The organism is Isoptericola sp. b515 (assembly GCF_030588125.1).
Classification (GTDB): domain Bacteria; phylum Actinomycetota; class Actinomycetes; order Actinomycetales; family Cellulomonadaceae; genus Isoptericola; species Isoptericola sediminis.
On the sequence record NZ_JAUQYR010000001.1, the window covers coordinates 640,936 to 871,621 of the forward strand.

The 230,686-nt window shown below is 72.8% G+C and carries 185 protein-coding genes and 6 pseudogenes (1 of these 191 cut by a window edge); 85 read left to right on the forward strand and 106 right to left on the reverse strand.

Going from position 1 to position 230,686, the window contains the following annotated elements; translation table 11 throughout:
* Positions 1 to 8: 8 nt before the first annotated feature.
* Positions 9 to 1,019: an alpha-ketoacid dehydrogenase subunit beta gene (locus Q6350_RS02985; RefSeq protein WP_305065089.1), complete on the reverse strand. Its 1,011-nt coding sequence runs from the start codon at positions 1,017 to 1,019 to the stop codon at positions 9 to 11.
* Positions 1,016 to 2,191: a pyruvate dehydrogenase (acetyl-transferring) E1 component subunit alpha gene (pdhA, locus tag Q6350_RS02990; RefSeq protein WP_304602785.1), complete on the reverse strand. Its 1,176-nt coding sequence runs from the start codon at positions 2,189 to 2,191 to the stop codon at positions 1,016 to 1,018. Before pdhA ends, Q6350_RS02985 begins: the two co-directional genes overlap by 4 nt.
* Positions 2,192 to 2,607: 416 nt before the next feature.
* Here pdhA and Q6350_RS02995 point away from each other — a divergent pair, with 416 nt between their 5' ends.
* Positions 2,608 to 4,656 carry a BCCT family transporter gene (locus Q6350_RS02995; RefSeq protein ID WP_305065091.1) on the forward strand — a complete coding sequence of 683 codons (2,049 nt, stop codon included), beginning with the start codon at positions 2,608 to 2,610 and terminating at the stop codon, positions 4,654 to 4,656.
* 13 nt (positions 4,657 to 4,669) lie between these two features.
* Here the strand turns inward: Q6350_RS02995 and Q6350_RS03000 are convergent, their stop codons facing one another.
* Positions 4,670 to 5,374, reverse strand: coding sequence for a pyridoxamine 5'-phosphate oxidase family protein (locus Q6350_RS03000; RefSeq protein ID WP_305065093.1), 705 nt, complete (start codon positions 5,372 to 5,374; stop codon positions 4,670 to 4,672).
* Positions 5,375 to 5,457: 83 nt separating this feature from the next.
* On the opposite strand from Q6350_RS03000, the gene Q6350_RS03005 reads away from it, so the two are divergent.
* Entirely contained in the window at positions 5,458 to 6,864 is a 1,407-nt protein-coding gene (locus Q6350_RS03005; RefSeq protein ID WP_305065095.1) for a PLP-dependent aminotransferase family protein, read from the forward strand.
* On the opposite strand, the gene Q6350_RS03010 is transcribed toward Q6350_RS03005, so the two are convergent.
* Together Q6350_RS03010 and Q6350_RS03015 are read right to left on the reverse strand one after the other, a co-directional pair.
* Positions 6,848 to 7,831 carry a transketolase family protein gene (locus Q6350_RS03010; RefSeq protein WP_305065097.1) on the reverse strand — a complete coding sequence of 328 codons (984 nt, stop codon included), beginning with the start codon at positions 7,829 to 7,831 and terminating at the stop codon, positions 6,848 to 6,850. The genes Q6350_RS03005 and Q6350_RS03010 overlap by 17 nt on opposite strands.
* On the reverse strand, positions 7,828 to 8,523 hold the full coding sequence (locus Q6350_RS03015) for a thiamine pyrophosphate-dependent enzyme (protein ID WP_305065098.1): 696 nt from the start codon (positions 8,521 to 8,523) through the stop codon (positions 7,828 to 7,830). Before Q6350_RS03015 ends, Q6350_RS03010 begins: the two co-directional genes overlap by 4 nt.
* A gap of 47 nt (positions 8,524 to 8,570) precedes the next feature.
* Between Q6350_RS03015 and soxR the strand changes: the two genes are divergently transcribed.
* Positions 8,571 to 9,038: a redox-sensitive transcriptional activator SoxR gene (gene soxR, locus Q6350_RS03020; RefSeq protein WP_171247157.1), complete on the forward strand. Its 468-nt coding sequence runs from the start codon at positions 8,571 to 8,573 to the stop codon at positions 9,036 to 9,038.
* Position 9,039: 1 nt separating this feature from the next.
* Here soxR and Q6350_RS03025 read toward each other — a convergent pair whose 3' ends face one another.
* The gene (locus tag Q6350_RS03025) at positions 9,040 to 9,375 is read right to left on the reverse strand and encodes a nuclear transport factor 2 family protein (protein ID WP_304602791.1); all 336 of its coding nucleotides are present in this window, start codon (positions 9,373 to 9,375) and stop codon (positions 9,040 to 9,042) included.
* 131 nt (positions 9,376 to 9,506) lie between these two features.
* Between Q6350_RS03025 and Q6350_RS03030 the strand changes: the two genes are divergently transcribed.
* Positions 9,507 to 10,187, forward strand: a complete 681-nt coding sequence (locus tag Q6350_RS03030) for an SDR family oxidoreductase (RefSeq protein WP_305065103.1) — start codon at positions 9,507 to 9,509, stop codon at positions 10,185 to 10,187.
* Here Q6350_RS03030 and Q6350_RS03035 read toward each other — a convergent pair.
* Positions 10,175 to 10,618 (reverse strand): VOC family protein, encoded by a 444-nt coding sequence (locus Q6350_RS03035; RefSeq protein WP_305065105.1) that lies wholly within the window; start codon positions 10,616 to 10,618, stop codon positions 10,175 to 10,177. The two genes, Q6350_RS03030 and Q6350_RS03035, sit on opposite strands and share 13 nt — an antisense overlap.
* Positions 10,619 to 10,999: 381 nt before the next feature.
* Here Q6350_RS03035 and Q6350_RS03040 point away from each other — a divergent pair, with 381 nt between their 5' ends.
* Positions 11,000 to 12,739: a pyruvate dehydrogenase gene (locus Q6350_RS03040; protein WP_304602794.1), complete on the forward strand. Its 1,740-nt coding sequence runs from the start codon at positions 11,000 to 11,002 to the stop codon at positions 12,737 to 12,739.
* A gap of 45 nt (positions 12,740 to 12,784) precedes the next feature.
* Here Q6350_RS03040 and hisC read toward each other — a convergent pair whose 3' ends face one another.
* Positions 12,785 to 13,864 (reverse strand): histidinol-phosphate transaminase, encoded by a 1,080-nt coding sequence (hisC, locus tag Q6350_RS03045; protein ID WP_305065108.1) that lies wholly within the window; start codon positions 13,862 to 13,864, stop codon positions 12,785 to 12,787.
* Positions 13,865 to 13,934: 70 nt separating this feature from the next.
* Between hisC and Q6350_RS03050 the strand changes: the two genes are divergently transcribed.
* A complete protein-coding gene (locus Q6350_RS03050; RefSeq protein WP_171247165.1) occupies positions 13,935 to 14,327 on the forward strand; it encodes a phage holin family protein in 393 nt (130 codons plus the stop codon).
* Positions 14,328 to 14,343: 16 nt separating this feature from the next.
* Here Q6350_RS03050 and Q6350_RS03055 read toward each other — a convergent pair whose 3' ends face one another.
* Both Q6350_RS03055 and Q6350_RS03060 read right to left on the reverse strand, forming a co-directional pair.
* Positions 14,344 to 15,879 (reverse strand): hypothetical protein, encoded by a 1,536-nt coding sequence (locus Q6350_RS03055; protein WP_305065112.1) that lies wholly within the window; start codon positions 15,877 to 15,879, stop codon positions 14,344 to 14,346.
* A complete protein-coding gene (locus tag Q6350_RS03060) occupies positions 15,876 to 16,106 on the reverse strand; it encodes a hypothetical protein (RefSeq protein ID WP_305065113.1) in 231 nt (76 codons plus the stop codon). Before Q6350_RS03060 ends, Q6350_RS03055 begins: the two co-directional genes overlap by 4 nt.
* Positions 16,107 to 16,201: 95 nt before the next feature.
* Here Q6350_RS03060 and purB point away from each other — a divergent pair, with 95 nt between their 5' ends.
* The 3 genes from purB (at position 16,202) to Q6350_RS03075 (ending at position 19,799) form a co-directional block, all read left to right on the forward strand.
* Positions 16,202 to 17,674, forward strand: coding sequence for an adenylosuccinate lyase (gene purB / locus Q6350_RS03065; protein ID WP_304602798.1), 1,473 nt, complete (start codon positions 16,202 to 16,204; stop codon positions 17,672 to 17,674).
* Positions 17,675 to 17,739: 65 nt separating this feature from the next.
* On the forward strand, positions 17,740 to 17,925 hold the full coding sequence (locus Q6350_RS03070) for a hypothetical protein (RefSeq protein WP_304602799.1): 186 nt from the start codon (positions 17,740 to 17,742) through the stop codon (positions 17,923 to 17,925).
* Between the two features lie 263 nt (positions 17,926 to 18,188).
* The gene (locus Q6350_RS03075) at positions 18,189 to 19,799 is read left to right on the forward strand and encodes a Na+/H+ antiporter NhaC family protein (RefSeq protein ID WP_304602800.1); all 1,611 of its coding nucleotides are present in this window, start codon (positions 18,189 to 18,191) and stop codon (positions 19,797 to 19,799) included.
* 7 nt (positions 19,800 to 19,806) lie between these two features.
* On the opposite strand, the gene Q6350_RS03080 is transcribed toward Q6350_RS03075, so the two are convergent.
* The gene (locus tag Q6350_RS03080) at positions 19,807 to 20,640 is read right to left on the reverse strand and encodes a peptidoglycan-binding protein (RefSeq protein WP_304602801.1); all 834 of its coding nucleotides are present in this window, start codon (positions 20,638 to 20,640) and stop codon (positions 19,807 to 19,809) included.
* A 173-nt stretch (positions 20,641 to 20,813) separates the two neighbouring features.
* Here Q6350_RS03080 and pgm point away from each other — a divergent pair, with 173 nt between their 5' ends.
* Positions 20,814 to 22,493 (forward strand): phosphoglucomutase (alpha-D-glucose-1,6-bisphosphate-dependent), encoded by a 1,680-nt coding sequence (pgm, locus tag Q6350_RS03085; protein WP_304602802.1) that lies wholly within the window; start codon positions 20,814 to 20,816, stop codon positions 22,491 to 22,493.
* Positions 22,494 to 22,512: 19 nt separating this feature from the next.
* On the opposite strand, the gene Q6350_RS03090 is transcribed toward pgm, so the two are convergent.
* The 3 genes from Q6350_RS03090 to Q6350_RS03100 form a co-directional block, all read right to left on the reverse strand.
* Positions 22,513 to 22,815, reverse strand: a complete 303-nt coding sequence (locus Q6350_RS03090; protein ID WP_304602803.1) for a GNAT family N-acetyltransferase — start codon at positions 22,813 to 22,815, stop codon at positions 22,513 to 22,515.
* Between the two features lie 23 nt (positions 22,816 to 22,838).
* Positions 22,839 to 23,162, reverse strand: coding sequence for a GNAT family N-acetyltransferase (locus tag Q6350_RS03095; protein WP_171247175.1), 324 nt, complete (start codon positions 23,160 to 23,162; stop codon positions 22,839 to 22,841).
* A 62-nt stretch (positions 23,163 to 23,224) separates the two neighbouring features.
* The gene (locus Q6350_RS03100) at positions 23,225 to 24,319 is read right to left on the reverse strand and encodes a VIT1/CCC1 family protein (RefSeq protein ID WP_171247176.1); all 1,095 of its coding nucleotides are present in this window, start codon (positions 24,317 to 24,319) and stop codon (positions 23,225 to 23,227) included.
* Positions 24,320 to 24,508: 189 nt separating this feature from the next.
* Between Q6350_RS03100 and Q6350_RS03105 the strand changes: the two genes are divergently transcribed.
* Positions 24,509 to 25,099, forward strand: coding sequence for an RNase H family protein (locus Q6350_RS03105; protein ID WP_304606590.1), 591 nt, complete (start codon positions 24,509 to 24,511; stop codon positions 25,097 to 25,099).
* A 28-nt stretch (positions 25,100 to 25,127) separates the two neighbouring features.
* On the opposite strand, the gene Q6350_RS03110 is transcribed toward Q6350_RS03105, so the two are convergent.
* The 3 genes from Q6350_RS03110 to Q6350_RS03120 all read right to left on the reverse strand — a co-directional run bounded on the left by Q6350_RS03110 (position 25,128) and on the right by Q6350_RS03120 (position 26,818).
* Positions 25,128 to 25,289 carry a hypothetical protein gene (locus tag Q6350_RS03110; RefSeq protein ID WP_305065117.1) on the reverse strand — a complete coding sequence of 54 codons (162 nt, stop codon included), beginning with the start codon at positions 25,287 to 25,289 and terminating at the stop codon, positions 25,128 to 25,130.
* Positions 25,286 to 26,266 carry an SPFH domain-containing protein gene (locus Q6350_RS03115; RefSeq protein WP_305065119.1) on the reverse strand — a complete coding sequence of 327 codons (981 nt, stop codon included), beginning with the start codon at positions 26,264 to 26,266 and terminating at the stop codon, positions 25,286 to 25,288. Before Q6350_RS03115 ends, Q6350_RS03110 begins: the two co-directional genes overlap by 4 nt.
* Positions 26,267 to 26,347: 81 nt before the next feature.
* Positions 26,348 to 26,818, reverse strand: coding sequence for a hypothetical protein (locus tag Q6350_RS03120; protein WP_305065121.1), 471 nt, complete (start codon positions 26,816 to 26,818; stop codon positions 26,348 to 26,350).
* Between the two features lie 96 nt (positions 26,819 to 26,914).
* On the opposite strand from Q6350_RS03120, the gene Q6350_RS03125 reads away from it, so the two are divergent.
* Entirely contained in the window at positions 26,915 to 27,547 is a 633-nt protein-coding gene (locus Q6350_RS03125) for a histidine phosphatase family protein (protein ID WP_304602806.1), read from the forward strand.
* On the opposite strand, the pseudogene Q6350_RS03130 reads toward Q6350_RS03125, so the two are convergent.
* The 3 genes and pseudogenes from Q6350_RS03130 to Q6350_RS03140 all read right to left on the reverse strand — a co-directional run.
* Positions 27,544 to 28,415, reverse strand: a pseudogene (locus tag Q6350_RS03130) (integrase core domain-containing protein); the annotation flags it as partial. The gene Q6350_RS03125 and the pseudogene Q6350_RS03130 sit on opposite strands and share 4 nt — an antisense overlap.
* A 33-nt stretch (positions 28,416 to 28,448) precedes the next feature.
* Positions 28,449 to 28,805: a hypothetical protein gene (locus Q6350_RS03135; RefSeq protein WP_304602807.1), complete on the reverse strand. Its 357-nt coding sequence runs from the start codon at positions 28,803 to 28,805 to the stop codon at positions 28,449 to 28,451.
* Positions 28,806 to 28,951: 146 nt separating this feature from the next.
* Complete coding sequence (locus Q6350_RS03140) at positions 28,952 to 29,500, reverse strand: hypothetical protein (protein WP_304602808.1); 549 nt, start codon at positions 29,498 to 29,500, stop codon at positions 28,952 to 28,954.
* A gap of 514 nt (positions 29,501 to 30,014) precedes the next feature.
* Between Q6350_RS03140 and Q6350_RS03145 the strand changes: the two genes are divergently transcribed.
* From Q6350_RS03145 to Q6350_RS03150, 3 genes and pseudogenes are all read left to right on the forward strand, one after another.
* Positions 30,015 to 30,455 carry a recombinase family protein gene (locus tag Q6350_RS03145; protein WP_305065124.1) on the forward strand — a complete coding sequence of 147 codons (441 nt, stop codon included), beginning with the start codon at positions 30,015 to 30,017 and terminating at the stop codon, positions 30,453 to 30,455.
* Positions 30,452 to 30,571: a helix-turn-helix domain-containing protein gene (locus Q6350_RS15330; RefSeq protein ID WP_370375357.1), complete on the forward strand. Its 120-nt coding sequence runs from the start codon at positions 30,452 to 30,454 to the stop codon at positions 30,569 to 30,571. The genes Q6350_RS03145 and Q6350_RS15330 overlap by 4 nt, the downstream gene beginning before the upstream one ends.
* A gap of 42 nt (positions 30,572 to 30,613) precedes the next feature.
* Positions 30,614 to 30,727 (forward strand): annotated as a pseudogene (locus Q6350_RS03150) (IS481 family transposase); the annotation flags it as partial.
* Positions 30,728 to 30,771: 44 nt separating this feature from the next.
* On the opposite strand, the gene idi reads toward Q6350_RS03150, so the two are convergent.
* Genes idi through Q6350_RS03165 form a run of 3 tightly spaced genes read right to left on the reverse strand, consistent with a single transcriptional unit; the run spans position 30,772 to position 33,372 of the window.
* Positions 30,772 to 31,368: an isopentenyl-diphosphate Delta-isomerase gene (gene idi, locus Q6350_RS03155; protein WP_305065126.1), complete on the reverse strand. Its 597-nt coding sequence runs from the start codon at positions 31,366 to 31,368 to the stop codon at positions 30,772 to 30,774.
* Positions 31,365 to 32,030, reverse strand: coding sequence for an MOSC domain-containing protein (locus Q6350_RS03160; RefSeq protein ID WP_304602811.1), 666 nt, complete (start codon positions 32,028 to 32,030; stop codon positions 31,365 to 31,367). The genes idi and Q6350_RS03160 overlap by 4 nt, the downstream gene beginning before the upstream one ends.
* Entirely contained in the window at positions 32,023 to 33,372 is a 1,350-nt protein-coding gene (locus Q6350_RS03165) for an amino acid permease (RefSeq protein ID WP_370375363.1), read from the reverse strand. Before Q6350_RS03165 ends, Q6350_RS03160 begins: the two co-directional genes overlap by 8 nt.
* Positions 33,373 to 33,547: 175 nt before the next feature.
* Here Q6350_RS03165 and Q6350_RS03170 point away from each other — a divergent pair, with 175 nt between their 5' ends.
* Entirely contained in the window at positions 33,548 to 34,336 is a 789-nt protein-coding gene (locus Q6350_RS03170) for an SDR family oxidoreductase (RefSeq protein ID WP_304602813.1), read from the forward strand.
* Between the two features lie 48 nt (positions 34,337 to 34,384).
* On the opposite strand, the gene Q6350_RS03175 is transcribed toward Q6350_RS03170, so the two are convergent.
* Genes Q6350_RS03175 through Q6350_RS03185 form a run of 3 tightly spaced genes read right to left on the reverse strand, consistent with a single transcriptional unit; the run spans position 34,385 to position 37,778 of the window.
* Positions 34,385 to 36,049 (reverse strand): ABC transporter permease, encoded by a 1,665-nt coding sequence (locus Q6350_RS03175; RefSeq protein WP_304602814.1) that lies wholly within the window; start codon positions 36,047 to 36,049, stop codon positions 34,385 to 34,387.
* Entirely contained in the window at positions 36,046 to 37,053 is a 1,008-nt protein-coding gene (locus Q6350_RS03180) for an ABC transporter ATP-binding protein (RefSeq protein ID WP_304602815.1), read from the reverse strand. The genes Q6350_RS03175 and Q6350_RS03180 overlap by 4 nt, the downstream gene beginning before the upstream one ends.
* Positions 37,050 to 37,778: a TetR/AcrR family transcriptional regulator gene (locus Q6350_RS03185; RefSeq protein WP_304602816.1), complete on the reverse strand. Its 729-nt coding sequence runs from the start codon at positions 37,776 to 37,778 to the stop codon at positions 37,050 to 37,052. The genes Q6350_RS03180 and Q6350_RS03185 overlap by 4 nt, the downstream gene beginning before the upstream one ends.
* Positions 37,779 to 37,886: 108 nt before the next feature.
* Here Q6350_RS03185 and arsB point away from each other — a divergent pair, with 108 nt between their 5' ends.
* Genes arsB through Q6350_RS03215 form a run of 6 tightly spaced genes read left to right on the forward strand, consistent with a single transcriptional unit; the run spans position 37,887 to position 44,270 of the window.
* Positions 37,887 to 39,017, forward strand: coding sequence for an ACR3 family arsenite efflux transporter (gene arsB, locus Q6350_RS03190; protein ID WP_305065130.1), 1,131 nt, complete (start codon positions 37,887 to 37,889; stop codon positions 39,015 to 39,017).
* On the forward strand, positions 39,014 to 40,084 hold the full coding sequence (locus Q6350_RS03195; protein WP_305065132.1) for a metalloregulator ArsR/SmtB family transcription factor: 1,071 nt from the start codon (positions 39,014 to 39,016) through the stop codon (positions 40,082 to 40,084). The genes arsB and Q6350_RS03195 overlap by 4 nt, the downstream gene beginning before the upstream one ends.
* 14 nt (positions 40,085 to 40,098) lie before the next feature.
* Positions 40,099 to 40,512 carry an arsenate reductase ArsC gene (locus tag Q6350_RS03200; RefSeq protein WP_304602819.1) on the forward strand — a complete coding sequence of 138 codons (414 nt, stop codon included), beginning with the start codon at positions 40,099 to 40,101 and terminating at the stop codon, positions 40,510 to 40,512.
* Positions 40,509 to 42,209 carry an FAD-dependent oxidoreductase gene (locus tag Q6350_RS03205; protein ID WP_305065134.1) on the forward strand — a complete coding sequence of 567 codons (1,701 nt, stop codon included), beginning with the start codon at positions 40,509 to 40,511 and terminating at the stop codon, positions 42,207 to 42,209. The genes Q6350_RS03200 and Q6350_RS03205 overlap by 4 nt, the downstream gene beginning before the upstream one ends.
* A 37-nt stretch (positions 42,210 to 42,246) precedes the next feature.
* Entirely contained in the window at positions 42,247 to 43,524 is a 1,278-nt protein-coding gene (locus Q6350_RS03210) for an APC family permease (protein ID WP_305065136.1), read from the forward strand.
* Positions 43,525 to 43,553: 29 nt separating this feature from the next.
* Positions 43,554 to 44,270: a cation diffusion facilitator family transporter gene (locus Q6350_RS03215; RefSeq protein ID WP_304602822.1), complete on the forward strand. Its 717-nt coding sequence runs from the start codon at positions 43,554 to 43,556 to the stop codon at positions 44,268 to 44,270.
* A 122-nt stretch (positions 44,271 to 44,392) separates the two neighbouring features.
* Here Q6350_RS03215 and Q6350_RS03220 read toward each other — a convergent pair whose 3' ends face one another.
* Positions 44,393 to 44,704, reverse strand: coding sequence for a hypothetical protein (locus tag Q6350_RS03220; RefSeq protein WP_171246162.1), 312 nt, complete (start codon positions 44,702 to 44,704; stop codon positions 44,393 to 44,395).
* Between the two features lie 68 nt (positions 44,705 to 44,772).
* Positions 44,773 to 46,131: an FAD-dependent oxidoreductase gene (locus Q6350_RS03225; RefSeq protein ID WP_305065139.1), complete on the reverse strand. Its 1,359-nt coding sequence runs from the start codon at positions 46,129 to 46,131 to the stop codon at positions 44,773 to 44,775.
* 80 nt (positions 46,132 to 46,211) lie between these two features.
* Between Q6350_RS03225 and Q6350_RS03230 the strand changes: the two genes are divergently transcribed.
* Positions 46,212 to 46,565, forward strand: a complete 354-nt coding sequence (locus tag Q6350_RS03230) for a helix-turn-helix transcriptional regulator (protein ID WP_171246160.1) — start codon at positions 46,212 to 46,214, stop codon at positions 46,563 to 46,565.
* Positions 46,566 to 46,611: 46 nt separating this feature from the next.
* Here Q6350_RS03230 and Q6350_RS03235 read toward each other — a convergent pair whose 3' ends face one another.
* The 5 genes from Q6350_RS03235 to Q6350_RS03255 form a co-directional block, all read right to left on the reverse strand.
* Positions 46,612 to 48,009 (reverse strand): adenylosuccinate lyase family protein, encoded by a 1,398-nt coding sequence (locus Q6350_RS03235; RefSeq protein WP_304602824.1) that lies wholly within the window; start codon positions 48,007 to 48,009, stop codon positions 46,612 to 46,614.
* Between the two features lie 88 nt (positions 48,010 to 48,097).
* Positions 48,098 to 48,718 carry a uridine kinase gene (locus Q6350_RS03240; RefSeq protein WP_304602825.1) on the reverse strand — a complete coding sequence of 207 codons (621 nt, stop codon included), beginning with the start codon at positions 48,716 to 48,718 and terminating at the stop codon, positions 48,098 to 48,100.
* Positions 48,719 to 48,757: 39 nt separating this feature from the next.
* Entirely contained in the window at positions 48,758 to 49,108 is a 351-nt protein-coding gene (locus tag Q6350_RS03245) for a TraR/DksA C4-type zinc finger protein (RefSeq protein ID WP_305065142.1), read from the reverse strand.
* Position 49,109: 1 nt separating this feature from the next.
* Entirely contained in the window at positions 49,110 to 50,663 is a 1,554-nt protein-coding gene (locus Q6350_RS03250; RefSeq protein ID WP_369810792.1) for an amidohydrolase, read from the reverse strand.
* A 68-nt stretch (positions 50,664 to 50,731) separates the two neighbouring features.
* On the reverse strand, positions 50,732 to 51,214 hold the full coding sequence (locus Q6350_RS03255; protein ID WP_304602827.1) for a heme-degrading domain-containing protein: 483 nt from the start codon (positions 51,212 to 51,214) through the stop codon (positions 50,732 to 50,734).
* 221 nt (positions 51,215 to 51,435) lie between these two features.
* Here Q6350_RS03255 and Q6350_RS03260 point away from each other — a divergent pair, with 221 nt between their 5' ends.
* The 5 genes from Q6350_RS03260 (at position 51,436) to Q6350_RS03280 (ending at position 55,651) form a co-directional block, all read left to right on the forward strand.
* Complete coding sequence (locus Q6350_RS03260) at positions 51,436 to 52,251, forward strand: amino acid ABC transporter substrate-binding protein (RefSeq protein ID WP_305065145.1); 816 nt, start codon at positions 51,436 to 51,438, stop codon at positions 52,249 to 52,251.
* Complete coding sequence (locus Q6350_RS03265) at positions 52,251 to 52,904, forward strand: amino acid ABC transporter permease (protein WP_305065147.1); 654 nt, start codon at positions 52,251 to 52,253, stop codon at positions 52,902 to 52,904. Before Q6350_RS03260 ends, Q6350_RS03265 begins: the two co-directional genes overlap by 1 nt.
* The gene (locus Q6350_RS03270) at positions 52,897 to 53,691 is read left to right on the forward strand and encodes an amino acid ABC transporter ATP-binding protein (protein ID WP_304602830.1); all 795 of its coding nucleotides are present in this window, start codon (positions 52,897 to 52,899) and stop codon (positions 53,689 to 53,691) included. Before Q6350_RS03265 ends, Q6350_RS03270 begins: the two co-directional genes overlap by 8 nt.
* 98 nt (positions 53,692 to 53,789) lie before the next feature.
* Positions 53,790 to 54,710 (forward strand): FAD-dependent oxidoreductase, encoded by a 921-nt coding sequence (locus tag Q6350_RS03275; RefSeq protein WP_305065150.1) that lies wholly within the window; start codon positions 53,790 to 53,792, stop codon positions 54,708 to 54,710.
* Positions 54,707 to 55,651, forward strand: a complete 945-nt coding sequence (locus Q6350_RS03280) for a hypothetical protein (RefSeq protein ID WP_305065152.1) — start codon at positions 54,707 to 54,709, stop codon at positions 55,649 to 55,651. Before Q6350_RS03275 ends, Q6350_RS03280 begins: the two co-directional genes overlap by 4 nt.
* 20 nt (positions 55,652 to 55,671) lie before the next feature.
* On the opposite strand, the gene Q6350_RS03285 is transcribed toward Q6350_RS03280, so the two are convergent.
* The 3 genes from Q6350_RS03285 to Q6350_RS03295 are packed head-to-tail and all read right to left on the reverse strand — an operon-like array spanning position 55,672 to position 58,105.
* Positions 55,672 to 56,097: a hypothetical protein gene (locus Q6350_RS03285; protein WP_304602833.1), complete on the reverse strand. Its 426-nt coding sequence runs from the start codon at positions 56,095 to 56,097 to the stop codon at positions 55,672 to 55,674.
* Between the two features lie 44 nt (positions 56,098 to 56,141).
* Complete coding sequence (locus Q6350_RS03290; RefSeq protein WP_305065154.1) at positions 56,142 to 56,900, reverse strand: MerR family transcriptional regulator; 759 nt, start codon at positions 56,898 to 56,900, stop codon at positions 56,142 to 56,144.
* A 44-nt stretch (positions 56,901 to 56,944) separates the two neighbouring features.
* A complete protein-coding gene (locus Q6350_RS03295; protein ID WP_305065156.1) occupies positions 56,945 to 58,105 on the reverse strand; it encodes an AI-2E family transporter in 1,161 nt (386 codons plus the stop codon).
* A 118-nt stretch (positions 58,106 to 58,223) separates the two neighbouring features.
* On the opposite strand from Q6350_RS03295, the gene Q6350_RS03300 reads away from it, so the two are divergent.
* Complete coding sequence (locus Q6350_RS03300) at positions 58,224 to 60,320, forward strand: heavy metal translocating P-type ATPase (protein ID WP_305065158.1); 2,097 nt, start codon at positions 58,224 to 58,226, stop codon at positions 60,318 to 60,320.
* A 9-nt stretch (positions 60,321 to 60,329) separates the two neighbouring features.
* Here the strand turns inward: Q6350_RS03300 and Q6350_RS03305 are convergent, their stop codons facing one another.
* The 3 genes from Q6350_RS03305 to Q6350_RS03315 all read right to left on the reverse strand — a co-directional run bounded on the left by Q6350_RS03305 (position 60,330) and on the right by Q6350_RS03315 (position 62,351).
* Entirely contained in the window at positions 60,330 to 60,938 is a 609-nt protein-coding gene (locus Q6350_RS03305; RefSeq protein WP_305065160.1) for a hypothetical protein, read from the reverse strand.
* 32 nt (positions 60,939 to 60,970) lie between these two features.
* The gene (locus Q6350_RS03310; RefSeq protein WP_305065164.1) at positions 60,971 to 61,429 is read right to left on the reverse strand and encodes a hypothetical protein; all 459 of its coding nucleotides are present in this window, start codon (positions 61,427 to 61,429) and stop codon (positions 60,971 to 60,973) included.
* A gap of 166 nt (positions 61,430 to 61,595) precedes the next feature.
* A complete protein-coding gene (locus tag Q6350_RS03315; protein ID WP_304602839.1) occupies positions 61,596 to 62,351 on the reverse strand; it encodes an SDR family NAD(P)-dependent oxidoreductase in 756 nt (251 codons plus the stop codon).
* A gap of 102 nt (positions 62,352 to 62,453) precedes the next feature.
* On the opposite strand from Q6350_RS03315, the gene Q6350_RS03320 reads away from it, so the two are divergent.
* The gene (locus Q6350_RS03320) at positions 62,454 to 63,830 is read left to right on the forward strand and encodes an NAD(P)-binding protein (protein WP_305065166.1); all 1,377 of its coding nucleotides are present in this window, start codon (positions 62,454 to 62,456) and stop codon (positions 63,828 to 63,830) included.
* A 16-nt stretch (positions 63,831 to 63,846) separates the two neighbouring features.
* Here Q6350_RS03320 and Q6350_RS03325 read toward each other — a convergent pair whose 3' ends face one another.
* From Q6350_RS03325 to Q6350_RS03335, 3 genes are all read right to left on the reverse strand, one after another.
* Positions 63,847 to 64,764 carry a ribokinase gene (locus Q6350_RS03325; protein WP_305065168.1) on the reverse strand — a complete coding sequence of 306 codons (918 nt, stop codon included), beginning with the start codon at positions 64,762 to 64,764 and terminating at the stop codon, positions 63,847 to 63,849.
* A gap of 101 nt (positions 64,765 to 64,865) precedes the next feature.
* A complete protein-coding gene (locus Q6350_RS03330) occupies positions 64,866 to 65,747 on the reverse strand; it encodes an alpha/beta fold hydrolase (protein WP_305065170.1) in 882 nt (293 codons plus the stop codon).
* A 50-nt stretch (positions 65,748 to 65,797) separates the two neighbouring features.
* The gene (locus tag Q6350_RS03335; RefSeq protein WP_171246136.1) at positions 65,798 to 66,280 is read right to left on the reverse strand and encodes a hypothetical protein; all 483 of its coding nucleotides are present in this window, start codon (positions 66,278 to 66,280) and stop codon (positions 65,798 to 65,800) included.
* Positions 66,281 to 66,464: 184 nt separating this feature from the next.
* On the opposite strand from Q6350_RS03335, the gene Q6350_RS03340 reads away from it, so the two are divergent.
* The 3 genes from Q6350_RS03340 (at position 66,465) to Q6350_RS03350 (ending at position 69,643) form a co-directional block, all read left to right on the forward strand.
* Positions 66,465 to 67,118, forward strand: a complete 654-nt coding sequence (locus tag Q6350_RS03340; protein ID WP_304606566.1) for a hypothetical protein — start codon at positions 66,465 to 66,467, stop codon at positions 67,116 to 67,118.
* A 63-nt stretch (positions 67,119 to 67,181) separates the two neighbouring features.
* Positions 67,182 to 67,517, forward strand: a complete 336-nt coding sequence (locus Q6350_RS03345; protein WP_304606565.1) for a hypothetical protein — start codon at positions 67,182 to 67,184, stop codon at positions 67,515 to 67,517.
* Positions 67,514 to 69,643: a hypothetical protein gene (locus Q6350_RS03350; RefSeq protein ID WP_304602845.1), complete on the forward strand. Its 2,130-nt coding sequence runs from the start codon at positions 67,514 to 67,516 to the stop codon at positions 69,641 to 69,643. Before Q6350_RS03345 ends, Q6350_RS03350 begins: the two co-directional genes overlap by 4 nt.
* A 798-nt stretch (positions 69,644 to 70,441) precedes the next feature.
* Here the strand turns inward: Q6350_RS03350 and Q6350_RS03355 are convergent.
* The gene (locus Q6350_RS03355; RefSeq protein ID WP_304606563.1) at positions 70,442 to 70,918 is read right to left on the reverse strand and encodes a nitroreductase family deazaflavin-dependent oxidoreductase; all 477 of its coding nucleotides are present in this window, start codon (positions 70,916 to 70,918) and stop codon (positions 70,442 to 70,444) included.
* A gap of 22 nt (positions 70,919 to 70,940) precedes the next feature.
* Entirely contained in the window at positions 70,941 to 72,875 is a 1,935-nt protein-coding gene (locus tag Q6350_RS03360; RefSeq protein WP_305065176.1) for a heavy metal translocating P-type ATPase, read from the reverse strand.
* 75 nt (positions 72,876 to 72,950) lie between these two features.
* Here Q6350_RS03360 and Q6350_RS03365 point away from each other — a divergent pair, with 75 nt between their 5' ends.
* From Q6350_RS03365 to Q6350_RS03375, 3 genes are all read left to right on the forward strand, one after another.
* Positions 72,951 to 74,270, forward strand: a complete 1,320-nt coding sequence (locus tag Q6350_RS03365; protein ID WP_305065178.1) for a sensor histidine kinase — start codon at positions 72,951 to 72,953, stop codon at positions 74,268 to 74,270.
* 148 nt (positions 74,271 to 74,418) lie between these two features.
* Positions 74,419 to 75,321, forward strand: coding sequence for a cation diffusion facilitator family transporter (locus Q6350_RS03370; RefSeq protein ID WP_305065180.1), 903 nt, complete (start codon positions 74,419 to 74,421; stop codon positions 75,319 to 75,321).
* Positions 75,322 to 75,440: 119 nt separating this feature from the next.
* Entirely contained in the window at positions 75,441 to 76,169 is a 729-nt protein-coding gene (locus tag Q6350_RS03375) for a VIT family protein (RefSeq protein ID WP_304602850.1), read from the forward strand.
* A gap of 42 nt (positions 76,170 to 76,211) precedes the next feature.
* On the opposite strand, the pseudogene Q6350_RS03380 reads toward Q6350_RS03375, so the two are convergent.
* Together Q6350_RS03380 and Q6350_RS03385 are read right to left on the reverse strand one after the other, a co-directional pair.
* A pseudogene (locus Q6350_RS03380) lies at positions 76,212 to 77,003 on the reverse strand (FUSC family protein); the annotation flags it as partial.
* A 151-nt stretch (positions 77,004 to 77,154) separates the two neighbouring features.
* Entirely contained in the window at positions 77,155 to 77,574 is a 420-nt protein-coding gene (locus Q6350_RS03385; RefSeq protein ID WP_304602851.1) for a phage holin family protein, read from the reverse strand.
* Positions 77,575 to 77,702: 128 nt separating this feature from the next.
* Here Q6350_RS03385 and galE point away from each other — a divergent pair, with 128 nt between their 5' ends.
* Positions 77,703 to 78,842: a UDP-glucose 4-epimerase GalE gene (gene galE, locus Q6350_RS03390; protein WP_305065183.1), complete on the forward strand. Its 1,140-nt coding sequence runs from the start codon at positions 77,703 to 77,705 to the stop codon at positions 78,840 to 78,842.
* Here the strand turns inward: galE and Q6350_RS03395 are convergent.
* The 6 genes from Q6350_RS03395 to Q6350_RS03420 form a co-directional block, all read right to left on the reverse strand.
* A complete protein-coding gene (locus Q6350_RS03395; protein WP_305065184.1) occupies positions 78,821 to 79,786 on the reverse strand; it encodes a TAXI family TRAP transporter solute-binding subunit in 966 nt (321 codons plus the stop codon). The genes galE and Q6350_RS03395 overlap by 22 nt on opposite strands.
* On the reverse strand, positions 79,783 to 81,144 hold the full coding sequence (locus Q6350_RS03400) for a HAMP domain-containing sensor histidine kinase (protein WP_305065186.1): 1,362 nt from the start codon (positions 81,142 to 81,144) through the stop codon (positions 79,783 to 79,785). Before Q6350_RS03400 ends, Q6350_RS03395 begins: the two co-directional genes overlap by 4 nt.
* Complete coding sequence (locus tag Q6350_RS03405) at positions 81,141 to 81,821, reverse strand: response regulator transcription factor (RefSeq protein WP_171246123.1); 681 nt, start codon at positions 81,819 to 81,821, stop codon at positions 81,141 to 81,143. Before Q6350_RS03405 ends, Q6350_RS03400 begins: the two co-directional genes overlap by 4 nt.
* Before the next feature lie 62 nt (positions 81,822 to 81,883).
* Positions 81,884 to 82,876: an alpha/beta hydrolase gene (locus tag Q6350_RS03410; protein WP_305065189.1), complete on the reverse strand. Its 993-nt coding sequence runs from the start codon at positions 82,874 to 82,876 to the stop codon at positions 81,884 to 81,886.
* Entirely contained in the window at positions 82,873 to 83,541 is a 669-nt protein-coding gene (locus Q6350_RS03415; protein WP_305065191.1) for a pentapeptide repeat-containing protein, read from the reverse strand. The genes Q6350_RS03410 and Q6350_RS03415 overlap by 4 nt, the downstream gene beginning before the upstream one ends.
* 33 nt (positions 83,542 to 83,574) lie before the next feature.
* Complete coding sequence (locus Q6350_RS03420; RefSeq protein ID WP_305065193.1) at positions 83,575 to 85,896, reverse strand: glycoside hydrolase family 3 N-terminal domain-containing protein; 2,322 nt, start codon at positions 85,894 to 85,896, stop codon at positions 83,575 to 83,577.
* 120 nt (positions 85,897 to 86,016) lie between these two features.
* Here Q6350_RS03420 and Q6350_RS03425 point away from each other — a divergent pair, with 120 nt between their 5' ends.
* Positions 86,017 to 86,856 carry an HAD family hydrolase gene (locus tag Q6350_RS03425; RefSeq protein ID WP_305065195.1) on the forward strand — a complete coding sequence of 280 codons (840 nt, stop codon included), beginning with the start codon at positions 86,017 to 86,019 and terminating at the stop codon, positions 86,854 to 86,856.
* A gap of 17 nt (positions 86,857 to 86,873) precedes the next feature.
* Entirely contained in the window at positions 86,874 to 87,539 is a 666-nt protein-coding gene (locus tag Q6350_RS03430) for an MBL fold metallo-hydrolase (protein ID WP_304602859.1), read from the forward strand.
* A gap of 106 nt (positions 87,540 to 87,645) precedes the next feature.
* On the opposite strand, the gene Q6350_RS03435 is transcribed toward Q6350_RS03430, so the two are convergent.
* Positions 87,646 to 89,712 carry a bifunctional UDP-sugar hydrolase/5'-nucleotidase gene (locus Q6350_RS03435; protein ID WP_305065198.1) on the reverse strand — a complete coding sequence of 689 codons (2,067 nt, stop codon included), beginning with the start codon at positions 89,710 to 89,712 and terminating at the stop codon, positions 87,646 to 87,648.
* 105 nt (positions 89,713 to 89,817) lie between these two features.
* A complete protein-coding gene (locus Q6350_RS03440) occupies positions 89,818 to 90,210 on the reverse strand; it encodes a DUF3817 domain-containing protein (protein ID WP_304602861.1) in 393 nt (130 codons plus the stop codon).
* 103 nt (positions 90,211 to 90,313) lie between these two features.
* On the opposite strand from Q6350_RS03440, the gene Q6350_RS03445 reads away from it, so the two are divergent.
* Positions 90,314 to 91,072: a GH25 family lysozyme gene (locus Q6350_RS03445; RefSeq protein WP_305065200.1), complete on the forward strand. Its 759-nt coding sequence runs from the start codon at positions 90,314 to 90,316 to the stop codon at positions 91,070 to 91,072.
* 109 nt (positions 91,073 to 91,181) lie between these two features.
* Here the strand turns inward: Q6350_RS03445 and Q6350_RS03450 are convergent, their stop codons facing one another.
* On the reverse strand, positions 91,182 to 93,263 hold the full coding sequence (locus Q6350_RS03450) for a thioredoxin domain-containing protein (protein WP_305065202.1): 2,082 nt from the start codon (positions 93,261 to 93,263) through the stop codon (positions 91,182 to 91,184).
* A gap of 147 nt (positions 93,264 to 93,410) precedes the next feature.
* On the opposite strand from Q6350_RS03450, the gene Q6350_RS03455 reads away from it, so the two are divergent.
* Together Q6350_RS03455 and Q6350_RS03460 are read left to right on the forward strand one after the other, a co-directional pair.
* Positions 93,411 to 94,556 (forward strand): YihY/virulence factor BrkB family protein, encoded by a 1,146-nt coding sequence (locus Q6350_RS03455; protein WP_305065204.1) that lies wholly within the window; start codon positions 93,411 to 93,413, stop codon positions 94,554 to 94,556.
* A gap of 165 nt (positions 94,557 to 94,721) precedes the next feature.
* Positions 94,722 to 95,855 carry an endonuclease/exonuclease/phosphatase family protein gene (locus tag Q6350_RS03460; RefSeq protein WP_305065206.1) on the forward strand — a complete coding sequence of 378 codons (1,134 nt, stop codon included), beginning with the start codon at positions 94,722 to 94,724 and terminating at the stop codon, positions 95,853 to 95,855.
* Between the two features lie 134 nt (positions 95,856 to 95,989).
* Here Q6350_RS03460 and Q6350_RS03465 read toward each other — a convergent pair whose 3' ends face one another.
* The gene (locus tag Q6350_RS03465) at positions 95,990 to 97,162 is read right to left on the reverse strand and encodes a GNAT family N-acetyltransferase (protein WP_305065208.1); all 1,173 of its coding nucleotides are present in this window, start codon (positions 97,160 to 97,162) and stop codon (positions 95,990 to 95,992) included.
* A 162-nt stretch (positions 97,163 to 97,324) separates the two neighbouring features.
* Between Q6350_RS03465 and Q6350_RS03470 the strand changes: the two genes are divergently transcribed.
* Positions 97,325 to 97,837, forward strand: coding sequence for a GNAT family N-acetyltransferase (locus Q6350_RS03470; RefSeq protein ID WP_305065210.1), 513 nt, complete (start codon positions 97,325 to 97,327; stop codon positions 97,835 to 97,837).
* A 78-nt stretch (positions 97,838 to 97,915) separates the two neighbouring features.
* On the opposite strand, the gene Q6350_RS03475 is transcribed toward Q6350_RS03470, so the two are convergent.
* Positions 97,916 to 98,635, reverse strand: a complete 720-nt coding sequence (locus Q6350_RS03475) for a hypothetical protein (RefSeq protein WP_305065212.1) — start codon at positions 98,633 to 98,635, stop codon at positions 97,916 to 97,918.
* Between the two features lie 179 nt (positions 98,636 to 98,814).
* Here Q6350_RS03475 and Q6350_RS03480 point away from each other — a divergent pair, with 179 nt between their 5' ends.
* A complete protein-coding gene (locus tag Q6350_RS03480; RefSeq protein ID WP_305065214.1) occupies positions 98,815 to 100,041 on the forward strand; it encodes an MFS transporter in 1,227 nt (408 codons plus the stop codon).
* 22 nt (positions 100,042 to 100,063) lie between these two features.
* On the opposite strand, the gene Q6350_RS03485 is transcribed toward Q6350_RS03480, so the two are convergent.
* Positions 100,064 to 102,718, reverse strand: coding sequence for a multicopper oxidase domain-containing protein (locus tag Q6350_RS03485; protein ID WP_305065216.1), 2,655 nt, complete (start codon positions 102,716 to 102,718; stop codon positions 100,064 to 100,066).
* A gap of 46 nt (positions 102,719 to 102,764) precedes the next feature.
* Entirely contained in the window at positions 102,765 to 103,472 is a 708-nt protein-coding gene (locus Q6350_RS03490) for a metalloregulator ArsR/SmtB family transcription factor (RefSeq protein ID WP_305065218.1), read from the reverse strand.
* Positions 103,473 to 103,530: 58 nt separating this feature from the next.
* Between Q6350_RS03490 and Q6350_RS03495 the strand changes: the two genes are divergently transcribed.
* Positions 103,531 to 104,352, forward strand: a complete 822-nt coding sequence (locus Q6350_RS03495; protein WP_305065221.1) for a DUF2249 domain-containing protein — start codon at positions 103,531 to 103,533, stop codon at positions 104,350 to 104,352.
* 563 nt (positions 104,353 to 104,915) lie between these two features.
* Positions 104,916 to 106,172: a hypothetical protein gene (locus Q6350_RS03500; protein WP_305065223.1), complete on the forward strand. Its 1,257-nt coding sequence runs from the start codon at positions 104,916 to 104,918 to the stop codon at positions 106,170 to 106,172.
* A 227-nt stretch (positions 106,173 to 106,399) separates the two neighbouring features.
* Here Q6350_RS03500 and Q6350_RS03505 read toward each other — a convergent pair whose 3' ends face one another.
* A complete protein-coding gene (locus Q6350_RS03505) occupies positions 106,400 to 107,812 on the reverse strand; it encodes a DNA cytosine methyltransferase (RefSeq protein WP_305065225.1) in 1,413 nt (470 codons plus the stop codon).
* 470 nt (positions 107,813 to 108,282) lie between these two features.
* Positions 108,283 to 109,899, reverse strand: a complete 1,617-nt coding sequence (locus tag Q6350_RS03510; protein WP_370375358.1) for a DNA cytosine methyltransferase — start codon at positions 109,897 to 109,899, stop codon at positions 108,283 to 108,285.
* Between the two features lie 71 nt (positions 109,900 to 109,970).
* Here Q6350_RS03510 and Q6350_RS03515 point away from each other — a divergent pair, with 71 nt between their 5' ends.
* Positions 109,971 to 110,375, forward strand: a complete 405-nt coding sequence (locus tag Q6350_RS03515; protein ID WP_305065227.1) for a very short patch repair endonuclease — start codon at positions 109,971 to 109,973, stop codon at positions 110,373 to 110,375.
* Here Q6350_RS03515 and drmB read toward each other — a convergent pair.
* From drmB to Q6350_RS03545, 6 genes are all read right to left on the reverse strand, one after another.
* Positions 110,329 to 112,329 carry a DrmB family protein gene (gene drmB, locus Q6350_RS03520; protein WP_305065229.1) on the reverse strand — a complete coding sequence of 667 codons (2,001 nt, stop codon included), beginning with the start codon at positions 112,327 to 112,329 and terminating at the stop codon, positions 110,329 to 110,331. The two genes, Q6350_RS03515 and drmB, sit on opposite strands and share 47 nt — an antisense overlap.
* Positions 112,316 to 115,555 carry a helicase-related protein gene (locus Q6350_RS03525; protein ID WP_305065231.1) on the reverse strand — a complete coding sequence of 1,080 codons (3,240 nt, stop codon included), beginning with the start codon at positions 115,553 to 115,555 and terminating at the stop codon, positions 112,316 to 112,318. Before Q6350_RS03525 ends, drmB begins: the two co-directional genes overlap by 14 nt.
* The gene (locus Q6350_RS03530; RefSeq protein ID WP_305065233.1) at positions 115,548 to 117,341 is read right to left on the reverse strand and encodes a UvrD-helicase domain-containing protein; all 1,794 of its coding nucleotides are present in this window, start codon (positions 117,339 to 117,341) and stop codon (positions 115,548 to 115,550) included. Before Q6350_RS03530 ends, Q6350_RS03525 begins: the two co-directional genes overlap by 8 nt.
* Positions 117,338 to 122,014, reverse strand: coding sequence for a sacsin N-terminal ATP-binding-like domain-containing protein (locus Q6350_RS03535; protein ID WP_305065235.1), 4,677 nt, complete (start codon positions 122,012 to 122,014; stop codon positions 117,338 to 117,340). Before Q6350_RS03535 ends, Q6350_RS03530 begins: the two co-directional genes overlap by 4 nt.
* 226 nt (positions 122,015 to 122,240) lie before the next feature.
* The gene (locus Q6350_RS03540; RefSeq protein ID WP_305065237.1) at positions 122,241 to 123,383 is read right to left on the reverse strand and encodes a DNA cytosine methyltransferase; all 1,143 of its coding nucleotides are present in this window, start codon (positions 123,381 to 123,383) and stop codon (positions 122,241 to 122,243) included.
* A 158-nt stretch (positions 123,384 to 123,541) separates the two neighbouring features.
* Positions 123,542 to 129,802: a DUF4011 domain-containing protein gene (locus Q6350_RS03545; RefSeq protein WP_305065239.1), complete on the reverse strand. Its 6,261-nt coding sequence runs from the start codon at positions 129,800 to 129,802 to the stop codon at positions 123,542 to 123,544.
* A 190-nt stretch (positions 129,803 to 129,992) separates the two neighbouring features.
* Here Q6350_RS03545 and Q6350_RS03550 point away from each other — a divergent pair, with 190 nt between their 5' ends.
* The 8 genes and pseudogenes from Q6350_RS03550 to Q6350_RS03580 all read left to right on the forward strand — a co-directional run bounded on the left by Q6350_RS03550 (position 129,993) and on the right by Q6350_RS03580 (position 142,624).
* Positions 129,993 to 130,499: a hypothetical protein gene (locus Q6350_RS03550; protein ID WP_305065241.1), complete on the forward strand. Its 507-nt coding sequence runs from the start codon at positions 129,993 to 129,995 to the stop codon at positions 130,497 to 130,499.
* Between the two features lie 137 nt (positions 130,500 to 130,636).
* Positions 130,637 to 133,657 carry a helicase-related protein gene (locus Q6350_RS03555; RefSeq protein WP_305065243.1) on the forward strand — a complete coding sequence of 1,007 codons (3,021 nt, stop codon included), beginning with the start codon at positions 130,637 to 130,639 and terminating at the stop codon, positions 133,655 to 133,657.
* Entirely contained in the window at positions 133,657 to 138,534 is a 4,878-nt protein-coding gene (locus Q6350_RS03560; RefSeq protein ID WP_305065244.1) for a class I SAM-dependent DNA methyltransferase, read from the forward strand. The genes Q6350_RS03555 and Q6350_RS03560 overlap by 1 nt, the downstream gene beginning before the upstream one ends.
* Positions 138,535 to 138,640: 106 nt before the next feature.
* On the forward strand, positions 138,641 to 138,949 hold the full coding sequence (locus Q6350_RS03565; protein WP_305065246.1) for a TM2 domain-containing protein: 309 nt from the start codon (positions 138,641 to 138,643) through the stop codon (positions 138,947 to 138,949).
* Positions 138,946 to 139,038, forward strand: a pseudogene (locus tag Q6350_RS15335) (DUF2510 domain-containing protein); the annotation flags it as partial. The gene Q6350_RS03565 and the pseudogene Q6350_RS15335, both read left to right, overlap by 4 nt.
* Positions 139,039 to 139,086: 48 nt before the next feature.
* Positions 139,087 to 139,800, forward strand: coding sequence for an LURP-one-related/scramblase family protein (locus tag Q6350_RS03570; protein ID WP_305065248.1), 714 nt, complete (start codon positions 139,087 to 139,089; stop codon positions 139,798 to 139,800).
* 107 nt (positions 139,801 to 139,907) lie between these two features.
* Positions 139,908 to 141,758, forward strand: coding sequence for a DUF262 domain-containing protein (locus tag Q6350_RS03575; RefSeq protein ID WP_305065250.1), 1,851 nt, complete (start codon positions 139,908 to 139,910; stop codon positions 141,756 to 141,758).
* 188 nt (positions 141,759 to 141,946) lie between these two features.
* Positions 141,947 to 142,624 (forward strand): phage holin family protein, encoded by a 678-nt coding sequence (locus tag Q6350_RS03580; RefSeq protein ID WP_305065252.1) that lies wholly within the window; start codon positions 141,947 to 141,949, stop codon positions 142,622 to 142,624.
* Between the two features lie 26 nt (positions 142,625 to 142,650).
* Here Q6350_RS03580 and Q6350_RS03585 read toward each other — a convergent pair whose 3' ends face one another.
* Positions 142,651 to 143,847, reverse strand: coding sequence for a helix-turn-helix domain-containing protein (locus Q6350_RS03585; RefSeq protein WP_305065254.1), 1,197 nt, complete (start codon positions 143,845 to 143,847; stop codon positions 142,651 to 142,653).
* A gap of 105 nt (positions 143,848 to 143,952) precedes the next feature.
* Here Q6350_RS03585 and Q6350_RS03590 point away from each other — a divergent pair, with 105 nt between their 5' ends.
* Positions 143,953 to 144,183 carry a hypothetical protein gene (locus Q6350_RS03590; protein WP_305065255.1) on the forward strand — a complete coding sequence of 77 codons (231 nt, stop codon included), beginning with the start codon at positions 143,953 to 143,955 and terminating at the stop codon, positions 144,181 to 144,183.
* A 207-nt stretch (positions 144,184 to 144,390) separates the two neighbouring features.
* Here the strand turns inward: Q6350_RS03590 and Q6350_RS03595 are convergent, their stop codons facing one another.
* From Q6350_RS03595 to Q6350_RS03615, 5 genes are read right to left on the reverse strand one after another with little or no spacing between them, the layout of a single operon-like run.
* A complete protein-coding gene (locus tag Q6350_RS03595) occupies positions 144,391 to 146,079 on the reverse strand; it encodes an Hsp70 family protein (protein WP_305065257.1) in 1,689 nt (562 codons plus the stop codon).
* A complete protein-coding gene (locus Q6350_RS03600; protein WP_305065259.1) occupies positions 146,079 to 146,597 on the reverse strand; it encodes a hypothetical protein in 519 nt (172 codons plus the stop codon). Before Q6350_RS03600 ends, Q6350_RS03595 begins: the two co-directional genes overlap by 1 nt.
* A gap of 9 nt (positions 146,598 to 146,606) precedes the next feature.
* The gene (locus tag Q6350_RS03605) at positions 146,607 to 146,990 is read right to left on the reverse strand and encodes a hypothetical protein (protein ID WP_305065261.1); all 384 of its coding nucleotides are present in this window, start codon (positions 146,988 to 146,990) and stop codon (positions 146,607 to 146,609) included.
* 35 nt (positions 146,991 to 147,025) lie between these two features.
* Positions 147,026 to 149,551 carry a hypothetical protein gene (locus Q6350_RS03610; RefSeq protein WP_305065263.1) on the reverse strand — a complete coding sequence of 842 codons (2,526 nt, stop codon included), beginning with the start codon at positions 149,549 to 149,551 and terminating at the stop codon, positions 147,026 to 147,028.
* Entirely contained in the window at positions 149,544 to 150,311 is a 768-nt protein-coding gene (locus Q6350_RS03615; protein ID WP_305065264.1) for a hypothetical protein, read from the reverse strand. Before Q6350_RS03615 ends, Q6350_RS03610 begins: the two co-directional genes overlap by 8 nt.
* 143 nt (positions 150,312 to 150,454) lie before the next feature.
* On the opposite strand from Q6350_RS03615, the gene Q6350_RS03620 reads away from it, so the two are divergent.
* The 3 genes from Q6350_RS03620 to Q6350_RS03630 all read left to right on the forward strand — a co-directional run bounded on the left by Q6350_RS03620 (position 150,455) and on the right by Q6350_RS03630 (position 160,591).
* A complete protein-coding gene (locus Q6350_RS03620; protein ID WP_305065266.1) occupies positions 150,455 to 156,982 on the forward strand; it encodes a DEAD/DEAH box helicase in 6,528 nt (2,175 codons plus the stop codon).
* Between the two features lie 19 nt (positions 156,983 to 157,001).
* Positions 157,002 to 159,278, forward strand: coding sequence for a 3'-5' exonuclease (locus Q6350_RS03625; RefSeq protein WP_305065268.1), 2,277 nt, complete (start codon positions 157,002 to 157,004; stop codon positions 159,276 to 159,278).
* Positions 159,279 to 159,370: 92 nt separating this feature from the next.
* Complete coding sequence (locus Q6350_RS03630) at positions 159,371 to 160,591, forward strand: S1C family serine protease (protein ID WP_305065270.1); 1,221 nt, start codon at positions 159,371 to 159,373, stop codon at positions 160,589 to 160,591.
* Between the two features lie 22 nt (positions 160,592 to 160,613).
* Here Q6350_RS03630 and Q6350_RS03635 read toward each other — a convergent pair whose 3' ends face one another.
* Positions 160,614 to 161,135: a hypothetical protein gene (locus Q6350_RS03635; RefSeq protein ID WP_305065272.1), complete on the reverse strand. Its 522-nt coding sequence runs from the start codon at positions 161,133 to 161,135 to the stop codon at positions 160,614 to 160,616.
* Between the two features lie 133 nt (positions 161,136 to 161,268).
* Between Q6350_RS03635 and Q6350_RS03640 the strand changes: the two genes are divergently transcribed.
* Genes Q6350_RS03640 through Q6350_RS03650 form a run of 3 tightly spaced genes read left to right on the forward strand, consistent with a single transcriptional unit; the run spans position 161,269 to position 165,620 of the window.
* A complete protein-coding gene (locus tag Q6350_RS03640) occupies positions 161,269 to 163,644 on the forward strand; it encodes an McrB family protein (protein ID WP_305065274.1) in 2,376 nt (791 codons plus the stop codon).
* Complete coding sequence (locus tag Q6350_RS03645) at positions 163,625 to 164,869, forward strand: McrC family protein (RefSeq protein WP_305065276.1); 1,245 nt, start codon at positions 163,625 to 163,627, stop codon at positions 164,867 to 164,869. The genes Q6350_RS03640 and Q6350_RS03645 overlap by 20 nt, the downstream gene beginning before the upstream one ends.
* Positions 164,870 to 164,924: 55 nt before the next feature.
* Positions 164,925 to 165,620, forward strand: coding sequence for a hypothetical protein (locus Q6350_RS03650; RefSeq protein WP_305065277.1), 696 nt, complete (start codon positions 164,925 to 164,927; stop codon positions 165,618 to 165,620).
* A gap of 47 nt (positions 165,621 to 165,667) precedes the next feature.
* On the opposite strand, the gene Q6350_RS03655 is transcribed toward Q6350_RS03650, so the two are convergent.
* From Q6350_RS03655 to Q6350_RS03680, 6 genes are all read right to left on the reverse strand, one after another.
* Entirely contained in the window at positions 165,668 to 166,951 is a 1,284-nt protein-coding gene (locus Q6350_RS03655; protein WP_305065278.1) for an HNH endonuclease family protein, read from the reverse strand.
* A 12-nt stretch (positions 166,952 to 166,963) separates the two neighbouring features.
* Complete coding sequence (locus tag Q6350_RS03660) at positions 166,964 to 169,942, reverse strand: hypothetical protein (RefSeq protein ID WP_305065280.1); 2,979 nt, start codon at positions 169,940 to 169,942, stop codon at positions 166,964 to 166,966.
* Complete coding sequence (locus Q6350_RS03665; RefSeq protein ID WP_305065282.1) at positions 169,939 to 173,277, reverse strand: tubulin-like doman-containing protein; 3,339 nt, start codon at positions 173,275 to 173,277, stop codon at positions 169,939 to 169,941. Before Q6350_RS03665 ends, Q6350_RS03660 begins: the two co-directional genes overlap by 4 nt.
* A gap of 50 nt (positions 173,278 to 173,327) precedes the next feature.
* The gene (locus Q6350_RS03670; RefSeq protein WP_305065284.1) at positions 173,328 to 176,075 is read right to left on the reverse strand and encodes a hypothetical protein; all 2,748 of its coding nucleotides are present in this window, start codon (positions 176,073 to 176,075) and stop codon (positions 173,328 to 173,330) included.
* The gene (locus tag Q6350_RS03675) at positions 176,072 to 176,443 is read right to left on the reverse strand and encodes a hypothetical protein (protein ID WP_305065286.1); all 372 of its coding nucleotides are present in this window, start codon (positions 176,441 to 176,443) and stop codon (positions 176,072 to 176,074) included. The genes Q6350_RS03670 and Q6350_RS03675 overlap by 4 nt, the downstream gene beginning before the upstream one ends.
* 284 nt (positions 176,444 to 176,727) lie before the next feature.
* Positions 176,728 to 178,398 (reverse strand): nuclease-related domain-containing DEAD/DEAH box helicase, encoded by a 1,671-nt coding sequence (locus tag Q6350_RS03680; protein ID WP_305065288.1) that lies wholly within the window; start codon positions 178,396 to 178,398, stop codon positions 176,728 to 176,730.
* A 132-nt stretch (positions 178,399 to 178,530) separates the two neighbouring features.
* Here Q6350_RS03680 and Q6350_RS03685 point away from each other — a divergent pair, with 132 nt between their 5' ends.
* Positions 178,531 to 179,205, forward strand: a complete 675-nt coding sequence (locus tag Q6350_RS03685) for a PepSY domain-containing protein (RefSeq protein ID WP_305065289.1) — start codon at positions 178,531 to 178,533, stop codon at positions 179,203 to 179,205.
* Positions 179,206 to 179,239: 34 nt separating this feature from the next.
* Here Q6350_RS03685 and Q6350_RS03690 read toward each other — a convergent pair whose 3' ends face one another.
* A complete protein-coding gene (locus tag Q6350_RS03690) occupies positions 179,240 to 179,989 on the reverse strand; it encodes a DUF4352 domain-containing protein (RefSeq protein ID WP_305065291.1) in 750 nt (249 codons plus the stop codon).
* A gap of 173 nt (positions 179,990 to 180,162) precedes the next feature.
* Between Q6350_RS03690 and Q6350_RS03695 the strand changes: the two genes are divergently transcribed.
* From Q6350_RS03695 to Q6350_RS03730, 8 genes are all read left to right on the forward strand, one after another.
* The gene (locus Q6350_RS03695; RefSeq protein WP_305065293.1) at positions 180,163 to 181,632 is read left to right on the forward strand and encodes a sensor histidine kinase; all 1,470 of its coding nucleotides are present in this window, start codon (positions 180,163 to 180,165) and stop codon (positions 181,630 to 181,632) included.
* Between the two features lie 35 nt (positions 181,633 to 181,667).
* The gene (locus tag Q6350_RS03700) at positions 181,668 to 182,327 is read left to right on the forward strand and encodes a response regulator transcription factor (protein ID WP_304602880.1); all 660 of its coding nucleotides are present in this window, start codon (positions 181,668 to 181,670) and stop codon (positions 182,325 to 182,327) included.
* A gap of 20 nt (positions 182,328 to 182,347) precedes the next feature.
* Positions 182,348 to 182,740: a YchJ family protein gene (locus Q6350_RS03705; RefSeq protein WP_304602881.1), complete on the forward strand. Its 393-nt coding sequence runs from the start codon at positions 182,348 to 182,350 to the stop codon at positions 182,738 to 182,740.
* A gap of 97 nt (positions 182,741 to 182,837) precedes the next feature.
* The gene (locus tag Q6350_RS03710) at positions 182,838 to 183,257 is read left to right on the forward strand and encodes an Hsp20/alpha crystallin family protein (RefSeq protein WP_305065296.1); all 420 of its coding nucleotides are present in this window, start codon (positions 182,838 to 182,840) and stop codon (positions 183,255 to 183,257) included.
* Between the two features lie 181 nt (positions 183,258 to 183,438).
* On the forward strand, positions 183,439 to 184,074 hold the full coding sequence (locus tag Q6350_RS03715) for a maleylpyruvate isomerase family mycothiol-dependent enzyme (protein WP_305065299.1): 636 nt from the start codon (positions 183,439 to 183,441) through the stop codon (positions 184,072 to 184,074).
* Between the two features lie 83 nt (positions 184,075 to 184,157).
* Positions 184,158 to 184,952 (forward strand): class I SAM-dependent methyltransferase, encoded by a 795-nt coding sequence (locus Q6350_RS03720; protein ID WP_305065301.1) that lies wholly within the window; start codon positions 184,158 to 184,160, stop codon positions 184,950 to 184,952.
* Positions 184,953 to 185,039: 87 nt separating this feature from the next.
* The gene (locus Q6350_RS03725) at positions 185,040 to 185,531 is read left to right on the forward strand and encodes a hypothetical protein (protein WP_305065303.1); all 492 of its coding nucleotides are present in this window, start codon (positions 185,040 to 185,042) and stop codon (positions 185,529 to 185,531) included.
* A 224-nt stretch (positions 185,532 to 185,755) separates the two neighbouring features.
* Positions 185,756 to 186,844 carry a ScyD/ScyE family protein gene (locus Q6350_RS03730; protein ID WP_304606504.1) on the forward strand — a complete coding sequence of 363 codons (1,089 nt, stop codon included), beginning with the start codon at positions 185,756 to 185,758 and terminating at the stop codon, positions 186,842 to 186,844.
* Between the two features lie 53 nt (positions 186,845 to 186,897).
* Here Q6350_RS03730 and Q6350_RS03735 read toward each other — a convergent pair whose 3' ends face one another.
* From Q6350_RS03735 to Q6350_RS03750, 4 genes are all read right to left on the reverse strand, one after another.
* Entirely contained in the window at positions 186,898 to 187,395 is a 498-nt protein-coding gene (locus Q6350_RS03735; RefSeq protein WP_369810791.1) for a GNAT family N-acetyltransferase, read from the reverse strand.
* 359 nt (positions 187,396 to 187,754) lie between these two features.
* Positions 187,755 to 188,756, reverse strand: coding sequence for an NAD(P)-dependent oxidoreductase (locus tag Q6350_RS03740; RefSeq protein WP_305065306.1), 1,002 nt, complete (start codon positions 188,754 to 188,756; stop codon positions 187,755 to 187,757).
* Complete coding sequence (locus tag Q6350_RS03745) at positions 188,753 to 191,482, reverse strand: alpha/beta fold hydrolase (RefSeq protein ID WP_305065308.1); 2,730 nt, start codon at positions 191,480 to 191,482, stop codon at positions 188,753 to 188,755. Before Q6350_RS03745 ends, Q6350_RS03740 begins: the two co-directional genes overlap by 4 nt.
* Positions 191,479 to 192,501 (reverse strand): 3-oxoacyl-ACP synthase III, encoded by a 1,023-nt coding sequence (locus Q6350_RS03750; RefSeq protein WP_305065310.1) that lies wholly within the window; start codon positions 192,499 to 192,501, stop codon positions 191,479 to 191,481. Before Q6350_RS03750 ends, Q6350_RS03745 begins: the two co-directional genes overlap by 4 nt.
* 237 nt (positions 192,502 to 192,738) lie before the next feature.
* Between Q6350_RS03750 and Q6350_RS03755 the strand changes: the two genes are divergently transcribed.
* From Q6350_RS03755 to Q6350_RS03765, 3 genes are all read left to right on the forward strand, one after another.
* A complete protein-coding gene (locus Q6350_RS03755) occupies positions 192,739 to 193,947 on the forward strand; it encodes a low specificity L-threonine aldolase (protein ID WP_304602890.1) in 1,209 nt (402 codons plus the stop codon).
* 113 nt (positions 193,948 to 194,060) lie between these two features.
* Positions 194,061 to 194,510 carry an SRPBCC family protein gene (locus Q6350_RS03760; RefSeq protein ID WP_305065312.1) on the forward strand — a complete coding sequence of 150 codons (450 nt, stop codon included), beginning with the start codon at positions 194,061 to 194,063 and terminating at the stop codon, positions 194,508 to 194,510.
* A complete protein-coding gene (locus Q6350_RS03765; protein WP_305065313.1) occupies positions 194,507 to 195,760 on the forward strand; it encodes a glycoside hydrolase family 3 N-terminal domain-containing protein in 1,254 nt (417 codons plus the stop codon). The genes Q6350_RS03760 and Q6350_RS03765 overlap by 4 nt, the downstream gene beginning before the upstream one ends.
* A gap of 7 nt (positions 195,761 to 195,767) precedes the next feature.
* On the opposite strand, the gene Q6350_RS15340 is transcribed toward Q6350_RS03765, so the two are convergent.
* Both Q6350_RS15340 and Q6350_RS15345 read right to left on the reverse strand, forming a co-directional pair.
* Positions 195,768 to 196,643: a prolyl oligopeptidase family serine peptidase gene (locus tag Q6350_RS15340; RefSeq protein ID WP_370375364.1), complete on the reverse strand. Its 876-nt coding sequence runs from the start codon at positions 196,641 to 196,643 to the stop codon at positions 195,768 to 195,770.
* Positions 196,644 to 198,278 (reverse strand): annotated as a pseudogene (locus Q6350_RS15345) (hypothetical protein); the annotation flags it as partial.
* 118 nt (positions 198,279 to 198,396) lie between these two features.
* Here Q6350_RS15345 and Q6350_RS03775 point away from each other — a divergent pair.
* The 4 genes and pseudogenes from Q6350_RS03775 to Q6350_RS03790 form a co-directional block, all read left to right on the forward strand.
* Entirely contained in the window at positions 198,397 to 199,818 is a 1,422-nt protein-coding gene (locus tag Q6350_RS03775) for a branched-chain amino acid ABC transporter permease (RefSeq protein ID WP_305065316.1), read from the forward strand.
* A gap of 13 nt (positions 199,819 to 199,831) precedes the next feature.
* On the forward strand, positions 199,832 to 200,836 hold the full coding sequence (locus Q6350_RS03780) for a branched-chain amino acid ABC transporter permease (RefSeq protein ID WP_304602895.1): 1,005 nt from the start codon (positions 199,832 to 199,834) through the stop codon (positions 200,834 to 200,836).
* Positions 200,826 to 201,737 (forward strand): ABC transporter ATP-binding protein, encoded by a 912-nt coding sequence (locus Q6350_RS03785; RefSeq protein ID WP_305065319.1) that lies wholly within the window; start codon positions 200,826 to 200,828, stop codon positions 201,735 to 201,737. Before Q6350_RS03780 ends, Q6350_RS03785 begins: the two co-directional genes overlap by 11 nt.
* Positions 201,734 to 202,510, forward strand: a pseudogene (locus tag Q6350_RS03790) (ABC transporter ATP-binding protein); the annotation flags it as partial. The gene Q6350_RS03785 and the pseudogene Q6350_RS03790, both read left to right, overlap by 4 nt.
* A 476-nt stretch (positions 202,511 to 202,986) precedes the next feature.
* Here Q6350_RS03790 and Q6350_RS03795 read toward each other — a convergent pair.
* Together Q6350_RS03795 and Q6350_RS03800 are read right to left on the reverse strand one after the other, a co-directional pair.
* On the reverse strand, positions 202,987 to 204,021 hold the full coding sequence (locus Q6350_RS03795) for a hypothetical protein (protein ID WP_304606495.1): 1,035 nt from the start codon (positions 204,019 to 204,021) through the stop codon (positions 202,987 to 202,989).
* A 315-nt stretch (positions 204,022 to 204,336) separates the two neighbouring features.
* Complete coding sequence (locus Q6350_RS03800) at positions 204,337 to 205,638, reverse strand: ABC transporter substrate-binding protein (protein ID WP_304602897.1); 1,302 nt, start codon at positions 205,636 to 205,638, stop codon at positions 204,337 to 204,339.
* 609 nt (positions 205,639 to 206,247) lie between these two features.
* Between Q6350_RS03800 and Q6350_RS03805 the strand changes: the two genes are divergently transcribed.
* Entirely contained in the window at positions 206,248 to 206,451 is a 204-nt protein-coding gene (locus Q6350_RS03805; RefSeq protein WP_171246087.1) for a cold-shock protein, read from the forward strand.
* Positions 206,452 to 206,770: 319 nt separating this feature from the next.
* The gene (locus Q6350_RS03810; protein ID WP_305065323.1) at positions 206,771 to 207,382 is read left to right on the forward strand and encodes a hypothetical protein; all 612 of its coding nucleotides are present in this window, start codon (positions 206,771 to 206,773) and stop codon (positions 207,380 to 207,382) included.
* A 102-nt stretch (positions 207,383 to 207,484) separates the two neighbouring features.
* Here the strand turns inward: Q6350_RS03810 and Q6350_RS03815 are convergent, their stop codons facing one another.
* Entirely contained in the window at positions 207,485 to 211,156 is a 3,672-nt protein-coding gene (locus Q6350_RS03815) for a TM0106 family RecB-like putative nuclease (protein ID WP_305065325.1), read from the reverse strand.
* Positions 211,157 to 211,430: 274 nt separating this feature from the next.
* Between Q6350_RS03815 and Q6350_RS03820 the strand changes: the two genes are divergently transcribed.
* Entirely contained in the window at positions 211,431 to 212,186 is a 756-nt protein-coding gene (locus Q6350_RS03820) for an excalibur calcium-binding domain-containing protein (RefSeq protein ID WP_305065327.1), read from the forward strand.
* A 92-nt stretch (positions 212,187 to 212,278) separates the two neighbouring features.
* Here Q6350_RS03820 and Q6350_RS03825 read toward each other — a convergent pair whose 3' ends face one another.
* The 3 genes from Q6350_RS03825 to Q6350_RS03835 form a co-directional block, all read right to left on the reverse strand.
* Positions 212,279 to 213,487 carry a hypothetical protein gene (locus Q6350_RS03825; RefSeq protein WP_305065329.1) on the reverse strand — a complete coding sequence of 403 codons (1,209 nt, stop codon included), beginning with the start codon at positions 213,485 to 213,487 and terminating at the stop codon, positions 212,279 to 212,281.
* On the reverse strand, positions 213,484 to 214,086 hold the full coding sequence (locus Q6350_RS03830) for a SigE family RNA polymerase sigma factor (protein WP_304602904.1): 603 nt from the start codon (positions 214,084 to 214,086) through the stop codon (positions 213,484 to 213,486). Before Q6350_RS03830 ends, Q6350_RS03825 begins: the two co-directional genes overlap by 4 nt.
* A gap of 163 nt (positions 214,087 to 214,249) precedes the next feature.
* Entirely contained in the window at positions 214,250 to 214,705 is a 456-nt protein-coding gene (locus tag Q6350_RS03835) for a hypothetical protein (RefSeq protein WP_304602905.1), read from the reverse strand.
* 260 nt (positions 214,706 to 214,965) lie between these two features.
* Here Q6350_RS03835 and Q6350_RS03840 point away from each other — a divergent pair, with 260 nt between their 5' ends.
* From Q6350_RS03840 to Q6350_RS03850, 3 genes are all read left to right on the forward strand, one after another.
* Positions 214,966 to 215,613: a hypothetical protein gene (locus tag Q6350_RS03840; RefSeq protein ID WP_305065332.1), complete on the forward strand. Its 648-nt coding sequence runs from the start codon at positions 214,966 to 214,968 to the stop codon at positions 215,611 to 215,613.
* Positions 215,614 to 215,723: 110 nt separating this feature from the next.
* Positions 215,724 to 216,494, forward strand: coding sequence for a response regulator transcription factor (locus Q6350_RS03845; RefSeq protein ID WP_305065334.1), 771 nt, complete (start codon positions 215,724 to 215,726; stop codon positions 216,492 to 216,494).
* The gene (locus Q6350_RS03850; protein WP_304606487.1) at positions 216,491 to 217,495 is read left to right on the forward strand and encodes a cell wall metabolism sensor histidine kinase WalK; all 1,005 of its coding nucleotides are present in this window, start codon (positions 216,491 to 216,493) and stop codon (positions 217,493 to 217,495) included. Before Q6350_RS03845 ends, Q6350_RS03850 begins: the two co-directional genes overlap by 4 nt.
* Here the strand turns inward: Q6350_RS03850 and Q6350_RS03855 are convergent.
* Entirely contained in the window at positions 217,479 to 218,285 is an 807-nt protein-coding gene (locus Q6350_RS03855; RefSeq protein WP_305065336.1) for a hypothetical protein, read from the reverse strand. The genes Q6350_RS03850 and Q6350_RS03855 overlap by 17 nt on opposite strands.
* Complete coding sequence (locus Q6350_RS03860) at positions 218,282 to 218,818, reverse strand: RNA polymerase sigma factor (protein ID WP_304606485.1); 537 nt, start codon at positions 218,816 to 218,818, stop codon at positions 218,282 to 218,284. Before Q6350_RS03860 ends, Q6350_RS03855 begins: the two co-directional genes overlap by 4 nt.
* A 157-nt stretch (positions 218,819 to 218,975) precedes the next feature.
* Here Q6350_RS03860 and Q6350_RS03865 point away from each other — a divergent pair, with 157 nt between their 5' ends.
* A complete protein-coding gene (locus tag Q6350_RS03865) occupies positions 218,976 to 219,752 on the forward strand; it encodes a hypothetical protein (protein ID WP_304606484.1) in 777 nt (258 codons plus the stop codon).
* 8 nt (positions 219,753 to 219,760) lie between these two features.
* Here the strand turns inward: Q6350_RS03865 and Q6350_RS03870 are convergent, their stop codons facing one another.
* From Q6350_RS03870 to Q6350_RS03920, 11 genes are all read right to left on the reverse strand, one after another.
* Complete coding sequence (locus Q6350_RS03870; RefSeq protein WP_304602911.1) at positions 219,761 to 220,549, reverse strand: amino acid ABC transporter ATP-binding protein; 789 nt, start codon at positions 220,547 to 220,549, stop codon at positions 219,761 to 219,763.
* The gene (locus tag Q6350_RS03875; protein WP_305065339.1) at positions 220,546 to 221,559 is read right to left on the reverse strand and encodes an amino acid ABC transporter permease; all 1,014 of its coding nucleotides are present in this window, start codon (positions 221,557 to 221,559) and stop codon (positions 220,546 to 220,548) included. The genes Q6350_RS03870 and Q6350_RS03875 overlap by 4 nt, the downstream gene beginning before the upstream one ends.
* A gap of 1 nt (position 221,560) precedes the next feature.
* The gene (locus Q6350_RS03880; protein WP_305065341.1) at positions 221,561 to 222,499 is read right to left on the reverse strand and encodes an ABC transporter substrate-binding protein; all 939 of its coding nucleotides are present in this window, start codon (positions 222,497 to 222,499) and stop codon (positions 221,561 to 221,563) included.
* Positions 222,500 to 222,811: 312 nt separating this feature from the next.
* On the reverse strand, positions 222,812 to 222,979 hold the full coding sequence (locus Q6350_RS03885) for a methionine/alanine import family NSS transporter small subunit (RefSeq protein WP_171246766.1): 168 nt from the start codon (positions 222,977 to 222,979) through the stop codon (positions 222,812 to 222,814).
* Positions 222,976 to 224,550, reverse strand: coding sequence for a sodium-dependent transporter (locus Q6350_RS03890; RefSeq protein WP_304602914.1), 1,575 nt, complete (start codon positions 224,548 to 224,550; stop codon positions 222,976 to 222,978). Before Q6350_RS03890 ends, Q6350_RS03885 begins: the two co-directional genes overlap by 4 nt.
* A 110-nt stretch (positions 224,551 to 224,660) precedes the next feature.
* Positions 224,661 to 225,914, reverse strand: coding sequence for a D-arabinono-1,4-lactone oxidase (locus Q6350_RS03895; protein WP_305065345.1), 1,254 nt, complete (start codon positions 225,912 to 225,914; stop codon positions 224,661 to 224,663).
* Between the two features lie 23 nt (positions 225,915 to 225,937).
* Positions 225,938 to 227,071: a DNA glycosylase AlkZ-like family protein gene (locus Q6350_RS03900; RefSeq protein WP_305065347.1), complete on the reverse strand. Its 1,134-nt coding sequence runs from the start codon at positions 227,069 to 227,071 to the stop codon at positions 225,938 to 225,940.
* A 54-nt stretch (positions 227,072 to 227,125) separates the two neighbouring features.
* Complete coding sequence (locus tag Q6350_RS03905) at positions 227,126 to 227,497, reverse strand: STAS domain-containing protein (protein ID WP_171246762.1); 372 nt, start codon at positions 227,495 to 227,497, stop codon at positions 227,126 to 227,128.
* A 133-nt stretch (positions 227,498 to 227,630) separates the two neighbouring features.
* Positions 227,631 to 228,125: an aminoacyl-tRNA deacylase gene (locus Q6350_RS03910; protein WP_305065350.1), complete on the reverse strand. Its 495-nt coding sequence runs from the start codon at positions 228,123 to 228,125 to the stop codon at positions 227,631 to 227,633.
* Complete coding sequence (locus Q6350_RS03915; RefSeq protein WP_304602918.1) at positions 228,122 to 228,460, reverse strand: DUF2087 domain-containing protein; 339 nt, start codon at positions 228,458 to 228,460, stop codon at positions 228,122 to 228,124. The genes Q6350_RS03910 and Q6350_RS03915 overlap by 4 nt, the downstream gene beginning before the upstream one ends.
* Positions 228,457 to 230,686, reverse strand: the 3' portion of a protein-coding gene (locus Q6350_RS03920) for a M15 family metallopeptidase (protein WP_305065353.1). The gene runs 71 nt beyond the window's last position; 2,230 of the gene's 2,301 nt are visible here — the last part of the coding sequence; its start codon lies off the right edge, out of view; it ends in the stop codon at positions 228,457 to 228,459. The genes Q6350_RS03915 and Q6350_RS03920 overlap by 4 nt, the downstream gene beginning before the upstream one ends.

Below are 230,686 nucleotides of genomic sequence, written 5' to 3' on the forward strand. Positions count from 1 at the left end.
CCTGGGCATCAGTGGGACATCGCGCGGTCGACGGCGTCCAGGACGCGGTCGACGCTCGGCAGGTACTCGTGCTCGAGCTTCGCCACCGGGTACGGGGCGTGGAACCCGCCGACGCGCAGCACGGGCGCCTCCAGGTGGTAGAAGCACTCCTCGGCGAGACGGGCGGCCAGCTCGGCCCCGGCCCCGAGGAACGACGGCGCCTCGTGCACGACGACGCAGCGTCCGGTGCGGCGCACGGAGTCGGCGACGGTCGGCACGTCCAGCGGGGACACGGACCGCAGGTCCACGACCTCGGCACTGGTGCCCTCCGCGGCGAGCGCCTCGGCGGCGGACAGCGCGGTGGCGACCGTCGGGCCGTAGGCGACCAGCGTGACGTCCGTGCCCGCGCGCGCGACCCGGGCCGTCCCCAGCGGGTCCGGGGTGCCGGCGTCGGCCGCGATCGTGGGGACCGGGGCCTCCAGGTCGACCTCGCCCTTGGACCAGTAGCGCCCCTTGGGCTCGAGGAAGATGACCGGGTCCGGGGAGGCGATGGCCGCCCGCATCATGTCGTAGGCGTCCTGCGGGGTGGCCGGCGAGACGACGCGCAGCCCCGCGGTGTGCGCGAACAGCGCCTCCGGCGACTCCGAGTGGTGCTCGACGGCGCCGATCCCGCCGCCGTACGGGATACGGATGACCACGGGCACCTGGATGCGGCCGCCGGAGCGGTTGTGCAGCTTGGCGAGCTGGGTGGTGATCTGGTCGTAGGCGGGGAAGACGAAGCCGTCGAACTGGATCTCGCAGACGGGCCGGTAGCCGCGCATCGCCAGCCCGATGGCGGTGCCGACGATCCCGGACTCCGCCAGGGGGGTGTCGACGACCCGGTGCTCGCCGAAGTCCTTCTGCAGCCCGTCGGTGACGCGGAAGACGCCGCCGAGCCGGCCGATGTCCTCGCCCATGAGCAGCACGGTGTCGTCGGCGTCGAGGGCGGCGCGCAGGCCGGCGGTGATCGCCTTGGCCAGGGGCATGGTCTCGGTGCTCATCGGGCCACCTCCGCCGCGTCGCCGGTCTCCGACTCGTAGGTCTCGAACCACTCGCGCTCGGCCGTGACCTGCGCGTGCGGCGTGGCGTAGACGTGGTCGAACATCGACGTGGTCTCCGGCGCCCCGAGCGCCCGCACCCCGGCCCGCAGGCTCTCGCCGAGCGCGTCGGCCTCGGCGGCGAGGTCGGCCGCCCACTGCTCGTCCCAGTGCCCCTCGGCCCGCAGCAGGGCGGCGAGGCGCTCGATCGGGTCGCGCCGGCGCCAGTACTCCTCCTCGGCCCGCTCGCGGTACCGGGTCGGGTCGTCGGAGGTGGTGTGGGCACCCATCCGGTAGGTGTACGCCTCGACGAACGTGGGCCCGTGGCCGGCGTGCGCGCGTTCCAGCGCCTCGGCCATCACCGCGTAGCAGGCGAGCACGTCGTTGCCGTCGACGCGCACGCCGGGGACGCCGAAGCCCTCGCCGCGACGGTAGAGCGGGGCGCTGGACTGGCGGGTGGTGGGCTCGGAGATCGCCCACTGGTTGTTCTGGCACCAGAACACCACCGGGGCGTCGTTGACGGCGGCGAACACGAGCGCCTCGCTGACGTCGCCCTGGCTGGTGGCGCCGTCGCCGAAGCAGGCGACGACGGCGGTGTCGCGTGCGGGGTCGCCGGTCCCGACGGCGCCGTCGCGCTGGACACCCATCGCGTACCCGGTGGCGTGCAGCACGTGGGAGCCGATGACGAGCGTGTACAACGAGACGTTGTGCTCGGCCGGGTCCCACCCGCCGTGGTCCTGGCCGCGGTACAGCCGCAGCCGGTCGACGGGGTCGACGCCGCGCACGTGCAGGATCCCGTGCTCGCGGTAGGACGGGAAGACCATGTCCTGGGGCGCCAGGGCGTGCGCCGGACCGACCTGGGCGGCCTCCTGCCCGGTCGACTGGGCGTACAGGGCGAGCTCGCCGTGACGCTGCAGGGCCGTGGCCTCGTCGTCGAAACGGCGGGTCAGGACCATGTCGCGGTACATCGCGCGCAGGTCGTCCGCACCGAGGTGCGCGACACGCGCCGCGTAGCCGGGACGGTCGCCCGCGTTGTCGGGTTCGTGGACGCGCTCCCCGGTGGGAGTGACGAGCTGGACGAGCGGGGTGACGTCGGCGGACTCGCCGACGGACCCTGCGTTGGCCTGGTGCGGCACGCGGTCTCCTTCGCTGGCGGCCCCGGGGCGGGGCTGGGCTGCTCCGGCTGTGCGCAGGCCCGGGAGGCGATCCGCACGCGCGTCGACCCGGAACCTACGCCTTCGTAGCCTACGACAGCGTAGGTTGACGACCCCGTCGGCCACCCCCCAGCATGCCGTCCAAGGTCTTCCGCACGGCCTTGGAGGTTTCCTCCAAACCCTCGCCGTCGCGGTCCCACCGGCGACGCCGCCGGCACCCGCTGGTCCCCCGCCGGTGCCCCGCCCGCGGATCCTCTACGGTGGAGGACAGGTGAACGAGGGCCGGTCCGGCCTCGGACGCGCGGACCGGTCGACGACCGCAGGGGGTGTCGACAGTCGCCGGGCCGCACGCGCCCGAGGAACATCCGTCCACCGCACGACCGATCCAGGGACGCATCGTGACCTCCACCCCCTCGACCTCCGACCGCACCCCCGACACGCCGGACCGGAGCGCCGGGAAGCTGCGCTCCGCCGTCCTCAAACCGGTCTTCATCCCCGCGTCGATCGTCATCCTCGGTCTGATCATCGCGACGATCGTGTTCGCGCGCGTCGCCGGCGACACCCTCGACGACGCGACCTCCCAGCTCAACACGTGGATCACGGACGGTGTCGGCTGGTGGTACGTCATCGCCGTCAACATCTTCCTGGTCTTCGCGCTGTACTGCGCCTTCACGCGCATCGGCCACATCCGGCTCGGACGCGACGGCGAGGGGCCGGAGTTCGGGACCGTCTCGTGGTTCCTCATGCTCTTCAGCGCCGGCATGGGCATCGGGCTGGTGTTCTTCGGCGTCGCCGAGCCGCTGAGCCACTACGTCACCCCGCCGGAGGCCTTCGGCAACGCCCCGCAGTCGGACGACGCCGCCCGGGAGTCGGTCGGCCTGATGATGCTGCAGTGGGGCTTCCACCCGTGGGCGATCTACGCCGTCGTCGGCCTGGGGCTGGCCTACATGTCGTTCCGCCGCGGCCGCCCGCTCGCGGTGCGCTGGCTGCTCGAACCCCTGCTCGGCCGTCGGCGGGTCGAGGGCTGGATGGGCCACACCGTCGACACCGTGGCCATCGTGGGCACGCTGTTCGGCGTCGCGACCTCTTTCGGCTTCGGCATCAGCCAGATCCTCGGCGGCCTGGAGTTCCTCGGCTGGGCGCAGACGACCGACCCGCTGATCATCGGCCTCATCACCGGCATCACCGCCGTGGCGGTCTGGTCCGTGGTGACCGGCGTCCACAAGGGCCTGAAGTGGCTGTCGAACTTCAACATGTCGACCGCCGCCGTGCTGGCGCTGGTCGTCTTCCTGCTCGGCCCGACGGTCTTCCTGCTCAAGGCGATCCCCGAGAACGCCGGGGCGTACCTGTCGCTGCTGCCGGAGACGATGTTCCACGCCGGACCCTTCGCCAGCGACGGCTGGGAGGCCGCCTGGACCATCGCCTACTGGGGCTGGTGGACGAGCTGGGCGCCCTTCGTGGGCATGTTCATCGCCCGCATCTCCCGGGGACGCACGATCCGCGAGTTCGTCGTCGGCGTCCTGCTGGCCCCCACGGCCGCCAGCCTGCTGTGGTTCACGATCTTCGGGGACTCCGGCATCCTGCAGCAGCGCGAGCAGGGGAACATGCTGGTCGAGGACCCGGAGACGGGCGAGATGGTGGTCGACAGCACCACCGCGCTGTTCCAGTTCTTCGAGACGTTCCCCGGCGTCCTGCCGGTGCTGCTCAGCGTGGTCGCGATGGTCGTCGTCGTGCTGTTCTTCGTGACCTCCTCGGACTCCGGGTCGCTGGTGATCGACATGCTCGCCAGCGGCGGCAGCACCCACACGTCCACCACCACCCGTGTGTACTGGGCGGTCCTCGAGGGGCTGGCGGCCGCGGTCCTGCTCGTGGTCGGCGGCAACGTCGCGCTCACGGCGCTGCAGACGTTGTCGATCTCGACCGCCGCACCGTTCTCGATCATCCTCGTGCTGGCGTGCGTCTCGCTGGTCAAGGCGTTCCGGCACGAGGTGGCCACCATGCCCCGCTACATCCAGGTGCTGCCCCCGACCGACGAGGCCGAACCCGACCTGGCGCCGGCGGAGCACCGGCACCGACGGGGACCGGCCCTGTCGACGACGTTGTACGGGTTCGCCCCGACGGCGTCGGACGGGCACCGTCCGGGGGCCGACGGCGACGGCGCGAGGGGCGACGGCGAGCCGGAGTCGCCGATCATCTCCTACCGGGCGCTGCACCCGAGCGACGTCGTCATCGACCCGGAGACGGGCGATCCCGTGGAGGTCGAGCCGGTCGAGGACCCGTTGGCCGGCGAGGTCTTCGACACCCCGGAGTTCGAGCACTCCCAGGAGTTCCTCGACCAGGGCGGTCAGCTCGACGACGACGGCAACCCCCGTCCGGAGACCCTCGACGGGCTGGAACCCGACGGCCGGCCGCAGGACGCGCAGGAGGAACCGCGGCCGGCCGGCTAGACGGACCCGGCCGCTAGACCGGCGCTCCGCCGCCGCTCCGGGCGACCAGCGCCCGGACCGACGGCGGCACCGCCGTGCCGGCGGAGAGCGGGCTCGGTTCCGGCACGCCCGCCGTGGTCGCCATCGGCACCACGCCGGCCCACACGCCGTGGTCCTCCCCGTCGTCCACCGCCTCGCCGACGCCACCGGCGCGCACCTTCACGCTCACGCTGTCCAGCGGCACCTGCAGCACCTGGGTGGCGGCGACCTCCTTGGCGGTCATCTCCCGCACCTCCGCCCGGCGGCCGGGCATCAGGTGGTCACCGACGCACCACAGGGCCGCCGCCCGCCGGTCGTCCGGCACGACGGTCGCGCGCCCCACGATCATCGCCGAGCGGTAGTTCGCCGAGCTGTCGTGCAGGGACCGGGCGTAGACGAGGCCGTCGAGGTGCGTGACCGCCACGGAGACGGGCACCCCCTCGGGCCCCGCGTCGAGGAAGAGCCCGCCGCCGGTGGACCCGTGCAGCAGCAGCCGGCGCCCGAGCCCGTCCTCGAGGTCCCCGACGCCGTACAGGTACGGCAGCACGACGGGGTACCCGTCCCGGACCATCGCCACGTGGGCGAGGCTGCCCTCGGCGAGGAGGCGGTCGAGCACCTCCGGGTCGGCGCTCTGGCGCGCCGGCTTGCGGCGGACCCGCAGGGACGGGAGGGGGACGGCGGGAGAGGTCTCGGTGCTCACGGTCCCGACCGTAGGCAGCACGCTGGACCAGGGCATGGTCCAGATCCGTCCGTTCTCATCGGTCTAGTGCGAGACTGACGGGCGTGACCACCAAGACCGCCCGTGTCGCCGACCTCGTGCGCGACATGGTCCACGACGGCCGGCTCGGTGCGGGCGACCCCCTGCCCTCCACGCGCACGCTGGCCGCCGAGCTCGGCGTGGCCCGCGGCACCGTGACGGCCGCGTACGAGCAGCTCGACGGCGAGGGGTACCTCGTGCTGCGGCACGGTGCGGTGCCGCGCGTCGCCGCCACCCTCGCCGGGGCGCCCCGGGCCACGGACCGGCCCGTCCGGGCGGAGCGGCCGTCCCCCGCCCGCGCGGCCCACGTCGTCGACCTGCAGCCCGGCGTCCCGAACGTGGCCACGATCTCGGACCGGGACCGCCGGGCCGCCTGGCGGCACGCCCTGTCCGTCCCGGTCGCACCGCGCTACCCCGACCCGACGGGCGAACCCGCGCTGCGCGGCCAGGTCGCGACCCAGCTCGCCCTGAGCCGCGGATTCGCGCCCGACCCGCGGCGCGTGGTGGTCACCGCGGGCACGGCCGAGGCGATCTCGCTGGTCGTCGAGGCGCTGGCACGCCACGGCCGCCCGCCCCGGGTCGCCGTCGAGAACCCCGGCTACCGGGCCGGCCGGCGCGCCGTCGTCTCGGCGGGTGGGGTCCTCGCCCCGGTGCCGGTCACCGACCACGGCCTGGACCTGGACGCGCTGCGCACCGCACAGGCGCACGCCCCGCTCGACGCCGTCATGGTCACGCCGAGCCACCAGTACCCCCTCGGCGGCGCCCTGCCCGTCGCCCGGCGGCTGGAGCTGCTGCGCTGGGCCGCCGCCGAGAGGGTGCTGGTGATCGAGGACGACTACGACTCCGAGTTCCGGCACCGTGGCTCGCCGCTGCCGGCTCTGGCCACCCTGGACGAGCACGGGGTGGTGGTGCACGTGGGGTCGTTCTCCAAGATCCTCGACCCGTCGCTGCGGTGCGGGTACCTCGTGCTGCCGTCCGGCACCGGCGGGGCGCCCGACGGCGGCACCGCGGCGGCCGAGGCGATCCTCGCGGCCCGCACGGGACGGGGCGCGACGGTGGCCTCCGTGGTCCAGCACGCGCTGGCGCACCTGATGTCGACCGGTGCGCTGCGCCGGCACGTGGCACGGTGCCGCCGCGACTACCGGGACCGGCGACGCCTCGTGGCCGAGTCGTTCGCCGGCCTGCCCGGCGTCCGGGTCCGCGCCCTGGACGGCGGCCTGCACGCCGTGCTCGAGCTCTCCACGACACCGGCGCGCGCCGTCGTGGAGCGCCTGGGCGGGCGCGGCGTGCGGGTCGCCGACCTGCAGGACTACGTCGTCGAGGGGTCCGGGCTGCGGCTGGACGGGCTCGTGCTCGGCTACGCCCCGCCACCGGTGGCCGCGCTGCGGGACGCGTTGCGCACGATCCGCGCCGAGATCACCGCGACGGGCTGACCGCCCGTGGGTCCGGACCACCGGGCACCGCGAGCAGGCCCGGGCGCGCACCGAGCAGCTCCTCGACGCGCCGCCGGACGCCGGCCGCATCCAGACCGTGCGCGGCGGCGTGGTCGGCGGCCGACCCGTAGCGGCGCAGCTCGGCGTCCCGCGGGACCCCGACGTGCGCCACGCGGCTGGGGCGGTCCACGAGCGCCGCGGCCACGGCGGCGGCGCTCGTGCCCTCCAGGGACGGCTCGACGACGGCGAGCACCGGCGTCGGCCCGGCCAGGGAGCGCAGCCCGTCGGTGTCCAGCGGGTGCGGGGTGGCGGTGTACGCCACCCGGACCGGCAGGTCGGCGGTGGCCTCGAGCACCGTGTCGAGCATCGGTCCGACGGCGAGCACGAGCGGGTCTTCCGGCGGGCCGGGACGGATCGTGACGAGACGACCGTCGGGAGCGGCCCACGGCCGGCGGTTCTGACCGGTGGACAGCCGCAGGTACACGCGGCGCTCGGTGGCGGCCTCGGCGTGAAGCATCGCCGCGACCTCGTCGGGGTGGCCGGGGACGTGCACCGTCCACCCGGGCAGCGCGGAGACGAGCGCGACGTCGGCCGGCGCCTGGTGGGTGCGGCCCTCGCTGCTGGCGTCGAAGGACGCCCCGATGCTGACCAGGATCGCCCCGACGTCCTGGTGACCGAGGTCGAGCTTGAGCTGCTCGTACGCCCGCTCGACGAGGAACGGCGCGTAGGTGTGGACGATCGGCCGGCGACCGGTCAGTGCCAGCCCACCGGCGACCCCGATCATGGCCTGCTCGCGGATGCCGACGTCGATCACCCGACCGGGGTGCCGGGCCGCGACCGGCGCGAGGTTCCCGGCACCGATCACGGCGAGCACCACGTCGACGTCCGGGTGGGCCGCCAGGACGGGGTCCAGCTCGGCGTAGAAGCGGGCGCGCATGCCGGGCCCGCGCGGGGCGCCGGCGCTCATGCCGCCGCCTCCGGTGCGCGGGTCGTGTCGACGACGACGGCGGTGGGCCGGTCGGCGCCCCGCCGGTTCAGCGCGGCCGCGAGCCGGTCGTCCGAGCGGTTGTCCACGTCCGTCGTCGTCCACCCCTCCAGGGCGAAGCGGGCCGCGATCCCGCCCGGCCAGCCGAGGTCGTCGCTGCGGTTGTCCACGACGACGCAGGTGAGGTTCGCCAGCCCGAACCGGCCGGCGACCTGGATGGCCTCGGCGTTGCTGCCCTCGTCGAGCTCGGCGTCCCCGACGAGGACGACGACCCGGGCGGGTGAGCGGCCCCGCAGCCCGATGGCCATACCCACGGCGAGGGGCAGGCCGTGCCCGAGCGAGCCGCTGCCGATCTCGATGCCGGGCACGAGGGTCCGGTCCGGGTGGTGGCCGAGCCGTGAGCTCCACGAGGCGACGTCGTCGAGCCACGCCGCGGGGAAGAACCCCCGCGCGGCGAGCACGGCGTAGGTGGAGGCCGGACCGTGTCCCTTGGACAGCACGAACCGGTCCCGGTCGGGGTCGTCGGGGCGGTCCGGGTCCACGTGCAGCACGCGGTCGTACAGGACCCGCACGACGTCGAGGGTGGAGTGGGCACTGGGGTCGTGCTTCTCGTCGCCGGTCACGCGGGCCACGAGGTCACGGACCCGGTCCGGGGCGAGGGCTGGTGTCGTCATGGCACGATGGTGAAAGATGAAGTTCACTTGAGGTCAAGGGAGTCGGCGTGGTCGAGCGGTACCTGACGATCGGTGACGTCGCGCGACGCAGCGGGGTCGCGCCGTCGGCACTGCGGTTCTACGAGCAGCGCGGACTCATCGCCGCGGAGCGCAGCGGCGGCAACCAGCGGCGCTACGAGCGCACGGTCCTGCGTCGTGTGGCGTTCGTCCGCACCGCGTCCCGCCTGGGCCTGACCCTCGAGCAGATCGGCGACGCCCTGGCGACGCTGCCGGACGGCCGCACGCCCACGGCCGCGGACTGGCGCCGGCTGTCCCGGTCCTGGAGGGGCCTGCTCGACGAGCGCATCGCCACGCTGGAGCGGCTGCGCGACGACCTCGACTCGTGCATCGGGTGCGGCTGCCTGTCGCTGGACCGGTGCGCGCTGCAGAACCCCGACGACCGCGCCGCGGCGCTCGGCCCCGGGCCGCGCTACCTGGAGGGCGACGACCCGTCGGACGTGGGCGCGGGGCGGTGACTCAGTCGGGCGTCTGCTGGTGGAGCAGCATCCGCCATCCGGCGTCCGCGGCCACGTAGGTGCTGACCAGCGTCGCCGCGTAGCTGTCCCCACCCCGGCGTCCGGTGAACCGGTAGACCACCGTCGCCGTGTCGTCGCTGCGCACGAGCCGCGCCTCGCCGAGGTCCACGTCGTCCCAGCCCGGCGAGTGGTCCATCGCCGCGACGCAGGCCGCCTTGTCGAGCACGGCGCCCGGGACGACGACGACCGCGTCCGGGTGCAGCACCTCGGCGTAGTCGGCACCGGTCCCCCGCGCGAGTCGTCGCTCGATCGCCATCAGCTCCGTGGTCACGTCCATCCCTCGACCGTAGGCGGGACGGGACGATGTCACAGCCCGGGCGACCCGCGTCGACCGGACGGTATCGGTGGCGCTCCGCCGCAGCGTGCGCGACGGTAGGGGGACCTTCCCCGACATCACGGAGGTCCGTCATGAAGGTCGTCGTCATCGGAGCGCTCGGCAAGGTCGCGCAGCTGCTGGTCCCGCTGCTGGCCGACGGCGGGAGCGGGCCGGCCACCGACGTCGTGGGCGTGGTCCGCAAGGAGGAGCAGATCGACCGCGTGGCCGACCTCGGCGGTGACCCGGTGCTGCTCGACGTGGAGAACGCGGGCACTGAGGAGATGGCACGGGCCTTCGCCGGCGCCGACGCCGTGGTGTGGGCCGCGGGTGCCGGCGGCGGCAACCCCGACCGCACCTACGCCGTCGACCGGGACGCCGCCATCCGCTCGATGGACGCCGCCGCACAGGCCGGGGTGCGCCGCTACCTCATCGTGTCCTGGATCGGATCGGTCCCCGACCACGGCGTGCCGGAGGACAACAGCTTCTTCCCCTACGCCGACGCCAAGCTGGCCGCCGACGACCACCTGCGCTCGACGGACCTGGACTGGACCATCCTCGGGCCGGGGTCGCTGACCGACGGTCCCCCGACGGGGAAGATCCGGGTGCTCGCCGACGGCGAGACGGTCGAGCGCGGGGCACCGTCCGAGGTGCCGCGCGCCGACGTCGCCCAGGTGGCGGCCGCTGCGCTGCGCATCGACGAGACGATCGGGAAGTTCGTGCGGTTCACGACCGGTGACGAGACGATCCCGGCCGCGCTGCGTCACCTGCGGTAGGCATCGGCGCGCCGCCGGTCTGCCCGCGGTCGGCTACCCGGAGGTGCGATCCGCGACGACCTCGACCTTGAACCGGCGGCGTTCTCCAACCAGCCGGCGTAGTGGTCCGGCCCGCCGGCATGCGGGTAGCGCTCGCCGTAGAGCGGCGTCCACCCGTGAGCCGGGCCGGCGGCCATGAGGGCGTCGACCTGGTCCGACGTGCCGCCGTCGAACGCGAGGTGGTTCATCCCGGCACGACGACGGTCGTGGTCCGCGGCGGAGAGGTTCGGCGAGGTCGTCAGCGTCAGGTATACCCCGGCGGACGACCAGGTGCGCCCCTGCGGCCACTGCTGGGTCGGCTCGAAACCGAGCCGTTCCAGCAGCCAGCCCCACGGGGCCGCGGCGGCCTCGATATCCGGCACCCAGAGCTCGACGTGATGAAGTCCTGGCACCCGCCCATCCCACCACGCGGCACCGCCCGGGCGAGGCGCCACGTCGGCGAGAGCCACAGCGCTCGGACGGCAGGCGGCGGGCGACGGGCGACGGGCCGCGACATCAGACGTGTGCTCGCAACAGCAACCCCGGGGGGCCGGCGAAAGCCGCTCACGGACGGCGTGAGATTCACGCCGTTCGGGACTCGCGAACGCCAGGGTGTCGCGGATCCTGCAGGACGGACACCCCCGCGATCCTTCTCCGGGCGGACGCCGCGATCGACGCCCCGACGGTGTCCCGCGAGCAACGCCGTGAGCGGCGACGTCGTCCTTCACCGCGCGCTCGGGGACCTGCTGGGGCAGCATCGCAGGAGCCCGCACGTCTCTCGCTGGAGGTCCCGCATGGCCCGCACCGTCGCCGAACACCTCGTCGACCAGCTCGTCGCCGCCGGCGTCGAACGCGTCTACGGCATCGTGGGGGACTCCCTGAACCCCGTCGTGGACGCCGTCCGCCGCACCGACGGCATCGACTGGGTGCACGTGCGCCACGAGGAGGCGGCCGCCTTCGCGGCGGCGGCCGAGGCCGAGGTCACCGGCAAGCTCACGGCCTGCGCGGGCTCCTGCGGGCCGGGCAACCTGCACCTCATCAACGGGCTCTACGACGCCAACCGCTCCGGGGTGCCGGTGCTGGCCATCGCCTCGCACATCCCCAGCGCGCAGATCGGCACGAAGTTCTTCCAGGAGACCCACCCGGACCGCCTCTTCAACGAGTCGTCCGTGTTCTCCGAGATGATCTCCACCGCGGCCCAGCTCCCGCGCGTCACCCGCTCGGCGATCCAGCACGCGCTGGCCGCGCCGGGCGTCGCGGTGCTGACGCTGCCCGGTGACGTCGCCGACGAAGAGGTGCCCGACGACGACGCCCCGATCCTCATCCCGGGCGCCTGCCCCGCGCGCGTCGTCCCGCACGACGACGACGTCGCCGCCCTGGCCGACGCGATCGACGCCGCCCGCAAGGTCACCCTGTTCGTCGGGGCGGGCGCCCGCGACGCCCGTGACGAGGTCCTCGAGCTGGCCGATCTCGCGGCCGCCCCGGTCGGGCACTCGCTGCGCGGCAAGGAGATCATCCAGTACGACAACCCCCACGACGTCGGGATGTCGGGGCTGCTCGGGTACGGCTCCTGCCACGAGGCGGTGCACGAGGCCGACCTGCTGATCCTCGTCGGCACCGACTTCCCGTACGACTCGTTCCTGCCCGCCGACGTCCCCACGGCCCAGATCGACATCGACGCCTCCCACCTCGGCCGGCGCACCCGCCTGGACCTGCCCGTGCACGGAGACGTCGGCGAGACGCTGCGGCTGCTGAACCCCCGCATCCAGCGCAAGTCGGACCGCAAGTTCCTGGAGTCGATGGTCGACCGGCACGCCAAGGTGATGACCAAGGTGGTCGGCGCGTACACACGCAACGTGGAGAAGCACACCCCGATCCACCCCGAGTACGCCGCCGTCCAGCTCGACGAGGCCGCCGCCGACGACGCCGTCTTCACCGTGGACACCGGCATGAACAACGTCTGGGCCGCCCGGTACATCACGCCGAACGGCCGGCGCCGCGTCATCGGCTCGTTCATCCACGGCTCGATGGCGAACGCCCTGCCGCACGCCATCGGCGTCTCGATGGCCCAGCCCGACCGGCAGGTCGTGGCGCTGGCCGGTGACGGCGGCCTGTCGATGCTGCTCGGCGAGCTGATCACCGTGCGGGCGTACGACCTGCCGGTGACGATCGTGGTCTTCAACAACTCCACCCTCGGCATGGTGAAGCTGGAGATGCTCGTCGAGGGGCTGCCCTCGCACGGCACGGACTCGCCGGAGGTCGACTACAGCGCCATCGGCACCGCCGTCGGCATCCCCTCCCAGCGGGTGACCAAGCCGAAGGACCTGGCCAAGGCGTTCTCGACGGCGCTGGCCACGGACGGCCCCGCCCTCGTGGAGGTCATGACGGACCCGCGGGCGCTGTCCATCCCGCCGTCGATCACCTCCGGTCAGATCCGCGGGTTCACCACGGCCATGACGAAGGAGATCTTCGGCGGCGGCATGGGCGAGGTCATGTCGATGGCGCGCTCGAACCTGCGCAACCTGCCGCGGTGAGGCGGGTGCCGGCCGGCGACGAGCGCCGGCCGGCACCTCGGGCGGTCAGCGCCAGCCGGCGGCCAGCGCGAGGAACGCGTCGTTCGCCTCGACCTCGCCGATGCTGACGCGCATGCCCTCGCCGGCGAACGGACGCACGAGCACACCGGAGGCCGACGCCTCGGCCGCGAGCTCGACCGTCCGCTCCCCCGTGGCCAGCCAGACGAAGTTCGCGTGCGTGTCGGGGACGTCCCAGCCCTGCTCGCGCAGCGCGTCCCACACCCGGGTGCGCTCGGCCACGAGGTGCTCGACCCGCTCGGCGAGCTCGGCCTGCACGGCGGGCTGCAGGGTGGCCAGGGCGGCCCGCTGCGCCAGGTGGTTCACGCCGAACGGGGTCGACGTCGACCGCACCGCCGCGGCCAGGCGCGGCTCGGCGACGGCGTACCCGACGCGGAGCCCCGCCAGGCCCGACGCCTTGGACATCGTGCGCACGAGCACGACGTTGGGGTGCCGGCGCAGCAGGTCGATGCCCACGGGCGCCTCGGCGTCACGGATGAACTCCAGGTAGGCCTCGTCGACGACGACGAGCACGTCGCGGGGCACCTCGGCCAGGAACGTCTCCAGCTCGTCGGCCTGCACGACGGGGCCAGTCGGGTTGTTGGGGGTGCACACGAGGGCCACGCGGGTCCGCGGGCCGACGGCTGCGGCCATCGCCGGCAGGTCGAGCCGGCCCGCGGCCGTCAGCGGCACGGTGACCGCTTCTCCGCCCGCGACGGCGGTGAGGATCGGGTACGCCTCGAAGGACCGCCACGGGTAGACGACCTCGTCGCCTGGCTCGAGGACCGCCTCGAGCACGTGCTGCAGCACGGCCACGGACCCGTTGCCGACCACGACCTGCGCCGGGTCGACGCCGACGTGCGCGGCGAGCGCCTCGACGAGCTCGGTGGCGAACATGTCGGGGTACCGGTTGACCTCGACGGCGGCCTCGGTGATCGCCGCAACCACAGCCGCGGGCGGCGGGTACGGGTTCTCGTTGGAGGACAGCTTCCACGCCTGGCCCGAGGGGCGCGCCCCCGGGACGTAGGCGGGCAGCGCCGCGACGGCGGGGCGCAGGGGGACGGTCTTCTCTGATGCCGGTGAGCTCACAACGGTCCAGGATGCCACCTCATGCCGGCAAGGGGTGCCGGACGCCGCCAGACCTGCCACGATGTCGGCCATGAACTTCCTCGCGCGACTCGTGGTGACCTCGCTCGCCCTGTGGATCTGCGACCTCATCTTCGACAGCTTCGAGATCTTCGGCGGTGACGACGTCCTCGGACGCATCCTCGCCATCCTCGGCGTCGGACTGATCTTCACGCTCGTCAGCTCGATCGTGAAGCCGATCGTCAGCATCCTGTCGATCCCGCTGCTGATCCTCACGCTCGGCCTCTTCTACCTGATCATCAACGCCGGCATGCTGTGGCTGACGGAGTGGGTGACCAGCCAGGGGTGGCTCGGCGACTGGGGGCTCGCGATCGAGGGCGGCTTCTGGTGGTACCTGTGGATCGCCCTGATCCTGGCGATCCTGCAGGCCGTCATCGGCTGGGTCGTCCCCGGCGACAAGGACTGACCCGCACACCGGCGGCTCACCCGCGCCGGACCCGGTAGTACCGGGTCTCGGCGCGGTCGCCGTCCAGCAACCGGTCGATCCGCCCGACGACCCCGGCGACCTGCACGCTGTCCAGCGCGCGGGCGTGCTCCAGGGTGCGTAGGTGCGTGGCCACCGAGTGCGCCGTGGCCACGCCGCCGGACGCCGACCGGTCCGCCGGGTCGCGGGAGTCCGCGAGGTCACGGCCCACCGTCACGCGGTCCGCCGTCGCCGGGTTCTCGGTGCTGGAGCGCCCGTCCAGGGGCGAGACGAGCTCCTCGGTGGTCTCCAGGTGCAGCACGGGGACGCCCGGCGGCGTCCGGAAGGTCGCGGTCGGGGCACCCGCCGTGACCACGCCGCCCACCCGGTGCCGACGCCGGAACGCCGGTGAGGACGCCAGGGCGACGGCCGCGATCCCTCCCAGGGAGTGGCCCACCAGGACGACGGGTTCGTCGGGGCGGGCCCCGGCGTCGGCCAGGGCCTGGACCACCCCCTCGGCGACGTCGGCCGACCGGTGGGCCATCAGGTCGAGGTCGGTGTCGACGTCGAAGGGGTTCGCCGGGGAGAGCAGGGCCTGGGTCCCCGGGATGAGCACGGTCCACGACGAGCTGCCGTCGGCGCTGACGACCTCCTGCACCGCGACGGTGCCGGGCGGCGCTCCCGGGGTCGGGCGTCCGGGGAGACCGCTGCCGTGGGGGTAGAGGTCCGCGGTGCGGGCCAGCGCCTCCTCGACGCCCGCGAGGGGCCGGTCGTCCCCGGCGGGCGGCCCGGTGTCGAACGCACCGGGCTCCACGAGGTCGACGTGCACCGGCCGGGACCCGAGCACCGCGGAGACCGCCGCCGACAGCACCCGCGCTCCCCCGGTCACCGAGAGGTCCCCGGCGGCCAGGTCCGGGGCCGCGAGCGCCACCCCGACCCCGGCACCGGCCAACGCCTCGTCGACGAACGGGGCGGCGGTGCGGAGCAACCAGCCGCCCCTGTCCCCGTCCTCGTCCGGCGACGGCGACGGCGGCGGCGGCGGAGCAGGCGGCGGCATGTCGGGGTCGGGCGCCGCGGCGGAGAGCCCGACGAGGCCGGCGGCACCGGTGAGCAGGGCCGGCAGGCCGGCGGGACTTCGCAGGAACCCGGTCACCCCGAGCCCGACGGCCCCGGCGACGACGGTCACGCCCGCCCCGACGGCCTGCTCGGCGAGGGACTCGGCGTGCGTGTAGAGCCCGGCGGCGCGGCGCAGCCGGTCGGCCAGCGTCGTGCACACCGCGGCGCGCGCCCCCAGGGCCCCGGCGGTGTCGCCGACGAGCGTCCCGGCACGCCGGAGCCGGGTGGGCCGGGCGGGGTCGGCCTCGCCCCACGGAGCCGGGGTCCACACCGCGCGCTCCAGCGCACGGCCCGCCTCCGAGCAGTCCCAGGCGGCGGACCGCAGGGACGCCGCGGCGGCGTCCAGGTGCCCGGCGGCGTCGCGGACGGCATCGGCGTCCACCCGGTCGAGGGTCGCGCCGCCGACGATGCGCAGGGTGTCCCGCGGGTCCCGGCTCACCCGTCGAGACACCCGGCGGTGACCCGGTCCGCCTGCTGCAGCGTGGCGCCGTCGGCGTCCAGCAGGGTGAGCACCTCGGCGACGGCGTCCCGGCAGGAGTCACCGGCCGCGGACTCCCAGCCCGGCCCGCGCGCGCGGTGCAGGGCGGCGGTGGCGTCCTCGAGCCGGTGGCGTGCGCGCCGGAGCAGGGCCGCGGCGGTGGCGACGTCGGAGGTGGTCACGAACATGCCGGGGACGCTAGGAGCGCCGGCGCCTCGCGGTCGGGCTCCCCTGCCCGCACTGTGGACACCCGCCCCTGGGGGTGGAGGGCGCCCGTGGGACAATGCCGGTCGTGACCTCCACTGTGCAGCCCACCCGTGTGTCCCTGGCCGACGTCACCCCGCCGATCGCCCTCGGTCCGCTCGACGGCCGCTACCGCTCCGCGGTCGCCCCGCTGGTGGACCACCTCAGCGAGGCGGCCCTCAACCGCGAGCGTCTCCACGTCGAGGTCGAGTGGCTGATCGTGCTGTGCAACGGCACGGACACGGTCCCCGGCCCGGTGGTGCCCGGCGCGCCGAGCCTGACCGACACCGAGATCACGTACCTGCGCGCGATCCCGGCGACGTTCGGCGCGACCGAGATCGCCGAGCTCGGCGCCATCGAGCGCGAGACGGTGCACGACGTCAAGGCGGTGGAGTACTTCATCAAGCGCCGCATCGCCGACGCCCCCGAGATCCTCGGCGAGACGAACCTGCCCGCCGTGAGCGAGCTGGTGCACTTCGCCTGCACGTCCGAGGACGTCAACAACCTGTCCTACGCCCTGATGGTGCGCGGGGCCGTCACCGACGTGTGGCTGCCCGCCGCCACGGCGCTGGCCGACCAGCTCGCCGACATGGCCCGCGAGCACGCCGAGGTGCCGATGCTGAGCCGCACGCACGGCCAGCCCGCCACCCCGACGACGATGGGCAAGGAGCTCGCGGTGCTGACGCACCGGCTGCGGCGCCAGCTCCGCCGCGTCGAGGGCGCCGAGTTCCTCGGCAAGCTCAACGGCGCCACCGGCACCTTCGGCGCGCACACCGTCGCCGTCCCGGGTGCCGACTGGCCGGCCGTCTCCCGCGGGTTCGTCGAGCACCTCGGCCTGACCTGGAACCCGCTGACCACGCAGATCGAGTCGCACGACTGGCAGGCCGAGGTCTACGCCGACGTGGCCCGGTTCAACCGGATCCTGCACAACCTCGCCACCGACGTGTGGACCTACATCTCGATGGGGTTCTTCACCCAGATCCCCGTCGCGGGTGCCACCGGCTCCTCGACGATGCCGCACAAGGTCAACCCGATCCGGTTCGAGAACGCCGAGGCGAACCTCGAGATCTCCTGCTCGCTGCTCGACACGCTCGGCGCGACGCTGGTGACGAGCCGTCTGCAGCGCGACCTCACCGACTCCACGACGCAGCGCAACATCGGCCCGGCCTTCGGGCACTCGCTGCTCGCGATCGACAACGTGCGCCGCGGACTGCAGGCCCTGGCCGTCAACGCCGACCTCATGGCCGAGGACCTCGACGAGAACTGGGAGGTCCTCGGCGAGCCCGTGCAGTCGGCCATGCGTGCGGCCTCCGTCGCCGGGGTCGAGGGCATGGAGAACCCGTACGAGCGCCTCAAGGAGCTCACCCGCGGGAACCGGGTCGACCAGGCCCGGATGCGCGAGTTCGTCGGCGGCCTCGGGCTGCCCGACGACGTCGCGGCCCGGCTGGCCGAGCTCACCCCGGCGTCCTACACCGGGATCGCCGCCCGGCTCGTGGACGAGTACCTGGACTGAACGCCGGGCCCCGTGCGGTCCGCGGGTCGCGCCTATGCTGGAGTAAACCGGCCGAGGAGGCGATCATGACGACGCAGGCGCCGGAGCAGGAGCCCGGCCACGACGGGGCGCGCGTCCGGCACAGCGAGTTCGCGCGGCTGCTGCTCTCCCACGACCCGGCCGTCACGGACCCGCGCTTCAAGGGAGCCGCGGTCGAGGTCGACACGGGTTACGAGGAGACCGACGACCACGAGCGGTTCGACGCCGGCTGATCTCGGCCCGGTGACGTCGGCAGGTCCCGGCCCTGGACGGGCCGGGACCTGCCGACGCCCTCACGGCACCGCTGCGCTCGCCGGGACGAGCCACGACGACCGGGGTCCATGGCTCAGGCACGGAAGGATCTTCTCGCACGACTGTCACACGGGGAACACGCGGTGGATCGGGAAGAGGTTGCTCCGCCGTCGTTCCTGGTGTCGGGATGCCGGACGGGCCGCGCGGACCTACCGTCGGGGGATCCGGCCGCGAGGGAGACGTCGTGCTCGAGAGCTACCCGATCCTGACGATCGTGCCCCCGGTGCTGGCGATCGTGCTGGTGGTCCTCACCAAACGCGTGCTGCTCAGCCTCGGGGCCGGGGTGCTGGCCGCTGCCCTGCTCGTGGCCGACCTGGACCCCCTGGAGGCGCTACGCCTCGTGTGGGAGTCCTTCGTGGCGATCTTCTGGGTCGACGGCGCGGTGAACACCTGGTACGTCTACATCCTCGTGTTCACGCTGATCCTCGGCGTGATCGCGGCGCTCATCATGATGTCCGGCGGCACCAAGGCCTTCGCCGACTGGGCGGTGGAGCGTATCCGGACGCGCCGAGGCGCCCAGGTCCTCCCGGCGATCATGGGCATCGTCATCTTCATCGACGACTACTTCAACGCCCTCGCCGTGGGCCAGGCCTCCCGCCCGGTGACCGACCGGCACCGGGTCTCGCGGGCCAAGCTCGCCTACATCATCGACTCGACGTCCGCGCCGGTCGCCGTGCTCGCCCCGTTCTCGAGCTGGGGCGCCTACATCATGGGGATCCTCGCCCCGATCGTCGCGGCGTCCGCGATCACGGCCTCCAGCGTGCAGGCGTTCCTCGGGGCGGCCGCCGCCAACTACTACGCGATCGCCGCCGCGGTGACGGTCTGGCTCGTCATCCTGCTGCGCCTGGACGTCGGGCCCATGCGGCGCGAGGAGGCCCGCGCCGTCCACGAGGACGAGCCGTTCGACCCCGACGACGACATCCCCGGACGCCTCGCGGAGGACCTGCCGGTCCACCACCCCGGCGAGAAGCGGGCGCTGGTCGTCCCGTTCGTGCTGCTGGTGGTCGGCGTCTTCGCGGGGATCGTGTGGACCGGGTACTCGGCGGCCGGCACGTGGGACGCCGTCGAGATCCTCGCCGAGACCGACACCAGCACCGCGCTCGTCGTGGGCGGCGTGCTCGGGCTGGCCGCGGCCGTCTTCTACTACCTGCGCTACACGGGCCCGAACCCCGCCTTCGCGGCCCGGCACTTCGGCCGCGGCTGGATCGAGGGGCTGCGGTCCATGTGGCCGGCGGTCAGCATCCTCGTCCTCGCCTGGATGCTCACCGGGCTCATCGACCAGCTCGGTACGGGTGCCTACCTGGGCGGGCTCGTCGAGGACACCAACCTGTCGGCCTCGTGGCTGGTCCCGGTCGTCTTCGTCCTCGCGGCCGCCATGGCGTTCGCCACCGGGACGTCCTGGGGGTCCTTCGCCCTGCTGCTGCCCCTGGTGGGCGGCATCATGAACAGCCTCGGCGAACCCGACCTGCTGCTGCCGGCCCTCGGGGCCGTGCTCGCCGGAGCCGTGCTCGGCGACCACAGCTCCCCCATCTCGGACACCACGATCCTGTCCTCCACCGGTGCCGGGGCGAACGTCATCACGCACGTGCTCACCCAGCTCCCGTACGCGGGCGGGGCCGCGGTCGCGGCCCTGGCCGGGTACGTCGCGATCGCCCTCGGGGCGGGGACGGCTCTGGGGCTGCTGGTGACGCTGGTGGTGCTGGTCGCCCTCGTGCTGGCCGTGCGGGCCGTGCGCCGGCCCGTCGAGGCGGACCGGCCGGTCCGGCAGGACCAGGGCCCCGCGTCCACCGCCTGAGCCGTCCTCAGTCGAAGAGCCGCAGCAACAGCGTGTGCCAGGTGATCGGCCCCACGACCCCGTCCTTCGGCGGCGCGAACATCCCCTGGAAGTCGCGGACCGCGGCATCGGTGAGCGGGCCGAACACCCCGTCGACCGCGAGGCCACCCGGGAGCAGGGTCTGCACCGCACGCACCGCCTCGCCCGCGTCACCCTGCTGCAGGGTCACGATCAGCTCCGGCCAGTCGAGCTGACCCACCGTCGTCGAGACGAACCGGCTCCGCCGCGCCTGCTGGAACCTCCGGATCGCCTCCCCGCTCAGGGGGCCGAACAAACCGTCCGCGACGATCGGCGCACCGTGCTGGCGCAACAGGTGCTGGGAGCCGAGCACCCGCCAGTTCGTCTCCTGGCACGTACCCACCTTCACCAGCGGCCACGGGAGCCGGGCCACACCGAGGAACGACCAGGTCTCCGGTCCGACCGTGCCGTCGATCGTCAGGCCCCACGACTCCTGGAAGAACCGGACCCGTTCGGCCGTGAGCGGCCCGAACACGCCGTCGATCACGAGCTCCGGGTCTCCCGGGAACCGCACCAGTCCGAACTGCTGCACCGCCCGGACGGCCTCCCCGGTGTCACCCACCCGCGTCGGGACCACCAGGACCGGCCAGGTGTGCATGCCCACGACGCCGTCGACCGCCAGGCCGCGGTCCGCCTGGAACGACGCGACCTCGGCCGCGGTCACCGGTCCGTAGGTCCCGTCGACGGTCAGCGAGTGCCCGTGCTCGCGCAGGAGACGCTGGATCCCCACGACGGCGCGGCCGCTCTCCCCCGCCCCGAAACTTCCCCACGGCTGGACGTTCATCGTGCACTCCTCGATGTCGACTCGTCGGTCCTACCCGGAGGGAGCGACCGGCCCGGGGCGGTGATACGCGGGGCCCGAGCAGCACCGGTCCGACCACGAGGGCGCGGACCGGAGCGACAGATCTCGCCCGCCCCAGGGGAGACACACCGCGCGGCTGCTGGCAGGATCGGACCATGCACCCTCGCGCCGGCCAGGTGGCCCAGCCCGACGACCTCATCGACGTCGACCACGTGGTCGGCGCGTACTACGACATCCGGCCCGACGTGGAGGACCCGGCCCAGCAGGTCGCGTTCGGCACGTCCGGCCACCGCGGCTCCTCGCTCGACGGCGCGTTCAACGAGGCGCACATCGCCACGATCACGCAGGCGATCGTGGAGTACCGGGCGCTGGAGGGCATCGACGGCCCGCTGTTCCTCGGCCGGGACACGCACGCGCTCTCGCTGCCGGCGTGGCAGACCGCGATGGAGGTGCTCGCCGGCGCGGGCGTCACCGTGATGATCGACGCGCGCGACTCGTACACCCCCACGCCGGCGGTGTCCCAGTCGATCCTCATCCACAACGGCGCGGCGGCCGAGGGCGGGGTGCGCACCGGCGGTCCCGGCGCCGCGGACGGCATCGTCGTGACGCCGTCGCACAACCCGCCGCGCGACGGCGGCTTCAAGTACAACCCGCCGCACGGCGGACCGGCGGGTTCCGAGGCCACCCGCTGGATCGCCGACCGGGCCAACGACCTGCTGCGCGCCGGGGGCCTGGCCCGCGTGCACCGCGTCTCGCTCGACGTCGCCGTGGCCGCCCCGACGACGCACCGGCACGACTACCTGTCCACGTACGTCGACGACCTGGCGAACGTGCTGGACCTGGACGCGATCCGCGAGGCGGGCGTCCGCATCGGCGCCGACCCCCTGGGCGGGGCGTCGGTGGAGTACTGGGGTGCGATCGGCGAGCGCTACGGCCTGGACCTGACCGTCGTCAACCCGCAGGTGGACCCGCGCTGGGCCTTCATGACGCTGGACTGGGACGGCAAGATCCGCATGGACTGCTCCTCCCCGCACGCGATGGCCTCGCTCGTGGAGCAGATGGCCGGCGACGCCCCGTACGACGTCGCGACCGGCAACGACGCCGACGCCGACCGGCACGGCATCGTCACCCCCGACGCCGGGCTCATGAACCCGAACCACTACCTGGCCGTGGCGATCCAGTACCTCTACGGGGGTGCGCGCCCGGACTGGCCGACGTCCGCGGCGATCGGCAAGACGCTGGTGTCCAGCGCGCTGATCGACCGCGTGGCCGCCGGGCTGGACCGCCGGCTGATCGAGGTGCCGGTCGGGTTCAAGTGGTTCGTGCCCGGCCTGCTGAGCGGCGAGATCGGGTTCGGCGGCGAGGAGTCGGCGGGGGCCTCGTTCCTGCGCCGTGACGGCCGGGTCTGGTCCACGGACAAGGACGGCATCCTGCTGGCGCTGCTCGCCTCGGAGATCCTCGCCACCACGGGGCGGTCCCCGTCGCAGCACCACGCCGACCTCGTCGAGCGGTACGGCGAGTCCTGGTACGCCCGCGTGGACGCGGCGGCCTCCCGGGAGGAGAAGTCGCGCCTCGCCGCACTCTCCCCGGAGCAGGTCACCTCCACGACGCTGGCCGGTCAGGACATCACCGCCAAGCTCACCGAGGCTCCCGGCAACGGGGAGAAGATCGGCGGGCTCAAGGTCACGACGCAGGACGCCTGGTTCGCGGCGCGTCCCTCGGGGACCGAGGACGTCTACAAGATCTACGCCGAGTCGTTCGTGTCCGCCGACCACCTCGGCGAGGTGCAGGCCGAGGCCAAGCAGGTCGTCGGGGACGCGCTGGGCGGCGAGTAGCGGGCCGCGCGCCGACCGGTCAGCCCCGGTCGGCGCGCAGGTCCTCGTACTCGGGATGCCGTTCGAGGTAGGCCCGGATGAAGGGGCACTTCACGACGATGCGCTCGCCGCGGGCCCGCACCGTGTCGAGCGCCCCGCGGGCCAGGGCCGACCCGACGCCCTGCCCCTCGAGCTCCGACGGCACCTCGGTGTGGTCGAAGGTCACCACGTCCCCGGAGCGCTCGTAGTACGCCCCGCCGGCTTCGGTGCCGTCGTCGAGCAGGGCGAGGAAGACGCCCCGCTCGGGGTCGTCACGGACAGTCACAGCAGGCTTGTCGTTCATGCCCCCATGCTGCCGTCGGGACGCTACTCCGACCACCGCAGGTACTGGTAGTCGGGGTGGCGGCGGAGCCACGTCTCGACGAACCAGCAGTCCGGCCGCACGGTCGCGCCGGCCGCGGCGATGTCGTCCAGGGCCCGGTGGACGAGCGCGTCCGCCACCCCGTGACCCCGGTGCTCCGGGATGACGACGGTGCTGGGGATGACCACGACGTCGCCCTCGCGGTGGTAGCGCAGGACGCCGATCGCGTGGGCACCGCCGTCGGGCGAGCCGGCCGGGGCGGGGAGCCGGGCCTCGTACCGACCGTGCTCGGGGTCGTGGTGGATGTCGACGTCGGCAGGGGAAGACACCCGAGGAAATCTACTCCTCCACACACCACGTGCACGTGCGGCCGCCGGGGGTCGCGCCTCGGTCATGCCACGGTCGTGCCGAAGGCCAGCCCGAGCAGGTACGTCGCACCGGCCGCCCCGAAACCGATGAGGAGCTGGCGCCCGGCCCGGGTGAACGGCGAGGTGCCCGACAGCAGCCCGGTCACGGCGCCGGTGACCAGGAGGCACAGCCCGACGAGCGCACTGGCCACCACGACCGCAGTCGTCCCCTCCAGGCCGAACAGGTAGGGCAGCACCGGCACGATCGCCCCCGAGGAGAAGAGGAAGAAGCTGGCCACCGCCGCCCCCCAGGCGGTGCCGTGCGTCTCGTGGTTCGTCTGCTCCTCGTCCTCGGCGATACCCTCCGGCACCCCGGTGGCCTGCAGCCGGTGCAGCACCCCGTCGGCCTTCGCCTCGGCCTCGTCGGCGTCCATGCCACGCGCCCGGTAGACCAGCGCGAGCTCGTTGGCGTCGACGTCGAGGTCCGGCAGCGCGTCCGTGGCGGAGGGCGCCGGGGTGGACGCCTCGAGGAGCTCGCGCTGGGACCGCACGGACACGTACTCGCCCGCGCCCATGGACAGCGCACCCGCCAGCAGCCCGGCGAGACCTGTCAGCAGCACGGTGCCGGTCGTCACCCCGGAGGCGCCGATGCCGAGCACGAGGGCGAGGTTGGACACCAGACCGTCGTTCGCCCCGAACACGGCGGCCCGGAACGACCCGGACAGCCGGTTGCGGCCCCGGGTGGCCAGGCTGCGCACGACCTCCTCGTGGATCTGCTCGTCGGCGGCCATCTGCGCCGTGGCGTGCCCGTCGTCGGCGTAGCTGGACCGGGACTCGGCCCGCTGCACCAGCGCCAGCACGAACACCCCGCCGAGCCGCCGGGCCAGGAAGGCCAGCATCCGGGTGCGCGGGTCACCGCGACGCGGCATGCCGACGTCGTCGCCGAGCAGGTCGAGCCAGTGCTGCTCGTGCCTCTTCTCGGCGGCGGCCAGGGCGAGCAGGATCTCCCGCTCCTCCCCGGTGCGGGTCGCGGCGAGGTCCCGGTACACGGCGGCCTCGCAGCGTTCGGCGGCGAGGTAGCGGCGCCACCGGCGGATCTCGGCCGGTGTCCGGGTCGGCGTGGGCGTGGGCGCGTCCATGGGACACCATGATCGCGCCCGACGGCGCTCCGTGTGTTCCGGAGGGCGCCGGGAGCGGTTTCGGTGGTCCGCGAGGACGTGCTCCGACGATCCGCACCCGGCGGGGGACCCGGATGTCACCGGGAGAAGGCACAATGGTGGCCGTCGCACCGCACGCGACAGCATCCGCGGACTCCGAGGGACACCGGCGTGATCATTGTCAGCACCGACGGCTCCTGCCCGACCGACGGCGACGCGATCGGCTGGGCATGGGTCGCCCATGGCTCCGGCCGTTTCGACTCCGGCGGGGACGCGCACGGCACGACGCGGGTCGCCGAGCTGACCGCGCTGCGCCGGGCCGTCGAGGCCCACCCCGGCGACGAACCCCTGTTCGTCGAGTCGGGTTCCCAGTGGGCGTTCCGGTGCGCCTCCGAGTGGCTGGAGACGTGGAAGGCGCACGACTGGCGCACCGCCGCCGGCGAGGAGGTGCCGCACCGCGAGTCCGTGCAGGCCCTGGACGAGGCGATCTCGGAGCGGACCGGTCCGGTCCGGTTCCGGTGGGCCCGCGGCCACGTCGAGAGCCCGTTCACGGCACGCGCCCGCGAGCTGGCCGAGCTGGCCGCGAACGACTGGGCCGCCGGACGCGGCGACCTCGACGGGCTCCTGCTCGACGACGCCGCGGGGCGCGAGACCCCGGAGGCGCCGGCGGGCGGCCCCGAGCCCGAGCCGGTCGGTGCCCGCCGTTCCCCGACGACGCCGACGAGCGGCCCGGGCTGGGAGCTCGACACCCTCTTCGACTGAGGGCGCCGAGCCCTTCGGCAACGGCCGGTCAGTGGCCGTTGGCCACCGACCGGTCGTCGGCGACCGACCGGTCCGAGCCGGCTCCCTGCTTCTGCGCCAACCCGGTCAGCAGCTGGTTGATGTCGATCCCGGTCAGCTCCTTGACGACGGCCTGACCCTCGCCGAGCACGCTGCTCACGTTCTTGGTCACGGGCGGAACGCCTCGGCCTCGGTGGCCGCGTTGTGCGAGTCACGGCGCGCGTTGGCCTCCTGCACCTCGGCGTACGCCTTCGCCTCGGCGGGCTTGCGCACCTCGATGTCGAGACGCTCCTGCTCGACGCGGGCCTTCTCCGAGAGCGCCTCGCGCTCCTGGAGCGCGACGAGCCGGTCCTGCTCGGCCCGGGCGAGCTGCCCGGCCGCCTCGGCCTCGGCCTGGGCCTTGTCCGTGTCGGCCTTGATGGCGGCCTTCTTCAGGTCGAGCGCCTTCTGCCGCTCGGCGATCTGCTCGGCCGCCTCGATGACGGCGAACTCGGAGGCGCGGCGCGCCTCGGCCTCGGACACCTCGGCCACCTGCAGGGCGCGGGCGGACTCGGCACGTCCGAGGTTCGACAGGTAGTCGGACCCGGGCGTGGAGATGTCGGAGATGTTGAGGATGTCGACCTGCAGACCCTGCTCGGCCAGGTCCCGCTTGGTCGACTCCACGACCCGGTCCGACAGCCCCTTGCGGTCGGAGATGATCTCCTCGATCGACATGTCGCCGACGATGGAGCGCAGCGACCCCTCGAGGGACTCGGCGATGATCTCGGTGAGCAGCCCCTGCTGGGACAGGAACCGCTGCGCCGCACGGCGCACGCCCTCCTCGTCACCGCGCACCTTGAAGTTGATGGACGCCTTGATGGCGATCTTGATGCGGTTCGAGTCGACGCCCTCGACGGTGATCCCGATCTGACGCTGCTCGAGGGAGATCGGGAAGCCCTGCTGCAGGACGGGCCAGACGAAGGTCCGGCCGCCGATGACGACCTTCTGCCCGGCCATGTCCTTGCGGCCGGCTCCGCGGCCGACGATGACGAGCGCCTGGTTCGGGGGGACGCGGCGGATCCGTTGGGCGACGAAGACGCCGATGGCGAGGAACGCGAGGACGACGGCCGCGACGGCGATCGTGGTCACGAGGTTGGCAGAGCTGTCCATGGTTGCGCGCCGGAGCGCGACTCCTCTCGGGGGATGACGGTCGGCGTGCCGGTCGACACGGCCGGGGCATGGGCCCCGGCGTCAGTCCTCGGGCCGGTAGGGGCCGACGCGCACGCTGTGGGGCTGGTGCTCGAGGACGACCACGCCCGTCCCGGAGGCGATGGGCTCCATCGACCACGCCAGGCGTCGCTCGAGCTCGCTCACCGCATCGAGGGCGACCTCGCCGGAGGACTGGGTGATGTCCGTCGTCGCGGTGCCCTGCACGCCCACGAGGTCGACGTGCGCGTTGTCCTCGGTGGCGCTGAGCCGCCGGATCAGGAGCTGGGCGACGAGCACCGCCAGCAGGCCCACGGCCGCCGAGGCGGCGTAGGCGATCCACGGGGCCCAGCCGTTGACGGTCACGACGGCGCCGACGGCACCGAAGACGACGGCACCCACCCCCAGGGAGGTTCCGGAGACGGCGCCGTCACCGAGGTCCACGACCTCCCCGACGACGAGCGAGACGAGGAGCAGGACGAGACCGGCGACACCGATCAGCGCGAAGACGAGCACGGACGCCCTCCAGGACGCAGATGTGGCAAACGTGTGAAGAGTGCCACAAATCACCCTCCGGGCGCGACCCCCGGCCCGATCCGGGACGATCGAGGCATGAACGCTCCTGCGGCGAGCCCGTCCCGCCTCGTGCTCCTGCGCCACGGCGACACCGAGTGGGCGCTGGCCGGGCGGCACACCGGGCGCACCGACGTCCCGCTGACCCGCGACGGCGAACGGCAGGCACGGGCGGCCGGGCAACGGCTCGCCGGCCTCGAGCCGGTCGCCGTGCACTGCTCGCCGCTCCAGCGGGCCCACCGCACGGCCGAGCTGGCGGGGTTCGGCGACGCCGTCACGGACCCCGACCTCGCCGAGTGGGACTACGGCCCCGTGGAGGGGCTCACCTCGGCCGAGGTCGGCGGGGCACTGGGCCGCCCGTACGAGATCTTCCGCGACGGCGTCGACCTCCCGGCGCTCCGGGAGCCCGGTGGCGGCGGCCCGAGCGGGGAGTCCCTGGCCGACGTCCGGGTGCGCACCGACCGGTTCCTGCGTCGCGTCCGCCCGGCGCTCGCGAACGGCGGGACCGTGCTGGTCGTGGCGCACGGCCATCTGCTGCGCGTGCTGGCCACCTCGTGGCTGGGGGTGGAGGCGGGGTTCGGCGTCCACCTGGAGCTCGGCTGCGCCGCGGTCAGCGAGCTCGGGAGCTCGCACGGGCGGCCCACCATCGCGTCGTGGAACCTCGTGGGCTAGCTGTACTGACCTGACAGGTTGGTCAATCGGGTGCTGCGTGGCCGGTTCCCGCAGGCGGTGTGGGGTCGGTGGTTGTACTGGGTGGATCCATGCTGCCAGGGCGTCTAGTCGTTCGGTCTCTGAGGTGTTGCAGCGGGCGTAGCCCAACCCGTCGGCCAGGTGCGATGGAAGGTTTCGATCTTGCGGTTGATCTGGGGGCGGCGGGGCCCGGTCCGGGAGTGCTTGATCTTGAGGTCGGCGCGGGTGTCGCGCCACAGGTGGGAGACGTAGGCCGAGTCGTTGTCCGACAGGATGCCGTGGCCCGGCGCGGCACCCCGGTCGCGGTCACGGCGGTCTCGTCGTCGTGCACCTCGGCGTAGGCGACCCAGGAGTGGTCGCCAATGACGGTGTCCACGAACGCGTAGCCCATCTTGGGGTAGTGGTGCTTGTTCCTGGGCTTGCCCGCGGTGGCGGCCCGGTTCCGGTCGCCCCGCGGGCGGCCCAAGAATCGCCACCCGCCGCCGTCGGGGATGTTGCCGGGCTTCTTGACGTCCACGTACAGCATCGCGCCGGGATGGTCGTGCTCGCAGCGACGCACCGGCTCACCGGTCGTGCGGTCAACGTGCTAGAGCCGGTTGAGGCGGCACCGAGTCAGGACCCGATGCGCGTTCGAGGGTGCCACGCCCGTCAACGCCGCATGCTGGACCGGTCCCAGGCGCTTGCGAAGCCGCAGCGACACGATTCGCCGTGTGGTGGCCGGGTCGGTCCTGGCCGGCATCCGGCGCTGGCGCGAGGACCGGTCGCTCATGGGCCCGTCCGCCGCATACTGGTTGGCCCACCGCTTGACGGTGGGCCACGAGCACTGGAACCGGGCCGCGACCTCGGCGAGTAGAGGTGTTCTACCGAGAGGGTAAGTCTGCTGTCAATTCGCTGGCGAGTCGTCGTGGTGGCCTGGATCGTCAAGGAAGTCAACGATCCGGGGATCGTACTCTGTCGCCACCGTTCCTTCCGGCGATCCGTAGGTCACCGAAACTCCTGGCCGGTTGAGCACCACGTCTTGGACTTCATTCATTCCCTGTGCTGCTGGACGGACAGAAGCGGACGTGCTCTTTCCAGAGACCCTGCGCCGGACAAGGCCATAGACGACGATGCCTGGAAGAGTCAAGGAAACGATCCAGCCGCCGAGGGGGTTCTTGGTCGATATCAAGTAGAGCAAGAGTGCCATCAACGCTGTGAGCGATCCGACGACTGCAAGTCGTTTGAGTGTCATGATTATCACCGGCGTTACCTACCTGCTCAGGCTAGCGGAAATTTAGAATGCGCGCAATGCGGCAGCTCGAAAGTGCCTTACACGGCCCCTGGGGCACCCAAACCGTGCCAGGCGCCCCAGGAGCCGTGGTCGAACCACTAGAATTCTGCCCGGCCTCAGACCCACCACCCAACTTGCTGCGTGAGACCCAGTGAGGCTGCGCGCACCGATGGGTTCCCGATAACATTGCCCCACGGCACGGAAACCCCAGTGTAATGGAACTTGCGGCAACCCAGGTCCCACATTTTCTTAACTGGGTAGCCGCTGCGATCGAAGTAGTAGCCCCTTCCCTTCATGCAAGTAGTTTCATACTTGCTCCCGGTGCCCCAGTAGTACCTTTGCTCGTAGCCTCGGTGCCCCCAGATCACTACACTGCAGATATCTTCGACGCCGAAGTAACCATAGCTACCGGCGTACACCGTTCCTGAGCAGCCAGCCGCAACCGCCGCCGCCTCCATGGTCTCGGCCGCCGTAAGGTTCTGGCCCTCCACCGGCCTGCCATCGGGATAGTAGATAATGTCACCCGGGGAGTACGAGGGGTCAATGTAGGAGTCGGCTCGCTGCATCTTTCCAGGCAGAGAAAGGATGACCTCCTTGGAGGCGTTGGGGTTGGCTTTGGCGATAGGCAGGTTCATCCAGTCGTCGTTACCGCGGTCGGTCGACATATCCCTATCCGCGGATGCTGGGGCGGAGATCGTGAGTGCCAACAATCCGGCCAGTACGGCGGTCAGAAGTGGACGCAGGGAGCGCTTTGCTTGGTATCCAATCAGATTGGGGTTTGATGCGCTCGAGAGACTACTTGACATGCCTCTCTGTGCCGTCATGCCTCGGATGGCGCGTTGCAGGCAGAATAGTTTGACCCTTCGCTTCGCGCGAGGGCCGCCCTCTTTCTAGCACTCCTTTCTGCTGGCGTTCTGGCTGGTCACAGGCGTACGCGCCATATTGTCCGTCTACGCAGCCTTTCGCTCGCAGCATTGCCCTCCAGGGTGCACCAGGCCACCCCCTGAAAGAGATCGTTATCATTCCGTTATGTGTTGCGCCAATAACGACCGTTTGTGACGAACCATCATTGCCGTCACCTGATCGGCCTGGTTGCAGGGGAGCGCCTCGGTCAAAGACCCATGTCAGCAAGTGCGGCGATCGGAACCCCTCAGACGGGTTTTCGATAGCGTTCTCGGTATGGCGATGACGTTCGGCTACGCGCGGGTCTCCACCGCGGGACAGACACTCGACTCCCAGCTCGACCAACTCGTGGCTGCCAACGTCGACCGTCAGAAGATCAAGGTAGAGGCCGCCTCCGGCGCCCGCGACGACCGCCCTGTCCTTACCGAGCTCATCGAGCATCTCCAAGAGGGCGACACGATCGTGGTGACGAAGTTGGACCGTCTGGGTCGTTCGGTGGGCCATCTGATTGACCTCACGACCCGACTCGATGCAAGAGGTGTCGCTCTTCGGTCGCTGTCTGAACAGATCAATACCTCAACTGTTGCAGGTCGGGTCATGGTGCACATGCTGGCTGTGCTGGCGCAGATGGAGCGCAATCTGATCCGCGAAAGCACCGTCGCGGGCCTCGCGGCCGCCCGTGCTCGCGGGCGCACGGGGGGCGTCCCACAGTCATGACGCCTGACCGCTGCGAGGCGGCTGCCTCGCTTCTCGCTGACGGACATTCAGCGGCTGCCGTAGCCAGGGCGCTGGGAGTCTCCGAGTCCACTATCCGCCGCTACGTCAAACGATGAAGCCCGGGCCCCAGGCTGTCACCTAGCCGTGCAGCAGTCCCACGAGCCTCGCTGGCAGCATGGATCCACCAGTACAAGAACCACCGACCCCACACCGCTCGCGGGAACCGGCCACCCATCACCCGATTGACCAACCTGTCAGGTCAGTACAGCTAGGTGGACACCGAGCGACCAGCAACAGGTGGGTCCGGCGTCAGGCGTCAGGCGAGGCCGAGCGCTCCGGCCAGCACCCGCGCACCGGGGGTCCGCTCCGCCGCGGGCACGGCCGCGACCGCCTGGAGCTGCCACCCCATCCACGGGCTGAACGCCCACGGCGTCGCCTCGACGGCCGCGCGGACCTCGTGCGCCGGCGCCCACACGTGCTCGGAGACCTCGTCCGGGTTCGGCGTCAGGTCCCCGTCGACGCGGGCGACGTACACCGGGCAGATCTCGTTCTCGACCACGCCCGAGGCGTCCACGGCGCGGTAGCGGAACTCGGGCAGCACCACGTCGACGCCGGTGACGGTGGCACCCAGCTCGTGCTCGGCGTGCCGGGCGATCGAGTCCTCCACCGCCTCCGTCCAGCGCAGGTGGCCGCAGAACGAGTTCGTCCACACGCCCGGCCAGGTGCGCTTGACCAGCGCGCGCCGCGTGATCAGCAGGTTGTCCGCGTCGTCGAGCAGGTAGCAGGAGAACGCCAGGTGCAGGGGCGTGTCGGTGGTGTGCACCTCGGCCCGCGGGAACGTGCCGGTCCGCTCGCCGGCGTCGTCGCACAGGACGACGTGGTCGGCGGTGGTGGGGACGTGCGTGGTGCTCATCGGTTCATCGCCTTCGTCATCCGGGTGTCCATGTCCTCGCTCGGTCGGAGCTCGCCGTCGTCGGCCGCCCGGCGCAGGGCCCTGGCCAGCCGGGCCGCCGCCGCGAGACCCTCAGGGCCAGCGTTCCAGGCGCCGAACCAGTCGGCGACCGACACACCGTGCGTCGGCCGTGACACGACCTCCACGGCGTCGCCGGCGCCGAGCTCGCCGCCCTCGACGACCCGCAGGTACGTGCCCGTGCGGTTCGCCTCGGTGAACCGCCGTACCCAGCGCTCCGGCGACCCGAGCCGCCGGGCGAAGGTGGCGCACGGGGTGCGGGGCTGGGTCACCTCGAGCACGGCCGACCCGACCCGCCACCGCTCGCCGATCAGCGCACCGCCCACGTCCAGGCCGCGGGTGCGCAGGTTCTCGCCGAACAGTCCCGGGGTGACCTCCCGGCCCAGCTCGGCGGCCCAGAAGCGGGCGTCCTCCTCGGCGTAGGCGTAGACCGCCTGCTCCGGTCCGCCGTGGTGCACCCGGTCCGCCTGGACGTCGGCGTACAGGCCGTGGGTGCCGGCCTTCACCCGCCCGGCGACCGCGCGCTTGTCGATCGCCGTGACGCCCACGGTCCCCGCGTCCGGCAGGAGCTGGTGCACGCGGCACACGGCGAGGAGTTCAGCCATGGGCCTCATGCTGCCACTGTTCGGCGCCGCCGCGGCGACGACGCCGCCACACGAGCAGCCCGTACGCCGCGAGGATGACGGCGACGAGCCCCGCGGTGGCGACGAGCTGGGCGCGCGCCGCGTCGTCGGACAGCATGAGGACGGCCAGGGCGACGAGTGCGGCCAGGGTGAGCCAGGTCAGCCACGGGAAGGCCCACATCCGCAGGCGCATCGGCACCCCCGTGCGCCGCGCCTCGGCCTCCAGGCGCGGCCGCAGCCGCAGCTGGGAGACGGCGATGAGCAGCCAGACCACGAACAGGGCCGAGCCGACCGCGTTGAGCAGGACGGAGAGCAGCACCTCCGGGAGCAGCCGGTTGAGCACGACCGCGACGACCCCGAAGAACACCGACACCGCCACCGCCACCCACGGCACGTCGCGCCGAGAGATGCGGGTCGCCACCGCCGGCGCGTCACGTCGCTCCCCGAGGGAGAACAGCATGCGCGAGGTGCCGTACACCTGGGCGTTGAACGCGCTCAGCAGCGCCAGGACGACCACGACCTCCATGAGCCGCGCGGCTCCGTCGAACCCGGCGAGCTGCAGGACCGCCACGAACGGCGAGGTGAGGGCGTCGGCGTCGTCCCACGGCACCAGCGCGACGATGATCGCCACGGACCCGAGGTAGAAGACCAGGATGCGCCACAGGATCGTGCGGGTGGCGCGGGCGACGGCGTCGCGCGGGTCGCGGGCCTCGGCCGCGGCGATCGCCACGATCTCGATCCCGCCGAACGCGAAGGCGACGGCGAGCAGACCGGCGGCGATCCCCGGCACCCCGGCCGGCGCGAAGCCGCCGTGCGCCGCCCAGTCGCCCAGCACGCCGCCCGCCACGGGGATCACGCCGACGACGACGAGCAGGCCGACGGCGAGGAAGGCCACGATGGCGGCGACCTTGACCAGGGCGAACCAGAACTCGGCCTCGCCGAACTGCCGCACCCCGATCAGGTTGATCCCGCCGAAGACGGCGACCACGACGCCGGCGACCACCCACTGCGGGACGGCCGGCCACCAGGCGGTGGCGATCTCGGCGACGCCGGTGACCTCCACGCCGAGGACCATGATGAGCATGAACCAGTAGAGCCACCCGAGCAGGAAGCCGGCCCACCGTCCGAGCGCCACCTCGGCGTACACGGAGAACGACCCGGAGGCCGGCAGGGCGGACGCCATCTCGGCGAGCATCCGCATGACGGCCACGACGATCGCCCCGGCGATGGCGTAGCTGATCAGCACCGCCGGGCCCGCCGTCGCGATCGCCTCGCCGGACCCCAGGAACAGCCCGGCCCCGATCGCGGAGCCGAGCCCCATCATCGTCAGGTGCCGGGGCCGCAGGCCGTGGGCGAGGGGTTCCGCGGGGGCCGTGACGGCCTCGTCGGGGCCGTCGCCGGATGTCGTCGTCACCGGGTCACGCTAGCCCGCCCTCCGGGCCGGCGCCGACACCCGGCCTACAGTGGCGACGTCCGTCCCTCGACCCCTGGAGCGCTCCATGACCCTCGACCTGCACGGATCGTCCGCCGTCGTGACCGGCGCGAGCTCCGGCATCGGCGCCGTCGTCGCGGCGCGGCTCGCGGCCCGAGGAGCCGACCTCGTGCTGGTCGCCCGCCGCACGGACCGCCTCGAGGAGCTCGCGGCCCGGCTGCGCGCGGAGCACGGCGTCGCGGTCGACGTCGTGCCCGCCGACCTCACCACCCCGGACGGTGTCACCGAGGTCGTCAAGGCCGCCCGCGCCGCCGACCGTCCCGTCGGCACCCTGGTCAACAACGCCGGGTTCGGCACGCACGGCCCCTTCGTCGAGGAGGACCCGCAGCGCGTCGACGACGAGGTCGCCCTCAACGTGACGGCGCTGACGAACCTCACCCGCGCGCTGCTGCCCGACCTGCTCGCCCACGGCTCCGGCGCGGTCGTCAACGTGGCCAGCACCGCGGCGTTCCAGCCGCTGCCGCGGATGGCCGTCTACGGCGCGACCAAGGCCTACGTCCTCAGCTTCACCGAGGCGCTGTCGGTCGAGCTGCGGGGGACGGGCGTCCACGCGATCGCGCTCTGCCCGGGTGCGACGCGCACGGAGTTCTTCGACGTCGTCGGGTCCGAGGAGCCGGCGGTGGGCCGCTTCCAGACGGCCGACCAGGTCGCCGACACGCTGTTCCGGGCGCTGGACCGCCGTCGGCCTCCCGCGACCGTGGTGTCCGGCCGGGCGAACGCCCTGGCGGGCGCCCTCGTCGGCGTGCTGCCCCGCCGGCTGGCGCTCGCGGCGGTCTCCCGCGTGACGGGCGGCTGACGGCCGACCGCCGGAGCCCGCACGGTCCGTACCGCGCGGGCCCGGCGGTCAGCCCGTGGCGAGGTCGCGGCGCCGGAAGCCCACGAACCCGAGCACCGTGAGCACCACGGCGACACCCCACAGCAGCGCGAGGTCGCCGGCGTACGACTCCTCGGAGAACACCTCCGGCACCCCGTCGAACGGCGAGACCCGGTAGACCCAGTCCGGCAGGTCGAGGACCTGGCCGAACATCCCGACGACGAACGTGTAGGCCACCAGCGCCCAGCCGAGCCCCGTCAGCCGCGGCACCCAGCCGTACAGCGCGACGACGAGCCCGAGGAACACCGCGAGCGCCGGCAGGTGGGTCCACACGACCACGCTGTAGTCGCCGAACCCCTGGTCTTCCCACCCGGCGATCGCGGCACCGGCCCACAGCCCGTAGACGCTGACGGCCAGCAGCACCGCCGTGCCGAACCCGGCGACGGCGAGCTGCGCCCCGAGCCAGCGGTGCCGGGACACGGGGTGGGAGAAGACGACCTCGGCACGGCCCGAGGACTCCTCGACCTTGGGACGCTGGGCCATGACGACGGCGTAGGCGGCGCAGCAGACGGCGGCGTACAGCACGAGCACGCTGATGAACCCGACGGCGAGCTGGGACGGGTCGTCGCCGAACAGCTGGGCCAGCACCGGGTTGTCCACGACCATGTCGCCGATCATGTCGCCGATGCCCGGCAGCATGGTGCCGGAGGCGAACCACATCAGCCCGAGCCCGAGGCAGCTCCACAGCAGGGCCCAGCGCTGCTGCAGCCAGGCCATCGCCAGGGGTCCGCGCAGCGTGACGGCGGCGTCGGGCCGGCCGGCACGGGTCTCGACGAGGCTCCCGCCGAAGTCCCGGCGGGAGGCGAGCACCGCCGCCAGCACGAGGAGGGCGACGATCGCGACGACGCTCAGCGCGACGGGCCACCAGCGCAGGTCGACGAAGGCACGCATCTGCTGGGCCCAGGCGATCGGCGAGAACCAGGACAGGGTGGACCCGCCGAGCTCGCGGATGTCCCCGACGGCCCGGACGACGAACGCGACGGCGAAGACGGCCAGGCTCACCCCGGTCGCGGTGCGGGCGTGACCGACCACCTGGCACACGACGAGTGCGACGGCCCCGAACACGAGCGCGCTGAGCCCGGAACCGATCGTCATGGCGAACGAGTCCGCCACGGCGAGGTCGCCCACGGCCACCATGGCCAGTGCCGACAGCACGGCGATGACCGCCTGCACGAGCACGAGCGTGATCATCGCGGCCACGGCCGGGGCGTGCCGGCCGACGACGGCGGCCCGCACCAGTTCCGAGCGGTTCGACTCCTCCTCGGCGCGGGTGTGGCGCACCACGTGCAGGATCGACAGGATCGCGAGCGCGAGCACCATCCACGTGATGCCCTCGTTCGACATGGCGACCCCGGTCGAGTAGTCGTCCAGGCCGTACCCGGGGCCGCCCATGACGATGCCGGCGGGCGTCTCCATCAGGGCGGCCCGCCCCTGCATCGCGGCGGGGTCGTCGAAGAACAGGTTCAGGGCGAACGTGAAGTACGTGTAGAAGAACACGACCGAGGCCGTCCACACGGTCAGGCGCACCCGGTCCTGGCGCAGCATGAAGCGCACGAGCGCGCCGGTGCCGGTCAGGGTGGCCCCGCGGGCGGGCTCGGCGGTCCGGACGGCGGGCGGGGCGACGGCGGTGCTCATCGTGCTCCCGCCTCGCTCGTCGTCGGGGCGGCCGCGTGCCGCCCCGGGGCGTTCCCGGTCCCGTCGGTCGACTCGCCGTCGGCGGACACGTCGTCGCCGTAGTGCCGCAGGAACAGCTCCTCCAGCGACGGCGGCGCGGCGGTGAAGGAGCGCACGTCGAGGCCGGAGAGCGCGGTGAGCACGCTGCCCATGGCCGTGTTGTCGACGTCGAAGGAGATCCGCGTCCCCTCGAGGTCGTCGTGGGTCTGCAGGTCGTGCACCCCGTCCAGGGCGGTCACCCGCGCCGGGTCGCCCGCCACCACGGCCGTCACGCTGGACCGGGTCAGGTGGCGCAGCTCGTCGAGGGTGCCGGACTCGACCGCGCGTCCGGCGCGGATGATCGTCACGGTGTCGCAGACCTTCTCGACCTCGGACAGGATGTGGCTGCTCAGCAGCACCGAGGTGCCCTGCGCCGCGGCCTCGCGCACGCGCTCGGTGAACACCGCCTCCATGAGCGGGTCGAGGCCGGCGGTGGGCTCGTCGAGGATGAGCAGCGGCACCTCGGTCGCGAAGGCGGCCACGAGGGCGACCTTCTGCCGGTTGCCCTTGGAGTACGTGCGGGCCTTCTTGGAGGGGTCGAGCTCGAAGGCCTCCAGCAGCTCGGCCTTGCGCCGCGGGTCGGGGCGTCCGCGCAGCCGGGAGAGGAAGTCGATGGCTTCCCCGCCGGTCAGGTGGGGCCACAGCGTCACGTCGCCGGGGACGTAGGCGAGGCGGCGGTGCAGCTCCACGGCGTCGCGCCAGGGGTCGGCACCGAACAGCCGCGCGGAGCCGGCCGTCGCGCGCAGGAGCCCGAGCAGCACGCGGATGGTGGTGGACTTCCCGGAGCCGTTGGGCCCGAGGAACCCGGCCACCTCCCCCTCGGCGACGGACAGGTCGAGACCGTCCAGGGCGCGGGTGGGGCCGAAGTGCTTGTGCAGGTCGTGGATCTCGATGGGGAGCGCGCCGGCGCTCGGGGTGCTGGTCATGGTTCCTCGTTCGTGGTCTCGGGGGCGGGTGCGTCGTCGGACTCGCCGCCCGTCGGAGGGTCGGAGACGTAGAGCAGGTAGTCGTCGAGCATGCGACGGCTGGTGAGGAAGCCCTGGGCGTAGAGCTCGATCATCGGCAGGTAGTGCTCGGCCAGGAAGGTGCGCACGGTGGCCCCGACGTCCTCCGGGTCCTCCGGCGGGTTCAGGGTGAGGGCGAGCGAGAGGGTGCCCAGCGAGGACAGCGTGAGGTACCGGACCCGGGCGTCCTCGTCGACGCTGGGCTTGGCGATCCCGGCGGCCACGGCCTCGCGGGTGTAGACGCGGGCGTCCTCGATCATGTGCTCCACGAACGCCCGGGCGACGTCGCCGCCCGCCTGCAGGGAGCGCACCACGTAGCCGAGCAGGGGCGCGTACTCGTCGACCTCGGCGAGCACCTGCAGGAGCTGTCCGCCGGTGGCCCGGCCCATGTTCTGCCGCTTGGACTCGACGATCCCGGCCAGCACGTGCTCGTCGCAGGCGGCGTGCAGCGCGTCCTTGGAGCCGAAGTGGTGGATCACCAGCGCCGGGCTCACCCCCGCGTCCGCGGCGATGGTGCGCACCGACGTGCCGAACCCGGACCGCGCGAACCGCAGCACGGCCGCGTCCCGGATGCGGTCCCGGGTCGACCCGGGCGCACCGGCCGAGGACGGGCCCGGATCGGCGTCGGCGGCGAGGGCTGAACTCATGTTCACCAGATTAAACACGTGTTCAGCCTGCCCACAAGGGGTGACGGCGGATGCGCTTGATTCGAAGTTCGTCTATATTGACAGGAGTCGAATCAGCTAGGAGACGTCGTGCCCCTCACCGCCGCGGACACCCCGGTCCGCGCCCGCCTGTCCACCCTCGACCGCTGGCTGCCGCTGTGGATCGGCCTGGCGATGGTGACCGGCCTGGCGCTGGGACGGTTCGTCCCCGTGCTCGGCGACGCCCTCGAGGCGATGGAGGTCGGCGGTATCTCCCTGCCCATCGCGCTCGGGCTGCTGGTGATGATGTATCCGGTGCTCGCCAAGGTCCGGTACGACCGGGTCGCCGCCGTCACCGGGGACAAGGCCCTGCTCGTCAGCTCGCTGGTGCTCAACTGGCTCGTCGGGCCGGCGCTGATGTTCGCCCTCGCGTGGATCTTCCTGCCCGACCTGCCCGCGTACCGCACCGGGCTGATCATCGTGGGGCTCGCCCGCTGCATCGCCATGGTCGTCATCTGGAACGACCTGGCCTGCGGCGACCGCGAGGCCGCGGCCGTGCTCGTCGCGGTCAACTCGGTCTTCCAGGTCGTGATGTTCTCGGTGCTCGGGTACTTCTACCTCACGGTGCTGCCCGGGTGGTTGGGCCTGGACACCGCGGGCCTGGACGTCTCGATCGGGCAGATCGCCCTGAACGTGCTGGTCTTCCTCGGCATCCCGCTCGCGGCCGGCTTCGCCTCCCGGGCGATCGGCGAGCGCACCCGGGGGCTCGACTGGTACGAGGAGCGGTTCGTCCCGCGCGTCGGCCCGTGGGCCCTGTACGGCCTGCTGTTCACGATCGTGCTGCTGTTCGCCCTGCAGGGTGAGCAGATCAGCAACCACCCCGGCGACGTCGCCCGGATCGCGCTGCCGCTGCTGGCGTACTTCGCGATCATGTGGGGCCTCGGCATGATCGCCGGCAGGGCCCTCGACCTGGGCTACGCCCGCACCACGACGCTCGCGTTCACCGCGGCCGGCAACAACTTCGAGCTCGCCATCGCCGTCGCCGTCGCGACCTTCGGCGCCACGTCCGGCGAGGCGCTCGCCGGCGTCGTCGGGCCGCTCATCGAGGTCCCCGTCCTCGTGGGCCTCGTCTACGTCACCCTGTGGGCCGGACGCCGCTGGTTCGGCGTCGACCCGCTCGCGGCTCCCGGCGGCACCGAGGCCGCCATGACCGCGCCCCCGGACACGGAGGTCCGCGCATGACCGTCGCACCGTCACCCGACCAGTCCCCCGGCGGATCCGCCGACCAGACCGCCGGACCGGCACCCGTGCCCGCCGACGGCCGCGCCCTCGGCCCCGACGTGGCCGTCTCGGTCGCGGGGGTGCTCAAGGCGCTCGCCGACCCGCTGCGCCTACGCATGCTGTCCGCCATCGCCACCGCCCCGGGCGGCGAGGCCCACGTGGGCGACCTCGCCGCGCTGGCCGAGGTCTCCCAGCCCACCGTCTCCCACCACCTCAAGGTGCTGCGCGACGTCGGCGTGCTGAGCGCCGACCGGCGCGGCACCTCGGTGTTCTACCGGGTGGCCCCGGTGTACCGCACCGCCGTGACCACGCTGCTGGACCGGTTCGCCCCCGCCGTCGCGGACTCCGGACGGGTCGCCACACCGGAGGACCCCGGCGCCGGGCGGTGGACCGAGCTCCACGGCCTGGCCGACGTCGACCGCGAGCTCGGCCGGCTCGCCGAGTCGTTGGCGGCCCGTATCCCGGGCACCAGCGAGGACGAGGCGCTGCGGGTCGTGCGCGAGTCGTACACCGCCCTGGCCCGCCGCGGGGGCATCCCCGTCCACCTCGTCGCGCTCACCGAGCACTTCGCCCGCCAGCGCCTCGCGGACGCCGCCAAGAACCGCACGGTCGAGGCCCCCGGGCCCGACCCCGACCACCCGCCGCAGGTGCTGTTCGTCTGCGTCGGCAACGCCGGCCGCTCCCAGCTGGCCGCGGCGCTGCTGGCCCGCAGCGCCGGGGACCGGGTGGTGGTCCGTTCGGCCGGGTCGGTGCCTGCCGGCGACGTGCACGACGTCGTCCGCCCGGTGCTGGAGGACCTCGGCGCGCCCGACGACGTCTTCTTCCCCAAGCCGCTGACCGACGACGCCGTGCGCGCCGCCGACGTGGTCGTCACCATGGGCTGCGGGGACTCCGTCCCCGTGCTGCCCGGCAAGCGGTACGAGGACTGGGTCGTCGGGGATCCCGCGCTCGCCTCGCCGGCGGGCGTCCGGGCCATCCGCGACGAGCTCGACGCCCGCGTCCACCGCCTCATCGACACCCTTCTCTGAGAGGAACGTCCGACATGCCCACCCCCTCCGTGCTGTTCGTCTGCGTCCACAACGCCGGCCGCTCCCAGATGGCCGCCGGGTTCCTGCGCGCGCTCGGCGGCGACGCCGTCGAGGTCCGCTCCGCCGGGTCCGCCCCGAAGGACTCGATCAACCCCGTCGCCGTCGAGGCGATGCTGGAGCAGGGCGTCGACCTCCGCGCCGAGCAGCCCAAGGTGCTCACCGACGACGCGGTGCAGGCCTCCGACGTCGTCATCACCATGGGCTGCGGCGACGCCTGCCCCATCTACCCCGGCAAGCGCTACGAGGACTGGCAGCTCGACGACCCGGCCGGCCAGGGCATCGACGCCGTGCGCCCGATCCGCGACGAGATCGAGCGCCGGGTGCGGGAGCTGCTCGCCTCGCTCGACGTCGAGGTGGTCGCCCGATGAGCGACGGGCCGAAGATCGTCGTCGTCGGGTCCGTCGCCGCCGGCACCACGGCCGCCGCCAAGGCCCGGCGCGGGTCGGAGGACGCCGAGATCGTCGTCTACGAGCGCGACCGGGACATCTCCTACTCGGGCTGCGGGCTGCCGTTCTACCTCGGCGGCGTCGTGGAGAGCATGGACGATCTCACCCCGCGCGACCCCTCGTGGTTCGCGCAGCGCTACGCGATCGACGTGCGCACCGGCCACGAGGTCACCGACGTCGACGCCAGGTCCCGCACGATCACCGTCCAGGACCTGGCCACCGGCGAGACGTTCACCGACGGCTACGACGAGCTCGTCCTCGCCACCGGTGTCTCCCCCGTCGTGCCGCCGCTGCCCGGCGTGGACGCCGACGGCGTGTTCACGCTGCGCAACCCGTCCGACGCCCGGGCGATCCGGCAGTGGATCGAGTCCCGCGGCGTCGAGCGGGCGGTGGTCGTCGGCGCCGGGTACATCGGGCTGGAGGCCGCCGAGCAGCTCACCGAGCGCGGTCTCGAGGTCACCGTGGTCGAGCAGGAGCCGCACGCGATGCCCTCCCTGGACGCCGACGTCGCCGACCGCGTCGACGACGAGCTGCGCGACCACGGCGTCGAGCTGCTCACCAGGGCGCGGGTGACCGCGATCGAGACGGCCGACGACGGCGCGGCCCGGGCCGTCGTCGTCGCGGCGGACGAGGACGGGAAGGACCGGACCGTGCCGGCCGGGCTGGTGATCGTCGCGGTCGGGGTCCGGCCGAACCTCGAGCTGGCGGAGGCCGCCGGGGTGCGCGTCGGGGAGACCGGCGCGATCGCCGTCGACCGCCGCGGCCGGACCTCGGTGGAGCACGTGTGGGCCGTCGGGGACGTCGCCGAGAGCTTCGACCTCATCACCGGCGAGCCGGTCTGGGTGCCGCTCGGGTCGACGGCCAACAAGATGGGCCGCATCACGGGAGACGTGCTCACCGGCGGGGACCTGGAGCACCGCGGGATCCTCGGGACGTCGATCGTGCGCGTCTTCGACCTCGCCGTGGCGCAGACCGGGCTCTCGGAGGACCGCGCCCGCGCCGCCGGGTTCGACCCGGTCGTCGTGCACAACATCAAACCCGACCGGCCCGAGTACCTCGGCGGCCAGGAGATGCTGATCAAGGCCGTCGCGGACCGCGTCACCGGGCGGCTGCTCGGTGCCCAGATCGTCGGACCGTCGGGTGTGGACAAGCGCGTCGACGTGCTCGCCACCGCCATCAGCTTCGGGGCGCGGGCCGAGGACCTGTTCCACCTCGACCTCGCCTACGCCCCGCCGTTCTCCACCACCAAGGACCCGGTGCACTACACGGGCATGGCGCTGGACGGCGCCGTCAGCGGGCGGGCCGGGCTCGTCTCGTCCGCCGAGCTGGACCGCCGGCGTGACGCGGGCGGCAGCCTCCAGGTGGTCGACCTGCGCTCCGCGAAGGATCGCGAGCGCTCGTCCGTCGACGGCTCCGTGCACATCCCGTTGGCCGAGCTGCGGGCCCGGGCCGCCGAGCTCGACGCGGCAGTGCCCACGATCGTCTACTGCAACAAGGGCGTCACCGCCAACGCCGGGCAGAACGTGCTGCGCAACCGCGGGTTCGCCGACGTCGCGAACCTGTCGGGCGGCAACACGACCTACCAGCGCCACCTGCGCGGCCGCGGCCTGTCAGGATGAGCGCGCACCACAGGAACCCACCCGAAGGAACCGCTCCGTGACCCGGCTCGCCCGCCGCCTCGGCACGAAGGACGCCGTCGCGATCGGACTCGGATCCATGATCGGCGCCGGCGTCTTCGCCGCGTTCGCCCCGGCTGCCCGCGCCGTGCTGCCCGCCGGCACCGGCTGGGCGCTGCTCGGGGCCCTGACGCTGGCCGCCCTCGCGGCGTACGCCAACGCGACCAGCTCGGCCCAGCTCGCCGCCCAGTACCCGGTGGCCGGCGGTACGTACGTCTACGGCCGCGAACGCCTCGGCGAGTGGTGGGGCTACCTGGCCGGGTGGGGGTTCGTCGTCGGCAAGACGGCGAGCTGTGCCGCCATGGCCCTGACCTTCGCCGCCTATGCCGCCCCGCCCGGCTGGGAGCGTCCGGTCGCGGCGGTGGCGGTGGTCGCGCTGGCCGCGGTGAACTACCGGGGCGTGACCCGCACGGCCCGGCTGACGCGCTGGATCGTCGCCCTCGTGCTGCTCGTGCTGGCGACCTGGACCGCCGTGGTGTGGTCGGGCGCGGCCGCCCCGTCGCTCGGGATCGGCGCCGTCACCCCGACGGACGGCGGCTGGGCGGTGGCCTACGGGGTGCTGCAGGCCGCGGGTCTGCTGTTCTTCGCGTTCGCCGGGTACGCGCGCATCGCCACGATGGGCGAGGAGGTGCGCGACCCGCGCCGCACGATCCCGCGGGCGGTGCTGCTGGCGCTCGGTGGTGCCGTCGTGGTGTACACGGTGGTGGCCCTCACGCTGCTCGGGTCCCTGGGCCTGGACGGCATCGCCGGCACGACGGCGCCGCTGGCCGCCGCGGTCGACGGCTCACCGTGGGCCGGGGTGGTCGTGCGGGTCGGGGCGGCGGCCGCCTCGCTGGGCGCGCTGCTGGCGCTCGTGGCCGGCATCGGGCGGACGTCGTTGGCGATGGCGCGCGAGGGCGACCTGCCTCGCTGGCTGTCGGCGGTGCACCCCCGCTTCGGGGTGCCGCACCGGGCCGAGGTGGCGCTGGCCGTGGTCGTCGTGGCGCTCGTGCTGGCCGTCGACCTGCGCGGCGCGATCGGGTTCTCCAGCGTGGGTGTGCTGCTGTACTACGCGGTCGCCAACGCCAGCGCCTGGACGCAGACCCCCGAGCACCGGCTGTACCCGCGCGTGCTGCAGGGGTTCGGCCTGGTCGCGTGCCTCGTGCTCGTGGTGACGCTGCCCGTCGGCGCGGTGCTGACCGGGGTCGGCGTGTTCGCCGTGGGGGTGCTCGTCCGGTGGGTCCGGCAGCGGCGGTCCCGCACGGGCTCGACGTCCTAGGACCGGCAGGGGTCGATACCGTGGGAGGGATGACGTCCCTCGGCACCCACCCCCGCCCGCTCGCTGCCGCCCGTCGCGCCGTGCTCGAACGCCGGGTGCGCTGGATCGTCACCGCGACGATCGCCTACAACGTCGTCGAAGCCGTGGTGGCCCTCACCGCCGGCCACCTGGCCTCCTCGGCGGCCCTGGTCGGGTTCGGGCTCGACTCGGTCGTCGAGGTGCTCTCCGCCGCCGCGGTGGCCTGGCAGTTCGCCGCCCCCGACCCGCACCGGCGTGAACGGGTGGCGCTGCGCCTGATCGCGTTCTCGTTCTTCGGGCTGGCCGCGTTCGTCACCGTCGAGGCCGTGCGCACCCTGCTCGGGGCGGTCGAACCCGACCACTCGACCGTCGGTATCGCGCTCGCCGCCGTCAGCCTCGCCGTCATGCCGCTGCTGTCCTGGTTCGAACGCCGCACGGGCCGGGAGCTCGGATCGGCCTCCGCCGTCTCCGACTCGAAGCAGACCCTGATCTGCAGCTACCTCTCGGCCGTGCTGCTCGTCGGCCTGGTGCTCAACGCGACCCTCGGCTGGACGTGGGCCGACCCGGTGGCGGCGCTCGTCATCGCCGGGTTCGCCGTCCGGGAGGGCCTCGAGGCGTGGCGTGGGGACGCCTGCTGCACCCCGGTCGCGGCGATGGTCGGCCACGAGGACGGGGACCACGCCGGCGACTGCTGCGGCGGCGACGACTGCTGCGACGCCAGCTCCTGACCCGACCGCCCACCGCGCGAGTCAGCACGACACCGCGCGAGTCAGGACAGTTCTTCGCGAGTCAGGACAGTTCTTCGCGAGTCAGGACAGTTCTTCGCGAGTCAGGACCGGTCGGCGACGAGTCAGCGCCGGGCCCGGCTGGCGCCGAACGGCCCGCCGAACACGAACGAGATCCCCAGCACGTAGCCGAAGTCGTACCAGTTGCCGCTGTTGTGGACCTCGTAGATCGAGACGGTGTCGGTGAACAGCGACACCACGAAGGTGACCGGCAGGATCATGCCCTGCCAGAGCCCGTACCAGAACCCGGCCGGGTCCTCGGCGCCGGCGGGGGCGGTGTCGAGCGCGGGGTTCGCGCCGGCCGCGCAGGCCGAGAGCAGGGTGAGCACGAGGACGACGGCGGCGGCCGTCACCAGACGGCGGGAGCGGCTGGTCATGCGTCCAGCGTGGCACCGGGTGCGGGCCGTCGCGCGACGGCGGCGGCGCGCACCCGGTGCCGACGAACCTACCGCGGCGCCGACGACAGCGCGACCGGCCGGGGTCCCGGCTCCGCCGTCGTCCCGCAGCAGCCGTCGCCGCCGTCCGGCTCCGCCAGGTCCGTCGAGCAGACCCCCGTGGTCGGCAGCTCCAGGTGGACGGCGTCGGCGGCCGCCCGGTCCCCCGCCAGTGCCGCGGCGATGGACCGGACCTGCTCGTACCCGGTGGCGAGCAGGAACGTCGGCGCCCGGCCGTACGACTTCATCCCGGCCAGGTAGAAGCCGGCGTCGGGGTGGCTGAGCACGGACTCGCCGTGCGGTTCGACGGACCCGCACGAGTGCAGGTTCGGGTCGATGAGCGGGGCGAGCCGGGACGGCGCCTCGACGACGGGGTCGAGGTCGAGGCGGATCTCGCGCAGGAGGTCGAGGTCGGGCCGGAACCCGGTGGCCCCGACGACCTGGTGGACGGCGAGGTCGAGCGAACCGTCGACCCCGGCACGGCGTCCGGTCCCGCGCACGCGGACGACGTCACCGTCGGGCACGAGCTCGTCGACCGCGGCGCGGGTGATCAGCTCGAGGCGGCCGGCCTCGACGGCGTCGCGCAGCCGGCTGCCGAGCAACCCGCGGGCCGGGAGCTGGTCGTCGGCACCACCGCCGAACAGCCGGCGCGCCGAGCCCCCGCGGATGGCCCAGGTGACGCGGGTGCCGGCCACCTCGTCCGCCAGCGTCGTCAGGGCGAGCAAGGTGTTGGCGGCCGAGTGCCCCGTCCCCACGACCAGGGTGTGCCGGCCGGCGAACCGGTCCCGGTCGGCGCCGAGGACGTCCGGCAGGGGCCCCGTGACGAAGGTCCGCGCCGCCTCCTCGCCCACCGCGGGGATGCCGTGCGCACCGACGGGGTTGGGGCGGGTCCAGGTGCCGGAGGCGTCGACGACGGCCCGGGCGAGCACGTCCCGGGTGCTGCCGTCGGCCCCGACGGTCCGCACGCGGTAGGCACGGCGCTCACGTCCCAGGGAACGGGTGCGGTCGGCCCCGTCGCGGACGACGGCGGTGACCCGGGTGCCGTACGCGATGCGGTCGCGCAGGGCGTCGGTGGTGGCCAGCGGCTCGAGGTAGTCGTGGACGAGGTCCGCGCCCGTGGGGAGCGCCTCGAGGTCCGGCTCCTGCCACGTGCCGGTGGCCTCGAGCAGACGGCGGGAGGCCGGGTCGACGCAGTACCGCCAGGGCGAGAACAGCCGCACGTGCCTCCACTCGGCCACCGCCGCGCCGGGGCCTTCACCGGCCTCCAGCACGAGCGGGTCGAGCCCGCGTTCGAGCAGGTGCGCCGCGGCCGCGAGCCCGGTCGGGCCTGCGCCGATCACCACGACCGGGTACTCCGTCGTCGTCCCCATGACTGCCTCCATATCGATACTTGTCGATGCGTCCGCGGACAACATATCCACACTTGTCGATACGTGGCAAGATGGAGGCCATGACGACGACCGAGACGCCTGCCACCGACGCACCGGCGGGCTCCTGCTGCGTCGAACCGGCCGCTGCGGGCGTCGACGCCGCGCGTGCCCAGGAGCTGGCCCGCGTGTTCAAGGCCCTCGGCGAGCCCGCCCGGGTGCGCCTGCTCTCGATCGTCGCGGCCCAGCAGGGCCACGAGGCGTGCGTCTGCGACCTCACGGAACCCGTCGGCCTGAGCCAGCCGACCGTCAGCCACCACCTCAAGGTGCTCGTCGACGCCGGGCTGCTGACCCGCAGCCAGCGGGGGCGGTGGGCCTACTACGCGGTGGCTCCCGGCGCGCTCGACCGGACGGCCGCGGCGCTGGGCAGCCTCTGACAGGCTGCCGGCCGCGCGGCCCACGGGCCGTGCGCCGCGCGGCCGCTCACCGCGTGATGACGGGCGCCCGCTCCGGGAGGCGGTCGAGGCGGTCGGCCGTGGAGATCGCGCACTCGGCGAGCTCCGTGGCGATCTGGGCCGACAACCCGAGGTAGCCGGCCGGGTCGACGAGCTCGTGCAGCTCGTCCGGCGCGAACGACCCGCCCACCAGCGGGTCCGCCTGCAGCAGCTCCAGGAACGGTGTGTCCTGCGTGGCGGCCGCCTGCGCCACCTCGAAGACGACGTCGTGCGCCTTCTGCCGACCGATCTTCTCCCCCAGGGCGAGCATCAGCGCCTCGGAGCCGATCATGCCCTCGGACAGCTTGATGTTCTCGCGCATCCGGGCCGGGTCGAGCTCGAGGCCGGCCAGGATGACCTGCAGCCGGGCCAGCATGTCGCCGGCCAGCACCGCCGCCGACGCCGAGACGTCCTCGAGCAGCGCGGTCATCGCCCCGTTGGCCTCCTGGTCGTGCAGCATCGACTCCAGCGCCGGGGTCGCCAGGGCCCGCAGCTCGGACGACATCGTCAACAGGTCCAGGGCGAGCTGGGGGTTGCGCTTGTGCGGCATCGTCGACGACCCGACCGTCCCCTCGGGGACCGGCTCGAAGGCCTCGGCGAACTCCGGCTGCATGAGCGCGTAGACGTCGCGACCGATCTTGCCGATCGTCCCCGCGAGCTGGGCGAGGACCAGCACGAGCTCGACGATGCCGTCGTTGACCGAGCGGGACGGCACCCGCATCGGGTGCAGCGAGAGCCGCTGGGCGACGCCCGCCTCGATGACGCGCCCGGCGTCCCCGAAGGACGCGAACGTGCCGGCAGCGCCGCCCATGAGGACGCAGAACAGGCGGTCGTCGAGCCGTTCGAGGCGTTCGGTGTGCGCGACGAGCTGGTCGATCCACACCGCGACCTTGAACCCGAAGGTGACCGGCACGGCGTGCTGGGAGTGGGTGCGGCCCGCCATCGGCAGGTCGGCCGCCCCCTCGGCCAGGGCCGCGGCGGCCCGGAGCGTGCCGCCGAGCTGGCGCAGCAGCACGCGGTGGGCGTCGCGCAGCACCAGCACGTCGGCGGTCTGGGTGATGTTCTGCGTCGTCGCACCCCAGTGCACCCAGCCGCCGTGCTTGGACCCGACGACGCGGGCGAACTCCTCGATGAGCGGCACCAGCGGGTGGCTGGCCTCCGCCGTGCCCGCCAGCACACGCTTGATGTCGAGCTTCTCGATGCGGGCGGTCAGCGCGATCGCCCGGGCGGACTCCTTCGGGATGACGCCGGCGTCGGCCTCCGCCAGGGCCAGCGCGGCCTCGACGTCGAGCCGGGCCTGCCAGCGGTTCTCGCGCGTGAACAGCGCGGCGATGCCCGGGTCGGGGACCCGGCCCTCGGTGAAGCGTCCGAACGGTGCGACGATCATGTCCAGCTCCTGTCGACGTGGGAGTCGATGCTGTGCATTCTGCCCCGCCCATGTTTCAGCGGTGACAACGGGGCACCCCGCGGAAGGCTCAGCGCACCAGCAGCGCCGGCCGGTCGGGATGGTCGACCCGCACCACGACGTCGGCCCGCCGCTCGGGCGCGACCTCGCGTCGGTACCGCGTGTACGCGGCGAGCCGCCACGCCTCGTCGAGCGGGGTGTTCCGGGTCTCGGTGGCCGGCCGCAGCGCGAGGTGCACCGACAGGTCGACGTCGAGACCGCGGCCGAGGGTGAGGGAACCGTCCAGCACGACGACGGTCCCCGGTGCCGCGTCGACCCGGTCCGCCCGGGTCGGGCGGTCCGTCACGGGGTCCCGGAGCGAGGGCAGCCAGCGGCCTCGGTGCACCACCGCGGTCAGGACCTCGCGGTTGAGACCGCCGACGTCGATCCAGTCGTCCAGCAGGGCGTCCGGGTCCCGGCGCCCCTGCTCCAGCCGCAGCGAGGCGGGACGCCAGAAGTCCCGGACCCGCACCCGGGCCACCGGGCGTCCGGCGACCTCCAGCGGGCCGACCAGGGCGTCGGCGAGCACCTCGGGGCGCGTGGACGGGTGCCCGTCGACGACGAGCCGCACCGGGCGGTCGGCCGGCCGGGACAGGACGAGGTCGACGACGTGGGTCACCACGGCGTCGGGGGTCGTGGGCTCGGCGTGCACGCGGTCCAGTCTCGCAGCGGCGCCCGGCGGCGGGCGGCGCTACCGGGCCGCGCCGGCGTGCTCGACGCAGCGGGTCGTCGCCGGCCGGGCCTCCAGCCGGCCGGCGGGGATCGCCCGCCCGCACACCTCGCACACGCCGTAGGTCCCGGCTTCCACCCGGTCGAGGGCCGCGTGCAGGGCGTCGCGCTCCTGCTCGGCCTCGGCGAGCAGCGCCGCCGCCTGCTGCCGCTCCCAGGCGAGCGTCGCACCCTCCGGGTCGTGCTCGTCGTCGACGTTCTCGCCCCGCACCGAGGCGACGATCCCGTCGACGACGGCGCGCTGCCGGGCGATGCGGTCCTCGGTCAGCGCCAGCCGATCACGCAGCCGGGCCACAGGATCCGGCGTCACCATGTCAGAACCCCCGGTAGGTCCACCGGCCGGCCACGAGGGTGCCCGCCACGGGCAGCTCGCGCAGCACCTCGGCGAGGACGGCCGCTCCCGTCGGGGTGCCGTCGTCGGACAGCGTGAGGGGGTCGAGCTCCAGCACCGCCAGGTCGGCCGGGTCGCCGGGCCGCACCCGCACCCCGCGACCGTCGGTCGAGGCCGCGAGCGCCGTCGCGACGTCGATGCGCTGCTCGGGGTGCCACGGGTCGCGGCCGTCGCGGGACCGGGTGACGGCCGAGGCGATCGCGAACCACGGGTCGAGGGGGGCCACCGGCGCGTCGGACCCGAGGGCCAGCGGCACCCCGGCGGCGTGCAGGTCGGCGAGGCGGAACGCCCGCTCGGTGCGGCCGACCCACAGCTCGTCGGAGGCGTCCCGGTCGTCCATGGCGTGCTCGGGCTGCACGCTGGCGGTGATGCCGAGCGCCGCGAACCGCGCGACGTCCTCGGCCTGCAGCATCTGCGCGTGCTCCACGGACCCTCGCGCCCGGGAGGCCTCGAAGGCGTCCAGCGCGAGGGCGTTGGCGTGGTCGCCGATCGCGTGGATGGCGCAGCGCAGCCCCGAGGCGTGGGCGTGCGTCATGAGCGGCACGAGCTGGTCGGTGGCGACGTTGAGGATGCCGTGCGCGTCCGGCCCGGCGAACCCGGCGTAGTCGTCGAAGCAGAACGCCGTGAGGGTGTTGAGCGAGCCGTCCGAGATGACCTTCAGGGGGCCCTGGGTGATGAGGTCGGCGGCCGGCCCGGACCCGGGGGCGAGCACGTCGCCGGTGTGCAGGCCCGCGTCGACGACGGCGTCCAGGTGCTGCTCCCACACGGCGGCCCGGACGCGCAGCAGGTCCCAGCCGGCCATGGCCCGACGACGCCACGCGGTGAGGTTGTCGTCCACCTCGAAGTCGACGACGCCCACGACGCCGCGTTCGGCGGCGGCCCGGGCGGCGTCGGCGAGCAGCTCGTCGGCGTCGGCCGCCGAGACCGTGACGATCTCGGGGGAGGCCGGCATCCACTCCTCCTCGCGCAGCAGACCCGTGGGGTGGTGCTCGATGCCCAGGTACCGCAGCCCGGCGGTCGACGCCCAGGCCGAGTGCAGGTCCCCGGAGATCAGGATGACCGGGACCTCGCCGGCGACGTAGTCCAGCACCTCCGAGGTCGGCTCGTCGTCCCACGTGGCCCAACGGAAACCGAACCCGACGAACGGCCGGCCCGGGGCCGGGTGGCGCCGTTCGTCGGTGAGCGCGGCACCGACCAGGGCGGCGGCGTGCGCGGGCCCGGTCGCCGTCGAGACGTCCAGGCGGCGACGCACCATGGCCCACTGGGTCAGGTGCGTGTGCGCGTCCCACAGCCCGGGGATCACGGTGCGACCGTCCAGGTCGACGCGTTCGGGCCCGGTGTACCCGACGTCGAGGTCACCGGGCAGGGGTGCGCCCGTGGGGACGACGGCGGCGACGTGGCCGTCGGCGAGCAGCACGTCCACCGGCCGGTCGGGGCGCCCGGCGAGGCGGGCGTTCACGAGGTGCAGGACGGTCACGCGCACACCGTATGACGTCCACCCCGCGCCGGGCAGGCCGGGAGGCGGATCAGCCGCGAAGAGGCTGGTCAGGCGCTCGCGGCGACGACCGTGCGCAGGGCCTCCACCACGAGCGCGTGGTCGTCCGCCTGGGCGAGCCCCGAGACGGTCACGACCCCCACGATCCCGACACCCTCGACACGGACCGGGAACGCACCGCCGTGGGCCGCGTACTCCTGCAGGGGGAGCTGGTGCGTCTCGTTGAAGTCCCGTCCGCGCGCGCGGGCGCGCAACCCGACGAGGTACGACGACGCGCCGAACCGGTGCACGACCCGCACCTTGCGCTCCACCCACGAGTCGTTGTCCGGCGTCGTCCCCTCGCGCGCCGCGTGGAAGACCTGCTGGTCCCCCTTGCGCACGTCGATGGTCACGGCCAGGTCCCGTTCGGCCGCGAGCTCGACGAGCAGGCAGCCGAGCCGCCACGCGTCGTCATGGGTGAACCGGGCCAGCACGAGCTCGTGCTCGGCGGCCTCGGCCTCGGCGACCAGGGCGGCGACGTCGTCGGTGCTCATGCGCCCCAGCGTGGCACGTCCGCCCCGACCTGTCCGGCCGGACCGCGCCGCGCACCGCGCCCGGGTGGCGTCGCTCACAGCGGGAATACGGCCGGAGCGCCGCCCTGTTGGCGCTCGTGGCATCACGCCGGTCGATGCGACCCATCGACACCATTGATCGATCGTCCCGTCCGCCCGGGGCACCCCGCCGCCGGGCCCACGCACCACCCAGGAGAACCCTCATGCGACGCACGCCCGCCCTCCTCGCCACCGCCACGGCCGCCCTGACCGCGCTGGCGCTGACGGCCTGCGGCACCGACGGCGGGACCTCCGGGGGCGCGGACGCCGCCGAGGGCACCGGCGAGCTGAACCTGGTCTCCGACGGCACCCTGACCGTGGCCACCGAGGGCACCTACCGGCCGTTCACCTACCACGACGCCTCCGGCGAGCTCGTCGGCTACGACGTCGAGGTCGCCGAGGCGGTCGCCGACGAGCTCGGCCTGGAGATCGAGTTCGCCGAGACCCAGTGGGACGCCATCTTCGCGGGGCTGGACGCCGGCCGGTTCGACACCATCGCCAACCAGGTGTCCATGACCCCGGAGCGGCTCGAGTCCTACGAGTTCTCCCAGCCGTACACCGTCTCGCGCGGCGCCGTCGTCGTGGCCGAGGGCGACACCTCGATCACGAGCTTCGAGGACCTGGACGGCAAGGTCGCCGCGCAGTCGCTGACCAGCAACTGGCGGGCGCTGGCCGAGGAGTCGGGAGCCGAGATCGAGGCCGTCGAGGGCTGGGCCCAGTCCGTCGAGCTGCTCGGCACCGGCCGGGTCGACGCCACGATCAACGACTCGCTGACGGTGCTCGACCACCAGGCCGAGCACCCCGACGCGCCGATCGAGATCGCCGCCGAGACCGAGGAGACCTCCGAGATGGGGTTCGTCGTCACGCCGGAGCGCACCGCCCTGGTCGCGGAGATCGACGGCGCGCTGGACACGCTGCGTGAGGACGGGACGCTCACGGAACTCTCGGAGAAGTACTTCGGGGCCGACGTCACGAGCTGATGGACGTCCAGCTCTTCACCGACTCCTGGTGGCCCCTCGTCCTCGGGGGGCTGACGGGGACGATCCCGCTCGCGCTCGTCTCGTTCGCGATCGGGCTCGTCCTCGCCCTCGGCGTCGCGATGCTGCGCCTGGCGGCCCACCCCGTGCTCTCCGGGGTGGGCCGGGCGTACGTCTCGGCGATCCGCGGCACGCCGCTGCTGGTCCAGCTCTTCGTCATCTTCTACGGGCTGCCGTCCCTGGGGCTGACGATCGACCCGTGGCCGAGCGCCGTCATCGCCTTCTCCCTCAACGTGGGCGGCTACGCCGCCGAGGTGATCCGCGCCGCCATCCTGTCCGTGCCGACCGGCCAGTGGGAGGCCGGCTACGTCGTGGGCATGGCCCGCACCCGCACCCTGCGGCGGATCGTCCTGCCGCAGGCCGCCCGTGTGTCCGTGCCGCCGCTCTCGAACACCTTCATCTCCCTGGTCAAGGACACCTCGCTGGCCTCGCTGATCCTGGTGACCGAGCTGTTCCGCGAGGCGCAGGAGATCGCCGCGTTCACCAGCGAGTTCATGCTGCTGTACGTCGAGGCCGGGATCATCTACTGGATCTTCTGCACCGTGCTGTCCTTCGGGCAGACGCGGCTCGAGAGGAAGCTGGAGCAGTATGTCTGAGGCACCCCTGCTCACCGCCACCGGACTGCACCTGTCCTTCGGCGACAACCACGTGCTGCGCGGCATCGACCTGGAGGTGCGACGGGGCGAGGTCGTGGCCCTCATCGGCCCGTCCGGGTCCGGCAAGACCACGCTGCTGCGCTCGCTCAACGGCCTGGCCGCACCCGATGCCGGCACCGTCGCCTTCGACGGCGGCCCGTCCGTCACGTTCGACGGCGGTCCCCGCCGCGCGTGGGGCCGGGCCGGGCGCCGGGCACAGGCCGCCCGGGACGCGCTGCGCGACCGGTCGGCGATGGTGTTCCAGCACCACCACCTGTTCCCGCACCTGACGGTGCTGCAGAACGTCACCGAGGGGCCCGTCCAGACCCGCGGCGTGCCGCGGGCCGAGGCCGAGTCACGGGCGCTGGGTCTGCTGGAGCGGGTGGGGCTCGCCGCCAAGCGCGACGCCTACCCCCGCGAGCTGTCCGGCGGGCAGCAGCAGCGCGTCGGGATCGTGCGGGCCCTGGCCCTGCAGCCGGACCTGCTGCTGTTCGACGAGCCGACCTCCGCCCTCGACCCCGAGCTCGTCGGCGAGGTGCTGACGGTGATGAAGGAGCTCGCCGAGGAGGGCTGGACGATGGTGGTGGTCACCCATGAGCTGCAGTTCGCCCGCGCGGTGGCCGACGAGGTGCTGTTCCTCGACGACGGCGCGGTGGTCGAGCGGGGGGCGCCGTCGACGATGTTCTCGGCCCCCCGCGAGGAGCGGACCCGTCGGTTCCTGCACCAGGTCCTGCACCCGCTCGACTGAACAGGCGGCTCGCTCGACGAAGGAACGGCCGCACCGCGGGCCCGGGGCAGCGCGACCGGGCGTGGTCGGTTGCCCCGGGCTCTGGCAGACTCCGCGCCATGGCAGACGTCACGGTGGTCGGAGCTGGGGTGATGGGGCTGACCTGCGCCGTCCGCCTCCTGGAAGTGGGGCACCGGGTCACGGTCGTCGCCCGGGACCTGCCCCGGGACACCACCTCGGCCGTCGCCGCGGCGCTCTGGTACCCGTACCTCGCCTCCCCGCAGGACCGCGTCAGGCGGTGGTCGGCCCGGTCCTTCGAGGTCCTCGCCGACCTGGCCGCGACGGACCCGGGGGCCGGCGTCACGATGCGCTCCGGGACGGAGGTCTTCGGCGAGCAGCCGGCCGAGCCGTGGTGGCGCGACGCCGTCCCCGCGCTCACCCGGACGACGGAGGTGCCGTCGTCGTACGCGGCGGGCTGGACCTTCGCGTCGCCGGTGGCGGACATGCCGCGGTACCTCGGCTGGCTGGCCGGCCGGGTCACCGCCCTCGGCGGCGCGATCACCCGTCGGACGGTGGCCTCGTGGCCCGGCGACGCCGACGTCGTCGTCAACACCACCGGGCTGGGAGCCCGCGAGCTCGCCGACGACCCGTCGGTGCACCCGGTGCGCGGCCAGGTCGTCGTCCTGGCGCAGTGGGGCCTGGACCGGTGGTGGCTGGACGCGAGCGGACCGACGTACGTCGTGCCCCGGACCGACGAGGTGGTGGTCGGCGGCACGCACGAGGCCGACGACGACACCCTCGACCCCGCGCCGCGGACGGGGCTGGACATCCTCGAGCGGGCCGCCCGCCTCGTGCCCGCGGTCGCGGAGGCGCGCCTGCTGCGGCACGCCGTCGGGCTGCGGCCGGCGCGCCCGGAGGTCCGCGTCGAGCGGGCGGGCCGCGTGGTGCACTGCTACGGCCACGGCGGGGCGGGCGTCACGGCGAGCTGGGGCTGCGCCGACGACGTGCGCTCCCTCGTCCAGGACGCGGTGGCCGCATGACCCGGCTGATCCTGCTGCACGGCCGCGACACCGGAGGGCTCGACCCCGAGCGCATCGAGGCCGGCTGGCTGGCCGCGCTGAACACGGGGCTCGCCGACGCCGGTGCGGAGCTGCGGCTGCGCGACGACGACGCCACGTTCGTCTTCTACGGTGACGCCCTGGCGGCCGTCACCGGCGGGGACGAGCCCCCGCCGATCACCACGCACGGCCTGCCCGGGCTGTCCGAGGACGCCGCCCGGTTCGCGTTGTCGGTGGCGCGGGAGGTGCTCAGCGGCTCCGGGGTGCTGACGGCGACGCCGTCCGTCGCACCCGCGTCGTTGACCGGCGGGTCGTTGTGGGCCGCGCTGTCGGCGGCGCTGGCCGCGGTCGACCGGTGGGTGCCGGGGCTGAGCAGCGCGATCCTGCTGCTCTTCGTCCGCGACGTCTACGTCTACCTCACCGACGACGAGGCGCGGTCGACGATCGACACCGGCGTGGCCGCGGCGTTCGCCGGGGACGAGCCGGCCGTCGTCGTCGCCCACTCGCTGGGATCGGTGATCGCCTACCAGGTGCTGCGCTCGGCGGTTTCCGGGGCCGACGACGTCCCGCTGCTGGTCACGCTCGGCTCCCCCCTGGCCATCACCGCGGTGCTCGACGCCGTGCGCCCGCTCGCGCCGCTCACCTGGCCGGAGCCGGTGCAACGGTGGGTCGCGCTGCGCGACCCGCGCGACCTGCTGACGCTGAACGACCTGGACCCGGCGGCGTTCCCGGTCCCGGGGCCCCGGTCGATCGAGAACGCGCACGTCGAGAACCCGGTCCCGGGGCACCACGCGGCCGCGAGCACGCTGGACGGCCGCCCGGCGGGCTACCTGGCGGCTCCCGAGGTCGGGGCGCTGGTCGCCGAGGCGCTGACCGCCGTGCGGCCCGCGCGTCCCGGGGCCGAGGGCGCCTGCCCTCCCTGAGACGTTCGGCGCACCGGCTGCTACGCCGTGCGGTCCCGCCAGCCGGGCACCAGCCGCTCGAGCGCGTCGACGAGGTCGATGGAGTCCCCGTCCTTGCCGCCGGCACCGAGCACGAGCGGCGGACGGGTCGCGGCCGGGCGCACCCCCCGCACCCGGTCGAGCAGGGTCAGCGGCGCGGTGAGCACGTAGAACTCAGCGTCCGTGGAGACGGCGGCGGTGCGGTCGGCGCGCAGGTACCAGCCCTGCAGCGGTGTCCGGGCGGTGCCGCGACCGCCGTACCCCTTGACCTGCAGCGGCTCGGGGTCCGGCCCGACCTCGCGGGCCGCCGCGACGAACCGGGCGAGGAACTCCTCGGCGCGGCGGTGCTCGGCGTCCTGCCGGGCGGCCAACCGGGCGGCGTGCTCGTGGGCGGCCTCGGTGCGCTGCCGGGCCCAGTCGTCACTCACCCGGCCAGTCTCCCACCCCCGCCCGGTCGTAGCCCTGCGGGTCGTCAGAGCTCCCGCTCGGCGTGGGCCCGCAGGGCGTCGCGCACGAAGGTCGCCCCCTCGACGCCGCCGTAGTGCGCGGCGAACCGCTCGTCGGCGACGTACATCTCGGCGAGCCCCAGGACGTACTCCTTCGGCGGGTGCCCGACGTCGGCCCCGGGCGTCCCGGGGATCGAGCCGAGCCACTCGACGTGGCGAGCAGCGAGGGTCTGCGCCGCGGGCGACTCCGGGTCGACGCCCCGCTGCGCGGCGTCGACCCACGCGCGGCCCAGCGCCTCGGCCTTCTCACGGAAGTCGGCCTGCCCGTCGACGCCGAGACCGCGCCACCAGGCGTCGGACTCGCGGTAGGCGTCGGCGCCCCAGCGCTCGGTCACCTCGTCGGCGTACTGCGTGTGGTCGAACCCGTCCAGCATCTCCTCGGCCATGATCGGCCTCCTCTCGGTCAGTGCGGCGAGCGTGCGTTCCACCGAGGCGATCTGCCGGTCGATCCGGCCGCGCTCGTCGTGCAGCACCGCGAGATGGCCGCGCAGGGCGGTGGCCTCGTCGGTGCCGGCGTCCAGGACCTCGGCGATCCGGGCGAGCGGCAGCCCGAGGTCGCGCAGCATCAGGATGCGCTGCAGGCGCCGGATCGCGGCGTCGTCGTAGCGGCGCAGCCCACCGTGCCCGGTGCCCGACGGCGGCAGCAGGCCGATGCGGTCGTAGTGCCGCAGGGTGCGGCTCGAGACCCCCGCGAGGCGGGCGACGTCCTGGATGGAACGGCTCATGGCACCGACGCTAGAGGTTGACGCTGCGTCAACAGCAAGGGTCGTCAGCCGTCCGTGGTCGAGGACTCGGCGCCGGCCGGCTCCGGCTCCGAGGAGGGACTGTCCGTCTCCGACGCGCGGTCCGGTACCAACTGCTTCCCCGGCGGCGCCGTGGCGTTCCACTCCTTGACCGCCGCCCAGGCGACGGCCGTGATCGGCACCGCCAGCAGCGCACCGACGATGCCGGCGAGGATCGTGCCGGCCGTCAGCGCCGAGAGCACGACGAGCGGGTGCAGCGACAGGACCTTGCCCATGACGACCGGGGCCAGTAGGTCGCCCTCGAGCTGGTTCACGGCGACCACGAGCGCGACCACGACGAGGGCCGCCACCAGACCGTTCGTCACCAGCGCCACGAGGGCCGCCAGGGCACCCGCGAGGACCGCGCCGATGAGCGGGATGAACGCGCCGAGGAAGACGACCGCCGCCAGCGGCAGCGCCAGCGGGACACCGATGATCAGCAGGCCGACACCGATGAAGACTGCGTCGACCGTCGCGACGATCGCCGTGCCGCGCAGGTACCCGCCGAGCACCTCGACCGAACGCTCCCCGACCCGCTGGGCCCGCTGCCGCGTGGCCTCGCGCAGCGGGGTGATGAGGAACGCGAACATGCTGCGGCCGTCCTTGAGGAGGAAGAACAGCACGACGACGCCGAGCAGCAGGCTCGCGACGGCCTCCGCCGCCGCGGTCGCCCCGCGGATGGCCCCGGACTGCACCTGCTCGCTCGACAGCGCGTCCACCGCCGACTGCCGGACGGACTCGATCTGATCCGGGCTGATCCCCAGCGGCCCGTCGGTGAGGAAGGCCTCGAGCTCGTCGATCCCGCGGCCGGCCTCCTCGACGAGGTTCGGCCACTCGTCCTGGAACGCCAGGGTCACGAGCCACACCACCAGCCCGAGCAGGACGAGGCCCGCCAGGAGCGTGGTCCACGTCGCCAGCAGCGCCGGCCACCCCCGGCGACGCAGGAAACCGACCAGCGGGGCCAGGGCCGCGGCGACGACCATGGCGATGAGCACCGGGATCACCAGCAGCGACAGCCGGGTCAGGGCGAAGACCACGCAGGCGGCCAGCGCGAGCAGCAGGAGCACCTGGGCCGCGCGGATCGCGGGCCGCCCGAGCCGGTCGTTCCACAGGCGGGCGACCTGCCCGGAGGGTGACGAGTTGTCCATCGGTTCAGCGTGGCACCGCGCCGACGATCTTTCTCGTCCTGCCCCACGTCACGCGCCCGAACCGCCGATGGATGGATACCCCTGGTGGGTATACGGTGGAGGAGACGGAAGGAGATCCATGGCCACGTCGCACACGGACCACACCGGGCACGCCGAGCGCACGGAGCACGCCGAGCACACGGACCAGACCGAGCACACCGGGAGCCACGAGGACCACGCGGGCCACGGCGGCCACGCGGGCCACGGGGACCACGTCGCCCAGTTCCGGCAGCTGTTCTGGATCATGCTGGTACTGGCCGTCCCGACGGTCGCGATGTCGAGCACCTTCGCGATGCTGCTCGGCTACGACCTGCCCGACGCCGGCTGGGTCCCGTGGGTCTCCCCCGTCCTGGGCACCGTGATCTACCTCTGGGGCGGCCGCCCGTTCCTCACCGGGTCCTGGAGCGAGCTGCGCTCCCGCACCCCCGGGATGATGCTGCTCATCGGCCTGGCGATCACCGTCGCCTTCCTCGCGTCGTCGGGTGCGAGCACCGGTGTGCTCGACGGCGGCCTCGACTTCTGGTGGGAGCTCGCCCTGCTGGTGGTGATCATGCTGCTGGGCCACTGGGTGGAGATGCGGTCCCTGGCCCGGACCACCTCCGCGCTCGACTCGTTGGCCGCCCTGCTGCCCGACGAGGCCGAGCGCGTCACCGACACCGGGACCGAGACCGTCTCCCCGACGGACCTGCACACCGGCGACGTCGTCCTGGTCCGCCCCGGGGGCAGCGTCCCGGCCGACGGCCGCGTCGTGGACGGCCGTGCCGAGATGGACGAGTCCATGGTCACCGGCGAGTCCCGCACCGTGACGCGCACCGACGGGGACCAGGTCACCGCCGGCACCGTGGCCACCGACTCGGCGCTGCGCGTCGAGGTCACCGCGACCGGCGACGACACGACCCTCGCCGGCATCCAGCGCCTGGTGAGCGAGGCGCAGTCGTCGTCCTCCCGGGCGCAGCGGCTGGCCGACCGCGCCGCGGCCTGGCTGTTCTGGTACGCACTCGGTGCGGCCGTGGTCACCGCGGCCGTCTGGACCGCGACCGGCAGCCCCGACGAGGCCGTCGTGCGCACGATCACCGTGCTCGTCATCGCCTGCCCGCACGCCCTCGGCCTGGCGATCCCGCTCGTCGTCTCCATCGCCACCGAGCGGGCGGCCCGCGGCGGCGTGCTGGTCAAGGACCGCCTCGCTCTGGAGAGCATGCGGACGGTCGACACGGTCCTGTTCGACAAGACCGGCACCCTGACGCGCGGCGAGCCCGCGCTGGGCGACGTCGCCGCGACCGCTGACCTCGACGAGGACGCCGTGCTGGCGCTGGCCGCCGCGGCCGAGGCCGACAGCGAGCACCCGCTGGCCCGCGCGATCGTGGCCGCGGCGAGCGACCGCGGCCTCGACGTCCCCCGGGCGGGCGACTTCTCCTCCGAGCCCGGGCTCGGCGTCACGGCGACCGTGGACGGCAGCGAGGTCCGGGTCGGCGGACCGCGGCTCCTGGAGGAGACCGGCGCCGACGAGGCCCCGGAGGCCGCGGGGTGGCGCGACCACGGGGCCACCGTCCTGCACGTGCTGCGCGACCGCCGCGTCGTCGGTGCGCTCGAGCTCGCCGACGAGGTGCGCCCGGAGTCCGCGCAGGCGGTCCGTGCCCTGCACGCGCAGGGTCTCCAGGTCGTCATGATCACGGGTGACGCCGAGGCCGTGGCGCGGTCGGTGGCCGAGGAGCTCGGCATCGACCGCTGGTTCGCCGGGGTGCGGCCCGAGGACAAGTCCGACCGCGTGGCCGAGCTGCAGCGTGAGGGACGCAAGGTCGCGATGGTCGGCGACGGCGTCAACGACGCACCCGCCCTCGCGCAGGCGGACGTCGGGATCGCGATCGGCGCCGGCACCGACGTCGCGATCGCCTCCGCCGGGGTCATCCTGGCCAGCGACGACCCGCGGTCGGTGCTCTCCGTCATCGAGCTGTCCCGGGCGACCTACCGGAAGATGAAGCAGAACCTGTGGTGGGCGGCCGGCTACAACCTGCTGGCCGTGCCGCTCGCCGCCGGCGTGCTCGCCCCGGTCGGGTTCGTCCTGCCGATGTCGGTGGGCGCCCTGCTGATGTCCGCCTCGACCGTGGTCGTGGCTCTCAACGCCCAGCTCCTGCGGCGCCTCGACCTGCGGCCGGGCGGCCCGGCCGCGAGGGACTGAGCCGGTCGCTCAGCGGGCGCGGGGACCGGCGCCCGCACCGGCGACGGCCGGTGCGTGCAGCGGAACCAGGGAGTGGGTGTCGCTGCCGCGCAGCCCGGACGTCGCGACCCGCACCTGGTCCCCGCGCGCGACCTGCCGGTACGCCTCCCGCCGGAGCCGGTACTCCCGGATCGCCCCGGCGTCGTCGACCACCGTGACGTAGAAGGCCGCCTGCCCCAGCGGCCCGTCCTGGCCCACGGCCCGCTCCACACGACGGCGGCGGTCGGTGACCGTGCCGACCACGACGCGCGGGTGGACGGCGTGGGCGACGTCGCGCAGCAGCGGCACGACGGTGACCCGCAGCAGCCCGACCGCGGGCACCCCGACCAGCAGCGGGATCCACAGACCCGGACCGCTGCCGGTGAATCTCTCCAGCGCGAACCCGAACAGTCCCAGCGCCACGAAGGCCCCGAGGGCGCGCGCGAGCGCCACGACCGGCACGGTCCGCGCCGTCGCCGCGACCTCGCGCTCGGAAGGGCGGTCGCCCCGGGTCCGATAGGCGTGCACGACCATCGCACCGAGCACCAGGCCCAGGACCGCGAGTCGCAGCCCGAGGTCGAGGACGGCCGGCAGGTCCACGGCGGTCTCCTCTCGTCGACGTACTGGTCAGGTCAGGCGGACAGGCCGCGGGTCGTCGGGCGCGGCGCCCGGTCGAGCCAGGCGTCCGGTGCCCTCCCGAACGGCTCGGCCGCGCGGGCGACGTCCCGCCGCACGTCCTCGCGGGCCTCCCACGCCAGGTCGACCCAGGCCCGGGGGTACGACGGTGAACGGCGGACGAACCCCGCACGCTCCGGTGCCCGCACGGTGCCGTCGGCGTCCCGCACGACGTCGAGACCCAGCCCGACGAACGAGCTCAGCGTCGACGCGACGGACACCTCGGTGGCGACGTCCACACGCACCGAGCCGTCGTGCCGGAACCACGCGACCCAGGGGTCCGCCACCGGCAGCAGCAGCAGTCCGTGGTCCGGCACCGCGAACCAGTCCCCCCACTCGTCCGTGCCGAGAGCCTCGGCCTGCCAGGCACGGTCGACCGTGCCGAACGGCGTGCGCTGCTCGATGCGGACCGGCATGTGGCCTCCCCCAAGGCTGATGTCCGTCGCCCGGGGGGCCGGTGACGACGACCCGACGACCCCGCGGCACGCCTCATCGTGCTGCCTCGCCGTGGCGGCGGCACGGCAGCGAGATGACCATCACTCGTCGATCAGGTGAACTCCAGGTGCACTCGGGACCGGGACGTCAGACCGCCGTGTACCCGCCGTCGATGAGCCAGTAGGCGCCGGTGACGAAGGACGCCTCCTCGGACAGGAGGAACCGCACGACGCTCGCGACCTCGTCCGCCTCGCCGAGCCGACCGAGCATGTGCTTGGAGACCAGCACCTCCTCCAGCTCGGGGGTCAGGACCCCCTCGAGCAGCGGCGTGCGGATGTATCCGGGCCCGACGCAGTTGATCCGCAGGCCGGCCGGGCCGTACTCGGCCGCCGCGTTCTTCGTGATCCCCACGACGCCGTGCTTGGAGGCCGTGTACGCCCCGTTGCCGATCGCGGCCACGGTGCCGTGGATGGACGCCATGTTCACGATGGCGCACCCGGACGGGTCCTTCTCGAGCATCGCCGGGATCTGAGCGCGCATGCCGAACAGGACACCGTGGAGGTTGATGTCGATGACACGCTTCCAGTCCTCCACGTCGAGCTCGCCCGCCGGCGCCGCGTTGCCTCCGATCCCCGCGTTGTTGACCGCGTAGTGGAGCGCGCCGTAGGCCTGCTTCGCGGTGTCGACCACCCGCACCGCGTCGTCGAAGCTCGCCGTGTCCTGCTGCACGGCCGTCGCCTCACCACCTGCGGCCTTGATCTCGTCGGCGACACGCTGCGCCGCGTCGAGCCGGATGTCCGTCCCGACGACCTTGGCTCCCCGTGCAGCCAGCTGCTTGCTGATCGCCTCGCCGAGCCCTGACCCGGCGCCGGTCACCAGCGCCACCTTGCCCTCGAACGTCATCGCGGACCACTCCCTCGTCGGCGCCTGTCCCTTCACGCTAAGTCCGTGACCGGGCCCACGCCCGCCACATGACGGACGTGACGACCGTGCCATGATGAACAGATGGGCCAGGTCCTGGAGACGGACTACCTCGTCGTCGGCGCGGGTGCGACCGGGATGGCGTTCGCGGACACGCTGCTGGACCATTCCGACGCCCACGTGACGATCGTCGACCGCCGCGACGCCGCCGGCGGGCACTGGCGCGACGCCTACCCGTTCGTGCGGCTGCACCAGGCCTCCTCCTTCTACGGCGTGGCGTCCACCTCCCTCGACGGCGGCATCCAGACCTCCGGCCCCGAGGCCGGTCTGCACGTGCGCGCCACGGGCGCCGAGGTCTGCGGCTACTACGACCGGGTGCTGGCCGACCGGTTCCTGGCGTCCGGACGGGCGATGTTCCTCGGCGGGCACGAGATGGCCGACGACGGCTCGGTCGTCGCGCTCGACACCGGCGAGACGCGGGAGATCCGCGTGCGCCGTCGGGTCGTGGACGCGCACTACCTCGCCCCCTCGATCCCGGCGCTGACCCCGCCGCCGTTCGCCGTGGACGAGGGTGCACGGTGGGTTCCGGTGGGGGAGCTCCCCACCGTCGCGGACGAGGCCGGGTCGTTCGTCGTCGTCGGGTCCGGCAAGACCGCCACCGACGCCGTCGTGTGGCTGCTCCGTCGTGGCACTTCCCCGGACGCGATCACCTGGGTCCGCCCGCGGGACCCGTGGATGCTGGACCGCGCCGCCGTCCAGCCCGACGCCGCGGTGATCCGGACCATGGTGGCCGAGCTCATGGAGGCCGCGGCGGCGGCCCCGACCGTGGACGACTTCTTCCTGCGCCTCGAGGACGCCGGGGTGATGCTCCGGCTGGACCCCGACGTCGTGCCCACGATGGCCCGCGTGCCCACGCTCGCCCGCTGGGAGCTGGAGCTGCTGCGCTCGGTCGAGCGCGTCGTGCGCCGCGGGCACCTGCGCCGGGTGTCCCCGGGGACGCTCCGGCTGGACGAGGGGGACGTGCCGGTGCCCCGGGACGCCGTCGTCGTGCACTGCGCCGCCGAGGGGCTCCGGCTGCGGCCCGCCGTGCCGATCTGGTCGCCCGGACGGATCGTCGTCCAGCCGGTGCGGGCCGGGTTCCCCTGCTTCGGGGCCGCGCTCATCGGCTACGTGGAGGCCACCCAGGGCGAGCGCCCGGACGACGAGCTCAACGCGCTGTGCCCGTCCACCCCGTACTTCTCCACCCCGCGGGAGTGGGTCGCCGGGCAGGCCGCCGGGGCGCTGGCGACCGCGGCCTTCATGGCCGACCCGGACCTCGCCCGCTGGTCGCACGGGACGACCCTCAACCCGAGCCGCGTGACACCGCAGGACCGCGACCGCCCCGAGGTGCAGACCGCCCAGGCCCGTCTGCGCGCGGCGACCGAGTCGGGGATGCGGGGCCTGCTGCGGCTGGCCGGATGACGTCGCGGGAGACCCGTCAGGTCCGCACGGACGGCAGCACGTCGTCGGCCGTCGGGAAGGACGGCTGGGCACCGTGGGTCGCGACGGAGAACGCGCCGACCCGCACGGCCGTCCGGGCCGCGTCGACGAGCCTGTCGCCCTGGCTGACGCGGTAGGCCAGGGCCCCGACGAACGCGTCACCGGCGCCCGTGGTGTCCACCGCCTCGACGTGCGGCGTCGGCACGACGACCGGTTCGCCCACCCCGGCGGCGGGCTCGAGCACCACGGCACCGGCGGGGCCGAGGGTGAGCACCACCGACCGCGGACCGAGAGCGTGCAGCTCGGCGATGATCGCGAACGGCGACTCGGGCACCGGCCGCTCGGACTCCTCCAGCAACCGTTCGGCCTCCGCGTGGTTCACCACCAGCGGGTCGGCCAGCGCCAGCACGTCGGTGGCGACCGGCACGACGGGCGCGAGGTTGAGCAGCACCCGGCCCCGGCCGGCGCGGGCCGCGGCCTCGGACCCCCGCAGCGGGATCTCCCCCTGCAGCACGACGACGTCGGCACCGGCCACGAGGTCGTGGTGGCGGGCGACGACGTCCGCGTCGACGGCACGGTTGGCGCCCGGGACGACGACGATCGAGTTCTCGCCGTCGTCGTCCACCCAGATCTGCGCCACACCGGTGGGTCCTTCGACCGTCTCGACCCCGTCCAGGTCCACGCCGGCGTCGCGCAGCCCGACGAGCGCGATGTCGGCGAAGGCGTCGGAGCCGATGGCCCCGAGCAGCGCGACGTCGCCGCCGAGCCGGGCGGCCACGACCGCCTGGTTGGCCCCCTTGCCCCCGGGGATCACCGTCATGGAGTCGGCGAGCACCGTCTCCCCCGTGACGGGCAGCGCGGGGACGCGCGCGACGAGGTCGGCGTTAACGGAGCCGACGACCACGATCGAGGTCATGCCTCGGGCCTCCAGGATGCGTGAGCAGGACGGACGGGCCGACGGACCGTCCGTCCCCATGATCGCGCACGATTGTGACGGCGGCGTTGCCTCGCCGCTCGTCAGCAGGCCAGGACCTCGCGCAGCCGGGTCGCGAACGCGGCCGGGTCGTTGTCCGGGGCCCACTCGTGCCGGGCGAAACCGCCGTGGTCCCCGGGGAAGACGACGACCGGGACGTCGAGGGCCTCGGCCAGCGCGACCGCACCCCGGTACGCCATCTCGCCGGGCAGGGACCCGGCGCCGACGGCGGGCAGGACCTGCGGGCCGCCGGCGCGGGTGGCCGCCCGGAGGGACTCCAGGGGCGGCTCCCACACGGGCATGACGGCCAGCGACGTCCCCAGGAGCAGGTCGTCGCGCCGGCCGTCGTCCTCCGTGGGCAGGCCGAACTCCGCCGGGTCCGGGTCGGGCTGGTCGAGGAAGTCCTCGGTGAGCGGTTCCGTCGCGAACACCAGCCGCAGGAACTTGGCCATCGCGGGGCCGAACCCGGCGCGACGGTAGGTGTCCACGATGTCGGCCTGGGCCCGGACCGCGACGTCGCGGTCGGCGAGGAGCGCGGTCAGCGGGGGCTCGTGGGCGACCAGCCGCCGCACCTCGCCCGGGTGCCCGGCCGCCCAGGCCAGGGCGGCCGCGGCGCCGCCCGAGCTCCCGAAGACGTCGAACGGCCCGGGCCCGACGGCCCGGGCGACGGCGTGCAGGTCCTCACCGTGCCGGTCGACGGTGAGGAGGGCGTCGGCGGCGACGGGGCGCGACCGTCCGGTGCCACGGGGGTCGTAGGTGACCACGAGTCGGTCGTCCAGCGCGGGGACGAGCTGGTCGAAACCGTCGGCCGCCATCGGGTTGCCGACCACGAGCAGCGGGGCGTGCCCGCCGTCGTGCGCCGGTTCCCGGACGTCGTAGGTCACCGTGGCGCCGGGCAGGTCGAGCGTGCGGGTCGTCGTGGCCATGCCGGTAGCGACGTGACGGGGGGCCGGAACTCATCGGCCGGCCCGCGCGGCTACTGGTCGTCGTCGGGCGAGGAGTCCCAGTCGTCGTCCTCGTCGATCGTGAAGGAGCCGCCGAAGTGCACCTGGTCCGGGTCGACGCCGAGGCCCTCGGCGATCTGCCGTCGCATCTTCTCGGCCATCGCCACGCCCTCGGAGGTGTCCCGCATCGACCGGTAGGTCTCGGCGTCGACACCGAACTCGGCGCGCGTCCAGGCGTCGAACGCCGTCTCGTAGGCGGCGCTGGGAGCCTCGACGACGTACTCGAGCACCTCCCCGAGCGGGAAGTGGCGGGTGCGGCGCGGGGTGTCGCCGGTGCCGGCCAGCGTGACCGTGAGCACGCCGTCGCCGACCTCGTGGCTGATCAGCTCGGGACGCCGGAAGTACTCCGTGTCTCGACCCTTGAGGTGGACCACGAGAAGCTCGTCGCTGACCGGTTCGCTCGTCGGAGTCGGCGGGTAGGTGCGCGGCACGGGTCGCGTGGTGGAGTCAGACATCAGTTCCGAGCATGCGCCGTCGGCGGCGACTTGTCACGCCGGTTCTCCCCTGGCGCAACGCGTGACGCCCACCCACCGACCCCGGCCTCCACAGCGGGGCACCGACCCGCCGCGACGACCCGACGACGACTCCGACGGCACGGCACCGTGGCCTGCACACCGTCCCCGGACCCGAGGAGCCCCGTTGCCGACCCCGACCCTGCCGCCCGCCGGACCGACCGGACGTCCCACCCGGCCCGGCCGCCGCTTCGTCCACCCCGAGCCGGTCGACCTGGCGACCGCCTGGCGGGCCGAGGAACGGCTCGCGGGCGACCCCGACCGACCGCACCACTGGTGCCCCGACCGGCACGGCTGGTTGCTGCGCGCGGGTCTGCACGAGGTGCTCGAACCCGTCCTGGTGCCGGATGCCGCGGGTGCGTCGTCCTTCTACCGGTTCGCCGACCTGGACGAGCCGGTGGCGGCCGCCCTGCTCGACCGGCTCGACGCCGACTACCTCGCCGTCGAACGGCAGAACGACGGCCCGACCATCGGCACCGTGCTGCGTGCCGTCGTCCGCCATCCCGACCGGTTGCGCGCGCACGGCTACGTGGTGGGCCCGGGCCGCTGCGACGAACGCGTGACGGTCGAGGGGGTGCTGGTGCGCACCGACCACGCCTTCGTGCTCGGTGACCACCACGGCCCCGGGTGCCAGTGCGACGAGCTGGAACGGTTCGTCGCCTCCCTCGGGGTGGACGACGCCCGCGTCCCGCCGCACGAGGTCACCCGCTGGTGGGGCCGGCCCGGTGACCTGTCGCCGGACGGGCCGGCCGAGCACTGGTACCGGCTCTGGTGGGACTGAGCCGTCCACAGCCTGTGGACGGCGCCGGTGTGCCGGCACGTCGGCGCACTAGCGTCCGGCCGCATGGCGCACCTCGACCTGGACACCGACGACCTCGCCGCGGCCGGACGGCGGGCGCACGCCGCAGCGGACCGGCTGGACCCGGCCGCGATGGCCGACGATCTCACCGGGACCGGTGCCGGTGCGGCGGCCGGCGACCCCGCGCTCGGCGCCGCGATCGACGACCTGACGGCGGCATGGGGACCGCTCCGGGCCACGCTCGCCGCGACCCTGGAGGGTCTCGGGGACCGGCTCGCGCGGACCGCCGCCACCTTCGACACCGCCGAGGGCACGACGGCGCAACGCGTCGCCGCCGCCGTGACGCCCGCCCCGGTGGTTCGCACGGACGGTGCCGGATGACGGCGGACCGGCCGTTCGAGCCCCTGAGCGGGTCGCCCGACGTCCTCGACTCCCTGGCGAGCGGCGCCTCGCGCGCGGCCGCCGCCCTGTCCACGGTGCACTCCGACCTGGTCGGCCTGGACACGACCATGACGCGCCACCGGTCGGCCGCCGTCGACACGGCCCGGGCGGTGCTGGACGACCTGATGGCTCGGGTCCGGCTGAGCGACCGGGTGCTGCGCGAGACGGCGCACGTGCTGGCCGACCGCGCGGCGGGGCTGGCCCGCGAGCAGCACGAGGCTCTCCAGGCGATCGCGCAGCGCCAGGAGGCGTGGACGCGGGTGCGCCGGGCCGAGGCCGACGAGGCCGCGGCCTGGCGGCTGGGTCTCGACATGGCGGACCTGCGCCACCTGGACGCGGCACGGCTCGCCGCGGAGGCACGGGCACGCCGGGACGCCGCCCACGACGACGTCCTCGACGCCGAGCGCCGGTGGTACCGCGTGCGGGAGACCAAGGAGACCAGCTCCCGGGTCGCCGCCCGCCGGCTCGGCGGGCTCGGGCACCCCGACCTCGTGCGGTGGGCGGTCGCCGACGGCACGACCCTGGCGGACCTCGGCAGCCGCTGGGCCGACGGCGTGCGGCTCGCGGAGCGGCTGTCGGCGGGGGCCGCCACCGGCGCCGACCCCGCGGAGCGCCAGGAGCTCCGCGAGGGGGCGGTCGCCGCCCTGGCCGCGGCCGGCGACGACCCGGTGCTGTGGACGGCCCTGTGGGAACGGGTCGGGCCCGCCGAGCTGTACGCCGCGCTGGGCGTCCGGGCCGTCGCCGGGCCGACCCGGGAGGCGCTGGCCACCGGCCTGGCCGCCTGGGCGCAGCACGCCACGCCGACCGAGCGGTACGCGCTGGGGAACGCCCTGGTCTCCGCGCTGCCTCCTGGCTTCCACGAGCTCGGCGACCGGGCCGACCTCGCCGCCGCGCTGCTGCGCCCCGCCCTGCCGGCCGACGTCCACCGCGGTGCGGCGGACGCCCTCGTCGAGCGCCACGGTGCGACCGGCAGCACCGAGGCCGACACCGCCGCGACCGGCACCCTCACCGTGGCGGTCGCCACCGGGCTGGCCGCCGACCCGGACGCCGCCCTGCGTCACCTGGCACCGCCCGGCACCACCGCCGCCGACGTGACCGACCGCGCGCACGCCTGGTTCGGCGTGGCACCGCCGGACGGCTGGCCCGACGGCGGCACCGCCGTCACCGCCCTGCTCGCCGCCGCCGTCGGCGCCGGGACGCACCCCGGTGCCGACGCCCCGCAGCAGGTCCGGGCGGCCCTGGCGACGTCCGCGGCCACGACGGCGCTCGTCGCGCCCGGGGGCCTGCTCGCGGGGGCGTACCCGGTGTCCGACGCCGCGAGCCGGCACGTCGCGGCGGCGTACGCGCCGTACCTCGTCTCGGCCGACGACGCCGCGTGGCACCCGTCGGCCGACGGCTCGCCGCCCGCGCCGGGCGTCCGGGGGCTGCCCCCGCTGGCGGAGGGCGCCGAACCGGTGCCGGACGTCGTGCAGCCCCGGCTGGACGCGTTCGCGCTCCGGGACGTCGTCGCCGCGACCTCGACCACGGAGACCGCCTCCGGTCACTGGCTGCGGCAGGTCGACGTCGCGGTGGCCGCGGCCGCCGCCACGGCGACGGCGGAGGGTGTCGGGGCCGCCGACGCGGAAGCGCTCGCGCAGGCCGGCGTCGCGGACGGGGCCGCCGTCGTCGGCTCCATCGCCTCGGGCACGATCTCCGTCGCCCAGGACGCCGCCGCCGAGGACGCGCTGCTGTACTCGACCGGGCTGAACCTGGCCACGACGCCGGTCGGGGCGAGGACATCGCTCGGCCTGCTCGGGCTCGGCACGCTCCTGCCGCCGCTGGGTCCCGACCACGTCGGTGCCGCCCGCGAGGAGGTGCTCGCGACCGAGGACGCGCTGCGGGAACGGGTCGTGACGCCCTTCGAGACCGCGTGGCGCCGGGAGCTGGCCGACCGGGGTCTGCCGCCCGACGCGATCGACGACGCCGCACGACGCTGGGCGGCGGACTCGCAGACCATGACCATCACGTTCCGCGAGTCCTTCGACGTGCACTCGGGCCTGGGGCGGCGGCTGGGAGAGCGGTCGTGACGGCCGGTCACGAGGCGCCGACCCGCGGCTGGCGGGGAGAGGTCGTCGTGCCCGTCGCGACCGCGGTGCTCTTCGCGCTGCTCGTCGCGGTGCTGGTCGGCGGCCCGCCGCTGCGCGCCGCCCTGCAGCAGCGGTGGCACCCGGGTACCTGGGCGCTGACGCCGGACGACTTCCCCGCCGGGAGCACGGAGGCGGTCCCGGTCGAGGCGCGGTGGGTGTCCGCGGTCCCGCCGCACGACCCGGCGCCGTACCTGCTACCGGGCCAGCGCTACCTCGCCGACGGCAGGCCGCTGCGGCTCGCGGTCGAGGAGGACACGGTGACCGCGACGTCCGGGGTCCGCCAGGGGGACGTGGAGGTCTACACGAGCGTGGTGGCCTCGGTGGAGGCCGGCCCCGGGGCGGCGGCGTTCCGCCGCGACGAGATGCACGACCGGGTCCACCGGCCCGGCCGGCGCGAACGCCTGCAGGAGACGGCCCGGCGCGGCGGTGCGTCGCTGACGGCGGTGCGCCCGCTGACGGGGCCCGGCCCGGCGGACGGACCGGCGCCGGCCGTGACCGGCCTCACCGGCGTCGAGACCGACCGCACGGGAGCACGGTGGCGCGTGACCGCCGTCGCGACCGTGGCGTGCGAGGCGCTCGTCCTCGTGGCGACGCGGGCACCGGTCGGTGCCGACGTGCCGCCGGACCTCACGGTCGACGCCCTGGTCGACCGGGTCGCGACGGCGGTGTGCGCCGACCCGCCGGCGACCGGGCCCGGGCCGGACGCGCCCGTGAGCGCCGACGCGGCGACCGCGCCGGTCAGCCGTCCAGGAGCCGCAGCTCGACCACCGGGACGACGCGCCGCCAGTCGGGTTCGCCCCGGGCGGCGCCCAGGGGTTCGGCCCACTCGGACACGACGGGCCGCAGCGCCGCCCAGGCGGCGGGATGCTGTGCGGCGTACTCCTCGAGCCGCGCCACACCGGCGTCGGGGTCGAGCGGTTCGGCGACGGCACGCACGTCGCGCCGCCGGCCCACGGAGACCAGCACCCGGGGCTCGACCACGACGTTGCGGTACCACTGGGGACGGGGTCCGAGCCCCGAGGCCACCACCAGCCGGTCCGCGGAGGGCCGCCCGACGACCTCGAGCACCACGAAGCGCGTCTCGCCCGTCGTGCGCCCCCGGTGCTGCAGCATCAGCAGCCGGTCGCCGAGCAGCGCTCCGAGGCCGGCGCGGTACAGCCAGATCGGTGCGCGGACCAGCCAGCGGGTGCGCAGCATGCGGGTGACCAGACCCATGCCGCCACGGTAGCGCCGCCCCTCAGCGGGCGCCCGCCCCCTCGGCCGGGACGGTCGGCGCCGGACGGCGCACCCGGTCGTGACGGTCGTCCTGCAGGGCGCGCAACGCGTTGAGGATCGCGAGCAGGTCGACGACCTCCTGGCTCAGGGCCCCGACGACGGCCGGGATCACGCCGGTGGCGGCGATCCCCATGAGGACCACGGACAGCGCGATCCCCAGCCAGATGCTCTGCAGGGCGACGGTCATGGTCCGTCGTCCGACCCGCACGGCGGTGGCCGTCCGGACGAGGTCCTCGGTGAGGATGACCACGTCGGCGGACTCGCTGGCCGCCGTCGAACCGCGCGCCCCCATCGCCACGCCGACCTCGGCGGCGGCCAGGACCGGGGCGTCGTTGACCCCGTCCCCGACCATCATCACGGGCCGGTCCGGCAGGTCACGGACGATGCGCACCTTGTCCTCGGGCAGGCACTCGGCGTCCACGCGGGCGATGCCCACCGCCGCGGCGATGTGCTCGGCGGTGGAGCGGGAGTCGCCGCTGAGCATCATCGTGCGCGTGATCCCGAGCCCGGCGAGCTCGTCCATCGTGCGCCGGGCGTCGGGGCGGGCGGGGTCGCTCATCACCAGCGTGCCGGCGAAGCGGTCGTCGACGGCCACGTAGACGGCGAGCTCGCCCGGCCCCAGGGTCTGCTCCTCGACGTCGGGCGCGGCGGCGGCGACCCGCTGCCGCTTGCCGACGACCACGTCGTGGCCGCCGACGTCGGCCGCGACGCCGTGCGTCGCCTCCTCCCGGGCGCTCCGGGCGCCGAGCAGGTCCAGCCCGCGCCGCGTGGCGGCGTCCTGGATGGTGGTGGCCAGCACGTGCGAGGAGTACTGCTCGGCCGACGCCGCGAGCCGCAGCAGCTCGTCCGCGCTCCACGGCGGGCGGGGGTGGACGGCCAGCAGCGTGGGACGGCCGAGGGTGATGGTGCCGGTCTTGTCGAAGGCGACGGACCGCACCGCGGCCAGCTGCTCCAGGGTGCCGGCGTCCTTGACGATGAGGCCGTGCCGGGCCGCCCGGCTCATGCCGCCGAGGAACGCCACCGGGGCGGCGATGAGCAGCGGGCACGGGGTGGCGACCACGAGCACCTCGGCCACCACGGTGGGGTCGCGGTGGTAGACCCACGCGGCCCCCGCCACGAGGAAGGCGAAGAGGGTGAAGGGCACGGCGTACCGGTCCGCGAGGCGTACCACCGGCGCCCGGGACTCGGCGGCCTCACGGACCATGGCCACGATGCGGGCGTACTGGCTGTCCGCCGCGGCCGCCGTGGCCCGCAGGGTGACGGCCTGCTCGGTGTTCAGCGCGCCGGAGAGCACCGGGTCCCCGACGTGCCGGGTGACCGGCAGGCTCTCGCCGGTGAGCGAGGACTCGTCGAAATCGGTCTCCGGCCCCACCAGCTCGGCGTCCACCGGCACCACCTCGGCGGGGCGGACGAGGACGAGGTCGCCGGGACCGAGGTCGGCGACGTCGACGTCGGTGATCGTGCCGTCGGGTCCCAGCCGGTGGGCACGGGTGGGTGCGCGTTCCAGCAGCGCGCGCAGCTCCTGGCGCGCCCGGTGCGCGGCGAAGTCCTCCAGCGCCTGCCCACCGGTCAGCATGAGCACGACGACCAGCGACGCCACGTACTCGCCGACGACGACCGTCGCGACGATCGCGGTCAGCGCGAGCAGGTCGACGCCCCAGTGCCCGGCGAGGACGTCACGGACCATGTGCCCGGCGACGCGCAGGCCCACGACCAGCGCCCAGGCGGACCCGGCCCAGCGCGCCGTCGTCTCCTGGCCGCCGGCCAGCAGCCCGAGCACGACGACCAGCACCAGCAGGGATGCCGCCACCCAGGGGTAGCGCTGCACGAACCACCGCAGCCGTGTGCGCCGCACCCCGTCTGATCCGGCACCGGTCGGTGCCGACGGTCCGCTCATGGGTCCATCGTCCCGCCGGACCGGACCTCCGGCCTCCCGACTGCACGGGCGGGGAGTCGGCCCTACGCTGTCGACGTGCCCGCCCTGCCGGTCCCCGGAGGTGTCGTCGACGTCGACGACGCCACCGTCGCGCCTGCCCCGCGCCCGGCGCCCTGGCTGGTCGACGTCGCGGCGGCGCTGGGGACGATGCTGGTGCTCACCGGCGCCGTCCTGGTCGGTCAGCACGCGGGGCTCCTCGGTGTCCTCGCGGCGGTCGGCTTCGGCCTCCTGGTGCTGCTGCGGCGGCCCGCCCCGGTCCTGATGGTGGTGCTGACCTCCGTCGGCGTCCTCGTGTGCGCCGCGGAGGGGCTCGGGGCGCTGGGGACGCCGCTGGCCGCGGTGACGGCGCTCTGCGCGGCCACCGCGCAGGGACACGAGCGCTGGGCAGCCGGGGCCGGCGCGGCGCTGGTCGTCACGACACCGGCCCTCGGACCGCCCGGGACGGGTCTCGCCTCCGACTCGCTCGTGGAGCTGGTCCTCGGCGCGGCGCTGGTGACGGCGGCCGTGTGCCTCGGCCTGCTGCTCCGGTGGCGACGTACCGCGCAGTCGGCTGCGCCGCCGGCGGTGGCGGGGGCCGGAACGCTCGGACCGGACGAACCCCCCACGCCGCCGGCACCCTCCACGGCGACCGCACCGAGCGCCCCGCACACACCGGACGCACCGGACGCGCCGGACGTGCCGGTCGACGACGCCCGGCACCGCCGCCAGCAGGAGCTGCTGCGGATCGCGCTGGACCTGCAGGAGGTCGTCGGCCACAACCTGTCGCTCGTGGCCCTGCACACCGACGTGGCGGCCGGCGCGATGGGCCGGGACGACGACGCGGCCGGCACGGCGCTGCGCCACGTGCGCGAGGCGACGTCGGCCACCGTGCACGAGCTGCGGGCGACGACCCTGCTGCTGCGGGGCGCGCTCGCCCCGGCGCGGGCAGGTCACGACGCGGACACCGCGGCGCGGGAGCACCTGCCCGCGGCCACCGGTCCGGCCGGCCTGGCCGCACTCGTGCAGCCGGTCCTCGCCGCCGGCGTCGACGTGTCCACGCGGGTCGACGTGCCCCGCGGCTCGATCGACGCGATGGTCGACGCCGCGGCCTTCCGGATCGTGCAGGAGGTGCTGCGGGACGTGCGGGACGCCACCGGGGGACGTCGTGTGCAGGTCCGCCTGGTGGTCGCCGCGGGCCGGCTGCGGATCGTCGTCGCCGACGACGGCCGGAGCCTCGCCTCCGGCTTCGGCGAGGACCCCGGACTCGCCGCCGTGCGCCACCGGGCGGCGCTGCTCGGGGGCACGCTCGACGTCGGGTCCGGGACCGACGGCGGCCTGGTCGTCACCGCGGAGCTGCCGGCACGCCTGGGCGAGTGACGGCACGGCCCGGAGCGGCACGGCCGTGCCTGTATCGTCGCCCCCATGGCCACCACCGCGTCGCACACCGAGGCGTCCGCCCGGGTGGCCCCCGCCCCGGGCGCCCCGCCCCTGACCCACCCGCCGCGCGTGCGCTGAGGTCCCGACCATGGCGCACGACCACTCCGGGCCCGGCACCCACCGCGGCCGTCTCGGCCTGGCCTTCGGCATCACGGCGGGCATCGTCGTGGCCCAGGTCGTCGGCGCGGTGGTCACGGGCAGCCTCGCCCTGCTGGTGGACACAGCCCACCTGCTCACCGACGCCGCGGGACTGGGGATGGCGCTCCTGGCCGCCCACGCCGCGACGCGCCCGGCCACCCCGCGGCGTACCTGGGGACTGCGGCGGGCCGAGGTGCTCGCCGCCCTCGCCCAGGCCACGTTGCTGCTCGGCGTCGGCGTGTTCGTGGTCGTCGAGGCGGTGCAGCGGCTGCAGGACCCGCCCGAGATCCCGGGGACGGAGCTCGTCGTCTTCGGCGTGATCGGCCTGGTCGGCAACCTCGCGGCCCTGGCCGTCCTCGTCGGCCGCCGCAGCGCGAACCTCAACCTGCGGGCCGCGTTCCTCGAGGTGCTCAACGACGCGCTGGGGTCGCTGGCCGTCGTCGTGGCGGCGGTCGTCATCGCGACGACCGGCTGGCAGCAGGCCGACTCGGTCGCGGCGCTGCTCATCGGCGCCCTGATCCTGCCGCGCGCCGTGCTGCTGCTGCGCGACACCACCGCCGTGCTGCTCGAGTCGACGCCGCCGGGTGTCGACCTGGACGAGGTCCGCAGCCACCTGCTCGGGGTCGAGCACGTGCACGAGATCCACGACGTGCACGCCTCGCTCATCGCCACCGGGCTGCCGCAGCTCTCGGCGCACGTCGTCGTCGAGGCGGAGTGCTTCCGGGACGGCCACGCCGGGGCGATCCTCGACGAGCTGCAGGACTGCGTCCGCGACCACTTCGGCATCGAGCACACGACGTTCCAGGTCGAACCCGAGACCCATCCCGAGCACGAGCACCCGACGCACGACTGAACGCGACAGCGCCCCGCGCCACCGAGGGCGGGCGGCGGGGGCCGAGCGGCCGGGGCCCCCGGGATACGGCCAGCCTTGCCTTGCTGGCGGGGCCCGGTCGGGAGTGCTTACCTGGTGGCATGAGCAGCGGACCCGAGGTGCGCACCCACGCCGACGAACCCCACCGGACGGGGCTCGCGCAGCGGCTCAACTGGCTGCGCGCGGGCGTCCTGGGGGCGAACGACGGCATCGTCTCGGTCGCGGCCGTCGTCGTCGGCGTCGCCGCGGCGACCAGCGAGCAGGCGGCGCTGCTGACCGCCGGCCTCGCCGCCCTCGTCGGCGGGGCCATCTCGATGGCGCTGGGCGAGTACGTCTCCGTGTCCTCCCAGTCGGACACCGAGAAGGCGCTCATCGCCAAGGAGAAGCACGAGCTCGCCACGATGCCCGAGGCGGAGCTGGAGGAGCTCGCCGGGATCTACCGTGACCGCGGCCTGTCCGAGGAGACCGCTCGGCAGGTCGCCGTCGAGCTCACCGAGCACGACGCCCTGCGCGCCCACCTGACCGTGGAGCTGCACATCGACGCCGACGACGTCGTCTCACCGTGGCACGCCGCCTTCGCCTCGTTCGTCGCGTTCGCCCTCGGCGGCCTGCTGCCCTTCGCGACGGTGCTCCTGGTGCCCGAACCCGCCAAGGTCGCCGCGACCTTCGTCGCCGTCCTCGTCGCGCTGGCCCTGACCGGTGGGGTCGCCGCCTGGATCGGCGGCGCCCGGATCGGGCGGGCCGTCCTGCGGGTGGTCGTCGGGGGCGCGCTCGCGCTCGGCGCCACGTTCGCCGTCGGGTCGCTGCTGGGCAGCGCCGGCGTGGTCTGACCGCAGCCACCGCGCGAGCAGCAGCACCCCGAGCGCCGAGCCGGCCCCGACCAGCGTCAGCACGACACGCACCCAGGCGGCCGTCTCCGGCCCCTCCGGGCTGGTGAGCACGACGCTGACGGTCAGCAGCGCGGCGAGCACCCACAGCGGGGCCGCGGCCGTCGCGACGACCGTCGCCACGAGGGCGAGCACGGTGACGACGGTCAGCACGGGCCCGGGCAGGTCGAGCGCCACCAGGCCGGCGGCGAGGACACCGCCGAGGACGGTCCCGCCGGCCCGGGCGACCGCGCGGGCCGCGATCTCGCCGGCGCGCGGCACGAGCACCACGTAGAAGGTGAGCAGCAGCCACCAGGAGTGGGTGTCCGGGTAGTAGGTGACGGCCCACCACGTGCCGGCCGCGGTCAGGACCACGAGCGCGCCCGCGTAGAACACGCTCTCGGCCCGGGTCACGCGCGGGCTCTCGCGTCGGGGCAGCCCACCGGTCAGCACCGCGACCAGCAGTGCCGTCCACAGGCCGGCCAGGAGCACGGTCAGCGCCGCGGGCCAGGCACCCGCCAGCGTGCGGGGGTCGACGTCGGTCGGGGCCGGCGGCGCGATCGTGAAGACCGCGACCGTCGTCGCCAGCACGGTGCCCCCCGCGGTCCGGCCGTACGCCGCGGCGAGCCCCACCGCCGCCGCGACGGCCGTCATGAACACCGTGGCGGTCCCCGCGTCCGCGCCCGCGAGGGGGGCGAGGAGGACGAGCGCACCGGTGGCGACCGCGACCAGGACGGGACGACGCGGGGAGGCGGCCGCCGCGGTCAGCGGGGGCAGCAGCCCGAGCAGCCAGGGCATCACCAGCACCGGGTCGCCGAGCCCGAGGACGACGCCGGGGGCCAGGGTCAGCAGGGCCGCGGCCACCAGGCGACGGCGCGCACCGCCCGGGGGCAGGGGCTCGGTGCCGTCGTCGACGCCGGCCGACCCGTCGGGCCGGTCGGCACGGGCGTCAGGCGCGGTCGTCGCGGCGCTCCTCGACGGCCTGCTTGAGGATGAAGGCCGGCAGCAGGAACGTGGCGAGCATCGTCACGAGCCAGACGATCACCGGGCCGATCACCCACCCCTGCCAGCCGGAGATCTCCAGCCCGTCGGAGACGAGCGAGGCCACCAGCAGCGCCGCGTAGGTGCTGATCAGCCCCACGGCGCCGACCAGCGTCGGGGCGTTGCGCCGCGCGAGCTGGGCGAAGAAGGGGGACATCACCGCCTGCACCACCGCGAAGATCACGACGGCGAGCACGAAGCCCAGCGGGTCGTCCCACACGACGTCGAACGTCTGCCAGTCGAAGGCCGCGAAGAGGACGTCCGTCAGGACCACACCGATCGCCGCCGCGAGGAGGAAGACGGCGGTGCGCGCGAGAAGTCGGACCATGACGGCAGAGTGGCACGGATCACCACAGGTCGCGCGAGATGCTCAGGATTCCCTCAACCCCCCTGGGCCGGGGCGGTGGCCGACCGCCAGCATGTGCACCACGTCGAGAGGTTCGGGGGTCACGTCAGATGCGGGTCCTGGTCACCGGTGGGGCCGGCTACCTGGGGTCCCACGTCGTGCTGTCGCTGCTCGAGGCGGGCCACGACGTGGACGTCGTGGAGAGCTTCGTCGGCGGCAGCCCGGCCGCGCTGGCCCGCGCCGAGGGCGTCGCCGGCCGGCAGGTCACGACGCACGCCGCCGACGTGGCCGACATCGACGCGATGGAGCGGATCTTCGCGACGGCGCGGTTCGACGCCGTCGTGCACCTCGCCGGGCAGCGGTCCGGCCGGCTCGGCGACCGCCGCGTGCTGGACACCTACGAGACGAACCTGTCGAGCCTGTTCACCCTGCTGCGCTGCATGACCTGGTACGAGGTGCACCGCCTCGTGCTGTCGTCCTCGGCCGCCGTCTACGGCCCGTCCGACGACGGCGACGCGCTGGACGAGGAGTCGCCGCTCGCGCCGGTCTCCCCCCTGGGCCGCAGCCTCGCCACGAACGAGCACCTGCTGCGGGACCTCGTCGGCCAGGACCCCACCCTGCGGGTCGCCGTGGTGCGCTGCTTCACCACCGCCGGAGCCCACCCCTCGGGCCGTCTCGGGGAGCACACCGCGCACGCGGCGCCCGGCCTGCTGACCCGCATCGGTCAGGTCGCGGCCGGGCGGCGGCCCGTCGTCGAGGTGCTCGGCGGCGACCACGCCACCGCGGACGGCACGCCCGTGCGCGACGTCGTGCACGTGGTCGACGCCGCGGCGGGCCACGTCGCCGCGCTGGAGGCGCTGGAAGCCGCGCCCGGAGGGTTCACGACCTGGAACCTCGGTTCCGGCCGCGCCACCAGCGTGCTGGAGGTGATCCGGACGTTCGAGCGGGTCACCGGGCGCGCGGTGCCGCACCGGGTCGTCCGGGCGGCCCCCTCGACGGCGGCCCGCCTCGTGGCCGACCCCCGGCGCGCCGCGCACGCCCTGGGCTGGCACGCCCGGCGCGGTCTGGAGGAGATCTGCGGCGACCACTGGCGCTGGCAGCTCGCGAACCCGGACGGCTACCCGCCCACCGTGACGCCGGAGACCCCCTGGCGGGGCGGGGTGGGGCACCGGCTGCGGACCGTCCCCCCGCTGCCGGACGCCGGCGGTGGGGCGGCCGTCGGGGTCGGTCAGTCCTTGACGTCGCGGTAGTACCGCAACGCCCCGGCGTGCAGGGCGGCCGGCTCGGTGTAGATGACCCGGGTCCGGTCCAGCATCGCCGCGGAGGCGACCTGCTCGGCCAGCTCCGAGCGGGCCGCGAACAGCGTCGCGACCAGCGCGTAGGCGGCCTCCTCGGGCAGCGACGCCGGGACCACCAGGACGTTGGGCACGGCCAGCGTCTCGACGTCGGCGTCCAGGCCGTAGATGCCTTCCGGCACCGTGCCGTGGCGGTAGCCCTGACCGAACTGCTCGCGCAGCTCGTCCACGACACCGTCCAGGGGGACCAGACGGACGGGCGTCTCCTCGGCGAGCTCGACCAGACCGGGCGTGCGCAACCCGCCGGACCAGAAGAAGGCGTCGATCCGCCCGGTGCCCAGCGCGTCCAACGACTCGGTGATCCCCAGCTCGAGGACGCGCAGGGCGGACTCCGGGAGCTCCCCGGCGGCCAGCACCCGCCGGGCGATGAGCGACGTCCCCGACCGGGGAGCCCCGACGGAGACCCGCAGGCCGCGCAGGTCGGCCAGCTCGCGCACCGGCGAGTCCGCGGGGACCACGAGGTGCGCGAAGTCGTCGTAGACCCGGCCCAGGGCCCGCAGGTCGACGGGTTCGTCGAACGACCCCGTCCCGTGCACGGCGTCGGCGACGGCGTCGGCCGCGCTGAACGCCACCTGCGCCTCGCCGGCGGCGAGCAGCTCCAGGTTCTCCACCGAGCCGCCGGTGGTCAGCACCTCGGTCTCGACGCCGTGCCGGTCCTCCAGCACCTCGGCCAGCGCGCGGCCGTACCCGTGGTAGATGCCCGTCGTGCCGCCCGTGGCGATGGTGATGCGGTCCGGCAGGCGGCCCTGCCCGGGGGTGTCCTCCGTGGCGAAGCACCCGGCCAGGACCACGAGGACCAGCACCGCGGCCGTCAGCGACCTCCCCACCCGTCGGGTCACGGCTGCTCCTCGTCCCAGGGGCGGACCTGCAGGTGGGCCCGCAGCCCGCCGTCGTCCGGGAGCTCGAGACGGAGCCCCCCGCCGGCCGAGGCCAGCAGCTCGGAGGCGATCGCCAGCCCGAGCCCGGAGCCCCGGACGTTGCTGTGGCCGGGGCTGCGCCAGAACCGCTCGGTCAGCCGTTCGAGCTGGTCGGGGGCGACGCCGGGGCCGTGGTCGCGGACGACGATCTCGCACCGGCCCTCGACGTCCGCGACCGTGATCTCGAGCGGTTCGGAGGCCGGGGAGAACTTCAGCGCGTTGTCCACGATGGTGTCGAGCGCGGTGCCCAGGGCCGTCGGGTCGATGGCGGCCCACACCGGACGGTCCGGCGTGGCCAGCCGGACCTCCCGTCCGTCCTCGAGCAGCCGCCACCCCTCGATCCGTCGGGTCGCGAGCTCGACCAGGTCCACGGGCTGGGCCGTCCCGCTGCTCCCGTCCTCGGCGAGCAGCAGCAGGGCGTCGAGGATCCGGGCCATCCGCACCGCCTCGGCACGCACGTGCTCGACGTCCTCGACCTGCTCGGACGGCACGGTCAGCGCGAGCCCCTCGATGCGCAGCATCAGGGCGTTGAGCGGGTTGCGCAGCTCGTGGGACGCGTTGGCCACGAACTCCTGCTGACGCCGCATGAGGTGCTCGACCCGTTCGGCCATCTCGTTGAACCGCGTGACGACCTCACGCAGCTCGGGCGGACCCGTCGACGGCGGGATGCGTTCGTCGAGCCGCCCCGACCCCATGCGTTCCATGGCGGCGTCCACGACCCGCACGGGCCGCAGCACCCAGCCGGCGGTGCGGTCGGCGACGAGCACGGCCAGCAGCGCCACGGCGACGCCGCCCGCGGTGAGCAGGCCCCAGCTCAGCCAGATGCTGCGCTCCAGCGCGCGCGTGTCCGACACCGACACCAGCGCCCCGACGACGTCCTCGCCGTCGAAGACGGGTTCGGCGACGACGATCTCGTCCACGTCCCACGGCCAGAAGCTCGCCGCCATCTCCGACCGCCGCCCGGCCACGGCCGTGTGCCGCTCCGGGTAGTGCTCGACGTCGAGCCCGGCGGAGGCGAGCGTCACCCCGGCCTGGTCGACGACGGCGGACCGCACGCCGTACACCTCGCGGTACCGCTCCAGGTCGACGGCGACGATGGCCGGGTCGTCGGCCAGGATCGCCTGCCGGGCGGTGAGGGAGAGGTAGGAGGCGTCCCGCAGCCGGTCGAGGAAGATGTCCTGCTGCTGCGCGCGGGTGACGCTCGCGGCGTACAGCAGGCCGACCAGGAGCAGCACCAGGGCGATCGGCACGTAGACCAGCGCCGTCAGCCGCGCCCTCACGCCGGTCCGGCGACGCGGTAGCCGACCCCGCGCACCGTCTCCACGACGGCGGGGGCCCCGAGCTTGCGGCGCAGCGAGGCGACGTGCACCTCCAGGGTGCGACCCAGCCCCTTCCAGCTCGACCCCCAGACCTCGCGCAGGATGCGCTCGCGGGCCAGGGCCGTGCCCCGGTGCCGGACGAGCAGGGCCAGCAGGTCGTACTCCTTGCGGGTCAGCGAGACCAGGGAGTCGTCGGTGCGGCGCACCTCCCGGGCGGCGAGGTCGATCTGCATCCCGGCGACGGCGACCCGCGCGGCCTCCTGCCGGCCGTCCCACTCGCGGGCGCGGCCCCGGCGGAGCACCGCGTCGATGCGCGCCAGCACCTCGCGGACGTCGTACGGCTTGGTGACGTAGTCGTCGGCGCCCAGCTCGAGACCGCGGACCCGGGCGTCGAGCTGCGTCCGGGCGGTGACCATGATGATGGGCGTGTCCGCCACCTTGCGGATGCGGCGGCAGACCTCGAAGCCGTCCATGTCCGGCAGGGCGAGGTCGAGGAGCACCAGGTCGGTACGCGGGTTCAGCTCGGCGAGCGCCGTCGCGCCGTCGGCGGCGCGGATCACCTCGTACCCGTGCTTGCCGAGGACGGAGACCAGCGCTCCGGCGACGTGCTCGTTGTCCTCCACCACCAGCAGCTGCACGGACCTGACCGTAGCCGAGCGTGGGCCGACGCCGCCAGCGCGTCAGCGGGTGACGTCGCTGGTCAGCCCACGCGGTCGACGAACGCCACCGAGGCCGCGGCGATCTGCTCCCGGGCGTCGTCGTGGCTGATCGTCGGCGTCCCGTCGCCGGGCTGGGGACCGTAGTCGCCGAAGAACGCGTGCACGGCGCCGTCGACGACGGTGAACCCGGCGCCGGGCGGGAGGTCCGCGCGCGACGCCTCGATCGCCTCCGGGGTGGACAGCCCGTCCTGCGAGGCGGAGACGGACTCGACCGCCGCGGTCAGCGACGTGCTCACGTCGCCCGCCGGGTAGGAGGCGTACAGCAGCAGCCCCGCGGCGGGCGCGACCTCGTCCTCGTCGGCGGCGTCGGCCTGCGTGGAGGCGACGACACCGCCCAGGGAGTGCCCGCCGAGCACCCACCGCTCGGCCTCGGGGTGCGCGTCCCGGGCGTCGTCGAAGGCCCCGGTGGCGAGGAACCCGATCCCCAGCGGCTGCTGGGCGATCACGACGGTGTGCCCGGCCTCGGCCAGGGGGCGCAGCACGGCGGCGTAGGCACGGGCCTCGACCTTGGCGCCCGGCTGGAAGAACACGGCGGTGCCGCTGGGCTCGCCGGTCGGCGCGAGCTCGATCCGGGTCGGGGTCTGCGTCACCGTGACGACGTCGTCGGACTCCGTCGCGTCCAGGGCTGGCTCGACGGCGACGAACGGGCGCAGCCAGGCGACGGCCGCGAGCCAGGCGACCGCGGCGACCGTCGCCAGGACGCGCAGCACACTCCGCGCACGGGTGCGCGGGGGCGTCGGACGGCGGGAACGCCACAGCACGACGGCGCTGCCCACCGCCGTCAGGCCGAGCAGCACGGCGTACGCGGGGTGCCCGTGCACGACGGCGCCCCACGCGGTGGCGCACGCCCAGGCCACGACGCCGAGGCCCGCGACGGCGAGGACGCGGACGAGCCAGACCTGCCAGGGCGTCGCCCGTCCGGCGCCGGGGGCGGCGTCGGCGGAGCGGCCGGTCGCCGCGGGCTCCTCGCTCACTCGACGACCGTGATGCCGAGGTTGGCCGCGAGCAGCGGCGCGAGGTGGGCGAGCTGCACGCTCGTGATCGTGGTGCCGCGCAGCGCGTCGGTGCCGACCAGCTCGCTCAGGTCCGCCCCCCGCAGGTCGACGTGCTGCAGCGTCGAGGCCTGCACGTCGAGCCGGCGGACGGCGGTGCCCTCGAACGCGACCCGGGTGGCGCGGACCTGGACGAGGTCCAGCTCGTCGATCTGGCAGTCGGTGAACACGACGTCCTGCAGGGTGGCGCCGCGCAGGTTCACGTACCCGAGCTTGCAGCCGACGAACCGCACGGACTGCCACGTCGACTCGTACAGCTCGGCCGACCCGATCCGGGCGTCGCGCAGCTCGACGTCGCGCCACCGGCCCCGGATGCCCTGCACGACGGGGACGTCCACCTGCTCCATGACGACCTCGGTGAGGGTGAGGTTGCGCAGGTCGGCCTCGCGGGCCTGCAGCCCGCGCAGCCGCGAGGAGTGCACCTGCGCCCCGCGGAGATCGAGACGGTCGGCCTCGACGGCCGTGTGCTCACGCCCCTCGAGATCGGCGCCGGCGACGAGCTCGCCCGCCTCGCCGGGGTCGAGGTCGGTCAGCGCGACCGGGTCGACGACGGGCGGGGCGGGCGGCGTCTGCTGCGGGGAGGGCACGGGCTCAGTGTAGGGAAGGCCCGGCCCCGGCGGTCAGGCCTGTCCGTACCGGGTGAGCAGCTCCTCGAACCGCTCGGGGGTGAGCCCGTCGGAGAAGCCCATCGTGGTGACCTTGATGCCCGGGATCGCGGACAGCATGGCCGCCATGGCGGGGTCGGCCTCGGTGTCGAACATCTGCGCGGCGTCCCCCATGGCGTCGACCAGGGCGGCCCACGCCTCGGGGTGGCGGCGCCACTCGTCGATGGTGGAGTACCGGTGCAGCGGGGCCACCGGCTCCGGGGCGACGACGTCGACCGTGGCGGTCAGCGGCAGGTCCCGGGAGGAGGCGCCGACGGCGACCTCGAGGGCACCCGGCTCGACGACCCAGGCGTGCGTGGCCGTGTCCCAGTGGGACAGGTCCCGCCGGGTCAGGGTCAGCTCGACGCGGCGGGAGTCGCCGGGCTGCAGCGTCACCGCCTCGAAACCGCGCAGCTCGCGCGGGGCGCGGGTCACGGCGGAGCCGGGCCGGCCCACGTAGAGCTGCGGCACCGCGACCCCCTCGCGGGACCCCGTGTTGGTCACGGTGAACCCCACGCGGACGACGACGTCGCCCGGCGCCGTGTCCGCCGTGACGTCGTCGGACTCGACCGTCAGGTCGGTGTGCTCGAACGTGGTGTAGGTCAGGCCGTGCCCGAAGGGGTAGGAGACGTCGGCCCCGGTGGCGTCCAGGCCGCGGTAGCCGATGAACAGACCCTCGCCGTACCGGACGCTGCCGTTCTCGCCGGGGAAGTTGAGCTGGGCGGGCACGTCGGCGAGCGCCACCGGGATCGACTCGGCGAGACGGCCGGAGGGCGCGGCCTCGCCGAGCAGCAGCGCGACGGCGGCGGAGCCGGCGGCCTGGCCGCCGAGCCACGTCTCCAGGATCGCGTCGACGGAGTCCTCCCAGCCGGAGACGGTCACGGCCGACCCGTTGGAGAGCACGACGACGGTGCGCCGGGCGACGGCGGACACCTCGCGAAGGAGGGCGAGGTGGCTCGCGGGGAGCTCCATGTGCTCGCGGTCGTACCCCTCGGACTCGTCGACCGCCGGCAGGCCGGCGAACACGACCGCGGTGCGTCCGGCGGCGGCGGTGACGGCCTCGGCGCGCAGCTCGGCGTCGCCGCGGTCCTGGCCCGGCCGTCCGGCCGCCTCGGCCAGGACGTAGCCAGGGTGGAACGGGACGTCGAGACCACGCTCGGCCAGCGCGTCCAGGGCGCTGACCAGGCGGGTGGGGTTCACCTGCGAGGAGCCGGCGCCCTGGTAGCGGGGGGTGCGGGCCATCTCGCCGACGACGACGAGGTCGTCGGCGGCCGCCGGGTCGAGGGGCAGGACGTCGCCGTCGTTCTTCAGCAGCACGGCGGTGCGGGTGGCGACCTCGTGGGCCAGGGCGTGGTGGGTGGCGGCGTCGAACGTGCCCGGGTCGGCCGCGGCCTCCAGGGCACGGGCGACCACCGTCAGGACGCGGGTGGCGGCCTGGTCCACGAGCGCCTCGTCGAGCTCGCCGGCGCGGACGGCGGCGACGATGCGGGCGTCGTTGATCCCGGCGGAGGACGGCATCTCGAGGTCGAGGCCGGCGGCGACGGCCTCGACGCGGTCGTCCACGGCGCCCCAGTCGGAGACGACGAGACCCTCGAACCCCCACTCGTCCCGCAGCACCTCGGTGAGCAGCCAGGGGTCCTGGGAGGCGTACACGCCGTTGACCTTGTTGTAGGCGCACATCACCGTCCACGGCTGGGCGCGGGTGACGACCGTCTCGAACGCCGGCAGGTAGATCTCGCGCAGGGTGCGCTCGTCGACCTCGGCGCTGACGCGCATGCGGTCGGTCTCCTGGTTGTTGGCGGCGAAGTGCTTGAGGGAGGTGCCCACGCCCTGGGACTGGATGCCGTCCACGAGGTCGGCGGCGAGCTCGCCGGCGAGGTGCGGGTCCTCGCTGAAGTACTCGAAGTTGCGGCCGCACAGGGGGCTGCGCTTCATGTTGACGCCCGGGCCGAGCAGCACGCCGACGTCGTGCGCGCGGGTCTCGACACCGAGCGCCTCGCCCACCCGGCGGACCACGTCGCGGTCCCAGGTGGAGGCGAGCCCGGCGGCGGTGGGGAAGCACGTCGCCGGGACGGAGTCGTGCAGCCCGACGTGGTCGGCGGCGCCGGCCTGCTTGCGCAGCCCGTGCGGCCCGTCGGTGACCATGACGGCCGGGATCCCGAGCCGGTCGACGGCCTGGGTGTTCCAGAAGTCCTGCCCGGAGCACAGGGAGGCCTTCTCCTCGAGCGTCAGCTCGGCCACGAGCCGGGGGACGTGGGCGACGGCGAGCGGTGTCGTCGCGATGGTGTCGACAGCCATGGTGATCCCTTCGATCTGGTCCTGCCGGGACCGTAGCACGAATTGCTACCATGCGGTCGGTAACGTCTCGCAGGGCGACCTGCCGCCGCCCCCGTCCCGCCGATCGGAGATCCTGGAGCCATGACCCTCCCCCCGGTTCCGCACCTGGACGACGTGCGCCTGGTCGTCACGGACATGGACGGCACCCTGCTCGACGCCGACGGTCACGTGCCCGACGGCCTGTGGCCGCTGCTGGCCCGGCTGCACGAGGCCGGCGTCCTCCTCGTCCCGGCGTCCGGGCGGCAGCACGCGACCATCACCGCCGCCTTCCCGGCCGACCGCACCCCCGGGCACGCCGACCTCGTGGTCATCGCCGAGAACGGCACCTACGTGACCCGGGGCGGCACCACGGTCGCCACCGACGCCGTCGAACCGGCGTCGGTGGCCGCGATCGTGCACGCCGTCCGCGGCCTGCGCGCCACGCGCGACGGCGGTGCCGTCGTCGCCGGCCTCCGGTCCGCCTACGTCGAGCGCTCCGACGCGGAGTTCCTCGACCGGGTCGGGCCCTACTACACCGATCTCAGCGTCGTGGACGACCTGCTGGCCGTCGACGACCAGGTGCTCAAGGTGGCGGTGTACGACCACCTCGACTCCGCCACGGGGCCCTACCCCGCGCTCGAGCACCTGCGCGACGACCTGCAGGTCGTGGTGTCCAGCCCGCACTGGGTCGACGTCATGAACCACGGGGTGAACAAGGGCGTCGCGCTGCGCCGCCTGCAGTCCGCCCTCGGCATCGGCGCGGCGCAGACGATGGTGTTCGGGGACTACCTCAACGACCTCGAGATGATGAGTGCCGCCACCTGGTCCTACGCCATGGCCGGCGCTCATCCCGAGGTGCTCGCGCACGCCGCGCACACCGCCCCGAGCAACGCCGACCACGGGGTGGTCCAGGTGCTCCGGGCGATGCTCGACGCCGCCTGAGCGCCTAGGGTCGGGGAATGACCGACCGAGCGCTGCGGATCGTCAAGCACCACCACGCCTGCGTCGAGCTCGTCGCCGACGGCAGCCGGATCCTCGTCGACCCGGGCAGCCTCGGCCCGGCGCCGGGCCTCGACGGTGTCGACGCGGTGCTCGTCACCCACGAGCACCCCGACCACGCCGACACCGGGGTGCTGTCCGCCGCCCTGGACCGGGGCATCCCCGTGCACGGACCCGCCTCCGTCCGTGACACGCTCGGCGACGCGCTCGACGACCCGGGCGCGCCGGGATGGCGCACCCTCTCCCCCGGTGACCGGCTCGACGTGGCCGGCCTCGACGTCGTCGTCGGCGGGGGCCCGCACGCGGAGATGCACCCCGACGTGCCCGGCCCCGAGAACCTCAGCTACCTGGTGGCCGGGACGGTGCTCGTCAGCGGTGACCGGCACACGCCGTGGGACGGACAGGTGCCGGTGCTGGTCACCCCCGTCGACGCCCCCTGGCTGCGCGCCGTCGACCTGGTCCGGTACGTCCGCCAGGTCGCGCCGCGCACCGTGGTCGGCGTGCACGACGGGCTGCTCAACGACACCGGCCTGTCGATCGCCGACCGGGTGCTGGCCTCGCTCGAGCGCGAGGGGGTCACCCGCGCCGTGCGGCCCGCCGTCGGCGAGGAGCTCACCGTCCCCTGACCGCAGCACGACGGGCGCGGCCCCCGGTCCGTCCCGCCCGCTCGGGGAGGGACGGACCGGGGGCCGCGCCCGTCAGGTGTGCGTCGGACGGTCAGGCCGTCCGGACTCAGCCGTTGAACGGGGCCGGGACCCACGACGGCGGGCCCGGGAGACCCGCCGGCTTGCCCGGCGCGGTGACCTCGCCGACGACGACCTCCGTGCCGGTCGACATGCCGACCAGCGTGAGGGTGCCCTCGGTCTTCTTCGGCAGCTTCAGGCTGACCGACGCGGTGCCGGTGACGTCGTAGACGCTGTCGGTGACGGTGTTGTCGACCGGGAACGACCCGACCTTCTCGCCGTCCACCATGACGACCAGCTCGTCGTCCTTGGTGTCCGCCGCGGTGGACATCGACCACGAGGAGACGTCGAACGCGGTCTGCTTGCCGGCCTTGAGGTCGGCGTTCTCGGTGAACGACACGCCCACGGCCCGCTGGCTCGGGTCGGCCTCGAGCGGGGTGTCCCCGGCGAACTCGGCCATGTAGTCGACGAACGCCGACAGGTCGATCTTGCCGGTGTCGCTGGCGTCGGCGCCCTCGGCGAAGACGCGGAAGTTGTCACCGCCGGCGGCGAGGAAGGAGTTCACCGTCACCGAGTAGGCGGCGGCCGGGTCGATCGCCTCGCCGTGCAGCCACATGCCGGTGATCCGGTCACCCTCGGGACGCGAGTCGTCGTAGGTGTACTCGAAACCGTCGGAGGCGCCGAGACGCAGGAACGGGCGCGAGGGCACGTCGCCCTCGTCGTCGCGCTGCCACTGCTGCTCCAGGGCGGTCTTGATCTGCTCGCCCGTGAGGTCCATGTTCACCAGGGTGTTGGCGAACGGCTGGACGACGGCGGCCTCCTTGTAGGTGATCGTCCGCGGGAAGTCCGCGGCCGGGTCACCGGTGAGGTCGGCCCGCAGGCCGCCCGGGTTCATGAAGGCGATCTCGGCGCTGCCGGACTCCTCCGAGGAGGTGGCCCAGCGCTGCACCTCGGCCACGAGGTTGCCGAGGGTGGACTCGCCACCACGGTTCTCGACGAGGACGTCCTCACCGGTGTCGGCGTCGACCGTCCAGCGCTTGGCGCGGTTGAGCACGTCGGCGACCTCGCCCAGCGGCTCGGCACCCAGCTCGTCGGCGACCTCGACGGCCTCGTCGACGATCGCCTGGACCTCGGGGTCGGCCGGGTAGTTGCCGAACAGGGGCAGCACGTCGGTCTGCAGCCCGGTGACGTCGCCGGAGTCCGGGTCGACGGAGAACTCGAGCTGGTTGAGGTTCACGCCGTACTGACCGGCGGAGACCACGGGGCGCTCGGTGACAGCGCGGTCGGACCACTCGGCGACCGGGACGCGGCAGTCGTAGGCCAGGTGGGTGTGCCCGGAGACGATCGCGTCGGTGTCGCCGTCGAGACCGGTGACGATCTCGCCGAAGGCACCGTCGGTGATGTCCGCGCAGTCGGTGGAGGTCGCCCCCTCGTGCACGAGCAGGACCACCAGGTCGGCACCCTCGGCCCGCAGCGCGTCCGCCTCGGCGTTCGCGGCGTCGACGATGTCGGTGACCTCGATCTCCTCGATCCCCGCGGGGCTCACGAGGAACGGCAGGTCCTCGGTGACGGCGCCGACGAAGCCGATCTCGACCCCGCCGCGCTCGGTCAGCCAGGAGGCCGGGACCGCGTCGTCACCCGTGGCGCGCATCTTGAGGTTCGCGGCGACGTACTCCCACTCGGCCCCGCCGAACGGGTTCGTCACCGGGTCGTGGTCCGCCATCACGCGGTCGACCAGGTCGGAGTACCCGCCGTCCAGCTCGTGGTTACCCACGGCGGAGACGTCGAGGCCGGCCTCGTTCATGGCCTGGATGGTCGGCCGGTCGTGCTGGATGAACGACTCGAAGGTCGACGCCCCGATGAGGTCACCCGCGGCCGCGAAGACCGTGTTCGGGTTCTCCGTGCGCAGCTGGTCGACCGCGCCGGCCAGCACGGCCGCCCCGGCGTCACCGCTGTAGGAGTTCGGAAGGATGCGACCGTGGAAGTCGTTGGTGGCGAGGATCTGGACGTCGACCGGGTCGGCGGCCTGCGCGGGCAGTGCGCCGACGGTGGCGACACCCGTGGCTGCCAACCCGAAGGCGGCGAACCCGGCCACTCGCTTGCGAGCAGTGAGCATGGGTGTGATCTCCCTGGAAGGTGTGGGTGACGTCACCCTAGCCACGGAGTCCGACATGTGAACACCCGGGGAGTAACGATCAGGCAAACACCTGATCGACGGGCGTCAGCCGCGCGACGCGTCCCCGGCCACCGGTTCGGGCTCGGGCTCGGAGCTGGTGGTCGCCGCCGGCGCGTGCAGGTGCCCGGTGCGGCGCAGCCACCGCTCGGCGAGCACCGTCGTCAGCGGCGGCACGGCGGCCGCGAGCGCCACGAGGGTGCGCCGGACGCCCCACCGGTACCGCACGGCGACGACCAGGGCGACGAGACCGTACGCGACGAATGCCCCGCCGTGCAGGCGGCCGAACAGCCAGACGCCGAGGTCCGTGACACCCGCGACGTGCTCGAGGTACATGCCCACGAGCAGCCCGGCCCAGGTGAACGCCTCGACCCATGCGACGACGGCGAAGAGGCGGCCGAGGCCGGTCAGCGGCTGCGCGGTGGTGCGGTCGGCGGGCATGCGGGGTCCTTCCGGGAAGCGGTGGGGTCGCCGGGAGAACGCCCCGCCCGCAGGCCTGGTTCCGTGGCGTCGGGCACACCGGAGGACCTGCAAGGATCAGCACATGGGTGCGCGTGCGGGGCGACGCAGGCGATGGCTGCGGTGGACGACCGGGGTCCTCGCCGGCCTGGTGCTGGCCGCCGGCGTGCTGGCCGTGCTGGTCTGGAACGGGATCGTCTGGCCGAACCGGTTCCTCGTCGGCGACTACGAGGTCCGCGGGGTGGACGTCTCCGCCTACCAGGGGGAGATCGACTGGCCGGTCCTCGCCGCCCAGGACCTCGACTTCGCGTTCATGAAGGCGACGGAGGGTTCCCGGCACGTCGATGAGCGGTTCGCCGCCAACTGGGCCGGCGCCCGCAACACGGACCTGGTGGTCGGCGCCTACCACTTCATGAGCTTCGAGAGCGCGGGCGAGAGCCAGGCGGCGCACGTCGTCGCCCAGGTGCCGGCCGAGCCGGGCACCCTGCCGCCCGTCGTGGACGTCGAGTACTACGGCGCCTTCGCCGCCGACCCGCCGAGCGGGGACGAGCTGCGCGGGATCCTCGACCCGCTGCTGGCCGACCTGGAGGCCCACTACGGCGCCCCGCCGATCATCTACACCACCCAGGAGATCCGCAGCTCCTACCTGGGCGAGGACTACGACCGCTACCCGTTGTGGATCCGGTCGGTCGCGCTCACCCCGGACCTGCCGCGCCACGACTGGGAGTTCTGGCAGTACTCCGACCGGGACCACCTGGACGGGTACGACGGCGAGGAGGAGCACATCGACATGAACGTGTTCGACGGCTCGCTGGCCGAGCTGCGGGCGCTCACCCTCGACTGACGCCGTGACCCGCGAGGTCGTACCTTCCGTCTCCCGGTCGTACCCGCCGGGTACGACGACGTGACGGGAGGTACGACCTCGCGACCTGGGGGCGGTGGGGCCGTCCGGGTCAGGCCGGGCGGTCGGGCTGCAGCAGCGCGGTGACCTCCTCCGGGGTCGTCACCGGCCGGTCGCAGACGAACCCGCGGCACACGTAGGCCGCCGGCCCACCGTCCACGAGTGGGCGGTCCGCCAGCAGCGGCACCCCGGACATGTCCGGCATCCCGGGGACGACGACGGCGCCCGCGGTGTGCGCACGCCGTGCGGCGTGCAGCAGCCCGGCCGCCCGGCCCGAGTCACCGTCGTCGTCCACGTGACGTGCGCCGACACCGACGCGCGAGGCGTCGAGCAGCACCCCGCCGTCCCCGCCGGCCCGCGCCCCGACGACGGCGACCTGCCGCGGCCCGTCCGCGAGCGCCTCGGCGGCGGCGAGCACCCCGCCGGCGAACCGCGGCGCCCGCCGGGCGAGGGTGCCGGAGGCCCGCACGGTGGACTCGGCGAGCTCGCGGTAGCGGGTCGAGCCGGTCAGCGCGGCAGCGGTGCACAGCGCCTCGGCCATGGCCGACTGCCCCGACGGCTCGGCACCGTCGCTGGGGTCGCGGGGCCGCACGACCAGGCGCTCGGCGTCCGAGCCGACGTCGTAGAACCCGCCGTCCTCGCCCGCGCCGAACAGCTCGATCGCGCTGTCCAGCAGGTGCACCGCCGACTCCAGCCACTGCGCCTCGCCGGTGGCCTGGTGCAGGCACAGCAGCCCGCGCACCAGGTCGCCGTGGTCGGCGGCCACGGCGAGCGCGTCCCCGACGACCCCGCCGCGGGAGGCCCGGTAGAGCCGTCCCTCGACGACGTGCTCGCTGAGCAGGTACGTCGCGCACTTGCGGGCGGCGGCGACCCAGAGCGGCTGGTCCATCATGGCGCCGGCGTCGGCGAGGGTGGCGATCGCGATGCCGTTCCAGGCGGTGACGACCTTGTCGTCCCGGTGCGGCTGCGGGCGCTCCAGGCGGGCGACGCGCAGCCGGGCCCGGACGTCGGCCCACCAGTCGGGGTCGGGGTCGCCCGGCATCTGCAGCGTGGAGGCGCCGTGCTCGAAGGTCCCGTGCTCGGTGACGCCGAGGACCTGCGCGGCGCGGTCGCCGTCGTCGTCCCCGAGCACCTCGCGCAGCTGGGCGGGCGTCCAGACGTAGGTGAGGCCCTCGACGCCGTGCCCGTCGACGACGGTGTCGGCGTCCAGGGAGGAGGCGAAGCCCCGGGACGCCGTGGACAGGTCCCGCAGGATGAACGAGGCGGTCTCGTGGGCGACGCGCTCGGCGAGCTCGGACCCGGTGGCGCGCCACCACCGGGCGTACACGCCGAGGAGCTGGGCGTTGTCGGCCAGCATCTTCTCGAAGTGCGGCACGACCCAGGCCGCGTCGACGGCGTAGCGGGCGAACCCGCCGCCGAGCTGGTCGTAGATGCCGCCGCGGGCCATCGCCTCGGCCGTGCGCTCGACCATGGCCAGCGCCGCGGGGTTCCCGGTGCGGGCGTGGTGGCGCAGCAGGTGGTCGAGCGTCATCGACGGCGGGAACTTCGGGGCGCCGCCGAACCCGCCGTGCGTGGTGTCCGCCTCGGCGCTCAAGGTCTCGACGGCGGCGGCGAGCTCGGCGTCGTCCAGCGGTGCGGCGGGCATCCCCGACGTGGTCCGCGCGATGGCCTCGGTGACGGCGCCGGCACGTTCGGCGACGGCGTCGCGGGCGTCGGCCCAGGCGTCCCGCACGGCACCGAGCACCTCGAGGAACGGGTCGCGCGGGAAGTAGGTGCCGCAGTGGAACGCCTCGCCGTCGGGGGTGAGGAACGCCGTCATCGGCCAGCCGCCCTGGCCGGTCATGGCGGTGGTGGCCGCCATGTAGACGGCGTCGACGTCGGGGCGCTCCTCGCGGTCGACCTTGATCGGCACGAAACCCGCGTTGATCACCGCGGCGACCTCGTCGTCCTCGAACGACTCGTGCGCCATGACGTGGCACCAGTGGCAGGCGGCGTAGCCGACGGAGAGCAGGACGGGCACGTCACGACGGCGGGCCTCGGCGAAGGCGGCCTCGCCCCACGGCCACCAGTCGACCGGGTTGTCGGCGTGCTGCCTCAGGTAGGGGGACGTGGCGGAGCGGAGACGTTCGGCCATGCCCCCACGCTACGCGTCGCGCTGCCCGGCGCGTCGAGATCCAGGGATCCACTGCGACCTCTCCGATTGCCGGAACGCCGCGCCGGGCACACGCTTGCCTGGCGATACAGATCATCGACCGCCCGGCCCGGCACCGAGGAGAGACCCATGGCGAGCGACCAGACGAGCCGACCGCACGAGGACCACCCCGCCAAGCCGGACTCCCCCACCGACCTCACGAAGCGGTCGTGGACGTACGTCGCCACGAAGAGCGGCCGGGAGTTCGTCCAGGACCAGTCCCCTGACCTCGCCGCCGCGCTGACGTACTACGCGGTGCTCTCGATCTTCCCCGCGCTCATCGCGCTCGTGTCGATCCTGGGCCTCGTCGGTCAGGCGGAGTCCACCACGGACCGGCTCCTCGGCATCATGGAGTCCTTCGTCCCGGCGGACGCCATCGAGCAGCTCCGGCCGTTCGTGGAGAGCCTCACCTCGAACCAGGGCGCCGGTCTCGGACTCGTCCTCGGTCTCGCCGTCGCGCTGTGGACGGCGTCGAACTACGTGAACGCCTTCTCCCGGGCGACCAACCGGATCTACGGGGTGGAGGAGGGCCGGCCGTTCTGGAAGCTGCGCCCGCTGATGTACCTGCTGACCCTGGTCCTTCTCGTGCTCGTCGCCGTCGTCGCTCTCCTCCTGGTCGTCAGCGGCCCGGTCGCCGAGGGCATCGGCGAGGTCGTCGGCCTCGGCTCGACCGCCCTGACGGTGTGGAGCATCGCGAAGTGGCCCGTGCTGCTCCTCGCGTTCGTCGTCATCGTCGCGCTGCTGTACCACTTCACGCCCAACGTCCGGCAGCCGAAGTTCCGCTGGATCAGCGTGGGTGCCTTCATCGCGATCGTCATCGCGATCCTCGCGTCGGTCGGCTTCGGGCTCTACCTGTCCTGGGCAGGGGGTGGCGAGAGCTACCAGGCCACGTACGGCGCGCTGGCCGGCGTCATCATCTTCCTGCTGCTGCTGTGGATCATGAACCTGGCGCTGCTCTTCGGCGCCGAGGTCGACGCCGAGCTCGAGCGGAGCCGTCAGCTCCAGGCGGGCATCCCGGCCGAGAAGGAGATCCGGCTGCCGCTGCGCGACGACGCCGCCATCACGAAGAAGGCGGCGAAGGAGGAGAAGAGCCTCGCCCGCGCCCGCGCCATCCGGGAGTCGTCGGGTCGGACGTCCGACCCGGACGACGCGCCCGGCCCGGACCCCGCGTCCGGCCGCGGGCACGACGACCACCACGACGACGACCGCACCGCGTCACGCAGCGACCGCCGCTGAGGGCGTCGCGGCGCCTGCCGTGCCCCACGCCACGCGTCGCGCCACCCGGTGCATCGAACGAGATCCGCGGAGCGGCTGCGACCGCGGCGGGGGCGGCGCAGAATGGATCGCGCCGAGCCTCTGCCACGCCAGGCAGCGAGCCGGCCTCCCCGAAAGGCGGACGTGATGCGACGGAGCATCCCGACTCATCGGCACCCCCGGGTTCGTGCGCTGCTGGCCGCCGTGGGCGTGGCCCTGCTCGCGGCCGTCCCCCTGGCACCCGCGCAGGCCGCACCAGGCGGGCAGGGCGGCGGGGACGACCTGGTGGTCATGACCCAGAACCTCTACGTGGGGACCAGCCTGGACCCCGCCCTCGACGCGACGACGCCTGAGCAGCTCCTCCAGGCCGTGGCACAGATGTACGCCACGGTGGAGTACACGAACTTCCCGGCGCGCGCCCAGGCCATCGCCGACGAGATCGCGGCGAAGGACCCGGACCTGATCGGCCTCCAGGAGGTCGCCCGCTGGACCACCACCGGGGTCGGTGCCGGGCCTGGGTACGACTTCCTGGCGATCCTCCAGACGGCGCTCGAGGAGCGCGGTCTGGACTACTCCGTCGCCGCGGTGTCGGACAACGCCTCGATCGGGCCGGTCCCCCTCGCGCTCCCCGGCTGCCTGTCGCCCGCGCCCCCGTTCCTCACCTGCACGGTGCAGCTGGACGACCGTGACGTGATCCTCGTCAACGAGGAGACGCCCGGTCTGCGCTGGGACAACCCCCGCAGCGGCCAGTACGTCGCGCAGGCCGAGCTCGAGTCCCAGGCCGGTCCGCTCACCTTCGACCGGGGCTGGGCCAGCATCGACGGGACCCTGCACAAGAAGCCGTTCCGGTTCGTCACGACCCACCTCGAGATCGCGGCCTTCCCCGACGTCCAGGAGGCGCAGGCGGCCGAGCTCCTGGCCGGCCCGGCGCGCGGGGGGACGGTCATCGCGGCGGGTGACTTCAACTCCGCCGCGGACGGGTCGACCACGACGACCTACGAGCAGCTCACGGCACCGGGACAGCTCCGCGACGCCTGGGACGAGGACGCGCTGGGCGCGGGCTTCACCTGCTGCCAGCGCTCGAACACGCCGCCACTGGCCCCCGGGGCGCTCAACAACCCGGTCTCGACGCTCGACCAGCGGATCGACCTCGTCCTGGGGCGCGGGGCCGCGCGGTCGGACGGGAGCCAGGCCGAGCTCGTCGGGGACTTCCCGTTCCAGGGGGCGCCGCCCTTCTGGCCCTCGGACCACGCAGGAGTCGTGGCGGAGTTCCGGCTCTAGCGACGGGGCTGCGTGGCCGCGGACGCCCGGCCACGTGAGCCCTGCCCGGTCGGCAGTTCGTGCCTGGATCGGCAGCTCAGACTGCCGATCCAGGCACGAACTGCCGAATGACGCGGTGGCCGCCGCCCGGGTCGTCAGCCGGAGACCGACCGGACGTCGGCGAGGTCGGCCTCGAGGAGCGCCGACCCGCCGGCCGGGCGGAAACCCATCGCGATGTTGATCGCCAGCATGTACGGGTTGTCCTCGTTGTTCCAGGTCCAGATCCGCTCGACGGCGGGCCAGCGGCGGACGTGCTCGCGCAGGTTGACGCACTTGACCAGCAGGCCGAGCCGGTGCCCGCGGTGCTCGGGCATGACGACGGTCGTCTCCTGCTCGGAGTACGCCGGGTGCTGAGGGTCGTGGTCCAGCAGCGTGGCCGCGACGAGCTCGCCGGAGGGCTCGTGCTCGACGCAGGTGGTGACGAACTGGTGGCCCACCGACCGGCCCTGCTCGATCTCGAACCGTAGCCGCTCGGCGTCCCAGTGCTCGGGCTCGAGGTCGAGGCCCGGATTCGGCTCGTCGATGGTGAGGCGTTCGATGAGGGCGGCGTAGCCGGCGAGCCACTCGTCGGGGATGTCGTCGTGCCAGACGTGCAGCCGGTACTGCGGCCCCGCGGCGGCGCGCGCCTCCTGCTCGAGGCGGGTGACGACGTCGTCGGGCGGGGGCAGGTCGAGCACGGAGCGCCGGGCGATCATCTTCAGGTCCAGGCCGGCGGTGCGGGCGAGGTGCAGGCCGGGCAGGTCGCCCGCGATGCGGCCGTTGCCGGTGGGGGCGACGACGGCGTCCGGGTCGTCGGCGGGCGGCTCGGCGCCGAACTCGACCTCGGCCATGAGGCGGGTGCGACCCTCGGTGCGGGCCCGGTCGACGACGACGTCCGCCAGCGCGGGGCCGATCCCCCGGCCGCGGTGGTCCGGGTGCACGGCGACGTGCACGAACGCGAGGTCGAGGTTGTCGTGGGTGTCGCAGATGACCAGCCCGTGGCCGAGGACCTGCAGCGCCTCCGGGGTGCCGCCGTCGGACGGGGCGCTGCCGGCGGTGGAGACGTCGTCGGCGGCGAGACCGTCGTCGACCGCGACGACGCGGTGCCGGCGCTGGTACCTCTGGTCGGCCATGGCGGCCCGCAGCGCGTCCGGGGTGGGTGCGCCGTCGGGGAGGCCGCGGTCGGCGAGCGCGACCCGGCGCTCGACCTCCGCGATCCCGCGGTAGGCCCAGGAGTCCGGGTGGTCGAGGGAGTCCACGTGCGGGGCCTCGACGATGCGCCAGTGCATGACTCCACCATGACCGGACGGTGGCGATCGCGCCAAGGAATTTCGCGCTCCACCAGTCACGACACATCGGGTGAGTGCCGCCCGCGCGGGTTAGGGTTCCTCACCGTGACCGAGCCGACCTCTCCCCCGCGAGCCGTCCTGCCTGTGCGGACGAGCCGCCTCGTGCTGCGCACGTACCGGGAGGACGACGTCGAGCCGATGCTGGCGTACTACAGCGACCCGGAGGTCGCGCGGTTCCTGCTCGAGGAGCCGTGGACGCGCGAGGAGGCCGAGGTCAACGTGGCGCGGCGGATGCTGCGCACCGGCGTCGACGGGCCCGGGTCGGCGCTGGCGCTCGTGGTCGAGCACGAGGGCACCGTCGTCGGCGACATCGCCCTGTGGACGACGGGGGACACGGCCTCGCGCGGCGAGGTCGGGTGGGCGTTCAACCCCCGGTACACCGGCCACGGGTACGCCACCGAGGCGCTGCGGTCGCTGCTGGGGATCGCGTTCGACCGGTACCGGATGCACCGGGTGGTCGCGCAGCTCGACGCCCGCAACACCGCTTCGGCGAAGCTCTGCGAGCGGGTCGGGATGCAGCGCGAGGGGTTCCTGCGCGCGGACTGGTGGTCCAAGGGCGAGTGGACCGACACCCTGGTCTACGGGATGCTCGACACCGACTGGCAGCGTCCCTGACCCCGTCGATGCGCATCGTCGCCGCCGCGCAGATGTCGATCGCGACCCGCGCGGAGCGACAGGCGGTCGTTGCTGCGGTTACTCGCGGATCCCGTCGCCCGGTCGAGTGACCCAGTCCCACCGGCCGGGCTCAGGAGCGAGTCTGCGCGGTTCGGGTCCACGTCCTCGCTTCTCCGTCACGGCTGGTCTTTCTGCGACCTGCGCGTACAGCACTCGCACTCCACGATGAGGTTGGACCTCAGCAAGGCGGTGATCGAGCCAGGACTTCCTGTACGACCTCGTGGGGTGGTTGTCCAGGATGCAGGCGAAGGCGAGCGGCGGTTCGGCTCCTGGGTGACCCGCGTGGAACTCGTCGAGCATCATCGAGAGCTTCCACACGTCCTTGGCCACCTCCGTGTGGTCCAGGCCCTCGGCAGTGGTCGACGCGACCTTGAGCTCGGCGATCACCGCGAGCTGGTCGAGCACCGCGAGGCCGGTGCCGTCGGGAGAGCGGACCAGGCCGGCGTAGTGCGGCAGCTGGATCCCGGGAGCCCGCGTGACCACGGCATCGAGCCGTGCATGGCCGGAGCCGCCGAGCCTCGCCTTCCACGGGCTGTCCATGAACGTGTCGATCCGGAACGTCGGCTCGCGGCCGACGCGGTCTATCCCGAACTGCGAGATGAGGTAGTGCGCGAACCACGCCTGAAACGTCGCCTCCGGTGCGACGTACTGGCCGCACGTCGCGGCAAAGACGTTCCAGGCCGCTTCGAACTTGCGCGCCACGGGCTCCACGACGGGCAACGTCGGGTCAGCCTCCATGAAGGGATGATGGCGGGGGTGGTCCGGCCGTTGGTGGAGCGACTCGCCGTCATCGTCGAAGCTGATGCGCCGACGTTCGGCATCATCGCTCGGCGACTCGCTACGCGGCGTCAACAGCCGTGCGGACCTGGTGCTCGTGGGTCCGGCGGCATCGGCTGCTCGATCGTAGAATCGATTCGATGACTACTGCCGGGCCCGCCGTCGACCCCCGCCGCGCCACGATCATCCTGCTGGCGATGGCGTCCTCGACGTTCCTGTTCGTCACCGTCGAACAGCTCCCCGCGGGTCTGCTCACCCTCATGGCGCCGGACCTGGACCGCACCACGTCCGCGATCGGCCTGCTCGTCACCGTCTACGCGCTGGTCGTGCTCGTCTCCTCGGTGCCGTTGGCCCACCTCACCCGGCACGTGCAGCGCCGGTGGGTGCTCGCCGCCTGTGCCGGCGTCGCGGCGCTGGCGACCCTGTGGGCCGCGCTGACGCCGTCGTACGAGCAGCTCCTGGCGGCGCGCCTCGTCACCGCGCTCGCCCAGGCGCTGTTCTGGGTCGCCGTCGTGCCCGCCACGGCCGGACTGTTCCCGCCGGGCGTGCGCGGCAAGGCGATGGCTCGGCTCGCCGTCGGCAACTCGCTGGGGCCCGTGCTCGGCGTGCCGGCCGGGACCTGGCTCGGCGAGGCGACGTCGTGGCGGTGGTCCTTCGCCGCCGTCGCGCTGTTCTCCGCGCTCATCATGGTCGTCGTCATCGTGCTGTTCCCGTCGGTGTCCCCGCGGGCCGGCGGGGCGAGCGAGGCGCCGTTCCCCTCGATGCGCCGGTACGTGTCCGTCATGGTCGTCACCGTGCTCGCCGTGACGGGCTCGTTCGGGGTGATCACGTTCGTCACCCAGTTCCTCATCGACGTCGCCGGGTTCACCCAGAGCGACCTGCCGGGACTGCTCCTGCTGCAGGGCGGCGCCGGGGTGGTGGGCGCGCTGATCATCGGACGAGTCCTCGACCGGTGGCCCGTCGGGGCGCTCCTCGTCGGCCTGGGCGTGCTCGTCGTGGCGCTGCTCGGGCTCTGGGCGTTCGGGACCACGCCCGCGGCGGCGGTGGCGTTCCTGGCGCTGTTCGGCTGCTCGTTCTCCACCGTGCCACCCGTGCTCGCGCACCGCGTGCTGCTCGTGTCACCGCGCGGGACGAACATGGGCCAGGCGATCTCCTCCTCGCTGTTCAACCTGGGGATCGCCGGCGGGTCCGGGCTCGGTGCCCTGCTCGTGGCGCTCGTCGACGTGCGGTCCGTGCCGCTGGTGGGGGCGGGGGTCGTGGTGCTGGCGCTCGCCGTGGCGCTGCTCGAGGAGCGGACGAACCCGCCGCTCGGTTCGGTCGTCGAGCACGGGGTCGACGAAGCCTTGGCCGACGACGAGCGGGCCTGACGCCCGGCTGCAGCCCGGACGGCTACTCGGTGACCCGGAAGACGCCGTGCGCGCCGCGTTCGGCGTCGACCATCACGTGGGACAGGAACGGGTAGGAGCCCGCCTCGGGGAACACGAGCTCGACGAACCCGCCCTGGGACGCGGCCAGGGCGAGGGCCTGCGCACCGCCGTCGCCGCCGTCGCGCCGGTCGAGGCGATAATCACCCTCGGCCCAGACGGTGTCGAACTGGCCGCCGATGACGTGGAACGACGTGGACCGGTTCGGTCCGGCATCGAGCACCCAGACCCGTACCCTTTCACCGACCCGGGCCGGCAGGGGGCGGTGGTCGTACTGGTTGGCGTAACCGTTGAACACCACGGCGTCCGGCTGCTCGGCGGCGAGCTTGTCACCGTCGACCGACCCGTCCTGGTCGCCGAGGTAGAGCTCGGACTGGACCACGACGTAGCTGCGGTCGACCTCCGGCAGCCCGCGGGGTTCGACGACCACCGCACCGAACATGCCGTTGGCGATGTGCGCCGAGGCCGGCGAGGTCCCGCAGTGGTACATCCAGATCCCGGCCCGGTCGGCGTCGAACGCGTAGACCAGGGACTCCCCGGGGGCGAGGGTGCGCATCGGTTCGTCGGGGGCGAGCGTCCCGGCGTGGAAGTCGATCGAGTGCCCGATCGACCCGTCGTTGACCAGCGTGATCTCGAACCGGTCGCCCACCTGCCCGTGCAGCACGGGGCCGGGCATCCCGCCGTCGTAGGTCCACAGCTGTTGGGTGACGCCCGGGGCGACCTGGTGCAGCTCGTCCCGCACGGTGATCGTCTCGCGGTGCACCCGCGGTCCGTCCCGCGGGGGCAGCGGCGGCAGCGCCGCATCGCGCGCGCGGAAGTCGGCCGGCGGTGGGGCCAGGAGGTCGAGCGCTCCGGCAGCGGTCCCGGCGGTGCCGCCCCCGTCGTCGGTCGCGTCCGCACCGGCCGCGGGCTGCCCGCCGGTGACCTCGACGTGCAGCACCATGCCCCTCTGCCGGTGGCCGACGACGGTGCACCAGCCCTCGAGGTCACCCCCGACGACGCCGACGTCGAGCCGTTCGGTGGCGCCGGGGGCGAGCCGACCGGTGGCGGCGCCGTTGTCCAGGGCGAGGTCGTGCACGTCGTCGTCGGTGTTGGTGACCACGACGACCAGCCGGTTCCCGGCCGGTACCGAGACCGTCGACGGCGTGAACCGCATGTCCTGGGCCTCGATCTCCACGGTGGTGACCTCACCCGTCGGTTCGACGCCCGCCGCCTGCGCCGATCCGGGGGAGAGCGCCGCGGGGTCGACCGCCACCCCGACGGTGACCGCGAGCAGCACGGCCGCCAGGCCCGCGGCGGCCAGCCCGCGCGCTCGGCCGGGGGCGGTGGGGTCGGACGCCGGACCGGACGTCGCGCCGGAGGCGGGACCGACGCCGGACGCCCGGTCGGCGGCGGCCTGCGCCTTCGCCCTCCGCGAGGCCCGCACGGCGAGCACCAGCAGCGGGAGCGTGGCGGCCAGGGAGGCCAGCACCAGCACGGAGGCCAGCACCCGGACCGTGCTCGGCACCGGCAGCACGCACACCAGCAGTCCCGCGTTGGTCACGGCCACGCGCAGCGGGGCGGCACGGTCGAGGACGGCGTTGGCGGTGCGGACCGGAGCCGGCCCGCCGCCGAGCGCCACCGGCACCAGGTAGCCGAGCGCACCGAGCAGCAGCTGGGCGCCGAACCCGGCGGCCAGGAACGGCACCGACCACTCGAACCGCGTACCGGCCTCGGCCCAGGACGATGCCGTGCCGATGCCGAGGGTGAGCGCCATCAGGCAACCGACCAGCCAGGTCGTCGCGGCCACCGTCGACATCGCCGGGAAGGAGACCGGAGGTCGGCGCCGGGCCGGCGCGACCAGGGCGCGTCCCGCGATCACGAGACCGGCCAGGTAGCCGGCGATCCCGATCGCGGTGCCCAGGAGCGTCCCGGCACAGGCCGCCCCGGCGGCGACCAGGACCGAGCCGATCAGCACCGGCAGCGCGCGACGGGCGTCGCGTGCGGCGTCGGGCGCCATCCGGGTGCGCAGCATGGTCGGCCAGAGGGTGACGAGCGTGCCGACCACGGTGAGCCCGACCCAGCCGAGCAGGTTCACGATCACGTGCGCGATCAGGAGGCGGGTGTGCCACGCACCGGCAAGGTCGCGGGCCAGCAGCACCCCGAGCGTGGCGCCGACCGGCAGGAAGCAGGCGGCGGCGACGTAGTAGTGCACGACCCCCGTGAACCGCGCCGGCAGGGCGGCCCGCAGCCGGCGGACCAGGTCGGACCCGTGCCACAGCACCGCGGCCGCCACGCCGGTGGCGCCGAGCACGGTCACCGGCCAGAGGGCGGTCAGCACGCCGGTGATCACGGTGATCGCCCCGAGGTTGTGCAGCAGCAGACGTCGCGACTGCGGGCCGCGGTCCCCGGGCCGCGCATGCAGCAGGGCGTCGGTGAAGTGCCGGCTCCACACGAGGATCGCGTGGGTGAGCGCGCCGAGCAGCACCAGGTGCACCAGCAGCCAGCGCGGTGCCGGCATCCAGGGGTGCACCAGGGCCACGACGACGGCAGCGAACAGCCAGAGCAGGACCGGCAGGTCGCGCAGCGGCCAGAATCCGCGGCCGGGTGCCGCCGTCGACGCGGCGCGGGTGGCCGTCATCGGGCGCTCCGGGCAGGCGACGCGGTGCCTTCCCGGACGGGGGCGGTCATCGGCGGTTCTCCGCCAGGGCGAGCCGGCAGGCACCCGGTTCGGCGAACGGGACCAGGTCGGCGGCGTCGGGGTCGGCGCCGTACTCCTCCAACGCTCCCCGGGCGAGCCCGAGGTGCACCCCGCAGACCACGTCCGGGTACCGGTGGGCGGCCTCCAGCAGCGGGCACCGGGTGAGCCGCACGGTGGCGGCGCGGGCGTCCGCCTCGGGAGCGAACCCCATGCCGTCGAACATCTCGACCACCTCGCGCCGTGCCGCGGCGGCCGTCCGGTCGGGGGTGGCACCGCGCTGCCGGGCCAGGTCACGGCCCCACCCCTGACCGGCGGCGACGGCCTCGTCGACGGGGTGCGGACCGCGATGGATCGCCTCGGCCAGCGCGGTGGCGAGCCCGGCGTACTCCGAGGCGGCGTCCGGGTCGGCGTCGGTGGCCCGGTAGAGCCAGGCGGGCCGGCCGCGACCGGCCGGTGCGGCCGCCTGCCGTGTCGCCAGGCCGCGCTCGACCAGCGCGTCCAGGTGCTCCCGCACCGTGTTCTGGTGCAGACCGGCCGCGCGCGCCAGCGCCGCCGAGGTGGTCGGCGCCGCCTGGGCCCGCAGCGTCTCCAGCAGGGCGGCCCGGGGGCCGGACAGCGGACCGCCGCGGCCGACGGCGGGCGACGGGCCGAACCCGCCGCGGCGGGGGTCGTCGTGCCCTCCGAGATTTATCACGGTTCTGATTGTAGTAAATTGCCGAGGAGGAAGCGAACACGAACCGAAGGAGAAGACCATGTCCGACGTCGTCATCGCCTCGAGCGAGGCGGACGCCCGGGCGGCGGCCGCCGTCGAGGCCCACCACGCAGAGATGAGCGGGGCACTGGCCACCCTGACCGAGGCGCTCCTGGACGCCGCCGCGCGCTCCGAGCTCGCGGCGGCCGATCGCGCCCGCGAACAGCTGAGCGCCTGGTGCAGCGAGGAGCTCCTGCCCCATGCCGCGGCCGAGGAAGAGGCGCTGTACCCGGCCGCCGGGGCCACCACCGCAGGGCGGCTGCTCGTCGAGGCGATGCTCGCCGAGCACCGGCTCATCGCGAGCCTGGTCGGCGCGGTGCGCGACGGGGGTGCCGACGGTGACGGTGGTGCCGGTCGTGGCGCCGGCCTGGTCCGGGCCGCGGCCACGGCGACAGCGCTGCGCACGGTCTTCGAGTCCCACCTGTCCAAGGAGAACGAGCAGATCCTGCCGCTGCTCGTCCAGAGCCCGGGGGTGTCGGTCGCCGAGCTGCTCGCCGGCATGCACGAGATCCTCGGCGGGCCGGCGGCCGCCGCTGCCGACGACGCCGGCGGCTGCGGGAGCGGGCACACCTGCGGCTGCGATGCGGCCGAGGAGTCCGGACATCCCGAGCTGGACGCCCGGGCGATCCCGCACGCCATCCGGCACGCGACCATCTTCGGCGCGCTGGAGACGGTGCGGCCCGGCGCCGGACTCGTGCTGGTCGCCCCGCACGACCCCCTGCCGCTGATCGCCCAGGTCACCGAGCGGTGGCCCGACCGATTCACCATCGAGTACCTCGAGAGGGGGCCGGAGACCTGGCGGCTGGCGTTCGTGCGGGACTGAGCGCGGCGCCGCTCGTCCCCGCGCTCGCAGGTCCCGCCAATTGCTGGCGCTCCGCGAGGACCCGGTCGGAGGTTTCGTCGAAGTCCAGCGGCTCCACCATGGGCCAGGCGATCTCCTCCTCGCTGTTCAACCCGGGGATCGCCCGCGGGTCCGGGCTCGGGGCGCTGCTCGTGGCGGTCGTCGACGTGCGGTCCGTGCCGTCGACGAAGCGCTGGCCGACGCCGGGTGGGGTGACCTCTGACCTTCGAGGGACGAATGACGCGAACCAGGTCTGCCGACAGCGTCCGGCCGATCCGGCACGAATCCGACGCTCCCGATAGGGGACCTAATCGAAGAAGCAGGCCACCTCCCTCCCAACGACGGTGATCGTCGAGGCGCGCGGTGACCGGGTGAAGTTCGAATCAACAGGACTGACGCCGCTGACGGATGTGCGATACTGCCCATACAAGCGCAAACCGGACACCCGTCCAGAGCCAGATCGTGCTATACGGGCTAGGGCCGAGACTGACCCATTACGGGCTGCGCAGTTGGAGCCTTTGGCCGTGAATGGAAGGACAATCGTAGTGGGATCCGTTTACGTCGATCAGATCGCACCCGACGGCTCCCTCCTCAAGGAAAGAGACCCAAGACTCAGTGAGGCCGCCAAGGTCGAATTGCTCCTTGGGGCGCTCCCAGGCGCCACCCGTGATACCTACCATGGTGAACGAGTCATCCGCTTCAAGGATCAGATCATCCTCAAGAAGCAGGTGACCCATCTAGGTAAGCCATGGCCCGAGTTCAAGAAGCGAATTCAGATACCTCACCGATGGCTTGATGTCGCACGCCACGCATCACACGACAGCCTCCGGACCCGCTTCGTGGGCATCTACCACTTCGGCGATGTCACGATCTTTGTCGACTTCGACCCCACCGGTTACCTGGGTCGAAAGGCTAACAACTCCGCCGCCCACGTCTGCACGAACGACCTTCACCAGGCACAGACTCTGGGCACGTTCTCCCGGGTCGACCGCAACGGCAATCGACTGACGAGCGTCAGGTACGACCAGTTCGCACAGCACCTGCAAGGTTCTGGCACTGAAGTCCCTCGACTAGAAGCCTTCCGGCGGTTCAACGACGAGTTTCTGCTCGGACAGCAGATCGAGTCGCTTGACGCCGTCAAGGAAATGCATGCCGCGAATTGGCCCGATGCATTCCAGAGCGAGTGGCCAGGATTCTATCTGGAGCAGCAGTTCGACCGCTTCATCAGGGTTAACGGCCTGAGCGACCTCGTCAGGTACCAGAAAGCCAAGAGGAGTACGCAGCTCGACTACGATCTTGTCTTCCCCACACGGGATGTCGCCGACTATTACGGCGATCTCAAGGCGTCGAATCTCGCCGCCAAGGAATCTCCGGGCAACGATCTGGAGGACCTGCGGCGCTGCATAGAAACTTTCGGACGATTCTGGTACGTCGTCTACGAACACGAAACCAAACATGCTCGGCACAACGACAACTCGGCCACGATCGCCTGGAACGAGTGGCGACGTTCCGTGGGATACCATGCGTCATCACGAAAGGCCTACGACGAACTGTCCTACGCCAAGAGGTTCAAGGAATCTGTTCGATTCGTCAAGATGCTGATCCTGGAAGTGAACGCTGCGAACTTCGACGTCGTTCTGAGGACATTCGCTCAAGGCAAGCAGCCAGATGGCTCCGCCCGCGCCCTTAAAGTCATGATCAACAAGAAGGTCATCGACAACTTCCTAATCTTCTGGGCCACGGCTCCAGGGTATTCCGATAACGGTGCACTGGGCGACGTCGAAGAGCTAATCGAACCGTGAGACTCGCCTCGCGCCAAATGTAAGGAACCCATACGGGGGCCTATTCAGAGCACCTCAGCCTTTCAGTATCGAGGTGAGCACCAGGCCCACGATCGATGCATTTACGCGCCCCGCCAGACAGGGCGCGATGGGCCCCAAGTCTTCAGGCCGGTGAAGAATCTTGCCGAAGGCTCTTGCCGCCGATAGCAATTGACGCAAGCGAACCCTTTCCGACGCGCCATGCTTCTTCAGTCCGATCCGACTGCAGCGAGCGCGGGCTCCTCCAGATCCAAGGTCGGCGTGAAGGGGTCCATTCGTTCGAGGATTGCATCAGGGCTCCGAGGCGCTGACAGAACAGCCGCGATGAGTTGCCGTCCCTCAGGCGTCGTCCTCAGAATGTCCCGGTCACGCTCGACGTGCTTGCGCAGGATGTACCAGACTGCACCAACATTCACACCGTTTCCCAACTGCTTGTAGGTCTCGGCATCTCGGCGGTTGGTCGAGAAGTCGAACCATTCAGGAAGGCCCTGCAGGCGCGCCGTTTCTCGCGGCGAAATCCGACGCCGGCGCGGACCGATGATGGAGGTCTGGGTAATGGCTACTAGGGCTGGCAAGTAGGTCGGCCGCTTCGCACGAATCCCCGAAGGCCGAAAGTGCATCACGGTGTCCCAAAGGCGCGGGGTGTCCTGCGCCTGCCACTCGAATTTGCGCCTCGACGCAGGAAATGCAGCGGTGAACACGCCGTGCCTCTCCGCCCATTTGTCCAGGATTCCACGGTGCGCCTTGTAGAAAGCGTAGTTCTTCTCGAGGTGCGACCGCTTCCAGGCAGGTGTCCCTGGTGGGATCGGTTCACCGTAGTCCTTCCACGAATCCGCCCAGAACGGAAATCCTGGAAGACGCGCGCCCTCTCGACGCTCGTACATGATTTGCACAAAATCGTCCCAAGCATCGATCCATCGGACCTCAGCTTCGGTCAGCTCGCACCCTGGGATGATCTCTGAGTCGTCGAGCAGTGGCTCCAGATCCCAGTCCTGCTTCTTTGGGTTCCAGCCGTCGATGAGTTCACCCTTCGCCACGACCGGTTCGATCGGATTGGGCTTTTTGATTTTCGACGGGTTGTATGTAGCGGTAATGAATATCCGCTCTCGGACCTGGGGTCTTCCGCCCCGGTCCGGCGGCAGCATGTGCGGCGAGAGAATTGCCGGCTCGTCCGCGACTCGGTAGTCGAGGCCGCGAAGGGTGTCTAGGATTACTTGCCACTCATGCTCGTGGTTGGGCCCGACGAGGTTACGGACGTTCTCCAAAACCACGACGGACGGCCGCTGCTTCTCGATGATCTTCGCGATGTTGAAGAACAACGTTCCCCGGGCCTCTTCCATGCCGCGCTGAGCACCGCTCTTCGAGAACGCCTGGCAAGGGAATCCGCCCACAAGGACGTCATGCGGGTCAACGAGCACCTGATCGTCGTTGGCGTCCTTCGTAATATCACCCAGAGCAGGGTGGCCCCAGTTGCGCTCATAGACCGCGGCAGCGGCCTCGTCGATCTCGACGGCATAGATGTGCTCGCCCCCATACGCGCGCAGGGCGGCCGCGAAGCCGCCGATTCCGGCGAATAGGTCGACGTACCGGAACGGCGCGGTACTCGTCGGCGTGTCTGTCATGCGGGCCAGCTTAGCCTGTTCCTCTGACACCGTGGGCCACCTCCACGCTGCCTGTGGAAAAGTCCACATCGATGCACCGAGGTGACCTGCGCCGCTCTCGCTGGCCAGCCCCGCGTCGGCCTGTGGGCACGCTCCGCGATCCGTCAGCGCTTGCTGTCGAGGTGGCGAGTCTGCCGGACTCCGGCCCTCCACACCCTTGCGGGTCGGACCCCTTCGACGCCCCAAGCCGTGCTGCACTCCGCCCCGAGCATCGTCGCGGCGCTCCTCGTGATCGCCCCTCGGGCAAGCACCGCAGGGCCAGAGCGTCCGCTGAACTCGCGGATCCCGGAGCCGACGGCGCACACATGGGCCCATTGGGCACTCTCACGAGCACCGCCGGTCCAGCGGGTGGCAGTTGGTCGCGGTTGACGGAGACCGGCGCCGGGGCCCGGGCCGGGACCGGGGCCGGGGGCACCCTCTTGGACGCCTACCTAGGCCTGCAGGAAAGCATGGATCGCCTCCGCGACCTTGGTGCCCAGCGCGATCGGCACCGCGTTGCCGATCTGCTTCGCGACGTCCGTCTTCGACCCGCACCAGAGGAAGTCCTCGGGGAACCCCTGGAGCAGGGCCGCCTCGTAGTGCGTGATGGGCCGATCCTCCGTGGGGTGCAGATAGCGCCCCTTCTCCGGCTTGAAGAATTCCGTCCGGATCGTCACGGACGGTGCGCCCAGTCGTAGCCTCCCCATCACGTCGCCGGAGCCTGCGTCGTGACCGTCCCACACGACGGTGGAGAGGTACTCGAGCTCGGCGCGCCTGAGGTGCCGTCCGTCCTTCACGTCGACGCGGAACGACTCGGTGCGATGCCGGCCCGACTGCGGGACCGGCGGCACACTCTCGGCGTCCACGGTGATGTTCAGTTCGCGTGAGCCCGGTGCGCCGTTCTCGACCACCCGGTATCTCCCGTCCACAAGAAGCTCCCCGTTGGTGTCACGGAAGTCGTCGGACTTCTCGACGATGACCTCGTCGGACCCGTCCTCGAAAGTGCACCTGTAGCGACCGCGGAGATCCTTCCTGTTACCTCCCGGAGGGATCGCGCGGTACCGGGCCCGCGAGACCGGTTCCGGGCGTCTCGTGATGTGCAGTTCCCCGGTTCGGAAAGCCGGCGCGTCCCTGCCGAGGATCTCCCGGGCCAGGTCGCTGAGCTCCTGCCCGCCGTCGAAATCCGTGGCCGTCGGGGTCTTGCGCATAGTGGCGTCGAAGACCTCGTCGGCCGTCCGCCACGGCCTGCGCGGGCCGACGTCCAGATCGAACCCTCCGCGGCTCCGGATGTGAGTCGGTTCCGGGTAGCGGAAGTCGGCAGCTCCTGCGGAACCGTCGTCCCGAACGCCGATCACGATCGCTCGGCGCCGCGCCTGCCGAGCCCCGTAGTCCGCAGCGTTGAGCAGATAGCGACGTGCCAGGTCCGGGTCGATGTGTTCGCTGTACGTCCCTGTCGGCGAGGCGAGCCGGTAGTCGGAGAGCTTGTCCTTCCCCATGCGGGCCTGCAGGTCGGCGAACTCGGGGGACCTGACGAACCGATCCACGTTCTCGATGACGAAGATCCTGGGCTGGACGTGCTCCACCACCCGGATGAACTCCTGCCACAGCGTGTTGCGCTCGGCACGAACCCTGTTCCGGTTGAGCCCGGAGAAGCCCTGGCACGGTGGGCCTCCGACGACGACGTCGATGTCACCCAACTCCTCGGTCGGGTCCCACCCGACGATGTCCCGGCAGTAGACCTTCGGCGTCGCGCCACCCGTCACCCGCGGTGAACCTGCGGCGAAGTTCATCGCGTACGTGGCGGCGGCGGCGGTGTCCCACTCCACGGCCCCCACGGTGCGGAAGACCGGAGGCCCTCCGGGTACCGCACGGAACTGGTGGAAGCCCTCCGTCAGCCCGCCGCAGCCGGCGAACAGGTCCAGGACCCGGATCGGTTCTGGGGACTCCCCACCATGCGTCATGCTGCTCATCCTAGCCGGCTGCCGGCCTTTAGCTGACCTGTGCATTCGCGTCCCGCCGAGACGTCCGCCACGAACCGGTGCCGACCGGCGGCCCGGCGTCCGCGACATGACGCTAGCGTGGCGTCATGGCACAGGTCGGACCGCACCCCGGGGCATCGAGTCCCGACGTGAGCCTCCGCATGAGCGCCGCACGCCGTCGGGACACCAAGCCGGAGGTGGACGTCCGCAGGCTGCTGCACGCGCAGGGCCTGCGGTACCGAGTGGCGTACCGGGTGCCAGGGAAGCCCCGACGCACGATCGACATCGCCTTCACGCGTGCCAAGGTCGCCGTGTTCCTGGACGGCTGCTTCTGGCACGGCTGCCCGGAGCACGGCACCCTGCCGCAGGCCAACGGTGCATGGTGGGCCGAGAAGCTCCGGGCCAACCACGACCGCGACCTCGACACGACGGCCCACCTCGAAGGCGAGGGTTGGCTCGTCCTCCGATTCTGGGAGCACGAGTCACCGACCGCGGTGGCCGACACCATCGCGGCGGCGGTCAGGTCGCGCCGAGAGCCGCCCCGATCCTCTCCACGTCCGGGGTGACCATCGTCCAACCGGCGGACTCCAGCTCCCGGACCGTGTGCTCCGACATCTCCGGCGTCGTGACCGCCACCTTCCGGTCCGGCCACGCCAGCGAGAGAGGAATCCCGTCGAGCACCTCGTCCCCGAGAGTCGGTACCGGCACGTCGGGCAGTCGGCGGGCGATCTCACCGGCCAGTGCGGCCTCGGCAACCGTGGCGTTGGCGAGCGAACCGTTCCACGCACCGTCTCCGGCGTCCCCGGTCATGCCGCCGAGCGCACCGACGATCCCGCTGCCGAGGTGCTCGAGGGGCCCGACGATCGAGAGCCTGTCGAGGTAGATGTTCCGGTGCTCGCAGCTCGTCTCCGGCAGGAGGAGGCACGCGTGGCACGCCGCCATGTTCAGCCCGTCGGAGCCCGACGACCCGGATTCCGCGCACACCGGGTCGTGGGAGCACCACTGCGCCCGACCGGTCGCCGCCATCACGATGTCCGCGAAGAGTTCCGCGTCCGCGAGCGCCGCCAAGCCGCCGAGGCTCCCGGCGGCGTCCGACGACGCCGTGTAGACGAGGAGGCCCGCCTGCCCGGGCTCGGCATAGATCCGCTCGCGCAGGGATCCCACCGGGTATCCGGCGTCGAGGCTGAGCTCCTGGAGCAGCGCGTGCGCCAGGGAGTGGATGGCGAGGAAGCGGGCGCTCGGCCCCTCGGCCACGGGTGCGCCCGACTCCGTGGCACGCCGGCGCAGAGCCTCGTCGAGCAGGGCCTCGCGCTCCTTGGCGAAAGCACCGGTCTCCCAGCGGGTGACGGCGTCCTCGTCGAGCCTGACGAAGATCCCCTCGCCCAGGACCTCGGTGGCGGGCAACCACGCCGGGCGGTTCTCGCTGAGCCGGGCGAGACGGGGGTCGGTGGTGTCCGTGGGCATCGGCGTGACCCGCGAGAAGCCCTCCAGGGCGCGCACCTCGCGAAGACGGGTGGCCTTCGAGACCTGTGCGACCAGGCCGCTCAGGCGCGGGTCGTGCTCGACGCGGACGCACTGGAAGGAGTCGTGCGCCCCGCCGTCGTTCCCGTCGATCAGCGCGCGGTACTCCTCCTCGCGCAGGTCCTTGTCCGACGGGGGCGTGCCGGTGTCGAGCCCCTTGCGCTGACGCAGCACGTCGGTGACCCCGTCGACCGTCAGGCCGGGCTTCCCGGTGATCATCTGAGGAAGCGCGGCGGAAAGAGCCTCCATCGGCAGGTGCTCCAGCACGCCCCAGTGGGTGGTCACGAACCGGGAGTTGGGACTCGACCACGGAGGGATGGAGATGCTGGAGCGCACGGCACCGAACCAGACGTTCGAGGAGCCGCGCTGCAGGGCCCGCAGCTGCTTGTCGCACTGCTCGTCGGGCGCCGCGGGAAGCCAGGGTCGCTTGCCGCCGCACCGCTTGATCTCGGCCAGGGCACCGCGGGAGAAGGAACCGTCGAGATTGTAGGGCTTCACGCCGCAGGAGCAGCTGACGACGACGTCCGCGAGGGACGAGGACGCGCCCTTGGCCTCGAGCTTCATCCGATGTTCCCCGCCCGCGGCCGCGGTCCCGCGATGGACCCACTGGAAGTACGGGAAGTCCTCGATGTGCCCGTTCTCGCAGCACGCGACGAAACGCGAGGGGGCGATGTCCCGGACGCAGTCCGGGCACTGCATCTTCTTGGCGTCGAACTTCCAGAAGCGGTCGAGCCGCCGGCAACCCGGGCAGTAGTGGTACACCGGGAACCGGACGACCGGGACGTCCCCGGACCTCTTGCCCGTCGCGGGTGCCCGGAAGCTGTGGACGCCCAGGGAACGCGCCAGTCGCGGTTCCTCGACGGTCGGCGACCACTTCTCGTCCCACTCGTCGATGCCGCAGATCATGAAGCTCTGGTCCCCCGCGGGGAACAACGAGCCGATGCCGTAGGTCGTGACGAGCTGGCTCTGTCGGGCCTTGGGGCGCTCACTCGTCGCCATCGTGGACCACCGCCTTGGTCTTCCTGGTCGAGATGATCTTGAGGGTGCTCTCACGGTCGACGTTCCGCAGACTGGTGAGCGTCGGCCACGGGGTCTCCTGCGGAGGAAACGTCTCGAGGAGCGCCACGCCGTCGGAGGCGTCGGACGTCGCACCGGCCATGGTCATGAGCCCCTTGACGTCGTCGCGCTGCATCGGCCAGCGGGGGTACTGCAGGACCGCCTCGTCGTCCACGCCCTCCTCCCACTGCTCGACGAGGGCGTCGAGGGCCTCGCGCACGTCCCGGGCCGTCGCCTCCCCCGCCACGGCGCGTGCGCGGTCGACGACGACCTCGGCCACGGAACGCAACCCGTCGGACTCCACGGGAACCCTCACCGACTTGTCGCCCGCCGCACCGTCGAGGACATGACGGGCGAGGATCACGAGCAGACCGTGGAGCCCCCGGTCCAACGCCCGCGGCGCGAACGGCGTCGCGCCGGTCGCCTCCACCTGCCGGTAGAGGGCTCGGTGGTAGGTGGTGAACGACTCGTAGTGCGAGAGGTCGCGCGACCTGGACGCGTTGAAGAGGGTGAACACCAACCCGGGATGGCGCCGGCCGACGCGGCTCGTCGACTGGATGTACTCCGACGTCGTCTGCGGCTGCCCCATGACGGCCATCAGCCCCAGCCGGTCGACGTCCACACCGACGGAGATCATGTTCGTGGCCAGCACGACGTCGGGGCTGGCGGGATCCGGCATCGGCGTCTGCAGCGCCTTGAGCTCCTCGGGGATCTCGCTGGACTTCTTGCGCGAGGTCAGCTCACGGGGGTCCCGCGTCTCCCGCTTCACCGAACCGTTCCGGCCGGCGACGACGCCGATCCTGTCGCGGACGTCGTCGATCGACTGGATGTAGGCGGCGCCCAGGACCCGCAGGCTGTTGAAGTAGCCCAGGATCGTCCAGTAGGCGTCCTTCACCTCGTCCGGGGCGTCCAGGTCCTTCGCCCCCTGCAGGAGGGCCGCGTAGGTTCTCACCAGCAGCGTCGCGTGGCTCGTACCGGGGGCCATCAGACCCACGTACCGCCGGGTGCCCTTCTCCTCGGCGGAGGCGTCGACGGCGAAGAACGAGTCGTCCGCGTCGATGCCCGGTGGCGGGAACTGCGCCGAGGGCCGGTTGAAGACCGCCTTCACCTGCCCGGCGGCACGACGGATCGTGGCCGTCGAGGCGACGAGCTTGGGACGCGCTCCGCTACGCCGGTCGGTGGCGAGATGATCGATCGCCGTCTCGTAGAGACCGACCAGCGTGCCCAGCGGACCCGAGATCAGGTGCAGCTCGTCCTGCACGATGAGGTCCGGCGGCGCGTCGTGGCCGGATCCGAACAGACGTCCGGCCTGCTCCCGCCAGGCGAGCATGGCGAACTTGTCGACCGTCCCGATGACCAGCGACGGACGCTCCCTGTACACGTCCGAGTCGACGAGATGCACCGGAAGACCGTCGCCGCCGTGGAACCGGCAGTCGACGCCCGGGCACCGCACGGTGACGCGATCCGCGTACCTGTCCACCTCGTAGTCGTCGGCCCTCAACGTGCTGCCGCACCACGGGCAGTGGAGCAGCTGGACCGGGTCACCCCCGTCACCCGCGTCCTCGCCCATCCTGCGCTTGCGGATCGCCTTCGCCGCCGCCTTGGTGTCGTTCGGGGTCGCGCCCTGACCGACCCACAGCCCGAGGGAGAACGGGGCTCGCTCGCGGAGTTCCGGGTCCTGTCCGCGGAAGTCCTCGAGCGCGCAGATCAGTCCGGCGGCTCGTTCGAACTGCTGCAGCGTCAGCAGCCGCAGCGTGTAGCGCATGATCACGCCGACCCCGGCACCGTCACAGTCCTCACCGGCCCCGCGGAGGCGCCGGAGCACCAAGGAGAAGGCGATCAGACCGAGGTACGCCTCCGTCTTGCCGCCTCCGGTCGGGAACCACAGCAGATCCGCGAGGTCCCGGTCGGCGCTCTCCGGGTCGGAGAGACCTTCGAGGTTCAGCAGGATGAACGCCATCTGGAACGGCCTCCAGGCGCCGACGACGGGCGTCTGGGCTGAATCCGCGCCGTTGCGGACGAGCTCCTGGCGGACCCTCTGCTCCTGCATGACGAGGTTCATCACCCGGAAGGCGCGCTCGACCTCGGGATCACTGCCGATCAGCTGGACGCCCCGGGTCATCCGCGCCGCGGCCGTCCGCGCGTCGTCGAGATGACGCCGTGCGGTGGCTCGGTGCGCGTCGGAGAGGTCGGCCAGCTTCTGCTCCTGGCCGGTGATCCACTCCTCGTAGCGCCCGACGAGCCCCTCGAGCGGGCCCCGCAGGGCGTCGCCGTCCGGCGCCTCGCCGAGCAGCGACATCCCGAGGCCCGGGACGTCGTCCCGGTCCGCCTTGGCCAGGCGGAGGTCGTGCCGCGGGAAGAAGGTCGTCCACAGGTCCGTGACGGTCCGGCTCTCGTCCCAGGTGACGGCGACCCCGTGCCCGACCGCCAGGTGACGCTCCGACCTGTACAGGAGATCGCCGCTCAGCTCGTCGGGGTCGCGATGGCCCGATCGCGTCCGAGGGCTCCGATCGGCGAACTCGCCGTCCTCCGTCCGGACCCGCAGGACCGGGCGGAACCAGCTCAACGCGTCGGACCTGCCCTTCTCGGGACGGACCTTGGTGTTGACGAGGACCAGGGTCACGCTGACGACACCGTCCCGGGGCGGCCGGACCACGACGCGCAGCTCGAGCCCCTCGGCCACGGTCGTCCGGTTCGTCGACGGGCCGAGCAGGTCGATCGTGACGGGGTCGGGCCGCTCGCTCACGAGCTGCCACCGGTCGTGCCGACGTGCGTGGGCACGACTCGCGACGTCCCCTTCATCCGTCGCGGCGTCCGGCTGCGTCCCGACCGGCTCGTAGCGATCCGCCTCGATCTCGACCACGAGCCGCTCCGTCGACGCGGTCACCCCGCACGTGAGCCCCATCGTCGAGGGGTACCGCAGATGGGCGAACGACACCCCGGGGTCGTAGTCGGCGTCCGGCGCCGTCCCCGCCTCACCGTCCGGCGCCTCGTCCGCGACCTCCACGACCGCCGCGCCGTCGGACGCCTGCGGGTAGAGGATCCCGACGACGAATCTCTCGAGCGGCTCCTCGAGGAGGACGGCGTCGTCGGACGATCCGTGGAGGTCCGCGACGACGGCGTCGACCATTCGCTCTCGGGCCTGGTACCAGGGGTCGAGGTCACGCACGCTGGTCTCCCTTCCAGTCGAGGTCGAGCAACCCGGCGGTCACCGGGGCGAGCCACAACCCGTGCACGCCGACAGGGCCGGGCTGAGGGTTGCCGACGACCGTCGCCACGGACTCCACGCGAGCACCGGAGAGTCGTGGCCAACCGTGGCGGCCCTTTTCGATCGTGCGGATCCGGGCGACGAGGTCGTGGCCGAAGGCGGCCGACGTCCGTGCGACGGCCACGCCGTCGTGGAGGAGGGTGTAGACCGGCAGGGTGAGGGACGAGCGGTCCAGGTCGAGCGCGAGCTCGAGCCGGTCACCCGGGCGAACGACGGTCGCGAGGCGGTTCTGCGCCTCCGCCGGGTCGAGACCTCCGGGTTCGACGGTGTCGACGTCGTCGACGCGGATCTCGAAACCGAACGTCTGCCACTGCTGACGTCCTCTCCGGTACCACCGGCGCGTTCTGGGGTGTCTGCTCAACCAGCGGTCGTCGGGACCGGTGGCCCGGGCGATCAGGTCACGGGCGCGGGTGACCGCGACGAACCGGGTCCTGCCCGCTTCATCAGGTTCGACGTCGTCGCTCCGCCATGGCTTGTCGGGGAAGTCCACGAGGACGACGTTGTCGAACTCCAGGCCTTTGGCACGGTGCACAGTGGAGACCACGATGTCCGCCATCGGTTCGTCGATCAGATCGCGCACCAGTGAGCCCGGCATCATCAGACGTCTGGCCAGCGCCTTGACGTCGATCTCCGTCCCGCGACCACCCACGACACCCCGCGTCGCGCGCCAGAGCACGGCGGCGTCGACGTCCGGGAGGACGTCCGCGGCCCGGGACAGGAACTCGTCGCGGTTGACGGACGCGGTCGGCGCGGCGCCCAGCGCACGCGCGACCCACCCGGCCAGCACCCGTTGCTGCGCACCACGCCTCAGCTCGACCCGGTGCCCGTGGTCCGCGACCTCCCGGGCGACCAGCATCGCCTGACCGTTGTCGGCCGTGAGGAAGGCCGTCGTACCTGGCCACCGGTCGGCCATCACGACGGCCTCGACGATGTCACCGACCGGGACGATCTCTGCCTCGAAGTCGGCGACCTCCTCGGAGCCGCCCGCCTCGAGCACGCGTGATCGGAGCGCGGCGGCCGCCCGGGCGTCACGGCTCGTGGCCCGGTACTGACCGGTGAGCACCCGCTCCTCGACTCCCCGCATCTCCCGGACGCCGCGCAGGAGGTCCGCGGACGTCGTCCTCGAGCGAGGGCGCCGGCCGCTCGGGTCGGGGCGGATCTGGAAGTCGTAGATGCCCTGGGCGGGGTCGCCCAGGAGGCTGAAGCCGGCATCACCGGGAAGGTGTTCGAGCATCGCGAGCAGGAAATCGGCACGGACCCCGACGACGTCCTGCACCTCGTCGACGACCAGGTGCTCGACGTCCTCGAGGACCTCGTCGGCCTCGCCGTCCCGCAGGAGCCGCGTCGCCAGGGAGACACGGGCGTCGAAGTCCAGGCCCTCTCCGCCGTCATCGGCGTGGTCACGGACGATGCGTGTCGCCAGCGAGTCGAGCGTCCTGATCGTGACCGGTTCAGCACCGTGCAAGCGGCGCCTGGCGTCAGCGGCGTGGACCGCCGCGTTGGAGAAGCTCACGACGAGGATCCCGTCGTCGGGGTCGACGCCCTCCTCCTCGATCAGACGGTCGACCAGGGCCGAGACGACCTCCGTCTTTCCCGATCCCGGACCTGCGACGACGACCTGTCGCGCATCCGCCTCGACCTCCACCGCGGCCCGCTGGCTGTCATCCAGCGCGATCGCGTCCGTCATCGCGACCACAGGTACTCGAACTCGTTGAAGGCGAGCATGTCGCCGTACTTCTGGAAGTTGTCCCGCACGTTGACGATGAGGACCTCCTCCGACCCTCCGTTCTTCGGTCCGCGGAGACCGCGTCCGATCATCTGCTGGTAGACGTTCGGCGCGAACGTCGGGCGCGCGACGAACACCGCCTGGACCTTCGGCGCGTCGAACCCCTGCGTCAGCACGTTGTAGTTCGTGAGGACCCTGATCCGCCCCGCCTTGAACTCCTCGACGTAGTGCCTGCGGGCCGCGGACTCGGTGTCCGAGGAGATCGACACAGCGGGGACACCGCGGTGCGACAGCAGGGCAGCCATCACCCGTGAGTTCTCGACCGAGGGCGCGAACGCGATGACGGTCCAGTCCTCCGGCAACTGCGCGATGGACTCGACGACACGGAGTGTGCGGCTGAGGTCGCCCCCGAGCCGCTCCGTCACCGCGGAGGGGAGCCGGCGGAGCTTCTCGATCTCGTCGACGTCGGTCTCGGTCAGTTCCACGTCGGTGCCGTCGATGACGACCTGACGGACCGAGGCGAGAACTCCCTGCTCCTGCAGTTCCGGATAGGGGTCGTCCGCATGGTTGAAGGAGCCTCGGTCCAGACGGTTTCCGTCGTACCGCTTGACCAGCCGCTCGGTCTCGTCGTGAGAGGTACCGCGGAACGGTGTCGCTGTCAGCCCGATGAGCGGCCGACGAACGTCCTCCGAACGTCCCCTCGCCCCGCGGCCGAGCCACTCCAGGACCTGCGTGTACGAGGACGCGATGGACGTGTGGGCCTCGTCGACGACCACCACCGACGGCTGGCGCAGCCACTCGTAGCTCGAACCCGCCCGGTCCTTGACGGACCGGAGCTTGTCGATGCTGGCCACGACGAGCTGGAACGCCCCGGGCTCCTCCGGCACGTCGTTGCTGGCCCACAACCGGCCGAGCCGCATCGGCACCTGCGGACCGATCGCCCGCCAGACGTAGGTCCAGCTCTCGGCAGCCTGCTCGCACAGCTCGTCGGTCTGCGCGATCCAGACCAACGGCTTGGAGATGTCGATGTCGCCGTCCCGCACGCCGTTGACCAGTGCTTCGACCGCGACACGGGTCTTGCCGGCGCCCGTCGGCAGGGACACCATGCCGCGGTCGGGGCCGACCGCCCGCAGGAGACTCTTGATCCGGTCGGTGACGTTCTCCTGGTACTTGTGCAGGTCACCCAGCACCGCCGGACCGTCGATGACCTCGACGGCCGGCCGCTGCGAGGAGGGGAACCCCGCCCAGTCCGCGGGGAACCCGTGCGAGGTGACCCAGTGGCGGGTGATCCGCCGACCGGCCCACTCCTTGGGCGGTTCGAGCCCGGCGTCCTCGAGGGCGATCCTCAACGACTTGAGGATCCCGACACCGTGGACGGCGCGCGCCAACGCCGCGATCTCCTCGGACCGGACCCCTTCCGGCCGGCTCTCCAGGGCGTCCAGGGCCTGCTTGGGCACGATGCGTCGCAGCGCCTCCTCACCGACCGCCTCCAGCAGCCTCAGGTCGTCGCTCGGCGCCCTCCTGATCTTCTGGCGACGCTGGTTGACCTCCGACCTCTCCATCTCGTCGAAGATCTTGGCGACCGCACGTCGATCCAGACCGAGACCGAGCGCCTCCGACGCCTGGGCGAGTCGCTCGGCGGCGTCGGTGGCGGTGACGTGGACGACCTGGTCCTCACGCAGCGCGGTGATCGGCTTCGCCTTCTGGCCCTGCGGCGTGGCGATCATCCTGACGATCCGCGAGCAGGGCTGGAGCTGCACGTCACGGTCCTCGGGCGCGAGCCGGAGCTTCAGGGGCGGAAAGGCGTCGGTGAGGTAGAACGGCTCACCGGAGCGCTCCACGACGATCTCCTCCTGCAGCAGGTCCTTGCCCGGCTGCAGGCCCCAGAACTCGATGAGCCTGTCGACGTCCTCGGAGTCCGAGACCAGCAGCGCGGGCGCCATCGCCTCGATCATCGAGGAGTAGACCGCGGGGTCGTCGGTGATCCCGACGTGTGCACGTTCGACGCTCTGCCGTCCGCGGCCGACCCGGACCACCAGACGTTCGGGGTCGAGGTTGCCGGCGAGCCAGGTGTAGAACTCGGACCGCCGGGCGTCGTCGTCCTCCGAGGTCGTCCATGAGTCCGCGACCGCCTTCATCATCTCCCAGTCCCCCGGGGTGAAGGCCTCGAAATCCGTCCGGAGACCGATCGCCTCCGCGAGCTGGTCGCCGACCTCGAAGACGGGCAGGACCCGCGGATCGAAGGAGTCGTTCGCCGCCAGGACCTGGTGCGGCGGAAGCAGCCCGAACGTCGTGGCCAGCAGGCCGAACTTTCGGACGAAGTAGATCTCCGGAGCACCCACCCGCAGCGTGCCGTAGCTGCTGTTGGTGGTGTGCCGGACGGTCCAGGCGTCGGGCTTTCCTCGCGCCAGGATGTGCCGGGTCGCCGCGGCGCGGGCGTCCTTGCTCATCTCCAGCAGGGGCTGGAGCGGCCAGGGCGGCGGAGCGCCGTCCACGACCAGTTTCGCGCGGTCGGGCCGGGGCCCCGACTGGCCCTCGATGAACTTGTCCCTGACCTCCTCGTCGTACGCGTGCAGCCAGCTCTCCTGAGGCGCGTCGTGCCGCCAGGCGGGGGCGTCGACAGCCCCGATCTCGCGGAGCAGCTCCGTGTCGGCCCGGTGGAAGCGAGGATCGATGAGCCGGTCCCGGTCGCGACTCCCGTCGGCCGGGACGATCGCGCCGCCGAGGAACGCGCTGCTCGGGGGAACCCAGGTACCGGCCGCGGTACGGACGCGGGTGTGGAGCTCGAGCCGGAGGCCCAGGTCCTCACGAAGGATCTGCAGTGCCGTCGTCAGGGGGATGTCCCGCAGCACCTCCCAGATCCGACCCCAGACCGCGTCTGGCCGTCGGACGAAATCGCGCTGCTTGGCACGGGTCAGGAGCGCCCGCAGTTCACCGCTGCGATCCATGACGACGACGCCCAGCTTCGCGAGCGCCTCCCGGACACCGGGCATCGCGGCCAGTTCCGGGTCGACGAACTCCACGTCGTCGCGGTCGTCGCCCGCGACACGGACGAAGACCTTGCCGCGCGTGGGCGCCCGGAAGGTGCCGTCCTCCAGTCTGACGATCGGTGCGTTGGCCAGGCCCCGCTGAGCGCGGACCCGAAGCCTCTCGTCATGCCGCCCGACGTCGTCGACGATCAGAGCGGCGACCCGGATGGCCTCGGCCGACTCCTCGACGGTCCCGTGGCGGACGAGCGCTCCGAGCCACTCGTCGATCCCGGCGTTCCCCTCGTCGTCGGCACCTTCGCAGCCCAGCAGGCGTCGGACCTTCATCCTGCGCTCGGCGTTCGAGTTGACGTCGGGGTGCACCCATCTGTCCCGAGGGGCACCCGGCACCTCCGCCCAGGCCTCCGTCCACCGGGCCGGGATGTCGCCTGCCCAACGGAGTTCGGACGGGACGTGGAGGACGCCGTCCACATCGGGCAGGCAACGGACCGCACGCATGCGTTCGAACACCGGCTGGTTGACCACATCGTCCGCCCAGCCGCGGCTCTCCCTGCCTCGCGCCGGGAGCACGTCGAGCGCCTTCACCGGGTCATCGGTCCGGTCGAAGGCGATGACGACGTCACCCACGAGGCGCGGAACGACACCGCGGAGAATGCCCTCGTTGAAGTCACCCGCCAGGAGTCGGGTCCGGTCGTCGCTGAGCTTCCACGGAGCGTTCACGATGCCCGAGAGCGTCGTCCGCTCGCGCGTCGCGAAGTACGCCCAGAACGATCCGTCTCCGGCGCCGGGCGGGATCGCGACGGCGTACCGGACAGTCACCTCGTCACGAGCCGCGACGTGGCCTCCGTCGACCAGTTCCCTCGCGTTCGGGCGGTGAACGGTGCCCGCGACAGCCCAGGTCGAACTCGTACCGCCCGTACGGAGCGTCGTCAGGAGTCCGCCGTCCCGCTCGGCCACGACCTCGCGGACCGCGCCCCACCCCCGGTTCGCGACCGGGTCCTTCGGCTCTGCCAGGTTGCGAAGGATCGCTCGCTTGATGTGCGGGGAGAACAGCACGAACGCCGCAGAGAAGTCGTAGAGCCGTCGGGAGATCGGAACCCATGAGGTCGACAGCGGCAGGACGACGACCGTGCTCGCCCAGTCCATCAGCTCCGCGAGCTGCGGGTCGGACGCGGCCTCCGCCGCCGGGTCGATCAGTCTCGAGAGACGCATCGTCGGGTACGCGGTGGACTCGTAGCCCTCGCCCCGGAGCATCTTCTCCGACCATTCGCGGTCGAACCCGAACGACACCGACCGGCTGAGCACCTTCGGCGTCTCCGAGACGGCCAGGACCGACTTGAAGCCGATGCCGAACTTGCCGACCGCCTCGTCGTCCTTCGTCGAGATGTCGGAGGCCATGATGGAAAGCAGGCCGGCCTCGTCGAACGGCTTGCCGTCATTCGCGACGTACAGCGCGGTCCGGGTCAGGACGACCTCGATGCGCTCGCCGCCGTGGCGAGCGGCGTCGACCGCGTTCTGGACGAGCTCCTCGAGCTGACGGTCGTTGTATCCACCCGACGAGATCCGGAGCTCGTTGTTCGCGTCCTGCTCGACGCGGCTCGGATCCTTCTCGTAGACCTCGAGACACCGATCGGTCTGCTCGGCCACGACATCCGCGAGGCGTGAGGCGCCTCTTTCCCACCCCTGCAACTGCACGTCTGCACCCATCCATCGGCTTCGATCTCACCGGTCGCGGAACCGCTGCTCCCGGCACCCGGTCGCAACCTATGTGATGCCGGTGACACTCAGGAGCGCAGAGCAGGCCTGATAGTGACATCGCAACGGTGGACCGGCCAGAATTCACCCGCTCTCGAACTCTCGTTCGAGTTCCGCACTATGACAGGGCTCCGGCCAGGTGCTTTCCGATCGCCTCTCCGAGGTGGACAGGAACCGCGTTCCCGATCTGCCTGGCGATGTCGGCCCGACGCCCCACCCAGCGGAAGTCGTCGCCGAAGCCCTGGAGCCTGGCGGCCTCCCAGTGCGTGATCGTCCTGTGTGCCGTGGGGTGCACGAAGCGACCCTTCTCCGGCCGGTAGAACTCCGTGCGGATCGTCACCGAGGGCCGCTCCCACACGAGCCGGCCCATCACATCACTCGCGCTCCGCGGGTTGTCCTGCCAGCAGCGCAGGGAGAGTTCGCGCGGGAGATCTCTCCGGCTCCCCCCGTACGGGATCGAACGGAACCTTGCTTGATCCTTCTCCGACCACCGGCGCGTGAAATGCAGCTCAGAGCTTCGGAACGAACCGGGAAGCCAGGTGTTCCTGAACCGTGTCATGCCCGGACGGAGATCGAACTCCCCGACGAAGGGCCGGATCCCCCTGAACGCGTCACGGACGGTCAAGGCCTCGTCGCCCCCGACAGGATCCAGATGTCCGGGGTGCTTCTCGTCCCGGTGAACACCGATCAGCACAGCACGCTTGCGCCGCTGCGGCGACCCGAAATCGGCGGCGTCCACGACGGCCGTGCGGACGTCGTAGTCGGTCAGACCACCCTGCGCCAGTTCCGCGAGCAAGGCTTGATACTCGACCGACTTCACGAAGGTCGGGACGTTCTCCATCACGAACGCACGAGGACCCGCACGCCTGACCGTCTCGACGAACTGGCGCCAGAGCGCGTTTCTCTCGTCGTTCGGGTCCCTCTTCCCGATGAGTGAGAAGCCTTGGCAGGGCGGCCCCCCGACGACGACATCGACCTGGGGCACGTCGTCGTCCCGCAGCCAGTCCTCGACGGATCCCGCGTACATGACGTCACCGAAGTTCTCCGCATAGGTCGCGGCTGCCGCGAGATCGTGCTCGACAGCGCGCACGGCGCGGAACCGCTCGGAACCACGATGCAGTCCCGCCGTCAGACCACCGGCCCCCGCGAAGACGTCGATCACCTTCAGGTCGCCTGAGGACCGCGCAGCCATTCTGTCGACGAGACTCGCTGACACCGCTACGGCGTTGTTCACCAACTGGTGACGACCACCTTTCTGCACTCGCAGACCATATCCAGATCGAAATGTCCGGCCGACCATGCGCGGCCCACGCGGTCGGAAACGCCCGTCAAGAGGACGAAGCATTGGATCCGCCATTGCAGCACGACGGGTTCCGCCCGAAGGGCTCCGCTCTCCGACGCCGACTGGCGAGGCGGCCTTCACGATCCGTCGTCGACCATCTCCCAGACCGCCTCGAGCCGCGCACGCGTGGTCGCGCTGAGGCGTGTGGGGCCGAAGATCGCCGCCGTGCGCCGCAATGTCGCTTCCTTGCTGATACCCGGCTGGTCCCGGAGCACGGCGCGCATCGCCGCCGCGATCTCCTCGGGCGCGATCTCGTCGATCTTCCGGGCGGGCTCGTCACCTGCCTGCCGGTAACCGGTCCAGCTGTCCGGATCCACGCCCTCGGGCCAGACGAAGGTGCCGAGCCTGCTCTTGCGGACGAGCGCCCGCGGGACGAGCCGGGCGATGTCGGCGGCGCGGCTCGCACGGACGGCGGTCAGGCCGAACCGTCGTCCGACGATCCGGACCAGCCTCTCCATCGCGACGGGGCCTTCGGCCTCGACGACGTCGAGAAGCATCGTCCGGACCACGACGGCCGCCGCCCGTGACGGCAGCTCGTCGAGCGTCCGGCGTTCGCCCACGACCTCGGTGTGCGCCGGGACGAACACGGGGGCGGAGACCTCGGGGGCGTCCTCCGGGCGGCTGGGGACGGCCCGGTCGACGACGTCGGCCGGGAACGCGCCCTCTGTGGCCGCACGGGACACCACAGCCTCGGGCGAGGCACTTGGCCCCGGCGCGCCCCAGAGGTCGAACGCCGGGACGAACGCGGAGCCGGACGCGTGAGGAACCGTCGCGGCCGCGGCGGTCGGGACCGCGTCGTCACCGGCGAGGGCGTCCTCGAACGCGGCGCCCTCGGCGTCGGGCTCGTCAACCGGCTCGGGTGGCTGTTCGTCCGCGAGCGCGGTCTCCGCCGCCTCGACCTCGGCGAGGATCCGGGTGATCACCTCGTCGCGGTTCTGGAGCCACATCGGCCACCAGACCCGGGCCACCGACGGCCACCCCATGAGGTTGCTCAGCACCTCGACGGGCAGCACGTCCCGGTCAGAGACCGTCCGACGGCCCTTCCAGCTCTCGCCGTCGAGCAGGACCGGCAGCAGGACCCGGTCGGGCTGCTCGGGCCGCGACAGCACCAGGTCGAGCCGGAAGTCGGACAGACCGACGTCGGTCCTGACGTGCAGCCCGGCGTCACGCAGGGCCCGGGCGACGTCGTCCCGGTGCCGGTCGCGCACCGGCGTGCGACCGAGCGAGGTGCCCGACTCGTCGGCGCGTCCCGCGGCGCGCGCGAAGAGCAGGAACTGCTTGAGGTCCTTGACCCCGCGGTACGACGCGCTCTCGGCGTCGAGCTCCTCGGGCTCGAAGCTGCAGAAGACGACGTTCTTGCGGCGCGCACGCGTGACCGCGACGTTGAGCCGCCTCTCGCCGCCGAGGTTGGACAACGGTCCGAAGTTCAGGGGGATCTTGCCGTTCGCCTGCTTGGAGAACGCCACGGAGAACAGCACGACGTCCCGCTCGTCCCCCTGGACCTGTTCGAGGGCCTTGACGAACAGCACGTCCGAGGGGCCCATCGCGCTCTCGTCCATCGCCGCGGCGACCCTCGGGTCGTCGCAGACCGTGAGCAGGTCCTCGATGAGCTGGCGCTGCTGCTCGTTGAACGTCACGACGCCGACGGTCGGCGGCGTGGGCGCGTCGAGCAGTTCGCGGACGGCGGCCACGATGGCCAGCGCCTCGTCGGCATTGGTCCCCTTGCCCGCCACGACGTCCCCGCCGAGGTCGCGCTTCTCGGTGCTGCCGGCACGGATGAACCGCCCGTCGACCCGGACCAGCTCGACGCCTGTGGACGACGAGAGCAGGGACGGCGCCGGGAAGCTGCTCAGGTCGCCCTCGTAGTACGCCGCGTTCGAGAAGGCGATGAGCGCCTCGTCCTGGCTCCGGTAGTGCCACGACAGCTTGAGCGTCGGCACGCGCGCGAGCTCGCACTCGCTCAGGATCGACTCCTGGTCCTCGACGGGCTCCTCCGCGTCGGTGTCCTCGACCTCCTCGTCGGTGGAGGGCTGCGCGCCGACCTTGCGGCTGGGGGGCATCTGCTTGGAGTCCCCGACGACGACGACGGCCTTGGCACGCCCGATCGCCCCCACCGCCTCCGGGACGGTGATCTGGGAGGCCTCGTCGAAGATCACGAGGTCGAACTCCATCTTCCCGGGCTCGATCAGGTCGACCGCGGACGACGGGCTCGCGAGCACCAGCGGTGTGAGCTCCTGGACCGAGCCCGCGTACTTGCGCAGGATCGCCCGGGTTCCGAGCCGCCTGGTCGTCTTCTCGAGCTCGCGAGCCAGCCCTCCGGTGCCCTTGCCCGCTCCGCCGCCACCACGACGGGCCAGCAGTCGTGCCGGCCCGCCGGTGACCCACTGCGTCCGCACCTCGGCCTCGGCCTCGGCATAGGACCGCACCCGACGGTCGTGCGCGGCCGCGTCGAAGCGGTCGAGACCCTCGGTCCGGACGCGTTCGTCCTGCGAGGTCGACGCGAGGCCGCGCTCGAAGGCCTCGAGGGCCTCCTCCGCGGCGAGCCGGCCGGCGAGGAGGTCGGTACGTGCCTCGGCCAGCCCCGCCTCGCGCAGCGGACCGAGCGCCGCGACGAGCTCCGACCAGCGCTGCAGCGGCAGCAACCGTTCGTGCTCGATCTGCCGGCGCCACTCGTCCGCGTACCGTCGGGTCGCCGCGACCAGCCCGTCGCCGTCCAGCCAGACCGCGAGGTCGTCGTCGGCCCCGCCGAGCAGGTCCCAGGCGCTCGACCAGGCGTCGGCCCACCGGGAGAGCTCATCGGCGTGGGCCGCCAGGTGGTCGCCGGCTGCGAGCTCCCGGACCGTCGCGGCCCAGGGCATGAACGCGCGCAGCGACTCGGTCTTCGCCAGCAGCTCGTCGTAGCGGCGGCGGACCGCGCCGACGACCCCGTCGAGGAAGACGTTGATGTGACGCCCGGCGGACAGCCCGGCCGTCCCGTCGAGCGCCCTCGCCGCCCAGCGCTCCGCCTCCTGTACCTTGATCAGGTCGCCGAGCACACGCGCAGCAGACGCGGGCTCAGGAACGGCCGCGCCCACGACGAACGGCGTCAGCGGCTCGAGCGCCGCCGCCTGCCGCTTGCTCCGGCCGAAGATCCCCGAGGCGTTGGCCGCCTCCAGCGCGGCCTGCACACCGAGCAGGTCGATCTCGAGGACCTCAGGGCGGAATCCCCGGAGGTACCCGGACCACTCGGTGACCATGCGCTCGCAGCTCGTGACGACGTGTGCGGCGTCGTCGACCCAGCCACGTTCCAGGATCGTCCGCAGCGTCGCCCCGCGCGGGAGACGCTCGTCGGTCGCCCGGACCAGCAGCTGCAGCTGGTGCGGGTGGTCGACGTCGTCGAGAGCAGCGCGCAGCGGACCGCCGAGCCCGTCGGCCCACCGGGTGCCGTCCAGGACGGCACGCAGCGCGTCGCCCACCTCGCCGACCTCCCACTCCCGCTGCGGGGTGCGGCCCACGAACCGCCACGGGTGGTCCGGGCGGACGTCGGCGGCGGCGACGACCGGCTGGACGTCGCGAAGGACCTCCCGGAGCTGCTCGACCAGATCGCGACGGTGCGCCACGAGCTCGGCCCTGACGGGCATCGACGGCCCGTCGCCGAGGACGAGAAGCTGGTCGTGCGCACCGTAGGCCGACCAACCCGCCGCGTTGGTCCGGTGGAGGCGTTCCGGGTACCTGCCGAGCTCGAACCGCGAGCTCTGGAGTCGTCGCCGAGCGGCCTCGAGGGCGACCGGGTCGTCCGCCACCCGCGCGGACAGCGACCGCTTGAGCTGTGCACGCACGATCGCGGCGCTCGACCCCTCGTGGTGCAGGTTCAGCATGAAGGGGGCGAGGCCGATGGCCTCGACCCGTCGCTGGACCACTGCGAGGGCGGTGCCCTTCTCCGCGACGAAGAGCACCTTCTGACCGGCAAGCACGCACTCGGCGACCATGTTGGTGATCGTCTGCGACTTGCCGGTCCCGGGCGGCCCCTGCAGGACGAAGGTGCGCCCCTCACGCGCCCAGACGACGGCCTTCCTCTGGGTCGCGTCCGCCGGGATCGGGGTCTCCAACGCCTCGAGCGCGTCAGGGTCGTCGGGCTCCGAGCCGACGACGGGGTCGACGAACGGCTCCGCAGGGGTGTGGACGAGGTGCTTGACGAGCGGCCGCTCGAGGAACTCGTCGCCGTGCTTCGTCAGGTCCTGCCACATCCGGAAGGCCGAGAGGTCGAGCAGGGCGAGCCGCGCCTGGGACTCGACCGCGAACGGGAGACCGCGATCCGCGACCGTCGCCCGGACGGCCGCCAGGATCCCGGAGACGTCGACGCCGGCAGCGTCGTTGGCGGGCTCGGCGAGCTCGGGGATGGTCAGGCCGTGCTCGCTGCGCAGCCATTCCAGGAGCGCGACGTTGGGAGTCGTCTGGGCGCTGGTGTCCAGGGCGAGGGCGAACTGGCCACGAGTGCGCCGCTCGATGATGCGCACCGGCACGAGGATCAGCGGGGCGTCGAGCCAGGCGTTCTTGTGCTCCCAGCGCAGCAGACCGAGACACAGGAACAGCGGGTTCATGCCCCTCTCGTCGTGCGCCTCCTTGGCCCGGCGGGCCATGGAACGGACCTCGGTGACGAACTTCGACCGCCGGACCGGGCCGGGCGACGTCTTCGCCGTGCTCGTCCGCTGCACGAAGAGCTTGCGGTTCTTCAGGAACGCCGACTGCTCCTCCGTCTTGAGGTCCGCGGCGTCGCGGACGTCACGAGCACGCACGACCTCCGGCAGGTCGTCCCCGTGCAGGAGGGTGAGCTCGACGTCCCGGTTCAGATCGTTCTCGAGGGTGCCGAGAAGGTCCCCGTCGACCAGCACCGGCTGGACCGACGGCCCGTTCCGCAGGTTGAGCAGCGCGTTCCTCGCGTCGAGGCTGAAGAGCGAGGACTTCCAGGTGCGGAATCGCGGCGGGTGCTGATCGACGCGCCTGACACCGGAGGGGTTCGTCGGCTCGGCCACCGCGATCTCGGAGGCCTCAGGAGCACCGTTCGCGCCGTAGACGACGACCTCGACCGAACCGTCGGCCTTCTCGTGCACGGCAGGGAGCGGCGCGACCCCCAGGAGCCGGGCCGCAGCGATGTCGACCACCTCGACCGGGCCCTCCGAGAATCCCTGGGGGAGGCGTACGGAACGCGCTTCCTTCCTGGCCCCGGCCGGACTTGTCCCGTCACCAGAAGCGAAGGCCGTCGTCTCGATCAAGCCGAGGAAGCCGCCCTCGATCAGCATCCTGATCGTGGCGGGGTCGTGGAAGACCGGCTGATCCGGGTACCACTCCTGAGTGCTCCCACGGCGGGGGTCGCGCCGCCAGTACCCGACGAAGATGTGACCGTGGACGAGGACGAGCACCGGGAGCAGCCCGACGTGCTCAAGGACGGCAGCCATGAGCACGGTCGTGTCCATGCACGTCCCGAGACCCCGGCGTGCGACATCACCGTGATCCCGGATCCTCTGGCCCTCGATCCGGTAGTCCCACCCGGGCGGAGGCTCGGAGTAGGAGATCTGCCGCCGGTGCAGCGCCGTGTAGACCGCGTCGACGGTCTCCTCGACACGCCGTGTCGCTCGGTCGCCCTCGAGCTGGAAGGCGTAGAAGGAGGCATCGCCCGTCGTGGCCTCCAAGACGTCGGCAGCCTCCCTGGCGAGGGTGGCGACCTCCGGGTGGTTGGGCCGGACGTACGACGCCAGCAGCGAGCAGGACAGCACGCCATTGCGACCAGTGCTCGACCAGTACTGGTCGAAGAGCGCACGGCGCTCCGCTGTGATCGCGGCAGCGTCAGGGCTCTCCGGGTCCTGTCGGAGGAGATCCGTGAGTTCGTCGTGCCGTTGGCGGATAGCGGTCAGCTGCTGCTCGCGCCGCGGCTCGCCCTGGCGAAGCCATAGGTCGCGCGGCTGCAGGTCCACCGACTGCTCGAAGCGAGCAAGCACCGGACCACCGTCGTGCGTCCGCAGCGTGATCAAGCAGTCGGCCCCTCGGCGCTCCTCGACCCGCGCCATCGCACTCGCCGACAACGGCACGTGGATGCTGTCCACACGCAGCCCGGCGAACCCGATCGGCCCCTCGTGCACGACGACGCCGCCGTACCGGACCTCACCGTCGGTGACCGTCACCTCGACCCGCGCATGCTCCAGCGGGGCCGACACGGTGACCTCGAGGTCGTTGACCTGAGGGATCCGGGCGTTGGCCGCCGCCCACGACCACTGGTCGCTGACGGTGGCCCGCAACTGGGCGGAGACGCCGTGCCCCTCGGCGTCGGACTCAATGGGCTCGACGTTCAGCACTTCGGTCACGGGATGTTCCTCGCCGGTCGTACGATCACGAAATCCGGCACGTAACCGGCAATCGGGGCAACTGTAGACCGCGCCACCGGTCTCGAAGCCCGATCACCTCGGACTTCATCTCGACGCAGCGGGTGAAATCTCCGTCGCCCGCCACCCAGCCCCCGGCACCTGACCACGCCTCCGATGGCAGGCTGTCGCCATGACCTCGTCCCTCCTCGTCATCGGCGACCGGGAAGCGCTGGGCTGGATCCTCACCGAGTCGCGCACGGCCTTCCCCGCCGCGCGGCGCGCAGAGGTCGCGAATCTGGCGCCCGGCGACGAGGTCTTCCTCTACACGACCCGGGGCGCCTTCAAGAACCCGACCCGCGACCGCGGCCGGGTGATCGGTGCCGCACGGGTGGCCGGTGCCGTGTCCGACCTGGACCCGCCGATCCGCTTCGGACCACGCGAGTTCCCGTGGGGCTGCGACCTCGAGATCGGGCCCGTCGCCCCGTTCGGCCACGGCGTCGAGCTCGCCCCGTTGGTCGGCCGCCTCGAGGCGTTCTCGAGCCTCGGGACGTCCTGGTCCATCAGGCTTCGTCGCCCCCTCGTCCCGCTCTCGCCGGCGGACGCCGCGACGGTCCGTGAGGAGCTCGACGACGTCCCCCTCGCCTCGACGATCGAGCGTCTCGCGCCCTACACCCGCTGGTACGACACACGCGGCTGACTTCACCCCACAGCGGTGCCGTTTTGCCCGGTCTTGACGGTTACGCTTCCAGTGGCCACGGGCAACGGACCCCTGCCGCTCGGCAGGGACGATCCCCGCCCCGGGCCACGAACGAAGCACCACCGAGAGGTACACGCGTGACAGCAACGACGGAGCCGCGGACCACCGAGTTCGAGGCCGCGCCCGGATCGACCGTCGTCGTGCGGGACGAGGAGTGGCTCGTCACGCAGGTGGAGCCGACCACGGACGGGCACTTCGTCCACGTGGTCGGCCTCTCGGGCCTCGTCCGGGACACCGAGGCGACGTTCTCCACGGCCATCGACGACGTCGCGGTCGCCGACCCGGCCGACGCCGCGGTGGTCGCCGACGAGTCCCCGCGCTACCGCGAGTCCCGGCTGTGGCTGGAGGCGATGCTGCGCAAGACGCCGGTGCCCGTCACGGAGGACGCGCTGACGACGGCGCACCGCGCGCTCGCCGACCCGCTGCCATACCAGTTCGAGGCCGTCCGCAAGGCCCTCGACCCGGACAACCTGCGTCCCCGCATCCTGCTGGCGGACGCCGTCGGGCTCGGCAAGACGCTCGAGATCGGCATGATCCTGTCCGAGCTGTCCCGCCGCGGCCGGGGCGAGCGCATCCTGGTGGTCACGCCCAAGCACGTGCTGGAGCAGATGCAGTTCGAGCTGTGGACGCGCTTCGCGCTGCCGTTCGTCCGCCTGGACTCCACGGGCATCCAGCGCATCCGCCAGAAGCTGCCGGCGAACCGCAACCCGTTCGCGTTCTTCAAGCGGGTCATCATCTCGATCGACACCCTGAAGTCGGACAAGTACGTGGCGCACCTGCGCCGGCACCGGTGGGACGCCGTCGTCATCGACGAGTCGCACAACGTCACCAACGCCTCGACGCAGAACTTCCGCCTGGCCTCGATGCTGGCGCGCCAGACGGACGCCCTGGTCCTGGCCTCGGCCACGCCCCACAACGGCGACCCGCGGTCGTTCGCGGCGCTGGTCCGCATGCTCGAGCCGTCGGCGGTGAAGCCCGACGGCGTCGAGCTGGACGAGAAGCAGGTGGAGCGGCTCATCGTGCGCCGCCACCGGCACTCGCCGGAGGTGGCCTCGGTGGTCGGCGCCGACTGGGCGGAGCGCAAGCAGCCTCGGAACATCCCGGTGACGCCCTCGCCTGTCGAGGAGGAGATCGCGGTCGAGCTGGAGGACACCTGGCTCTGGCCCACGAGCGGCACCTCCCCGTACTCGGGCCGGGGCGGCGCAACCCTGTTCCCGTGGACGCTCGCCAAGGCTTTCCTCTCCTCGCCGGCGGCCCTCGAGGAGTCCGTCCGCAAGCGGCTCCGGGCCGTGGAGACCGGTCGCGAGACCGCCGACGACGACGAGTCGCTCGTCGCGCCGGACGACGCCGACGCCGCCGGCCCCACCGCGGACGACACCCCGACGCCCGGCACACGCGCCGGCGAGCGCGCCGCGCTGCAGCGCCTCCACGACCTGGCGACCCGATCGCTCACCGAGCGCTCGGCGAAGTACGACGCCCTGCGCGACCACCTGCGCGGCATCGGCGTCGGCAAGGGCTCCGACATGCGCGCGGTCGTCTTCGCCGAGCGCGTCGCCACGCTGGGCTGGCTCCAGGACAGGCTGGTCAAGGATCTCGGGCTCAAGGCCGAGAACGTCGCCGTCCTGCACGGCGGGCTCTCCGACGTCGACCAGCAGGCGGTCGTGGAGTCCTTCAAGCTCGCGTCCTCCCCCATCCGGGTGCTCGTCACCGGGGACGTGGCCTCCGAGGGCGTGAACCTCCACAGCCACTGCCACCACCTGGTGCACTACGACATCCCGTGGTCGCTGATCCGGATCGAGCAGCGCAACGGCCGCATCGACCGCTACGGGCAGAAGCACCCCCCGCAGATCACGACGCTCCTGCTGGACCCGCAGCGCACCCGCCGGTTCGGGGGCGACCTGCGCGTCCTGACGCGCCTCGTCGACCGTGAGCACCACGCACACCGTGCGCTCGGGGACACGGCCTCGCTGATGGGCCAGTACTCGGTCGCGGCCGAGGAGAAGAGCATCGCCGACGTCCTGCGCCAGGCGCGCACGCTCGAGAGCGTCGTCAAGGAGGTCGACGAGGTCGCCGACGACGGCGGCCCGGCAGGCCTGCTCGCCCGGCTCATGAACCTCGGCGCGAGCACGGAGACCTCGACCCCTGCGCGGGCCCAGGCACCGACGGGCGGCCGCACGGGGGTGTACGACGACGACCTCGCATTCCTCGAGGACGCGCTGACGCAGATCTACACCACCCCTGGTCAGGAGCCCTCGAACGGGGTGGCGTGGAAGAAGGCCGCGAACGGCTCGGTCGCGTCGCTGAAGCCACCGCGGGACCTGCGCCAGCGCCTGGAGGTCCTGCCGCAGTCCTACCTCGCCGACCGCCGCGTCACCGAGGTGCTGCGCCTGGCGACGACGACTGCGCAGGGCACGCGCGAGCTCACCAACGCCCGCAGCGCGGAGTCGACCTCGGTGTGGCCGGAGGCGCACTTCCTCGGCCCCCTGCACCCGGTCGTCGAGTGGGCGTCCGACCGGGCGCTGGCGTCGCTGGGCCGCAACCAGGTGTTCGCCGTCCGCGGCGACGTCGAGATGCTCACCGTGCTGGTCCAGGCGGCGCTGTACAACGTGCGCGGCCAGGTGGTCGCGACGTCGTACCAGACGGTCGGGTTCCCCAACCCCGGGAATCCGAGCTTCGCGCTCCCCCAGCCGCACGCCACGGCCGCGGAGGCGATCGGGGCGCTGCACGTCGGCGCCACGAACACCGGCGGGGTCGTGGGAGCGACCGGTCTCCAGCAGTACGTGCGCCAGGCCGTGCGCTCGGCCGAGAGCGCCGTCGGCGACCAGGTCGCCTCCATCGAGGTGAGCACGCAGCAGCGGGTCGAGTCCTGGCTCCAGCGGAGCGCGTACTGGCGGATGGAGGCGTCCGCCCTGCTGAGCCGCGAGGCCGCGGCCGCCCGGGCCGGGATCACGACCCGGCAGTCCGACGTCGACGAGGAGTCGCGCCTGGCGCGGGAGATGCTGCCGGAGCGCACGCTGCTGCGCCCGCTGCTCGTCGTCGTCCCGCCCGGTCTCGACCTGCCGGCCGACGAGCCGACCCGTACCGAGGAGAACATCTGATGGCCGCCAGTGACGCGATCGTCGTCGGCGAGGACTGGATCAGCGAGCACTACTTCGCCACGGACGGCAAGCAGTCGTTCCGCACGAAGGTGCTGGAACGACGCAAGGCCTGGGACGACGACTCCAAGGAGGGAGTGCCGACCGCCCGGTCGCGCTTCGTCGCGGCCCGCCCGGAGCTGCTCTCCACCCTGGCCGGGCTCGGCGAGGAGGGCGGCCGGTTCGCCGTCCTGCCCGAGCTGTACGAGCGGCTGCGCGCCGTCCTCGGGTACACGACGGCCGCCCTGCAGGCCAAGCGCGAGGGACCGGTCGAGTGGGTGCACGCGACCGGTCTGGAGGCCAAGGCCCCGCTCGTGATCGTCGAGGCGGTCGCGGTCAAGGACGTCGAGTCGCTGCTGGCCAAGGGTGACCCGGTCAGGCCCACGCGCACCGACCGTACGCTGCTGGAGCCGTACCAGGTCGACGAGAAGACCGAGATCTTCTCCGTGGCGCGGCTGCTCTCGCACCTGTTCGTCCAGGAGGAGGGCCCCGACTACGCGCTCGTGCTGGCCGGTGGCTGGCTGCTGGTGGCGGAGAAGGCCCGCTGGGCCGAGGGCCGGTACCTGGCGATCGACCTGCAGCTCGTCGCCGAGCGCGCCGACGACAAGCGCGGCGGCGAGACCGACCGCGCGCTGACCTGCGTCGAGGCCGCCTCGCTCGCCCCGGACCCCGAGGGCAACCTCTGGTGGCCGGGCGTGCTGGAGGAGTCGGTCAAGCACACCGTCGGCGTCTCGAAGGACCTGCGCGAGGGTGTGCGGCTGTCCATCGAGATCATCGCCAACGAGGTGGTCCGCCGGCGGGCCGCCCAGGGCCTCGAACCGCTGCCACAGGGCGAGGCGCAGAACCTCGCCCGGCAGTCGCTGCGCTACCTGTACCGCATCCTCTTCCTGCTGTACGCGGAGGCCTCCCCCGAGCTCGGCGTGCTGCCCGTCGGCGAGCCGGTCTACGAGCGCGGGTACAGCCTCGACCGCCTGCGCGAGCTCACCCTCGTCGAGCTCGCCGACCCGGCGGCCGAGCACGGCACCCACCTGTACTCCTCGCTCGGCACGCTGTTCCGCCTGGTCGACACCGGGCACGACGGCGGCACCACCGACACCGAGGCCGGCGACGCCGGGCTGACCTTCCGCCCGCTCAAGGCCGACCTCTTCGTCCCGGAGGCGACGGAGCTCATCAACGACGTCGGGCTCGGCAACGCCGCGCTGCAGCAGGTGCTGCGCCACCTGCTGCTGTCCAAGGAGTCCAAGGGCAAGGACCGCGGGTTCATCTCGTACGCGGAGCTCGGCATCAACCAGCTCGGCGCCGTGTACGAGGGCCTCATGAGCTACACGGGCTTCTTCGCCACCGAGGACCTGCACGAGGTCGCCAAGGACGGCGACAACGAGAAGGGCTCCTGGGTCGTCCCGGTGGTCCGGTCCCAGGGGATCGCGCCGAAGGACTTCGTGACGTTCGACGACCCGGTCACCGGCGAGAAGAAGCCCGTGGTGCACGAGCAGGGCACGTTCGTGTTCCGGCTCGCGGGTCGCGAACGGCAGCAGTCGGCGTCGTACTACACGCCCGAGGTGCTGACCCGGTTCACCGTCTCCCAGGCCCTGGTGGAGCTCATCGGCCCGGACGACCCCGACCCGGAGTCGGTGGAGTGGAAGGGCCGCGAGATCCCGCGCAAGCTCGAAGCGCGGGAGATCCTCGACCTCACCGTCTGCGAGCCGGCCCTCGGTTCCGGAGCGTTCGCCATCGAGGCCGTGCGCCAGCTCGCCGCCGCCTACCTGCGCCGCCGCCAGGCCGAGACCGGCGAGACGATCGAGCCGGACGAGTACGCCCGGGAGCTGCAGAAGGTCAAGGCGTACATCGCCCTGCACAACGTGTACGGCGTGGACCTCAACGGCACCGCCGTCGAGCTCGCCGAGATCTCCCTCTGGCTCGACACCATGGGCGAGGGCCTGGCCGCACCGTGGTTCGGCCTGCACCTGCGCCGCGGCAACTCCCTCATCGGCGCCCGGCGCGCCGTCTACCGCCGCGATCAGCTCCGTCAGAAGGCGTGGCTCAAGGCCGTGCCCGACGACGTCCCGCTCGCGGGCGGCATCGGCACCGGCGTCGACGGGCGTATCCACCACTTCCTGCTGCCCGCCGCCGGCTGGGGCAGCGCCGTCGAGGCCAAGGAGGCCAAGGAGCTCGCCCCCGAGGCGCTCGCCCGCCTCAAGGCCTGGCGCAAGTCGGTGCTCGTCACGCCGTCGAAGAAGCAGATCGACGAGCTGGTGAAGTTGGCTCACCGCGTCGAGGTGCTGTGGGATCTCGCGCACCGGCGCCTCGAGATCGCCGAGCAGCAGATCCGCCGGTCCCTCGACGTCTGGGGTGCCGAGAACCTGCCCGTCGGCGGCGAGGTGACCCGCGAACAGATCGAGACGGCGCTCGCCGACGCCCGCGGCGCCTACCAGCGGCTGCGGCTGGTCATGGACGCCTGGTGCGCCCTGTGGTTCTGGCCGCTCACCGACGAGCTAACGCGGATCGACCCTGCCGACGGGTCAGGCGAGTCCGTCGTCGTCGAGCCGCCGACACTCGACGAATGGATCGCCGGGCTCCGCGCCGTGCTTGGTGTGCACACCGAAACCGGGGCGACCGGTCGCGGCAAGGGGTGGCGCGGCGGCGACCAGACGCTCACGTCCACAGCCGACTGGGACGAGCTCAACGAGGCCGAGGACCTCGAGCTCTCCTTCGCCGGCGCCGCCGCGCCCGACCGCGTGTTCGCCGACCACCCGTGGCTGACCGTGTGCCAGCGGGTGGCCGAGAGGCAAGGCTTCTTCCACTGGGAGCTCGACTTCGCGCCGGTGTTCGCCGCGCGCGGCGGGTTCGACCTCCAGGTGGGTAACCCGCCGTGGGTGCGGCCGATGGTGGACGTCGAGGCGCTGCTCGCCGAGGGCGACCCCTGGTGGCAACTGAAAAACAAGGCCACGCAGGCCGAGGTCAAAGAACGGCGCGAGGCGACCCTCGCGCTCGACGGCATCGCTGACTTCGTCGTCGGTGCCGTCGGAGACGTCGAGGTCACCAAGGAGTTCGTCAGCTCCGTCCAGGACTACCCGCACCTGGTCGGGCTTCAACCGGACCTCTACCGCTGTTTCATGGAGCAGACCTGGCGGCATCATTCAGCGTCGGGAACTATCGGCCTGATCCACCCGGAGACCCACTTCACGGACGAGAAGGCCGGCGCGCTCCGTGGCGAGACGTACGGACGACTCCGGCGCCACTGGCAATTCATGAACGCACTAATGCTCTTCGAAGTGCACGACCAGGTCTCCTACGGGGTGCACATCTACGGCAGCCGACAGCTCGTCGCCTTCCAGCAGGCTACTTGGATGTTCGAGCCCGCGACTGCTGAGCGTTCGCTTGAACACGATGGCACAGGTGAACAGCCAGGCCTGAAACTCGCCAATGGTCGTTGGGATGTACGTCCTCACCGTGACCGAGTAATCAGCGTTGATGGGTCTGTGCTACGCACATGGCACGCCACCCTCGAAGCCAGCGACGTGCCAACCGCCCAGACCCGCATGGTCTACGCGGTGAACCGTTCGACGGCATCGGTACTCGACAAGATCTCCGAAGCGCCACGCCTCGGCTCGATGGGGCTCCAGTTCTCCGCTGGCTGGCACGAGAAGAACGATCGGTCGAAGGGATACTTCGACTCCGAGTGGGGCGCCCCGGCGGACTGGACCGAGGCGATCTTGCAGGGGCCTCACCTCCACGTGGCGAATCCCCAGTACAAGGTTCCCAACCCGACCATGAAGCACAACCAGGACTGGTCGGCGGTCGATCTCGAGGATCTTGCACCCGACGCAGTCCCCGCGACGTCGTACAAGCCCCGTGGCAACCACGAGGCTTACGACGCGTCGTACACGCACTGGACCCGCGAGGTCGTGATCGGTGCCGACGGCAACCCTGTCATCGACGTTCCCGTCGTCGACCCGAAGTACGTCCGCGCCGTCGAGACCGCCACCCGCGCCGACGGCACCACCGTTCGCACCGAGACCGTCTCAGCCCGCGCCTTCTACCGCCTCGCCTGGCGCAAGATGGCGGCCAATACGGGCGAGCGGACATTGATCCCGGCGGTGATGTCACCCGGCGCGACGCACATCGATGGCGTATTCACGCTTGGGCTGCCAATGGCCCCGCTGAACTACTTGGTCGACGTAGCGTCCGTCACGTCCTCGCTCGTAGCGGACTCGCTGATCCGTGTAGCGCCCAAGGCGAACATCAGATCCTCAACGGTGGCGAACCTGCCACTGCCCGAACTGACTCCACTCCGCGCGCAGCTGCACCTTCGCACGCTTCGCCTCCAATGCGTGAACGACGCCTACGCCGACCTGTGGGCCGAGTGCTACGACCCAGAGTTCCGCGACGACTCGTGGACCGGCCTACCGGAGCGCACGGGGTGGGTCGACCTCGGCGACGTCGGGCCGGAGTGGACCCCGGACACGCCACTGCGCCGCGCTGAGGACCGCCGCCAAGCCATGCTGGAGATCGACGCCCTCGTCGCCCTCTCCCTCGGGCTGACCGCCGACGAGCTGTGCACGATCTACCGCACCCAGTTCCCGGTGCTGTACGGCTACGACCGCAACCGCGACCACTACGACGCCAACGGCCGTATCGTCCCGAACGAAGTCCTCACCACCTGGCGCAAGCGCGGCGGCAACGAGGGCTGCTACTCCGACGAAGACCTCACCGCCACCCACCAGGGCAGCAAGGTCGGCTACCTCTACGAGCTCCCCTTCGAGACTCTCGACCGCGAGGCCCACATGCGCCAGGCCTACGCCGTCTTCGAGTCCCGCCTCCAGAAGGAAGAAGATGTCTGAGCACCCCCACGAGAGCACTCCGACCGCTCCTGGACACGGCCCGTCGCCGATGCCGCCGCCCCCGCCCGGCTATGTCGCCCCTCCGGCGTCGGCGCTACCCCCGCCGGTGGCTGGTACGGGTGCCGGAGGGCCGTACTACCAGCAGCAGGTCCCGGCGCAGCCCGTCCATCCCCGATATCACGCGGGCTACCCGGCATATCCGACCCGGCCCGACAAGTCGCTTGCCGTGGCCTACGCGCTGTGGTTCTTCCTCGGATTCCTCGGTGTGCACCACTTCTACCTGGGCAAGGTCGGCCGTGGCGTGGGCTACCTGCTGACCGTGGGATGGTTCCTGGTCGGCTGGCTCATCGACCTCTTCACGCTCCCGGCCCAGGTCACACAGGTCAACGCCGAGCGCCGAGCGGGCCTGCGGTGACTTCCCGAGCCGGCGCCGACTGGTACGCCGATCCGACAGGGCGCTACGAGCACCGGTACTGGGACGGACAGCGATGGACCCATCACGTCTCCTCCGGTGGGCGCCCTGCCATCGACGAACCCACTCCAGGAGCGTCGGTGGTCACCGCCACCGCGTCCGGTTCGAACGATCGGTCGAACAAGAAGATTCGCCGTCAGGTGGAGGGCGTCGGGGCGGCGACGGAGCAGCACGGGGCTGCCGGCTGGTCCCATGCCCTCGGCGAGACCTCCTTGTTCACGGAACAGGTCCTGGTCGTCAACCAGAAGGCCAAGTTCTTCGAGGTCAAGGCCGAGTACGGCGTCTTCGACCAGCACGGCCACCGGATCGGGGCCGTCCGCGAGGTCGGCCGAAGCCTCATGACCAAGGCGCTGGGCCAGCGGAGCGATCAGAACCGCGCGGTCAGACTGCAGGTCGTCGATCTCGACGGCCGGGTTCGACTGACCCTCACGCGGCCGGCCAAGATCCTGCGGTCCAAGGTGACCATCGGTCTGCCGGACGGCACACCAGTGGGCCAGATCGTCCAGAAGAACCTCGGTCTCACCGGCAGGATCCGCTTCACCCTGGAGCAGGGCGGCCAGGTCCTCGGCTCGATCAACGCCGAGAGCTGGGGAGCCTGGGACTTCAACGTCCAGGACGCGAACGAGAACGAGCTCGCCCGGATCACCCGAACGTGGGCCGGGCTGCTCGCGGAGTCCTTCACCAAGGGGGACAACTACGTCGTGCAGATCCATCGCCCGCTGGAAGAGCCGCTGCGTTCGCTCGTCGTCGCCGCGGCACTCGCCATCGACACGGCGCTCAGGCAGTCGACCTGAGCGGCACGTCACTGAGCTAGCTGCAGACCACGACATCGGCAGACCAATCACATGATGACCAGGCGTCGACCGACACGGTGCGGCGGGACGACAACAAGGAGCGATCAGTGAAGGCTGAGACGACCACCCCTCGTGAGCTCTTCGAAGGCAGGGTCCACTACATCATCCCGCCGTACCAGCGTCCGTACGTGTGGAACGCCGAGGACCAGTGGGAGCCGCTGTGGGAGGACGTCGCACGACTCGCTGAGGCGGAGCTCTCGTTCGACGGGACCGGCCGTGCTCCGAACCACTTCCTCGGCGCGGTCGTCTACGAGTCGCAGCCGACGATCGCCGGGGACGTCTCACGCCACCTCGTGATCGACGGGCAGCAACGCACGACCACGCTGCAGATCCTCCTCGACGCCGTGCACCAGGTGCTGGTCGAGCGCGGGCACGAGGACATCGCCGAGGACCTCGAGGACCTGATCCTCAACAAGGGCAGCAAGTACAAGGGCAAGGCCGAACGCTTCAAGCTCTGGCCGTCACGCAACGACCGTGACGCGTTCGCCCATGCGATGGACCCGCAGTCCGAGGACGAGCTCGAGCACCGCATCGTCTCCGCTCATGCGTTCTTCCGTCAGGAGACGGCCACGTGGCTCGCCGGTACGGAGGACGTCGACGGTGTCGCTCCCCCGGGGTCCGAGGAGGCGCGCGCCGGCGCGTTGTCCAGCACGCTGCAGCTGCGGCTGCTGCTCGTCACGATCAACCTGACGGACAGCGAGGAGTCGCAGCTCATCTTCGAGACGCTCAACGACCGCGGGACTCCGCTGCTGCGTGCTGATCTGGTCAAGAACTGGATCTTCCAGACCGGGCACCGCGTCGGTGCCGAGGTCGAGGAGTGGCCCGAGACGTTCTGGGCCGACTTCGACGACGACTGGTGGCGGCAGGAGATCTCCCAGGGCCGCGCGCTGCGGTCGCGGATCGACATCTTCCTGCAGTACTGGCTCACCATGCGTACGCGCGACGAGGTCCGGACCGAGAACGTCTTCCGGGTCTTCACCCAGCACGCGGCGCCCCTCATGCAGTCGGCCACCGAGGCCGAGCACTTCCTCGGGGCGCTGCGCAAGGACGCTGACACGTACCGCTCGTTCGCCCAGCTCGACGTGTCCACGCCTGAGGGGTCGTTCTACGGGCGGGTCATCGAGACGATGGAGCTCGCCGCGACCACACCGCTGCTCCTGTGGATGATCTCGGCCAACCATCGGGTCCCCGAGCAGCAGGTACGTATCGGCCTCGGGGCCCTGGAGAGCTGGGTGATCCGACGTACGCTCCTCAGCGTCACGATGCGCGACGTGAACCGCATGATGGTCGCGATCCTCAAGATCCTCGATCAGACGCCTGTGGACGAAGCCGGGCAGGCTGTCCGCGACTTCCTGACCCAGCAGACGGCGAACTCGCGCTACTGGCCCACGGACGTCGAGATGGTCGAGCAGCTGCCGAAGGTTCGTCTCTACGGCAACGTCCGCCAGAACCGGCTCAAGGAGGTGCTGAGCGCGGTCGAGCAGCACCTGCGCACCAAGCAGCACGAGGACGTGTCCCTGCCCACCAAGCTCCAGATCGAGCACGTCATGCCCCGCGCCTGGCGCCACCACTGGGACGAGGACCCGAAGCTCACCCCGGAGGATGCCGCGGCGAGGGACCGGCACGTCGACACGATCGGCAACCTGACGCTCATCAGCCAGCCCCTCAACGGCACGTTGTCGAACCGGCCGTGGACCGACGCGGAGTCGTCGGACCTCAGCGCCGGCGGGCACGCTGGTCTCGGCAAGCGCAGCCTGCTCGCCAAGTACTCGCTGCTCGTGCTCTCGAAGGAGCTCGTCGACGAGCACGGCACCGCGTGGACGGACGACGACATCTCCGCACGGTCGGCGTCGATCGCAGAACGGATCTGCGCGGTCTGGCCGCGGGAAACCCCCTGAGCTGACCTCGCGACAGCTGCGGTGACTCCCGGTCTGGGAAGCGGAGCCGAGACACACGACGTCAGGAACTCGGCCGGCACGAGATTTCACCCGCGAGAACCTGGGGCCCAATGCCCGTGAAAGCCGATATGACTGTTTAGTTCGATATCCTCGTCACCGGGCTCATGGGGCAAGGGAGTTGGGGTGGCATGAGGATCGGTGTGGGGGGCGGTATCGGCCCACTTCGCGGCGGGGTGAGCAATCGCGGAGTCGGCGTCGGCTTCGGTCCGATCAGCGTAGGCGAGTCAAACCGCGACATGGAGGGCTGCGCGACCTTCATCTTCGGCGCGGTGCTTCTCGGGCTGGTTGCCGTCGGTCCCTACTTCCTCGGCAAGTGGGTGGCCGGGCTCTTCGGGGCAGGGCCCCAGTCTCCTGCGCGGTTCATCACCGGATGGGTGTTCGAGGGGATTTACCTCGCGGTCATCGCCCTGGTCGTGACCGCGCTGTTCACCCAGGCCGTGGCCCGCGTGCTGGTCTCGGCGCTCGGGCTGTGGCTCTCCACGTTCGTCACCGGGCATCACGTCAGCCTTGCACCGGAGCAGCGAGGATTCTGGGAAACGGTGATCATGCTGCTGTTCGGTGGATTCTTCCTGAGCTTCCTCATGCTCCGAGCAGTCATCGATGTCGAGGACGCCATCCCGTTCGCCCTCGTATGTCTTGTGACGAACATCGTGTCTCTCTACCTGCTCAGCTTTCTTTTCCGACCGTCGGACGACGCGGACTGGGGCCTGACGATCGACGGCTTCGGTTGGGCACTGCTGGCGTCGGCACTCATCGCGGTCTTCCAGGCCTTTGCGTCGTCCCTCGTGGCAGCCATCCAGGAGTAGTCGCACGACCGCGCGGGCACCACGCCTCAGGCGAGTAGGTCCACCGTCGCCTTGGCATCTGCCAACGTCTCGTCGACTCCTTCGATCAAGGCCTCCAGGTCCGCCCCGTCGACCGTCATGAACCTCGCGACGTCGAGGCTTTCGACAGCGATCTGGCAGGCGGCGATAGCTACGAACCTTCGGTACGCCTCCTGCTGTTCAGGGGTGAGCGTCCGCCACTCGACCGGGGCTCTGTCAAGGCCGCGCTTCCACTGCTGGAGCCGCCAGCCAGCGTGAAGACCGATGATCTCGAGTATTGACGTGGCACGCGTCAGCGCATCGATCATGTGGTCGAACCCGCGCTGACTCGCATCGAACTTGGCATCTGCCTCGTCCAGCTGGGCGAGCAACTGTTCCTCCTCAGCACGACTCCGTCGCCTTGAGAGGAAGAGGAGCCTGCTGGCCGCGAGCATCGTGCCTGGGCCTGTGGCGATCCCGAGAAGCAGCAGGGAACCACCGCGGCCGAGCGGCGATCCGGTGACGCCCGCGGGTCCAGGGCCGCCCCGCTCGCCCTTGCTCGACAACACCGCTGCCATGAAGGAGCGGTACGTCTCGGCGTTCTCCACGCCAGCTCCAGCGTCACCGTCACCGTCACCGCCCGCGAGCGTCGCAACGATCCGACGTGCGAGTCCACGTGCACGCGCCTCGGAGGTCCCCTCCGCGAACTGAGGAATGTCGATCGGGAGGGTGTCGTTGTCAGCGGACCCCTCTGCGCCCTTGGCGCCGGACTCCGGCACGCCCCGAATATCGCGTGCAGTCCTGACGAACTCCAGCAAGAACTCGTCCCGGGCCGTGTCGTGCGCTGCGTTGAAGGCCTCACCGAGCTCGGCAACGAGATCAGCGCGCTTCCTGGTCTCCTCCCGCACGGCGGCCAGGCGTTCCTTGAGGGCACGCCGGTTCCTCCTGGCGCCCGGCTCCGCCATCCGCTCGTCCCACTGAGCCGCGTCCTCCCGGGCTCGTCGCTCTGCCCGATCCTCGAGCTGCCCTGGCGTGAGCTGCAGGGCCAGGGCGATGCCTTCGAAACGCCTCGGGCCGGGCCTGGTCGTGCCCGATTCGATGCGTGACACGGATACTCCCGCGCCCGTGCCGTAGCCGGCCTGCTTGCCGAGCTGCTCCTGACTCAGCCCGAGCTCTTCCCGACGCTCCCTGATCGCCTGACCGAGAGCCTTGGCGGCGTACCCCATGGAAGCACTATAGCAAATACCTCCACACTTAGTGTTGCTAAATCGCGCTAGGCGTAGTTCACTGGAAGCACCAGCTCCTTCGGAGCTCCGACGAGGAGGACGACCATGGGACACATCGACATCACCAAGACGATCCAGATCGTCCTCACGGCGACCGAAGCCGCCGACAGGGCCAACCAAGTGCGCAAGGACCCTGCGGTCGTCGTCGCAGCGAAGGAGTTCATGCGCGACGTGCACGAGTCGACACATTCAGCTGCTCGGCTGGTAAAGGCCAGCCGAGAGGCCTGGCGGCGCACCGACCGGCCCCGCGGGGGGACCTCGGCCGCATGGGCCTAGTCGTCGCCTCAGGGCATACCACCCAGATCCCGACGCAGCGAGCCACAGTACTCTCGGCCCGGCATCATGCTCATGTTTCGGTACGTGCGCCCTGGGAACGGGCGAAGCGGACGCACGGACAAGGAGCTCGGCGGGCGAGGACAGCCCGGGAGCCCTCTGTGCGGATACAGACCGAAGGACGCCTGCATCCGCATAGAGGGCTCCGTCTCAGAGGAGGTAGCTGTATTGGCGCGTGGCGGCCTGCAGCTCCGCGGCAGCAGAAGCGTCTCCCCCCTCGAGACGTGTGACGGCGCTCCGCAGCTGAGTCGCCTCGGCGTCATCGATGAACGGCAGGATCTTCGCCTGGACGTCGTTCACGAGCTGGCGATCAGCAGCGCTCAGCGAGCTCGCGGACGGACCGGGCGGGCCCGCGATCCGGTCCTCGTCCAGGGTGCGTGACACACGCTGAGCGATGCGCGTGAGCTCTCGCTTGTCGACCGAGGCGCCGTACGACACCGCCTCGTCGAGGACGACATTCCCGAGGCTGTCCTCCCCGTGGACGTGAAGGATGCCGTCGACGTCGTAGCTGTAGGTGAGGTCGATCGAGATCTCCCCGAACGCCCGCGGCTCCGGGAGCGTGATCGTCCATTCCTTGAGCACCACGTTGTCGTCGTCGTCCAGAGGCTTCTCCGGATCTCCCTCGACCACCTCGACCTGGAGCTGGTCCTGGAAGTCGCGCACCGGCGTGAAGGTCTCCGTCGCACGCGCGGGGAGCTTGTGGTTGCGCGGGATCAGTTCGGAGAAGACGAGGCCGACGTTCGGGTTGAGCACCTTGGTGCCGAGAGCGTGCTCCGTCGAGACGAAGAAGTCACGGTCGTCGAGGTCGCCTCCGAGGATCGCGGATGCCACGGCGGCACCCTCGGCGACCGCCGTCATCGGGTCGATGCCGGGCGCCGGGCTGAGCCCCACCGCATCGGCGACGAAGCGCCTGATGAGCGGCGTCTTGCAGGTGCCGCCGACGAGAACGAGGGCGTCGATGTCGCTCGCGCTGCCGCCGAGGTCCTTCAGGCACTGCTCGATGGGCTCGCGGACACGATGCACCTGGCTCTGGATGACCTGTTCGTACATGGGGCGCGTGATGCGGCGGTACTGGCCGCCTGGCAGAGGGACGCTGACCTCTTCGAGCTCGGAGAGCTGGATCTTCGCTCGTTCGACGTCCAGGCGGAAGCCGGTCCGCTCGTCCTGGGTCCACCTGTCGGAGTCCGACACGGTGTCGAGGACGAGCCGCGCGAGCGCCGAGTCGAAGTCCAGCCCGCCCAGCTTCTGGATACCCTTGGACGCCTGCTCCATGAAGACACCCTCGACGTTGCGCAGGATCGTGACGTCGAGCGTGCCACCGCCCCAGTCCACGACCATGAGCGTCTCCTCGGTGGCCGATCGCATGCTGTAGGACATCGCGGCAGCGGTCGGCTCGTTGATGAGGGCCTGAACCTGGACACCGGCCATCCCTGCCGCCAGCTTGGTCCGGTAGCGGGCGATCCCCCGGCTGTTCGCGGGGATGGTCACCACGGCCTGGTCGAACCCGACGCCCTGCGCAGCGCCGGAGCGCTTGAGGTGCCCGAAGATCAACGTGGCGATCTCCTCGACGGAGTACTCGATGCCGTCGACCTCCGCCCGCTCCTCGGCACGGAGCAGCCGCTTGACCGCGGCGAGGCTGCCCGGTCGTTGCTTGGCCTGCCACCCGAAGATCGGCCGGTCGTCGAGACCTCGTCCGAAGACGGTCGGCAGCACCCGGTCGAAGCCCAGCCCGGCCCAGTCCGCCGGCGGCTCGTCGGACGACAGCACCGCGGGAGAACCGGCCGCGAAATGTGCCACCACGGAATTCGTCGTGCCGAAGTCGATACCCACGCTCGTCATCAGGACTCCTTGATCTCGGCGCCGTCCTCAGCGCTGACGGGGACAGCCGGATCGGCCACGGCTTCCTTCGTCGGTGACGTCACGGCCGGCTCGGTTGCTGCCGCATCCTGGGTCGAGACCCGTCGAAGACGCCCCTGCTTGACAACCCGCCCGGTGTTGGTGTCGACGTACCCCGGAAGGTCGACCTCGGCACTCGAGCCGTCGAGGTGGAACGGCTCGAACGCATCCCGCAGCTCCGGGTCGTCGACACGGGCGACTCCGGCCTGGGACAACCACTGCGAGACCAGCGCCCGGAGGTCGTCGGCGTCGGCTCCGCGAGCGAGCGCGAGATCGAACTCCGCCAGCTGAGCGACGTGGCGCAGCCGGTCCGTGGCGGAGGCGATCACCTGCTTGCGGAGCCCTTCGTAGGCGTCGGCCGACAGATGCGTCCCGGGATCTCTCACGACCAGCGCCGTGTAGATCATCTCGAGCCTGCGGTCGACGGCTTCGAGACGTCGACCGGCTTCCCTGCTATTCATCCCGAACATTCAGGCCTCTTCTCCGATGAACTTGTGAAGCCGTGGCAGTGCGTCTCGTGCGGCGTCGTCCACGAGGTTCTGGACCACCTCACGCAGGATCACCGCCTCGATCTGCTGGCGGTCCTCGGCGGTCACGGGCCCCGTGCGGCGCGGATACGGTTCGACCGGCGGGTCGAACAGCCCGTGCCCCGGGGGAGCGTCGTACGCGCCGTTGTCGGCCGGCACGCGGTAGTCGTCGATGCTCGCCGACGGATCCTCGATCCGCTGCTCCACGGCATGCAGCGCCCAGTTGACGTCCTCGAGGTCATACGGTGCGTCGGCAGTCTTCCGGAGACGTCGCGTGGCCCGGGCGAAGGCCCGGGCTGCCTCGGACTTCGTCGCGCCGTAGGGCAAGCCGAGGATCAGGTACGGGTTCCGACGATCGTCGCTCATACCAACCTGCCGATCTTCCTGTTCAGACTTCTGGCGTCACCGACGATCGCCTCGATGTAGTCGCGCAGGTCGCTGTCCGACACGAGGGGCCTCACCTCGTCGAGAAGGGTCTGGGTGTCGACGACGAACTCGCGCGCGGGACGGAGCAGTCGTGCGACGACCGCGAAGTCGACGCGATGGGACGGTGTCCTCCTCACACGTTCGAGGATCTGCTCGACCATGCCGCTGACCTCGTCGAACTGGCGGTGCCGGAATGCGGCATGTGCCGCGCCGAGCCCGTCACCTGCCATCGCCACGATCATCGCGAAACTCTCCCGTCGGTCGTCGTCGACCTCGTGGAGCTGGTCGCGGGCACCGCGGAGCCATGCGATGAACTTGGTGTTGGGCTCACCCTCATCGGGGTCGATCCTTTGCGTGACCGACCGGATGGTCAGGCACACCAGAGGAATCCTCTGCTCCGCGGCCAGTGGCACTCCCGCCTCCAGGATCGACATGCCGAAGTAGGCAGCGGCCGGCTCCTCGCTGTGGTCCATCATGAAGTCGACGAGCGACCCGACGAGCTGGTCGCGATCCAGCTCGAGCCACGGTTCGGCGTGCCCCCGTCGGAACTCGTCCGCGATCTGGTTGATGTACTCGTCGAGGCCCGCAGCCCTCGCCCTGAAGACCCGCACCGCGGACCTGTCACGATGAACGCCGAAGTCGTCGACCGACCTCGCGGAGAACCACTCGTCGTCATGGACGGCCAAGGTGCGGAGCAGCCTGACGTAGCGCTCGTCGGGGAGGTCTTCGGCGATCAGGCTGCGGAGAGCTCCGACGATCTCGGACGGCAACTCTTCGGTCCCGCCCTCCCAGGCGCGTTCGTCGGCGTCCTGCCAGAGGACGAGGGCTCGCTCCGCGGCCATGGCACGTTGGCGACCGCTTGTCGCGTCGTGAGCAAGCCTCACGAAACGGTCGATAGCTTGTTGGCGCTCGACGCCACTCGCCACAACGGCCGCGTTGGTGAGAAGTCCATGGGTGTATTCGCCCTCGAGCGCCTTGTCCAGGGCAGCCAGCGCGGCATCCGGCTCACCGTTGAGCCAGTGAACGCAAGCCAGGATGTTGAGCAGCTCGTCCCGGATCGCCTCACGCTGCGCCACTCGCAGTCCCTCGAGTGCCAGCGCTCTCGCCCTGCCCCAGTCCCACTCGAAGAGCGCCTGCCGCGCCTGCCGCAACGACGAGTACTCCGTGTACTTCCGACCGACGGTCGACGTCGGACGATCCGCCAGCACACCTCGTTCGACCAGCACGGCCCAGACGGTCGGGTCCTGGAGCAGCGCGTCCGGGGCTGCCGCTCCTTCACCACGCCCAAGCACATCGACAAGTGCTGTCAGGGTCGGGTCTCCACCGAGATCCTCCGGCGTGCGGGCGGCTCTCACAGCCTCGATCGCGTCGAACAGGATCTTGTCCGTACCGGACAGGTCGCTGCCCAGTCCCTTCTCCCCGACGACCGCTCGCCTGAAGATCTCGTGGGTGAAGCTCAGATCACGGACCTGCGCCGTCGTCAGCTCGTCGGGTCGGGTGCGGGCCATGACATAGGTCCGCAGGTCATGGCCGGTTGGCCCCACCGAGCCCCGCAGAGCAGACCCGTCGACGACCGCCACTCGCCCGTCGATCAGCTCGTCGATGATCGACACCGGGACCTGCGGCGGCACGGTGACCGTCGGCACGCCCTGGTGCCGGCCGTCTAGCAGTGCGAGCATCAGTGCCGCCCCCGATGTCCGCACCGGCCAGCGCGGGTCGCGCAGGGTCTGCAAGATCTGGTCACCGGCCTCGATCCACCCGGAAGAACGGAACTCCTCGGCCACCGATGCCGCTCGATCTCGGTGGCTTCCGGCACCATCGGCACCGGACAACAGCGCGGCCACGTCCTCGGTCAGCATCGAGGCGTCGAACCCGAACCGGGCCGCCACTCGCGTCCGGATACCCAGGGGCGCGGCTGGATCCCTGACGACGATCCTGGCGACGCTCGCCCATTCGGCGATGTCGTCCTTGTCGTGGATGATCTCGTAGGCGACTCGCCACGTGTCGATCGGCAAGGAGAAGCACTCGTCCGCTGTCAGCTCGAGCGCCTTGCGATCGAGAAGAACTCCGACGGCCTGACCCTGGTCGGCCAACAGGGCGTCGATCCGCCGCCGGATCACGTTCTGGACCTCGACGGACAGCCGAGTGACGGATTCCTTGCGGATGACGCTCCACAGGCGCCCGGCATGTGACCGCAGAGCGCGATCAGGGGCGACGATGAACAGAGCCTCCGAAAGCCTCTCCTCCGCGATCCATTCGGTACGACCGTCCGGCCAGACGATCTCACAGGAATGTCCGCCGTCGTGCTGGTCGAGCACCACGACCAGGTGCCGTCGGAACCCTCTCCTCAGACGGCGGACGGAAGCGACATTCCTGCCGCGCACAACGGGAGCCTCGACAGCCAATGCTGCATCGTCCTGCGGCATCTTTGACGCATCAAGCCGGACAGCCGGGTCAGTCATGGACGAACTCGCCGTCGATGATGTCCTCGTCGATCGGCACCGTCGGGGGCGCTCCGCAGTCGGCGTCCGGTCGAAGGTGGATGGGCATCTCGGCCGGCGCCGGCCCGAAGACCTTCTTCGTCGAGCGGACGGTGAACTGCGCGAACGCGGCATTGCCGCCCGCCCCGATGGCGGCGCCGATGCCGAACGGCACCGACTTTCCGAGCACGAGAATTCCCTGCTTCGTCCCGTACTTCGTCACGAAGTTGTGGCCGAGCACCTTGTTGACGTTCTTCAGAGCCTGGAGCGGCACACCCTCGACGACCTTCTTGCCCCAGTGGCCACCCACCTTGCCCGCGACCTTGTTGATGGCGGGGTTGGCGGAGTCCCCGAGCAGGATCCCGAGGAGCAAGGTGCGGCGCCGGACGACGTCCTCGGTCGGGATCCCGTGGACCTCGGCCACGGCGAGCACGTACGTGGTCGCGACGGTGGTGAAGGTCCCGGCATCGGCGACGGCCAGTGCCAGGCCCGCCGGGAGACCCACCGCGGGTGCGGCCGCCGCTCCTCCGGCTGCGGCTCCTGAGGCGCAGACGGCAGCGGTGAACTGTCGCCCCAGCAGCTTGATGACCTTCTCCGGGTCGGCGTCCGGGGCGCGGCGAACGGTCCCTCGGACGTGGGACAGGATCGCCGGCCGGCCGATCTGGACGGCCCTGTCCAGACCGGCGAGGAGCATCCGGGCGACCGCTTTGTGCTCTCCGGCGTCGTCGCTCACCGTTGCCATGAACACTCCTCGCGAATGGGGCATCTGAGAAGACGAACCTAGCGGTGAAGGGACCGTCCGTGACGCCACGGCGCGGGTGAAGTCTTGGCCGCACACCCCCGTCGACGTGCAGAGTTGCCCCGGGAGTCTGAAACGATGCGCAGGTGAGCGAGCTCCTCCCCGTCGTCCAAGCCGAGTCCCTGCGCACCGCCCTGCTGGAGTACCTGGGCACGACGTTCGCTCTCGCCGACGCCAGCACCCGTGCCTCGCTCGAGGAGTTCCTCGCCTCGCCGACGACGGGCCTCTTCCGCGGCCCGTACGTGCGCCTGCGGCTGCCCTTCCGCCCGGCCGAAGACGGCTGGCGCGACACCCTCGACTGGTACGGCGGCTATCCCACCCCCTACGGCCACCAGGCGGCCGCGTTCCGACGGCTGTCCTCCCTCGGTCCGGACGGGTCGATGCGCCGTCCGGAGCCCACCCTCGTCACCACGGGCACGGGGTCCGGCAAGACGGAGTCGTTCCTCTACCCGATCCTCGACCACGTGCTGCGCGCCCGCCGCGCCGGGACCCCGGGCACCAAGGCGATCATCCTGTACCCGATGAACGCCCTGGCGAACGACCAGGCGAAGCGCCTCACGGAGCTCCTCACCGGCGACCCGGACCTCCGGGCGGTCACCGCGGCCCTCTACACGGGCCAGCAGGGGCCGGACCGCTCCAAGGTCTCCGCCGCCGGGCTCATCACCGACCGGGCTGTCATCCGGGACACCCCGCCCGACATCCTGCTCACCAACTACAAGATGCTCGACCAGCTCCTGCTCCGGGACACGGACGCGAAGATCTGGTCGGCCTCCGCACGGTCGCTGCAGTACCTCGTGCTCGACGAGTTCCACACCTACGACGGCGCCCAGGGCACCGACGTCGCGATGCTGATCCGCCGCCTCGGCCTGGCGCTCAAGGCCCACTGGCCGGCCGCGCCCGACGCGCGGACCGCCGCCGGGCTGACGGAGGACGACGCCGACCGGCCGCTCGGCACGGTCACCCCCGTGGCGACGTCGGCGACCCTCGGGGACAAGGGCGATCCGTCGGCGATGCTCGACTTCGCCCGCACGGTGTTCGGCGAGGACTTCACCGAGGACGCCGTGGTCACCGAGTCGCGGCTCTCGCTTGCCGAGTGGGTGGGCGACGCCGCGCGGTCTGTCGCCGACCGCGGGCTCGCTCCCATCGATCCCGAGCCGCTGGTGGTCGACGCCCTCGGCGCGGACCTCGGCGGCTGGACGGGTCACGACCTCCCCCACCTGCGCGACGTCGAGCCGGACGCCCTGACCCGCACCGTCGTGGCCCACCTGTACCGCGAGCGCCCCGAGCGCGCGAAGGACGACGACGTCGTCGAGCCCGGGTGGCCGCGTCCCGACCTGACGACCGAGACCGACGAGGGCCTGCTCACGCTGCTCAAGGCGCACCCGCTGGTGCAGCGTCTCGTGGAGGCGACCGGCGACGCCGCCGACCTCGCCGAGCTGCCGCCGATCCTGACGAAGCACTTCGGGGATCCGGCCCGGGCCCCGCGCGCCGAGGCGTTCCTCGCCGCCGTCCTCTCCGCGCTGTCCCACCTGCGCACGGCGGTCGGGCGGTCTGCTCTCTCCGTCGACGTCCACCTGTGGATCCGCGAGCTCACCCGCCTCGACCGCACCACCGCGGGGGTGGCGCAGTTCAGCTGGCAGGACGACGGCGTCGCGACCGACCCGAACGTCGAGGCCGACGACGGGAGCCGCACGTTCCCCGCCCTGTTCTGCCGCCACTGCGGCCGGTCCGGCTGGGGCGTCACCCTGGCCCCGACCGGCACGGATCTGGACACCCACGACCGCGACATCCGGGGGCGACACCTGCGCGGCGACGACCGCTTCCGCGCCCTGGTCCACGCCCCGGCCGAGGGCGAGCGCGCGGAGAGCGGCGAGTCGGTCGAGAACCTGTGGTGGTTCCTCGTCGAGCAGCGGCGCCTTGTCTCCGCACCGCCCTCCGAGGACGACGCGGACGGCGGGGTCCTGCCCGTCCTCGCGCACCGCATGGACGACACCGGCGGCAAGCCCTCGAAGGACGACGACTGCCCCTCCTGCGGGCAGCGCGACGGCATCCGGTTCCTCGGCTCCGCCATCGCGACGCTGCTGTCGGTGTCGCTGTCGAGCCTGTTCGGCACGGCCGGTCTCGACGCCGCCGAGAAGAAGGCACTCGTCTTCACCGACTCCGTGCAGGACGCCGCCCACCGGGCCGGATTCGTCCAGTCGCGGTCGCACGCCCTGACGCTGCGCGCGGTGCTGCGCCACGCCGTCGGCGATGACGCCGTCGACCTGGACACCCTCGTCGACCGGGTGATCGCCGCGGCGGGCGACGACCGCAGGAAGCGCTACCGCCTGCTCCCGCCGGACCTCGCCGAGCGGGAGAAGTTCGCCGCCTTCTGGCAGGCCGAGACCTGGGCCAAGGTGCACCACTCGGTTCGCAGGCGGGTCCGGCGCCGGCTGCTGCTCGACGTGCTCCTCGAGCACGGCCTGCGCTCCGCCGTCGGCCGCACGCTGGAGGCCACGGGCACCGTCGTCGCCGAGGTCCGGGCCGAGCCCGAGGTCCTGCTCACCGCCGCGCGCAGCACGCTCGCCGAGGTCGACCGCCAGGGTGTCCTCAAGGGCTTCGAACCCACGGAGGCCGAGCTGGTCGCCTGGGTGCGCGGCGTGCTCGAGCACATGCGCACCCGCGGCGCGATCGAGCACGAGTGGTTCCAGAAGTTCCGCGAGGAGGACGGCAACCGGTGGTGGATCACCGGCGGCCGACGGCGCCACGAGGGCATGCCCGGGTTCGGCAAGGGGTCCAGCGCCCCGTCCTTCCCCCGGGTCGGCGGCTCCGTCAGCGGCACGGCCGGCAAGGGCCGGACCGGCGGCGAGGACCTCGAACCCGTGGCCTCACCGCGCGGCTGGTACGCGACGTGGACGGTCAAGTGCCTGCTCACCGACACCTCCGAGGCCGCGACCCTCGCCCGGCTGCTGCTCAAGCACCTCGCCCGGCTCGACGTCGTCGGGTCGCTGCTGAGCTCCTCCGGGGCCACGACCTACCACCTGGCCCCGCACGACGTCGTCGTGCAGGGCGCCGCCCTCGACGCCCTCCTCGGTGGGGAGCTGTGCCTGGAGTGCACCGACTGCGGCTCGCAGACGCCCGGGGGTGCCACCGTCGTCGCCCAGCTCGACGGCGCCCCGTGCCTCGTCGCGCGCTGCACCGGGCGGATGCGCCGCCACGCCCTCGCGCACAACTTCTACCGCGGCATGTACGGCGACTCCGACCCGGCGCGCGTCGTGGCCCGCGAGCACACCTCCATGCTCGAGGACGAGGTCCGGCTCGCCTACGAGACCGCGTTCAAGTCCGCCGACCCGGAACCCGACGCCCCGAACGTGCTGGTCGCCACCCCGACGCTCGAGATGGGCATCGACATCGGCGACCTGTCGACCGTCATGCTCTCCTCCCTGCCGCGCTCCGTCGCCTCCTACCTGCAGCGCGTCGGGCGCGCGGGCCGCCTGACCGGCAACGCCCTGGCCCTCGCCTACGTCACCGCCCGAGGCGACCAGCTGCCGAGGTTCTCCGACCCCTCCTCGGTGGTCAACGGCGCCGTCCGGCCGCCGGCCACGTACCTCGACGCCGAGGAGATCCTGCGCCGCCAGTACGCCGCCTCGATCGCCGACGAGCTCGCGCGCCGGCCCGACGCGCCGCACCCGCGCACCGCGCAGGACGCCCTCGGGTCGAGCGAGCCCGGGTCGTTCCTCGGCGACCTCGTCACCGTCGCCGAGACGGAGGGTCCGGTGCTGCTCGACCGGTTCCTCGACGGCTTCGACGAGGTGTCCGACGCCGTGAAGGACCGGCTGCGCACCTGGGCGCTGCCGTCCGTGGACGCGACCTCCGGCGAGGCCGTGCCCTCGGGGCTGGCGGCCCGCGCGCACGCCGCGTCGATCGAGTGGCGGACCCGCCTGGAGGCGCTCGCCCACCGGGAGCAGGAGATCCAGAAGGCGATCAACGCCCCCGACGGCCTGCGGATCAAGGCCGACTCCCCCGCCGCGACCAGCGACGACGAGCGGGCGCTGCGCACCGCCCAGGCGGCGCTGCGCCTCACCCAGCACCAGCGCGGCCGGGCGGCGTCCGAGCACTGGGTCGGCGTGCTCGAGGAGCACGGCCTGCTGCCCAACTACACGCTGCTCGACGACTCCGTGGCCCTCGAGGTCTCGCTGTCCTGGATCGACCCGGAGACCACCGAGTTCCGCGACGAGCACCTCGAGCTCAACCGGGGGTCGGCCCAGGCCCTGCGCGACTTCGCCCCCGGATCGACCTTCTACGCCCGCGGGTACGCGATCGCCATCGACGCGCTCGACCTCGGGCGCGACGACGACGCCGTGCGCACCTGGGCCTGCTGCCCCGCCTGCGGGTTCTCCGCCGACGTCACGGACGCCGGCGGTCCCGGGGCCGAGCCCGCCCCGACGACGTGCCCCCGCTGCGGCGACCACGGCATCGCCGACGTCGCCCAGCAGGTCGAGGTGGTCGAGCTGAAGCGCGTCTCGTCGGTCATCCGCCGCGAGGAGGCCACGATCGACGACCGCAGCGACGAGCGGGACCGCGAGCGGTACACGATCCGCACCCTCGCGGACGTCGACCCGGACGACGTCGCGCGTCAGTGGTTCGTCGAGGACCACGGGTTCGGCGCCCGCTACCAGCGGCAGATGACCATCCGCTGGCTCAACCTCGGCAAGGCCTCGGCCCAGGGGGCGACGGTCCAGCTGGCCGGCCAGCCGCACGACGTCGCGAAGTTCCGCGTGTGCGAGCGGTGCGGCAAGCTCGACACCTCCACCGGGGCCAACCGGGCCTCCGAGCACCGGCCCTGGTGCCCGCTGCGCCGGGCGAACGAGGAGCAGGTCCGCACGGTCGCGCTCGCCCGGTCCCTGACGACGGAGGGTCTGGTGCTGCGCCTGCCCGAGTCGGTGACGCTCGGCGACGACTTCTCCCTGCCGTCGCTGCGGGCCGCCCTGCTGCTCGCGCTGCGGATCCGGATCGGCGGCGACCCGGACCACCTCGAGGTCACGACCGTCGTGGACCCCAGCCCCGCGGCCGGTCGGCCCGCCGAGGCGCTGCTGCTGCACGACGTCGTGCGCGGCGGCACCGGCTACCTCGCCGAGCTCGCCGACCACGAGGTCGTGTGGACGATGCTGCGCGACGCCTGGGCCCACCTGGAGGACTGCCGCTGCCAGCAGGACGGCCGGCTCGCCTGCGAGCACTGCCTCCTGCCCCACGCCGGGCTGCACGAGGTCGACCGGGTCTCGCGCGCCGCGGCCGCCCGGCACCTCAAGGCGATCCTGCTCGGACGGTCGCAGGTCGCCGCGGAGGACGAGGTCCCGACGTCGAGCCCGTGGACGGTCACCGTCGACGAGCCCGCGCGGACCGACCCCGAGTCGCACATCGAGCTCCTGTTCCGCCAGGTGCTGCGCGAGCGGCTGGAGCAGCTGGGCGCCACGCTCACCGAGAAGCCCGGGCCCAACGGCAGCACCTGGTCGGTCACCATGCCGGGCGGGGCGCACTGGCGCCTCGAGCCGCAGGTGCTCGTGACCGACGCCGGCACGCGGCCCGACTTCGTGCTGCGCAGCGACCGCCCCGGCATCCCGCCGACGGCGATCTTCACCGACGGCTGGCGGTACCACGCCTCCCCGGCGGCTAACCGGTTAGCCGACGACTCCCGCAAGCGTCAGGCGCTGCGCCAGATCGGCTACCAGGTGCTCGCCTTCACGTGGGACGACCTGGACGGGGCCGGCGACGCCGTCGAGGTCCCGTGGCTGCACCCGCAGGCGACGGCGGCGGTGCTCAGCGAGGCCAAGGACCAGCTCTCGCCCGCGATGCTCGGCCTCGTCACCCGCCCCGCGCTCGAGCTGCTGCTCGACTGGGTGCAGCGTCCCGACGTCGAGGGACGGCGTCGGCTGGCGCGGTGGATGCCGATGCTCGCCGCCCCGTCGCTCACCGGCGGCGTCATCTCGACCGACGTCGGCATCGACCAGGTCGCGCTCGACGTGCTCGACGGCTCCCCGCTCCCGCCGGGCACCAAGTTCGGCGGCGTCTGGCGCCAGGGCTCGCTGGCGATCGGCGTGCGCGACTTCGCGCTCGGGGCGTACGAGATCGGCGTCGTCCTGGACGACGCCGACGACGCCCTCGGCCCGGACCACCGGGACTCGTGGCGGGAGTGGCTGCGCCTGTCCAACCTGCTGAACTTCCGCGACGACCTGCCGCTCAGCGTCGTCACCCGCTCGGGGCTCGAGGGCACGGAGGCACCGGTCGGGGCGGCCGGCGAGGCCGCGAGCGCCGCCGAGGAGGCGAGCCGCGTCGAGGACGCCCTCCGGACCAGCCTCGAGAACCATCCCTCGTGGCGGCAGGCGGCTCGTCTCGCGACCTCGGCCGAGCACGACCTGCTGGTCGGGATCCTCGACCTCGCGGGGCTCGGCGTCGAGGCGCCGACCATCGGTGACGAGGTCGGCGACGGCGTCCCGCTCTCGCTCACGTGGCCCGACCGCAAGGTGACCGTGCGGTCCGACGATCTCGACCCGACGACCACCGCCGAGCTCGTCGCCGAGGGCTGGACCGTCCTCGACCCCGACGCCGACACCATCCGCGCGGCCCTGAGCCGCTGACCCGGAAGAAGCACCACCGATGCCGCAGATCATCCTCGGACCGTCGTTCGGCAAGCTCGACGGCGCCGTGCGCAAGGCCGCGTTCGCGTTCCTCGAGAAGCTCCAGGAGAGCGACGCCACCCCCGGCCTCCACATCGAGCCGATCAACGGGTCCGCCGACTCCCGCATCCGTACCGGGCGGGTCAACGACTTCTGGCGGGCCGTCCTCGTCAAGGTCCAGGGCCAGGCCGCCGAGGCCCACTACGTCTACCTGGGCACCTACCCGCACGACGAGGCGATCTCGTACGCGAAGAACGCCGTGGTGCGCATCAACCCGCGCAACGGCATCGCCGAGCTCGTCAAGGCCGACCAGCTCGTCGAGCCGACGCTCGAGGAGCGGGTCACCCAGGTCCCGAGCAAGCCCAAGCCGAAGCCGGACGACGTCGACCTCACGACGTACCCGCTGCTGCAGACCCAGGGCATCGCGGTCGCGGATCTCCTCGACCTGGGCATCGACACGGACACGGCGGTCGACGCCGTGACGGCGGAGACCGAGGACCAGATGCTGGCCGTGGCCCAGCGGGCCCCGGCGGCCTGGCAGGGGGACGCCCTGCTGGACCTGTCCATCGGCACGGGGCTCGCGGCGGTCAAGGAGAAGCTCGGGCTCACCGCGCCCCCGGTCACCCCCGACCCGCGCAGCGACGAGCAGCTCCTCGACGCGCTCAAGCAGCCCGCCGCCCGGATGGACTTCGCGTTCATCGAGGACGACGCCGAGCTGCGCGCGGCGATCGAGGACGACGACTTCGGGCGGTGGCGGGTGTTCCTGCACCCGGAGCAGCGCGACTACGCGTTCCGGCCCCGCAACGGCGCCTTCCGGCTCTCCGGCGGTGCCGGCACCGGCAAGACCGTGGTGCTGCTGCACCGGGCCCGGCACCTCGCCCGGGCGAACCCCCAGGCCCGGGTCGTCCTGACCACCTTCAACAAGACGCTCGCCGCCTCGCTCGCCGAGACGCTGCGGATGCTCGACCCGTCGGTGCCGATCGCCGAGGCCCCCGGCGACCCCGGCGTCCACGTCGCCGGCGTGGACGCGCTGGCGCGCCGCGTCCTGGCCCGAGCCGAGGGGAAGCACTCGGCGTCCCAGGCGTGGGGAGAGACCGTCGCGTCCGTGCTCGGCCCGCGGTCGCCCTACGTCCTCGGCGTCACCACAGCCGCGCGGTGGGACGCCGCGATCTCGAGCGCCGGGTCCGATCTCCCGGCCGAGCTGCGCAGCCAGACCTTCTTCGTCGCCGAGTACTCGACCGTCGTCGTGCCGAACCGGATCGTGAGCCGCGACGACTACCTGCGGGTGCGGCGCCCGGGGCGCGGCGTCCCGCTGACCCGCGCCCACCGCGTCGCCGTGTGGGACGTCATCGAGGCCTACCGCGCCTCGGCCGACGCGGCCGGCTCCACCGACTGGGACGAGAAGGCGATGATCGCCGCGGCGCACCTCGACACCGTCGCGGCGGGGGGCGGCGACCGGCTCGCCGACCACGTCCTCGTCGACGAGGCCCAGGATCTCGCACCGGCCAAGCTGGTGTTCCTGCGGTCGCTCGTCGCCCCGGGCCCCGACGACCTCTTCCTCGCCGAGGACTCCCAGCAGCGCATCTACGGCCAGAAGATCGTGCTGTCCCGGTACGGCATCAACGTGCGGGGACGCTCCCGGCGCCTGACCCTCAACTACCGCACCACCGCGCAGGTGCTGCACTACGCCGTCGGCGTGCTGGCCGGCGAGGGATGGGTCGACATGGAGGCCGAGGACGCCTCGGCCAACGGGTACCGCTCGGCACGCTCCGGTCCGACCCCGCACGAGGTCGGGGTGACCTCCCTGGTCGACGAGTACGAGCGGACCGGCGACCTGGTGCTCGGCTGGCTCGAGCAGGGCGACGCCCCGGAGACGATCGGTGTGCTGGTGCGGACCCGGACCCTCGGCGACAAGGTGGTCCACGCCCTCAGCGAGCGCGACGTCAAGGCCAAGTTCGTCCAGGACGACGCCACCGCCGGTACCGGGAGCGTGCTCGTCATGACGATGCACCGGTCCAAGGGCATGGAGTTCAAGCGGGTCGTGCTCTTCGGCGTCTCCCCCGACGAGACCGGCTGGGGCGTCGGGCTCTCCTCGCTGCCCGAGGCCGACCGCGCGGACGCCGAGCTGCGCGAGCGGTCCCTGCTGTACGTCGCGGCCACGCGGGCGCGGGACGAGCTGGCCGTGCTGTGGAACGGGCGGCGGAGCGAGCTGCTGCCGGGGGCGGCGGAGGGCGCCTCCGTGACCGCGGACCGGTGACCCACCGTGCGCCCGTCGGGAGCCGGGGACCGACAGGGTGATTTCTGCTGGTCACCGGCTGGATCCGGTCTCGACGGAACTATCCTGAAGAGGTGTCCTTGCAGGTGAGGAGAGTTGCGGGCCTCGGGCGCCGCCGGCGCCTCACGGGGTGCGGGGCGGCGGCGTGCCTGGTCGCTGCCGTCGTGGCCGGATGCAGCATCACGATCAACAATCCGCCTGTCGACCCCTCCGGCACGCCGTCCCCCGTGGCCGCCGAGTCGACCCCGGCGAGCGAGCCCGCACCCGAACCCGCGCCCGAGACCGACTGGCCCGACGTGATCGAGTCCGTCAGGTCGGGCGTGGTGCTGATCGAGAGCACGGCGTGCCTCGGCGCAGGGACCGGCTCCGGCTTCCTCGTGGCACCGGACCTGGTCCTGACGGCGGCGCACGTCGTGGACGGGTCGCAGGACGTGACGATCCAGGCCGCTGAGGGAGCGCGTACCGGCGAGGTGATGGGGATCGACACGGCAGGAGACCTCGCGCTGGTGCGGGTCGACCGGGCCCTGAGGGGTCACGTGTTCGAGCTGTCAGCCGGTGCACCGCGCCAAGGAGAGGAGATCCTCGGGCTCGGATATCCGTTCGGCACCCGGAACCTGGTCACGACCGACGGCAGGATCTCCGGGATCGACCAGCCCGTGATGACGGAGACGGTCCGCCGTGCGGACATGATCCAGACCGATGCCGGCCTCAACCCGGGGAACAGCGGTGGTCCGGTCGTCCTTCACGACGGGACGGTCGTCGGGATCGTGTCGGCCGGGATCGCGGAGGCGAACGTCACGAACTTCGCGGTGCCGGCGAGCGCGGCCGCGGCGCACGTGGAGACATGGCGGGAGGCCACCTCTCCGATCGACTTCGCGCCCTGCGATGTCGACGACCCCATGATCCCGACGTCGTTCGTCTCCATCGCGACGAGCGACCCGGGCGCCATGGAGGTCGCCGACCTCATCGACATCCACGGACGCGCGATCAACGCGCGTGACTTCGCCGCCGCCTACGCCGACTTCACTCCCAAGATGCAGGAGTACCTCGGGGACCCGGACGACTGGGCCAGCAGGTTCGGCGACGTGCAGTGGGTCGGTGCACGGGTGATCGCCGTCGAGACGCGGAGCGACGGTGCCTATCTGGCCGACGTCGAGCTCGCGCGCATCGGCGACCCACGCGTGGACGGCGAGTGCTTCGTCTGGACGAAGCACTACGTCATCAAGGAAGCGGGCGGGTTGAAGATCGGATGGGTCGAGGACCGGGCAGATCCGTACCCCTGCGACGGCTGGTAGAGCACCATCCGGGAAGCCCGCCTCACCACTCGTTCGTATGACTTGTGCCATCGGGCTCACGGAACTCGACGGTCGCGGAGCATCCATCGAGCGGCCGGATGCCAGCGGGGACTTGTACGGTCCTCTCCCATCGTCGAATGTCCCCACCGATGAGGACTGCGTGGGCGAGCTCGAGTTGCTCGACGGGTTCGTCCCGCGAACCATCGAAGTGGATCCGCATGACCGGAGAGGCGAGCTGAACACGTGCACGGATGCCGGTGATCGGGAATCGCCCCGGATTGGACACCGAGAGCTCCAGCTTCCACACGGTCGGGCCCCGTTCCACACCGGTCGGTGTCTCCAGGCTCCGCCAGGTGACCGCCACGCCCTTCGTCTCCAGCTCGCGCTCCCGTCGCCGGTCACGCCTGATCTGCTGGAGCTGCACCACTGCAGAGATTGCGGCGACCGCAACCGCGAAGGTAGCGATCACGTTGAAGATGCGTTCGATCTCGTCCCAACCCACGTGAACCTCCTCGGAGCGCAATCGCCCGCCGACGAAAATCATCCTCCGCCTTCTCACGCCACTTCCGCCCGTCGAAGATTCCACACTCGGGATGGAGGCCGTGAATGGTCTCGCGCATATGCCTGACGGCCTCCTGCTCAGTACGGTGACAGTGCACTCAGCGACGAGGAGATCCATGTCTGCCACCCGGATGCCCTACCCCACGGCTCAGCCGATCTACGAGGCCATGGCACGATGGCGTGACGTCGCCCTCCTCGACGACCGCTCGTTGTTCTCGGGCGAGCCCGGATCGACGCTGGCGGACGGCGAAGCCCTCGTCCGCGACTTCGTCCGACGGCCCGACACGGGCTCGGGCGACTTCCTGACCAAGCTCCGGTCCCAGCTGACCGGATCGCCGCACGGAGCGGTGCAGCTCGCCGCGGAGCTTCTCTACATCCACCTCCTGATCGCCCGACCCGAGTCAGTCGGTGGCTCGAGGAAGCGACAGATCATCAAGACCGTCGTCGACTTCCGGGACGGTCTCCACGACGTCCCGGGCGACCTCGCCGGAGCGCTCGACGCGGGCCTCGTCCAGACCGGCACGGCGTTCGGCACCTATCGCTGGAAGCTCTTCGCGACGCTCGTCGAGGCCTTCGTCTCGCTCAAGCGTCTTCCGGTCCCTGAGCGCGAACGGGTTCTCGCGGACCCGGACGCCTTCGTCAGCCTGCTCGAACCGATCGACGACAGCGAGGGCGGGCACATCCAGAAGTTCGCGCTGGAGCACCTGCTCTTCCCCGACACGTTCCCTCCGGCCATCAGCCAGGCCGCCCGTGCAGCCATGGTCAAGCGCTGGCCCGACGCCGCTGTCGGCACCAGCGAGCCGCGTCGTCTCGCCAACCTCGTCCAGGAGCTCGCGAGGCAGACAGGCGACCCGGAGCAGTTCGTCGAGCTGTGGAACGCTCCCTGGTTGTGGCAGTGGTCCAGCCCTTCGGAGGCATGGGAGCGCGCCGGCGCGTGGTTCCGGTGGTTCGCCCAGCGCGTCGACCTCGTCGCCGTCGAGCGGGACTACAAGCTCGAGGACGTCGAGAGGCTGCGTGCGCTACGAGCCTCTGTGGACAGCGGGGGCGAGTGGCAACCGCTCCTCAAGCGAGCCCTGCGGGGCACCAACCTCGTCGACTTCCGGCCGGCCAACGAGCTGCTCGCCTGGGCGGAGAAGGATCCTGAGGCGGTCTCGCGCACCCTGAGCACTCTCTGGGCGGCGGAGCCGGCGCCTGCGCTCGACGGCTTCGCCGACGCGTTGCCGTCCGGTGTGATGTCCCAGCGCGGTTCCCGCCTGAGCATCTCGTCCTTCCTGCGGATGGCGGTGGACCCGACCGGCGCTCCGGTCTGGCGATCCCGTTACGTCGCCGCGTTCTCGAGGCTCACGGGATTCCGGACACCGGCACCGAACGCCCCGGACAGCGAGGTCTACGACACCTTCCTCGCCCTGCTGGATCTGGTCACCGAGATCGCGGGCCGGCACGAGGTCGCGCTCCGGGACCGGCTCGACGCCCAGGGGCTCCTGTGGACCGCCGTGGCGGTCGAACCCGACCCGTCCTGGTCGCCCGCGGAGCGCACGGCGGTGGAACAGTGGCGCAGCGGCAAGAAGACCGACCCGCCCGCGCCCGTCCGGGTCGACGACGTCGTCGTGGAAGGCGCCGCCGAACCCCCGGACGTCTCGCTGGAGGAGCTCGCGGCGGAGCTCTACCTGGACCCGGGCTTCCTCGACGACATCAGTGCGCTGCTCGCCGACCGCCGGCAGGTGATCCTCACCGGGAACCCGGGGACCGGCAAGACGTTCGTGGCGCGGCGCCTGGCCGCCTGGCTCGCGGGCGACGACGAGCGGGTCGGGCTGGTCCAGCTGCACCCCTCCTACTCCTACGAGGACTTCGTCGAGGGGTACCGTCCGACCCCGGAGGGCGGCTTCGGGCTGCGTCCGGGGCCGTTGCGGGCCATCGCCGAACGGGCGGAAGCGGACCGCGAGCACACCTACGTCCTGCTGATCGACGAGCTCAACCGGGGGAACATCGCCCGCGTCTTCGGCGAGCTGTACTTCCTGCTCGAGTACCGCGACCACAGCGTGCAGCTCATGTACTCGAACGAGCCCTTCTCCCTGCCGAAGAATCTCTTCGTGCTCGGCACCATGAACAGCGCGGACCGATCCATCGCGCTGCTCGACACGGCGCTGCGCCGGCGCTTCTCGTTCGTCGACTTCGATCCGAGGCAGGGCCCGGTGGCCCGTGTGCTCCCCGAGTACCTCGCGGCCCGGCACCCCGACCTGCGGTGGGTCGCCGACGTCGTCGATCGCGCCAACGAGGTTCTGGATGACCCGCTGGCGTCGATCGGCCCGAGCCACTTCCTGCGGGACGACCTGGACGCGGCGCTGGTCGAGCGCATCTGGACCTACGACGTCCTGCCCACGCTCCGGGAACACCTCTACGGCAGCCCGGAGATGCTCGATCAGCTGACGCTGGACGCGCTGCGCCCTTCGTCGACGGTCGAGGCGGACGCGGATGCCGACGACCACGCCTGAGGTCCACCACCTCACGGAGTGGACCACTGACGACATCGAGTGCAGCCTCGACGTCGTCGCGCTCCTGCAGGACGTGTTCCGGGCCGACGTGTCACCCCGGCGGTCGGCCGACGGGTCGCCCGTCTGGCGCGTCCGCCCGTCCGGCGTGGTCGGGATCGCCCGGACGGACGACGTCGTCGTGGTCGTGCGGCCCCGGATACCCGTCGAGAACGTGCTCCGGCTCGCCGGCGCCTCCGCGACACCCTGGCACGACGACGCGGCACCGGCCGGCGCCGTCGCCGACCTTCACCTCGCTCTCGCGAGACTCTTCGTCCGCACGGTCGAGCGGACCCTCGGTGAGGGCGTGCTCCGCGGCTACCGGCAGCAGCGGGAAGACCTCCTCACCGTGCGCGGTCGCATCGACCTCGCCGAGCAGATCCGGCGCCGACCGGGACGCAACCTCCCCCTCGCCGTGAGCTACGAGGAGCACGACGAGGACGTGCTGGAGAACCGACTGATCAAGTCAGCCGCCGTCGCGCTCCAGCGCCTCCGTTTCGACGACGAGCCCGTGCGGCGGGGCCTGCACCGCATCGTCATGACCCTGCAGGGAGTCACGGCCGAGCCCGCCACCCAGCCCCACGAGGTGCTCTGGACCAGACTCAACGAGAGATACCGGCCGGCCGTCGGCCTGGCGCAGCTGGTGCTCGACGGCACCGGGATCGACCTCACCGTCGGCGGCGTGGCCGCCCAGACCCTCACGCTGCCGATGCACGAGATCTTCGAGGACTTCCTGGCCCATGAGCTCGGCCGCCGTCTCGGGGAGCGCGGCGGACGGGTCTATCCACAGGATGTGCGCTGGACGCTGGACGCCGACCGTACGGTCGGGCTACGGCCTGACCTCGTGTGGGACCAGGAGGGTCACCCTGTCGCCGTCGTCGACGCGAAGTACCAGAGGGTCGGTCCCCGTGACACCCACGGCGACAACGCCTACCAGCTCCTCGCCTACTGCACGGCGCTGGGGCTTCCCGAGGGCCACCTCGTCTACGCGGAAGCCGTCGGGCCGATTCCTCCACCGCTCCGGGTCGTCCGCGGCGGCCCCACGATCCACCTCCACGCGCTCGACCTCGCGGCGCCGTTCGCGGAGGTCATGGCGCAGCTCGACGGCATTGCGCGTGTCATCGCCTCCAAGGGGCCTCCCGTGGCGGCACGCACCTCGCCCGGCGTGGCCGCCGCTCCGGGCGCATAGTCGAGGGAGTGCTGGACGCACGGTCAGTGGTGTGGCGCCTGGAGGGTGAGCGACGATGCAGAACGGCGAGCGGGACGTACCGGACGGTCTGGTGGAGGCGGCCGGCACCCTCGACCTCCGTCCGCGAGAATGTCGGTGGACGAGCGTGACCTACTGCCTCCTGGATGCGGTCTGGTCCATCGGGATCCACTACGACCGGCACGTCGTCCCCGCCGTCCGCCGCGTCGCGGCCACCGCCGGTGACGAGCGTCCCGTCGTCCCCACGGACGAGGCACTGCCGCCGGACCCGCTCCCGCTCACCGCGTTCCGCGACGCCTATCCGGACGTCAAGGCGCTGGAGGAGAAGACCTCCGCGCACCGCACGTCGTCGAGGAGCGGCATCCTCAAGGCCGACGCCGCACTCCGCTACGCCGATGTCCTCCTGGCCGACGAGATCGACACGCTCGCCGACGCGCGGGCCGCGCTGGACGACGCCGACCGCGTCGAGAGGCTCACCCGAGAGCTGCGCCGCATCCCCGGCGACGGCGTGCGCACCGGCTACTTCTGGATGCTCGTCGGCGACGACGACACCGTGAAGCCTGACCGGATGATCCTCGGCTACCTCGCGCGGCACGGCGTCGACACCGACCTCCGCGGAGCGAAGGCGACCTTGAAGGCTCTGGCAGAGCAGCTCTCCACGGAGGACCGCCCGGTCACGCCGTGGATGGTCGACCACGCGATGTGGAACGCGGAACGTTCACTCCACCGGTAGCCACGGCGGGCCGTCCCGGACGCCGGGGCCGAGCGAGGATCCCGCCGTCACAGCTTCGACGCGCGGAATCCCGCCGCCTCCGCACCGGCGGGCGTCGCGAAGCAGCGCTCGGGCACCGTGACGTCGTAGAAGCGCCCGCCCGGGACGTGGTAGATGTGCTCGCCCTCGCTGTTGATGTTGCCCTTGACGACGCAGTCCTCGTCGACCGCGCGGGGCGCCGCCGGGCCGGACCCCTCCGTGAAGCCGCCGTCGCCGGTCGGGGCCCCGGCACTCACCCCGTCGACCGGCTCCAGCGAACCGCGCTCGACCAGGCCCCCGGCTGGCAGGGGCTGGTCAGGGCACGTCGACAGCACCCGTTCCATCGCGTCCTGCTCGGCGGCGGTGACCCAGAGCTCGTAGATCTGCTTCACCGCGACCTGACGGGCGACGTACTCGCAGCGGAAGGCCTTGTTCGGGGGTAGCCAGGTCGCGGTGTCCCCGGCGCCCTTCCGCTGGTTCTCCTCGCCCTTCGACGCCAGGAGGTTCAGGGGATCGTTGGCGAAGATCTCCCTGGTCCCCGACGACCACTGCCGGGCCCCCTTCTGCCAGGCGTCGGCGAGGGCCACGACGTGGTCGATCTGCACGAGCTCGCTGGTCCCCCACCCCCGTTCGAAGGCGATCGTCTCGCCCGCGTACGGGTCGTGGAACGTCCCCGCGGTGACGACGCACCCTCGGGTGCCCGCCCTCACGACGACGTCCGTCAGGTCCCGTTGCAGCACGTCGTTGCGGGTGTCGCACCCGTTGCGGTCGACGTCCGACCAGGCAGGGCCGAACCGGTCACGGTCGTAGCCCGTCATCGGCGCCCGTCCCTTGACCGTCAGGGTCGCCACCGCGGCGAGCGCCGACCCCCGGGCGGGGTCGGCGCTCGCCGTCGTCGTCGGCTCCGGGCTGGGCGCCGGGCTCGGCTCCGCCGCCGGCTCGGAGACGTCCGCGGGCTCGGGCGCCGGGTCGGCCGACTCCTCCACGTCGTCGGCAGCGACCGTCGGCGACAGGGTCTCCGACACCACCGGCGCGGCCTCCGGAGGCGCGGGAGTCCCGCCCGACGCGGTGCCGACCACGATCAGCGCCGTGACGGCGACGGCACCGACGATCGTGGCGTCACGGCGAGCCGTGCGCCCCCACCAGACCCGGGTCGTGACGATCGCCCAACCCGCGCTCACGGCGAGGTAGAGGAAGGCGAACGCCAGGGCGATGCGCCACCCGCCGAGGAGACCGACGAGGGCGACGAGCCCCAGCCCCCCGAGGCCGACCCAGAAGGCTGGTCGACGGGTGTCGACGGTCGAGCGCGGCATGTCCGGTCGACCTCAGTGGAAGGTCGGCTCGGTGGCCGCCCCGGTCGGACGGCGGTCAGCGGTCTCGGACGGGGCTTCGACGGGCGGCTCCGGCGACGTGTGGAACAACGTGAGGTCGTCGCCGGCGAGCCGGCGGGATACGTCCACGCGGACGGCGACGTCGGCCGTGGAGCGACGCTCGACGATGTCGTCCGCCGTCACCGTGCCGGCGGCCATCGTGGGCAGCCAGACCGCGGACCGTGTCACGTAGTGCTTCCGCTCCTGCTTGGCCACGGGACCGAACATGTCGGCGACCAGCATCGTCGAGGTGCCCGCTGCCGCCCGGTAGAAGTCGGGTTCGAGCACGTGCTCGCCGTCGCCGTGCGGGCCGAGCCGACCGACCCGTCGTGTGGGCAGCGTGATGAGCTCGTCGTGGACGGCCTCTCGCAGCTGGTCCACGGCCCGCTGCGTGAGCGCCTCGGCCGCACGACCGGACACCCAGAACTCCGTGAAGAGCCGTCGAGGACCGTGCGCGCTGGACACCGTGTCGAGGTCCGGGGCGATGAACCCCGCGTCGTCGTCACGGGCCTGCTGGGTGCGATGCGCCTCGTAGGCGTCGTCGAAGCACTGTCCTGCCCAGCCGACCGGGTGCAGCCTGCGGACCGCGGAGACCACGGTCGCTCGCCCGATGTCGTCGTCCTCGGCGGTGCGGGCGACGGCGAAGGCCGCCGGGAAGGTCTCGACGACGCGGTCGTCCAGGCGGCTGGACGACGGGGCGACCGACCCTCGCGGATGGTGGAGCACCCACCCGACGATCGTCGCCCAGTCGACGAGGGTCTCGTACAGCTGACCGAGCCGGGCGGACTCGCGCCCGTAGTACACGACGTCCTCGGACGCCTGCCGCCGCCGGTCGGCCACCTGCTGCACGTCCCACGCATAGGCACGGGTCGCGCGGTAGAAACGATGGTTCGCCACGGCGATCAGGGCGAGGGAGACCGCGACGACGCCGCCGACCCCGACGATCCAGTCGACGACCTCTTCCGGCTGCCTGTCGTACCGGAGCCACGCGAGGACGACGCCGAGAGCGACGAATCCTGCCGTCAGCAGCACGCGCCACCGCCGCACGAGCCGCTTCTGTGCGGCCTCGAGCGCCTCGTGCGGGGGCACCTCGACGGTCAGCCGTTCGCGCGACTCGTCACGCAACCGGCGGAACCGCTCCAGCCGTCCGGAGACGTCGTCCAGCAGACGCCACAGCACGGATGCCGACGCGGCGCCCTGCCACGTGCGGAACTCCTCGCGTTCGGCGAGAGCCGCGTCGTACGAGGCCCGGACGTCGTCGCGGGTGCTCATCGCGGCCCCGTGCTCGGCCTCGGCCGCGGCGAGAGCCGCCGTACGGTCCCGTCGGGCCTTCGGGGCGCGCCGACGGTCCGCCGACTTCCGCCCCTTGCCGTCACCGCCGTCCTCCGTGGTCCCGCCGGGAGCGTCCTCGGTGTCCGCGTCCGACGGCGAGCCGTCCGCGGGCGTCCCGCCTGCCGACGCCTCCTCCGGCGGCGCCGGGGTCAACAGCTCGTCGAGCGCCGCCTGCGCCCGCTCGACCTCCCGCTCGGAGTCCTCCAAGGCGGTCTGCCAACCCTGGACACGATCGTCGAGCCGCCGCTCGACGCGACGGGTGACCGTCGGGTCCGTCGGGTCGATGGTCTCCCCTCCGTACTCGTACGTGTTCGTCGGGTCCGGCGCCACCCGGTCCGCCGGGAGGATCTCCCGCGTCCCGGCGTAACGGGGCGTCGGGACGGCCTGCGGAAGCTCGCCGCCGTCGACGGCGGCGAAGGCCACCGCCCGCAGCTCCCCCCAGGACCGCGGGTCCGGGACGGCGACAGCGCTCGCCTCCCTCTCCAGCTCGTCCCGGCGAGCCTGCTCGTCGACGGACCGCAGGTAGTCCGCGGCCGCTCCGGACACCGTCTCCGGCCTGCCCGGACGCAACCTGATGACCGTGTCACCGCCCCCGCCGACGACGACGTTCGTCGCGCTCTCCTCGAACCGTGCGATGCGTCGGCCCAGGACCCAGCGCGGCACCGTGGCGAACGTCGTCGCGTTGAAGCGGGCCGCGTCCAGGACTCCCCGCAGGAACCCGCTCTCCCGGCGGTCCGCCCGCTCGACCTGGACCGGGCCGTCGGACCTCCAGGGCGAGGTGCCGACGAGGTGACGTGTCAGGTCCTCGACGATCCGGTCGGGGTCGACGGCGAGCCGCGCCCACTCCACGAAGGCACCCGCGCCGCTCGCCTCCCCGTCCACCTCCTCCAGGGCGCGTGCGAGGAGCCGCGCCTCCAGGTCCTCGCCGATCACGGCACGGACGTGCACGCGGACGACCTCGACCTCACGGCCGTTGACCGTCGACTGCGGGGGCGCGAGGACCTCGAAGACCCCGGCGTCGACGCCGGCGAGGACACCGCCGCACACCACCATCGCCGTCGCGGTGTGCCCGACGGAGTTGCCCGGCGAACGGACGAACACGGTGGAACGGTCGACGTCGGGCCGGTCCTCCGCCGACACGACGACGTTCACGTCCCAGCCCTCGAGGATGGCCTCCTTGGACAGCCCGGAGGCACCGCTCACCGGCGCCAGCAGGTTGATCCGCAGGAGCGCCGTCGAGTGTCCGTCCTCCTCGGTCGATCGGGGCAGGGCGTCCCGCAGGGCGTCGGCGATGCGCGCCGCGGCCTCGAGGAGCACCGTGTCGTGCGCGGCGCCCAGGGTCACGGACTGCGCCACGACCACCCGGACCGTGCTGAGCCGACGCCGACCGACGAAGCGGAACAGGTCGTCCGTCTGGCGCTTGCCGCACGCCACGAGCTCGGCGTCGACGCGTGGCGGTCCGGCGGACTCCACCTCCACGCTCGCCGGGGTGACCCAGAGCGACGGCACGACGAGACCCTCGTCGGCCCAGAGGGCGACGGTCTCCCGCAGCGCGGTCCCGTCCTGGTCGTCACCGACGACGAAGACCGTCAGCTCGCTCATACCCACACCGACTTCCCCGCCGGAGCGGCGTCGAGCGCCTCGACCGCACGGTGCAGGTCGCCGATCGCGGCGAGGATCTGGTGGCGCAGGTCGTACGTGGGCGGGAACTCGAGAGCCTCCGACCTCCTGCCGACCTCGAGGAAGTGGTTCTCGTAGGTCGTCCGCAGCGCGTCGAGGCGGTCGAGGACGAACGTCTTGCGGCTCTCCGCGTCCCCATGTGCCGGCTCGGCGTCCGGTCGACGGTTCTCCCCGCTGACGATCCACCGCTTGAGCTCGACGCTGAAGGTCTCCTCGTCGCCGGCCACGCCACCCGCGCCGCCGAGCGTCACCAGGCGGTCGTAGGGCTGGATCGGCTGCAGCGACTCCTGGCTGTTGACCTCGACGAGCGCGAGCACGATCGACTCCAGGACGACGGCCAGTCCCTCGGGTCCGTTGATGGCGAGGTTGCGCAGGGTCGGGCTGGGGAACGGCAGGAAGTCGCCCCCGGACCCGGTCCGGGACGGCACGAAGACGGCCGCCGACCCCTCGTCGAGGTAGATGTGCTTCAAGGTTCCTGCCACGAACCACCCGCGGATCATGGCGTCGAGGACCTCCGGCGACATCGGGAGGAACTCGTTCAGCGGGCGGGCCCGACGCCAGCGCCAGAACTCCGCCCGGGAGTCGGGCGCCTTGTTCTTCGCACCCCAGTCGCTGGCGATCGGTCGCATCAACGAGTCGAAGACGACCGGTTCGTAGGGCGCGCCGAGATGGGTGAAGACGTCGATGAAGCCCCCCGCACCGTCCGTGTACGACTTCTCGATGTCGTCCGACCACTGGCCGCGCGACTCCAGCACACGGCGGAAGACGTCGCGCGCCGGCGACTTGTCCGGCAGGGGGATCTCACCGAACTTGTTGAGGTGGCGCACGCTGTTCTGGCCGTGGACCTGGACCAGCACCGCCGGGTTGATGGACACGAGCGGCTCCGCCGCCTGGAGCGCCGCACCCAGCTGGTTCTCGAACCGCCGCAGGCGGTCGGCGTGCTCCGTGGGCGTCGACTTGCCGGGGTCGAGGTAGTCCCGCAGCCCCTGCGCCATGTAGGAGCCGACGGCCGTCCCCTCCTTGGTGAGCCAGTGACTCGCCCGCTCGACGAGCTGCTCCTGGCCCGAGGCCAGGGCGAAGGCGGCCCGCGTCGGGACCGCGGTCGACGACGGAGCCAGGTTGTGGTCGCGCGGCACCCACGACGTCGTCCGCCGGATGAGCTGCTGGTCCGTGCCCTCGAGCTCGTCCGTGCCGAGCATGACCTGCAGCTCCGCGTCGCTGCGGGCGTCGCGCGGGTCGGCGGAACCGGTGGTCCGCTGCACGAGCCGCTCCAGGATCACCGGGTAGTCGTCCGGGGAGTCCAGGAGGAACTCGTTCGGCGCGGGCCGGAGCCGCACCGGGATGACGTCGCCCTCAGGCCAGGTGGAGACGGGCGACCCCGCCTGGTCGCGCTCGTGTGCGAGACGTTCGTGCGCGTAGCGGACCGCCGTGGCGAGCGGCTCCACGAAGCCGGTCAGGAGGTCGGGCAGCAGTGCGGCCGCGATCTCACGCAGCTCCGCCTCTGCCTGGTACATCAGGGTCGCGACACCCTTCTTCACCGCGACCGAGACGGCCTCGGCGCTCGGGGTGATGAGCCCCCCGTCCGGGTCGCCGAGCTGCTGGGCGACCGGGGTCGCCAGGTCCTCGCCCCAGCGCTTGTACCGGGCGGCCTCCTGCTGCAGCTCGTCGCGGACGAAGTGCAGCTCGCTGACGAGCTTGTGGAGCACCTGCTCGGTGACCGCGGCGCCGCTCACCGCGACCTGACGTGCCGTCTCGGACACCAGGTGGTCCTGGATCTCCGTGACCCACTCCCGGCCCACGGAGTACCGCGCCTGACGGACGGAGGTCAGGAACTCGCTCGACCGGTCGCGGACCGCGCTGACGATCAGGCTGTGCACCCGCGCGTGCTTCTCCCCCTTAGGGGACATCTCGGAGCGGATCCGGTCGGTGATCTGAGCGACGAGGCTCAGCCCCTCCTCCTTCTGCGTCGGGGGCCGCAGCGCGTCGATGACGTCGTTCCGGTCCTCGCCCCGCTCGTCCAGCCGCGACCGGCTGAGGAACCCGCGGAAGACCTCGTCCGCCGTGTCCCGGACCAGCTGCTTCTCGGTCCGGTCGTCGTCGTGACCGCGACGCTTCTCGTGCTCCCGCGTGATGCGGTCCACGACGGTCCGGGCGAGGTGCTCCGAGGCGTAGTCCGCGAACCGGTCACGCCCGAGCCCGACGCGGGCCGACCCGATCGCCGAGAACGGTGTCTCCGTGCCGGCACGGTGGATCGGCAGGCGGTCCGGGACGCTCGCTGCGGCCGAGGCCCAGTTCCCCTGCAGGAACGCCGTGAAGCTGTCCTGCAGCGCGGCGCTCGCCACCCACGACGCGATGGAACGTCCCATGGCGCGGTAGATGTCGTTCTGGGTCTTGTAGGTGACGCTCGAGTTCTGCGCGCCCACCAGGAACGGGTAGCGGGGCCCGCTCCGCTTGTCCGTCCCGCCGAGCGTCACGCCGTACCGGGCGAACAGCTCCGTCGTGGCGTCGGACGGACCCAGCGAGTTCCAGTAGCCGTTGAGCAGCTCGGCCAGCGTCGCCAGCGAGTTCGGCCGGACGCCGCGGCGCGCCTCCTCGGGCAGGTAGTCGAACACGTCCGGGGCGTAGAGGAAGCCGACGGACTCGTCCGCCCACTTGTCCGCGAACGACCGGATGGCGTCGCACACGTCGATGACGGCACCCGCCCCGGAACCACCCGCGATGGACGAGATGACGATCACCGTCGGGTCGGCCGCCGTCGGGGCCGACGTCCCCCCGAGGAGCCGTGAGACGTCGGCGAGCTCGCCCGCGACCTCCGCACCGGTCAGCGCACGACGGGCCCTGTTGAGGGCTTCGCTGATCCTTTCCAGACCGGCCACCGCGATGATCCGACCGAGGGTCCGGTACTGGCCGGCCCCCTTCGACGCCGGCACGTTGACCTTGTTCGGGTCGGGACGCCACGTCGACACGGCATCACGCAGCCGCTCACCCGGCACCTGGAGCAGTGCGCTGTCGATCGTGCGGTAGTCGAGGCCGGACGCCACCAGACCCTGGTAGTCCCGGGCAGGGAGCTGAGCAGGCAGGTCCCGGTCGTTGCCGTCCGCGTGGGTGGGCACGTCCACGTGCAGGAACTGCCACGCCTGGGGGATGTCACCGGTCCAGCCGGCCTGGGCGAGCCGCCGCTGGAGATCCTCGCGGATCACGCGCAGGGTCTTGCCACCGGAGCCGCCGACGCCGACGAGGAGGAACGGTCGCAGCATGCGCTGCTCCTTTCGCTGTAGTTGATGCTGAGAGATAGGGAGCGCGATCGCTACCAATCGATACGCGGGGGCTGGTCGTCGTCGGGCGCGGACGACGACGGCGGCGACGTGCCCGGCCCGTCGGCGGGCTCGCGGCCCGGCCGTCCCCGCCGGGGGGACGCCGGCCCGGATTCCTCGCCGAACACCGACGGCGGACCGTCCGACGACGACGGGTCCGGGGCGGCGGCCGTCTCCCCACCCTGCGGGGCGGTCGCATCCTCGGCCCTGTCCTTGGCCCTGGGCCGCCGCGACGAGGTCGGTCGCTCCGCCTGCTCCGCCGCTCGCGCGGTGCGCGCACGACCCGCTTCGGCGATCAGCTCGGGCCACTCCGTGTACCCGGCGAGCTCCGTCTCCCAGCTCTCGATCACCGCCCGGGTGCTGCCGCCGGGCGTCTCGGCGAGCAGCACGAGGTCGGCGTCGAGCGACGCCGTCTCCGCGCCCCCGCCGGTGCCCGACGCAAGGTCGGGGACCAGGTAGACGTGGCGGGTGCCCGGGAACTCGACCGGCGCGGAGCTCGCCGTGCTGTCGAGCGTGTGCGACGGCACGTCCATACCGGTCAGGACGATTCCGTCACCGCGCGCCCGCACCCGGCCGCGGTAGGCCTTCCACGGCCACCACCACGGCCCCCGGCGGTCGAACGTCAGCCCTGGGACCTCGAACCGCGACTTCCTGGCCCCCTGAGCGACCGGGTAGAAGTCGTCCGGTGTCAGCAGCTGTCCGCCGTCACGCCGCCGCACTCCTCCGGCCGTGACGGTGACCGGCACGCGCGCCCGGCGGAGGTCCTGACCGAGGGGGTACCGATCCGTCAGGTGCCGGCCGGCGAACGCGACGAGCCAGGCGAGCAGGCCGGCGAGCGCGAGGAGTCCTGCGGTCAGCCCCCACCGCGTGCCCTCGTCGACCGGCCGGAAGATCGAGCCTTCCACCGGGACGTCGAGCGTGATGGTCTCGTCGGTGTGCGCACCGGAGACGACGACCGTCAGGTCACCGGAGAGGGCACCGTCCGCACCGTTCTGCGCGGTCAGCGTCACGGGTACCGACGCCGTGGCACCGGGGTCCAGGGCTACGCAGCCCCCGGGCGCGACGGCCTCGTCCACGGTGAGCGTGATCTCCCCCGCGTCCTTCGGGCCCTGGACCGTGAACGGCTCGATGCAGACCTCGGACTCCCCGTCGGACGGCCCCTCGACCTGGAGTGCCGCCTCACCGGGAGCGTCGACGGTCATGCTGCCCACGTCCAGGCGGGTCGGGGTGATCGTCGGATAGCTCGGCGGCAGCCTCGTCGGGAGCCTCGTGCCGACGACGATCGGCCCGAGGTCCACGTCGTGGGGACTGCTCGACGCGCCGGCGGTGACGGACACGTCGACCTCGGAGGCCGCGCGCCGGGTGTCGAGCTCGACGGGGACAATGTAGGTGCCGTCCCGCCGGGCGGTGACCTCGGCAGCGCTCCCATCGACCTGCACCGACAGGTCCAGGGGTTCTGAGAACAGCTCCGGGCCCGCCACCGAACCGTCGGCGGACCGAGGCGTGATCACCACGGTGTTCTCCTGGCCCAGGACCAGTCCGCCCTCACCCGAGGCCGAGGCGATGTCGAGGTCCGCGCCCCACCGGTAGTAGAGGTCGACGAGCGTCGCCCCCTCGGCGTCCAGCAGCCAGTCGCCGACGCCGTCGGGGCCCGGGGTCACGTCCGTCACGAACAGGCGGTCGTTCTCGTGCGTGGTGATCGTGGAGCCACCCGCCTCGACGGTTCCCGGTGCGACCTGGTGCGTGTCGCCGGCAGGGCTCGTGAGCCGCGCGGCACTCGCCCCCTCGTCGAGCTCGTGCACCACACGGAAGGATCCGACGGCGGCGTCCGCGTGGATCGTCACCGGGCAGTCCCGCGGGCACTCGAGAGAGCCGTCGCCCGCCGGGGTGTAGCCCTCCATCAGCGCCCCGGCACCACCGAACAGCCTGCGCAGCGCGGACGGCTGGTCGGCCCGCAGATAGGCACCGCCCGTGGCCCCCTCCGGGACCGGCGACGTGCCGCACTCGACCTTGCCGCCGGCGCCCTCGGCCACGGCCTTGAGCTGCAGGCGGTCCTTCCGCGTCACGGTCTCGTCACCCTGGGCGAACAGCGCGAGGGCGATCACCGTCGTCCGCGCGGCCCGGACGTCGTCGACCAGCCCGTCCGGTGCGCACAGCTCGGCCAGCGCTTCCTCGTCCGTGGGGTCGGCGCCGTCCGGACCGACGTCGAGCTTGCCGTCGGTGAACCAGAGGATGGCCGAGCACGAATCGGTGTCGAGCCGTGCCCGCTGCGCGTCGACGGATCTCTGGGCGTCGCGCAGCGCCTTGCGGTAGTCGGTGTTCTGCGCCTGTTTCCGGTCCGGGAGCTGCGTCGAGATCGTGTCGCGCATCTCGGCGCCGTGCGCCCCCGACGGTGATCCCCATCCGACGACCTGCGTGTACTCCGTCCCGAAGACGGCGAGCTCGGTGACGACCTCGGCCCCCGCTGCCTCGAGCGTCTCCAGGGTGTCGACGGCCACGAGGACCGCGCCCACCCGCTGGTCCTCCGGGTCGGTCGTCCTCAGGCTCGCGGACTCGTCGACGACGACGGAGGCGACCAGGGTGTCCGTCCTCGCCACGCACGCCGCGAGCTCGGCGAAGGCGTCCGCGCCCCGGTCGCTGAGGTCGGCGGCGCCGGCTGGGACCGTTCCCACGACGGACAGCGCGATGACGGCCGCCACCAGTCCGGCGAGGCCACGCGCGCGGCCGGGACGGCCGGTCACTTCGCCAGCTCCGTGGCCAGCAGGAACGCACTGAACGCTCCCGCCGCCAGACCGACGAGCATCCCGACGACGGCGACCTGCGACCAGAGGGGGCGGGGCCGGAAGTCCGGGTGTCGACGTGCCGACTGCTCCTTCGCTCGTTGGACGCTCCACAGGATCGTGCAGACGATGGCGCCGAGGACGTAGCCGGTGCTCGTGAGGACGACGACCGCGCCCGAGGTCACGACCGTCGTCGCGGCGACGCCGGCGACGATGCTCAGCACGGCGCACGACGCCGCCGCGATGGCGCCGAGCCTCGGCGGAGAAGGCGCCGGTGTCCTCGCCGTCGTGAGCGGATCCGGCGCCGTCGGCAGATAGTCAGAACTCACGTGCTCCTCCACAGCGAGCGGGTCGCGGCGGATCTCGATCCGGTCGAACCCGAAACCACAGGATATGAATCAGTTGCAGCCTCTGACCCGCCGCCGGCGCGCACTGACGATCCGAGAAAGCCGAGGTGTTCAAGTGTAGACAAATGGGCATACATGGTGAGACCACACATGAACGACCACTCTCGAAAAGCCTCTTCGCGGGTCGCGGATCTCCCAGAAATCCGCCAATCAAGACCAAGGAGGTGTCGCATAATTTCACCCGGCAACTGACGAATGACGGGTTGTCACACCGCCGGTCGCCACGCCTCCGCCTTCTCCAGCCGCTTGCGCACGGCCTCCCCGCCGACCTCCTCGATCCACGACCGGTCCCCGACGACGACGAGCAGCGTCCGCGCCCGTGACAGCCCGGTGTAGAGCATCTTGCGAGCCCGCTCGACGTCGCGGATGCCGTTGACCGCCAGCACGACCACGGGCCGCTCGAGCCCCTTGAAGCCGAGCACGTGCCCGTAGAACACGTCCTGCTGCGCGAAGAACGCGTCCCAGTAGGCGGCGTGCCCGCCGAGCTCCACCTCGTTGACCTGCTCGGGATGACGCCGCCCCGTCGCGAGCAGCACGACGTCACCGGGATCCCACCCCTCGTCGAGCAGCGCCTCGACGGCGTCGTCGGCAGCGTCCAGCGCCTCGTCGGCCGGCACGTCGACGAGCCGCACCGGGGGCCCGTCGAGCCCGCGCGGCTTCACGACGGCCGGGGACAGCGATCCGAAGACCTGCGCGATCTGCTTCGTGGACCGCAGGTTCTCGTCCAGCGTCACGGGCGTGAGCTCCAGCGGCACCTGCCCGTCGCGGGGGAACAGCCGCTGCGCGTCGTCGAGGAACGCGTACACGCCGCCGCACTCGGCGTCCCGCAGGCACCGCAGCAGCGAGGGCCACCACAGGTCGCCGAAGTCCTGCGCCTCGTCGACGACGACGGCGTCGAACAGCTCCTCCGGCGCGCGCTCGCCGGCGAGCCGCCCCAGCTCGAGCGGCAGGTGCCGCTCCCAGTAGTCCGGGTCGTCGTCGCGCCCGCCGGCGGCGCCCCAGGACACGGGCAGGTCGTGGAACAGCCCGACGTACGCAGGCCGCTCGCGACGCGGCCACGTCGCGGTGATCCGCTGGAAGTACCGCCCCAGGCCGCGCGAGTAGCAGAGCAGCGCCACCCGCTCGCCCGCGCGGGTCCGCCGTCGGGCCTGCTCCAGCGCCAGGTAGGTCTTGCCGGAGCCCGCGCCGCCGAGCACGCGCATGCGCCGCACCTGCGACAGCGCGTCGAGGATGCGCACCTGGTCGCGGGTCATCTGTTCCAGCCGTGTCTCGTGCTCCAGGGCACGGGTCAGGTGCTCCGACTGGCTGGGGAACCCGCCCGCGATGACGTCGACCAGGCCGTCCACCGCCGCGTGGTCCAGGGGCTCGTAGCCCTGCCCGTGGCGCTCGACGGCGTGCTTGACGTGCTCGGCGACCCCACCGGACCGCTCCAGGTCGTCCCGCCCGATCAGCATGTCCCGAGGCAGGTCGAGGGAGTCCCACCCGCCGGAGACGTACCGGTGCGGGAACGCCACGAGGTGCGCCGTGCGCGACCTCGACGCGAGCTCGCCCCGCTCGTGCAGCAGCGCCTGCAGCGCGTGCCGGGAGCCCTGGACCTGCGCGACCGGGTCGATGCGGTGCCGTGCCGGCCCGCTGCCCTGGTACCAGGCGCCGTCGGCACGCTCGATGTGCCCGCCCTTGACCTCGATCGCCGCGACCCCGACACCGGGCCAGGCGACGAGCAGGTCGATCTCGTACTCCTGGTCGCCCTCCTGCAGGTGCGCCCCGTGGCAGACGACGGCCTCGTCCGGGAGCTGCTCGCGGAGCGCCTCCCAGACCGCCCGTTCCGCGCCGCCGTCGTCCGGGAAGTCGGGTGTCGGGGGGTAGGTGCGCGGCATGTCCCTTTCGTACCCGACGGGACGCCCCCGGTCACGCACCGGCCAAGGACTGGTTCGCCGAGTCACCTGATTTCACCCTCTCCGTGCACTGGTCCTGTCCCGCTCCGGCGAGTCTTCGCCACAATGGCCCGCATGCCGCCCAGCCCTGCGCCCCGCACCCCGGCAGCCCGACGGCCGGTACCCGCCACCGCGGTCGCCGTCATGGCCGCTCTCGCCCTCGCGGCCTGCTCCTCCGTACAGGCACCCGCACCGGACGACGCCGCACCCGCGGCATCCCCACCGACCACGTCGGCGGCCTCCCCCACACCGAGCACCCCGTCGCCCGAGCCGTCAGCGGAACCGTCCTCGACGCCGTCGGGCACCCCCACGCCCACGGAGCCCGACCGTCCGACGTTCGACCCCCGTACCGAGCGCGCTCTGCAGACGATCGCCGCGATGGAGACGAGCTTCGGAGCGGGCGCCTTCGCGGTCGAGGGCAACGGGGACGGCGCGGAGTGGAAGCTGGAGCTCGCCCAGGGCGACGATCGGCTGAAGGTGAAGGCGGAGGCGGACACCACCGGCGTCGCTCCGACGGACACGAAGCGCGACGATCTCGACGACGACGACCGCGCGGCCCTCGGCAGCGCACGGGTCAGCCTCAGCCAGGCGATCGTGCGCGTCGTCGAGGCGTCCGGCGGCGTGCTGGACGAGGCCGAGCTCGAGGAGGACGACAGCACCGCTCTGTGGAAGGTGACCGTGCGCCTCGGGGACGACGACGTGGAGTACCGCGTCGACGTCGCCACCGGCGCCGTCTGGCGCGACGACTGAGGGCCGTCATCGCCAGTGGCCACCACGGCCGGCGTCACTTCACCGAGACCTCGACACCACCGGAGAAGGCCGAGTCGTGGAGCTCCAACGTCGCGGGCTTGGCGTCCTTCGGCATGTCGAAGACGACGATGCCGTCCACGGTGTTGCCGGGGTTGATCTCGTTGAGGAAGCTGTTCGAGTCGTCGAGGTAGATCGCCGCCTCGGAGTCCGCCGAGTGGGTGCGGCCCTCGGTGTCGACGAGCTTCTGCGAGCTGCCGTCGAAGTACTGCGCCTCGTCGCCGATGTTCTCCACCGACATGTGGACGAGCACGAACTTCCCCTGCGCCTCGGTGTTCAGGTACTCGTTGCCGATCTTCTCGACGCCGCGCTCGAGCTCGGTCACCGTGAACTCGAACTTGCCGTCCCGGACCGGGTCCCCGATCCCCGCCGGCTTCGCGTCCGCGCCGGCCTGCTCCTCGGCACCCGACTCGTCGCCCGCGGCGTCGTCGACACCGTCCGTCGTCTCCTGGTCCTCCGCGGGAGCGTCCTCCTGGGTGCCGCTGTCCTCGGAGGAAACCTCGGCCGTCGTGCCGGCAACCGCCGGATCCTCCTCGCCACCGCCGCTGACGGCACTGCCGACGATCGCGAGGCCGACCAGCACGCCGAGGCCCGTCAGGACCTTGTGACGGGCGAACCAGCTCTTCCGGGGCGCCTCCGCCCCGGGCTGCGCGGGGGACTGCTGCGGAGGGACAGGCTGCTGCGCGGGCTGCGGGGACCACTCGGGGTGCTGCTGCTGGTCGGACATGATCGCTCCTTGGTCGGGCGGTGATCGAACGAGATCGATCCTCGGTCCGGACGGTCCCCGCACGGATCCCCCGGGCGGTCGGACCCGGCGACCCGATCGGGGGACCCTCGGGCCTCCCGGCCGACCCGATCGGGTGATACCCGGCGTCGGTGGCGGGCCGTACGCTGCCGAGCATGTACCCGCCGTCGTCGAGTCCCGCCGAACCGCCCCACGGGCCGGCCTCCGGGTCCTTCGGCGAACACGGCTCCAGGGACCCCGGCACCGCGTACGCCGCCGCGCCTCCCGGCCCGTACCCCGTGCCGCCCTCCCCGACCTCGTACCCCGGCGTCGCGCCGCACCCGTACCAGCAGCACGGTCCGTACGCCGTCGCCCCGTACCCGACGACGGTCGCCGCCCCCTGGCAGCCCGGACGCCGTCGTCGGCCCTGGAGCACCTGGGGTTCGATCGGCGCCGTCACCGTCACCTGGTTCTGCGCCGTGACCGGTGCGGCCATGGACTCACCCGCCGTGGCCACGACCACGCAGAGCGCCCTGTTCCTCCTGTGGATCGTCGTCGCGTCCGGCGTGGCGGCGGCCGTGTGGTGGAGAGCCACGTATCCGGTCGCGGTCTGCCTCGCCACCGCCGCGGTCGGGATCGTGAGCCCGCTCGGCGCGGTGGCCCCGCTGCTCGCGCTGCCGTGGGTGGTGGCACGCACCGACCTGCGGCGCAGCCTGATCTGCACCGGGGCGACGGCGCTCGCGCTGGTCTCGGCGTTCTGGCGTGACGGCTCGCGCGAGGGCGAGAACGTCATCTTCTCCACGGCCCCGGACGCCGGCGGCGCCGTCGCGTACATGACCCCGCTCGGCTACGTGATCCTGGGAGTGCTCGCCCTCGGGCTCGCCGTCGGCGTCGGGATGCTGCGCCGCGTCGCCACCCGGGCCGACGCCGACGCGGACGCCGCCCGTTCGGCGGCGACCGCCGAGTCCCGGCGCGCCGACACCCTGGAGCAGCAGTCGGAGTCGTTGCGCACCGAGCTCTCCCGCCAGGAAGAGCGCGACCTCATCGCCCGCGAGATGCACGACACGGTCGCCCACCAGCTCTCGCTCATGTCGCTGCAGGCCTCCGCCCTCGAGGTGTCCTCGGGCGACGCCCAGACAGGGGACGCCGCCCGGTCGATGCGGAGCTCGGCCCACCGGGCGCTGGAGGAGATGCGCACGCTCATCACCTCGCTGCGCGAGGGCGCCGAGGACTACGCCGGACGCGACTGGACGCTGAACGACCTGGCGGACCTGCTCGACGGGGCGGGCTCGCGCGGGGTGGACCTGGTCGCCACGGTGTTCGTGAGCGACGGCGACGCCGCACCGCCGACCCTGACCCGCAGCGTCTACCGCGTGGTGCAGGAGTCGCTGACCAACGCGGCGAAGCACGCGCCCGGCACACGGGTCGCGGTCAACGTCCGGGCCCGGCCGGGTGACGGCGTCGACGTCACCGTGCGCAACCCGACCACGGCCGGCGACACCCAGGTGCCGGGCGGCGGGTCCGGGCTGCGCGGGATGCGCGAGCGGTGCGAGGCGCTCGGGGGCACCTTCGACGCCGGCCGCCAGGACGACGGGTCGTTCCTCGTACGGGCGCACCTGCCCTGGTCGCCCGCCACTGCCCACTGACCGCGAGCGCTGCCGACCGACGACCGCTGTCGCAGGTGAGCAGTAACGTCGCCCTCGTGACACGGGTGATGGTCGTCGACGACGACACGATGGTGCGGCAGTTCCTCCGGCAGATCCTGACCGCGCGGGGACTGGACGTCGTCGCCGAGGCCGCGGACGGTGACGAGGTCGTCACTGGCGTCCAGGCCCACCACCCCGACGTGGTGCTGATGGACCTGCGCATGGCCCGGACGGACGGCGTCCGCGCCACCGCCGCCGTCGCGGCCCTGCCCGATCCGCCCGGCGTCGTCGCGATGACGTCGTTCGACACCGAGTCGGCCATCCTGGACGCCGTGCACGCCGGTGCCGCGGGGTTCCTCGCCAAGGACTCCGGCCCCGACGAGCTGGTCGCCGCCGTCGAGGCCGTCGCCGCCGGGGAGGGTGCCCTCTCCCCGCGCGCGGCACGGGTCGTGATGGACCAGGTGGCGGCGACCCCGACGGCGCGCGGCCGGGAGGAGGCCCGCGCGGCCCTCGCCCGGCTCACCGACCGCGAGCGGGAGATCGCCCACGGCGTCGCGGAGGGACTGACCAACGCCGAGATCGCCGGCCGCCTCTATCTCGGCGCCGCGACGGTCAAGACCCACCTCGGCAACGCGTGCCAGAAGCTGGGGGTCAACCGCGTGCGGCTGGCGCTGCTCGTGGACCGCGCTGCCTGACCGTGCGCCACCATGGACCCGTGGACGACGCGACCCGCTGCCCCTGCCTGTCCGGCCTGCCCTACGGCGAGTGCTGCGGCCCGCTGCACCGCGGCGAACGCCCCGCACCGACCGCCGAGGCCCTGATGCGCTCGCGCTACAGCGCGTTCGCCGTCGAGGACACCGCCTACCTGGGCGCGACCTGGCACCCGAGCACCCGCCCGGCGGAGCTCGACCTCGTCCCGGGGCGCCGCTGGCGCCGCCTCGACATCCTCGCCACGGACGCCGGCGGGCCGTTCGACGACGCCGGCACGGTCGAGTTCGTCGCCATGTTCCGCGACGACGACGGCACCCGCGGCCGGCTGCACGAGCTCAGCCGGTTCGTGCGCGAGGACGGGGCGTGGCGGTACGTGGACGGCGACGTCCGGCCCTGACGCGTCCCGTCCGTCGTCCGCCCACGGCGAACCCGGAAATTGAGTCGGGGTGACTCAAGTTGTACCTCTCGGAACCACCCACGAGAGGAGCCCCCTGATGACTGTCACCCTGACCCGCACCCCGCTGACCGACGCCCTGTTCGGCGACCTGCGGACCACCCGCCCGGCCACCACGCCGGACGCCAAGCCCGCCGCGGACGTCTACCGCGACGGTGAGGACCTCGTCGCCCGCCTCGACCTGCCCGGGATCGACCCGGCCGAGGACGTCACCGTCGAGATCGAGGGCCGCAAGCTCGTCGTCCACGGCGAGCGCAAGGACCAGCGCGGCGAGGAGTCCGAGGGCCGTCGCGTCTCGGAGGTGCGCTTCGGCGCCTTCCGCCGCGTCGTCACGCTGCCGAAGGCCGTCGAGGCCGACGCGGTCACCGCGTCCTACGACGCCGGTGTGCTTGCGGTGACCGTGGCCGGCGTCTTCGCCGGCACGACGCCGCGACGCATCGAGGTCACCACCGCGGCCTGACCGCCCGCCCCGCACCGGGGCGACGCAACCTGATGACGGCGCCCGACCACCCGGTCGGGCGCCGTCGTCATGTCCGCGGCGAGCGGGCCGCGGCCTGCACCGATGAGTTCGCGGAGCCGTCCCGGTCGGACCCGCACAGGCATCCCCACGCCTGTGGCCGACCCGACCGAAGGAGCAGGGCATGAGCGACCGCAACACCCTCTGGACGGCCGTGCACGAGGAACGGCGCCGGCTCGCCGACGACCTCGCGCAGATCTCCGCGGACCAGTGGGACGTGCCGTCGCTGTGCCCCGGCTGGACGGTGCACGACGTGCTGGCGCACCTCGTCGACTCGGCGTCGACGACCCGCTGGGGGTTCGTGCGTCAGATGTTCGCCGCCCGCGGCGACTTCGACCGCGCCAACGAGGCCGGGATCGAGCGGCACCGGGCTGCCGACCCGCGGCAGACCCTGGAGGCCTTCCGCGCCGTCATCGACCTGACCAGCACGCCGCCCGGCCCCCTGGCCACCCGACTGGTCGAGGCGTACGTGCACGGCGAGGACGTCCGACGCCCCCTCGGGATCGAGGCCGCCTATCCCCCGGAGCACGTGGCGACGGCTCTGGAGTACATGACCCGCACCGGCGCGACGTTCGGCGGCGGCCGGGAACGTGTCGCCGGGCTGTGCCTGCGCCCGGTGGATACCGACCACCACCTCGGCGAGGGCGCCGCCGTCCGCGGCAGCGCCATCGCGCTGCTCATGGCGGCCTCGGGTCGACCGGTGGATGTCGGCGAGCTGTCCGGCGCGGGCGCCCCGACGCTCACCGCGCGCATCGGGTAGGCGACGCCGCCCCTCGTCGAGCCTCCGGATGTCCCCGGGCGCCGGAGCAGGCACCATGGACCCGCCCACCGACTGGAGGTCCGATGCCCCGCCCCGTCCACCGACGCGACGACGTCCGCCCGGAGGAGGCCGACCACGACTACCTGCCCGGCCTGCCCCAGCGCTGGCTCCTGCCCTGGTACGACCTCGTCGCCCGGGTCCGGGGCGTGCACCGGATGTACCGGCGCACCGTCGAGATCGCCGGCGTGGTCGACGACGCCCACGTGCTCGACGTCGGCTGCGGCACCGGCAACCTCAGCCGCGAGGTGCTGCGCGCCGCGCCCGACGCCGTCGTGACCGGCCTGGACCCCGACGGCGACGCCCTGCGCCGCGCGGCCCGCAAGCTGCGCCGCGGCGACTCCGGCGAGGTCACCCTGATCCGCGGGTTCGCGCACCGCCTCCCCGTGCCGGATGCCAGCCAGGACCACGTCGTCTCCTCCCTCGCGCTGCACCATGTGCCGCTCGAGGAGAAGCGGCGGCTCGCCGCCGAGATCCTGCGCGTCCTGCGGCGCGGCGGGCGGGTGACGATCGCGGACTTCGCCGGCGACCACGCCGCCGGTCACGGGGACGACGGCGGGACTGCGGACGCGCAGCACGGCGACGGCGCGCACGCCCACCGCACCGGGCGCGGCCACCGCCACGGCCGCGGTCACCAGGGTCACGGCGGTGCCGAGCACCAGCCCGGCCACGGGCCCGGCAGCACCGCCTACGACGCGGACAACGCCGACGGCGGCATCGAGAAGCTCCTCACCGAGGCAGGTCTCCGGGACGCCTGTGCCGTGGAGCGCATGCCCCTGCTCGGCGACTCCGTGGTGTTCGTGCAGGCCCAGCGAGCCTGAGTCGATTTCACCCCGCTCCCGTCGGCGAGTGCTCGGAACCCGGCAAAGAGTGGGTTCCGTCGCGTCCCGCCCCCGAGAGGAACCCTCATGTCGATCCACCGACGCCTCGTCGCCGTCACCGCCAGCTGCCTCGTCGCCCTCGGGCTGACGGCCCTCCCGGCGCACGCCGACGGCGTCGTCGTCACCGAGTCCGACGGCGTCTTCCAGGCCGACGGCACCTACCAGGCCTCCTCCACGTGGGCACCGGGGAACACGGCGACGCTGTCGGCGTCCTGCTCGCCCGACGGCGACGCCACCGTGGCGGTGCGGTTCGACGCCACCGACGAGGGCGTCAACATGTTCGACTTCTTCCCGACCCTGGAGGTCTGGGGCCTGAGCGACTCCGGGTTCATCCCCGCCGGCACGCTCGGAGGGTCCGCCGCGATGCGCGTCGTCTCCGGCGAGAAGAACACCAAGGCCACCACGGCCTCGTTCTTCGTCGCCACGAGCGGAGACCTCGTCATCTATCCCGTCACCTTCGAGGTCCCGCACCTGAACTGCCCCAGCGGCAAGGGCGCGATCCCGGCCGACGGCGAGTAGTCCCGACCCGGGAGCCGAGCGGCAACTTCACCCGGGGGAGCCGTGGCGAGCGTCCGGAGGCGGGCGCACAGTGGGCCGGAGAAGCCCGCGTCACGGTCGACGCGGCGACGCCTTTGTCCCCGGCCCCCGGGCCGCACCGACGCACGCGCGGTGGGCACCGCGGCGAGCGCCCCCGTCGCGCCACCCGGCCGCGACCTCGTCGTCCTGCCTCCCAGGAGCCCACCATGAAGCGCGTTCTCTCCGTGAGCGCGGCCGCCGTGGCCGCGCTCGTCCTCACCGCGAGCCCGGCGCTCGCGGACAGCCACGTGCCGTCGGACACGATCGCCGACGGTCTGATCACCCCGCTCAGCCTCGCCGCCGGCCCGCACGGCACCACGTTCGTCAGCCAGAACTTCGTCGGCCTGCTCACCGCCGTCGAACAGGACGGCAGCACGATGGACCTCTACAGCTCCGGCGGCGCGGAGGTCGGTGGTGTCAGCTACCGCAACCGCACGGTCACGTTCACCCAGACCGGTGAGACACAGACGGTCATGACGCAGCGGCTCAACAGCAAGGGCGGTCCGGCCGGGGACCCGAAGGTGCTCGCCGACGTCGGCGCCTACGAGGAGTCCGAGAACCCCGACGGCGGGGTGGTCTACGGTTTCCGCGACACGCCGGAAGACTGCGTCGCGCTGCTGCCGCCCGACTTCCCGGGCCGGTACACGGGGATCGTGGACTCGCACCCGTACTCGACGACGACCCGGGGAGCCACGACCTACCTGGCCGACGCCGGGGCGAACGCGATCCTGGGGATCAGCCGCCAGGGGGACATCCGCACGGTGGCGGTGCTCCCGCCGATGCCGACGACCCTGACCGAGGAGATCGTCGAGGCGCAGGGCCTGCCGGACTGCTTCGTCGGCGAGACCTACTGGTTCGAGCCGGTCCCGACGGACGTCGAGTTCGGCCCGCGAGGGGTGCTGTACGTGTCCCTGCTGCCGGGCGGTCCGGAGGACGACTCGCTGGGCGCTCGCGGCGCCGTCGTCACGGTCAACCCGCGCACCGGCGCCGTCGCGCTGGTCGCCTCCGGCTTCTTCGGGGCGACCGGTGTCTCGGTGGACGGCCAGGGCACGGTGTACGTCGCCGAGATGTTCGGCGGGCAGATCACCATGGTCGAGCGGGACGGCACGAGGTCGGCCCTGGACACGGTCCCGCTGCCGGGCGACGTGGACGTCACCCAGCACGGCCTGCTCGCGACGGTCAACGTGCTGCCGGGCGACGGGGTCCCGCCCGACGGGCAGCTCGTGAAGTACACCTTCACGCCCGGCCTGCAGTGAACGTCGTCCCGGGTGCCCGGCCCGTCACCGGCCGGGCACCCGGGACAGGCGCGTCAGCGGGCGGTGATCCAGTAGCGCCGCTTCGGCACGCCGTACGGGACGGGGCGGACGTCCTCGAGGACGCCGCCGCACGCCTCGATGACCTTCGCCGACCCGAGGTTGTCGTCGTCGCAGGTCACCAGCACCTCCTCGACCCCGAGACCGGCCAGCCGCTCGACGGAGAGCCGGAGCATCTCGGTGGCGTACCCACGGCGGCGGTGCTCCGGGGCCACGCCGTAGCCGACGTGCCCCCCGAGGTCGTGCAGGAACGGGGTCAGGGAGTGCCGGATCGAGACGCGGCCGACCAGCACCCCGTCGACCTCGGCGACGAGGAAGTCCGCGCGCACGCGGTCCGGGGGCAGGTCGGTGCCATCGGCCTCGCGCGCGACCTGCGCGAGGATCTCGTCCCACGTGCCCTCGGCCAGCAGCACGTCGAAGTGCTCGGCGGCCATCTGCGCGTGCATCCGGCGCAGGGCGGCTTCGTCGTCGGGGCGGGGTGGGCGCAGGATCATCGGCACAGGGTCAGTCTGACGGGCGTCGGCCACGGGGTGCACGGCGTTTTTCCGCAGGTGCTCAGGGCACGGACCGCGAGGTGTGAGCGCCCCGGGCACGATGCGTGAGTGCCGGGACAGCGACGTGTGCGGGCCGAGGGCGGTTGCGAATCGCGGGGTGTCGGCGAAGCCGGATTCGCGCCCGCTGAACGTGATGCGATCACGGATGGCGTGAAATTCACGCCATCCGTGATCGCTTCACGCCGTGGTGACGCCGTTCCGTGCGTGCTGACACCCCGTGGCAAGACATCGTCGACCCGACGGCGAGGGCTCGGCGACAGCTCGGCGACGGCCCGCCCTGTGGACAGCAGCGGTAGCTTTCAGCGCGCCGTGCCGCCGTAGTGGGCGGCCAGCCGGCGCATCCCCTCGTCGAGGCTGACGGCGGGACGCCATCGCAGGTCGGCCCACGTGGCGCGCTGGTCGAACCAGTGCGCGGTGGACAGCTGCTCGGCGAGGAAGCGCGTCATCGGCGGCTCGTCGTCGCCCGGACGCACCCGCCACACGGCCTCGACCGCGCCGCCCGCGGCCCGGGCCAGCCCGGCCGACACCCGCCACCGCGGCGGCTCCACCCCGGCGGCCCGGCAGATGCCGGTGAGCAGGTCCGCCACGGGACGCGGCTCGCCGTTGGTGATCACGTAGGCGCGGCCGTGCACCGCGGACGGCTGGTCCGCCAGCCGGTCCAGGGCCGCGACGATCCCGTCGGCGGCGTTGTCCAGGTAGGTGGTGTCGATGAGCGCCGCCCCGTGCCCGAGCAGCGGGAGGCGCCCCGACGACGCCCGGTCGATGACCCGCTCCACGAGCTGGGTGTCGCCCGGGCCCCACACGATGTGCGGCCGGACCGCCACGACACGCAGCCCGCGGCCGGCACCCGCCCGGTCCCGTCCCAGGGCCAGCAGCTCGGAGGCGGCCTTGGTCCGCGCGTACTCCCCGCGAGCCCGGTCCGGGTCGGCCGGCCCGGCACCCACGCCGACCAGCGACGTCCCGGTGTGCGCCACCGACGGCGAGGACACCTGCACGAACCGCTGCACACCCGCCCGCTCGGCGGCGTCCAGCAGCGTGCGCGTGCCCTCGACGTTCACCGCGGTGAACTCGGCGGGGTCCCCGGCCAGCGAGACCTTCGCGGCCAGGTGCACGACGGCGTCGACCCCGTCCACGGCGGCGGCCACGGCCGCCCGGTCGGTCACGGACCCGGCCACGTCCTCGGCGCCCGGCACGCCGGACGGGCGACGCTGCAGGGTGCGCACCGTCACGCCCCGGGCGACCAGGGCGCGCGCCACCGCCGACCCCAGCAGCCCGGACGCGCCGGTGACCAGCACCGTCACGGCAGGGTCACCCGGCCGCCCGCCAGGATCCCGGCCGCCCAGTCCGCGAGCCGGGCGCGGTCGATCTTGGAGTTGTGCCGCACGTCCGTGGGCATCTCCGGCGCCAGCAGCACCGCCGCCAGGGGGACCGACGACACCGCGCGCACCGCGGCGTCCAGCCGTCCCGGGGCCCGCCCGGGTCGGGCCGACCCTGCTCCGGGGACCGGTTCGACGACGGCCACGGCCTGCTGCACCCCGGTCGGCCCGACGCCGACGACCGCCGCCCGCCGGACGCCGTCGGCCCGCTCGACCGCCTGCTCCGGGCCGACCGGCGCCAACGGTCCGGCCGGCGTCGTCAGCACGTGCACGAGCCGCCCCTCGATCCACAGCCGCCCGGTAGCGTCCAGGTGGCCGACGTCGCCGGTGCGGTGCCAGTGCCCCGTGGGGGTGTCCCGCTCGGCGGCGACGTCGGTGAGCCAGCGCCGGTCGTAGCGCTCCTTGAGGTGCGGGGCGCTGACCAGCACCTCGCCCAGCACGCCCGGCGCGTCCGACGGCGTGCCGGTGGCCGCGCCGTCGTCGTCCAGGGCGCTGACCAGCACCCGGCCGGCCCCGACGGGCCGCCCCACGCACACGCCCGCGTCCGGGGCGCCGGAGACCTCGCGGATGCCGTCGAGGGTGATGTCGGTGACCAGCAGGCACTCGGTCATCCCGTAGGGGGTGTGCGCCTCGGCGGCCGGCATGAGCGACCGGGCGGCCTCCAGCAGCTCGGCGCTGATCGGCGCGCCGGTGGACAGGAACGTCTGCACGCGGCCGAGCGCCTCCCGGTCCACGGCGGTGAGCCGGTCCGCGGTGTCGACGACGTGCAGGATCGCCGCCGGGGACAGGAACACCATCCGGGCGTCGGCGGCCTTCACGGCGTCGGCGACCGCGCGGGCGGTGAGCGTGCGCGGGGCGGAGACGTCCATGTCCGGTGTCACCGACCGCGTCCCGAGCGCCGGGCCGAGCAGCGCGAAGGGCGCGAACCCCGTGACCAGCCCGGTCTCGGGGCCGACGGCGAAGTGCGTGGCCAGGGCGTCGCGCAGCGCGGACAGCCGACGGTGCGTGTACAGCACCCCCTTGGCGGGCCCCGTGGAGCCGGAGGTGAACAGCACCGCCGCGTCGTCGTCCGGCCCGGGCTCGGGCGGCAGATCCACGCCCTCGCCGGTGCGGGCGACGTCGATCAGCTCGTGCTCCACCCCGAGCACGCGGCGCCGCACCGGGTCCAGGGGGTCGACGGCGATCCGTACCCCCGGCCAGCCCATCGTGCGAGCGGCCGCGAGCGCCGTCGTCTCACCGACGAGGTACTGCGGCCAGGCGCCGCGCTGGGCCCGGGTCAGCCCGCGCACACCCAGCCCGGCGTCGGCCACGACGACCACGGCACCGATGCGCAGGCACGCGTACACCAGGGCCGTGAGGGTGGGCCCGGGCCGGACCAGCAGGGAGACGCGGTCGCCGCGGCGCACCCCGATCTCGTGCAGCCCGGCGGCGATGCGCCGCACCTGCCGGTCGAGCGCCTGCCAGCTCACGCGGCGACCCGCACCGGTGGTCGTCAGGTCGAGGACCGCCGGCTCGGTGCGCGACGCCGGGTCCGCGGCGCGCCCGTCCAGCCCGGCCCACATCGGCCGGAACGCTGGAACGTCGGCGGCGGTCGAACCCGAAGCCGACGCGGTGTCGGGGGACGACGCGCGCGTGGGCGTCACCCCCGAAGTGGAGGGCCCCCCAGGGCCCCTGAACGCGTCCGCGCGCGGGTCGTCCCCCGACACCGCCGATCCCAACCAACGCAGGACGACCGGCGCGTAGTCGACGTCCTCGGCGATCAGGTGCCCGGCGTCCTCGAACCGGTGCACGCTCGCCTGCGGCAGCCGGTGGACGAGGTCGTCGAGGTAGCGGTCGGAGAACACCGGGTCCCGCGCCCCCCACAGCAGCAGGGCCGGGACGTCGAGCCGGCGCACGCCGTCGGCGATGCGGTCCAGCTCGGGGCGGCTGACGTGCTCCGGCGAGGCGGGGATGTCGGCGACGAACTGCTCGATGCCGGCCCGGTCGTCGGCAGCGCGGTAGGGCAGCCGGTAGGCGCCCGCGACGTCGTGGGCCAGCCGGGGGCGGGCCAGGCCGAGCGTCGTCTCCAGGAACGCCCGGGTGGTCCGGGTGCCCCACCGGTGGACGCCCCGGGCCAGCGCGAGGCGCAGCGGCGCGGGGATCGCGGCGTCGTCGGGCTGGTGCACGGCGGTGTTCAGCAGCACGACGCCGGCGAGCCGGTCGGGGTGGTCGACCGCCCAGCCGAGGGAGACGACGCCGCCCCAGTCGTGCCCCAAGGTCACGACCGGACCCTCCAGGTCCAGCTCGGCGGTGAGGGCCGACAGGTCGGCGACACGGTCGGCCAGGGTGCGGCGTCGGCCGGTGCGGGCGGACAGCCCCATCTCGAGCTGGTCGACGGCTACGACGCGCCAGGCGCCCTGCACGCCGTCCGGGTACTCCCCGACCGCCGCGGCCGCCTCGATCGCCCGGTCGGTGGCCGCCTCCAGGAGGTCGCGCCACAGGTAGGACCAGGTGGGGTTGCCGTGCACGGCCAGCACGGTGCCGACCGGCCGGATGCCGTGCGCGGACAGCTCGGCGCCGTTGTCCAGGTAGTGCCAGTCGCCGCGGACGTGGCTGAACCGGGCGAGGCCGGGCAGCCCCGGCGGGACGGTGCTCGCGGGATGCGGCGTCACCAGGCCAGCTCCAGCATCGCGGTGTTGATGCCGGAGCCGACCCCCATGAGCAGCACCCGGTCGCCGGCGCCGAGGGTCTCCGCCTCCTGGGCGAGCGTGATCGGCACCGAGGCGGGTCCCACGTTGCCGAGGGTGGGATAGGTGGTGGGGACCCGCGCGCGGTCCAGGCCGACGGCCTCGACGATGGCGCGGGTGTGCACCCGGGAGACCTGGTGGGTGACGTAGCGGTCCATTGACTCCCAGTCCCACTCGGGGATGGCGTCCTTCCAGGCGTCGACGACGAGCTCCAGACCGCCCTCGAGCAGCCCCTCGGCGTCGGTGAACATGCCCTCCGGGCTGCCGATGCACAGGCGGTGGTGCTGGGTGGCGGCACGGGTCACCCCGCCGAGGACCCGGTGCCCCTCGGGATGGGCGTCGGCCGGGCCGAGCACCGCGGCGGCCGCCCCGGACCCCAGCGTCAGGGAGGCGAACTCCTCCATGAAGCCCTCCCGGCCGCGGTCCTGGGTGAGCAGCCGGTCGACGGTCGTGCGCTGGATGTCGTCGGCGTCCTCGCCGTTGACGATCACGGCGTACCGGATCTGACCCGACTCGATCATGCCCGCGGCGAGCGACATGCCGTTGATGAACCCGAGGCAGGCGTTGGCGACGTCGAAGTTCACCGCCGAGCTCGGCAGCCCGAGGCCGTGGTGCAGCCCCACGGCCACCGACGGCTCCAGGTGCTTGCGGGTCACCGAGGTGTTGATGAGCAGGCCGACCTCGTCGGGTTCGACCCCGGCCAGCTCGAGGGCCTCCCGCCCCGCCGCGACGGTGGCGGAGTCCGCGTCCTCCCCGGGAGCCCAGTTGCGCCGCTCCTCGACTCCGGCGACCCGCTCGAGCAGGTTGCTCGGCAGCCGCAGACGCTTCAGGGCGGGCGCCAGGCGTTCCTGGATCGCGGACGACGTCGTGACGAGGGACGGCAGCCGCCGCGTCACGGACAGCAGCGCGACGTCGGCGAACCGGGTGGTGGCGTTTCCAGTCACACGAGCTCCAAGCATCCGGACGCCCGCGCGACGCCGGAACGACGACAAGTCACCGGACCGGCGCGTGACGGTCGGCCGGGGCGTCCCGCAGGACACCCGTTGTTGAGAGTAGGACGGTCGGGCGGCGCCCGCCGTTCCGCCCGGCCGCTGTGTCGCACACCACCGCCGGACGAAACGCCCCAGACCGGGGCGAGTCGGTACGGCGGCGGCCTCCCCGGCCACCCGTAGTCTGGTCGGGTGCCCGAGACACCCGCCGCCCTCCCGCCGTTCGCCTCCGACAACTACGCCGGCACCCACCCGGACGTGCTGGCCGCCGTCGCCGCGGCCAACGACGGGTTCAGCGTCGCGTACGGCGACGACCCGTGGACCGCGCGACTCGACGAGCGCACCGCCGAGGTGTTCGGCCCCGGGGCGCTCGCGTTCCCGCTGACCAACGGGACCGGCGCGAACGTCGTCTCCCTCATGGCGCTGTCCGAGCGGTGGGGCGGCGTCGTCGCCTCCGACCTCGCGCACGCCAACACCGACGAGAACGGCGCCCCCGAACGCGTGGGCGGGCTGAAGATCCTCCCGTGCCCGTCCACGGACGGACGGATCACGCCCGACGACGTCGCCCGCTGGGCCGGGCAGCGTCACGACGTGCACCGCGCCCACCCCGGCGTGCTGACGCTGACGCAGTCGACCGAGCTCGGCACCGTCTACTCCGTCGACGCCACGCGCGCCCTCGTCGAGGCGGCCCACGGGCTCGGCATGGCCGTGCACGTGGACGGCTCCCGGCTCGCCAACGCCGCCGCTTCCCTCGGCTGCTCGTTGGGCGCCCTGACCCGTGACCTCGGGGTGGACGTGCTCTCGTTCGGCGCCGCCAAGAACGGCGGCATGATCGGGGAGGCCGTCGTCGTCCTCGCTCCCGAGGACGCCCCGCAGGTGCCCGGGTCCGGGTACGACGGCGCGGCCCGGCGCCGCGCCGCGGTCGACGCGGTGCCCTACCTGCGCAAGGCCACGATGCAGCTCGTCTCCAAGACCCGCTACGTCTCCGCCCAGCTCCTGGCCCTGCTCGGCGAACCCGGCGAGCCGGTCGACGCCGCGGACGGGTCGGCAGCACCGCTGTGGCACCGCAACGCGGCGCACGCCAACGCGATGGCCCGGCGCCTCCGGGACGGGCTCGGGGCCGCCGACGTGCTCGACGTGACGCCGGGACCGGCCGGGACCGAACCGGACGAGCTCGTGGTGCCCCAGGGGATCCGGGTGACCCGGCCGGTCGAGGCGAACGCCGTCTTCGCCACGCTGCCGCGCGAGGCGGCCGACCGGCTGCGCGAGCGGAGCCGGTTCTACGACTGGGCGGCCGGCGAGACCCCGGACCGCGTCGAGGTGCGGTGGATGTGCTCGTGGGACACGCCGGCCGACGCGGTCGACACCTTCGTCGCGGCCGTCGCCGCCGAGCTGTCCTGACCCGGGACGGTGCGCCTCGGGTCGATTCGGCCTCCGGCACCGACCGGGGTTAACGTCGTGCCGACGGGTCGCGACGGTGCGGTCCGGACCGCACACCAGGCCGAGGAGGCGTCATGACCGACGGGGGCACCACCGGACACACCGCCACCGCGTCCACGCACATCGCCGAACCCCCCGAGCGGGTCTGGGCCGAGCTGATGCACCCCGGCGCGCGCTGGATGCTGGGCGCCAACATCGAGACCGACTTCCGCCCGGGCAGCCCCGTCACCTTCGAGGGGCACTTCTTCGGCCGCCAGTTCACCGACAAGGGCCGGATCATCGCCGTCGAGCACCCCCGGCTGCTGCACTTCACCCACTTCTCCCCGCTCGGCGAGCGGCCGGACGTGCCCGAGAGCTACCACGAGATCCGCATCACGCTGGAGCCCGACGACGGCGGCACCCGCGTCGAGGTGGTCCAGGCGAACATCGACACGGCGGAGCACGCCGCCCGGTCCGAGCAGCACTGGTGCCAGGCGCTGGCGACCCTCGCCCACCGCGACACCGCCCCGACAGCGGGGTCATGACCCCCACCTCCCGGTGGACGACGGCCGTCCTGACGACGGCCGTGCTCGCCCTGGCCGCCTGCACCACGCCCGGCACGACCCCCACCCCCAGCGCGGGCCCCTGGGAGTCGAGCGCGGGGCCGACGCCGTCCGGCACGCCGTCCGCGAGCCCCCGACCGAGCCCGTCGCCCACGCCGTCGGCGTCGAGCACGCCCGGTGCCGCGGCGGAGGGCACGGCCGACGCCGACGACCCCCTGGCCGGGATGTCGCTGGAGGAGAAGGTCGGTCAGCTGCTCGTGGTCGGCGCGCCCGTCGCCGAGGGGGGCGTGCACGCCCCCACGCGGACCGCCGTCGTCGACCACCACGTCGGCAACGTGTTCCTGCACGGTCGCAGCGAGGCGGGGCTCGCCGCGACCCGCGAGCTCGTCGACGCCTACCGGACGCTCGCGCCGTCGTCGGCCCCGCCGATGCTGATGGCGACCGACCAGGAGGGCGGCGCGGTCCAGGTGCTCCGCGGGGCCGGGTTCTCCGAGATCCCGGCGGCCACCCGGCAGGCGACCTGGCCGCGCGCACGGCTGGAACGCCTCGCGACCCGCTGGGGCACCGAGCTCGCCGACGCGGGGGTCGACCTCAACCTGGCGCCGGTGATGGACCTCGTCCCGGCCGGCAACCAGCAGGCGAACGCCCCCATCGGCTACTTCTCGCGCAACTACGGCAACACGGCCCGGTCCGTGGTCGACGGGGCCACGGCCTTCTCGGCCGGCATGCAGACGGCCGGGGTCGAGCCGGTGATCAAGCACTTCCCGGGGCTGGGCCGGGTCACCGAGAACACCGACACCACCGCGTCCGTCGTGGACGACACCATCACCGCCGGGTCGAAGGACGTCGAGGTGTTCGCCGCCGGGATCGACGCGGGGGCACGGTTCGTCATGCTGTCCAACGCGGTCTACACACGGATCGACCCGGACCAGCAGGCCACGTTCTCCCCCGCCGTCGTGGCGATCCTGCGCGACGACCTCGCGTTCGACGGCGTCATCATCACCGACGACGTGTCCGCGGCGGCCGCCGTGGACGACGTGGCCCCGGCCGATCGGGCCGTCGCCGCCGTCGAGGCCGGCGTCGACCTCGTGCTGGCCTCCGCCGACCCCTCCGTCGTGCCCGCGATGGCCGACGCCCTGGTGGAGCGGGCCCGCGCGGACGAGGAGGTCGCGGCGCAGGTGGACACCGCCGTCGAGCGGGTGCTCGCCGCCAAGGCCGACCTGCCGGACTGACGCGCGCTCAGTCCTCGTCGGCCAGGCCCAGGACGTCCAGCGTCCAGGCGTGCTCGAAGGCGATCTCCTCCCAGCGCGCGTAGCGGCCCGAGACGCCGCCGTGGCCGGCGGACATCTCGATCTTCAGCAGCGCCGGGGCGCCGGCGGCCCGCAGCCGGGCGACCCACTTCGCGGGCTCGACGTACAGCACGCGGGTGTCGTGCAGCGACGTCACCGCGAGGATGCGCGGGTAGTGGGAGGCGTCGTCGGGCACGTTCTCGTACGGGCTGTACGAGCGCATGTAGGCGTAGACCTCGGGGTCGGCCAGCGGGTTGCCCCACTCCTCCCACTCGACCACCGTCAGCGGCAGCGACGGGTCCAGGATCGAGGTCAGCGCGTCGACGAACGGCACGCCCGCCAGCACGCCGGCGAACAGCTCCGGCGCCAGGTTCGTCACCGCGCCCATGAGCAGCCCGCCGGCGCTGCCGCCGTCGGCCACCATGCGCTCCGGGCTCGTCCACCCGGCGTCGACCAGGTGGCGGGCGCAGGCGACGAAGTCGGTGAACGTGTTGCGCTTGTGCTCCAGCCGCCCGCCCTCGTACCAGGCACGCCCCAGCTCGCCGCCGCCGCGGACGTGGGCCACGGCGAAGACGACGCCCCGGTCCAGCAGCGACAGCCGCGGCACCGAGAAGAACGGGTCGACGCTGATCTCGTAGGCGCCGTAGCCGTACAGCAGCAGCGGCGCCGGGTCCGCACCGGTCCCGGCGGAGTCCAGCGTCACGGCGTCCCGCTTCCACACCAGCGAGATCGGGACACGGGTGCCGTCCTCGGCGGTCGCCCACGCGCGCTGCTGCGCGTAGTCGGTGGGCTCGTAGCCGCCCAGCACCGGCTGCTGGCGGCGCACGAGGCGCTCCCCGGTGGCCAGGTCGACGTCGAGGACCGTGGCCGGCGTGACGAACGACGTGTACTCCACCCGGACCAGCGGCGCTGCGAACTCGGGCGTCTCGCCCGGCGCGGCGGAGAAGAGGGCCTCGGGGAAGTCCAGCTCGCGGGGCGTCCACGGGGCGTCCGGCGCGAGGGTCGCCAGCGTGACGACGGCGACCCGCGGGGTCGCGTCCCGGCGCACGCCCAGCACGACGTGGTCGGCGAACGCGTCCACCGACTCCAGACGGACCCCGGGGTCGTGGGCCACGACGACGGTCGCGTCCGCCGGGTCCAGGCCATCGGCCCCGCCGTCGTCGTGCCCGTCGTCGTGCCCGTCGTCGTGGCGCGGCGGCACGTCCGTGACCGCCAGCTCGAAGTTCTGCGCCCCGTCGTTGTGCAGCACCAGCAGGGCGTCGCCCCGGCCGGGCAGGACGGCGTGCTCGACCGTGTACTCGACGCCCTCGCGCCGCCGCCAGACGGGCCGGAACGCGCCGGTCGGGTCGTCGGTCTCGAGCAGCCAGCACTCGCCGGTCATCTTCGAGCCGAGCTCGATCTGCAGGTACTGCTGGGAGCGGGACAGCCCGACCCCCACCCAGAACCGCTCGTCCGGCTCGTGGAAGACCCGGACGTCGTCGGCCACCGGGGTGCCGACCTCGTGCCGCCAGATCGTGCACGGCCGCCACGCGTCGTCGACGGTCGGGTAGAACACGTACCGCCCGTCGGGGGTGATGACGGCTCCCGGGAACGTCCCGTCGATCTCGTCCGGCAGGTCCGTCCCGGTGCTCAGGTCTCGCACCCGCAGCGTGTAGCGCTCGTCGCCGGTGGTGTCGACCGCGTGGACGAGCCGGTCGCCCCGCGGGGCCACCGCGAACGACCCGAGCGAGAAGAAGTCGTGCCCGGCCGCCGCCTCGTTCTGGTCGAGCAGCACCTGCTCGCCGGCGGGCACCTGCCCGGGCTCGAGGACCGGCGGCGTCCAGTCCTCGGGGTCGGTCACCGGCACGCGCGCGTGCACCGGGTACTGCTCGCCCTCGGTGAAGCGCACGTAGTACCAGTGCCCGCCCAGGCGGGTCGGGACCGACAGGTCGGTCTCGAGCGTGCGGTCCTTGATCTCGCCGACGATGCGCTCGCGCAACGGCCGCAGCCCGGCGAGCTGGTCCTGGGTCCAGGAGTTCTCGGCCTCCAGGTGCGCGAGCACCTCGGGGTCCTCCTTGGCGCGCAACCACTCGTAGTCGTCGACGAAGGAGTGGCCGTGGTGGCTCCGGGTGGTGGGTCGGCGGTCGGCGGCCGGCGGGGTGCCGGGCTCGGGCAGGCCTGCGGTGGCGGCGTCGTCGTGCACCCGGCCAGCGTACGGGTCCGGCCGCCGTGTCCCCCGTGCGGACTCTCGCCGGTACGCGCCGCGGACGCCGTGACGGGCGCAGGGCCCGTCAGCATCGCTTGGCCACGGTGGTCGGCACGCCGCACACGGTTGATCACGTCTCGGCAACAGTTTTTCTGCTCCCCGAGGCCGAATCGGCCCGTCGTGGCGGTTCTGCCCGCCTCCACGGGCGTCTCGGAGGCCCCGGTGTGACCTACAAGTGTCATCCAGGTCACACCACGCGGCTACACTGCCCGGCACGCTCGCACCACGAGATCGTCAACAGGGCCTTCAGCGTCACTGCATGGCTGTCGAGGGGTGCAGCGCAGTCCCGGGTGGACCCGGGCGCACGACCCTGACCCACCGGAGGACTCGTCCGATGACAGCGGACCGACTCGACCTCGCGAGGAGGACCCGGCGCGCGATCGCCGCCGTCGCTCTCGCGTTGCTACCGGCGATGCTCGTCGCGCACCCCGCGACCGCAAGCACCGACGACGCCACCTGCCAGCCCGACAACGAGACGGCCTGTGTGGCCGGCATGGTCCTGACCGCCGACAACGACCACGTCGCGGGTGTGGAGCTGCTCGTGACCGGCGAAGGGTTCACGGCAGACCTGATCACGACGGACGAGCGGCCCGTGGCGGTCGCCGTGCCGGAGGTCGGGCGCTACGTCGTGGCCATCGACCCCTCGACGCTCCCCGACGACCAGCAGCTGCCCGAAGGCACCGAGCTCGAGAGAGAGGTCGTCGCCCAGACCGGGGCCACGGCCCGCGCCGCCTTCCGTGTCGGCAGCGGTGCCGAGGCACCTGCGGCGCCGTCGGAGACCGCCGAGGACACCGGGGGCGCCACGACGGCGCCGGAGGGCGGCGACGAAGGCGTGGGCGCCGCCCCGGAGGGCGACGCCTCCCAGCGCGACTTCAACTGGGGTCAGCTGTGGCAGCAGATCGGCTCCGGGCTGCGGTTCGGGCTCCTGCTGGCCCTGGCCTCCATCGGCCTCAACCTCGTGTTCGGCACGACCGGGTTGTCGAACTTCGCCCACGGCGAGCAGTTCGCCCTCGGCGCCGCGCTCGGCTTCCTCACCATCAACGTGATGGGCATGCCGATCTGGCTGGGCGGCATCCTCACGATCGCGGTGTGCGGCATGACGGGCTGGGCCCAGGACGCCGGGATCTGGCGGCCGCTGCGCAAGCGCAACGTGCCGGTCATGCAGCTCATGATCGTCTCGATCGGCCTCTCGATCACGCTGCAGTACGTCATCCAGCTGCTGATCGGCGGTGGCTCCGAGCGGATCCTGTCGTCCAACCCGCGACCGATCACGATCGTCGGCATCACCCTCAGCGCCGCCTCGTGGATCTCCATGCTGGTCGCCCTGGTGTGCGTGCTCGGCATCGCCTGGTTCCTCACCCGGACCCGGATCGGCCGCGCCACCCGTGCCGTGTCGGACAACCCGGCGCTGGCCTCGGCGACCGGCATCGACCCCGACAAGATCATCCGCCTCGTGTGGGTCATGGCCACCGGGTTCGCCGCGCTGGCCGGCCTGATGTGGGGCACCTCGTTCGGCTCCTTCAACTGGCAGCTCGGCATCCAGCTCCTGCTGCTCATGTTCGCGGCCGTCACCCTCGGAGGCCTGGGCACCGCGCTCGGGGCGTTCGTCGGATCGCTGCTCATCGGCCAGGTCGTCGAGCTGTCGAACCTCGTCATCCCCAGCGACCTGCGCTACGCGTCGGCCCTGGTGATCCTCATCCTCGTGCTCCTGTTCCGGCCGCAGGGCATCCTCGGCCGCCGCGAGCGGGTCGGCTGAAAGGAGTCACACCATGGAAGAGTTCCTGCGCATCCTCACGCAGTCGGCAGGCGAGATCCTCGCCCCGACCACGGCGGCCTTCGCGATCGCCGCGATCGGCCTCAACCTGCACTTCGGGTACACCGGACTGCTCAACATGGGCCAGGCCGGCTTCATGCTCCTGGGCGCCTACGGGTTCGGCATCACGCTGACCCTCGGCGGCCCGATCTGGCTCGCCTTCCTCATCGCGATCGCCGCCGGCGTCGTGTTCGCCCTGCTGCTGGGCATGCCCACGCTGCAGCTCCGTGGCGACTACCTGGCGATCGTGACCATCTCCGCCGCGGAGATCGTCCGATGGTTCGGCCGGTCCACCCTCTGGCAGGAGTGGACCGGCGGCGCCTCCGGTCTGCAGGGCCGCTACTACAAGGACCCGTTCCACGCGCTGTCGTTCCTGCCGGAGGGCCGATTCGCCCTCGGCCCGTTCGAGTACATCAACACCGGGTCGGACTCCTGGTTCACCCGCATCTTCGCCTGGGGCCTCGTCGCGCTGGTGCTGATCTTCGTCTGGCTCATCACGCGCAGCCCCTGGGGCCGCGTGCTCAAGGGCATCCGTGAGGACGAGGACGCCGTGCGGGCGCTCGGCAAGAGCGTCTACTCATACAAGCTGCAGGCCCTCGTGCTCGGCGGGGCGATCGGTGCGCTGGCCGGCGTGGTCTACGCGATACCCCTGGCGATCTCCCCCGACTCGATGGGCGGGCGCACCATGACGTTCTTCGTCTGGACCGTCCTGCTGCTCGGTGGTGCCGCGACCGTCTTCGGTCCGGTGCTCGGATCGATGATCTTCTTCACCGCCTACATGTTCATGCGCACCGGGATGCGCGCCCTGTCCGAGGACACCGCCGTCGGCACCGTCATCTCCACCACCCAGGTGGAGTACATCGGCGGCATGCTCGTGGGCATCACCCTGATGTGCCTGGTGATCTTCCGGCCACAGGGCATCCTCGGGAACAAGAAGGAGCTGGCGTTCAATGTCCGTTGACGAGACGACGACGGCCCGCAGCACGTCGCTGGCGGACGTCGCCCACGAGCCCGGGGCGGCCAAGCCCGACCCGATCCTCGTCGCCGACCACGTCGTGCGGCGGTTCGGCGGCATGACGGCGGTCGACGTCGACCACCTGGAGGTCCAGGAGGGCGTCATCACCGCCCTCATCGGGCCGAACGGTGCCGGCAAGACCACGTTCTTCAACCTGCTCACCGGGTTCGACACCCCGAACACCGGCGAATGGACCTTCCAGGGACGGTCGCTGTCCGGCAAGAGCGGTGCCGCGGTCGCCAAGGCGGGTGTGGTCCGCACCTTCCAGCTGACCAAGGCGCTGGGACGCCTCACCGTGCTGCAGAACATGCTGCTGGCCTCCCGGGACAACCCCGGGGAGAACCTGTGGCTGTCCTGGCTGCCGTTCCTGTGGAAGAAGCACGAGGCCGACTCCACCGAGAAGGCCATGGAGATCCTCGCCCGGTTCAAGCTGGACACGAAGGCGGACGACTACGCCGGCTCGCTGTCCGGCGGTCAGCGCAAGCTGCTCGAGATGGCCCGCGCGCTGATGACCGACCCGACGATGATCATGCTCGACGAGCCCATGGCGGGCGTGAACCCGGCGCTCGTCCAGTCCCTGCTCGGGCACGTCCAGGCGCTGCGCGACGAGGGCATGACCGTGCTGTTCGTCGAGCACGACATGCACGCCGTCCGGCACATCAGCGACTGGGTCGTGGTCATGGCCGAGGGCCGGATCGTGGCCGAGGGGCCGCCCAGCAGCGTGATGAAGGACGAGGCCGTGGTGGACGCCTACCTCGGCGCCCACCACGACACCGACCTCGGTGACGACTCGCTGCTCGACCCGGCGGTCCTCGCCCGGTACGAGGCCGAGGAGGAGGAACGATGAGCCAGACCACCACCGCTCCGCGGGAGACGCCGATCGACGACGTCCCCACGGAGGATCTCCTGCTCCACGCCGACAACCTCGTGGCCGGCTACCTGCCCGGGGTGAACATCCTCAACGAATGCTCGCTCAAGGTCCGTCAGGGTGAGCTCGTCGGTATCATCGGCCCCAACGGCGCCGGGAAGTCGACGCTGCTCAAGGCCCTGTTCGGCCTGGTGAAGATCCACTCGGGCACCGTCACGCTGCAGGGCAAGGACATCACCGGGATGAAGGCCAACAAGCTGGTCGCCCAGGGTGTCGGGTACGTGCCGCAGAACAACAACGTGTTCCCCTCGCTGACGGTCGAGGAGAACATGCGGATGGGCACGTTCCTCAAGCCGAAGATCTTCAGCGAGCGCTGGCAGTTCATCGGCGACCTGTTCCCCGTGCTGCACGACCGCCGCGCCCAGCGGGCCGGCGCCATGTCGGGTGGTGAGCGTCAGATGGTCGCGATGGCCCGGGCGCTCATGATGAACCCGTCGGTGCTGCTGCTCGACGAGCCGTCCGCCGGCCTGTCGCCGGTGCGCCAGGACGAGACGTTCCTGCGCACCCGCATGATCAACAAGGCCGGCGTCTCGGTGATCATGGTCGAGCAGAACGCCCGTCGCTGCCTGCAGATCTGCGACCGCGGCTACGTGCTCGACCAGGGCACCGACGCCTACTCCGGCCCCGGGCGCGAGCTGCTCAACGACCCGAAGGTCATCTCGCTCTACCTGGGCACGCTGGCCGAGGACGTCGAGGAGGCCGACCAGGCCCGGGAGGCAGATCAGGCCCGGGAGGCCGACCAGCTGCCGGAGAGCGACGCGACGGACCAGGCCGAGCGCACGGACGCCGCCGAGCCGGCCACGGAGACCCCGCGGGCCTCCCGGGACGGGGAGGCCTGAGGGGGACCACTCCCCGGCGAGTCAGGGCGGCCCTGCGCGACTCAGGGCGGCCCTGCGCGAGTCAGGACGGCCCTGCGCGAGTCAGGACGGCCCTGCGCGAGTCAGGACGGCCCTGCGCGAGTCAGGACGGCCCTGCGCGACTCAGGACGGCCCTGCGCGAGTCAGGAGTCCTGACGGATGAGTGAGGACGGCGGGCGTCCGGGTTTACCCGGGCGCCCGCCGTCGCCGTCCTCCGTCGAGAACCCGTGTTCGGAGCGCATGGTCGCCCGTCGGTCGACCGCGGGTCAGGACGCATGACGGCCCGGGACCGCCTCCGCCCGGATCCGCCGTCAGGAAGCGCGGCCGACGGCGGCGCTCCGGCGACGTCCCAGCCGTCGGTAGTACGCCTCGCGCATGGACGCTCCCGGGTCGTACCGATCGGCCAGGTCGTCCCAGCCCAGCCGCACCAGTTCGACACCGGCCTCGGCGATCTCGGCGTGGCGTCGCTCCTGACGCCGCAGCACCTCGATCGGCACACCGAAGGACCCTCCCGAGTACTTCACGGCACCGTCGAACTCGACACCCACGCCGATCTCCGGCCAACCGAAGTCGACGAACCGCGTGCCCGACGTCGTCGCCACCTCCATCTGGCACTCGGGCCGGGGCAGGCCGTCGTCGATGGCGATCAACCGCGCGACCGTCTCGCCGGGGGATCCCGATCGTGGGTCGCAGACGTCGAGGAGCCGGCGTGCCTGGATCATTCCGCGCTTGCCCGCCGAGGCCGTCATGATCCGCGAGACCTCCCTCGGGTCGGCGCCGCGGCGAAACAGGGAATCGGCCACCACGAGCGCTCCCTCCGGCGACAACGTCCGCAGACAGTCCACGAGCGTCCGCTCGGGCGAAGTCACCGGAACGCCCTCGATCAGGCCCTGTTCCCGGGTCGGCAGGCACGTGAAGTGCCGCCGCACCGTCGGCTCCGCCGTCAGGGAGACCCGCGGCTTCACGACGTGCGTGACATGGACGAGCGCAGGGGTCGCATAGGTCCACGCACCGTGCAGCATCGCGGCGGTCGCATGACTGAACCAGATGCGGCTGCGCGACGAGCTCACCAGCGCCCGGACACCCGCCAGGACGGCCTCGGCGTGCTCGGTGTCGCCGTGGCCGGTCGGCGTCATGACGCCGCGGTCCGACCTCAAGGCTCCTTGCGCCACCTGGGCCGCGATGCGGTCGCGGTCCGCACGGGAGAGGTCCACCGCTCGAGGGACCGTCGGTGGGCACGCCCGGTCGGCTGACAGCATGGTGCGCAGCGGTGAGCCGGGCACCGCCATCGTCGACAGGATCTGCTCGAGGCGGTGGATGGCGGGGAGGTGCGGTGGATCGCTCATGCGACGAGGCTCGCGCGACACGGCCCGCGGAGGGCGGGTCGTGCGGGCCTTCGGTGGACGAACGGCGCCGTGGACGACCGACAGCCCGCACTGCTGCTCAGGGGCGACGTGCGCTCCCGGGGGCTCCTGACCGGCCGGAACTCGTCCTGCCTCGCGGCACAGCACCCTGACCCGCCGGGCAGCACCCTGACCCGCGGCGGAGCGCGAACGCCGAGGGGCAGCTTGTGGACGACGACGGCCCGGTCCCCTCCGCAGAGGAGACCGGGCCGTCGTCAGCAGACCGGGATGAACATCCCGGCAGGCTCGACCGGGGCGTCAGCCGCCGATCTGGCCCTCGATCTGCCGCACGTAGGTGTACGTGTTGTCGTCGCCGTACTCGTAGATGCCGATGAACGCGGACGACGGGTCGTTGTCCTCGTTCAGCGGGCCGGTGCCGGACGGACCGGTGTAGTCGATCTCCTCACCGGCCTCGAGCGCCTCGACGCCCTCGGCGAAGGTGGTGACCTCGGTGCCGCCCTCGGCGCCGGAGACGGCCGCGATGTTCTCGGAGATCGTCACGCCGTCGGTACCCTCGCCCCGCACGGCGGCCAGGGCCGCCAGGATGGTGGCGTCGTACGACTCGGCCGCGTAGGAGTACCCGTCGAGGGACGAACCCTCGTTCTCCTCGTGCCAGGTGTTCAGGCGCTCCTTGAAGTCGTCCTCGGCCTGCGCACCGGGCAGCGTGCCCTGGACGCCGGCGAGGGTGCCCTCGTCGAAGTCACCGCTCCAGTCGGACAGGTTGCCGTCCGTGAAGTAGGTGGTGCCGTCGAAGTCCCAGCCCTGGGCGACGAGCTCGTTCACCGCGGCCACGGTCTCCTCGAAGGCGATGACCACGAGGGCGTCCGGGTCGGTGCCCAGCGCCGCGGAGACCTGCGAACCGAAGTTCGTCTCACCGGGCGGGAACTCCTCGCCGGCGCCGTTGGCGCCGTAGACGACCGTGCCACCGCCGGCCTCGATCGCGCTCTGGGTGTGGTCGCGCAGACCGGTGCCGTAGGCGTCGTTGAGGACGATCATGGCGACGTCCTGGTGGCCGCCGTCGAGGATCAGCGAGCCCAGCGCGGCGCCCTGGACGGTGTCCGGCGGGGCGGTGCGCGTGTAGAAGTCTCCGTAGCCCGACAGGTCGGCGGCGGTGTTCGCCGGCGAGATCTGCATCACCTGGGCCTCGGCGAAGACGTCGACCACACCGAGGGAGACCGACGACGACGCAGCGCCGATGACGGCGTCCGCACCCTTGGAGATGAGGTCCGTGGCGGTCGAGTTCGCGACCGTCAGGTCGGTGTTGTCACCGGAGTCGCCCCACTCGACCTCGACGTCGCTGCCGAGCACGCCGCCGGCCTCGTTGATGTCCTGGATGGCCAGACCGACGCCGGCGATCTCGGGCGGGCCGAGGAAGGACAGCGTGCCGGTCACCGGGAGGATGGTGCCGATGGTCAGGGGGTCGGCCGACCCTTCGTCCATCGACTCCTCGGAGGTGTCCGCGGCCTCGTCGGCCGAGTCGTCGGAGCCGCAGGCCGTCAGGCCCAGGCTGAGCGCCGCGGCGAGGGCGAGGCCCTTCGCGGCCGTCATGCGTCGAGTCATGAGTTTCCCTTTCGGGGTCGGGCGTGCCACGGCACTCAATGCCGCATGTAGTGGCGCTGAAACTAGTCCTCATGTGTGACATACATGTGTCAGATCCGTCACTCTCGACAGATCGTGACGAACCTGTGATCTGGCTCACCCCGGCGAGATAGGCCTGCGGGCCTGGCGGATTCCGCAGGATTCCGGGCGAACAGCGTGGTCACGGTGCTGCCGACCTCCCCACCACCACCGTCACGGCACCGCCCGCGTCGAGGCGGCCGCCCCGTCCGGGACCGGACCACGGGAGCTCACACCGGGTACAGATCGACTCACGGGGCACCCGAGCCGGGGTCAGGACCGGCCTTCGGACGCCGTCGCGGGTGATGTTCGGGACAATCGGACCGAGAATCTCGCCGATGTGCTGGTGCGAGGACTTCCGCTCGCGTACCGTTAGGGCCGTTGCAGTGTCTTGCTCGTACCGGACGGACCCCCGTCCTGCGTCGGGAGGCGGGGTCGTTCAGGATTGACCCCGGCGCACCGGCGGACCTTGGTTCCACAAGAGTTTGACGACGAACACCGTGATGCGCGGTCCCCGACAGGCGGGGGCTGCGAGCTCTTGAAGGAGTACCCATGGCCACCGGAACCGTGAAGTGGTTCAACAGCGAGAAGGGCTACGGCTTCATCGCTCCCGAGGACGGCACCGCTGACGTGTTCGTCCACTTCTCCGCGATCCAGACGCAGGGCTACCGCAGCCTGGACGAGGAGCAGAAGGTCGAGTTCGACGTCACGCAGGGCCCGAAGGGTCCGCAGGCGGAGAACGTTCGCCCGCTCTGATCTCTCGTCCGCGTGCTTCCTGACGGCGGCACGCACCAGAGACTCGCACGGCCCGCACTCGCTGCCTCACGGCGGCGGGTGCGGGCCGTTGTCGTCTCCAGGGACCGCCCGCCCCACCCGGTTCCCCCGGGAACCCCGGGGGACCACGAACCGTTCCACCACCATGGGATTCCTCGACCGACTCCTCGGCAGGTCACGTGACGAGCGCTCCATCCCCGGGATGACGGGCGGAGGCACCCCGCGCGGGTACGCCACGCCCGCACCGTCCTCCGCGGACCCGCGAAGCGGGGGTCCCACCTCGCACCGTTCACCCGACGACGTGGCGATCGACCGCTACCGCTACCTGCTGCGCACCGCCCCGCCGGACGCCGTCGAGCAGGCCCATGCCGAGGCGTTCGCCCAGCTCACTCCGGAGCAGCGCCGCCAGGTCCTCACCGAGGTCGGCGCCACGGTGCCTGCCTCCGAGCGCGCCACCACCGACGACCCGCAGTCGCTGGCCCGGATGGCGACCCGCGCCGAGATGCGCAACCCGGGCACCCTGGAGAACACGTTCCGCTCCGGCGGGCCGGGGGCCGCGGCCGGTGCCAGGGGCCCGAGCTTCGGCTCGATGATGGGATCCAGCCTCCTCGGCACGGTCGTCGGTGTCGTCATCGGTTCGGCCGTGGCCAACGCGATGTTCGGTCCGGCGTTCGGCGACCCGACGACGCCGGTCGCCGAGGACGCGGCCGCTGCGGGCGAGGGGGAGGCCGGCGAGGCCGGCGAGGCCGGGGCGGACGCCGGTGCCGACACCGAGGCCGCGGGCATGGATGCCGGCGGCGCGGAGGCCGCCGGGGACGACGGCATGTTCGGTGGGTTCTTCGGCGGCGGCGACGAGGGCGGCGGCGGCCTCGGCGACTTCTTCGGTGGCGACGGCGGCGGTTTCGACTTCTGACTCGCGCAGTCCCGTCCTGACTCGCCGCAGATCGCCCTGACTCGTCGCAGATCGTCCTGACTCGCGGGTCGGTGGTCGGGGGTCGGGGGTCGGGGGGAAGCCTCAGCGAGCGGTGAGGCGCAGGAACGCCCCGAGCTGCTGCAGGTCCGTCACCGACGTCGGCAGGTAGTCCGTCAGCCGCGGCGAGCGGATCACGACCGCCCGCCACTGCCCCCGGGAGACCGCGACGTTGATCCGGTTCCGGCTGAGCAGGAACCCCATGCCCCGGGGCACGTCCTCCGGCGAGGAGGCGGCCATGGACAGCACCGCCACGGGCGCCTCCTGCCCCTGGAACTTGTCCACCGTGCCGACGCGCACGTCGTCCAGGCCGGCCCGGGCCAGCGCGCGGCGGATCGTGTGCACCTGCGCGTTGTACGCGGCCACGACGATGACGTCCGCAGGCCCGAGGTCCCGCGGCTCCGCGCCGACGGTCCGGACCCAGGGCCGGCCCAGCACCGCCCGGACCTGCCGGACCACCTCCTCGGCCTCCTCGGCCGAGGACACCGCCCGGCCGGCGTGGTCGACGAGCACCTCGTGCACACCGGGCTCCACCGGGTCCAGCGACCGCCCGTGGACCGAGGCGTGGGCGTGCAGCCGACCGGAGTACGCCAGCTCGGACACCGCCGTACACAGCGCCGGGTGCATCCGCCGGGACGCGGGCAGGAAGTAGCCGAACTCCTCGGGCAGCGTCTCGTGGCCGTCGGCGAGCCAGCCGAGCGCCGAGCCGGCGACCCCCGGGTCGGGGTGCGCCCCCTGGGACACCTGCGGCAGCTGCTGCGGGTCGCCGAGCAGCAGCAGCCGTGCAGCCGCCCGCGCGACCGCGACCGTGTTGGCGATCGCGAACTGACCGGCCTCGTCGATGACGAGCAGGTCCAGTCCCTCCGGCGCCCATCGGTCGTGCGCGAAGTCCCAGGCCGTCCCTCCGACGACGCAGCCACGTCCCGCGTCGTCGGCCTCGGCAGCGAAGACCTGCAGCCCGTCGGCGTTGACGTCCTGCCACGGGGTCCTCGACTGCGCCGGCGAGACGCCGGAGGGCAGCTTCTTGGCGACCTGCTCGGCCGGGACGCCGGCGGCCAGCACCCCGTGCAGCAGGTTCTCCACGACGGCGTGCGACTGCGCCACGACGCCGACCCGCCAGCCGTCGGCGACCAGCGCCGCGATGACGTGGGAGGCGAGGTAGGTCTTGCCGGTGCCGGGCGGACCCTGCACCGCGAGGTAGGACCGGTCGAGCGCCCGCACCGCCCGCTCCACGGCCGCGACCACGTCGGGCTCGCCGTCCGGCCCCACCGCCGGTGTTGGCAGTCCCCGGGCGACCCGGGCGGGGCGTCGCTGGAGCAGGTCCGTCATCGGCCCGGCGGGCAGCCGCTCCGCCATCGGCACGCCTGCCGCGGCACCGGAGCGCCAGGCCTCCAGCGCCGCCCGCCCGGCCTCCTCGGTGGCCGTCTCCAACGGGCCGGCGGGGACGTGGCTGTTGACGCTCAGGGCGCACGGCAGGTCGTCGTGCGTCTCCTGGCCGGCCCCCACGTGCTCCCGCACGGTGAAGACGTCCAGCTCACGGTCGCCGTCGACGACCCGCTCGACCTCGGCGATCGCCATCTTGTTGTGGAACCAGCGCTCCGCCAGCGGTCCCACGTTCGTGACCACCGGTGGGCACGGCACGTCGTAGAGCAGGAACGCGCTCGCCCCTGCGCGCAGCTCGCTGCCCTCCACGGCGGGACACGCCAGGGCCAGGAGCCGCGACGGCGCCCGCTTGCCCGGCTCGACCTCCCAGTCGCGGAGCACCCGCCCGCCCTCGACGACCGCGGCCGACCGGCGGCCCGGCCACTCGGCGGGCGGAAGCTGCATGCGGGAGAAGTGCGCCTGCCAGAACTGCTTGCCCTCGCGCCGGTGGTAGCCGACCGCGGCACCCAGCAGGCTCAGCGCGCGGGCAGCCGCCCGTTCGGCGGGCTCGTGGGGGTGCGCGTGCGCGACGGCGTCCCGGATCTCGGCCTCGAGCGCCTCCCGGGCGGCTCTCTCCGGGTTCTCGGGGGTGGGCTCCTCCAGGGGCAGCGGCTCGGCAACCGGCCGCTCGACCGGGCCGACCACCTCGTCGTGCGCCCAGCGCAGCCAGTCCAGCAGCCGCAGCGTGGACAGGCAGTCGTACCGGTTGTAGTCGAGGATCTCCTCGCGGCGCTGCGCGGCCTCGTCGTGCTCCCCCGCAGCCAGCAGCTCGCAGTACTCGGCGTACTCGACCACCGACGTCGCGGCGTCGGTCACGCCGGACCGCGCCGCCTCGTCGCCCATGTACAGCGGTTCGAGCTTCTTGATCGACCGGGACCGGTCGGAGATCCGGATCGCCGACCGCACCGTGGCGTACAGGTCGACGAGCACTCCGGAACGCAGCAGCTCGTCGACCTCGTCCTCGTACACCCCGTGCCGGGCCGCGATGGACAGCAGGTGCGTCCGTTCGTAGGCGGCGTAGTGGTAGACGTGCATGTCGGGCCACCGACGACGGCGTTCGGCCATGGCGTCGACGAACCGCACCAGGGCGTCGGCCTCGTCGGCCCAGGTGTCCGCCCACAGGGCGTGGAACGACGGCCGCCCCTCGGCGTCGAGGTCACGGGTGACCCAGCCGAAGAGGTAGTCGATCCCCGACTCGGCCGGGGTGAGCGCGTCCGCGGGGGCCCACAGCGGGTCGCCCTCGAAGTCGAAGAAGACGTCGCCGTCGCTCGGCGGCGGCAGTCGTTCCACGGGCGCCGGGTCGGTGAGCGCCCAGCGCAGCTCGCGTGACCCCTCGGGCGTCTCCAGCAGCACCGAGCCGTCGCCCGGGTCGGTGCCGAGCTGCAGCCCGGCCTGTCGCTGCAGGCCGGCGAACCGGTCGGCCGCCGTCCCCGCCGGGGGCTGCTCGGCACAGGCCAGGTCCTTCATCGTGGTGAGGCCGGCGGCGGCGAGCCGAGCGCGCTGCGGGGCGTGGACGCCGGCCACGAGCAGCACGTCCGAGTGCGTGGCCGCGGACTCGGCGCAGTCCGGGCAGACGCCGAGCCGCTGGCAGGCGACGTGCCCCGGGGCGTCCCACTCGACCGGCGCTCCCTCCTCGACGTGCCGGGCGACGACGTCCAGCAGCCGGTCACGCCGCGCCCGGAACACCGGCAGCACCTCGGCAAGCGCGTGCTCGGTGATCTCGCCGGTGCCGAGCACCAGGTGGGCGTGCTCGGTGGGGTCGATCCCGGCGGCGAGGAGCTGGTCGGCGTACGCGGCGAGCTGCAGCACCGCCCGGACCTTCTCCCGCCGGGCGAGCTTGGTGTCCCAGACGGCGTAACGGGGTCGGTCGTCGCCGGGACCGGCGTCGCGCACGAGGAAGTCCGCCCGCCCGTGGAACCTCCCGTCGAAGAACGCCGCCTGGTAGACGACGTCGGCCCCGCGTTCGAGCGCGGCGAGCGTCGCGGAGTGCGCCGCGACGAGGTCGTCGTACGCCATGCGTCGCGGCGCCGGGACCTCCAGGACTCCGCCGGGGCCGCCGTCGTCGGGGGCCTCGCCGAACCGGGCCCGGAAGTCCTCCAGCACGGACGCCTCGTGCGCCTCGCCGAGCGCGACGGTGCGCGCCAGCATCTCGTCGGCGTCCCGGGGCCGCTGCGGCACCCGGCCCAGGACCTCGTCGAGGCGGCGCAGGAGCGCGTGCTCGCACTCGGCGGCCACCACCAGGTCGCTGGCCGAGTGCACGAGCCGCGGCTCACCGGCGCCGTCCAGGAGGAACATGTCCCAGGTCTACCAGCGACCGCCGACATGGACCTGAAGGGGATGTTTCCGCCATAGTGGGGCCGCACGACGCCGAAGGAGACCCATGACCGTGCGATTCAACCCCCCGCCCGGCTGGCAGGTCCCCCCAGGGTTCCGGCCAGACGCGCACTGGGCACCCGACCCCTCGTGGCCCCCGGCGCCTCCGGGATGGCAGTACTGGGTGGAGGACCCCCCGCCCCCGCCCCAGCCTGCGCCTGCGCCTGCGCCTGCTGCGACGACGCGCGCCGCAGCCGTGCCTTCCGCCCCGCCCCAGGGTGCGGGCGACCCGGGGGCGACCACGGTCATGGCACCCGTGCGGCCCGACGCCGGTCCGCCGCCCGCACCGTCGGCCACCCGGGCCTCGGCGCACGGGTCCGCGCGGCCGGTGCACGACCCGCATCCCACCGCTCGCGCCACGACGCCGGTCCCGCCGCAACAGCCCGCCGCCGCGCCGCCGAACGCACCGGGCCACGACACCAACCGGGGCGAGGCACGCGCCGGTCGGCGGCAGCGTCCGGCGACCGTGCTCGTCGCGGGGGTCGCCGTCGCCTGCCTGGCCCTCGGGGTCATCGTCGGCGTGATGTTCTCGATGGTGCAGACCGGTGACGCCCGCCAGGCCATCGCCGACGCCGAACGGCAGGTCGAGCAGGCCGCCGCGCTGGAGGCCGAGGTCACCGAGGACAAGGCGGCGCTCTCCGAGCGTGCCGCCGAGCTCGAGGCACGGGAGAAATCCCTCAAGGAGCGCGAGTCCGAGATCGCGGAGAAGGAGTCGCAGCTGGTCAGCCGACAGGCCGAGCTCGACGACCAGGCCGCCCAGCAGCAGCAGCTGCAGCAGCAACAGCAGCAGGGGAACGACAAGAGGGACGACGACGGCGGCGGCCAGTGGTGGTACTGGAACTGCGACGCCGCCCGTCAGGACGGCGCCGCGCCGATCTACCAGGGCTCGCCCGGCTACCGCAGCGGTCTCGACCCCAACGGCAACGGCATCGCCTGCGAGGAGGGGGAGTAGCCGTTCGCTCGACTGACCTGGACGGCGGGGTCGTCGTCGGTTCGGCACCTCGACGTGCCGAACCGACGACTATCGGCCGACCAGGTCCGCGATCAGTCGGCCACGCGCAGCGATCCCAGGATGCCGTTCAGCAGCTCCTGACCGTCCTCTCCCGTGGGCAGCTCCAGGTGCACCGTGTACTGCTCGCCGACGTCGAGCTCGACGTCGATCCGGACGTCCTGAGCCTCGACCTCGACCTGGCGGCCATAGGCCTCCGCCGAGGCCGCGTCGCCCGTGTCCCAGATCCACCAGGATCCTGACGTCGGCGTGACCACGACCCGCCGGGCACCGTCGACCTCGAGGAGGTACATCGTCTGCTTCGGCGGCGCGGAGACCATCCAGGCCGCGGACGGCGGTGTCGGACGGACGGCGACGACGGCCGGGGCGACCCCGAACCCATCGTCGTCCGGGCTGACGGCCATCATCGACCCGGGGTCGTCCGTCCACGGACCGACGTCCTGCCAGTCGTCCGGGACGCCGAGCCGCAGGCGGCCGGCCTTGATCTCGCGCCATCCGGCAGGGAGTCCCGCCCCGGCGTCGAGGGTGTGCACGCCCTGCGACGACCGGATCTCCCGTTCGACCGAGAGGTTGTCCACCACACCCTGCAGGACGTCGCGGCCGGCGGCCGTGTCCGGCACGTCGCCGATGATCACCTCGTACTTCGCGCCGACGTCCGTGCTCACCGAGAGCACGGCGCGGAGCGTGTCCCCGGACCCGGCGACCACACGCATGACGGTCAGTCCCGCGCCGGGGACGTCGGGGAACGTGGCACCCGGGTCGTCGACCGTCCAACCGAGGTTCTGGGAGTAGAAGATGTACCCGGATCGCTCTGTCGCCCCGACGCTGACCGTCAGGTCCGCGATCCCCCCGGTCCGGCCGGTGACCTCGAAGAACCTGTCCCGACGGACGACCGGGCCGTCCGCCTCCCAGTCCGCGGGCAGGCTCACGACCACCGGCCCGAGCCACACCCGCACGCGGTCCGCCGCGCCGTCGGCCGCCCGGGGGACCGTCTCGCTCGGCCCGGGACCGCCGGGCAGCACCGCACCGGTGAGGGGCCGGTCGACCAGCTCGGGCAACGCCTGCACACCGCCGACGGCGAGCACGAGCGCCAGGGCGCCAGTTCCTCCGGCGAGCACGACGCGGCGCGCGCGGACACGGCGCACCGCGCGTCGTGCCATCCGGTCGGGGTCGAGACCGGGTGGCACCTCGAGGTGGTCGACGGCCTCGCGCAGCTCCGCGAGCAGCGGGTCCTGGGCGTTCACGCGTCCTCCTCGGTGGTCGTGGTGAGCACGGCCCGCAGGGCGGCCAGCCCGCGCGACCCGGCGGACTTCACGGTGCCGCGGGCCAGGTTGAGCTCGTCGGCGGTCTGCTGCTCGCTCCGGTCCAGCAGATGGCGCAGCACGACGACACGGCGCTGCGTCTCCGGCAGCATCTGCAGGGCACGCACGAGCCGGTCCCGCTCGGCGACGTGCCGGGCGTGGTCCGGGGCGTGCTCGGAGGCGCCGAGGTCCGACGTCCCGGGGGCCGGGTCGCGCAGCACCTCACGGCGCGTGCGGCGCCACGTGTCGATCCGGGAGGTCGCCACGACCCGCCGCGCGTAGGCGAACGGGTCGCTGCTGATCCGCGGCCAGGCACGATAGGTGCGCTCGAGCGCCGTCTGGACGAGGTCGTGGGCCCGGTGCTCGTCCCCGCAGAGCAGGAAGGCGATGCGGTACAGCCCCGCGGTCCGGGCACGGGCGAAGGCGGTGAACTCGGCGACCGCGGTGGTCGGCGTGGCCTCCTCGTGGACCGCGGTCGACGGTGCCCGGACGGTGTCCGTCGTCCCCGGCGAGGCGATCGGGACCTGGATCATCTCGCCCATCAACGCTCCTGCTCCCGAGGCTCCATGCACCGTAGACGCAGCAGCGATGGCGAAAGGTTCCGCCCTTCACAGATCTGGTCGGCAGCTCGTGCCGTGATCGGCAGCCTGAGCTGCCGAGCCGAGCACGAGCTGCCGATCAGACGCGCCGGCGAGCAGCCCCGGGTCAGCGCCCGCCGGGGAACGGGATCACCGGGCAGGTGAACGACGCGACGACCCCGCCGTCCATGGCCGCTCCGGCGTCGATGGCCGCCTCGACCTCCTCCGCCGACCCGAGCATGCCGTCGTCGTTCAGGTCGCCGGCCTCCAGGACGTCGTCGAAGTCCTCGTAGAGCACGGCGGTGACCTGCCAGCGGCCGCCGTTGTAGTCGGTGTCGCCCGGGGCCGCCTCGGCGACGTTGGCCTGGGCGCCGCCCAGGTCGTAGATGGTGTCGAACGAGTGGTCCGGCGCCCCCGTGCCGGACAGGTCGTTCGGCGTCCCGACGGTGCGGTAGGCGACGCCGTCGACGTAGAACGCGGTGCCCTGGGTGACCCCGGCCTGCGCGGCCACGGCCGGGACCAGGACGGCGCCGGCGGCGAGCGCCAGCGACCCGGCGACGGCAAGAGTGCGGTTGCGGTGCATGATCGTCCTCCTCACGGGACCGAACCCCGGTGGCCGGCCCTCTGCGTCCAGCCCACCGCGCGGCGCCGCGCAGGTCCATGACGAGGGCCTTACGGGCTGCTCACGGGGTCGTGACACGCTCGGGAGCTCGTCCCTCGGCCGACCGGGTGCCTGGTGCTCCCGGCGCTGCTAGCGTCCCGAGCACCGAGGAGAGGACGGGCACCGATGCCGCGCAGAGCCCTCGTCCCGGCCGTCCTCGTCACGCTCCTGCCGCTGGCCGGATGCGCCGGGAGCAGCGACTCGCCTGGAGCGAGGCGCTCGCGGGTCGCGCCTTCGGCGACACCAGCTCGTCGGCCTTCCTGCCGGAGGACCTCGTGGCGGCGATGCCCTCGACGGCCTACGTCGACACCGGCCTGGATCACGACTTCAGGTTCTCCGCGGTCGTCGTCTCCGGGGAGTTCACCGCCGTGGAGAACGGCCGTGCCATGGACTGGAGCACGGACGACGGCGACGAGGTGCCGTGGGACGCCGAGGCTGACACGCGCACCCTACGGACGACGTTCGAGGTCGACCGGACGATCGACGTCGCCGATCAGGTACCCGCTCCCGGGCCGGGGGACTCCCTCTCGGTCCAGGTCGTGGTCGACGGCTCCGACGATGCCGAAGCGGTCGCGCAGGGCCTGCTCGACCTGGGGCCGAGCGTCGTCTTCCTCGCCGAGCTCCCCGAGGGCGACGGGGACTGGAGGATCGCCCTCGACGGTGCCCTCGTCGCCACCGTCGACGGATCGAGCGGTGTCCTCGAGCTGCCGGTCGTCGCGGCGGCCGGGACGCGCGGCGACGCCGACGACCTGCTCGGGGCCGGGACGACGATCGACGACCTCGACCGCGCAGCCGGCGTCGCGGCGGAGGTCTCGGTGGCGAACGACTGAACAGTCGTGTGCTGTACCGGGTCTCACGAGCGTCTTACGGACTCCTGACAGGTCCCTGACATGCCTGCTCAGCGCCGCGTGGCGCCCACGCACGGGCCTAGGCTGACTGCATGGTCCGGGTCCTCGTGGTCGACGACGACACCACCGTCGCCGACGTGGTGGTCGCCTACCTCGAGCGCGCCGGCATGGCGGCCGAGCACGTGACCGACGGCGTCGACGCCCTCGTCGCCGCCCACGAGCGGCCGCCGGACGCCGTCGTCCTCGACCTCATGCTCCCCGGCCTGGACGGGATCGAGGTGTGCCGGCGGCTGCGCGCGGACCGGCCCGCCCTGCCGGTGCTCATGCTGACCGCCCGCGGCGAGGAGGACGACCGCATCACCGGCCTCGAGGTCGGGGCGGACGACTACGTGACCAAGCCGTTCAGCCCGCGCGAGCTGACCCTGCGCGTGCAGTCCGTGCTGCGGCGGGCGGGCACCCCGGCCGACGGCGCCGCCCCGGCCGGCGAGAGCCCTGCCGCGCAGGACGGACCGTCGCCCACGTCCGCACCGCCGTCGGGAACCCTGCGCGACGGCGACCTGACCGTCGACGTCGCCGCCCACCGGGTGCTGCGCGGCGGCTCGGAGCTGGCGCTGACCGCCCGCGAGTTCGACCTGCTGGTCTGGTTCCTCGCCCACCCCGGCCAGGTGCACGACCGCGAGACGCTGCTGCGCGAGGTGTGGGGCTGGGAGTACGGCGACCGGTCCACCGTGACGGTGCACGTGCGGCGGCTGCGGGAGAAGGTCGAGGCCGATCCGTCCGCCCCCACGCGGCTCGTGACCGTGTTCGGCGTCGGCTACCGCTGGGACGCCCGTCCCCCGGACGCTGCGGAGGGCGCGACGTGACCCCGCTGGAGGGGGTCGGCCTCTCGGCCGGGGTGGCTGCCGTCGTCGGGCTCGCCGGGGCGGCCGGCGTGCTGGCGCTCGGACGACGCCGCCCGTCCGTCGCCGCGACGCTCGCCCCGCTGGTCGTCGTGGCGTCGGTCGCGGCCGGCGTCTACGCCAGCGCCCGCGCGATGTTCCTGTCGGAGAAGGACTCCACGACGGTGCTGTGGCTGCTGCTCGCCACCGTCCCCGTGGCGCTCGTCATCGGGCTGGTGCTCGCCCGACGCACCCACCACCTCGCCACGGAGCGTGCCGAGGCCGTGGCGGCCCGGGACCGGGACCGGGAGGTCGAGGCCCGACGCCGCGAGCTCGTCGCGTGGGTGTCCCACGACCTGCGCACGCCGCTGGCCGCCGTCCGCGTGCTGACGGAGGCGATGGAGGACGCGGTGACGACCCCCGCGGACGCGGCGGCCGGCATCCTCGCGGAGAACCGTCGCATGAGCGACATGGTCGACGACCTGCTGGCGCTGTCCCGGCTGCAGTCACCGGGTTTCGAGCTGAACCGCGAGCCCACGGACGTCGGGGACCTCGCCTCGGACGCGCTGGCCGCCGCCGGCCCCGCCGCCGCGGCCGCCGGCGTGCGGCTCACGGGTGAGGTGACCGTGCCCGTCGTCGTCCCCGTGGACGCCCGGGAGGTCGCCCGGGCGGTGGGCAACCTGGTGTCCAACGCGGTGCGGCACACCCCGGCCGGGGGCACCGTGTGCGTCCAGGTCGAGGACGACCACGGGTCGGCCGCCGTCGTGCACGTCACCGACGGCTGCGGGGGCATCCCCGCGGCGGACCTGCCCCGCGTGTTCGAGGCCGGCTGGCGCGGTACCGCGGCCCGCACCCCGGGGTCCGGCGGCGCCGGCATCGGCCTGTCGATCGTGCGCTCGGTCGCCGAGGCGCACGGCGGCGCCGTCACGGTCGAGAACGTCGACGACGGCCGCGGCTGCCGCTTCACGCTCACCCTGCCGGGGTGACCTCCAGGGGGACCTCCTCCGTCGACCCGTCGACGTAGGTGACCTGCGCGAGGGCCGAGAACGACTCCTCTCCCGGCGCCCACAGCGCGAACCAGCCGTCGTCCATCGACGCCGCGACCTGCTCGCCGTCGGCCGTGGCCACCGTGACGGCCTCGACCTCGTCCCCGACCCGGCCGAACGCGGCGGTCACCGCGCCCTCACCGCTCGGGCCGTCCGACCAGGACGCCGTACCGGTCTCCGCCACGACGAGCTCGCGGGGCCCCGGCCGGGGCACGGGCGTGCCGCCGACGGACTCCGAGGAGTACACCTGCGTGCCGCCGTCCTTCGTCACGAAGCACTCCGCGAGCGCCCCGTCCCCGGACAGGAGCACGTAGGTGTAGTCGCCACGCACCTCGGCGAGCACCGGATCCAGCGGGATCTCGGTGATCGGCGCCCCCTCGCCGGCCGCGTCCTCGTCGATGGCGTGGGCCGCCGTCGGGCAGGAGGCGGCGTCCTGCGCCGCGGCGGCGGGGTCGACGACCTGGGGCGTCGGCGTCCACGAGGCGTACGCCTCCGGGCCGCCGAGCGTCGTCGACACCACGACCCCGGCCGCCACGGCAGCCACGGCCCCCGCGAACACACCGGTCGCCACCCCGGCCCGCGAGCGCCGCGCCGGGGCGAGGTAGCGGTCCGGCACGGTCCGGTCCGTGGCCAGCACCCGCGCCAGGTCAGGGTCGTCCGGATGTCCCGGGGCACGCAGGTGCCGTGCCGGGTCCAGACCGCCCAGGTCGTCCAGCAGCGGTGACCTCATGGCCTCTCCTCCTGCAGCCTGCGCAGCACGGTCGCGGTGTCGCGGGGCACCTCGGAGTACGCCAGCAGCCGCTTGCGGGCCCGGGTGAGCCGCACCGAGAAGGTGGACGGACGGCACTCCAGCACCTGGGCGGCCTCGCGGGCGGACAGCCCGTCCCACGCCACGAGCGCCAGGACCTCCCGGTCGGCGTCGCCGAGCAGGTCCCAGGCGCGGCGCAGGTCGGCGCGCTCGGCCGCGGCGTCGTCCGCACCTCGGGCCTGCGCCGTCGGCTCCCGCTCCAGCCGCACCCCGAGGGCCTGCCAGCGGCCCTGCGTGCGCACCTGGGTGGACAGGACCTTGCGCGCGACGCCGAAGAGCCACGCGCGCGCCGCGGTCGGCACGTCCTCCACCCTCCGCCAGGCGACCAGGTAGGTCTCCGAGACGACGTCGTCGACGATCGCCGGCGCGGCACGACGCGCGACGAACCGCACCACCTGCTCGCGATGGTCCACCCACAGGCGCGTCAGGCGCTCGCGGGCCGCGGCGTCGTCCACGCTCGTCCTCCCGATCCCTCGTCCCCTTCATGGCCGGCAGGGCCGGTGCTGCTCCACCGTACTGGGAGACGGTTGCCCTGATCGATGGGCTCGCTACCCTCGTGCAGGACCGCGGACGCCGACGCGCGTCCTCGACGACGACGTGAGGAGCGTCAGGATGCGCACGAGACTTTCCCGGACCGTGGCCACCGGCGTCGGCGTGACGGTGCTGGCCCTGGGGACGGGCGTGGTCGGCACGGCTCCGGCGACGGCCGACATCGGCGAGCCGGTCGGCACGATCGGCGAGGGTTCGTCCGACGGCGGGAACCTGCCCGCGGGGAACCTCCCCGGCGTGCCCGAGCCCGGCAGCCCGGAGGCCGAGTGGGTCGCCTGGGCCGCCGCGGAGCGGGCCGAGGCCGAGGCCACGGACTGGAAGGCCGACTCGGCCGCCCGCGGGTGCGAACTGGTGGAGGTCTCGATCGCCGACGAGGTCGATCCCGCCTACAACGAGGCGATGGGCGCCCCCGCCGACCTGGTCACGCACCGGGTCGAGATGGTGGAGACCTGCGAGGGCCCGACCGCGTCGGGCGGGATGACGCTCGAGACCGACGGCACGGCGAGCACGACCGCGATCGGGTCCGGCAGCGACTGCGACAGCACGAAGGGTCCCGGCACGATCTGCATCTACAAGTCCAGCGGGCGGATCTACTCCTCGTGGAAGTACCGCGGATCGGGCAGCGTCTCGGGGTTCCTGCGGATCTACCAGATCTCGACGTCGGCCTCGAGCTGCTACCGCGGCAGCACCTGGCTCACGGGCCCGTCGCGCACGTGGAGCAGCGGGATGACGCGCAGCATCTCCAAGACGCGCACGACGTACTCGGGCTACTCGGCGCACATCTGGAAGAAGGTGTGGCACGGGCACACCGACTGGGGCAGCACCTGCTCGAGGCTCTGAGCCGCGGCTCACAGGACGTGCGCGAGGAACTCCTGCAGCCGGGGCTCGGTCGGTGCGTCGAGCACCTGGGCGGGCGGCCCCTGCTCCACCACCACGCCGTCGTCCATGAACACGACGTGGTCGGCGACCTCGCGGGCGAAACCGATCTCGTGGGTGACCACGACCATCGTCATGCCCGACCGGGCGAGGTCCTGCATGACGGCCAGCACCTCGCCGACCAGCTCCGGGTCGAGCGCGGAGGTGGGCTCGTCGAAGAGCATGAGCTCGGGGTCCATCGCCAGCGCGCGGGCGATGGCGACGCGCTGCTGCTGGCCACCGGAGAGCTGGGCCGGGTAGTGGTCGACCCGGTCGGCGAGCCCGACCCGGTCCAGCAGCTCGACGGCACGCTCCCGGGCCGCGGCCTTCGACAGCCCGCGGACCTGCACGGGTGCCTCGGCGACGTTCTCCAGCGCCGTCAGGTGGCCGAACAGGTGGAACCGCTGGAACACCATCCCGATCCGCGAGCGCTGGGCGGCGATCCGGCGCGGGTGCAACCGGTGCAGGACGCCCCGGGCGTCGTGCCGGTACCCGAGCAGCTCACCGTCGACGTGCACCGACCCGGCCGTGATCTGCTCGAGCTCGTTGAGGCAGCGCAGCAGGGTGGACTTGCCGGAACCGGACGGTCCGAGGACGACGGTCACCGAGCCCGGCGGCACCACCAGGTCGACGCCGCGCAGCACGTGCAGCGCCTGGTCGCCGTGGCCGAAGACCTTGTGCACGTCCCGGGCCTCGACCATGGGGGTCGTCGTGGCGGTCATGGGGTCACCTCCGCGAAGGGGTCGTCGGTGGTCGTGCCGGCACCGCGGATCGCCGCCTGCCGGCTCAGGCGTCGCGGGCCGCGTCCGGAGCCGGGTCCGGACCGGCGACCGCGCCGGCCGCCGGTGGCGCCGCCGTCGAACCCCCGCCCGTAGTACCGCTCGACGGCGGACTGGCCGACCATGAGCACCGAGGTGATGAGCAGGTACCACAGCGCCGCCACGATGAGCAGCGGGATGGGCTGGAACGTGCGGGTCCCGATCGCGGAGGTGGCGTAGGTGATCTCCAGGGTGAACGGCACGGCGACGACCAGCGAGGTCGTCTTGAGCATGGAGATGGTCTCGTTCCCCGTGGGCGGCACGATGACGCGCATGGCCTGCGGCAGCACGATGCGGCGCAGGATGCGCGGCTCGGTCATCCCCAGGGCGCGGGCGGCCTGCGCCTGGCCGGGGTCGACGGAGCCGAGCCCGGCGCGGACGATCTCGGCGAGGTAGGCGGCCTCGTTGAGGGCGAGCCCGACGAGCGCCGCCCAGAACGCCGTGATGACGTCGCGGGTGTCGAACACGAAGAACTCCGGCCCGAACGGGATGCCGAGGCTGAGCCGCGGGTACAGCACCGAGATCAGTCCCCAGAACACGAGCTGGGTGTAGATCGGGGTGCCGCGGAAGAACCAGATGTAGGCCCAGGAGGCCGACCGCATCACCGGGTTGTCGCTGCGCCGCATGATCGCCAGGAGCACGGCGAGCACGACGGCGATGGCCATGGACCCGAAGGTGAGCACGAGCGTCCAGCCGACGCCGCGCACCACGTTGACGTCGCGCAGGTACAGCCAGACCGTGTCCCAGCGGAAGTTCGGGTTGGTGACCAGCGCGTGCACCACCATCGCGGCGAGCACGAGCATCACGGCGGCGGACAGCCAGCGCCCCGGGCGCGGGACCGGGCGGGCGTTCAGGGGCTCGGGCAGGGCCGTCGACGTGGCGGCCGCGCGTGTGGGGGTATCGGCGGCGGTCATGTCAGACGGAGGGGTCGAGCTCGGCGGTGGAGAGCGCGCCCTCGGCGTTGCCCCAGCCGTCGAGGATCTCGGTCAGGGTGCCGTCGTCCATGAGCTGCTGCAGGGCGCCCTGGACGGCCTCGGCGAGCGCGTCGTCGTCCTGGGCGACGACGACGCCGTACGGCGCGGCGTCCGTGATGTCGCCGAGGGTCTCGACCGCGCCCCCGGTCTGCTCGACCGCGTACGCCGTCACCGGGGAGTCGGCGTACATGGCCTGCACCTTGCCGCCGACGAGGTTGGTGGTGACGTCGGCCTGGGAGTCGTAGGGCAGCACCTCGACGGGGTCGGCGCCGTCAGCCTCGCAGTCCGCGGACGCCTCGTCGAGAGCACCCTGCTGGACGGTGCCGGTCTGCACGCCCACGGTGGTGCCGCACAGGTCGCCGGCGTCGACGCCGTCCGGGTTGCCGGCGGCGACCGCGAGCTGGGAGCCGGCGTCGAAGTAGCTGACCATGTGGGCGACCTGCAGCCGCTCGGCGTCGATGGTGAACCCGGAGATGCCGACGTCGTACTTGGTGCCGACGGCCGGGATGATCGCGTCGAAGGTGGACGGCTCGACCTCGGCCTCGAGTCCCAGGGTGGCGGCGACCGCGTGGGCGATGTCGACGTCGAACCCGACCGGGGTGACGCCGTCGGGGGCGAGGAACTCGGCCGGGGCGTAGGACAGCTCGGCGCCCACGGTGAGCACGCCGTCCTCGGCGACGTCCTCGGGGACGAGCGCGACGAGCTCCGGGTCGGCCTCGAGCGTCGAGGCGTCGAACGCCGGGGCCGTCGGTGCGTCCGAGGTGTCCGCGGAGGCGCCGCCACCGGCGGGGGCGGCGAGGTCCTCGGACGCGGTGGTGCAGCCGGCGAGCAGCGCGACGGCGGCGACGGCGGACAGGGGCAGGGCGGTGCGGGCGCGCATGACGGCTCCAGGGATCGCGTGGAGGAGGACGACGCTCCCGCCCGGTCCGAGCCGCGGAGCGCTTATGCAGCAGTATGCATACCTATTCCATAGATCCTCAAACCACGGCACCATGACGTCCGTCACGCCACCGCTCCCCCACCCCCCGGGCGCCGTGCCGGGTCGCGCCCGAGGAGCGAGCCGGCACGGGGCACGACAAAGGTCCGGGTCCTTCCGTAGCGCCGTCGTCAGACGGGAAGCGCAGGGCGCGCAGCGCCCGTGAGCGCGACGGCGCCACGGAAGGACCCGGACCTCGTCAGGAGCGAGAGAGACCTACGTGTCGTGCTCGATGATCCCCATGTCCTCGCGGTGGTCGTCGACACCACCGGGCGGGAAGTCGGTCCGCTCCGGCTTGGAGCGCAGCGCCATGATGGCGAGGGTCAGTCCACCCCAGACCACCAGCAGGGCGACGACCATCATGATGATCGCGGTGGTGCTCATCGCGAGGCCTCCTTCCGCACGGCGGGGTCCTCGACCGGCGGGTACGGCGGCCAGGCCCGGGGCAGGTCCGGCCCGCGCCAGCGGAACGCCCAGAAGACGATCGCACCGACGACCAGCAACGCCACGGTGCCCCACCCTGCATAGAGCAGATACGTCTCATCGTAGTCCCCGTAGGGCTCGTCGATCCGGATCAGGATCGTCTGCACGAGCATGATCGCGAGCATCACCGGGATGATGGCGCCGACGCAGGCGTACCACCACGCGCCGAGCTGCGTCGTCGAGACGGCGTTGAGGTGGTAGCGCAGCTCGGGGGCCCGGCGGTAGACCCACACCACGAAGACGCACATGAGGATCGCCGAGGCGACGATGCCCATGTTGTTGACCCAGTAGTCGACGGTGTCGAGCAGGATCAGGCCCGTCGTGGTGCTGAAGCCGACCACCGAGACCGTACCCAGCACGCCACCGAGCCACAGCACCGCCGCCGTGCGCGACAGGGCGAACTTCTCCTGCAGCGCCGCGGAGACGACCTGCAGGATCGAGACCAGCGACGTGAACCCGGCCATCACCAGCGAGCCGAAGAAGAGCGCGCCGAACAGGGCACCGGCCGGCATCTCGGAGACGATCGCCGGGAACGTGACGAACGCGAGCCCGACGCCCGCGATGCCGAGCTCACCGACGCCGACGCCCTGCTCCAGGGCCAGGAACCCGAGGGCGGAGAAGACGCCGAGCCCGGCCAGCATCTCGAAGCCGGAGTTGGAGAACGCGACCACCAGGCCGGGGCCGGTCATGTTGGACCGACGACGCCGGTACGAGGCGTAGGTGATCATGATGCCGAACGCCACGGACAGCGAGAAGAAGATCTGACCGTAGGCGGCGATCCACACGTCCGGGTCGCCCAGCGCGTCCCACTGCGGGGTGAAGAGCGCGTTCAGCCCTTCCGCGGCCCCGTCGAGGGTCAGCGCGCGGACCACCAGGGCGCCGAAGGCCACCAGCAGCAGCGGGATGAAGACGATGTTCGCCCGCTGGACACCCTTGACGACACCGGCGGCCAGCACCGCGATGACCACGACCCACACCAGCACGAGCGGGATCAGGACGGCGGCCACGAAGTCGAAGGTGAGCCACGGGTCGGCACCGCCGACGTCGGCGAGCTGGAGGTGCTCCCCGAAGAAGAAGGCCTGCGGGTCGTCACCCCAGTCGAGACCGAAGGAGTAGACGAAGAAGCTGGCCGCCCAGGCGACCACCGCCGCGTAGTAGACCGCGATGACGATGCAGATCATCACCTGGAACCAGCCGAGCGACTCGAGCCAGCCCTTGATCCGCCGGAACGCCTGCGGGGCGCCGCCGCGGAACCGGTGACCGATCGCGTAGTCGAGGAACAGGATCGGGATGCCCGCCGTCAGCAGCGCGATGAGGTAGGGCACGAGGAACGCGCCACCACCGTTCTCGTACGCCACGCCGGGGAACCGCCAGATGTTGCCGAGCCCCACGGCGGAGCCGATCGCCGACAGGATGAAACCTACCTGTCCGGTGAACTGCTCCCGCGGGGCGGTCTGGTTGTCAGCACTCACGGGTCACACACCTTCCGCGCTGGTCGCCGCGTCGTCAAACCGGTCTCTCCTGGTGATCATCGGGCACATTCCCTCGACCGGCATGTCGAGCACCGGGACGAAGCCGCCGGTCAGCCGAGCAGTCGGGCGACGTACCCGCCCCGCAGGCGGCCCTCCGGGTCCAGCCGGTCGGCCAGCACCCGGAACTCGTCGAACCGGGGGTAGGCGGCGCGCACCGCCACGGGGTCGGCGGTGAACACCTTGCCCCAGTGCGGCCGCGCACCGAACGGGGCGAGGGTCTCCTCGATCAGGGGCAGCACCCTGGCGACCTCGGGCGCCCGGGGGAGCCAGGTGAAGTGCAGCCCGATCGAGTCCTCGGCGAAGGGGCTCAGCCACAGGTCGTCGGCGGCCACGGTGCGGACCTCACCGGTCATGAGCAGGGGCGCCACCACGCTGCCCAGGCCCCGCATCGCCTCCACGGCCTTCACCGCGTGCTTCCGGGGCAGCAGGTACTCGCTCTGCAGCTCCTCCCCCACGGACGGGGTGTGGTCGAGCCGGAAGTGGCTCAGGCGCTCGTGGGAGGGGCCGGGGACACCGTGCTGCGCGGTGCAGGCACCCGGGTCCACCCCGGGCACCGGGTGCACGTCGTGCTCGGCCCAGTGCAGGTCGGGCAGGGCGTCGGGACGGTGACCCCGCCCCTCAGACACCACCGACTTGAACCAGGCCGTGGGGATCGTCGGCTCGTCCCACCGCGTGAAGAGGCTGACGGAGTACGCCGAACCCGTGACGTCGTCGAACCGGTCGAGCACGGCGTCCCACGAGAGGTCCAGCGCGACGTCCTGCCGCACCTGGAACGCGGGCACGGTGGCCAGCTCGATCCGGGTGACGATGCCGAGCACCCCCAACGACACCACGGTCCCGGCGAACACCTCCGGGTCGGTCTCCCGCGTGATCCGGCGCAGCTCGCCGGCCGTGGTCATGAGCTCGAGCGCGACGACGGCGCCCGCGAGGGACCGGTTGGTGTCGCCCGAGCCGTGGGTGGCGGTCGCGACCGCCCCGGCGACGGAGAGGTGCGGCAGCGACGCGAGCTGGGTCAGCGCCCGTCCGTGGGCGTAGAGCACCTGCGACACCTCCCCGTACCGCATCCCCGCGTTGACCGACACGACACCGGTCCCCGGGTCCAGGTCGACGGCCGGGCGGCCGTCGTCGAGGCGGTCGACCTGGACGTGGGTGCCCGTGGTGTCCGCGAGGTCGTTGAAGGAGTGGCGTGATCCCAGCGCGCGGACCGGGCCGCCGACGACGAGCCGGTCGGCGAGCTCCTCCAGGGAGGTCGGGCGCACGAGATCCCGTGCGGCGTAGTCGATGTTCCCGGCCCAGTTCCGCATGCGGCCCAGCGTGCCACGGCTGGTCAGACCGCGCGCAGGAAGGCCTCGAGGTCGACGGTGACACGCGCCACGGCGGCTCGGTCGGGCGCCTCGGGAGCCCGCTGCCACTGCAGCTCCGGTCCACCCGGCCGGGGCGGTCCGCCCGGCCAGCGCCACCGCGCCGAGCGCCGCCCGTCGATCAGCACGGTGTGGACGAAGGCGTTCCGTCGCCCCGGCTCGGGCGCGCGGGGGTCCGCGAGGACGCGGCGGGTCTCGCCGTAGGAGCTCAGCAGCTCGTCGTAGGCGCACAGCAGGTCGGCGACACGCCCGCCGGACGGCGCCGCGGGGGCGCCGGACACGACGGACTCGTGCACGGCCGGGGTCGTGACCAGGGTCAGCCCGTCGAGATCCTCCGCGCCCGGGACCTCCACGACCTCGCCCAGGTCCCGCAGCACGGCCAGCCCGGCACGCAGCACCGTGCGGGTCAGCCCGGACCACTGCGACAGGTCCTGGACCGTGGCGTAGGCGCGGGCAGGCAGCCAGCGACGCCACAGCTCCAGGACGGCGGACTCGCGGTCGAAACGGTGTCCCAGAGACCCGTAGCCGGCCGGGACACGGTCGTCGAAGGCCACGTAGGTCGACCGGCCGTGCTCCGCCGGACCGCTGATCAGCACCTTCCGCAGCTCGGCGTGCATGAGGATGTGGGACACGGCGACGCCCGGCGCGTCGGCACCGAGGACGCCCCGCTCGACGAGGGCCGTCGCGAGCTCGTCGCGGGTGCGCGGCCCGGTGGCGACCTCGGCCGCGACGGCGGCGACACCGGGACCGGGGTCGTCGAGCCCCCAGGACCTCTCGGTGGACGCCATCGTCCGGGCGACGCGGGGGGCGGTGAGCTCGAGCAGCCAGCGGACGTCGACGGGCAGCACGAGGTGCCACGTGGGTCGCAGGACGTGGGTGCGCAGGATCTGCCCGCCGTCGAGCGCGGCGAGCGCGGTGGCCTCGTTCCCCCGGGCGGACGTGGCGAGGCGGCGCGTGAGCCCCCAGAGCGTGGGCCGCACCTCCTGCCCCTGCACGGCCAGCAGGTGTCCGACGGCGGCCGGCAGGTCGGGCAGGTCGGGTCCGCGCAGCCGCTGGGACCGCAGCCGGGCCGCCCGGACGGTGGCGGCGTCGACGCTCATGGGAACACCCTGCCCCTCCCCACGGCCGGACACGCCCGCCGGGGTCGTGTCCGGTCAGGCGCTCGTGGCCCGCTCCTCGGCGATCACCGGGATCCGCCCGTCCATGCCGACCATCTCCAGCACCTCGGTGACGGCCTCGGACGGCGACCGCAGCTGGACCGGGGCGCCGACCTCCTCGCCGAACATGTAGACCTGCAGGATGAAGGCGACTCCCGAGGAGTCGATGAACGTCACGTCACGGGTGTCGAGGACGATCGGCTCCGCTCCCGGCCGGGCGGCGACCGACGCCATCGCATCGCTCGCCGACTCGCGCAGGGCCGCGTCCACCTCGCCCCACAACATCAGCAGCGTGCCGCCCTCGTCGTGCTGGCAGGAGATGCCGGACCCTGCGTCCGGGTCCATGTCCGTCGCGCTGTCGTAGTCCATCGGGCTCGTGCTCCTGTCATGCCAACGGCGGGCTTCGCGGTCGGATGCCCCCTTCGGTCCTGACCACGATCGAGTGTTCACCCCTCCGACCGGTTCGTCCAGCGGGACACGGCACGAAGGAGCCGGGGATTGCTCAGAGAGACGCCTCGGGGTCGGTGACGTCCGCCACCTGGGCGTTCAGCGCTCTGAGCAAGGCGTCGGCGTCGAGCGTCACCCCGACACCGTGGCCACCGGCCCCGACGGATACGGTACCCGCTGCAGGGATCCTCGCATCGGCAACCACGGGCCACGCGTGCCGCGCACCGAACGGCGTGATGGTGCCGCGTTCGAACCCCGTGACCTCCCGCGCGACCTCGGCGTCCGGCATGGAGAGACGGTTGACGCCGAGCAGCGCCCGCAGCCGGGGCCAGGCGATCGTCCGGGTCCCCGGGACCAGCACGAAGAGGTAGTCGTCGACCCCGCGGCGCACCACCATCGTCTTGAGCAGATGGTCCGGCGACACGCCCCGGGCGGCCGCCGCCTCGGCGAGGGAGCCCACGCGCCCGTGCCGCCGGACGACGTACTCGAGGCCGGACGCCTCCAGCGCCGCACGGACCCGGCGCTCCGGTTCGGGCTCGACGTCGTTCACGGGGACTCGCCCAGTGCGCGGTCGGCGATCTCGACGGCGTCGGGCTCGGGATCGTGCTCGGTCCGCACCGTGCGCCAGTACTCCGCTCCGTCCCGGGTGCGGCTCACCAGCCCCTGGTCGACCATCGCCCGGCGCAGGGCGACCGGGTCGCGGGCCAGCTCACCGAGCCGGTCGGTCAGCTCGCGCTCGGAGACCGGCTCGAGCAGGCGTGGCATCGCGACGGTCGCGAGGTAGCCCGTCACGGCGACCTTGTCGCGCCACCGGCGGGGATTGCGCTCCAGGCGACCGTTCACGAGGAACCGCCGCGGGTCGTCGCTCGAGGACGTCCGGTTCACGGGGTCGTGTCGGACCCGTCCGCCGAGGTCCCGTCGTCCGTGCCGTCGTCCGCCGAGGTGGCGTCGAGCTCGTCACCGGTCCCGTCGGTGCGGGAACCCGCGACCTCCTCCTCGCGCTGGGCGTACTCGCTGTCGTCGCCGGTCGGCTCGGGGGCGCTCTGCTCCGACGTCGAGGAGTTGGTGGTCGAGGACGTCGATCCGCTGCTCGAGTCGGTGCCCGAGCTGTCCGTCCCGGAGGTCGGCGTCGGGCTCGAGGACGGGGTCGGGCTGGTCGACGGCGACGGGCTCGAGGTCGGCGTCGGGCTCGACGACGGGGTCGGGCTCGGGCTGGTCGACGGCTTGGGGCTCGAGGACGGCTTCGGGCTCGGGCTGGCCGACGGCTTCGGGCTGCTCGACGGCTTCGGGCTGGCCGACGGCTTCGGGCTGCTCGACGGCTTCGGGCTCGACGACGGCTCGGACGTCGAGCCGCTCTTCGCGTCGGACTTCTTCGTGGTGCTCTTGGAACCGCCGCCCGAGGTGTCCTTGGTGCTCGATCCCGAGCCCTTCGTCCCGGTGCTGTGGGTACCGGACCCCGAGGCCGTGGACCCTGAGCCCTTCGACGACCAGCCGGCACCCCCGGCGGTGGCCACGTCGTGGCTCGACGCCGCGCGGTCGGGAACCGGACCGGCAGCGAAGAACTCGAAGTGCCAGGGCTCGGGCTTGCTGCCGTTCGGGCGCGCCCAGGTCGGGTTGTCCCAGCCGTAGTCGGGGGCGTGCACGCGCATCCAGACGTACTCCGCGGAGTAGCCGGTCGAGATCGGCGAGCTGAGGTCGAGCGCGAGGCCCCACCCGTGGTTCGACGTACCCGGCACCGCGGCCAGGTGCGGCTTGGCGGCCCGGACCGCGACCTGCGACTCGTACGACCGGTAGGAGTCGGTGATCGGGATGTCGACGCCGAACCGGGCCCGGTACTCCGCGTTGAGGGCGGCGAACTGGGCGGCGGCGTCGCACCGCAGGAGGTGACCGGGAGCGGAGGCGATCCCGCAGAGCACGGAGGCCGGGATGCGTCCGTTGCTGAAGCCCGCGGTCGACCCGGCGTGCTGGTCGACGACCGCCTGGAGCGTCGCGGACAGCGACCCGGCACCGGTGAGCGGCATACCGTTCGCCGTCACCGCCACCCCGTCGTCGGAGACGAAGGTGCCGTCGGGCAGCTCGGTCACCGCGGGACGGATGTCGACGACGAAGGACGCGGAGGCCGGGTCCAGCAACGCGGCCAGGTGCGTCGCCGCCACGACGATGTCGTCGAAGGTCACCGCGCCGTGGTCGTGCGCGTCCTCGTCGTGCGTCTCGATCTGGCCGGCGGCCCCGAGCGCGAGGCCCTGGGCAGCCGCGCCGACCGAGCCCTGCACGCCGGCCGTGAGAGCGTCGCCCTGCCACACGTGGCGGACCTGGAACGTGGACTCACCCTCCACGAGGCTCTCCCAGGTGGGCAGCTGCAGACCGAGTCCCGGGAAGGCGCCGACGTCCTGGGGCAGCGGTTCGACGTCGTCCACCTCGGCGGTCGGGGCCGCGCCGGGGGCGGGAGCCGCGTCCTGCGGGGCGGCGGCCTCCTCGACCACGCCGTCCTGCTCCGGCGCGCTCTTCTGCTGCTGCTGCTCCGGAGCGTCCTTCTCGTCCTGCGGGGCCTCCGACGGGGCCGGGGAGAAGGACGGCGACGGGGCCGGCTCCGGGGACGCCTCGGCAGGCGGACGGAGGGACCCCCCGGTCAGCTCCTCGGGGGCGACGAGGTCGTCGGGCGAGGACACGGGCGGACCGGCCGGCGGGATGTCCGCGGGCGCCGGCTCGACGACCTCCGGCAGCTCCGCGTCGTCCAGACCCGGGACGGCCTCCGCCTGCTGCTGCGCGACATAGGTCGTCAGGAGCGCGCCCAGCTCGGCGGCAGCCTGCTGGACCTCCGGTCCGAGCTCGCGTCCGTCCTCCAGCGCGGTCAGCTCGGCCTGCTCGATGACACCCAGGACCTCGTCGATCGACGCCGGGCCCGACCGCGAGGCGGCGCCCACCACGCCGAGCTCGAGCGGCTCGCTCTGGACGGGTGCGGAGAACGTCGGGTGCTGGCGGAACTCGTTCCAGGGCGTGCTCGCGACCGACCCGGCCATGAAGCCCGCGGCCAGCACGACCGCCCCGGCCCCTGCCCCGACGACCCGCCCGAGGCGACGTCCGCGACGGCGACCGCCCGCGGCGAGATGA

What these genes read in the sequence shown, in the direction of transcription:
- Q6350_RS03160 (WP_304602811.1), bottom strand. Translation starts at nt 32,030, where the DNA reads ATGGCTGAACTCCTCGCCGTGTGCCGCGTGCACCAGCTCCTGCCGGAC.
- Q6350_RS03350 (WP_304602845.1), top strand. Translation starts at nt 67,514, where the DNA reads ATGACGGCGGACCGGCCGTTCGAGCCCCTGAGCGGGTCGCCCGACGTC.
- Q6350_RS03900 (WP_305065347.1), bottom strand. Translation starts at nt 227,071, where the DNA reads ATGAGCGTCGACGCCGCCACCGTCCGGGCGGCCCGGCTGCGGTCCCAG.
- Q6350_RS03320 (WP_305065166.1), top strand. Translation starts at nt 62,454, where the DNA reads ATGGGCCAGGTCCTGGAGACGGACTACCTCGTCGTCGGCGCGGGTGCG.
- Q6350_RS03730 (WP_304606504.1), top strand. Translation starts at nt 185,756, where the DNA reads ATGAAGCGCGTTCTCTCCGTGAGCGCGGCCGCCGTGGCCGCGCTCGTC.
- purB (WP_304602798.1), top strand. Translation starts at nt 16,202, where the DNA reads ATGCCGGTCGTGACCTCCACTGTGCAGCCCACCCGTGTGTCCCTGGCC.
- Q6350_RS03480 (WP_305065214.1), top strand. Translation starts at nt 98,815, where the DNA reads ATGACTACTGCCGGGCCCGCCGTCGACCCCCGCCGCGCCACGATCATC.
- Q6350_RS03905 (WP_171246762.1), bottom strand. Translation starts at nt 227,497, where the DNA reads ATGGACTACGACAGCGCGACGGACATGGACCCGGACGCAGGGTCCGGC.
- Q6350_RS03615 (WP_305065264.1), bottom strand. Translation starts at nt 150,311, where the DNA reads ATGGCAACGGTGAGCGACGACGCCGGAGAGCACAAAGCGGTCGCCCGG.
- Q6350_RS03015 (WP_305065098.1), bottom strand. Translation starts at nt 8,523, where the DNA reads ATGACGACACCAGCCCTCGCCCCGGACCGGGTCCGTGACCTCGTGGCC.
- Q6350_RS03215 (WP_304602822.1), top strand. Translation starts at nt 43,554, where the DNA reads ATGACGTCCCTCGGCACCCACCCCCGCCCGCTCGCTGCCGCCCGTCGC.
- Q6350_RS03225 (WP_305065139.1), bottom strand. Translation starts at nt 46,131, where the DNA reads ATGGGGACGACGACGGAGTACCCGGTCGTGGTGATCGGCGCAGGCCCG.
- Q6350_RS03455 (WP_305065204.1), top strand. Translation starts at nt 93,411, where the DNA reads ATGGCGAGCGACCAGACGAGCCGACCGCACGAGGACCACCCCGCCAAG.
- Q6350_RS03280 (WP_305065152.1), top strand. Translation starts at nt 54,707, where the DNA reads ATGACCCGGCTGATCCTGCTGCACGGCCGCGACACCGGAGGGCTCGAC.
- Q6350_RS03865 (WP_304606484.1), top strand. Translation starts at nt 218,976, where the DNA reads ATGCGCACGAGACTTTCCCGGACCGTGGCCACCGGCGTCGGCGTGACG.
- Q6350_RS03585 (WP_305065254.1), bottom strand. Translation starts at nt 143,847, where the DNA reads ATGGGGTACGCCGCCAAGGCTCTCGGTCAGGCGATCAGGGAGCGTCGG.
- Q6350_RS03335 (WP_171246136.1), bottom strand. Translation starts at nt 66,280, where the DNA reads ATGTCTGACTCCACCACGCGACCCGTGCCGCGCACCTACCCGCCGACT.
- Q6350_RS03635 (WP_305065272.1), bottom strand. Translation starts at nt 161,135, where the DNA reads ATGATTTTCGTCGGCGGGCGATTGCGCTCCGAGGAGGTTCACGTGGGT.
- Q6350_RS03695 (WP_305065293.1), top strand. Translation starts at nt 180,163, where the DNA reads ATGTACCCGCCGTCGTCGAGTCCCGCCGAACCGCCCCACGGGCCGGCC.
- Q6350_RS03140 (WP_304602808.1), bottom strand. Translation starts at nt 29,500, where the DNA reads ATGTCGACCGACCGCGGTAACGACGACTGGATGAACCTGCCTATCGCC.
- Q6350_RS03230 (WP_171246160.1), top strand. Translation starts at nt 46,212, where the DNA reads ATGACGACGACCGAGACGCCTGCCACCGACGCACCGGCGGGCTCCTGC.
- Q6350_RS03360 (WP_305065176.1), bottom strand. Translation starts at nt 72,875, where the DNA reads ATGAGCGGACCGTCGGCACCGACCGGTGCCGGATCAGACGGGGTGCGG.
- Q6350_RS03375 (WP_304602850.1), top strand. Translation starts at nt 75,441, where the DNA reads ATGAGCAGCGGACCCGAGGTGCGCACCCACGCCGACGAACCCCACCGG.
- Q6350_RS15330 (WP_370375357.1), top strand. Translation starts at nt 30,452, where the DNA reads ATGACGCCTGACCGCTGCGAGGCGGCTGCCTCGCTTCTCGCTGACGGA.
- Q6350_RS03795 (WP_304606495.1), bottom strand. Translation starts at nt 204,021, where the DNA reads ATGAGCGATCCACCGCACCTCCCCGCCATCCACCGCCTCGAGCAGATC.
- Q6350_RS03590 (WP_305065255.1), top strand. Translation starts at nt 143,953, where the DNA reads ATGGGACACATCGACATCACCAAGACGATCCAGATCGTCCTCACGGCG.
- idi (WP_305065126.1), bottom strand. Translation starts at nt 31,368, where the DNA reads ATGAGCACCACGCACGTCCCCACCACCGCCGACCACGTCGTCCTGTGC.
- Q6350_RS03270 (WP_304602830.1), top strand. Translation starts at nt 52,897, where the DNA reads ATGTCTGAGGCACCCCTGCTCACCGCCACCGGACTGCACCTGTCCTTC.
- Q6350_RS03220 (WP_171246162.1), bottom strand. Translation starts at nt 44,704, where the DNA reads ATGACCAGCCGCTCCCGCCGTCTGGTGACGGCCGCCGCCGTCGTCCTC.
- Q6350_RS03710 (WP_305065296.1), top strand. Translation starts at nt 182,838, where the DNA reads ATGACTGTCACCCTGACCCGCACCCCGCTGACCGACGCCCTGTTCGGC.
- Q6350_RS03030 (WP_305065103.1), top strand. Translation starts at nt 9,507, where the DNA reads ATGAAGGTCGTCGTCATCGGAGCGCTCGGCAAGGTCGCGCAGCTGCTG.
- Q6350_RS03765 (WP_305065313.1), top strand. Translation starts at nt 194,507, where the DNA reads ATGACCCCCACCTCCCGGTGGACGACGGCCGTCCTGACGACGGCCGTG.
- Q6350_RS03560 (WP_305065244.1), top strand. Translation starts at nt 133,657, where the DNA reads ATGGCCGCCAGTGACGCGATCGTCGTCGGCGAGGACTGGATCAGCGAG.
- Q6350_RS03645 (WP_305065276.1), top strand. Translation starts at nt 163,625, where the DNA reads ATGCCGACGACCACGCCTGAGGTCCACCACCTCACGGAGTGGACCACT.
- Q6350_RS02985 (WP_305065089.1), bottom strand. Translation starts at nt 1,019, where the DNA reads ATGAGCACCGAGACCATGCCCCTGGCCAAGGCGATCACCGCCGGCCTG.
- Q6350_RS03425 (WP_305065195.1), top strand. Translation starts at nt 86,017, where the DNA reads ATGACCCTCCCCCCGGTTCCGCACCTGGACGACGTGCGCCTGGTCGTC.
- Q6350_RS03665 (WP_305065282.1), bottom strand. Translation starts at nt 173,277, where the DNA reads ATGCTGCGACCGTTCCTCCTCGTCGGCGTCGGCGGCTCCGGTGGCAAG.
- Q6350_RS03265 (WP_305065147.1), top strand. Translation starts at nt 52,251, where the DNA reads ATGGACGTCCAGCTCTTCACCGACTCCTGGTGGCCCCTCGTCCTCGGG.
- Q6350_RS03775 (WP_305065316.1), top strand. Translation starts at nt 198,397, where the DNA reads ATGACAGCGGACCGACTCGACCTCGCGAGGAGGACCCGGCGCGCGATC.
- Q6350_RS03485 (WP_305065216.1), bottom strand. Translation starts at nt 102,718, where the DNA reads ATGACGGCCACCCGCGCCGCGTCGACGGCGGCACCCGGCCGCGGATTC.
- Q6350_RS03315 (WP_304602839.1), bottom strand. Translation starts at nt 62,351, where the DNA reads ATGACGTTCGAGGGCAAGGTGGCGCTGGTGACCGGCGCCGGGTCAGGG.
- Q6350_RS03310 (WP_305065164.1), bottom strand. Translation starts at nt 61,429, where the DNA reads ATGCCGGTCCGCATCGAGCAGCGCACGCCGTTCGGCACGGTCGACCGT.
- Q6350_RS03505 (WP_305065225.1), bottom strand. Translation starts at nt 107,812, where the DNA reads ATGACAGACACGCCGACGAGTACCGCGCCGTTCCGGTACGTCGACCTA.
- Q6350_RS03855 (WP_305065336.1), bottom strand. Translation starts at nt 218,285, where the DNA reads ATGAGGTCACCGCTGCTGGACGACCTGGGCGGTCTGGACCCGGCACGG.
- Q6350_RS03115 (WP_305065119.1), bottom strand. Translation starts at nt 26,266, where the DNA reads ATGGACAGCTCTGCCAACCTCGTGACCACGATCGCCGTCGCGGCCGTC.
- Q6350_RS03255 (WP_304602827.1), bottom strand. Translation starts at nt 51,214, where the DNA reads ATGAGCACCGACGACGTCGCCGCCCTGGTCGCCGAGGCCGAGGCCGCC.
- Q6350_RS03060 (WP_305065113.1), bottom strand. Translation starts at nt 16,106, where the DNA reads ATGTTCGTGACCACCTCCGACGTCGCCACCGCCGCGGCCCTGCTCCGG.
- Q6350_RS03125 (WP_304602806.1), top strand. Translation starts at nt 26,915, where the DNA reads ATGAACGCTCCTGCGGCGAGCCCGTCCCGCCTCGTGCTCCTGCGCCAC.
- Q6350_RS03050 (WP_171247165.1), top strand. Translation starts at nt 13,935, where the DNA reads ATGAACTTCCTCGCGCGACTCGTGGTGACCTCGCTCGCCCTGTGGATC.
- Q6350_RS03870 (WP_304602911.1), bottom strand. Translation starts at nt 220,549, where the DNA reads ATGACCGCCACGACGACCCCCATGGTCGAGGCCCGGGACGTGCACAAG.
- Q6350_RS03180 (WP_304602815.1), bottom strand. Translation starts at nt 37,053, where the DNA reads ATGACCAGCACCCCGAGCGCCGGCGCGCTCCCCATCGAGATCCACGAC.
- Q6350_RS03660 (WP_305065280.1), bottom strand. Translation starts at nt 169,942, where the DNA reads ATGAGCGAGCTGACGGTCTTCGTCGTCGGTGACGACCAGGACGGGACC.
- Q6350_RS03510 (WP_370375358.1), bottom strand. Translation starts at nt 109,899, where the DNA reads ATGTCGCGGACGCCGGGCCGCCGGTCGGCACCGGTTCGTGGCGGACGT.
- Q6350_RS03175 (WP_304602814.1), bottom strand. Translation starts at nt 36,049, where the DNA reads ATGAGCACCGCCGTCGCCCCGCCCGCCGTCCGGACCGCCGAGCCCGCC.
- Q6350_RS03680 (WP_305065288.1), bottom strand. Translation starts at nt 178,398, where the DNA reads ATGCCGCGCACCTACCCCCCGACACCCGACTTCCCGGACGACGGCGGC.
- Q6350_RS03610 (WP_305065263.1), bottom strand. Translation starts at nt 149,551, where the DNA reads ATGACTGACCCGGCTGTCCGGCTTGATGCGTCAAAGATGCCGCAGGAC.
- Q6350_RS03025 (WP_304602791.1), bottom strand. Translation starts at nt 9,375, where the DNA reads ATGGACGTGACCACGGAGCTGATGGCGATCGAGCGACGACTCGCGCGG.
- Q6350_RS03010 (WP_305065097.1), bottom strand. Translation starts at nt 7,831, where the DNA reads ATGAGCGCCGGCGCCCCGCGCGGGCCCGGCATGCGCGCCCGCTTCTAC.
- Q6350_RS03895 (WP_305065345.1), bottom strand. Translation starts at nt 225,914, where the DNA reads ATGCGGAACTGGGCCGGGAACATCGACTACGCCGCACGGGATCTCGTG.
- Q6350_RS03090 (WP_304602803.1), bottom strand. Translation starts at nt 22,815, where the DNA reads ATGAACGACAAGCCTGCTGTGACTGTCCGTGACGACCCCGAGCGGGGC.
- Q6350_RS03465 (WP_305065208.1), bottom strand. Translation starts at nt 97,162, where the DNA reads ATGCACTGGCGCATCGTCGAGGCCCCGCACGTGGACTCCCTCGACCAC.
- Q6350_RS03370 (WP_305065180.1), top strand. Translation starts at nt 74,419, where the DNA reads ATGGCGCACGACCACTCCGGGCCCGGCACCCACCGCGGCCGTCTCGGC.
- Q6350_RS03165 (WP_370375363.1), bottom strand. Translation starts at nt 33,372, where the DNA reads ATGATGGGGCTCGGCTCCGCGATCGGGGCCGGGCTGTTCCTGGGGTCC.
- Q6350_RS03420 (WP_305065193.1), bottom strand. Translation starts at nt 85,896, where the DNA reads ATGGCTGTCGACACCATCGCGACGACACCGCTCGCCGTCGCCCACGTC.
- Q6350_RS03475 (WP_305065212.1), bottom strand. Translation starts at nt 98,635, where the DNA reads ATGGAGGCTGACCCGACGTTGCCCGTCGTGGAGCCCGTGGCGCGCAAG.
- Q6350_RS03885 (WP_171246766.1), bottom strand. Translation starts at nt 222,979, where the DNA reads ATGAGCACCACCGCGATCATCATGATGGTCGTCGCCCTGCTGGTGGTC.
- Q6350_RS03840 (WP_305065332.1), top strand. Translation starts at nt 214,966, where the DNA reads ATGCGCCGGGAGCAGCGACTCGCCTGGAGCGAGGCGCTCGCGGGTCGC.
- Q6350_RS03235 (WP_304602824.1), bottom strand. Translation starts at nt 48,009, where the DNA reads ATGATCGTCGCACCGTTCGGACGCTTCACCGAGGGCCGGGTCCCCGAC.
- Q6350_RS03080 (WP_304602801.1), bottom strand. Translation starts at nt 20,640, where the DNA reads ATGAACGTCCAGCCGTGGGGAAGTTTCGGGGCGGGGGAGAGCGGCCGC.
- Q6350_RS03780 (WP_304602895.1), top strand. Translation starts at nt 199,832, where the DNA reads ATGGAAGAGTTCCTGCGCATCCTCACGCAGTCGGCAGGCGAGATCCTC.
- Q6350_RS03435 (WP_305065198.1), bottom strand. Translation starts at nt 89,712, where the DNA reads ATGCTCACTGCTCGCAAGCGAGTGGCCGGGTTCGCCGCCTTCGGGTTG.
- Q6350_RS03530 (WP_305065233.1), bottom strand. Translation starts at nt 117,341, where the DNA reads ATGACGGACGCGATCGCGCTGGATGACAGCCAGCGGGCCGCGGTGGAG.
- Q6350_RS03385 (WP_304602851.1), bottom strand. Translation starts at nt 77,574, where the DNA reads ATGGTCCGACTTCTCGCGCGCACCGCCGTCTTCCTCCTCGCGGCGGCG.
- Q6350_RS03460 (WP_305065206.1), top strand. Translation starts at nt 94,722, where the DNA reads ATGCGACGGAGCATCCCGACTCATCGGCACCCCCGGGTTCGTGCGCTG.
- drmB (WP_305065229.1), bottom strand. Translation starts at nt 112,329, where the DNA reads ATGGCGACGAGTGAGCGCCCCAAGGCCCGACAGAGCCAGCTCGTCACG.
- Q6350_RS03580 (WP_305065252.1), top strand. Translation starts at nt 141,947, where the DNA reads ATGAGGATCGGTGTGGGGGGCGGTATCGGCCCACTTCGCGGCGGGGTG.
- Q6350_RS03595 (WP_305065257.1), bottom strand. Translation starts at nt 146,079, where the DNA reads ATGACGAGCGTGGGTATCGACTTCGGCACGACGAATTCCGTGGTGGCA.
- Q6350_RS03495 (WP_305065221.1), top strand. Translation starts at nt 103,531, where the DNA reads ATGTCCGACGTCGTCATCGCCTCGAGCGAGGCGGACGCCCGGGCGGCG.
- Q6350_RS03290 (WP_305065154.1), bottom strand. Translation starts at nt 56,900, where the DNA reads ATGAGCCGTTCCATCCAGGACGTCGCCCGCCTCGCGGGGGTCTCGAGC.
- Q6350_RS03625 (WP_305065268.1), top strand. Translation starts at nt 157,002, where the DNA reads ATGCCGCAGATCATCCTCGGACCGTCGTTCGGCAAGCTCGACGGCGCC.
- Q6350_RS03295 (WP_305065156.1), bottom strand. Translation starts at nt 58,105, where the DNA reads ATGGACAACTCGTCACCCTCCGGGCAGGTCGCCCGCCTGTGGAACGAC.
- Q6350_RS03260 (WP_305065145.1), top strand. Translation starts at nt 51,436, where the DNA reads ATGCGACGCACGCCCGCCCTCCTCGCCACCGCCACGGCCGCCCTGACC.
- Q6350_RS03200 (WP_304602819.1), top strand. Translation starts at nt 40,099, where the DNA reads ATGCCCACCCCCTCCGTGCTGTTCGTCTGCGTCCACAACGCCGGCCGC.
- Q6350_RS03185 (WP_304602816.1), bottom strand. Translation starts at nt 37,778, where the DNA reads ATGAGTTCAGCCCTCGCCGCCGACGCCGATCCGGGCCCGTCCTCGGCC.
- Q6350_RS03325 (WP_305065168.1), bottom strand. Translation starts at nt 64,764, where the DNA reads ATGACCTCGATCGTGGTCGTCGGCTCCGTTAACGCCGACCTCGTCGCG.
- Q6350_RS03685 (WP_305065289.1), top strand. Translation starts at nt 178,531, where the DNA reads ATGCCGCCCAGCCCTGCGCCCCGCACCCCGGCAGCCCGACGGCCGGTA.
- Q6350_RS03445 (WP_305065200.1), top strand. Translation starts at nt 90,314, where the DNA reads ATGGGTGCGCGTGCGGGGCGACGCAGGCGATGGCTGCGGTGGACGACC.
- Q6350_RS03330 (WP_305065170.1), bottom strand. Translation starts at nt 65,747, where the DNA reads ATGGCCACGACGACCCGCACGCTCGACCTGCCCGGCGCCACGGTGACC.
- Q6350_RS03145 (WP_305065124.1), top strand. Translation starts at nt 30,015, where the DNA reads ATGGCGATGACGTTCGGCTACGCGCGGGTCTCCACCGCGGGACAGACA.
- Q6350_RS03070 (WP_304602799.1), top strand. Translation starts at nt 17,740, where the DNA reads ATGACGACGCAGGCGCCGGAGCAGGAGCCCGGCCACGACGGGGCGCGC.
- Q6350_RS03815 (WP_305065325.1), bottom strand. Translation starts at nt 211,156, where the DNA reads ATGTTCCTCCTGGACGGCGCCGGTGAGCCGCGGCTCGTGCACTCGGCC.
- Q6350_RS03640 (WP_305065274.1), top strand. Translation starts at nt 161,269, where the DNA reads ATGTCTGCCACCCGGATGCCCTACCCCACGGCTCAGCCGATCTACGAG.
- Q6350_RS03515 (WP_305065227.1), top strand. Translation starts at nt 109,971, where the DNA reads ATGAGCGCCGCACGCCGTCGGGACACCAAGCCGGAGGTGGACGTCCGC.
- Q6350_RS03650 (WP_305065277.1), top strand. Translation starts at nt 164,925, where the DNA reads ATGCAGAACGGCGAGCGGGACGTACCGGACGGTCTGGTGGAGGCGGCC.
- Q6350_RS03735 (WP_369810791.1), bottom strand. Translation starts at nt 187,395, where the DNA reads ATGATCCTGCGCCCACCCCGCCCCGACGACGAAGCCGCCCTGCGCCGG.
- Q6350_RS03355 (WP_304606563.1), bottom strand. Translation starts at nt 70,918, where the DNA reads ATGGGTCTGGTCACCCGCATGCTGCGCACCCGCTGGCTGGTCCGCGCA.
- Q6350_RS03690 (WP_305065291.1), bottom strand. Translation starts at nt 179,989, where the DNA reads ATGTCCGACCAGCAGCAGCACCCCGAGTGGTCCCCGCAGCCCGCGCAG.
- pgm (WP_304602802.1), top strand. Translation starts at nt 20,814, where the DNA reads ATGCACCCTCGCGCCGGCCAGGTGGCCCAGCCCGACGACCTCATCGAC.
- Q6350_RS03655 (WP_305065278.1), bottom strand. Translation starts at nt 166,951, where the DNA reads ATGCCGCGCTCGACCGTCGACACCCGTCGACCAGCCTTCTGGGTCGGC.
- Q6350_RS03100 (WP_171247176.1), bottom strand. Translation starts at nt 24,319, where the DNA reads ATGGACGCGCCCACGCCCACGCCGACCCGGACACCGGCCGAGATCCGC.
- Q6350_RS03720 (WP_305065301.1), top strand. Translation starts at nt 184,158, where the DNA reads ATGCCCCGCCCCGTCCACCGACGCGACGACGTCCGCCCGGAGGAGGCC.
- Q6350_RS03835 (WP_304602905.1), bottom strand. Translation starts at nt 214,705, where the DNA reads ATGCACCGCAACCGCACTCTTGCCGTCGCCGGGTCGCTGGCGCTCGCC.
- Q6350_RS03170 (WP_304602813.1), top strand. Translation starts at nt 33,548, where the DNA reads ATGACCCTCGACCTGCACGGATCGTCCGCCGTCGTGACCGGCGCGAGC.
- Q6350_RS03880 (WP_305065341.1), bottom strand. Translation starts at nt 222,499, where the DNA reads ATGCGCGCCCGCACCGCCCTGCCCCTGTCCGCCGTCGCCGCCGTCGCG.
- Q6350_RS03275 (WP_305065150.1), top strand. Translation starts at nt 53,790, where the DNA reads ATGGCAGACGTCACGGTGGTCGGAGCTGGGGTGATGGGGCTGACCTGC.
- Q6350_RS03245 (WP_305065142.1), bottom strand. Translation starts at nt 49,108, where the DNA reads ATGGTGACGCCGGATCCTGTGGCCCGGCTGCGTGATCGGCTGGCGCTG.
- Q6350_RS03805 (WP_171246087.1), top strand. Translation starts at nt 206,248, where the DNA reads ATGGCCACCGGAACCGTGAAGTGGTTCAACAGCGAGAAGGGCTACGGC.
- Q6350_RS03430 (WP_304602859.1), top strand. Translation starts at nt 86,874, where the DNA reads ATGACCGACCGAGCGCTGCGGATCGTCAAGCACCACCACGCCTGCGTC.
- Q6350_RS03205 (WP_305065134.1), top strand. Translation starts at nt 40,509, where the DNA reads ATGAGCGACGGGCCGAAGATCGTCGTCGTCGGGTCCGTCGCCGCCGGC.
- Q6350_RS03845 (WP_305065334.1), top strand. Translation starts at nt 215,724, where the DNA reads ATGGTCCGGGTCCTCGTGGTCGACGACGACACCACCGTCGCCGACGTG.
- galE (WP_305065183.1), top strand. Translation starts at nt 77,703, where the DNA reads ATGCGGGTCCTGGTCACCGGTGGGGCCGGCTACCTGGGGTCCCACGTC.
- Q6350_RS03550 (WP_305065241.1), top strand. Translation starts at nt 129,993, where the DNA reads ATGACCTCGTCCCTCCTCGTCATCGGCGACCGGGAAGCGCTGGGCTGG.
- Q6350_RS03875 (WP_305065339.1), bottom strand. Translation starts at nt 221,559, where the DNA reads ATGACCGCCGCCGATACCCCCACACGCGCGGCCGCCACGTCGACGGCC.
- Q6350_RS03760 (WP_305065312.1), top strand. Translation starts at nt 194,061, where the DNA reads ATGACCGACGGGGGCACCACCGGACACACCGCCACCGCGTCCACGCAC.
- Q6350_RS03600 (WP_305065259.1), bottom strand. Translation starts at nt 146,597, where the DNA reads ATGAATAGCAGGGAAGCCGGTCGACGTCTCGAAGCCGTCGACCGCAGG.
- Q6350_RS03300 (WP_305065158.1), top strand. Translation starts at nt 58,224, where the DNA reads ATGGCCACGTCGCACACGGACCACACCGGGCACGCCGAGCGCACGGAG.
- Q6350_RS03785 (WP_305065319.1), top strand. Translation starts at nt 200,826, where the DNA reads ATGTCCGTTGACGAGACGACGACGGCCCGCAGCACGTCGCTGGCGGAC.
- Q6350_RS03040 (WP_304602794.1), top strand. Translation starts at nt 11,000, where the DNA reads ATGGCCCGCACCGTCGCCGAACACCTCGTCGACCAGCTCGTCGCCGCC.
- Q6350_RS03830 (WP_304602904.1), bottom strand. Translation starts at nt 214,086, where the DNA reads ATGGGCGAGATGATCCAGGTCCCGATCGCCTCGCCGGGGACGACGGAC.
- Q6350_RS03440 (WP_304602861.1), bottom strand. Translation starts at nt 90,210, where the DNA reads ATGCCCGCCGACCGCACCACCGCGCAGCCGCTGACCGGCCTCGGCCGC.
- Q6350_RS03450 (WP_305065202.1), bottom strand. Translation starts at nt 93,263, where the DNA reads ATGGCCGAACGTCTCCGCTCCGCCACGTCCCCCTACCTGAGGCAGCAC.
- Q6350_RS03195 (WP_305065132.1), top strand. Translation starts at nt 39,014, where the DNA reads ATGACCGTCGCACCGTCACCCGACCAGTCCCCCGGCGGATCCGCCGAC.
- Q6350_RS03715 (WP_305065299.1), top strand. Translation starts at nt 183,439, where the DNA reads ATGAGCGACCGCAACACCCTCTGGACGGCCGTGCACGAGGAACGGCGC.
- Q6350_RS03800 (WP_304602897.1), bottom strand. Translation starts at nt 205,638, where the DNA reads ATGACTCGACGCATGACGGCCGCGAAGGGCCTCGCCCTCGCCGCGGCG.
- Q6350_RS03725 (WP_305065303.1), top strand. Translation starts at nt 185,040, where the DNA reads ATGTCGATCCACCGACGCCTCGTCGCCGTCACCGCCAGCTGCCTCGTC.
- Q6350_RS03345 (WP_304606565.1), top strand. Translation starts at nt 67,182, where the DNA reads ATGGCGCACCTCGACCTGGACACCGACGACCTCGCCGCGGCCGGACGG.